This is a genomic window from Sphingobium sp. 15-1 (assembly GCF_013375535.1).
In the GTDB taxonomy this organism is placed as follows: Bacteria; Pseudomonadota; Alphaproteobacteria; order Sphingomonadales; family Sphingomonadaceae; genus Sphingobium; species Sphingobium aromaticivastans.
Genome location: NZ_JABXJG010000002.1, coordinates 575,444 through 801,032 on the forward strand (window position 1 = coordinate 575,444; position 225,589 = coordinate 801,032).

At 62.7% G+C, this 225,589-nt stretch carries 209 protein-coding genes, 7 pseudogenes and 1 other annotated feature (2 of these 217 cut by a window edge); of the genes and pseudogenes, 118 read left to right on the plus strand and 98 right to left on the minus strand.

Annotated features, from left to right (window positions below):
- From HUK72_RS18800 to HUK72_RS18815, 4 genes are all read right to left on the minus strand, one after another.
- On the minus strand, positions 1–130 hold the 5' end (the start) of the coding sequence (locus HUK72_RS18800; RefSeq protein ID WP_369806014.1) for a TonB-dependent receptor. The gene continues 2,090 nt to the left of window position 1, outside the view; 130 of the gene's 2,220 nt are visible here — the first part of the coding sequence; the start codon lies at positions 128–130; the stop codon falls past the left edge of the window.
- A 352-nt stretch (positions 131–482) separates the two neighbouring features.
- Complete coding sequence (locus HUK72_RS18805) at positions 483–1,577, minus strand: CaiB/BaiF CoA-transferase family protein (protein ID WP_066562981.1); 1,095 nt, start codon at positions 1,575–1,577, stop codon at positions 483–485.
- Complete coding sequence (locus HUK72_RS18810) at positions 1,577–2,506, minus strand: 3-keto-5-aminohexanoate cleavage protein (protein ID WP_066562982.1); 930 nt, start codon at positions 2,504–2,506, stop codon at positions 1,577–1,579. Before HUK72_RS18810 ends, HUK72_RS18805 begins: the two co-directional genes overlap by 1 nt.
- Before the next feature lie 83 nt (positions 2,507–2,589).
- On the minus strand, positions 2,590–5,271 hold the full coding sequence (locus HUK72_RS18815; RefSeq protein ID WP_255325872.1) for a LuxR C-terminal-related transcriptional regulator: 2,682 nt from the start codon (positions 5,269–5,271) through the stop codon (positions 2,590–2,592).
- Between the two features lie 222 nt (positions 5,272–5,493).
- Between HUK72_RS18815 and HUK72_RS18820 the strand changes: the two genes are divergently transcribed.
- Genes HUK72_RS18820 through HUK72_RS18830 form a run of 3 tightly spaced genes read left to right on the plus strand, consistent with a single transcriptional unit; the run spans position 5,494 to position 7,828 of the window.
- On the plus strand, positions 5,494–6,495 hold the full coding sequence (locus tag HUK72_RS18820) for a zinc-binding dehydrogenase (protein ID WP_066562984.1): 1,002 nt from the start codon (positions 5,494–5,496) through the stop codon (positions 6,493–6,495).
- Positions 6,492–7,268, plus strand: coding sequence for an SDR family oxidoreductase (locus HUK72_RS18825; protein ID WP_066562986.1), 777 nt, complete (start codon positions 6,492–6,494; stop codon positions 7,266–7,268). Before HUK72_RS18820 ends, HUK72_RS18825 begins: the two co-directional genes overlap by 4 nt.
- 53 nt (positions 7,269–7,321) lie before the next feature.
- Positions 7,322–7,828, plus strand: coding sequence for a nuclear transport factor 2 family protein (locus tag HUK72_RS18830; protein WP_066562987.1), 507 nt, complete (start codon positions 7,322–7,324; stop codon positions 7,826–7,828).
- 35 nt (positions 7,829–7,863) lie between these two features.
- Here HUK72_RS18830 and HUK72_RS18835 read toward each other — a convergent pair whose 3' ends face one another.
- The 5 genes from HUK72_RS18835 to HUK72_RS18855 are packed head-to-tail and all read right to left on the minus strand — an operon-like array spanning position 7,864 to position 14,148.
- On the minus strand, positions 7,864–8,691 hold the full coding sequence (locus tag HUK72_RS18835; RefSeq protein WP_066562988.1) for an SDR family NAD(P)-dependent oxidoreductase: 828 nt from the start codon (positions 8,689–8,691) through the stop codon (positions 7,864–7,866).
- Positions 8,688–9,566: a MaoC family dehydratase gene (locus HUK72_RS18840; RefSeq protein ID WP_066562989.1), complete on the minus strand. Its 879-nt coding sequence runs from the start codon at positions 9,564–9,566 to the stop codon at positions 8,688–8,690. Before HUK72_RS18840 ends, HUK72_RS18835 begins: the two co-directional genes overlap by 4 nt.
- A 23-nt stretch (positions 9,567–9,589) precedes the next feature.
- Positions 9,590–10,747 (minus strand): acyl-CoA dehydrogenase family protein, encoded by a 1,158-nt coding sequence (locus HUK72_RS18845; RefSeq protein ID WP_066562990.1) that lies wholly within the window; start codon positions 10,745–10,747, stop codon positions 9,590–9,592.
- Positions 10,744–12,912, minus strand: coding sequence for a 3-hydroxyacyl-CoA dehydrogenase NAD-binding domain-containing protein (locus HUK72_RS18850; protein WP_176598278.1), 2,169 nt, complete (start codon positions 12,910–12,912; stop codon positions 10,744–10,746). The genes HUK72_RS18845 and HUK72_RS18850 overlap by 4 nt, the downstream gene beginning before the upstream one ends.
- Before the next feature lie 33 nt (positions 12,913–12,945).
- The gene (locus HUK72_RS18855; RefSeq protein ID WP_066562992.1) at positions 12,946–14,148 is read right to left on the minus strand and encodes an acetyl-CoA C-acetyltransferase; all 1,203 of its coding nucleotides are present in this window, start codon (positions 14,146–14,148) and stop codon (positions 12,946–12,948) included.
- Between the two features lie 154 nt (positions 14,149–14,302).
- On the opposite strand from HUK72_RS18855, the gene HUK72_RS18860 reads away from it, so the two are divergent.
- Together HUK72_RS18860 and HUK72_RS18865 are read left to right on the plus strand one after the other, a co-directional pair.
- Positions 14,303–15,973: a class I adenylate-forming enzyme family protein gene (locus HUK72_RS18860; protein WP_066562994.1), complete on the plus strand. Its 1,671-nt coding sequence runs from the start codon at positions 14,303–14,305 to the stop codon at positions 15,971–15,973.
- 43 nt (positions 15,974–16,016) lie between these two features.
- Positions 16,017–16,799 (plus strand): SDR family NAD(P)-dependent oxidoreductase, encoded by a 783-nt coding sequence (locus tag HUK72_RS18865; RefSeq protein ID WP_102999846.1) that lies wholly within the window; start codon positions 16,017–16,019, stop codon positions 16,797–16,799.
- Between the two features lie 7 nt (positions 16,800–16,806).
- Here the strand turns inward: HUK72_RS18865 and HUK72_RS18870 are convergent, their stop codons facing one another.
- Positions 16,807–17,517, minus strand: a complete 711-nt coding sequence (locus HUK72_RS18870) for a GntR family transcriptional regulator (protein ID WP_102999845.1) — start codon at positions 17,515–17,517, stop codon at positions 16,807–16,809.
- A gap of 129 nt (positions 17,518–17,646) precedes the next feature.
- Here HUK72_RS18870 and HUK72_RS18875 point away from each other — a divergent pair, with 129 nt between their 5' ends.
- From HUK72_RS18875 to HUK72_RS18925, 11 genes are all read left to right on the plus strand, one after another.
- A complete protein-coding gene (locus tag HUK72_RS18875; RefSeq protein ID WP_066562999.1) occupies positions 17,647–18,498 on the plus strand; it encodes a fumarylacetoacetate hydrolase family protein in 852 nt (283 codons plus the stop codon).
- A gap of 54 nt (positions 18,499–18,552) precedes the next feature.
- Positions 18,553–19,509, plus strand: coding sequence for a VOC family protein (locus tag HUK72_RS18880; RefSeq protein WP_066563000.1), 957 nt, complete (start codon positions 18,553–18,555; stop codon positions 19,507–19,509).
- A gap of 5 nt (positions 19,510–19,514) precedes the next feature.
- Complete coding sequence (locus tag HUK72_RS18885) at positions 19,515–20,255, plus strand: alpha/beta fold hydrolase (protein ID WP_102999844.1); 741 nt, start codon at positions 19,515–19,517, stop codon at positions 20,253–20,255.
- The gene (locus HUK72_RS18890) at positions 20,252–21,028 is read left to right on the plus strand and encodes an SDR family oxidoreductase (protein ID WP_066563001.1); all 777 of its coding nucleotides are present in this window, start codon (positions 20,252–20,254) and stop codon (positions 21,026–21,028) included. The genes HUK72_RS18885 and HUK72_RS18890 overlap by 4 nt, the downstream gene beginning before the upstream one ends.
- Position 21,029: 1 nt before the next feature.
- Positions 21,030–21,584, plus strand: a complete 555-nt coding sequence (locus HUK72_RS18895) for an NADPH-dependent FMN reductase (protein ID WP_066563003.1) — start codon at positions 21,030–21,032, stop codon at positions 21,582–21,584.
- A gap of 62 nt (positions 21,585–21,646) precedes the next feature.
- Positions 21,647–22,810 (plus strand): acyl-CoA dehydrogenase family protein, encoded by a 1,164-nt coding sequence (locus tag HUK72_RS18900; RefSeq protein ID WP_066563004.1) that lies wholly within the window; start codon positions 21,647–21,649, stop codon positions 22,808–22,810.
- Positions 22,811–22,820: 10 nt separating this feature from the next.
- Complete coding sequence (locus tag HUK72_RS18905) at positions 22,821–23,279, plus strand: hypothetical protein (RefSeq protein WP_102999843.1); 459 nt, start codon at positions 22,821–22,823, stop codon at positions 23,277–23,279.
- The gene (locus HUK72_RS18910) at positions 23,276–23,665 is read left to right on the plus strand and encodes a MaoC family dehydratase (protein ID WP_066563007.1); all 390 of its coding nucleotides are present in this window, start codon (positions 23,276–23,278) and stop codon (positions 23,663–23,665) included. Before HUK72_RS18905 ends, HUK72_RS18910 begins: the two co-directional genes overlap by 4 nt.
- An 18-nt stretch (positions 23,666–23,683) precedes the next feature.
- Positions 23,684–24,238, plus strand: a complete 555-nt coding sequence (locus tag HUK72_RS18915) for a VOC family protein (protein WP_226869702.1) — start codon at positions 23,684–23,686, stop codon at positions 24,236–24,238.
- Positions 24,239–24,253: 15 nt separating this feature from the next.
- Positions 24,254–25,093: an alpha/beta fold hydrolase gene (locus tag HUK72_RS18920; protein WP_226869703.1), complete on the plus strand. Its 840-nt coding sequence runs from the start codon at positions 24,254–24,256 to the stop codon at positions 25,091–25,093.
- Positions 25,090–25,845: an SDR family NAD(P)-dependent oxidoreductase gene (locus HUK72_RS18925; protein WP_066563013.1), complete on the plus strand. Its 756-nt coding sequence runs from the start codon at positions 25,090–25,092 to the stop codon at positions 25,843–25,845. Before HUK72_RS18920 ends, HUK72_RS18925 begins: the two co-directional genes overlap by 4 nt.
- A 22-nt stretch (positions 25,846–25,867) precedes the next feature.
- Here the strand turns inward: HUK72_RS18925 and HUK72_RS18930 are convergent, their stop codons facing one another.
- Complete coding sequence (locus HUK72_RS18930; RefSeq protein ID WP_066563014.1) at positions 25,868–26,926, minus strand: hypothetical protein; 1,059 nt, start codon at positions 26,924–26,926, stop codon at positions 25,868–25,870.
- Positions 26,927–27,013: 87 nt separating this feature from the next.
- Complete coding sequence (locus HUK72_RS18935) at positions 27,014–27,538, minus strand: ester cyclase (RefSeq protein ID WP_066563017.1); 525 nt, start codon at positions 27,536–27,538, stop codon at positions 27,014–27,016.
- A gap of 155 nt (positions 27,539–27,693) precedes the next feature.
- On the opposite strand from HUK72_RS18935, the gene HUK72_RS18940 reads away from it, so the two are divergent.
- The 5 genes from HUK72_RS18940 (at position 27,694) to HUK72_RS18960 (ending at position 32,852) form a co-directional block, all read left to right on the plus strand.
- Positions 27,694–28,149 (plus strand): nuclear transport factor 2 family protein, encoded by a 456-nt coding sequence (locus tag HUK72_RS18940; protein ID WP_066563020.1) that lies wholly within the window; start codon positions 27,694–27,696, stop codon positions 28,147–28,149.
- 43 nt (positions 28,150–28,192) lie between these two features.
- Positions 28,193–30,532, plus strand: coding sequence for a membrane-bound PQQ-dependent dehydrogenase, glucose/quinate/shikimate family (locus tag HUK72_RS18945; RefSeq protein ID WP_066563022.1), 2,340 nt, complete (start codon positions 28,193–28,195; stop codon positions 30,530–30,532).
- A 134-nt stretch (positions 30,533–30,666) separates the two neighbouring features.
- Positions 30,667–31,110 carry a nuclear transport factor 2 family protein gene (locus tag HUK72_RS18950; RefSeq protein ID WP_172451733.1) on the plus strand — a complete coding sequence of 148 codons (444 nt, stop codon included), beginning with the start codon at positions 30,667–30,669 and terminating at the stop codon, positions 31,108–31,110.
- Positions 31,103–32,104, plus strand: coding sequence for an NADP-dependent oxidoreductase (locus tag HUK72_RS18955; RefSeq protein ID WP_066563024.1), 1,002 nt, complete (start codon positions 31,103–31,105; stop codon positions 32,102–32,104). Before HUK72_RS18950 ends, HUK72_RS18955 begins: the two co-directional genes overlap by 8 nt.
- 22 nt (positions 32,105–32,126) lie before the next feature.
- Positions 32,127–32,852, plus strand: a complete 726-nt coding sequence (locus HUK72_RS18960) for an SDR family oxidoreductase (RefSeq protein WP_066563026.1) — start codon at positions 32,127–32,129, stop codon at positions 32,850–32,852.
- Between the two features lie 30 nt (positions 32,853–32,882).
- Here HUK72_RS18960 and HUK72_RS18965 read toward each other — a convergent pair whose 3' ends face one another.
- Together HUK72_RS18965 and HUK72_RS18970 are read right to left on the minus strand one after the other, a co-directional pair.
- A complete protein-coding gene (locus tag HUK72_RS18965) occupies positions 32,883–34,031 on the minus strand; it encodes an NADH:flavin oxidoreductase (protein WP_082749139.1) in 1,149 nt (382 codons plus the stop codon).
- Between the two features lie 115 nt (positions 34,032–34,146).
- A complete protein-coding gene (locus tag HUK72_RS18970; RefSeq protein ID WP_066563029.1) occupies positions 34,147–34,353 on the minus strand; it encodes a ferredoxin in 207 nt (68 codons plus the stop codon).
- A gap of 99 nt (positions 34,354–34,452) precedes the next feature.
- Here HUK72_RS18970 and HUK72_RS18975 point away from each other — a divergent pair, with 99 nt between their 5' ends.
- The 9 genes from HUK72_RS18975 to HUK72_RS19015 all read left to right on the plus strand — a co-directional run bounded on the left by HUK72_RS18975 (position 34,453) and on the right by HUK72_RS19015 (position 42,516).
- A complete protein-coding gene (locus HUK72_RS18975) occupies positions 34,453–35,838 on the plus strand; it encodes an aromatic ring-hydroxylating dioxygenase subunit alpha (protein ID WP_066563031.1) in 1,386 nt (461 codons plus the stop codon).
- 28 nt (positions 35,839–35,866) lie between these two features.
- A complete protein-coding gene (locus tag HUK72_RS18980; protein ID WP_066563033.1) occupies positions 35,867–36,442 on the plus strand; it encodes a 3-phenylpropionate/cinnamic acid dioxygenase subunit beta in 576 nt (191 codons plus the stop codon).
- Between the two features lie 14 nt (positions 36,443–36,456).
- On the plus strand, positions 36,457–37,626 hold the full coding sequence (locus HUK72_RS18985; RefSeq protein WP_066563038.1) for an NAD(P)/FAD-dependent oxidoreductase: 1,170 nt from the start codon (positions 36,457–36,459) through the stop codon (positions 37,624–37,626).
- Positions 37,623–38,435 carry an SDR family NAD(P)-dependent oxidoreductase gene (locus HUK72_RS18990; RefSeq protein WP_066563040.1) on the plus strand — a complete coding sequence of 271 codons (813 nt, stop codon included), beginning with the start codon at positions 37,623–37,625 and terminating at the stop codon, positions 38,433–38,435. Before HUK72_RS18985 ends, HUK72_RS18990 begins: the two co-directional genes overlap by 4 nt.
- Positions 38,432–39,064 (plus strand): TetR/AcrR family transcriptional regulator, encoded by a 633-nt coding sequence (locus HUK72_RS18995; RefSeq protein ID WP_066563041.1) that lies wholly within the window; start codon positions 38,432–38,434, stop codon positions 39,062–39,064. The genes HUK72_RS18990 and HUK72_RS18995 overlap by 4 nt, the downstream gene beginning before the upstream one ends.
- A gap of 4 nt (positions 39,065–39,068) precedes the next feature.
- The gene (locus tag HUK72_RS19000) at positions 39,069–40,295 is read left to right on the plus strand and encodes an acyl-CoA dehydrogenase family protein (protein WP_206377303.1); all 1,227 of its coding nucleotides are present in this window, start codon (positions 39,069–39,071) and stop codon (positions 40,293–40,295) included.
- Positions 40,296–40,396: 101 nt separating this feature from the next.
- Positions 40,397–41,317, plus strand: a complete 921-nt coding sequence (locus tag HUK72_RS19005; protein WP_066563045.1) for a zinc-binding dehydrogenase — start codon at positions 40,397–40,399, stop codon at positions 41,315–41,317.
- Between the two features lie 4 nt (positions 41,318–41,321).
- Entirely contained in the window at positions 41,322–41,906 is a 585-nt protein-coding gene (locus tag HUK72_RS19010; protein WP_066563047.1) for a gamma carbonic anhydrase family protein, read from the plus strand.
- A gap of 10 nt (positions 41,907–41,916) precedes the next feature.
- On the plus strand, positions 41,917–42,516 hold the full coding sequence (locus HUK72_RS19015; RefSeq protein ID WP_066563049.1) for a malonic semialdehyde reductase: 600 nt from the start codon (positions 41,917–41,919) through the stop codon (positions 42,514–42,516).
- 44 nt (positions 42,517–42,560) lie between these two features.
- Here the strand turns inward: HUK72_RS19015 and HUK72_RS19020 are convergent, their stop codons facing one another.
- The 3 genes from HUK72_RS19020 to HUK72_RS19030 form a co-directional block, all read right to left on the minus strand.
- The gene (locus HUK72_RS19020) at positions 42,561–43,784 is read right to left on the minus strand and encodes a cytochrome P450 (protein ID WP_066563051.1); all 1,224 of its coding nucleotides are present in this window, start codon (positions 43,782–43,784) and stop codon (positions 42,561–42,563) included.
- Between the two features lie 80 nt (positions 43,785–43,864).
- The gene (locus tag HUK72_RS19025) at positions 43,865–45,028 is read right to left on the minus strand and encodes an acyl-CoA dehydrogenase family protein (RefSeq protein WP_066563055.1); all 1,164 of its coding nucleotides are present in this window, start codon (positions 45,026–45,028) and stop codon (positions 43,865–43,867) included.
- Positions 45,029–45,030: 2 nt separating this feature from the next.
- Entirely contained in the window at positions 45,031–45,774 is a 744-nt protein-coding gene (locus HUK72_RS19030; RefSeq protein ID WP_066563056.1) for a GntR family transcriptional regulator, read from the minus strand.
- A 175-nt stretch (positions 45,775–45,949) separates the two neighbouring features.
- Here HUK72_RS19030 and HUK72_RS19035 point away from each other — a divergent pair, with 175 nt between their 5' ends.
- Entirely contained in the window at positions 45,950–46,306 is a 357-nt protein-coding gene (locus HUK72_RS19035) for a hypothetical protein (protein WP_066563057.1), read from the plus strand.
- Between the two features lie 55 nt (positions 46,307–46,361).
- Here the strand turns inward: HUK72_RS19035 and HUK72_RS19040 are convergent, their stop codons facing one another.
- From HUK72_RS19040 to HUK72_RS19050, 3 genes are read right to left on the minus strand one after another with little or no spacing between them, the layout of a single operon-like run.
- The gene (locus HUK72_RS19040) at positions 46,362–47,069 is read right to left on the minus strand and encodes a TetR/AcrR family transcriptional regulator (protein ID WP_066563063.1); all 708 of its coding nucleotides are present in this window, start codon (positions 47,067–47,069) and stop codon (positions 46,362–46,364) included.
- Between the two features lie 7 nt (positions 47,070–47,076).
- Positions 47,077–47,442 carry a hypothetical protein gene (locus tag HUK72_RS19045; RefSeq protein WP_066563922.1) on the minus strand — a complete coding sequence of 122 codons (366 nt, stop codon included), beginning with the start codon at positions 47,440–47,442 and terminating at the stop codon, positions 47,077–47,079.
- 14 nt (positions 47,443–47,456) lie between these two features.
- Complete coding sequence (locus tag HUK72_RS19050) at positions 47,457–48,707, minus strand: acyl-CoA dehydrogenase family protein (protein ID WP_206377302.1); 1,251 nt, start codon at positions 48,705–48,707, stop codon at positions 47,457–47,459.
- A 226-nt stretch (positions 48,708–48,933) separates the two neighbouring features.
- Between HUK72_RS19050 and HUK72_RS19055 the strand changes: the two genes are divergently transcribed.
- The 5 genes from HUK72_RS19055 (at position 48,934) to HUK72_RS19075 (ending at position 54,939) form a co-directional block, all read left to right on the plus strand.
- Positions 48,934–49,770: an SDR family oxidoreductase gene (locus HUK72_RS19055; protein WP_066563066.1), complete on the plus strand. Its 837-nt coding sequence runs from the start codon at positions 48,934–48,936 to the stop codon at positions 49,768–49,770.
- Positions 49,771–49,796: 26 nt separating this feature from the next.
- Positions 49,797–51,374 carry an NAD(P)/FAD-dependent oxidoreductase gene (locus HUK72_RS19060; protein ID WP_066563924.1) on the plus strand — a complete coding sequence of 526 codons (1,578 nt, stop codon included), beginning with the start codon at positions 49,797–49,799 and terminating at the stop codon, positions 51,372–51,374.
- 12 nt (positions 51,375–51,386) lie between these two features.
- Entirely contained in the window at positions 51,387–52,481 is a 1,095-nt protein-coding gene (locus HUK72_RS19065) for a phosphotransferase (protein ID WP_066563067.1), read from the plus strand.
- Between the two features lie 16 nt (positions 52,482–52,497).
- Positions 52,498–53,640, plus strand: coding sequence for an epoxide hydrolase family protein (locus tag HUK72_RS19070; RefSeq protein ID WP_066563068.1), 1,143 nt, complete (start codon positions 52,498–52,500; stop codon positions 53,638–53,640).
- Positions 53,641–53,790: 150 nt separating this feature from the next.
- Positions 53,791–54,939 carry a phosphotransferase gene (locus HUK72_RS19075; RefSeq protein WP_102999824.1) on the plus strand — a complete coding sequence of 383 codons (1,149 nt, stop codon included), beginning with the start codon at positions 53,791–53,793 and terminating at the stop codon, positions 54,937–54,939.
- Positions 54,940–55,020: 81 nt separating this feature from the next.
- Here the strand turns inward: HUK72_RS19075 and HUK72_RS19080 are convergent, their stop codons facing one another.
- A complete protein-coding gene (locus HUK72_RS19080; RefSeq protein ID WP_066563070.1) occupies positions 55,021–56,235 on the minus strand; it encodes an aromatic ring-hydroxylating dioxygenase subunit alpha in 1,215 nt (404 codons plus the stop codon).
- Between the two features lie 143 nt (positions 56,236–56,378).
- On the opposite strand from HUK72_RS19080, the gene HUK72_RS19085 reads away from it, so the two are divergent.
- Positions 56,379–57,473 (plus strand): phosphotransferase, encoded by a 1,095-nt coding sequence (locus HUK72_RS19085; RefSeq protein WP_066563072.1) that lies wholly within the window; start codon positions 56,379–56,381, stop codon positions 57,471–57,473.
- Positions 57,474–57,488: 15 nt separating this feature from the next.
- On the opposite strand, the gene HUK72_RS19090 is transcribed toward HUK72_RS19085, so the two are convergent.
- The 3 genes from HUK72_RS19090 to HUK72_RS19100 are packed head-to-tail and all read right to left on the minus strand — an operon-like array spanning position 57,489 to position 59,585.
- Positions 57,489–58,316 carry an SDR family NAD(P)-dependent oxidoreductase gene (locus tag HUK72_RS19090; RefSeq protein ID WP_066563074.1) on the minus strand — a complete coding sequence of 276 codons (828 nt, stop codon included), beginning with the start codon at positions 58,314–58,316 and terminating at the stop codon, positions 57,489–57,491.
- 59 nt (positions 58,317–58,375) lie between these two features.
- A complete protein-coding gene (locus tag HUK72_RS19095) occupies positions 58,376–58,756 on the minus strand; it encodes a VOC family protein (protein WP_066563076.1) in 381 nt (126 codons plus the stop codon).
- A 16-nt stretch (positions 58,757–58,772) separates the two neighbouring features.
- Positions 58,773–59,585 carry an SDR family NAD(P)-dependent oxidoreductase gene (locus HUK72_RS19100; RefSeq protein WP_226869983.1) on the minus strand — a complete coding sequence of 271 codons (813 nt, stop codon included), beginning with the start codon at positions 59,583–59,585 and terminating at the stop codon, positions 58,773–58,775.
- Between the two features lie 159 nt (positions 59,586–59,744).
- Here HUK72_RS19100 and HUK72_RS19105 point away from each other — a divergent pair, with 159 nt between their 5' ends.
- Positions 59,745–60,377, plus strand: coding sequence for a glutathione S-transferase family protein (locus HUK72_RS19105; protein ID WP_102999823.1), 633 nt, complete (start codon positions 59,745–59,747; stop codon positions 60,375–60,377).
- Positions 60,378–60,381: 4 nt separating this feature from the next.
- Here HUK72_RS19105 and HUK72_RS19110 read toward each other — a convergent pair whose 3' ends face one another.
- The 4 genes from HUK72_RS19110 to HUK72_RS19125 all read right to left on the minus strand — a co-directional run bounded on the left by HUK72_RS19110 (position 60,382) and on the right by HUK72_RS19125 (position 63,885).
- Positions 60,382–61,164: a hypothetical protein gene (locus HUK72_RS19110; protein WP_066563090.1), complete on the minus strand. Its 783-nt coding sequence runs from the start codon at positions 61,162–61,164 to the stop codon at positions 60,382–60,384.
- 34 nt (positions 61,165–61,198) lie between these two features.
- Positions 61,199–62,041, minus strand: coding sequence for an SDR family NAD(P)-dependent oxidoreductase (locus HUK72_RS19115; RefSeq protein WP_066563091.1), 843 nt, complete (start codon positions 62,039–62,041; stop codon positions 61,199–61,201).
- An 81-nt stretch (positions 62,042–62,122) separates the two neighbouring features.
- The gene (locus tag HUK72_RS19120) at positions 62,123–63,496 is read right to left on the minus strand and encodes a phosphotransferase (RefSeq protein ID WP_102999822.1); all 1,374 of its coding nucleotides are present in this window, start codon (positions 63,494–63,496) and stop codon (positions 62,123–62,125) included.
- Positions 63,493–63,885, minus strand: coding sequence for a nuclear transport factor 2 family protein (locus tag HUK72_RS19125; RefSeq protein WP_066563095.1), 393 nt, complete (start codon positions 63,883–63,885; stop codon positions 63,493–63,495). Before HUK72_RS19125 ends, HUK72_RS19120 begins: the two co-directional genes overlap by 4 nt.
- A gap of 170 nt (positions 63,886–64,055) precedes the next feature.
- Here HUK72_RS19125 and HUK72_RS19130 point away from each other — a divergent pair, with 170 nt between their 5' ends.
- The 3 genes from HUK72_RS19130 to HUK72_RS19140 are packed head-to-tail and all read left to right on the plus strand — an operon-like array spanning position 64,056 to position 65,608.
- Entirely contained in the window at positions 64,056–64,757 is a 702-nt protein-coding gene (locus HUK72_RS19130) for a hypothetical protein (protein WP_066563097.1), read from the plus strand.
- A complete protein-coding gene (locus HUK72_RS19135; protein WP_066563099.1) occupies positions 64,757–65,338 on the plus strand; it encodes a cytochrome c oxidase subunit 3 in 582 nt (193 codons plus the stop codon). The genes HUK72_RS19130 and HUK72_RS19135 overlap by 1 nt, the downstream gene beginning before the upstream one ends.
- A gap of 12 nt (positions 65,339–65,350) precedes the next feature.
- A complete protein-coding gene (locus HUK72_RS19140; RefSeq protein WP_066563102.1) occupies positions 65,351–65,608 on the plus strand; it encodes a cytochrome C oxidase subunit IV family protein in 258 nt (85 codons plus the stop codon).
- 5 nt (positions 65,609–65,613) lie between these two features.
- Here the strand turns inward: HUK72_RS19140 and HUK72_RS19145 are convergent, their stop codons facing one another.
- The 5 genes from HUK72_RS19145 to HUK72_RS19165 all read right to left on the minus strand — a co-directional run bounded on the left by HUK72_RS19145 (position 65,614) and on the right by HUK72_RS19165 (position 69,427).
- Positions 65,614–66,054 (minus strand): nuclear transport factor 2 family protein, encoded by a 441-nt coding sequence (locus HUK72_RS19145; RefSeq protein WP_082749142.1) that lies wholly within the window; start codon positions 66,052–66,054, stop codon positions 65,614–65,616.
- Between the two features lie 41 nt (positions 66,055–66,095).
- Positions 66,096–66,902, minus strand: coding sequence for an SDR family NAD(P)-dependent oxidoreductase (locus HUK72_RS19150; RefSeq protein WP_066563107.1), 807 nt, complete (start codon positions 66,900–66,902; stop codon positions 66,096–66,098).
- A gap of 71 nt (positions 66,903–66,973) precedes the next feature.
- Entirely contained in the window at positions 66,974–68,026 is a 1,053-nt protein-coding gene (locus tag HUK72_RS19155; RefSeq protein ID WP_066563109.1) for a hypothetical protein, read from the minus strand.
- Entirely contained in the window at positions 68,019–69,041 is a 1,023-nt protein-coding gene (locus HUK72_RS19160) for an LLM class flavin-dependent oxidoreductase (protein ID WP_066563111.1), read from the minus strand. Before HUK72_RS19160 ends, HUK72_RS19155 begins: the two co-directional genes overlap by 8 nt.
- An 11-nt stretch (positions 69,042–69,052) precedes the next feature.
- Positions 69,053–69,427, minus strand: a complete 375-nt coding sequence (locus HUK72_RS19165) for a limonene-1,2-epoxide hydrolase family protein (protein WP_237230098.1) — start codon at positions 69,425–69,427, stop codon at positions 69,053–69,055.
- 218 nt (positions 69,428–69,645) lie between these two features.
- On the opposite strand from HUK72_RS19165, the gene HUK72_RS19170 reads away from it, so the two are divergent.
- Genes HUK72_RS19170 through HUK72_RS19180 form a run of 3 tightly spaced genes read left to right on the plus strand, consistent with a single transcriptional unit; the run spans position 69,646 to position 73,527 of the window.
- Complete coding sequence (locus tag HUK72_RS19170) at positions 69,646–71,022, plus strand: hypothetical protein (RefSeq protein ID WP_066563113.1); 1,377 nt, start codon at positions 69,646–69,648, stop codon at positions 71,020–71,022.
- Between the two features lie 16 nt (positions 71,023–71,038).
- Positions 71,039–72,451 carry an acyl-CoA reductase gene (locus HUK72_RS19175; RefSeq protein ID WP_066563115.1) on the plus strand — a complete coding sequence of 471 codons (1,413 nt, stop codon included), beginning with the start codon at positions 71,039–71,041 and terminating at the stop codon, positions 72,449–72,451.
- On the plus strand, positions 72,448–73,527 hold the full coding sequence (locus tag HUK72_RS19180) for an aldo/keto reductase (RefSeq protein WP_102999821.1): 1,080 nt from the start codon (positions 72,448–72,450) through the stop codon (positions 73,525–73,527). The genes HUK72_RS19175 and HUK72_RS19180 overlap by 4 nt, the downstream gene beginning before the upstream one ends.
- On the opposite strand, the gene HUK72_RS19185 is transcribed toward HUK72_RS19180, so the two are convergent.
- From HUK72_RS19185 to HUK72_RS19195, 3 genes are read right to left on the minus strand one after another with little or no spacing between them, the layout of a single operon-like run.
- Positions 73,528–75,240, minus strand: coding sequence for an amidohydrolase family protein (locus tag HUK72_RS19185; protein WP_066563116.1), 1,713 nt, complete (start codon positions 75,238–75,240; stop codon positions 73,528–73,530).
- A 14-nt stretch (positions 75,241–75,254) separates the two neighbouring features.
- A complete protein-coding gene (locus tag HUK72_RS19190) occupies positions 75,255–76,712 on the minus strand; it encodes an acyl-CoA reductase (protein WP_066563120.1) in 1,458 nt (485 codons plus the stop codon).
- 8 nt (positions 76,713–76,720) lie between these two features.
- The gene (locus tag HUK72_RS19195) at positions 76,721–78,136 is read right to left on the minus strand and encodes a hypothetical protein (RefSeq protein WP_066563121.1); all 1,416 of its coding nucleotides are present in this window, start codon (positions 78,134–78,136) and stop codon (positions 76,721–76,723) included.
- 256 nt (positions 78,137–78,392) lie between these two features.
- On the opposite strand from HUK72_RS19195, the gene HUK72_RS19200 reads away from it, so the two are divergent.
- Positions 78,393–78,794, plus strand: a complete 402-nt coding sequence (locus tag HUK72_RS19200; protein ID WP_066563122.1) for a nuclear transport factor 2 family protein — start codon at positions 78,393–78,395, stop codon at positions 78,792–78,794.
- A gap of 14 nt (positions 78,795–78,808) precedes the next feature.
- Here HUK72_RS19200 and HUK72_RS19205 read toward each other — a convergent pair whose 3' ends face one another.
- The 6 genes from HUK72_RS19205 to HUK72_RS19230 form a co-directional block, all read right to left on the minus strand.
- Entirely contained in the window at positions 78,809–79,696 is an 888-nt protein-coding gene (locus tag HUK72_RS19205; RefSeq protein WP_066563124.1) for an AraC family transcriptional regulator, read from the minus strand.
- 84 nt (positions 79,697–79,780) lie between these two features.
- Positions 79,781–81,142 carry an MFS transporter gene (locus tag HUK72_RS19210; protein WP_253257882.1) on the minus strand — a complete coding sequence of 454 codons (1,362 nt, stop codon included), beginning with the start codon at positions 81,140–81,142 and terminating at the stop codon, positions 79,781–79,783.
- Positions 81,143–81,433: 291 nt separating this feature from the next.
- Complete coding sequence (locus tag HUK72_RS19215; protein WP_066563125.1) at positions 81,434–81,691, minus strand: hypothetical protein; 258 nt, start codon at positions 81,689–81,691, stop codon at positions 81,434–81,436.
- Between the two features lie 191 nt (positions 81,692–81,882).
- Entirely contained in the window at positions 81,883–84,315 is a 2,433-nt protein-coding gene (locus HUK72_RS19220) for a TonB-dependent receptor (protein WP_066563126.1), read from the minus strand.
- A gap of 268 nt (positions 84,316–84,583) precedes the next feature.
- Positions 84,584–85,978, minus strand: coding sequence for a phosphotransferase (locus HUK72_RS19225; RefSeq protein WP_066563129.1), 1,395 nt, complete (start codon positions 85,976–85,978; stop codon positions 84,584–84,586).
- Positions 85,979–86,098: 120 nt separating this feature from the next.
- Positions 86,099–88,474, minus strand: coding sequence for a TonB-dependent receptor (locus tag HUK72_RS19230; protein WP_066563130.1), 2,376 nt, complete (start codon positions 88,472–88,474; stop codon positions 86,099–86,101).
- Positions 88,475–88,851: 377 nt separating this feature from the next.
- On the opposite strand from HUK72_RS19230, the gene HUK72_RS19235 reads away from it, so the two are divergent.
- The 3 genes from HUK72_RS19235 (at position 88,852) to HUK72_RS19245 (ending at position 92,941) form a co-directional block, all read left to right on the plus strand.
- Positions 88,852–89,736, plus strand: a complete 885-nt coding sequence (locus HUK72_RS19235) for an SMP-30/gluconolactonase/LRE family protein (RefSeq protein ID WP_255325873.1) — start codon at positions 88,852–88,854, stop codon at positions 89,734–89,736.
- Between the two features lie 95 nt (positions 89,737–89,831).
- The gene (locus tag HUK72_RS19240; RefSeq protein ID WP_102999818.1) at positions 89,832–91,454 is read left to right on the plus strand and encodes a GMC family oxidoreductase; all 1,623 of its coding nucleotides are present in this window, start codon (positions 89,832–89,834) and stop codon (positions 91,452–91,454) included.
- Positions 91,451–92,941: an aldehyde dehydrogenase family protein gene (locus HUK72_RS19245; RefSeq protein WP_066563132.1), complete on the plus strand. Its 1,491-nt coding sequence runs from the start codon at positions 91,451–91,453 to the stop codon at positions 92,939–92,941. Before HUK72_RS19240 ends, HUK72_RS19245 begins: the two co-directional genes overlap by 4 nt.
- Positions 92,942–93,074: 133 nt before the next feature.
- Here the strand turns inward: HUK72_RS19245 and HUK72_RS19250 are convergent, their stop codons facing one another.
- The 4 genes from HUK72_RS19250 to HUK72_RS19265 form a co-directional block, all read right to left on the minus strand.
- Positions 93,075–93,830 carry an SDR family NAD(P)-dependent oxidoreductase gene (locus HUK72_RS19250; protein ID WP_237230100.1) on the minus strand — a complete coding sequence of 252 codons (756 nt, stop codon included), beginning with the start codon at positions 93,828–93,830 and terminating at the stop codon, positions 93,075–93,077.
- 108 nt (positions 93,831–93,938) lie between these two features.
- Entirely contained in the window at positions 93,939–95,117 is a 1,179-nt protein-coding gene (locus HUK72_RS19255; protein WP_237230102.1) for a hypothetical protein, read from the minus strand.
- Complete coding sequence (locus HUK72_RS19260) at positions 95,104–96,249, minus strand: sulfotransferase (RefSeq protein WP_237230104.1); 1,146 nt, start codon at positions 96,247–96,249, stop codon at positions 95,104–95,106. Before HUK72_RS19260 ends, HUK72_RS19255 begins: the two co-directional genes overlap by 14 nt.
- A 135-nt stretch (positions 96,250–96,384) precedes the next feature.
- Positions 96,385–96,918: a helix-turn-helix transcriptional regulator gene (locus HUK72_RS19265; RefSeq protein WP_066563955.1), complete on the minus strand. Its 534-nt coding sequence runs from the start codon at positions 96,916–96,918 to the stop codon at positions 96,385–96,387.
- Between the two features lie 48 nt (positions 96,919–96,966).
- Between HUK72_RS19265 and HUK72_RS27035 the strand changes: the two genes are divergently transcribed.
- The 4 genes from HUK72_RS27035 to HUK72_RS19280 all read left to right on the plus strand — a co-directional run bounded on the left by HUK72_RS27035 (position 96,967) and on the right by HUK72_RS19280 (position 101,335).
- Positions 96,967–97,320 (plus strand): hypothetical protein, encoded by a 354-nt coding sequence (locus HUK72_RS27035; protein WP_216365586.1) that lies wholly within the window; start codon positions 96,967–96,969, stop codon positions 97,318–97,320.
- A 294-nt stretch (positions 97,321–97,614) separates the two neighbouring features.
- On the plus strand, positions 97,615–98,532 hold the full coding sequence (cysD, locus tag HUK72_RS19270; protein ID WP_066563138.1) for a sulfate adenylyltransferase subunit CysD: 918 nt from the start codon (positions 97,615–97,617) through the stop codon (positions 98,530–98,532).
- Positions 98,533–98,654: 122 nt separating this feature from the next.
- On the plus strand, positions 98,655–100,568 hold the full coding sequence (cysN, locus tag HUK72_RS19275) for a sulfate adenylyltransferase subunit CysN (RefSeq protein ID WP_176598279.1): 1,914 nt from the start codon (positions 98,655–98,657) through the stop codon (positions 100,566–100,568).
- Positions 100,565–101,335 carry a 3'(2'),5'-bisphosphate nucleotidase CysQ gene (locus HUK72_RS19280; protein WP_066563142.1) on the plus strand — a complete coding sequence of 257 codons (771 nt, stop codon included), beginning with the start codon at positions 100,565–100,567 and terminating at the stop codon, positions 101,333–101,335. Before cysN ends, HUK72_RS19280 begins: the two co-directional genes overlap by 4 nt.
- 520 nt (positions 101,336–101,855) lie before the next feature.
- On the opposite strand, the gene HUK72_RS19285 is transcribed toward HUK72_RS19280, so the two are convergent.
- From HUK72_RS19285 to HUK72_RS19300, 4 genes are read right to left on the minus strand one after another with little or no spacing between them, the layout of a single operon-like run.
- Positions 101,856–102,377, minus strand: a complete 522-nt coding sequence (locus HUK72_RS19285) for a lytic transglycosylase domain-containing protein (protein ID WP_082749146.1) — start codon at positions 102,375–102,377, stop codon at positions 101,856–101,858.
- On the minus strand, positions 102,374–105,289 hold the full coding sequence (mobF, locus tag HUK72_RS19290; RefSeq protein WP_066563145.1) for a MobF family relaxase: 2,916 nt from the start codon (positions 105,287–105,289) through the stop codon (positions 102,374–102,376). The genes HUK72_RS19285 and mobF overlap by 4 nt, the downstream gene beginning before the upstream one ends.
- Positions 105,286–107,352 carry a type IV secretion system DNA-binding domain-containing protein gene (locus HUK72_RS19295; protein ID WP_066563148.1) on the minus strand — a complete coding sequence of 689 codons (2,067 nt, stop codon included), beginning with the start codon at positions 107,350–107,352 and terminating at the stop codon, positions 105,286–105,288. Before HUK72_RS19295 ends, mobF begins: the two co-directional genes overlap by 4 nt.
- Positions 107,349–107,648 carry a CopG family transcriptional regulator gene (locus HUK72_RS19300; RefSeq protein WP_066563150.1) on the minus strand — a complete coding sequence of 100 codons (300 nt, stop codon included), beginning with the start codon at positions 107,646–107,648 and terminating at the stop codon, positions 107,349–107,351. Before HUK72_RS19300 ends, HUK72_RS19295 begins: the two co-directional genes overlap by 4 nt.
- A gap of 511 nt (positions 107,649–108,159) precedes the next feature.
- Between HUK72_RS19300 and HUK72_RS19305 the strand changes: the two genes are divergently transcribed.
- A complete protein-coding gene (locus HUK72_RS19305) occupies positions 108,160–108,420 on the plus strand; it encodes a hypothetical protein (RefSeq protein WP_066563959.1) in 261 nt (86 codons plus the stop codon).
- A gap of 185 nt (positions 108,421–108,605) precedes the next feature.
- Here the strand turns inward: HUK72_RS19305 and HUK72_RS19310 are convergent, their stop codons facing one another.
- The 7 genes from HUK72_RS19310 to istA (HUK72_RS19340) all read right to left on the minus strand — a co-directional run bounded on the left by HUK72_RS19310 (position 108,606) and on the right by istA (HUK72_RS19340) (position 115,093).
- Positions 108,606–109,589, minus strand: coding sequence for a DUF2493 domain-containing protein (locus tag HUK72_RS19310; RefSeq protein ID WP_066563153.1), 984 nt, complete (start codon positions 109,587–109,589; stop codon positions 108,606–108,608).
- 350 nt (positions 109,590–109,939) lie between these two features.
- The gene (locus HUK72_RS19315; protein ID WP_066563154.1) at positions 109,940–110,182 is read right to left on the minus strand and encodes a DUF6117 family protein; all 243 of its coding nucleotides are present in this window, start codon (positions 110,180–110,182) and stop codon (positions 109,940–109,942) included.
- 70 nt (positions 110,183–110,252) lie between these two features.
- Positions 110,253–111,278, minus strand: coding sequence for a DUF2493 domain-containing protein (locus HUK72_RS19320; RefSeq protein ID WP_066563157.1), 1,026 nt, complete (start codon positions 111,276–111,278; stop codon positions 110,253–110,255).
- Between the two features lie 84 nt (positions 111,279–111,362).
- The gene (locus tag HUK72_RS19325) at positions 111,363–111,851 is read right to left on the minus strand and encodes a DUF736 domain-containing protein (protein ID WP_066563159.1); all 489 of its coding nucleotides are present in this window, start codon (positions 111,849–111,851) and stop codon (positions 111,363–111,365) included.
- Positions 111,852–112,347: 496 nt separating this feature from the next.
- Positions 112,348–112,653 (minus strand): hypothetical protein, encoded by a 306-nt coding sequence (locus tag HUK72_RS19330; protein ID WP_176598280.1) that lies wholly within the window; start codon positions 112,651–112,653, stop codon positions 112,348–112,350.
- Between the two features lie 210 nt (positions 112,654–112,863).
- Entirely contained in the window at positions 112,864–113,592 is a 729-nt protein-coding gene (gene istB, locus HUK72_RS19335) for an IS21-like element helper ATPase IstB (RefSeq protein WP_176595381.1), read from the minus strand.
- Positions 113,579–115,093 (minus strand): IS21 family transposase, encoded by a 1,515-nt coding sequence (istA, locus tag HUK72_RS19340; protein WP_176597709.1) that lies wholly within the window; start codon positions 115,091–115,093, stop codon positions 113,579–113,581. The genes istB (HUK72_RS19335) and istA (HUK72_RS19340) overlap by 14 nt, the downstream gene beginning before the upstream one ends.
- Before the next feature lie 138 nt (positions 115,094–115,231).
- Here istA (HUK72_RS19340) and HUK72_RS19345 point away from each other — a divergent pair, with 138 nt between their 5' ends.
- Together HUK72_RS19345 and HUK72_RS19350 are read left to right on the plus strand one after the other, a co-directional pair.
- Positions 115,232–115,444, plus strand: coding sequence for a hypothetical protein (locus HUK72_RS19345; protein WP_176598281.1), 213 nt, complete (start codon positions 115,232–115,234; stop codon positions 115,442–115,444).
- A gap of 126 nt (positions 115,445–115,570) precedes the next feature.
- Positions 115,571–116,080, plus strand: a complete 510-nt coding sequence (locus tag HUK72_RS19350) for a UPF0158 family protein (RefSeq protein WP_066563229.1) — start codon at positions 115,571–115,573, stop codon at positions 116,078–116,080.
- A 90-nt stretch (positions 116,081–116,170) separates the two neighbouring features.
- On the opposite strand, the gene HUK72_RS27040 is transcribed toward HUK72_RS19350, so the two are convergent.
- The 3 genes from HUK72_RS27040 to HUK72_RS19365 all read right to left on the minus strand — a co-directional run bounded on the left by HUK72_RS27040 (position 116,171) and on the right by HUK72_RS19365 (position 117,509).
- Entirely contained in the window at positions 116,171–116,632 is a 462-nt protein-coding gene (locus HUK72_RS27040) for a hypothetical protein (protein ID WP_218036175.1), read from the minus strand.
- Positions 116,633–116,727: 95 nt separating this feature from the next.
- A complete protein-coding gene (locus tag HUK72_RS19360; protein ID WP_066563237.1) occupies positions 116,728–117,219 on the minus strand; it encodes a GNAT family N-acetyltransferase in 492 nt (163 codons plus the stop codon).
- Positions 117,216–117,509, minus strand: coding sequence for a DUF1778 domain-containing protein (locus HUK72_RS19365; RefSeq protein WP_066563239.1), 294 nt, complete (start codon positions 117,507–117,509; stop codon positions 117,216–117,218). Before HUK72_RS19365 ends, HUK72_RS19360 begins: the two co-directional genes overlap by 4 nt.
- A gap of 613 nt (positions 117,510–118,122) precedes the next feature.
- Here HUK72_RS19365 and HUK72_RS19370 point away from each other — a divergent pair.
- The 4 genes from HUK72_RS19370 (at position 118,123) to HUK72_RS19385 (ending at position 124,537) form a co-directional block, all read left to right on the plus strand.
- Positions 118,123–118,689, plus strand: a complete 567-nt coding sequence (locus HUK72_RS19370) for an RNA polymerase sigma factor (protein ID WP_082749196.1) — start codon at positions 118,123–118,125, stop codon at positions 118,687–118,689.
- A 91-nt stretch (positions 118,690–118,780) separates the two neighbouring features.
- Entirely contained in the window at positions 118,781–119,653 is an 873-nt protein-coding gene (locus HUK72_RS19375) for a FecR family protein (protein ID WP_176598283.1), read from the plus strand.
- 94 nt (positions 119,654–119,747) lie between these two features.
- On the plus strand, positions 119,748–122,342 hold the full coding sequence (locus HUK72_RS19380) for a TonB-dependent receptor (RefSeq protein WP_087574120.1): 2,595 nt from the start codon (positions 119,748–119,750) through the stop codon (positions 122,340–122,342).
- Positions 122,339–124,537 carry an Atxe2 family lasso peptide isopeptidase gene (locus HUK72_RS19385; RefSeq protein ID WP_066563248.1) on the plus strand — a complete coding sequence of 733 codons (2,199 nt, stop codon included), beginning with the start codon at positions 122,339–122,341 and terminating at the stop codon, positions 124,535–124,537. The genes HUK72_RS19380 and HUK72_RS19385 overlap by 4 nt, the downstream gene beginning before the upstream one ends.
- Positions 124,538–124,551: 14 nt before the next feature.
- Here the strand turns inward: HUK72_RS19385 and HUK72_RS27335 are convergent.
- The 6 genes and pseudogenes from HUK72_RS27335 to HUK72_RS19410 form a co-directional block, all read right to left on the minus strand.
- A pseudogene (locus HUK72_RS27335) lies at positions 124,552–126,213 on the minus strand (asparagine synthase-related protein); the annotation flags it as partial.
- The gene (locus tag HUK72_RS19390; RefSeq protein ID WP_066563250.1) at positions 126,213–126,875 is read right to left on the minus strand and encodes a lasso peptide biosynthesis B2 protein; all 663 of its coding nucleotides are present in this window, start codon (positions 126,873–126,875) and stop codon (positions 126,213–126,215) included. The pseudogene HUK72_RS27335 and the gene HUK72_RS19390, both read right to left, overlap by 1 nt.
- A 60-nt stretch (positions 126,876–126,935) precedes the next feature.
- Positions 126,936–127,070: a benenodin family lasso peptide gene (locus HUK72_RS19395; protein ID WP_140404536.1), complete on the minus strand. Its 135-nt coding sequence runs from the start codon at positions 127,068–127,070 to the stop codon at positions 126,936–126,938.
- 165 nt (positions 127,071–127,235) lie between these two features.
- Complete coding sequence (locus tag HUK72_RS19400; RefSeq protein ID WP_082749158.1) at positions 127,236–127,871, minus strand: GntR family transcriptional regulator; 636 nt, start codon at positions 127,869–127,871, stop codon at positions 127,236–127,238.
- A gap of 5 nt (positions 127,872–127,876) precedes the next feature.
- Entirely contained in the window at positions 127,877–128,296 is a 420-nt protein-coding gene (locus tag HUK72_RS19405; RefSeq protein WP_066563261.1) for a helix-turn-helix domain-containing protein, read from the minus strand.
- Between the two features lie 149 nt (positions 128,297–128,445).
- Positions 128,446–128,865 (minus strand): hypothetical protein, encoded by a 420-nt coding sequence (locus HUK72_RS19410; RefSeq protein WP_066563972.1) that lies wholly within the window; start codon positions 128,863–128,865, stop codon positions 128,446–128,448.
- 202 nt (positions 128,866–129,067) lie between these two features.
- Between HUK72_RS19410 and HUK72_RS19415 the strand changes: the two genes are divergently transcribed.
- The 12 genes from HUK72_RS19415 to HUK72_RS19470 all read left to right on the plus strand — a co-directional run bounded on the left by HUK72_RS19415 (position 129,068) and on the right by HUK72_RS19470 (position 138,269).
- Positions 129,068–129,430, plus strand: coding sequence for a hypothetical protein (locus tag HUK72_RS19415; protein WP_176598284.1), 363 nt, complete (start codon positions 129,068–129,070; stop codon positions 129,428–129,430).
- 8 nt (positions 129,431–129,438) lie between these two features.
- Positions 129,439–130,221 carry a DsbC family protein gene (locus HUK72_RS19420; RefSeq protein WP_176598285.1) on the plus strand — a complete coding sequence of 261 codons (783 nt, stop codon included), beginning with the start codon at positions 129,439–129,441 and terminating at the stop codon, positions 130,219–130,221.
- Between the two features lie 178 nt (positions 130,222–130,399).
- Complete coding sequence (locus HUK72_RS19425) at positions 130,400–130,717, plus strand: hypothetical protein (protein ID WP_066563974.1); 318 nt, start codon at positions 130,400–130,402, stop codon at positions 130,715–130,717.
- 121 nt (positions 130,718–130,838) lie between these two features.
- Positions 130,839–131,105: a type IV conjugative transfer system protein TraL gene (locus tag HUK72_RS19430; protein WP_066563270.1), complete on the plus strand. Its 267-nt coding sequence runs from the start codon at positions 130,839–130,841 to the stop codon at positions 131,103–131,105.
- An 11-nt stretch (positions 131,106–131,116) separates the two neighbouring features.
- Positions 131,117–131,755, plus strand: a complete 639-nt coding sequence (locus tag HUK72_RS19435; RefSeq protein ID WP_066563273.1) for a TraE/TraK family type IV conjugative transfer system protein — start codon at positions 131,117–131,119, stop codon at positions 131,753–131,755.
- Positions 131,739–132,506, plus strand: coding sequence for a type-F conjugative transfer system secretin TraK (locus tag HUK72_RS19440; protein ID WP_066563279.1), 768 nt, complete (start codon positions 131,739–131,741; stop codon positions 132,504–132,506). The genes HUK72_RS19435 and HUK72_RS19440 overlap by 17 nt, the downstream gene beginning before the upstream one ends.
- A complete protein-coding gene (locus HUK72_RS19445) occupies positions 132,503–133,858 on the plus strand; it encodes a TraB/VirB10 family protein (protein ID WP_169575775.1) in 1,356 nt (451 codons plus the stop codon). Before HUK72_RS19440 ends, HUK72_RS19445 begins: the two co-directional genes overlap by 4 nt.
- A gap of 32 nt (positions 133,859–133,890) precedes the next feature.
- A complete protein-coding gene (locus HUK72_RS19450) occupies positions 133,891–134,523 on the plus strand; it encodes a TraV family lipoprotein (protein ID WP_066563280.1) in 633 nt (210 codons plus the stop codon).
- On the plus strand, positions 134,520–137,039 hold the full coding sequence (locus tag HUK72_RS19455; RefSeq protein ID WP_169575774.1) for a TraC family protein: 2,520 nt from the start codon (positions 134,520–134,522) through the stop codon (positions 137,037–137,039). The genes HUK72_RS19450 and HUK72_RS19455 overlap by 4 nt, the downstream gene beginning before the upstream one ends.
- A complete protein-coding gene (locus HUK72_RS19460; protein ID WP_327752431.1) occupies positions 137,036–137,398 on the plus strand; it encodes a hypothetical protein in 363 nt (120 codons plus the stop codon). The genes HUK72_RS19455 and HUK72_RS19460 overlap by 4 nt, the downstream gene beginning before the upstream one ends.
- Positions 137,395–137,661 carry a hypothetical protein gene (locus HUK72_RS19465; RefSeq protein ID WP_176392533.1) on the plus strand — a complete coding sequence of 89 codons (267 nt, stop codon included), beginning with the start codon at positions 137,395–137,397 and terminating at the stop codon, positions 137,659–137,661. The genes HUK72_RS19460 and HUK72_RS19465 overlap by 4 nt, the downstream gene beginning before the upstream one ends.
- Positions 137,658–138,269: a conjugal transfer protein TraW gene (locus HUK72_RS19470; protein WP_206377301.1), complete on the plus strand. Its 612-nt coding sequence runs from the start codon at positions 137,658–137,660 to the stop codon at positions 138,267–138,269. The genes HUK72_RS19465 and HUK72_RS19470 overlap by 4 nt, the downstream gene beginning before the upstream one ends.
- A 95-nt stretch (positions 138,270–138,364) precedes the next feature.
- Here HUK72_RS19470 and HUK72_RS19475 read toward each other — a convergent pair whose 3' ends face one another.
- Together HUK72_RS19475 and HUK72_RS19480 are read right to left on the minus strand one after the other, a co-directional pair.
- Complete coding sequence (locus tag HUK72_RS19475) at positions 138,365–138,904, minus strand: GNAT family N-acetyltransferase (protein WP_327752430.1); 540 nt, start codon at positions 138,902–138,904, stop codon at positions 138,365–138,367.
- Positions 138,905–138,916: 12 nt separating this feature from the next.
- Positions 138,917–139,255: a DUF1778 domain-containing protein gene (locus HUK72_RS19480; protein ID WP_226869606.1), complete on the minus strand. Its 339-nt coding sequence runs from the start codon at positions 139,253–139,255 to the stop codon at positions 138,917–138,919.
- 60 nt (positions 139,256–139,315) lie between these two features.
- Here HUK72_RS19480 and HUK72_RS19485 point away from each other — a divergent pair, with 60 nt between their 5' ends.
- The 10 genes from HUK72_RS19485 to HUK72_RS19530 all read left to right on the plus strand — a co-directional run bounded on the left by HUK72_RS19485 (position 139,316) and on the right by HUK72_RS19530 (position 151,870).
- On the plus strand, positions 139,316–140,314 hold the full coding sequence (locus HUK72_RS19485; RefSeq protein ID WP_169575773.1) for a TraU family protein: 999 nt from the start codon (positions 139,316–139,318) through the stop codon (positions 140,312–140,314).
- A 98-nt stretch (positions 140,315–140,412) separates the two neighbouring features.
- A complete protein-coding gene (locus tag HUK72_RS19490; protein WP_140404698.1) occupies positions 140,413–140,640 on the plus strand; it encodes a hypothetical protein in 228 nt (75 codons plus the stop codon).
- Positions 140,637–142,568 carry a hypothetical protein gene (locus HUK72_RS19495; RefSeq protein ID WP_087576256.1) on the plus strand — a complete coding sequence of 644 codons (1,932 nt, stop codon included), beginning with the start codon at positions 140,637–140,639 and terminating at the stop codon, positions 142,566–142,568. The genes HUK72_RS19490 and HUK72_RS19495 overlap by 4 nt, the downstream gene beginning before the upstream one ends.
- Positions 142,568–143,662 (plus strand): conjugal transfer protein TraN, encoded by a 1,095-nt coding sequence (gene traN / locus HUK72_RS19500; RefSeq protein ID WP_169575771.1) that lies wholly within the window; start codon positions 142,568–142,570, stop codon positions 143,660–143,662. Before HUK72_RS19495 ends, traN begins: the two co-directional genes overlap by 1 nt.
- The gene (locus HUK72_RS19505; protein ID WP_087576249.1) at positions 143,634–144,506 is read left to right on the plus strand and encodes a type-F conjugative transfer system pilin assembly protein TrbC; all 873 of its coding nucleotides are present in this window, start codon (positions 143,634–143,636) and stop codon (positions 144,504–144,506) included. The genes traN and HUK72_RS19505 overlap by 29 nt, the downstream gene beginning before the upstream one ends.
- A complete protein-coding gene (locus HUK72_RS19510; RefSeq protein WP_087576248.1) occupies positions 144,478–145,074 on the plus strand; it encodes a S26 family signal peptidase in 597 nt (198 codons plus the stop codon). Before HUK72_RS19505 ends, HUK72_RS19510 begins: the two co-directional genes overlap by 29 nt.
- Positions 145,071–145,943: a conjugal transfer protein TraF gene (locus tag HUK72_RS19515; RefSeq protein WP_169575769.1), complete on the plus strand. Its 873-nt coding sequence runs from the start codon at positions 145,071–145,073 to the stop codon at positions 145,941–145,943. Before HUK72_RS19510 ends, HUK72_RS19515 begins: the two co-directional genes overlap by 4 nt.
- Before the next feature lie 122 nt (positions 145,944–146,065).
- A complete protein-coding gene (locus HUK72_RS19520) occupies positions 146,066–146,527 on the plus strand; it encodes a hypothetical protein (protein WP_369806017.1) in 462 nt (153 codons plus the stop codon).
- A 190-nt stretch (positions 146,528–146,717) separates the two neighbouring features.
- Positions 146,718–148,139, plus strand: coding sequence for a conjugal transfer protein TraH (locus HUK72_RS19525; protein WP_169575768.1), 1,422 nt, complete (start codon positions 146,718–146,720; stop codon positions 148,137–148,139).
- A 20-nt stretch (positions 148,140–148,159) separates the two neighbouring features.
- On the plus strand, positions 148,160–151,870 hold the full coding sequence (locus HUK72_RS19530) for a conjugal transfer protein TraG N-terminal domain-containing protein (protein WP_087575904.1): 3,711 nt from the start codon (positions 148,160–148,162) through the stop codon (positions 151,868–151,870).
- Here HUK72_RS19530 and HUK72_RS19535 read toward each other — a convergent pair.
- Positions 151,867–152,307, minus strand: coding sequence for a PrgI family protein (locus HUK72_RS19535; protein WP_140404647.1), 441 nt, complete (start codon positions 152,305–152,307; stop codon positions 151,867–151,869). The genes HUK72_RS19530 and HUK72_RS19535 overlap by 4 nt on opposite strands.
- 270 nt (positions 152,308–152,577) lie before the next feature.
- On the opposite strand from HUK72_RS19535, the gene HUK72_RS19540 reads away from it, so the two are divergent.
- The 3 genes from HUK72_RS19540 (at position 152,578) to HUK72_RS19550 (ending at position 156,870) form a co-directional block, all read left to right on the plus strand.
- Positions 152,578–154,086 (plus strand): acyl-CoA synthetase, encoded by a 1,509-nt coding sequence (locus tag HUK72_RS19540; RefSeq protein WP_087575905.1) that lies wholly within the window; start codon positions 152,578–152,580, stop codon positions 154,084–154,086.
- A gap of 670 nt (positions 154,087–154,756) precedes the next feature.
- Positions 154,757–155,985, plus strand: a protein-coding gene (locus HUK72_RS19545) for an IS3 family transposase (RefSeq protein ID WP_169576924.1) whose coding sequence is annotated in 2 segments (ribosomal slippage) — positions 154,757–155,045 and positions 155,045–155,985 — 1,230 coding nt in all. Because the reading frame shifts where the segments join, the coding sequence is not laid out codon by codon here.
- Positions 155,038–155,154, plus strand: a sequence feature (AL1L pseudoknot). It overlaps the preceding gene by 117 nt.
- Before the next feature lie 279 nt (positions 155,986–156,264).
- Positions 156,265–156,870, plus strand: coding sequence for a BRCT domain-containing protein (locus HUK72_RS19550; protein WP_176598286.1), 606 nt, complete (start codon positions 156,265–156,267; stop codon positions 156,868–156,870).
- A 97-nt stretch (positions 156,871–156,967) separates the two neighbouring features.
- Here the strand turns inward: HUK72_RS19550 and HUK72_RS19555 are convergent, their stop codons facing one another.
- Entirely contained in the window at positions 156,968–159,316 is a 2,349-nt protein-coding gene (locus HUK72_RS19555; protein WP_176598287.1) for a restriction endonuclease, read from the minus strand.
- 165 nt (positions 159,317–159,481) lie between these two features.
- On the opposite strand from HUK72_RS19555, the gene HUK72_RS19560 reads away from it, so the two are divergent.
- On the plus strand, positions 159,482–160,396 hold the full coding sequence (locus HUK72_RS19560) for a hypothetical protein (RefSeq protein ID WP_218036177.1): 915 nt from the start codon (positions 159,482–159,484) through the stop codon (positions 160,394–160,396).
- Between the two features lie 136 nt (positions 160,397–160,532).
- Here HUK72_RS19560 and HUK72_RS19565 read toward each other — a convergent pair whose 3' ends face one another.
- Together HUK72_RS19565 and HUK72_RS19570 are read right to left on the minus strand one after the other, a co-directional pair.
- On the minus strand, positions 160,533–161,276 hold the full coding sequence (locus HUK72_RS19565; RefSeq protein WP_176598289.1) for a hypothetical protein: 744 nt from the start codon (positions 161,274–161,276) through the stop codon (positions 160,533–160,535).
- A 257-nt stretch (positions 161,277–161,533) separates the two neighbouring features.
- Positions 161,534–162,676 (minus strand): helix-turn-helix domain-containing protein, encoded by a 1,143-nt coding sequence (locus HUK72_RS19570; protein ID WP_176598290.1) that lies wholly within the window; start codon positions 162,674–162,676, stop codon positions 161,534–161,536.
- A gap of 760 nt (positions 162,677–163,436) precedes the next feature.
- Between HUK72_RS19570 and HUK72_RS19575 the strand changes: the two genes are divergently transcribed.
- Positions 163,437–167,342 carry an ATP-binding protein gene (locus HUK72_RS19575; protein ID WP_176598291.1) on the plus strand — a complete coding sequence of 1,302 codons (3,906 nt, stop codon included), beginning with the start codon at positions 163,437–163,439 and terminating at the stop codon, positions 167,340–167,342.
- A gap of 244 nt (positions 167,343–167,586) precedes the next feature.
- On the opposite strand, the gene HUK72_RS19580 is transcribed toward HUK72_RS19575, so the two are convergent.
- Positions 167,587–168,390, minus strand: a complete 804-nt coding sequence (locus tag HUK72_RS19580) for a fructosamine kinase family protein (protein ID WP_087574513.1) — start codon at positions 168,388–168,390, stop codon at positions 167,587–167,589.
- A 180-nt stretch (positions 168,391–168,570) separates the two neighbouring features.
- Here HUK72_RS19580 and HUK72_RS19585 point away from each other — a divergent pair, with 180 nt between their 5' ends.
- Entirely contained in the window at positions 168,571–168,768 is a 198-nt protein-coding gene (locus HUK72_RS19585; protein WP_066563399.1) for an AlpA family transcriptional regulator, read from the plus strand.
- On the opposite strand, the gene HUK72_RS19590 is transcribed toward HUK72_RS19585, so the two are convergent.
- The 9 genes from HUK72_RS19590 to HUK72_RS19630 form a co-directional block, all read right to left on the minus strand.
- A complete protein-coding gene (locus HUK72_RS19590) occupies positions 168,753–170,039 on the minus strand; it encodes an integrase arm-type DNA-binding domain-containing protein (protein ID WP_169575761.1) in 1,287 nt (428 codons plus the stop codon). The genes HUK72_RS19585 and HUK72_RS19590 overlap by 16 nt on opposite strands.
- A 533-nt stretch (positions 170,040–170,572) precedes the next feature.
- A complete protein-coding gene (locus HUK72_RS19595; protein WP_082749164.1) occupies positions 170,573–171,865 on the minus strand; it encodes an integrase arm-type DNA-binding domain-containing protein in 1,293 nt (430 codons plus the stop codon).
- Positions 171,866–172,053: 188 nt separating this feature from the next.
- Positions 172,054–173,310: a TonB-dependent siderophore receptor gene (locus tag HUK72_RS19600; protein WP_176598292.1), complete on the minus strand. Its 1,257-nt coding sequence runs from the start codon at positions 173,308–173,310 to the stop codon at positions 172,054–172,056.
- Between the two features lie 123 nt (positions 173,311–173,433).
- A complete protein-coding gene (locus tag HUK72_RS19605; RefSeq protein ID WP_176598293.1) occupies positions 173,434–174,393 on the minus strand; it encodes an ABC transporter substrate-binding protein in 960 nt (319 codons plus the stop codon).
- Position 174,394: 1 nt separating this feature from the next.
- On the minus strand, positions 174,395–175,483 hold the full coding sequence (locus HUK72_RS19610) for an LLM class flavin-dependent oxidoreductase (RefSeq protein ID WP_176598294.1): 1,089 nt from the start codon (positions 175,481–175,483) through the stop codon (positions 174,395–174,397).
- 17 nt (positions 175,484–175,500) lie between these two features.
- The gene (locus tag HUK72_RS19615; protein WP_176598295.1) at positions 175,501–176,763 is read right to left on the minus strand and encodes a rhodanese-like domain-containing protein; all 1,263 of its coding nucleotides are present in this window, start codon (positions 176,761–176,763) and stop codon (positions 175,501–175,503) included.
- On the minus strand, positions 176,760–177,386 hold the full coding sequence (locus HUK72_RS19620) for a cysteine dioxygenase (RefSeq protein WP_176598296.1): 627 nt from the start codon (positions 177,384–177,386) through the stop codon (positions 176,760–176,762). Before HUK72_RS19620 ends, HUK72_RS19615 begins: the two co-directional genes overlap by 4 nt.
- Positions 177,383–178,183: an ABC transporter ATP-binding protein gene (locus HUK72_RS19625; RefSeq protein WP_176598297.1), complete on the minus strand. Its 801-nt coding sequence runs from the start codon at positions 178,181–178,183 to the stop codon at positions 177,383–177,385. Before HUK72_RS19625 ends, HUK72_RS19620 begins: the two co-directional genes overlap by 4 nt.
- A 2-nt stretch (positions 178,184–178,185) precedes the next feature.
- Positions 178,186–179,004: an ABC transporter permease gene (locus HUK72_RS19630; protein WP_176598298.1), complete on the minus strand. Its 819-nt coding sequence runs from the start codon at positions 179,002–179,004 to the stop codon at positions 178,186–178,188.
- Positions 179,005–179,293: 289 nt separating this feature from the next.
- Here HUK72_RS19630 and HUK72_RS19635 point away from each other — a divergent pair, with 289 nt between their 5' ends.
- A complete protein-coding gene (locus HUK72_RS19635) occupies positions 179,294–180,130 on the plus strand; it encodes a LysR substrate-binding domain-containing protein (protein WP_176598299.1) in 837 nt (278 codons plus the stop codon).
- 120 nt (positions 180,131–180,250) lie between these two features.
- Here the strand turns inward: HUK72_RS19635 and HUK72_RS19640 are convergent, their stop codons facing one another.
- Positions 180,251–181,195: a D-isomer specific 2-hydroxyacid dehydrogenase family protein gene (locus HUK72_RS19640; RefSeq protein ID WP_176598300.1), complete on the minus strand. Its 945-nt coding sequence runs from the start codon at positions 181,193–181,195 to the stop codon at positions 180,251–180,253.
- 1 nt (position 181,196) lies between these two features.
- Positions 181,197–182,105 (minus strand): annotated as a pseudogene (locus tag HUK72_RS19645) (acyl-CoA dehydrogenase family protein); the annotation flags it as partial.
- Between the two features lie 360 nt (positions 182,106–182,465).
- On the opposite strand from HUK72_RS19645, the gene HUK72_RS27340 reads away from it, so the two are divergent.
- The 4 genes and pseudogenes from HUK72_RS27340 to traF form a co-directional block, all read left to right on the plus strand.
- Complete coding sequence (locus tag HUK72_RS27340) at positions 182,466–182,903, plus strand: acyl-CoA dehydrogenase family protein (protein WP_255325877.1); 438 nt, start codon at positions 182,466–182,468, stop codon at positions 182,901–182,903.
- Positions 182,833–183,057 (plus strand): annotated as a pseudogene (locus tag HUK72_RS27345) (acyl-CoA dehydrogenase family protein); the annotation flags it as partial. The gene HUK72_RS27340 and the pseudogene HUK72_RS27345, both read left to right, overlap by 71 nt.
- A 206-nt stretch (positions 183,058–183,263) precedes the next feature.
- Positions 183,264–183,623: pseudogene (locus HUK72_RS27350) on the plus strand (acyl-CoA dehydrogenase family protein); the annotation flags it as partial.
- A gap of 436 nt (positions 183,624–184,059) precedes the next feature.
- Positions 184,060–184,497: pseudogene (gene traF, locus HUK72_RS19655) on the plus strand (conjugal transfer protein TraF); the annotation flags it as partial.
- 10 nt (positions 184,498–184,507) lie between these two features.
- Here the strand turns inward: traF and HUK72_RS19660 are convergent.
- Both HUK72_RS19660 and HUK72_RS27660 read right to left on the minus strand, forming a co-directional pair.
- Positions 184,508–184,906 (minus strand): type II toxin-antitoxin system VapC family toxin, encoded by a 399-nt coding sequence (locus tag HUK72_RS19660; protein WP_176598302.1) that lies wholly within the window; start codon positions 184,904–184,906, stop codon positions 184,508–184,510.
- Entirely contained in the window at positions 184,903–185,313 is a 411-nt protein-coding gene (locus HUK72_RS27660; RefSeq protein ID WP_369806019.1) for an AbrB/MazE/SpoVT family DNA-binding domain-containing protein, read from the minus strand. The genes HUK72_RS19660 and HUK72_RS27660 overlap by 4 nt, the downstream gene beginning before the upstream one ends.
- 524 nt (positions 185,314–185,837) lie before the next feature.
- Here HUK72_RS27660 and HUK72_RS19670 point away from each other — a divergent pair.
- The 3 genes and pseudogenes from HUK72_RS19670 to HUK72_RS19680 form a co-directional block, all read left to right on the plus strand.
- Positions 185,838–186,506: pseudogene (locus HUK72_RS19670) on the plus strand (conjugal transfer protein TraH); the annotation flags it as partial.
- Between the two features lie 76 nt (positions 186,507–186,582).
- Positions 186,583–187,413, plus strand: a complete 831-nt coding sequence (locus tag HUK72_RS19675; protein ID WP_176598303.1) for a 23S rRNA (adenine(2030)-N(6))-methyltransferase RlmJ — start codon at positions 186,583–186,585, stop codon at positions 187,411–187,413.
- Positions 187,414–187,724: 311 nt separating this feature from the next.
- Entirely contained in the window at positions 187,725–188,045 is a 321-nt protein-coding gene (locus HUK72_RS19680) for a hypothetical protein (RefSeq protein WP_176598304.1), read from the plus strand.
- A gap of 158 nt (positions 188,046–188,203) precedes the next feature.
- Here the strand turns inward: HUK72_RS19680 and HUK72_RS19685 are convergent, their stop codons facing one another.
- Positions 188,204–189,133 (minus strand): LysR family transcriptional regulator, encoded by a 930-nt coding sequence (locus tag HUK72_RS19685; protein WP_176598305.1) that lies wholly within the window; start codon positions 189,131–189,133, stop codon positions 188,204–188,206.
- Between the two features lie 114 nt (positions 189,134–189,247).
- Here HUK72_RS19685 and HUK72_RS19690 point away from each other — a divergent pair, with 114 nt between their 5' ends.
- From HUK72_RS19690 to istB (HUK72_RS19700), 3 genes are all read left to right on the plus strand, one after another.
- On the plus strand, positions 189,248–190,039 hold the full coding sequence (locus HUK72_RS19690) for an SDR family NAD(P)-dependent oxidoreductase (protein WP_176598306.1): 792 nt from the start codon (positions 189,248–189,250) through the stop codon (positions 190,037–190,039).
- A 66-nt stretch (positions 190,040–190,105) separates the two neighbouring features.
- A complete protein-coding gene (istA, locus tag HUK72_RS19695) occupies positions 190,106–191,620 on the plus strand; it encodes an IS21 family transposase (RefSeq protein ID WP_176597709.1) in 1,515 nt (504 codons plus the stop codon).
- Positions 191,607–192,335: an IS21-like element helper ATPase IstB gene (gene istB, locus HUK72_RS19700; protein WP_176595381.1), complete on the plus strand. Its 729-nt coding sequence runs from the start codon at positions 191,607–191,609 to the stop codon at positions 192,333–192,335. Before istA (HUK72_RS19695) ends, istB (HUK72_RS19700) begins: the two co-directional genes overlap by 14 nt.
- A 204-nt stretch (positions 192,336–192,539) precedes the next feature.
- Here the strand turns inward: istB (HUK72_RS19700) and HUK72_RS19705 are convergent.
- The 5 genes and pseudogenes from HUK72_RS19705 to HUK72_RS19725 all read right to left on the minus strand — a co-directional run.
- Positions 192,540–193,283, minus strand: a pseudogene (locus HUK72_RS19705) (IS110 family transposase); the annotation flags it as partial.
- A 222-nt stretch (positions 193,284–193,505) separates the two neighbouring features.
- A complete protein-coding gene (locus tag HUK72_RS19710; protein WP_176590491.1) occupies positions 193,506–194,108 on the minus strand; it encodes an RNA polymerase sigma factor in 603 nt (200 codons plus the stop codon).
- A gap of 330 nt (positions 194,109–194,438) precedes the next feature.
- A complete protein-coding gene (locus HUK72_RS19715; RefSeq protein ID WP_218036179.1) occupies positions 194,439–194,747 on the minus strand; it encodes a helix-turn-helix domain-containing protein in 309 nt (102 codons plus the stop codon).
- Positions 194,748–195,462: 715 nt separating this feature from the next.
- Entirely contained in the window at positions 195,463–196,158 is a 696-nt protein-coding gene (hutC, locus tag HUK72_RS19720; protein WP_176598307.1) for a histidine utilization repressor, read from the minus strand.
- Positions 196,155–197,507, minus strand: a complete 1,353-nt coding sequence (locus HUK72_RS19725) for a formimidoylglutamate deiminase (protein WP_255325878.1) — start codon at positions 197,505–197,507, stop codon at positions 196,155–196,157. The genes hutC and HUK72_RS19725 overlap by 4 nt, the downstream gene beginning before the upstream one ends.
- A gap of 256 nt (positions 197,508–197,763) precedes the next feature.
- Here HUK72_RS19725 and hutI point away from each other — a divergent pair, with 256 nt between their 5' ends.
- The 18 genes from hutI to HUK72_RS19815 all read left to right on the plus strand — a co-directional run bounded on the left by hutI (position 197,764) and on the right by HUK72_RS19815 (position 216,254).
- Positions 197,764–198,951, plus strand: coding sequence for an imidazolonepropionase (hutI, locus tag HUK72_RS19730; RefSeq protein WP_176598309.1), 1,188 nt, complete (start codon positions 197,764–197,766; stop codon positions 198,949–198,951).
- Positions 198,948–200,468 carry a histidine ammonia-lyase gene (hutH, locus tag HUK72_RS19735; protein WP_176598310.1) on the plus strand — a complete coding sequence of 507 codons (1,521 nt, stop codon included), beginning with the start codon at positions 198,948–198,950 and terminating at the stop codon, positions 200,466–200,468. The genes hutI and hutH overlap by 4 nt, the downstream gene beginning before the upstream one ends.
- Positions 200,465–201,277 (plus strand): N-formylglutamate deformylase, encoded by an 813-nt coding sequence (hutG, locus tag HUK72_RS19740; protein ID WP_176598311.1) that lies wholly within the window; start codon positions 200,465–200,467, stop codon positions 201,275–201,277. The genes hutH and hutG overlap by 4 nt, the downstream gene beginning before the upstream one ends.
- 101 nt (positions 201,278–201,378) lie before the next feature.
- Positions 201,379–203,046, plus strand: coding sequence for a urocanate hydratase (gene hutU, locus HUK72_RS19745; protein ID WP_176598312.1), 1,668 nt, complete (start codon positions 201,379–201,381; stop codon positions 203,044–203,046).
- 107 nt (positions 203,047–203,153) lie between these two features.
- Positions 203,154–204,017, plus strand: coding sequence for a phenylalanine 4-monooxygenase (gene phhA, locus HUK72_RS19750; RefSeq protein ID WP_176598313.1), 864 nt, complete (start codon positions 203,154–203,156; stop codon positions 204,015–204,017).
- Positions 204,011–204,745 (plus strand): aminotransferase class I/II-fold pyridoxal phosphate-dependent enzyme, encoded by a 735-nt coding sequence (locus HUK72_RS27665; RefSeq protein WP_369806020.1) that lies wholly within the window; start codon positions 204,011–204,013, stop codon positions 204,743–204,745. The genes phhA and HUK72_RS27665 overlap by 7 nt, the downstream gene beginning before the upstream one ends.
- A gap of 462 nt (positions 204,746–205,207) precedes the next feature.
- Positions 205,208–206,248 (plus strand): 4-hydroxyphenylpyruvate dioxygenase, encoded by a 1,041-nt coding sequence (gene hppD, locus HUK72_RS19760; RefSeq protein WP_176598314.1) that lies wholly within the window; start codon positions 205,208–205,210, stop codon positions 206,246–206,248.
- 354 nt (positions 206,249–206,602) lie between these two features.
- Positions 206,603–207,502, plus strand: a complete 900-nt coding sequence (gene cpaB, locus HUK72_RS19765) for a Flp pilus assembly protein CpaB (RefSeq protein WP_176598315.1) — start codon at positions 206,603–206,605, stop codon at positions 207,500–207,502.
- Between the two features lie 14 nt (positions 207,503–207,516).
- Positions 207,517–208,674, plus strand: coding sequence for a pilus assembly protein N-terminal domain-containing protein (locus HUK72_RS19770; RefSeq protein ID WP_176598888.1), 1,158 nt, complete (start codon positions 207,517–207,519; stop codon positions 208,672–208,674).
- A 2-nt stretch (positions 208,675–208,676) separates the two neighbouring features.
- On the plus strand, positions 208,677–209,837 hold the full coding sequence (locus tag HUK72_RS19775) for a histidine kinase (protein WP_176598316.1): 1,161 nt from the start codon (positions 208,677–208,679) through the stop codon (positions 209,835–209,837).
- Positions 209,834–211,162 carry a CpaF family protein gene (locus HUK72_RS19780; protein ID WP_176598317.1) on the plus strand — a complete coding sequence of 443 codons (1,329 nt, stop codon included), beginning with the start codon at positions 209,834–209,836 and terminating at the stop codon, positions 211,160–211,162. The genes HUK72_RS19775 and HUK72_RS19780 overlap by 4 nt, the downstream gene beginning before the upstream one ends.
- A gap of 17 nt (positions 211,163–211,179) precedes the next feature.
- The gene (locus tag HUK72_RS19785) at positions 211,180–212,049 is read left to right on the plus strand and encodes a type II secretion system F family protein (protein WP_218036182.1); all 870 of its coding nucleotides are present in this window, start codon (positions 211,180–211,182) and stop codon (positions 212,047–212,049) included.
- A complete protein-coding gene (locus HUK72_RS19790) occupies positions 212,049–212,912 on the plus strand; it encodes a type II secretion system F family protein (RefSeq protein ID WP_176598319.1) in 864 nt (287 codons plus the stop codon). The genes HUK72_RS19785 and HUK72_RS19790 overlap by 1 nt, the downstream gene beginning before the upstream one ends.
- Complete coding sequence (locus tag HUK72_RS19795) at positions 212,909–213,520, plus strand: tetratricopeptide repeat protein (protein WP_255325879.1); 612 nt, start codon at positions 212,909–212,911, stop codon at positions 213,518–213,520. Before HUK72_RS19790 ends, HUK72_RS19795 begins: the two co-directional genes overlap by 4 nt.
- Before the next feature lie 3 nt (positions 213,521–213,523).
- A complete protein-coding gene (locus HUK72_RS19800) occupies positions 213,524–213,724 on the plus strand; it encodes a hypothetical protein (protein WP_176598320.1) in 201 nt (66 codons plus the stop codon).
- Positions 213,725–213,813: 89 nt separating this feature from the next.
- Complete coding sequence (locus tag HUK72_RS19805; RefSeq protein WP_255325880.1) at positions 213,814–215,571, plus strand: TadG family pilus assembly protein; 1,758 nt, start codon at positions 213,814–213,816, stop codon at positions 215,569–215,571.
- Between the two features lie 72 nt (positions 215,572–215,643).
- Positions 215,644–215,826 (plus strand): Flp family type IVb pilin, encoded by a 183-nt coding sequence (locus tag HUK72_RS19810; RefSeq protein WP_066562160.1) that lies wholly within the window; start codon positions 215,644–215,646, stop codon positions 215,824–215,826.
- Positions 215,826–216,254 carry a TadE/TadG family type IV pilus assembly protein gene (locus HUK72_RS19815; protein ID WP_176598322.1) on the plus strand — a complete coding sequence of 143 codons (429 nt, stop codon included), beginning with the start codon at positions 215,826–215,828 and terminating at the stop codon, positions 216,252–216,254. Before HUK72_RS19810 ends, HUK72_RS19815 begins: the two co-directional genes overlap by 1 nt.
- Here HUK72_RS19815 and mtnA read toward each other — a convergent pair.
- The 5 genes from mtnA to HUK72_RS19840 are packed head-to-tail and all read right to left on the minus strand — an operon-like array spanning position 216,248 to position 220,413.
- Positions 216,248–217,312 (minus strand): S-methyl-5-thioribose-1-phosphate isomerase, encoded by a 1,065-nt coding sequence (gene mtnA / locus HUK72_RS19820; RefSeq protein WP_176598323.1) that lies wholly within the window; start codon positions 217,310–217,312, stop codon positions 216,248–216,250. The genes HUK72_RS19815 and mtnA overlap by 7 nt on opposite strands.
- Positions 217,309–218,550 carry an S-methyl-5-thioribose kinase gene (gene mtnK, locus HUK72_RS19825; RefSeq protein WP_176598324.1) on the minus strand — a complete coding sequence of 414 codons (1,242 nt, stop codon included), beginning with the start codon at positions 218,548–218,550 and terminating at the stop codon, positions 217,309–217,311. The genes mtnA and mtnK overlap by 4 nt, the downstream gene beginning before the upstream one ends.
- Positions 218,547–219,242 (minus strand): acireductone synthase, encoded by a 696-nt coding sequence (gene mtnC / locus HUK72_RS19830; protein WP_176598325.1) that lies wholly within the window; start codon positions 219,240–219,242, stop codon positions 218,547–218,549. Before mtnC ends, mtnK begins: the two co-directional genes overlap by 4 nt.
- Positions 219,239–219,790 (minus strand): acireductone dioxygenase, encoded by a 552-nt coding sequence (locus tag HUK72_RS19835; RefSeq protein ID WP_176598326.1) that lies wholly within the window; start codon positions 219,788–219,790, stop codon positions 219,239–219,241. The genes mtnC and HUK72_RS19835 overlap by 4 nt, the downstream gene beginning before the upstream one ends.
- Positions 219,787–220,413: a methylthioribulose 1-phosphate dehydratase gene (locus HUK72_RS19840; RefSeq protein WP_176598327.1), complete on the minus strand. Its 627-nt coding sequence runs from the start codon at positions 220,411–220,413 to the stop codon at positions 219,787–219,789. Before HUK72_RS19840 ends, HUK72_RS19835 begins: the two co-directional genes overlap by 4 nt.
- 478 nt (positions 220,414–220,891) lie before the next feature.
- On the opposite strand from HUK72_RS19840, the gene HUK72_RS19845 reads away from it, so the two are divergent.
- Entirely contained in the window at positions 220,892–223,717 is a 2,826-nt protein-coding gene (locus HUK72_RS19845) for a TonB-dependent receptor domain-containing protein (RefSeq protein WP_176598328.1), read from the plus strand.
- A 312-nt stretch (positions 223,718–224,029) separates the two neighbouring features.
- Here HUK72_RS19845 and HUK72_RS19850 read toward each other — a convergent pair whose 3' ends face one another.
- Positions 224,030–224,227 (minus strand): hypothetical protein, encoded by a 198-nt coding sequence (locus HUK72_RS19850; RefSeq protein WP_176598329.1) that lies wholly within the window; start codon positions 224,225–224,227, stop codon positions 224,030–224,032.
- A 272-nt stretch (positions 224,228–224,499) separates the two neighbouring features.
- Between HUK72_RS19850 and HUK72_RS19855 the strand changes: the two genes are divergently transcribed.
- On the plus strand, positions 224,500–225,589 hold the 5' portion of the coding sequence (locus HUK72_RS19855; RefSeq protein ID WP_176598330.1) for a 4Fe-4S binding protein. Its footprint extends 239 nt past the window's final position; only the first 1,090 of its 1,329 coding nucleotides appear in the window; its start codon is at positions 224,500–224,502; its stop codon lies beyond the right edge, outside the window.

Genomic DNA, 225,589 nt, shown 5'->3' on the forward strand with positions numbered 1-225,589 from the left:
GGGCGACGTTATCTTTGCCCCCTTCGGATGAGAAGGTGAAACCCGGCGCGATCGTCTTCACGTCGCTGACCGTCTGAACGGTGCTGCGTTCCAGCGCCTCCGAAGAGAAGGCGGAAATGGAGACGGACACATCTTGCAGCCGCTCTTCCCGGCGACGGGCTGTGACAACTATGTCACCCGCATTCGCGCTTTCCGCCTGCGGTTCGGCCGAGGTTACGGGCTGAGCCCATGAGGGGAAAACAACAGCCGCGGCGCTCGCAACCAATGCCAATTTCAGAGCAGCCAATCGCATAAAAATCCTCTCCTTGAACCAGTTATCGCTGCCACCTGCGCGCGGCGCAAGCGTGATGACCTGCGGCAAATTCAGCGTTCAGCCTCATTAACCACCTATCGCCGGATAGGATTTGCGCCAATCCAGAACAAACGGCTCAGATGTTGTATTTGCGCCGCACCGATGCGCTATGCATGGCTGCGATGGCAGATCAGGACCAGGCTGCGATCAGGTCGGCGACCGGCACGGCCGAAGGCTCGCAGATGCCGCCCGCATTGAGGGACAATCTCGGCGCGGGCGCTGGCTGGGCCATGCCGTTCCGCCGCACAAAAGTCCCACGCGCCGCATTATGCGCATGCCGGGGCGCTTCCTCCATCGACAGGACGGGCGTGACGCAGGCATCGCCGGCCGCAAACAGGGCAGCCCATTCGTCGCGGCTTTTCGTCAGGAACACCGTGGCAAAGTCCGCCTGCATCGCGGGCCAGCCTTCCCGATCATTCTGGTCATAGTGCCGATCGGAAAGACCCAGTCCTTCCACCATCTGGGCAAAGAATTTCGGTTCCAGACATCCCACCGCGACATGCCGCCCATCGGCACATTCATAACAGCGATAAAAGGGTGCCGCGCCGTCCAGCAGATTGGAGCCGGGCGCATCTTCCCACAAACCCTTGGGCTGCCACGCATAGAAAAGGCTCATCAACGACGCGACGCCGTCGGTGATGCAGGCATCGACGACCTGCCCCTGCCCCGTCCGTTGCGCCGCAAGCAGCGCGCTCAACAGGCCGAAGATCAGGAACATCGCACCGCCGCCATAATCGCCCACCAGATTGAGCGGCACCGGCGGCGTCCCCTGCCGCTCACCCATGGCGTGGAGAGCGCCGGTGATCGACAGATAATTGATGTCATGGCCCGCCCGCAGCGCGAGCGGCCCGGATTGCCCCCAACCCGTCATCCGTCCGAACACGAACCGCGGATTGCGCGCCAGGCAGACATCGGGACCGACCCCAAGGCGTTCCATGACGCCGGGCCTGTATCCCTCGATCAACCCGTCCGCCCGCTCGATCAATGCCAGCAGCTGTTCGCGATCCGCGTCCCGCTTGAGATCGAGATAGGCCACCGCCCGGCTGCGATGCAGGATATCGCCCCCCACATCGTCCCAGTCCCCCACCCCCGCCGATGGCGGCCGGGCTATGCGGACGATCTCGGCGCCCATATCGGCCAACAGCATCGCCGCGAGCGGCACGGGGCCGATCGCGTCGATCTCCAGCAGGCGAATACCGGCCAGCGGCCCGCTTTTTTCCGCCATCAGATATTCGTCCGGTCCGCGCCCTTGAGGTCGAGCATGGCGCGCGCCTCATCAGGCGTGGCGATTTCAAGACCCATGCCTTCGACGATCTGCCGTGCGGTCTTCACCTGCTCCGCGTTGGTTTCAGCGAGCCGGCCCGGACCGCCCCACAGCGAATCCTCCAGACCGATGCGAACATTGCCGCCCATGGATGCCGCCATGGCGATAATGCTCATCTGGCGCGCGCCAGCCCCCAGCACGGACCATTCATATTGGTCGCCGAACAGCCGGTCGGCCGTCCGCTTCATGTGCATGATATCGTCGGGATGGCTGCCGATGCCGCCCAATATGCCGAAGCAGGTCTGGATGAACAGCGGCGCCTTTACGAGACCGCGGTCGAGAAAATATTTCAGATTGTAAAGATGGCTGGTGTCATAGCATTCGAATTCAAACCGCGTGCCCAGTGGTGACAAAGTTGTCAGAAGATATTCGATATCAGCATAGGTATTCTTGAACACCAGGTCGCGCGACGCTTCGAGCGCTGCCGGTTCCCAGTCATGCTTGAACGATTTGTAGCGATCCAGCATCGGGAACAAACCAAAGCCCATCGTGCCCATATTGAGGCTGGCAACTTCAGGAGCGAAAGTCTGGGCGGGACGAATACGTTCCTGCACCGTCATGGAGGGGTGCCCCCCCGTGGTCAGGTTCAGCACCGCGTCCGTGCGCTGCTTGATGACCTTGAGGAAGGGTTCGAACAGATCGGGATTCTGGTCCGGCCGCCCATCGACAGGATTGCGCGCATGCAAATGGATGATGGCCGCGCCCGCCTCCGCCGCGCCGACCGCCGATTCCGCAATCTCCTCCGCAGTCACGGGCAAATAGGGCGACATGGAGGGCGTGTGGATTGCACCTGTAATCGCGCAGCTGATGATGACCTTGCGTTTTGCCATGATATTTCCTTTCGCGCAGATTGCGCGGTTCGCAGGTTGCGCGAACGGCGCAATCTATCCTTCGATAGGAAGCCGCGCGCGCTTCAGGGCAAAATACCCAGTTGCCGCGCCCTCAGAACCGCCTGCGGCCGGCGCCGCACGCCCAGCTTGTCATATATTTGCTGCATATACCATTTGACCGTGCCTTCGGTCAGACCCAGGCGGTCGCCGATTTCCCGGTTACGCAAGCCACCGCTCACCATCGTCAAAATGTCGACCTCGCGGTTGGCGAGGCGCCCGGTCAGACCGAAATCATCCTCCTCGTCCTCATCCGCTTCGATCTGCGGTCCTCTGCGCAATAGCGACACGAGGCGAACGGCGAAGCGATCGGCGGGCGTTTCCAGTTCCGGACCCTGCGAATAGGCTTCGATGATGAGAGACGCGATCACCTCGCCCTCATCGATGAAGACCCGCACCCATCCGGCAGGTTCGGCCATTTCGACGGCGGCGCGAACAGCCCTTCGCGCCTCGGACCGATTGCCCTGAAGCACGGCGATTTCCGCCAACAGCAGTTCGAAGATCACGGCCGAACGCACCGCCCCCGCGCGCTTGACGAATTCGAGCCAGCGATGGGCTACCTTGCGCGCCCGTCCAAGCCGGTGACGTTGCATCTCGATCCGGAGCCAGGCGATCGCGATGCTTTCGTTGCGCCGCGTCGGGTGCAAGGTCGGAATGGGTTCGCCGTCCAGCTGCGGATCGCCCGCCAGAAAATGCTGCTCGGCCTCCTCAATCTGCCCCGCCTTGATCAGCAGCCGCACTTCCTCTGCCACGATGAAGGAGCGCAGGCGATCAAGTCCACATTCGATCGCCACGAGATGGGCGTCGTTGAGCGTCGAAAGCGCTCCGGGCAAATCGCCCCGTGCCGCCCGCAAACGCGCGCTGACCAGATAGCCGGACGCCATCTGATCGGAAAATCCCCATTGCCGCACGACCGGCAGATACTGCTCCGCCAGATCCGCCGCCTGTTCAAGATCGCCTGCATCGTAAAGCAACTCGGCCAACGGCAAGGCAGGAAGCGCAGCCAGGCCGGAACCCGGACCATGGATCTCAACCGCAAGCGCAAAGGCTTCTTCCAGAAACCGTTGGGCAAAGGGGGTCTTGCCCTGCGCCATCATGGTGGGCGCGACTGAGGCCTTCAGCGCGATGGACGCAAAAGCCGATCCGGGGCGCGAGAGGGCGCGGCTGGTTTCCGCCTCAAGCTTGAGCATGTCCTGAAAATGATAAAGTTCCCGCCGCGCCGACATGAGCTGCGCCAGCAAGGTGCAGCTGAGGTAGGCGTGACTGTCGGCCAGTTCGGCGAGCAGCGGCTCGGAGTCCGCCTCGACCCTGACCATGTCGTCGCGCGCCGCCGCCAGCATCACGAAGCGATGGCGGATCAGCAGGTCAAGCTGCTCGATTTCATGTGCGGGCAGGGACTGCGCCTCGCGCCGGGCTTCACAGGCCTGCCTCGCGGCGGAAATCAGTCTGTCCGCCGAAGAAAATGCCAGTTGGCGGATACGTCTCCACGCCAGCGCCAGCAGCAGGTTGGGACGTTCGGCCAGGATCGGCCAGGGCAGTTCCGCGCCCAGTTCGTCGATGCGATACAGATATCCCGAATAGGTCAGTCCTTCGGCCAGACGATCCAGCTGGTCGGCGAGAAACGCCTTATCGCCGCTCAGCCGCGCATGTTCGATCGCCGTGATAAGCTGCCCATTTTCCGCAAAATGGTCGCTCGCCCGTCGATGCATGACGGCGGCACGGCCAGGCGCGCGTTCCATGAGCCTGCCGAGGACCATTTCACGAAACAGCCGGTGATAGGAATAGCGGCTATGTTCCTGATCGATGGCATGCAGAAACAGACCTTCGCGGAAGACATGGTCCAGCATCGCCCGGGAATTTTCATCCTCCATTACTGCCGCGCAGGCGGATGGGGTCAGTTCGTCGAGTATCGAGGTGTCGACCAGAAAGCGACGGACATCGTCCGGCTGCAGGCTCAATACTTCATCATGAAAATATTCGGCGAATTCCGGCCGGAGGCCCGTCAATCGAAGATTTCCAGCGCCTTCGCCGGCACGACGATAGAGGTCGCATGCGATCACAATACCGGAAACCCAGCCCTGTGTATCACCCACTATGTCCTGTAGATCGCGCGAATCCACCGGCGTTCCGATCGACCGGGTGACCAGCTCGGTCGCTTCGGTCAAAGTGAAGGACAGGTCAGCGACCCCCACTTCGACCAGAAATCCGAGCGCGCGCATGCGCGCCAGCGACAGTCCGACCGTCCCACGCGCGGCAATGATGATGGTGAGCGCATCCCGCGCGCTGGACGACAATTGCGCCACAAATTCAAGGATCGGTTTGGCCAGCAACTGCGCGTCATCAATGATGATGACGGGTCGCACATCCCCCATCATCGCGATGATGGACAGCCAGCTTTCATCGGATGCATTACTTTTCAGGTCTTCCCACGGCAGGCCCGCGACGATCCCGGCGGCCTTCAATGCCTGGAGAAACGACTGCTTGCTTCCTAATCCCGCCCGCGCCGCCAGCCAGAGAACGGGACGCCCCCGGGCCTTGAGTTCATCCGCCCAGAACAGCATGGCCGTTGTCTTCCCGCTTCCGGCGGGGGCGGACACCGCCGTCATGCGCGACTGAGCCACTTTGTCGGTCAACGCCACCAGCGCGGCGCGCCGGATTGGGCTATGCGTCGACCGGGGCGGCAAGATGGTTGTCGGCACAACGGTCATGCTGTTCTCTCCTGAGCACGCGCCTTCGCACGATTCGTTTTATTGTGTGAAATATATTCTGAGCGATGAATCTATAAACGCAATCCCTTTTTCCTATCCACAGATAGGTTCCCAATGAGCCGGAAAAATGTCCAGCTTCGGAACGGAAAAGCCGGGGCCGTCACGCAAGGGTTGTTGCCACGCAGCTCGCGGCGCCAGGCAGGATATTAGGAAAGGTTGACCATGAAGGCCCTTTATCTCGAACGGACCGACGGCCCTGAATCCGTTGCGGTGACGGAAGTCGAAACGCCGGTGCCCGGTCCGGGAGAGGTGCGCGTCGCACTGCGGGCGGCGTCGATCAACCATCGCGAACTGTTCATCACGCATGGTCAATATCCCGGCATGACTGTGCCGATCACGCTGGGCTGCGATGGCGCGGGCGTCGTCGACATGATCGGTGAGGGCGTGACCGGCGTCAGCGAAGGCGATGAGGTCGTTCTGTATCCCGCGCGCAACTGGGGGCCGAACCGCCATGCGCCGGCCGCCGATTTCGGCCTGCTCGGCATGCCCTTTGCCGGCACGATCGCTGAATATATCTGCGTGCCGGTCGACAATCTGGCGCCCAAGCCCGCCTTCATGAGCTTCGAGGAAGCCGGGGCCATGCCCCTGACGGCGTTGACATCCTGGCGCGCGCTGATGTTCAAGGGCCGGCTGGAGGCGGGGGAAACCTTGCTCATCAGCGGCGTGGGCGGCGGCGTTGCGACATTCGGCCTTGCCTTCGCCGTCGCCAAGGGCGCCAATGTCTATGTCACCGGCGAAAATCAGGACGTGATCGATCGGGCCGTGGCGATGGGGGCCAAGGGCGGCCTGCTCTACACCGATCCCGACTGGCGCAAGCAGGTCGGCAAGCTGACCGGCGGCATCGATGTGGTGCTGGACGGTGCGCCCTCGCCCAGCTTCGCCAATTATGTCCGCGCCATCAATCCGGGCGCGCGCATCGTCATCTATGGTTCGACCGCCGGCAATGAGATCAAGTTCAACGCGACCGACATCTTCCTGAAGAGCGCCAGCATCGTCGGCAGCCAGGTCGGCGACCCGCAGGACTTCAAGGACATGCTCGCCTTTGCCGAGCGATATGAAATCAAGCCGGTGATCGAGGCGACCTATCCGCTCGCACAGGCGAAGGAAGCGCTTCTGCATCTGCGCGACCAGCATAAGTTCGGCAAAGTCGTGGTGACGATGTGAGCGATCTGTTCAGCCTGACCGGCAAGAAGGCGCTGGTCACCGGCGGCGCACAGGGGCTGGGCCGCATGATCGCCGAAGGTCTGCTGCGGGCCGGGGCGACGGTCGCGATCACATCGCGCAAGGCCGACATCTGCGAAGAGGCCGCCCGGGAAATGGCGGCGCTGGGACCGTGCATCCCCCTCCCCGCAGACCTGTCGACACCCGAGGCGGCGGTCGATCTCGTCGCCCGTTATCGCGATGCGGTCGGCGCGTGCCACATATTGGTCAATAATGCGGGCAAGACCTGGGGCGGGCCGATCGACAGCTTCCCCGACAAGGCCTGGCCCGGCGTGATGGCCGTGAATGTCCAGACGCCCTTCACCATGATCCGGGAACTGCTGCCTGAACTGGGCGCTGTCGGGACGCTGGGCGATCCGGCGCGGGTGATCAACATCGGTTCGGTCGCGGGCATGAAGACGGAGCGGCTCAGCGCATACAGCTATGCCGCGAGCAAGGCCGCGGTCCATATGATGACGCGCGATCTGGCGGGCGATCTGGCGGAACGCAACATCACCGTCAATGCGGTCATTCCCGGCTTCTTCCCAACCAAGATGACGGCGCATATGCGGGACGAGGATCAGGTCGATCCTGCCCTGCTGGCGCATATTCCGCTCAAACGTCTGGGTTCGCCGGACGATATTGCCGGCATCGTCATTTTCCTGTGTTCGCGCGCGGGCGCCTATGTCACCGGCGCCCAGATTCCGGTCGACGGCGGGGTGGTCGGCTGCGGTTGAAAGGAACCAAAGATCACGACCACCCTCGCGGTCGGTAAAGAAGGGTATTTGCCATGACGATCGACCTCCCCATGCTGGCGGATCGCCTCGCGATCGAGGAATGCATCTACCGCTACGCCCATCTGGTCGATTCGATGCAATATCATCGCATCGCGGAGGAAATATTCACGGAAGATGGCTCGATCGACTTCGGCAGCGCGCGATCCGTAGGGCGCGAAGCCATCCATGCCCAGTGCATGGGCTATCAGGGCGCAATGATGGGCTGTTCGCATAATATCACCAATCTGGTGATCGAAGTGCAGGGCGACGAAGCCCGCGCGGCCAGCCGCGTCATGGCCTGGCAGTGGTTCGCGATCCCCGGCGCCGATCCCCTGCGCCCGACAGACCTTCTGGCGGTGGGCGGCTATGAGGACAGGCTGCGGCGCACGGCCGAGGGATGGCGGATATATGAGCGACGGGGCATCAATTTCGGCACCGGCATCGGGGCGGGATCAGTGCCCGATCCGATGCGTCCCATCTTCGAAGGCATGCAGGGCCGAACGCCGAGCTGGCCCGCCTGAACAAGGGCGGGCGCAAGGGCCCGCCCCGCTTCCACTCAGAGTTTCCAGCCCCCGCCCGCGACAATCACCTCGCCCGTGATATAATCCGCTTCGGGCAGGCACAGCAGGTAAACGGCCCCGGCCGCTTCTTCCGGTGTTCCGGCACGGCCCAGCGGGATGCCCTTTTCCATGGCTTCCAATATTTCGTCGCTGACGCCGGCCTTGATGTCCCGGCCCTTGACGTTGATGGTCGAGCTGCCCGCCTCGCCGGCGGTCATGCGGGTCATGATGGCGCCGAAAGCCACGGCATTGACGGTGACATTGTACCGCCCCCATTCCTTCATCACCGTCTTGGTGAGGCCGACAATCCCCGCCTTGCCCGCCGCATAGCCCGACTGCCCGGCATTGCCGCCAAGCCCGGCGACAGAGGATATATTGATGACCGTCCGGCGCTTGGCCCGGCCGTGCTCCGCAATCTCGTTCTTCGCCGCGGCGGCGATCACCGGCTGCGCGGCGCGCAAAATGCGGAATGGGGCATTGAGATGCACGTCGAGCATGGCCATCCACTGCTCGTCGCTCGTCTTCTGAAGCACGGAATCCCACGCATATCCCGCATTGTTCACGATGATGTCGATCGTTCCGAAATGCGCGATCGCCGTTCCAACAAATTTGTCGCCGAAATCGGCTTCCGTCACATCGCCCACGCACACCACGGTGCGGACGCCCAGGCTTTCGATTTCGCTTGCCGTTGCCTTCGCCACATCCTCGTCCAGGTCGTTCACCACGACATGAGCCCCGGCGCTTGCAAGTTTCAGCGCAATGGCCTTGCCAATGCCACGCCCAGAGCCGGAAACCAGTGCAATCTTACCGTCCAATATCTTCACTTCAATGCGTCCCGTTCTTCCTTGAAACCACCGATGCGCGCATGTCCGCCATCGATCACAATCCTGTTCCTGTCGGGCACGCTCGCCCGGAACGATATTTCGTCGCCGTGGCGCCAGACCTCCGTCCGGACCGTTTCCCCCGGCCAGACCGGCGCGGTAAACCGGACCCGCATTTCGGTCAATGAAGCCGGATCGCCGTCACAGCACAGATGGGTCAATGCGCGGCCGACCAGCCCCATGGTGGCAAGCCCATGCAATATCGGCCGATCGAAACCGGCCGCCTGCGCCGTGCCCTGATCAATATGCAGAGGATTGCGATCGCCGGTCAGGCGATACAGCATTGCCTGATTGGACGCCGTCGGCAGGTCGAGGAACGCGTCCGCTGGCCGCTCCGGCATGACGACCGGCTCCGACCCGTCAAGATTGCGCGCGCCGCCAAAACCACCTGCATCCCGCAAGACCCACACTTCCTCCATTTCGGCGATCAGCCGGTCGGTGGGCGTGGTGAGCACGCGTTTCGCCCGCACAAGCGCGGGCTTGCCCACCCCCTTGTCTGCGAGACCGATAATCTCGATCCGGCCATTGACCAGTTGCCCCAGTTCGAGTGGACAAAACAGTTTCAGCGTCTGCTCGCCATGCAGAATGCGCGGCCAGTCCCAGCCAAGTTCCGGCGCCATGGGCCAGAATCCGGGTGTCCCCAGAACCAGCGCCATGGTCGGCAACACGGCCAGATCACGCTCGAAGATCAGATGCTGCTCGGCTATGGCTCCGAGCCCCGCGCCGACCCCCAGCGCATAGAGGATCGCCCCGCGCGGATCGCAGACATCCTGTGCTTCGGGCACCCGGAAACGGCGCAATTGTTCGACGTTCAGCATCCGACTTATCCCCGGTTCAGCCGTCAGGACAGCTTGCGCTCGTCAAGCCCCAGCCCACGACCGATGATTTCGCGCATGATTTCCGAAGTGCCGGCAAAAATGCGACTGATGCGTGCGTCGGTATACATGCGGGAAATGCGATATTCCTCCATATAGCCCGCGCCGCCGTGCAGCTGAACACACTCGTCCATCACCCGGCCTTCCAGTTCGCTCGCCAGCAGCTTGGCCGAAGATGCGTCCTCCGCCGTCAGCTCCCCGGCATTGAGCAGCAGCACACACTGGTCGACATAGGTCTGGATCGCGTCCAGTTCGGCCCGCATCGACGCCATCTTGAACCGGTTGTTCTGAAAGGCCCCGATCGGCTTTCCGAACGCCTTGCGCTCCTTCACATAATCCAGCGTGATGTCGAAGGCTGTCTGCGCAGTCGCCATGAATCCGATCGCGGCCACCAGCCGTTCCTGCGCAAGAAAGCGCGCCAGATATTTGAAGCCCTGCGTCGGATCGCCCAGCACATTCTCCTTGGGCACCTTGACGTCGTTGAAGAAAAGCTCCGCGGTGTCCTGCGCCTTCATGCCCATCTTGGCGAGCTTGCGGCCGCGCTCGAACCCTTCCATGCCGCGCTCGACGACGAAGAGGCCGAGGCCGTGACGGCTGTTCGGGTCGGTCCGCGCGGCAACGATCACCAGATCGCTGAGGATGCCGTTGGAGATATAGGTCTTCGCGCCATTGAGCAGCCAATGATCGCCCTTGTCGATTGCGTTGCTGCGCATGCCCGCAAGGTCGCTGCCGGTCGACGGTTCGGTCATCGCGACGGCGAGGATCTTCTCGCCGCTGACGATGCCGGGCATCCAGCGGTCCTTCTGCTCCTCGGTTCCCAGCTTGGCGATATAGGGCGCGACCAGATCATTATGGAGATTGATGTAGAAGCCTATGTCGCCATGGCGCATATTCTCCTCGATGATGATCTGTTCGAAGCGGAAATCGTCGATACCCGCCCCCCCATATTTCTCATCCGCCCAGGTGCACAGCAGCCCCTGCTCGCCGGCCTTCAGGAACAGCTCCCGATCGACCATGCCCTGTTCACGGAAGCGTTCGGCATGGGCGCCGACTTCGGCGCTCATGAACTTGACGACGCTGTCACGGAATTGCTCATGTTCCGGCTCGAAAATCAGGCGTCTCATGCCGGGATCGGCTCCTTGGCCGTCGCGCCCTTGGCGGACGCATAAAAGGGTTCGGCTTTCGCCGCCTTGTCGCGCAGCCATGCCGACGGCAGGAAGCGCGGGCCATAGAGCTGGGCGAGACGGTCGGATTCCTTGACGAAGGCTTCGATCCCCACCGTATCGATGTAACTGATCGTGCCGCCGGTCCAGCTCGGGAAACCCCAACCATAAATGGCGCCCAGGTCGGCATCCTGCGGCGTCTCCAGCACATTTTCCTCAAGACAGCGCGCCGTTTCCATTGCCTGGGCGTAGAGGTAGCGCGTCTTGAGCTCCTCGACATCCCAGCCGTCCTTGACCGGGAAATGTTCGGCCAGCCCCTTCCAGAGATGCTTCTTGCCGCCCTCGGGATAGTCGTAAAAGGCGCCGCCGGTCTTGCGCCCCGACCGACCGATCTCGTCCTTCATCCGGCGCATCACGGGGACGCCCGCCGGCGGCGTATATTTCTCACCTTCCTCGGCGATCGCCTGATCCACGATCTTGAGCGGCAGATCGAGGGTAAGTTCGTCCAGCAGCGCCAGCGGGCCGACCGGCATTCCGACCGCCTTGGCGGCATTTTCGATCACCGCCGGCGGCACGCCTTCCGCCAGCATGGCTGCGCCTTCGTGGATCAGCATCTGGAAGACGCGGCTCGTGTAGAAGCCACGGCTGTCATTGACGACGATCGGCGTCTTGCGCAGCTGCGCGATGAAGTCGAGCCCCTTGGCCAGCGTTTCCTTGCTGGTCTGCTTGCCCATGATGACTTCGACCAGACCCATGCGGTCGACCGGCGAGAAGAAGTGCAGACCGATGAACTGGTCGGGGCTCCGCGACGCCTGGGCGAGCTGCGAGATCGGCAGGGTCGAGGTGTTGGACGCGAAAATGGCCTGCGTCGGCAGCACCGCTTCAGCCTTCTTCGTGGTTTCGGCCTTGATCGCCGTATCCTCGAACACGGCTTCGACCACCATGTCGCAGCCATCGAGCAGCGCGAAATCGTCGGTCGGGGTGATGCGGGCGAGAACGGCGTCCGCCTTGTCCTGCGTCAGCTTGCCCTTTTCGACCAGCTTGCCCAGCACCTTGGCCGAATAGTCCTTGCCCTTCTGCGCCGTCGGGACGTCGCGGTCGATCAGCACGACCTCGATGCCCGCATTGGCCGACACGAACGCTATGCCGGCCCCCATCATGCCCGCGCCCAGCACGCCAATCTTCCTGGCTTCGAACTTGGGGAAGCCTTCAGGGCGACGCGCGCCCTTTTCGGCCGCCTGCTTCGAAATGAAAGTGGTGCGGATGATGTTGCGTGCGACCGGATCGGTCAGCAGCTTGGCGAAATATTTGCCCTCGACCGCGAGCGCCTTGTCGAAGGGCAGTTGCATTCCGTGGAACACCGAGTTCAGGATCGCGGCCGGCGCGGGTTGGTTATAACCCACCTTGGCGAGACCGCCGGTATACATCATGTATGCGCCGGAATCCTCGGGCACGGTCAGGCCCTTTTTCTGCGGCGGCGTCCACCCCTTGACGTCCCAGGGCTTGACCGGATCCGGGCCGGTGGCGAGCCAGCTCTTGGCCGTGTCGATCAGCCTGTCGGCGGGGACAATCTCATCCACGATCTTGAGCTTGAGCGCTTCCTGCGGACCGACCGAGCGCCCCGACAGCAGCAGGTCGAGCGCGGTCTTCATGCCCGCGATGATGCCGAGCCGCACCGTACCGCCCGATCCGGGCAGCAGGCCGACATTGACTTCGGGCAGGCCGACCTGCGCCTTGGCATCATCCACCAGGATGCGGCGGTGGCAAGCCAACGCCAGCTCGAACCCACCGCCCAGCGCCAGGCCGTTGATCGCCGCCACCCAGGGCTTGCCTGATTGCTCGATGGCGCGGTGCATGTCGGTCGCGCGCTTTGAAAAGGCATAGGCTTCCTGCGGCGTCAGCGTGCCGAACCCGTTCACCAGTTGCTTGAGGTCCGCACCGGCCATGAACGTCTTCTTGCCGGACGTCAGGATGACGCCCTTGATGCTGTCGTCCTCGGCAATCTGCTTGGTCGCCGCTTCCATGTCGGCGATGAAAGCATCGTTGACGACGTTCATCGAGCCTTCGGCGTCGAGGGTCAGGATCGCAAAGCCGTCCTCGGCCTTTTCCAGTCGCATAGTCTTCATGGGATGTCCCGCTCTATAGTTTGGTGTGCGCGCTCAGACGCGCTCGATGATGGCAGCCGTGCCGAGGCCGTTGGCCGCGCACAGGGTGATGAGGCCGGTTTCCGCGTTCCGCCGCTCCAGCTCGTCCAGCACGGTGCCCAGAATCATGGCGCCGGTCGCGCCCAGCGGATGGCCCATCGCGATTGCACCGCCATTGACGTTGATCTTGTCGTCGGGGACGTTCAGTTCCCGCTGGAAGCGCATGACGACACTGGCGAAGGCTTCATTCAGCTCCCACAGGTCGATGTCCTTCTCGGTCATGCCGGCCGCCTTGAGCGCCTTGCGCGACACCGCCCCCGGCGCCGTCAGCATGATCGTCGGCTCCGACCCGATATTGGCGTAGGAACGGATGCGACCACGCGGCTTGAGCCCAGCCTTTTCCCCAAATTCCTTCGACCCGACGAGAACCAGGCCCGCGCCGTCGACGATGCCCGAGCTGTTGCCGCCATGGTGGACATAGTTCAGATCTTCGATTTCGGGATATTTGGCCTTCGCCACCGCCTCGAACCCGGCCTTGCCGAACCCTTCGAAGGCGGGCTTGAGCTTGGCAAGGCTTTCCACCGTGGTGCCGGGGCGCATATGCTCGTCATGGTCGAGCACGACTTCGCCCAGCACATCCTTGACCGGCACGATCGAGTTTTTGAAAAAGCCGTTTTCCCACGCATGGGCGGCCTTGCGCTGGCTCTCGACGGCGAAATTGTCGACATCCTCGCGCGTGTAGCCATCGAGCGTCGCGATCAGGTCCGCGCCGATGCCCTGGGGCGCATAATAATTGCTGAAGGCAACCGACGGATCGGACGTCCACGCTCCCGAGTCATAGCCCATGACAGTGCGGCTCATCGACTCGACGCCGCCGCCGATACCCGCCTGGATCATGCCGGAATGCACCTGCGCCGCGATCAGGCTGACCGCATCGAGACCGGTTGCACAGAAGCGATGGATCTGCTGCCCCGCGACGGTCTGGGCATAGCCTGCCTGCAACACCGCCGCGCGGGCCAGCACCCCGCCCTGCTCGCCGACCGGCTGGGCCATGCCGATGATCACATCGTCGAGCAGCCCGGTGTCGAGATCGTTGCGGCTCTGAAGCGCCTTCAACAGCTGCGTCGCCATTTCGACCGAGGTGATCTCATGCAGCGCGCCATCAGGGCGGCCCTTGCCGCGGGGCGTCCGTACATGATCGTAGACATAGGCTTCCATCGTGAATTCCCGACCAGTGATGCAAAAATCTCTGCACCTGCTCTTGGAGCCGGAAGACAAAGCTGCACCTATCCAACGAAAGGCGCAGACAGGAGCGATGGCTGCAATCTGATCGTCATCGACAGCTGACCGGCATTTTTAGGAGCGGACATCCGTGGTCACACAAGGCGAAGATTGCGCCCCATTCCGTATCTCTGCAACCACCCTGGGCGATCTGCTTCTCAAAGGATGGGACAAGGCGCCCGACAAGGAAGCATTGGTTTTTCCGGGGGAACGCAAGACATATGACGATGTCGTACAAAGCGTCCTAAGACGCGCGCGCGGGCTGAAGGCGCTCGGCATCCAGCGCGGCGACCATGTCGGCATCCTGCTGCCGTCGAGCATCGAATTTGTCGAAACGCTGTTCGCCAATGCGATGTGCGGCGCCGTCTCCGTGCTGATGAACGCGCGCTACAAGGCGCCCGAAATGGCCTATGTCGCGGAAAATGCCGATCTGGCCGCGATCATCACCAATGACATGGTCAGCGAGCATATCGATTTCGGCCACCGGCTGGTGGAGGCCTTCCCCGACCTGCCCGATGCCACCGACCCTGCCGCCCTGACGCTCGCCGGCGCGCCTCTGCTCAGGCGGATCGTCATGCTGGGCGGGCGTTCGGTCCCCGGCTTCATCGATCAGGCAACCTTCGACGCGGCGGTGCAACAGGTGGACGAGGCCGATATCCACGCCTCCCGCCTGACCGTCAGAGTCCGCGATACCGCGATGATCCTTTATACGTCGGGCACCTCGGCCAATCCCAAGGGGTGCCTGCTCAGCCACGAGGCCGTCACCCGGGAGGCATCGAATCTCGCCCGCTATCGCTGGTCCTTCCAGCCCGACGAGCGCGCCTGGTCGCCGCTGCCGCTGTTCCATATCGCCGCGATGCTGTGCATGCTCGGCGCGATCGACGTGGGGGGCACGTTCATCGGCCAGCCGCATTTCGATGCCGGAGAGAGTCTCAGGCAGATCGAGGAAGAAGGCGTGACGATGATGTTCCTGCCCTTCGTCACCTTCCATCAGGCCATGATCACCCATCCCGATTGGACCAGGACCGACATGTCGTCGGTGCGCCTGCAAAACAGCTGCTTCGCCTTCATGCCGGATCGCGTGGGTCAGGCCTATCGGGAGAAGGCGCCCAACATGCTTCAGGTCGGGACCATGGGCATGACCGAGGCGGCCGGCATCGTCACCACCGGCGGCTATACGATGGACCCGGAAATGGGCTTCAGGAAGCTCGGCTTCCCCCTGGCCGGTATAGAGATGAAGATCGTCGATCCCGAGACCGGCGAGGAAAAGGGCGTGGACGAGCGCGGCGAAATTCTCATTCGCGGCTACAATCTGTTCGACGGCTATTACAAGGATCCTGAAAAGACGGCGCAGGCGCTGGACGCCGACGGCTGGTATCACAGCGCCGACATCGGCTCGATCGACGAACATGGCCATGTCATGTTCCACGGCCGGTTCAAGGATATGTTGAAAGTGGGCGGGGAAAATGTTGCCGCGGCCGAAGTCGAGGCGGTGCTGGCGACCCATCCGGCGGTCCGTCTGGCGCAGGTGGTCGGGCTGCCGGACGAGCGGCTGGCGGAAATCCCCGCCGCCTATGTCGAACGCGAAGGCGATGTCGAAGTCGAGGCGGAGGAACTCATCACCTATACCCGCCAGCGCCTCGCTTCCTTCAAGGTCCCGCGCCATATACGTTTCATCGACGAATGGCCGATGTCGGCATCGAAGATCCAAAAGTTCAAACTGCGCGGTGCGTTGATGGACGAACTGGGCCTGAAGGACTGAAACACTGCGCATCGACGCCATGGATCTATGTAGGGAGAGTGACATGCGGGTGATCATTACGGGTGCTGCAAGCGGCATCGGCAGGGCCTGCGCCGAACTGCTGGCGGCCGGGTCCGTGATACCGGGCGAACATCAGATGCTGCTCGCGGATCGCGATGCGGCCAATCTGCAGGTCGTGGCCGATGCGGTCGGCCCCGCCGCTGCGACCTGCGTGGTCGATCTCGCCGAACCGGATTGCGGCGACAGGATCGTGGCTGCCGCGCTCACCCATATGGACGGGATCGACGCCGTCATCAGCAATGCTGGCGTCATCATGGGCGGCGCACTGGCCGAACTGCCGATCAGCGATTTCGACCGCATCTTCGCCATCAACACCCGCTCGTCCTGGCTGCTGGGAAAGGCTGCCCATCCGCATCTCAAAGAAAGCAGGGGCGCCTTCGTCGCGACTGCATCCATGTCGGCCACCCAGCCCACGCCCGCGCTCGGCTTCTATTCCTCCAGCAAAGCCGCGCTGCTGATGATGATCCGTCAGCTCAGCATCGAATGGGGTCCGGACGGCATCCGGTGCAATACGGTGTCGCCCGGCCCCACTTACACGCCGATGACCGCTGCGGGATATAAGGACCAGTCGCGGCGCGACCAGCGGGAAGCCAATATCCCCCTGCGCAAATTAGGCGTGGCCGAGGATGTCGCTCAGGCGATCCTGTTTCTGATCGGCCCTCATGCTGGCCATATCAGCGGCGTCGACCTGCTGGTCGATGGCGGCATGAGCAATATGCTGATGCCTGCCAGCGGCGGTGGGACCGGTCAGAACAGGCAGAGCTGAAATGGGATCAAAGGGCCTGATCCGCGACGACAGCCAGTTCGGCATGGGTTCCGCTCTGGCCATTTTGCGGGTCGATAAGCATCCGCGCGGTAGCCATCAGATGGTCCGTCAGCAGCGCCACGGCGCGGTCGGCGTCCCGCGCAAGCGCCGCGTCGACGATCTGCGCATGTTCGTGAACCAGGTCCCGGTCACGATGGGCCAGAGGCACGGTGAGATAGCGGTAACGTTCCGACTGGGCATAGAGCCAGTCGCGCATTTTGAGCAGCCATGGACTGTCGCACGCAGCGACCAGGGCGTGGTGAAAGGCCGCATGCGCGTCGGCATAATCTTCGTTCAGACGGGCCGCCTCCTGCGGGTCGCGCGTCGGGGTCTTGCTCAGCCTATGGGCCGCGCTGACGATGGAAGTTTCCCAGTCCAGGCCACCTTTCTCGATGGCGCGCCTGAGGCATTGTCCCTCAATGTCGCTGCGGACCCTGACCAGATCGGTCAGATCGCTGATCGATATCGGCGTCACCCGGAATCCCCGGGCATCGTCCTGCGTCACAAAGCCTTCGGACGTCAGCCGGGACAGGGCTTCACGAACAGCCCCAAGGCTGAAGCCCTGGGTTTCGGTGATATCCTTGATGTTGATCTTCGCGCCGGGCACCAGCCGGCAGGTCAGAAGATCGTCGCGCAACTGCCGGTAGGCGCGTTCGGTCAGGCTCAGCTTCTTCGTCATCGAATGAACTATATCAGCTTCGCTACCTGTGGCAATTCGATTGAATGTATTTTGTAACTTGAAATATATTTCACCATGACCCATGCCATCGGCTCAGCGGTTTGAAAAAGATTCTCAGGAGGTTTGAATATGCGGTTGGCCAAGGTGACAAGGAATGGCGCGGTGGGTCTGGCAGTGGACACGGGCGCGGGCGTCAAGGCGCTGTTCGGTGACGCTGCGCTCTATGATCTGGACGCGCTGATCGCCAGCGGCGGCAGTGCCCTGACGGACGCTGGCGCCAAAGTCAGCGGCGAGGGCGAAGATGTGAAGGTGGAAGACCTCATCTTCCTACCGCCGCTGGTCAAGGCGCCGAAAATTCTCTGCCTGGGTCTCAATTACAAGGATCACGCGGCCGAAGGCGGCTTTGACGTGCCGGAATTTCCGACCGTGTTTGGCCGATTCAATTCGAGCCTCATCGGACATGGCGCGCCGATCATCAAGCCGGCCTGCTCCGATCAGCTCGATTATGAAGCGGAAATGGTCGCGGTCGTCGGCAAGGGCGGGAAGAATATCAGCAAGGACGACGCGCTGTCGCATATCGTCGCCTATTCGGTGTTCAACGACGGTTCTGTCCGCGACTATCAGCTCAAGACGCCGCAGTGGACGGTCGGCAAGAATTTCGACGATACCGGCGCCTTCGGCCCCTGGCTGGTCACGGCCGATGAACTGCCGGCGGGCGGCGCCGGTCTCAAGATCGAAACCCGCCTGAACGGTCAGGTGGTGCAGAGCGCGAACACCTCCGACATGGTGTTCGACGTGGTCGACACGGTCGCCCTGCTCTCCACCTGCTTCACGCTGGAGGCGGGCGACGTTCTGGTGATGGGAACGCCGTCGGGCATCGGTCTTGCCCGCAATCCTCCGCTGTTCATGAAGGATGGCGATGTGTGCGAAGTGGAAATCGAGAAGATCGGCCTGCTTGTGAACCCCATCAAAGCAGCCTGAACGAAAGGCCGGGTGCCGTCCCATGTCGGCGCCCGGCCAGCCAAGGAGGGAAGGATGAACCAGAAAAGCCCGTCGGGACGCCGCGCCAATGTTTTGGGCGTCCATTCCATCGATCATTTCGCGGTCGAAGTGCCCGATCTGGAGGCAGCGCGGACATTCTACACGCTCTTCGGGCTTGAAGTCCGGGACAGAAATGGCACGCTGGAATTATATGCAGCCGGCAATCCGCATCGTTGGGGCGTGCTGAGCCAGAGCGGCGACACCAAGCGCCTGCGCTATCTGAGCTTCGGCATCTATCCCGATGAGATGGAAGCGTTCGCCGCCCATCTCGACAGTTGCGGCGTCACCCGCATCGACGCGCCCAAAGGCGCCGAAACCGGCGGCATCTGGTTCGCGGGCTTTGATGGCCTGCCCACCAATGTCCGCGCCGCCGACAAGGCGACGCCATCGGAAAAAAGCCATTTCACCTTCACCAGCGCGGCGCCCGGCCAATCCGGCGCCATTCCCAACAGCAAGGCGCCGAAGGTCCACCCCCGCCGCCTTTCGCATTTCGCGATCTTCACGACCGACGTGAATGCCGCGATCGATTTCTATGAAAAAACGCTGGGCCTGCGCCTGTCGGACAAGAGCGAACCGGCCGTCGCCTTCCTGCATGGCGTCCATGGCAGCGACCATCACCTGCTTGCCCTCGTCCTTTCCGATCGGCGGGGCATGCATCACAATAGCTGGGACGTCGGGTCTGTGATGGAAGTGGGGTTGGGCGGCGCGACCATGGCGCGGGCGGGCTATGGTCCCAATTGGGGCGTCGGCCAGCATGTGCTGGGCGCCAATTATTTCTATTATGTGCGCGATCCGTGGGGCAGTTTCAGCGAATATTCGGCCGATATCGATTTCATCCCGCATGATGTCGACTGGCCGGCCGCCAATCATGCGCCGGAGGATAGCATGTTCCTGTGGGGGCCGGACCCATTCCCCGAATTCATCCAGAACACAGAACCGGCGGAGGCCTGATCGTCATGACCACATTCCTACTTCTCCATGGCGGCGGCATGGGCGGCTGGACATGGAAATATGTCCGCGAACTGCTGGAGGCCAGGGGACACAAGGTCTACACCCCGACATTCACCGGCTTTGGCGAGCGCGAACATCTGATCGGCCGCGATGTCGGCAATGCGACCCATGTGCGCGACATCGTCAATGTCTTCAAATATGAGGATCTGCGCGACGTTGTGCTGGTGGCGCACAGCTATGCCGGAACCGTCGCGCCCGGCGTCATTGCCGAGGTGGGCGACCGCATCGCCAGGATCATCTATCTCGACGCCATCGTGCCCCGGTCGGGGGAACGGATCGCGTCCCTCATGGGCTATGTTCCCGAAGATCAGCTCGCCGCGCTGGATGCGATGCTCGAAGCGGGCGAAGGCCCGATCGGTTCGGGCGTGCATGACATGCAGCGCGCGGCCGCCAAGGACCATCCGCATCTCATGGACCCGGCGCGGGAGAAATGGCTGCTCGACAATCTGTCGGACCAGCCGATGAAGGCAACCGCCTGTGTCATCCCCGTGGGTGCCGAGACGATCACCCAGCCCGTCGACTATATCGCGGCGGCCGTCACGGTGATGACCGCCATGCACGACCGGGCGCGCGAACTGGGCTGGACCATCCATGACCATCCAGGCGATCACGCCCTGCTGGTGGGCGATCCGGAGGGTACGACCGACCTCATTCTGAAGATTGCCGCCGCGGGAGCAAAAGCATGAATGCGGCCGAACTGTTCTCGGTAAAGGACCGCGTCGCCATCGTCACGGGCGGGTCGACCGGCATCGGCCGCCATATCGCAACCGGCTTTGCCGCTGCGGGCGCCAAGGTCTATATCTGCGCCCGGACGGAGGCCAAGGTGATGGCGGCCGCGGCGGAGATTGCGGCCACGACGGGCGGCCACTGCACCGGCCTCGTCGCCGACCTGTCGACGCTCGTCGGGATAGAGGCTCTGGTCGCGGCGGTGTCCGCGCGGGAGCAGGCCGTACACGCCCTCGTGAACAATGCAGGGACCATGGCGGACGCGCCCATCGACGAATATGGCGAGGGCGAATGGGACCCGGTCATCGACCTGAACCTGAAGGCACCCTTCTTCACCCTCCAGAAATTCCTGCCCCTGCTCCGCGCGGGCGGCACGGCGGACCGCCCCGCATCGATCATCAACATCGGGTCGGTCGGCGCGCTCAAGGTGGGGCCCAAGGAAAATTACGCCTATCAGGCCTCGAAAAGTGCCATCCACTGGATGGCCAAGAGCCTCGCCAAGCGGCTTGGCCGCGACAATATCACCGCCAATGTGATCGCGCCCGGATTCTTCGAATCCGAGATGACGGTCATCACCTCCGACGAGATGCGCAGGATGGTGGAATCGATGGTCCCCCGCGGCCGCGTCGGCACGCCGGAGGATCTGGCGGGGGCAGCCATCTATCTCGCCTCGCGCGCGGGCGCCTATGTCACCGGATCGGTCATTCCGGTCGAGGGAGGATTGTCGATCTGATATGACCCAGCTTCATGTCGTCGCCATTGGCGGCACCATGCGCGCCTATTCCTCCACCGAGCGGGCGCTTCGCAAGGCGCTTGCCATCGCAGAGGAACGCGGCGCGCGCACGACGCTGCTGGCCGGGGAGGATATCGACTTCCCGTCTTACGCGCCTGAAAATCCGGACCGTTCGGATGCGGCGCGACGCTATGTCGACGTCCTGCGGTCGGCGGATGCCGTCATCATCGGCTCACCGGGTTATCATGGCGCGATCTCCGGCTTCGTGAAGAATGCGCTCGATTATGTCGAGGATATGAGCCGCGACGAGCGCTGCTATTTCGACGGCCTTCCCGTAGGCTGCGTGGCAACGGCGGCCGGCTGGCAGGCAGCGGTCGCCACGCTCCAGCAACTGCGGGTGATCACCCACGCGCTTAGGGGCTGGCCGACGCCGCTGGGCATCGCCATCAATACCATCGGCGGTGAAGGCGACCCGATCGAAAACGCGCCTATCCCCGATCAGTTGGGGATGATGGTGGGCCAGCTGTTCAGTTTCTGCCGACGGCCCGCCCTATAGTTGGATAGGTTCGCAACGCGTCCGACAGGCGCTTAGTCGTAGGGCCACTAACGGGAACGACGATGGATTTTTCACTCACCGAGGAACAGCAGGCGTTCAGGGACATTGTCCGCCGCTGGGTCGATGCGGAAGCGCCCAAGGACTGGATGCGCGCGCTGGAAGCCGACGAAGAAAATTATCCCTACGCGCTGTGGGACAAGATCGCCGAGCAGGGATTTTTCGGGATAGGCATTCCGGAGGAATATGACGGGCTGGGCGGCGACGTCATGATGCAGATGATCTTCGCCCGCGAATTTGCGCGAACGGCCGGTGGCCTGCTGTGGGTCTGGGGCCTCACCTCCTTCGGCGGCGCGAAGACGATCGGCGCGGTCGGCACGGAGGAGCAGAAAAATCGCTGGCTGCGTCCCATGGCACAGGGCAAGCTGCGCGTCTCGCTGTCGATGACCGAGCCCGATGGCGGCACCGATGTTCTGGGCGCGATGAAAACCCATGCCGAAAAGGTCGAGGGCGGCTGGAAGCTGAACGGCGCCAAGATGTGGACGACCGGCGCCAAGGCCGCCGACAGGCTGCTCGTCCTCGCCCGCACCGACAAAAATGTCGAGAAGAAGCATCATGGCCTTACCATGTTCTTCGTCGACGCCAAATCGCCCGGCATCACCGCCTCGCTCCTGCCCAAGCTCGGCATGCGCGCCATGGGCTCGTGCGAGGTCCATTATGAGGATGTCTTCGTCCCCGACGAGGACGTGCTGGGTGAACCCGGGCAGGCCTGGTACGCGATGCTGCCCACGCTCAACAATGAGCGGATCATGGTCGGCGCGCAGTGTCTGGGCGCGATCGACGGGGTACTGGAAGACGCGCTGGAATATATGCTGCAACGCAAGGCGTTCGGCGGCATTATCGGCCGCTTCCAGATTTTGCAGCATTATGTCGCGGACATCGCGACCTGGCAGAAGCTCACCGAATTGCTGCTCTACAATGTCGCCTGGATGCAGAGCAACGGCATGCCATGCGGAACCGAGGCGAACATGCTCAAGATGGTCGCCACGGAAAATGCCGTGAAGGCTGCGGACCTCGGCATCCAGATATTGGGCGGCATGGGTTATTCGGCGGAAACCGACATGCAGCGTTACTGGCGCGATCACCGCATCCTGCGGATGACCCCGATCAGCAACGAAATGGTGCGCAACACGATTGCCGAAAGCCTCGGCCTGCCGCGTTCTTTCTAAGGGACCCGCCATGAGCGATCTTGACGATCTTCCACCCGCACCCGACGCCGCCGGCACATCGCTGGACGGCACCAGGGTCTTTACCATCACGGCTGAGGAAAATGCCGCCCTGTGCCGCTCGACCGGGATCGAGCCGGCCGGGGACGGAAGCGCGCATCCGATCTATTATTATATCGCCACCCAGGTCGCGATGGGCAAGACGGTGGCCGGCGTGTGCGAAGCGTGCGAATTCGATGTCGAGGATGGCCCGATGATGGGCAGCAGCGGCGTGCGGTTCTATGCGCCGCTGAAGGTCGGCGAAAGCTACAGAGTGACGGGAGAGATTCTCAGCCTCGTCCGTAAGCGCAGCCGCAAGCTCGGCGTCATGGATGTGATGACCTATCGCCTGCGCCTGCACCTGCTCGATGGAACGCAGGTGCTGGAAACCGATAATGTGTGGGTTCTGCCCCGCAAGGAGTTCGCCGCATGAGCTACGCCATCGGAGATGCGCTGCCGCCCTTCACGATCGAGAGCGTCAGCCCGCAAGCCATGAAGCAGTGGGCCGTGTTTCTCGCCGATCCCAACCCCATCCATCTCGATGTCGAGGTGGTGAAGGCGAAGGGGCTGGGTGACCGGGTCATCAACCAGGGTCCGATCAACGTCGCCTATATGATGAACATGCTGATGCGCGCCTTCCCCGGCGGACGGATCAAGGCGATGGATTCGCGCTTTCTGGACAATGTCTATGGCGGCGACCGGGCGGTGGTGACGGGCAGGGTCGCGGCGATCGAAGGCAATGTCGTCACCTGCGAATTCTCGCTGGATGTGGATGGCCGGGGCACGGTCAATTCCGGCACGGCCACGGTGGAATTATAAGAGATGAGGAGAAAGTAAATGCCTAGCGGACCTTTTGCCCATGTATGCATGGTCGTCAGCAATCTGGAAAAGGCGATCGAAGACTGGACCAAAATCCTGCGCGTGCTCGATCCGGCATCGCTGGAAGAACGTCTTGTCAAATATGATGAATTTTCCAGCGGTGCCGATGCGGGCATGAAGTGGGCGACGTTCGTCAACAATGGCGGCACGGAAATCCAGTTCATTCAGCCGGCCCCCGGCACGCCCATGGGCGATCGCCTCGAAAAGGTCGGCGAGCATGTCCATCATCTTTGCTATGCCACCGACGACGTGCCGGGCGCGATGGAGAAATTGCGCGCCGAAGGGCTGCACCTGCCCGGCGGCGGTCAGACCTTCAACGATCCGGACATGACATGGCAGAAGTGGAGCTGGGTCGGCCATAAGAGTACCCATGGCTGCCTGATCGAGGTCGCCTCGCCCTATGAGAGCCGCAACGACGGCAAGTGGCACCACGCGCCGGGCAAATTCGCCTATAAGGGCCCCGGCGAACACCCGTCTTTCGCGGAAATGGTGCCGCCGGTGGCCGCCGGGTAAATGCATGGCTCCGGCATGACGCCCCCCACACAGATAAGCCTGCCGGGTGACGGGCTGGAGATGGTCGCGGACGCCTATGGCGACCCGGCCGCTCCGCCTGTCTGCTTCTTCCATGGCGGCGGCCAAAGCCGTCGTTCCTGGGCGGGTTCGGCCCGGCGAGTGGCGCAAGCCGGCTATTATGGCCTGACCTTCGATCTGCGGGGCCATGGCGACAGTGGCTGGGCCAGCGACGGCGACTATCTGCTGGAAGCTTATGGCCGCGATGTCGAAGCCATCATCCATGCCCTCGGCAGGCCGATCGCCCTGGTGGGGGCTTCGCGCGGCGGGCAATCGGCGCTGGTGGGCGGGTCGCGCCACGCCGATCTGGTGCGCCTCATCATGCTGGCCGACGTCGCGCCCTATATGGTCGATACGGGGGTGGAGGACATTCGCGGCTTCTTCCGCGCCAGCGATTCCGGTTTCGCGTCGCTGGAGGAAGCGGCCGATGCGCTGCACGCCCATCTTGGCCAGCCCCGCCTGCCAGACGTTTCCGGCCTCGCCAAATCGATGCGCGAGGAAGATGGACGCCTGTTCTGGCACTGGGACCCGCGCACGACGGCGCCGGAATTTCTTCATCCCCCCTCGGAAGGGGAAGCGCTCATTGCCGCGGCCCGGCGCGTAAAATCACCGCTTGTCCTTGTGAAGGCGGAACTGAGCGAGATCGTTTCGGACGAGAGCGTCAGGCAGTTTCGGGCACTGGCCCCGCAACTGGAGATCGAGATCGCCCATGGTGTCGGCCACATGTTCACCGGCGACCGCAATGATGCCTTTGCCGATCGCCTGCTCCACCATCTGGCTCATCATTTGCCGTTATGATGAAGGGCGCGGCCTTCGTCGTCGGTGGCACCGGCGGCCTTGGCAGCGCGATCTGCCGACGGCTGTCGACCGAATGGGATCATCTAACCATCGGCTACCGGTCCAGCCGTGAAAAGGCGCTGGCGGTCGCGGCGTCTCTGCCCAATAGTTCTTGTGAGACGCTGTCCGTTACCTGCGATCTTTCCGATCGCGCCTCGATAGAGACCGGCATTCGCGAGACGGTCGAGCAATTCGGCGCCATCGGCACGATGGTCTTCGCCAGCGGGGTCGAAATAGCCCAGCCCTTCGTCAGCCAGATCAGCGAAGACCAATGGCGCGAAGTCATCGAGATCGAACTGGTCGGCTTCACCCGCATCGTATCCGCCACGCTTCCTCATTTCCGCGCTCAAGGCTTCGGCAATTTCGTTACCGTCGTTTCGGTCGCGAACTACTGCTTCCCACCCGGCGACGCCCTCTCCTCCGTACCCAAGGCGGGGATGGAAGCCCTGGGCCGCGCGATCGCCAAGGAGGAAGGCCGCTACGGCATCAGGGCGAATATGGTCGCTCCGGGAATCATCGATGCCGGCTTGGGCGCCGACTTCCTGAGATCGCTTTATTCGCCTGAAATCTGGGAAGCACAGCGCAAACGCATTGCCCTGCAACGCTTCGGCAGCGGCGAGGATATCGCCGAAGCCGTGGCCTTTCTGGCCTCGGAAAGGGCGCAATATATGACCGGCCAGACCTTGATCGTCGATGGGGGCTTCAGCCTCTAAAAGTCGGCGGTAAGGGTTCCGCTCAGCCCAGCAGGCGCTGCGCCGCCACGCCATCGCCCCAATTATGGATGCGCTCCCAGAAGCGGACGCGGGTGGGCGCGAAATTGTGCATATGCGCCATGCGGGGACACACGAAGAGTTGAATGTCTTCCGCGCTCTTATAGGCTCTGGGTTCGGCTAAAGGGTCTGGCACGACATCGCGTTCGCCCATGGCGATCAGCACAGGCACGCGTATGGCGGCCGCTTCCAGCGCCACCGCGCCCGGCGCGACCATATATACACCGCATGGGGGCGTGGTCGCCGAACGCCATTCGGGCAGCGGATCGACCAGCCCTGCGGACGCCATCATGTCGAGCGTGACGATGTCCGCAGGTTCATCATCATGGTGAAAAGACCATTGAAAGGGATGCTCACCTGCCCGTGCCGCCGCCTGAAGCGCCTCGGCGTCGCCCAGCGTCACGCCCGGCGCTTGCGCCAGCGCGGCCGCGTTCAGGACATGCGGCGCGTCGAGCGATGAGCGGCGCGAAATCCAGGGCCATGCGGCCGGAGGCTGTCCCGGCCGGGTCGGCACGACGGTATGGATGCCGCTATAGCCCAGCACGCCGATGCCGTGAAATGTGTCGTGATTGCCCTGCGCCACGATGGTGAAGCATCCGCCCATCGATTGGCCTATGCCAAGGCATGTGGCATCGACGACCGGGGGCAGCCCATCGACGAGGGTGCCCGCTTCCAGCCGTCTCATGACCTGCCGCACCATGGCGTCGTTGGCCGCCGAGACATTATCGAGATTGAGGGCATTGCCTTCGGCGATGGTCGACTCGCCAAATCCCAGATGGTCGCAGGTGACGAAAATCCATCCGCGGTCGCAATGGAAACCCGCCTGTCCGCCGCCGGACCCATCCGGCATGTCGAAACTGAAATAGCGTCGGCAATAGCCCCCGCCGGGGAAGGCGAAGCAAACGGTCATGCGGTTGGTCAGTGTCGCAAGGTCCGGCAGATGGACCGTGACCGCCATGTGCGCCGCCATGCCGAGGTCCACTGCATCGCTGACATCGATCCTGAGGTCGACAGACCGCTTCATGCCCTTATCTTCCCTTTCCGGCCGAATTCCAGACCAGCCCCCTTCATCGATCCGGCGCGCCCTCGCCGCGCCGGATCGGCCTGTTGGTCACTTATAGGGATCGACGGGCTGGGGAACGTCGATGACTTCCAGATCCTTCAGCATCGTCAGCACGTCGGAGATCGAATAGATGTGATCGATCTTGTCGCCGCGGAATCGCAGCCACGAGAACCACAGCACGTTCAACTCGTTCCCGGTCGGCTGGACACCCATATAGGGACCGCCGGTATGCTTGCCATGATGGTGACACAGGACGCAGATCTCGTCCTCGCCGCGGCCCCAGGCCTTCAGCGTGCGATAGATGCTGGGCGGAAAAGTCGTGTAGAGGCCCTGCGGCGAGGTCTTCCAGACATGATAGGTTCCCAGGTCAGGCCGGTTGGGATTGTCATAGGTCATGCTGTCGGTGTTGAAAAACTGGTCCATGCCGTCCCAGTCGCCGCGGTTGATGACCTCGTGCAGGTCCATCCAGTGATTGACCATGTACGCCTGCCGCTCGGTCAGCCCGGCGGTGATTTCTGCCCGCTTCTCCTTCGACAGGACGAAATCGGCTTCCGTGAACGGGGCGAGGCCCATAATAGTCTCCTTGATTAAAAAACGGTCCACGGGATCGATCCCGGGAGTGACGTTTCATTCCCCTTAGCCGCCGCGCTCGGCACCTACCCAATGGAAGGCGGCGCGCCTTCCGCACTGTGTCAGCAGCCATTCTATAGAATGAAGGAGGAGAGGCCATGACACTGACCCTGCAGGAAATGTCGGACAGGTTCGAGATTCAGGATCTGATCGTGGGCTATTGCTACGCGGTGGATACACGCGACTGGGACGCACTGGACCGCTATTTCACCGAAGACGCCGTGATCGACTATTCGGAAATGGTGGGCGTCGTCGGGGGCCTTGCGGAGATAAAGTCCTTCCTGGCGGAAAGTCTGACGCTGATCCTCGCCTTTCAGCATGCCGTGTCCACCACCCAATATCAGATCGCGGGCGACCGGGCGAAGACCAAAACCGCCTGCTATAATCCGATGACGGTCAGCAACGGCGAAACGGCCGATACGCTGGTCTTCGGCCTCTGGTACCATCATGATTTCGTCCGCACCGGGCAAGGCTGGAAGATCAGCCGACTCTATGAGCAGAAGTGCTACCGGATCAATGTACCGGACTGGCTTGCGGCACAATTGCCTGCCTGATTCTCCCCTCACAGCTTTTGCCGGATTCCAAGGGGGGAGCCTGATGCGCCGCTTTCTGAACATGATTTTCATCCTGTCGATGCTTCTTGCCGGCCTGTCGCTGCTGTGGCTGGGGGGACGGCTCGCCCTGCTCGGCGGGTCAAGCTGGTATTGTGTGTCCGGCCTCATGATGGTGAGTGCGGCCTGTCTCGGCTGGCGCCGTTCGCCCCTCTCGGTCACCCTCTATTGGGCCTTTCTCGCGGCCAATCTCTGCTGGTCGCTTTGGGAGGTCGGACTGGACGGCTGGGCTCTTGCGCCCCGGCTGGCCATGCCGGTCGCCATGGGCCTCTACATGTTCACCCCCTATTACCGGCGGCATGTCGGCCTTGACCGCCCCCTGCCCGGCGCACGCATGCTGTGGCCCGGTCTTCTGCTGCTCCTCGTCGGCGCGATCGGCGCCGCCTTCTGGGCGGATCGTTCGCCGCCGGCGGGCAGCGCTCTGTGGGGCGCGGGACCGGCCCGCGCCGCCGATGGCGACTGGGTGGCCTATGGCAACGACCGGGGCGGATCGCGCTATTCGCCGCTGGCGCAGATCACGCCCGCCAATGTCGGCCATCTGGAAAGGGCATGGACGTACCACACCGGCAAACTCACCGATGGCAAGCAAGGCACGGCCTTTCAGGTCAATCCGCTCAAGGTGGGCAATCGCCTGTTCCTGTGTGCGGGCAATAATGATGTGATCGCGCTCGATCCGGAAACGGGGCGACAATTATGGCGGCACCGGCCCAAGACCGATCTCGCGGGTGTCTATGGCCTCGTCTGCCGCGGCGTCACCTATTATCGCATCCCGCAGGCCCATGGCTATTGCGCCGAGCGCATCTACACCGCGACGCTCGACGCCCGGCTGATCGCGCTCGATGCGGTGACCGGCGGACTTTGCCCCGGATTCGGACAGGGCGGTCAGGTGGATCTGAAGGCGGGACTGGGAACGGTCGACAAGGGCTATTATTTCGTCACCTCGCCCCCCGCCCTCGTGCGCGGCCGCCTCGTTCTGGGCGGCTGGGTGATGGATGGTCAGAAAATCAGGGAGCCTTCCGGCGTCATCCGGGCGTTCGATGCCGTCACGGGCGCTTTTTCCTGGGCCTTCGACATCGGTCGCCCCGACGATCACGGGCTGCCGCCGCGCGGCGGCGTCTTTACGCCGGGCACGCCCAATAGCTGGGCGCCCATGAGCTCGGACGAAGCGCTGGGCCTCGTCTATGTGCCGACAGGGAATGCAACGCCCGATTATTTCGGCGGGCATCGCACCGTCAATGATGACCTCTATTCCAGTGCCGTGCTGGCGCTGGACGCGGAGAGCGGGGCGGTGCGCTGGTCCTTCCAGACGACCCATCATGACCTGTGGGACTATGATGTGCCCGCCCAGCCCACGCTGGTCGATCTTCCCGGCGGCGTGCGCGGCCTGCTCCAGCCGACCAAGCGCGGGGAGATATTCTTCCTCGACCGGGCGACCGGCAAGCCGCTGTTGCCGGTCGAGGAACGCCCAGTCCCGCAGGGCGCCGTTCCCGGCGAACGCCTGTCGAAGACCCAGCCCTATTCGGTCGGCATGCCCAGTTTCGGCGGGCCGCGTCCGGCGGAAAAGAGCATGTGGGGTCTGACGCCGATCGATCAGGCGATGTGCCGCATCCGCTTCCGCCAGGCCCGCTTCGACGGGGACATGACCCCGCTGTCGACTGAGCATCCCACCCTCACCTGGCCCGGCTATCTCGGCGGGATCGACTGGGGTGGGGTATCGGTCGATCCCCGGCGCGGGTTGATGATCGTGAACAACAACCAGGTCGGCAATTACAATCGCCTGATCCCCAGAGCCGTCGCGGACCGACAGGGCATCAGGCCGATGAACGCCGCCCATATGAGCGATGTCGGTGGGCCGGTCGCCCAGATGGGCGTGGCCTATGCCGCCCATATCGCGCCCTTCCTCTCCCCGCTCGCCATTCCGTGCCAGCAGCCCCCCTATGGCCGCATCAACGCGGTGGACCTCAAGACCGGAAAACTGGTCTGGAGCAGGATATTCGGCACCTCGCGCGACAGCGGCCCGCTGGCCCTGCCAACGTTCGTGCCGATTCCCATGGGCGTGCCCAATATCGGCGGGTCGGTGGCTACCGCGAGCGGCGTCACCTTCATCGGCGCGACGCAGGAGCATATGTTCCGCGCCTATGAGACGACGACCGGCCGGCTGCTCTGGAAGGCGCGACTGCCCGCCGGCGGCAATGCCTCTCCCACCACCTACTGGTCGAACGCGAGCGGACGCCAGTTCGTGGTGATCGCGGCGGGCGGACATGGCGCAATGCTGTCAGGTGCGGGCGACGCGTTGATCGCCTACGCACTGCCCAACCGGAAATAGAGGCGGCCGCCCGTTGGTGGCTGGGCCTGCCGAGGCTATAAATCGCCGGAAGATGACAGTCGATCCTATCCTTTGGCGGGCAAGTTTAGCCGGCGCCTCTTTATGTTTTCAGCCGAAACTAGGGGAGGATGAACATGCCCGCACATGGCAGTCTGGTGAGACGCTTGCCCGTCGGCGCCGATGATGAACGTGCGATCGAACATGTGTTGCTGCGCTACGCCACCGGCATCGACACGCGTGACTGGCCGCTGTTCCGGACCTGCTTCGCGCAGGATTGCGAGGCCGATTACGGCAGTTTCGGGCATTGGCGCGGCCCGCGCGAAATCGCCGAATATATGGCCGACGCCCACCGCCATATGGGGCCGACGCTGCACCGGATCACCAATATCGTGATAGAGAAGCGCAACGATGAGGTGCACGCGCGCAGCTATGTCGATGCGCTCCTGCCGGAGGCGACCCAAGGCGGCGTGACCCATCGCGCGGCGGGCTATTATGAGGATTGCCTGGTCCGCACCTCGGACGGATGGAAGATTTCCCGCCGGAAATTCACCATGGTCAAAGCGGGGCTGGATGGCTGATCTCAACCGCCAGGTCCTGTTGACCTCCCGCCCGTCGGGAATCGCGCAGGCGGAAAATTTCGCGATCCGGCAGGCGCCGGTCGAACCGCCTGCGCCGGGTCAGATTCTGGTGCGCAATCACTATCTTTCGATCGAACCGGCGATGCGCGGCTGGATCGCCGATGCGGGCAACTATGCCGCGCCCGTCGCCATCGGTTCGGTCATGCGCAGCCTTGCCGTGGGCGAGGTCGTGGCCTCCGCGCATCCCGACTATGCGGTGGGAGAGCATGTGTCCGGCTGGTTCGGCTGGCAGGACTATGCCTGCCTCGCAGCCGATCAGGTCGTCCAGCGCACCACCGCGCCGGAGATGCGGGCATCGCTCGGCATTCTGGGCATCAACGGCATGACGGCCTATCTGGCCCTTACCCTGATCGGCCAGCCGCGCGCGGGTGAGACCATCGCGGTATCCACGGCGGCCGGCGCGGTCGGTTCGGCCGTCGGCCAGATCGCCCGCATCCTTGGCTGCCGCACGATCGGCATCGCGGGCGGGCCGGTCAAGGCGCGACGCTGCGTGGATGAGTATGGCTATGACTGCGCCATCGATTATCGCGCCGGGAACATAAGCGCGGCGATCGCCGAGCATGCGCCCAAGGGTATCGACATTTATTTCGACAATGTCGCCGGGGCGATCAGCGACTCGGTTCTGCCGCATCTGGCACAGCGCGGGCGCGTCATTGTGTGCGGAACGGCATCGATCGACCGCTGGGAGCCATGGCCCACCGGGCCGCGCGTCGAACGCCATCTTCTGGTCAAACGCGCCCGTATGGAAGGCTTCGTCATCTTCGACCATGCCGATCGCTATGCCGAAGCGACAGCGCAATTGCGGACATGGATCGCGCAGGGCCGGCTCACATGGCGCGAGGATATATTGGACGGCATAGAATCCTGCCCCGACGCGCTCGCTGGTCTCTATCGCGGCGAAAATGACGGCAAGAGGCTGATCCGTCTTATCTGATCTGAAAAGAGGAAGTCACGTCATGGATCATCTGGAAGGGCAGATTGCCATCGTCACCGGCGCATCGTCGGGCATCGGCGCGGCCAGCGCCCGCACGCTTGCGGCAGCGGGCGCGACCCTGGTGCTGGTCGCCCGCCGCGCCGACCGCCTCACCGAACTGGCAGAGGAACTGGGCCGCGGCAGCACGGCCTTTGCCGCCGACATGGCGGACCCGGACGCGCCGCAAAGGCTGCACGATTTCGTCCTCGACCGCTTCGATCGGGCCGACATATTGGTCAACAATGCCGCCATGTTGCACGCCGCGCCGATCGACGCGTTCGACCTCGATCAGTTGCGCCCGATGATCGCGATCAACTATGAAGCGGTGGTGCGCGCCAGCACCCTTTTCGCGCGGACGATGAAGGCGGCCGGCAGGGGCCAGATCATCAACATATCCAGCATCGGCGCGAACATCACCGCCCCCGGTGTGGGTGTCTATGGCGGCCTCAAGCGCGCGCTGGAGGCGTTTACCGACTGCCTGCGGGTCGAACTCGCCGGGTCGGGCGTCAAGGTCGGCATTGTCGCGCCCGGCACGACCAGCACCGAGATTTTCGAGGATATGAAGGCCAGGGGGCAACCGTCCTGGGACAGCTTCATCCCGCCGATGCTGCCCAGCGACATCGCCGACGCCGTCGCGGTCATCGCGCAGCAGTCCGAACGCACCAACATCGCCCGCATCCAGGTCTATGCCGCAGCGGACAGCCATTGACGCCCCGGCCGGAGCCGGAGTGTCCGGCGATCAGTCCAGCGTGGCGTAGGCGTCCAGCCGGAACGGATTGACGTCGCCGCCATTGCGCATCTTGGCCACCCATTGGGCATCCATCAGCAGCGCGCGGCCGACCGCGATCAGGTCGAATTCGCCGCGCACCATCCTGTCGGCCACCAGCGCCAGATTGTCGGTCATGACGGTCGGCTGCGCGAAGGAGGATTGCAAATCCTTGCTAAGGCCCACCCCGCCGACCGCGATGGTCGGTTTACCGGTCAGTTTCCTGACCCAACCCGCCAGCCCCATGTCGGAGCCTTCGAAGGCCGGTGCCGTGAAGATGCGCGTGCTCGCGTCGAATATGTCGACCCCCGCCTCGACCAGGGGAGCCAGCATCGCTTCCAGCTCGCCGGGCGTTTCTGCATTGCGTGCCTCATAATCCTGAAGCTTCCACTGGGAGAAGCGGAAAATGACCGGAAAATCGGGCGCGGTCGCGGCCCGGATCGCCCGCACCAGCTCGACCGCGAAGCGCGCGCGCTCGGCAATCCCGCCGCCCCAGCGATCTTCCCGCATATTGGTATGACGCCACAGGAAACTGTCGATCAGATAGCCATGCGCCCCATGCAGGGCCACGCCGTCGAAACCCACCGCCTTCGCATTGGCCGCGCTGCGGGCGAAGGCGGCGATCAGGTCGCCGATTTCGCTGTCGGTCAGCGGCGCGGTGGGTGCCCGCACCTGTTCCAGATAATCGGGCGGCACGATCGCTTTGTCGGTCGGGCCCCAGATGCCGGACGGACGGGCTGATGGCGCATCGGGATGATAGCCCGTGCCCGGCACGCGAATGACGCCCTGATGCCATAGCTGGGGGATGATGAGGCCGCCAGCGTCATGCACGCCGGCCACGATGTCGCGCCAGCGCGCCAGCGCTTCCTCGCCATGCAGGACGGGCGAAGCGCCGCCGCCCATGGTTTCGCGTCCCACTGCGGCGGGATGGTCGACCCCCACCCCTTCGGTGATGATCAGCCCCACATCGGCTTCGGCCCGCCGCCGATAATAGCCGGCCACCCCTTCCGAGGGGATGCCGCCCGGCGAGAAATTCCGCGTCATCGGCGCCATCACGAACCGATTGCGCAGGTGGAGCGAGCCGATCGTGAACGGTGTATATAAAATCTCGGCCTGCCCCATCAACGCGATCCTCTCATCTGCCTGTCAAACGACCGTGCCGCAGGGAACGAGCGCCAAAAACCTATCGAGCGACAGGATATCCGCCCCCCCGGACCCGCGCATGGTCACGCCGACTTCAGACTTCTTCGATGGCAAGGGCGGACTGCGGACAGGCTTCGGCCCCTTCCCGGGCCAGTTCCTCCAGTCCTTCGGGGACGATCTCGTCGTCCACATACACGATACCATTGGCATCGAGCTTGTAAATTTGGGGGCATATCTCGGCGCAAACGCCATAGCCACAACAGGCCGCCTTATCGATCACAACTTTCAGTTTCTGGCTCATCCAGCCTCTCCTTCCTCTTTAAGCGACATTACACCTTGAACAGATTTAGTTCAATATGTATAACACGACTCAATCAAGGAAATCCTCCAGGAGAGCAAGATGCTGCACAATGCCGGGCTGACGCTGAGCGACGGAACGACGCTTGACGACCTCATCGACCGCGACATGAACGAAGTGTCGTTGCGGGTGATGAACGACAAGGAACTCTATGAGCTGGAGATGGAGCGCATCTTCGCGCGCACCTGGCTGCTCCTTGGCCATGAGTCGGAAATTCCCAAGGCGGGCGACTATGTCATGCGCGACATGGCGGAAGATAATGTGATCGTCTCGCGCGACCGCAGCGGCGAAATCCACGTCATGCTGAACGTCTGCCCCCATCGCGGCATGAAGGTCTGCACGGCGGAAGCGGGTAATGCCCACGCCCATCGCTGCATCTATCATGGCTGGGCCTTCCGCGCGGACGGCAGCTTCATCGGCGCGCCGATCGAAAAGGAGCAGATGCACGGCAACAAGCGTTCGAAGGACGAGCTGGGCCTCAAAAAGGCCCGCGTCCATCTCTATGGCGGCCTGATCTTCGCCACCTGGAACAAAGATCTGTCGTTCGAGGATTATCTGGGCGACGCCAAATTCTACCTCGATCAGCTTTTCTGCCGCACCGACAATGGCCTTGAGATGCTTGGCCCCCCCCAGCGCTTCGTGCTGCCGTGCAACTGGAAGATCCCCGGCGAACAATCCGGCTCGGACGGCTTCCACACCCTGACGCTGCACCGTTCGCTGATGGAAGGCGGGATCATGGGCGGCACCGCGGAGTCGATCTACGACACCGCGCCGGGCATGTATGGCGTCGACCTTTCTGTGCCGCAGGGCCACACGCTGCGTTGCCTGGAAGCGGCGCAGACCTTCAAGATGTTCGCAGACGTCAGCTTCGAGGGAAAAACCACGGAAGAACGGCTGCATCTGCTGCCGCCGCCCGGCATCACCAAGGAATTGATCCCTCAGCTGTTCGAGAATCTGTCGGAAGATCAGGTCAAGCAGCTGGCGAACATCCCGCCCCAGGTCGGCGGCATGTTCCCCAACATACTGATCGCCTTCATCTTCGCGCCCCGCACGGATGGCGGCGCTTCGGGCGCCCTGTCGCTGCACACCTATGTCCCCAAGGGGCCGGACAAGGTGGAGTTCGTGAACTTCATCTTCGCGGAAAAGGACGCGCCGGAAGATGTGAAGCGCGACATGCTCCAGAACGCCATCTGGTCGACCGGCACGTCGGGTACGATCGAGCAGGACGACGCCGACACCTGGCCGCAGATCATGCGCAATTCGCGTGGCCATATGAGCAAGACCATCACGCTCAAATATCAGGCGCTGCACGGCCATGAGCGTCCCGAAGGCTGGGTCGGCGGCGGCGATCTCTATCCCGGCTTCACCAAGGACGACACGCAATGGGCCTGGTGGATGGCCTATTATAATCTGATGGCCGAAGCCTGAGCCGCGGCGACGAGAGAGGACAGATATCATGGTGAACTACGCGACCGCCGCCATCGACAAGACCAGCGTCCTGCGCGGTCTTGTCTCCACCAAGCGAGTGCCGCTCGGGTCGGAAGTCTATAACCGCCTGCTCGAAACCCTCTATGACGAAGCCGCCGCGCTCGACGAACGCCGGTTCGACGACTGGGTGGCTTATCTGGAACAGGATTTGAGCTACACCGCTCCCCTCCGCCTCACCCGCAACGGTCCGAACAAGGACCGGGACGTGGTGCGCACGATGAAGCATTTCGACGAGAATTACGGCTCGATCCTGATGCGGACCGGCCGTCTGGCGAAGAGCGCCTGGGCCGAAGATCCGCCGTCGCGCACGCGCCGCTTCGTCACCAATGTCCGCATCGCCGAAAGCGAAACGGCCGGCGAATATGAGGTTGTGAGCTACCTCTATGTCGAGCGCAGCCGCATGGACAATCCGGAGAATGAGACGATCAGCGCCGAACGCCGCGACATCTGGCGGCTGGTCGACGGCGCGTACAAGCTGGCGAGCCGGGAAATCATCGTCGACCAGTCGACGCTCGGCATGTCCAACTTCGCCATCTTCCTCTGACCGGAGCGGCTTCGGTGACGGAAACCCCGCATATCGTGGTCGTCGGCAGCGGCCTTGCCGGCTATGGCGTCCTGCGTGAGCTTCGCAAGCTTGCGCCGGACGCCCGGCTGACGCTGGTCACGCAGGATGACGGGCATTTCTATTCCAAGCCCGCTTTGTCGACCGCGCTCGCCAAGGGCAAGGTTGCCGATACGCTGATCACCACGCCGGCGGAAAAGATGGTCGCGCAGCTGAAGCTCGATCTGCGGGCCGGCCGTATCGTCGAAGCGATCGACCGGCAGGACAAGGCCGTTCTGACCACCGGCGGGCCGATCTTCTACGACCGGCTGGTGCTGGCGATGGGCGCCGATCCGGTCCGGCCGCCGATCGACGGGGACGCCGCGCACCGCGCGCTCGCGGTCAACAATCTCGACAATTATCGCGACTTTCGGGAGGCCTTGCCAGATGGCGCCCGCGTGCTCGTCATGGGCGGGGGCCTTGTCGGCACCGAATTTGCCAACGACCTTTCCGCAAGCGGCTATCAGCCGGTGGTCGTCGACATGCTCGGCCATCCCCTGGCCCAGCTCGTGCCGCCGGGCGTCGGTCAGATGATCCGCGACGCGCTGTCCGAAAAGGGCGTGGAATGGCATCTAGGCCGCAAGGTTCTGGCCATCCATAAGGGCGAAAGCGGAATCAGGGCCGAACTGGACGACGGCTTGGTGATCGAGGCGGCGGCGGTTCTTTCCGCCGTCGGGCTGCGTCCGCATATCCAGCTCGCACAGGAGGCGGGGCTGGAGGTCGCGCGCGGCATCAAGGTCGATCAGACGGGCTGCACCAGCGATCCCGCCATCTATGCGATCGGCGATTGCGCCGAATATCCGCAGGGACTGGCGGCCTATGTGACCCCGATCATGGCCGCCGCCCGCGCCATCGCGCCCAGCGCGCTCGGCACGCCGACGGATATCCGCTTCCCGCCGCTGTCCGTACAGGTCAAGACCACCGCCTATCCCGTCGTCCTGCTGCCCGCGCCCATGGGCGTGGAAGGACAGTGGCAGGAAATCGCCAATGACGAGCGCGGCATCAAATATCATTATCACGACGCGGACGGGGCGATCCGCGGCTATGTTTTCACAAAAGACTATTGCCAGGAACGCATGGACATGGACCGTGCCCTGAGCGAGCAGATGACAGGAGCGGTAGCGTGACGGGATTGGTGAAGGACAAGGTCGCAATCGTCACCGGCGGCGCCAAGGGGCTGGGCTACGGCATTTCCCGCTGCCTTGCAGAGGCAGGCGCGCATCTGCTGATCACCGGCCGGGACGGGGCCGCCGCTGAAACCGTCGCGGCGGAAATCACGCAAAGCTTCGGCGTCCGCGCCGTCGGCATGTCGGCCGACATGGGCGTCAAGACCGAAGTGGAGGCGATGATCGATCGCGCCGTCAGCGAATTTGGCGGGCTGGACATATTGGTCAACAATGCGTCGCAGCTTTCGCCCAATGTGCTGCTGGAGCAGAAAACGGACGAGATGCTTCAGCGGACACTGGAGATCGGCACCTGGGGGAGCTGGTGGGCCATGCGCGCCGCCTTCCCGCATATGAAGGCGCGCGGCGGCGGCTCGATCATCAATTTCTATTCGATCGACGCCCAGACCGGCGCATGGCTTCACGCCGACTATAATATGAACAAGGGCGCGATTCTGGGGCTTACCCGGACCGCGGCGGTCGAATGGGGCCGGTTCAACATCCGCACCAACGCCATCGCGCCGACCGGCATGGGGCAGGTGTTTGCGGACCTAGCCGAAAACGTCCCCGGCTTTCTTGAGATGGCGACCGCCAGCAACCCGCTCAAGCGCGCGGGCGACCCGGAAAAGGATATCGGCCCGGTCGTCCTGTTCCTCGCGTCGGAAATGTCGCGCTTTGTGAATGGCGAGTTGATCAATGTGGATGGCGGTCAGCATCTGCCGGGCTATGTGAGCGTTCCGCACAATCTGGCAGAGATGGAAGCCCAGACATGAAACTGATGCCGCACGCCGACTGGAACGAAATCGTCGCCACCGATCAATCGGGCAGCGTCCAGAAGATCATGGACGGCACGTTGCGCGCGATCAACTCTATTGGCGCGCGCCGCCTGTCGATGAGCGACATCAGCGAGAGCAGCGGCGTCTCGCGCGGCACGCTCTACCGCTATTTCGCCTCCAAGGAGGAAGTGCTGGCGGCCTTCAGCGAATATATCTGCAGCAGCTTCGAAAAGGGCATTGTGGAATCGGGCGAAAGCATTGTTGAGCCGATCGAGCGCTTCCGCGCGGTGATGCGTTTTTACGGCCGCTTCACGATCGAACGCTCGCCCGAAGGCATTTTCGAGGTCGAACCGGCCTTCCATCTCAATTTCCTGCGCAGCCATTTCGGTCGCCATAAGGCCGCGGTCCAGCGTGCGCTGGATCCGGTACTCGACTATTTCGACATGCTCATCGACAGCCGGATCAACCGGGACGCGTTCTGCGACACGATGGTCCGCCTGCAACTGAGCACTCTCATCATTCCCGCCACTCCGGAGTGGCTGGCGATCTGGAACAGCGCGCCCGATCGGTTGTGCGAATGGGCATTGCAGATCGCCGGGCACCATAGCGAACATAAGAAAGGATGAACTGATGGCTACTGCCCCCAAGGTGGATAATGAAATCCAGTGCGGCTTTGCCGAAAAGGCTGTCGCTGACGCGATGGTGGAAAAAGCGCGCGGCTTTCGCGCCTTCCTGCAAAGCGAGGCGCCCGAGGGCGAGAAGCGGCGCAATCCTACCCCCGCCGTGGACAAGATGCTGAAGGAAGAAGGATTCCTGCGTATGCTCCTGCCGCAGCGGCTGGGCGGCATGGGCCTCTCCCCCACGGATTTCTGCCGGGTGCAGATGGAAATCGCCAAGGGCGATCCCGCTATCAGCTGGGTGATCCAGATCGTCAACGGAACGAGCTGGATCACCAGCCTCGCGCCCGATGGCGTGCAGGACGCGGTGTTCGGCGGCAGTCCGCAGTCGGTCTGCGGCGCCTACAACCCTCCCGGCAAGGCGCGCAAGGTCGACGGCGGCTGGATCATCAACGGCAAATGGCCCTATATGTCCGGTTCGCGGCAGTCGAACTGGGCGCAGCAGGGCGTGGTGCTGGAAGGATATGACGGTCCCGTCGTTCCCGGCATCAGCATGTGCTATCTGCCGATGGACAGCATGACCATCGAAGACACATGGTTCGTTTCCGGCATGCAGGGCACCGGGTCCGACACGGCGGTCGCCAAGGATGTTTTCATTCCCGACGCCCAGATGGTGCTCATGGATGAGCGCGCCGGACAGATCGACCGGACGAAGCGCCATTTCGGCGCCCCCTCCGATCTGCTGCCCGCCGTGCCCGTCGTCCGCACCACCGGCATCGCCCAGCTGATCGGCGCGGTTGAGGCCATGCTGGAAATCGTCACCGCCGAGGCCCCCAAGAAGCCGGTGCTGACGACCATCATCGGCCCGCGCACCAGTTCGGGCGCCTATATGCGCGATCTGGGCGAAGCGGCAGCGATGATCGATACCGCCAAGCTGATCCTGTTCGACCTGACCGCCAAGCTGGACCGCGTCGGTCTGGGCGAGGAATTCACCCTTGCGGAGAAGGCGAGGCAGCGTGCAGGCGGCGCGCAGATGATCGAACTGGTTCATGGCGCCAGCGAATCGCTGATGTTCCAGGCCGGGTCCTCTGGCTTTGCGCTGGACAAGCCGATCAACCGCTACTGGCGCGACATTTCGATGGCGCTGCGGCATATCCAGAATATCCCGACCATCGGCTATGAAATCTATGGCCGCAACCTGACCGGCGCCGATCCGATCTCGCCGCCGGGCGCCTATTGAGGTCGATAAGCCATCGAAAGGAGGGTTGCCCGGTCGAAAGAATGGGCAACCCTCCTTCCTCCGCGGCCCGGCCGCATCCATCACGACCATAGGGGAACGCCATGCGGACCGCCCTGATCGACAGCGATGGCGGCTTCGCGCTGGCCGATCATCCCGAGCCAGCCGCCCAGCCCGGCTGTCGCGTCATAGAGGTTGCGGCGGCCGGAATCGGCCCCACCGACCTCATGCGCGCGAAGGGCTTTTTCGGCCCCGTCAGCGCGCCCTATGTGCCGGGCGGCGAGGGTGTCGGGCGCCTGGATGACGGCAGGCGCGTCTATTTCGGCCATAGCAGAGCGCCCTTCGGTGCCATCGCGGAACGCACGCTCGTGGCCGAAGAGGAAATCTGGCCTGCCCCCGACGGCCTTTCGGACGACCAGTTGATCGCCCTCGCCATCTCCGGCACCGGCTCACTGATCCCGCTGGAAGAGGCGCGGATAGCCAGAGGCGAGTCCGTCCTCATTCTCGGCGCGACCGGCCCGGTCGGGCAGATCGGCGCGCAGGTCGCGCGGCTGCTGGGCGCGGGCCGCGTCGTGGCGGCGGCGCGCAGCCGCGAACGGCTGGAGGCCATGCAGGCCGCCGGTCATGCCGATGCGATCGCCCTATTGGGCGAAGGCGATGATGACGCAGCGCTGAAGGCGGTTTCGCAAGGCGGCTATGATGTCGTGCTCGACATCATCTACGGTCCGCCCGCCGAAGCGGCGATGCGCGCCACCCGGCCCGGCGCGCGCATGATGAGCATCGGCGTGCAGGCCGGGCCAACGGTCACGCTGTCCCTGCGCGATCTCGTCTTCCGCAGCCATATCGGCGTCGGCACCGGGCAACGGCCGGCCAGCGAGCGCCGCGCCGCCTATGACCGGCTGATCGACATGGCAATGACCCAGGGCCTGACCGTCGACACATGCCGCTATGCCTTTGCGGATGCGGCCGACGCGTGGGCGGCGCAGGCCGGCAGTCCCCATGGCAAGATCGTCATCACCCGCTGATCGCATGGGAAGCCCCGCTTATATCGACCCCACCGTCCGCATCTTCGGCGATGTGCGGCTGGGCGACGATTGCAGCCTCTGGCCCTATGCCGTCGTCCGTTCCGAACGAGCGCATGTATCGATCGGGCGCTGCGCCAGCGTGCAGGACCATGCGATGGTCCATATCGGATGGGATGATCCCACGATCATCGGCGACTATTGCACTATCGGTCATGGCGCAGTGGTCCATGGCTGCATCATCGAACCCGCCTGCCTGATCGGCATAGGCGCGACCATCATGGAACGGTGCGTCATAGGGCGCGGCTCGATCATTGCCGGACACAGCTTCCTGCCGCCCGACAGCGTGATCCCGCCGCATTCGCTCGTCATGGGTACGCCCGGCCGCGTGGTGCGCCGCATCGACAAGCTGCGCGCGAACATCGTCGACGCGCTGCTCTATCGGGACAATGGGCGCGCCTATGCCACAGGCGGCCATCGCATCTGGGAAAATGCCGACATGGCGAAGCTGGGTGAAGAGGCCGACGCAATCCTTGCGCAGGACGCTGCGGGCTGGAATGACCGGGGCATCGCCCAATCCAACGCAAAATAAGAGAGCGATCATGCCCGACACGCCCGTCTTGACCGAAGATGCCATGCTGGACCTGCTGTTCCGCGACGCCCGCACCCATAATCAATGGAGCGACCGGCCCGTCACCGCTGAGACTGTCCGAACCCTTTACGACCTTGCCAAATGGGGACCGACGACCGCGAACAGCAACCCCGGCCGCTTCGTCTTCCTGCGCTCCGCCGCCGCCAAGGCTCGCCTGAAACCCCATCTGAGCGCGGGCAATGTCGACAAGGTGATGCAGGCGCCCTGCACCGTGATTATCGCGGGCGACACCCGATTTTACGAATTTTACGGCAAGCTTTTCCCGTCGCGTGACATGCGCAGCACGTTCGAGGGCAAGGACGCGCTGATCGCGGACACGGTGGCGCGTTCCTCGACGCTTCAGGGCGCTTATCTCATCATGGCGGCACGGGCGCTCGGGCTCGATTGCGGCCCGATGTCGGGCTTCGATCAGGCGGGCACCGACGCGGAATTTTTCCCGGACGGCCGGTGGAAAAGCAATTTCCTGTGCAATATCGGCTATGGCGATCCGGCAGGACTCTATTCCCGCAACCCCCGGCTTGATTTCGAAGAGGCCTGCCTCGACCTATGATGCGGGGTGAGGCGTCCGCCACAAGGCGAACGCCCTCCCATTTTTCAGCTTGCGGGCGTCCACACCAGCGGCAGTGCGACCGGCTGGATCATCCCCAGATGGCATTCCACCTGATGGCCGGGTGCGATGCGGAAGTCGGGAATGCGCGAGAGAAATTCCTCCATCGCGATCCGCAGCTCGCGCCGCGCCAGATGCATGCCCACACAGGTATGGATGCCGAAACCGAAACCGACATGACGCGGCCGCCGGTCGAGCCGGACCTCGGCAGGCGCGTCGAACTCGGCCGGATCGCGGCCGGCGAGCGTGGTGGACATCGCCACCTTGTCGCCGGGCATGAAGCGGATGCCCGCCACTTCCGTCTCCTTCTTGCATGTTCTGAAGGTGGTGACCGCACCATAGGCCCGCATCAGCTCGTCTATGGCGTGCGGGATTTCCGACGGATTGGAGCGCAGATAGGCCTGATCCTCCGCATGGCTGCCCAGATGCCGGAATTGCAGGCCCATATTGGTCGAAACCGTATCCAGCCCGCCAATGAACAGATTGAACATGAAGCCCAGCAGTTCATCGTCGGTCAGCGCCCGGCCATCGATCCGCCCCTGCACACCGAAGGTGATGAGGTCATTGCGTGGGTTGGCTCGCCTGTCCTCTATCTCCCCACCCAGATAGGCAAGCACGCTGCGCGTCGCCTCGGCAATCTTGGACAGGTCGTGATTGTGGAGCAGGTTCATTTCCCACTCCATGAACTCGCTCACCCGGTCGTGCGGCAGGCCCATCAGTTCCATGAACACCTTGATCGGAAATTCAAAGGCGAATTCGCTCATGAATTCGCACTGGCCGCGTAGGGCGAAGGCGTCGATATATTCCACCGCATAGTGCCGGATCTTGTCTTCCAGCGCCGCCATCGCCTTGGGCGTGAAGGCAGGATTGACCATCTGGCGAAAGGGGCCATGGGCGGGCGGATCGAGCTCCGCTGGGGAATTGATCCAGTTGCCCCCCACCAGCTTGGAGAAAGGCGAAAAGTCGGTCGAGGAAAAATGATCGGTGTCGAGATAAATTTCGCGCAGATGCGCCATGCGCCGCGGCACCCAGGCGCCGGTTCCGCCGGGATAGGCGTGGGCGGCATAGATGATGTCAGGCCCCTCATGCACCTGCATCGCCAGATCGTCGAACGGGTCCTTTGCCGTCGTCATGCCGAAGATGAAGGGAAAATCCTTGCTCACCAGCTCGGGCGGCACATGATCGGGAATCGGCTGCTCCGGAAACATCATCGCACTTACTCTCCTTATATTTTTTGCCGGGAATTTCGGGTGGACATTGGGACACCGTCCACCCGCCAGGCACCTGTCTTTCAGAAGGATCGCGGCAGGCCGAGGCTCTCCGCAATGCCATTGCGCACCATTTCGTTGGTGATGGGGCCAATGCGCCACAGGCGGCTGTCGCGCCAGTAGCGCTGCATGTCGGTTTCCGCCGAATAGCCCATGCCGCCCAATATCTGGATGCCCATATCGGCTGCGGCATTGGCGTTTTCGGACGCCATGAGCTTGAGCATATTGGCCTCGACGCCGACATTCTCGCCCCGGCTCTGCTTGTCGGCGCAGTAATGCAGCATCAGTTCGGTCGTCTTCTGCATGGTCGCGATGTCGGCGATATAATGTTGCAAGCTCTGGAACCGGCCGATGATCCCGCCAAAGGCCTTGCGCTGCTTCATATAGTCGAGCGCGTCTTCCAGCACGCCGTCGATGACGCCCAGGCAGAAGGCGCCTACCATGATGCGCTCATTGTTGAGCGTGGGCAGCAGCATGTACCAGGCCTTGTCCGCTTCACCCAGAACATGCTCGTCCGCGACGAACGCATCCTCGAAATGAACGGAGCAGCTGCCCATCGATCGCATGCCAAGCTTGGCCAGCGGCGTGATCTTCACGCCCTGCGTATTTGTCGGCACCCAGAAGAGGGTCAGGCCCTGATGCTTCTTCTCGACGGTCCTGTCGCTGCGCGCAATCACCAGCAGATAGTCGGCGACATGCGCGGAGGAAGACCAGATCTTCTCGCCATTGAGCTTCCACCCGCCATCGACCCGATCCGCGGTGGTGGCCATCGCGCCCAGCAGGTCCGTGCCGCCGCCCGGCTCGGTAAAGGCGATTGCGGCCTTCAACTGGCCTGTCGCGATCAGTGGCAGATATTTCGCTTTCTGTTCGGCCGACCCATAAAGCCCGATGGATTTGGACCCGGCGAAGCTGGTGATGCCCCATATCCACGCCAGCCCGCCCAGCGACCGGGCCAGTTCCCGCGCCAGTAGCATCTGCATGACGACGTCGCCGCCCTGCCCGCCATAGTCTTCCGATATGCCGACGCCGTGGAAACCCGCTTCGGTGAACTTGTCCCAAAGGGCGAAGGGATAGTGATGCTCGTCCTTCTCCAGTGCGCGCGCCCAGTCCTTGGGCACTTCCTTGTCCACCCAGCGGCGCACCATGTCGCGGAAGGAACGATATTCTTCGGGCAGTTCGAAATCCATTGTCAGTCCTTTTGGTGTTGATCTTGATCGTCGCCCGGCACGGCTTCGCTATCACATAGGGCGATCAGACGCGCCGCCATCCGGTCGAGGCAGGCCAGCACGCCGTCCCGATCACCCTCCAGGAACGCCTGCAATATTGCCTCATGGTGGCGCAGACCGCTTTCGCTCAGAGTTGCAATGCCGTGCAGGAAAATGAAGCGGGCGATCAGCCCGCGCCGGTCCAGCGTCGAGCGCAACAGTTCGCGGCTCTCCGAGGCCTTGATGAAAATGGTATGGAAATCGAGGCTGGCCATGACCGCGGCCATATATTCGCCGCTCTCCACTGCCGCCCGATAGCGCGCGATCGCCCGCTCCAGTGCTACGATCTCCGCCGCGCCGATACGGGGCATGCCCCAGCCATAACCCAGCCGCCACAGTTCGGCCTGCACGCGGATCAGGTCCCGGGTCACGTCAGGGTCGATCGGTGTCGCCCGCTTCAGCCGGTGCGTTTCGACCTCGACCAGCCCCTCCGAGGCCAGCGTGCCCAGCGCCTCCCGAATGGGTGTCGCGCTCACATTCAGATCCTGCGCCAGCGCCGTTTCCCGCAGCAGAGCGCCGGGCGGAATGGCGCCGGACACGATCCTTGACCGCAGCACGGCCGCCACGGCCTGACGCCGCGTCGCCGGGGACTGTAACGGCTCGGCCGAATCGCGCCAATCCGGGGTCAAACCCCAATAGGGTTCGGAATATATGTCCTGCGATTCCATATTCTATAGAATGGAGCAGCGCAGAGCGGTCCGTTCCTCTCCAAGGATAGGGTGTCGTTGGGCCGGGCGCCTGTAGAGCGGCATGATGAAATGTCCCAGATGCAAAACGCCGCAGGAAGGTTATGGAGGGTGGTGCCGCGCATGCGGCCATGCCGGCGGTAACATTCGTCGCGCGATGCTGTGGACGCTGCTGCCCACAGCAATGATCGCGGTCATATTGCTCGTCCGGATCGGCTATGCCGAAATGACGCGGCAGGGCAGCAGCCGCAACATCTACAGCAACGCCATCGAAACCCAGAGTGCGACCGGCCGGAGCGCGGCCTTCGCCAAGCTCATGCATGATGCGGGACAGACATGCACGCGCACGTCCAAGGCTCTGTTCAGGGGCGATATCGGTCCCAATGCCGCCTGGGCGCTGCGGTGCGAGGATAGCGGCGACTGGCTGATCCTGATCGCTTCCAACGGCGCGACGCGCGTGGCCAGTTGCGGTCCGCTGGACAAGGCCGGGACGCCTTGCTGGACCCGGCTCTAGGGCATCGGCCACTCCTGGAGCCAATTCCTCTCCGATTGCATTCGGGGTCCGTCGGTCAGCCCAGCCCCTCCCCACTTCGCCACCAGCCAAGGCCGGGCGCGGCCTGTATCATCACATCCCATGCCCGCACGCTTGCCGCTTCGATGGCGGCAGGGTCCGCCCGAAGCCCGGCGAAGGTGCGTTCAATCATCTCGTCAATATAGGCGCGTGGCTCGACCGATCGGAGCATCAGGCGCCGCCGCGCCTCGATCGTCATGCCGACGATCAGATCCACCGCCACGTCGAGCGACCGGAACGTCATCTGCCCGCCATTCCGCGCGGCATCCAGCGCGTCGCGCACCAGCAGGTCGAACATGCTCGCCCGCGCGAAATAATCGACATAGTCGACGCGGCAGGTAAAACCGCCCCAGCGCGGATCATGCCATCCCCGCGCCATCGCCATGGCCGCGCCGCCGACCGCCCGGACCAGCGGGTCCGTCACATCGTCGAACAGCCTGCGGAAATCGGCGATCAGGTCCGCCGTCATCCGCTCGCCCAGTTCATTCACCGCAGCGTCAAGGGAGTCGAAATATTTGTAGAAACTGCCGCGCGACACGTCCGCGGCGCGGATCACGTCGTCGATCACCAGACTGCCGCTGCCCTGCCCCGGCTGATACAGGTCGAGCACGGCGTCCAGCAACCGCTCACGCATCCGTGCACGCCTGATTGCCGCCGCCGCCGTGCGCGGATCGACAGTGGGGGAAGCAGGCACGGCGTTGGTCATCGCCTCCCTATTGCATCGGGTGGAAATAGCGCGCAAGCAGGCTGCCATCCTCGCCGAATATATAATGTTCGATGCTGTGCACGCTGACAGGATGCCCGTTATAGTCGCCTTCATTGCGGACATAGATGACCGCTTCGTTGCCGCTCACCTTCACATCCTCGACGATCAGCTTCCATCCGACATATTGCCCGCACAGCGCCTCCAGCTTGTCCCAGCCTTCCTGCACCGGGCCGGTGGCCGGGTCCTGCACCTTGAAGCCGCCCGGCGCGATCGCGCGGAACGCCGCAATGAAATCGTCAATACGGCCCTCGCTGAACAGGTCGGCCTGCGTCTTCAGGAATGTCGCCATCTCCTGCGCGGTCGGTTGTGCCATGATATGTCCTCCTGTCATTTCGGTTCCGCCCAGACCGGGGCCGGCGTGATGTCGGGCAGCAGGGCGATATTGGACGGAAGGCCCGTGATCGCCCGGCCGTAAAGCTCCAGCGAAAGCTGACCGTTCAGTGCATTGTGGCGGGTGCCGACGCTCAGGTCGCGCCACATCCGCTGCAAGGGGCTGGAAAGGGCGAAGGCGCCCGGCCCGGCGACATCCATCAGCCGGTTGCCCGCCGCGCGCAGCAATTCCATCGCATAGCCGCAATCGGCCTGGAGCTGCGCCTTGTCAAAGCCCGTGAGCACGCGGCGTTGCGCGGTTTCGTCCAGCATCCCGGCGGCCCGGCGCACATGCAGCCAGGCCGAATCGATCTCCATCGCCGCGCGGCCGGTCATGCCGACCAACGCCTCCGAACCGCTCTGCCCGGCATAGGTCCAGCCCACCACCTGCCGCTTGGGCATCGCCTGCACCACACCTTCGAGCAGCGCCGTCGCCGCGCCCAGCATCGGCGCGAGCACGCCGAGGGGAAATAGCGGCTCCATTGGCCAGCGGTCGCGCGGCTCCAGCCCCTCCATCGCCAGGATCGCCTCGGCGGGCGGCCTGCGCGACGACCAGAGGATCAGTTCCTCCGGCACGAACAAATCCTGCGCGACAATCATGTTGCTGCCGGAGCCGGCCATGCCCGCGACATGCCAGTTGTCCTCGATCGAACAGGCCGCATCGCGCAGGTCCAGAAACGCCAGAGCCTGTTCGGCGCCCCGATCCGTATCGATCATGACGCCGTTCAGCGCCCAGTCGGCATGCAGGCATCCCGATCCATAGCCCCACCGCCCCGAAACGCGATAGCCGCCCGGCACCGCGACCGCTTTGCCAGAAGGCGCGGAGGCGCTGCAAAACAGTTCCTCGCCGGTTCGGAACAGCCGCCCAGTCATGGTCGGCGGCAGTGCGAGCGCGGTCCCGGTGATCCCCGACAAAAGACCATAGGCCCAGGCGGTGCCGACGCAGCCTTTGGCCAGTTCGACCACGGTCTCGATATGGGTGGTCAGCCTGTGTCCGGGGCCGCCCGCGCGCTGGGGCGCCGTGATATGGAACAGGCCGGACGCGCGCAACGCCGCCATCACCGGCGGAACGATCCGCCGCTCGCGTTCGCAGGCGGCGGCATGGTCCTCCAGCAAGGACCGCAGCGATGCGGCGATGCCCACGGGATCAGCGACGAAGGCCACAGGCCGCTTGTCCGCCATGCGCTTTTCCACTGCTTCAGATCGCATCCGAATCACCTCCTCTCATTAGCATTTTCATTTAATGACGTTTTTGTCATTATACGACAAGCACCCCTCCGACATTCTTTTGCCATGTGCCTCCCCATGGGCCGTTTCATTCCGATTTGATGCGGCCCTGCCTCCCGATAGGCTGTCGCGGGGCGCTCCTCTTCTAGGGTCCGCGCAATCGCCGACAGCGCCGATAAGGCCGGCACCAAGAGAGGACTTGCACGCGATGCGTAAAATCGACCTTCCGCCCTTCGACCGCGCCGCTTTCGCCGAAAAATACGGTCCCTGGGCCGTCATCGCCGGCGCTTCCGAAGGGACCGGCGCCTGCTATGCGGAACAGCTCGCCGCCATGGGCATCCATCTGGTACTCGTCTCACGCCGGCAGGAGGCGCTCGATGCGCTGGGCCAACGGCTGGCGGCCGAACATGGCATCGAATATCGGGCCATCACCGCCGACCTCACCGAACAGGGCATGGGCAGCCGACTGGTCGAGGCGACCGCCGATCTCGACATCGGCCTCTATATTTCCAATGCCGGCGCCGACGGCGCGGGCAACAGCTTCCTGGGCGCACCGGTCGATCGCTCGTTGCGGCTGCTGACGATGAACGCCGCCAATGTGCTGGAGGCGGTCCATGGTTTTGGCAATCGCTTCCTGAAGCGCGGCAAGGGCGGCCTCGTCGTCATGTCATCCGGCGCGGGCCTTGGCGGGCAGCCCTGGCTTGTCATGTATTCCGCAACCAAGGCTTTCGAACTCAATTTCGTCGAATCGCTCTGGGCGGAACTGGACGGGCAGAATGTCGACATCGTCGGCATGGCCGCGCCGATCATGGACACGCCGACCCTGCGCCGCGCCACCGAGGGGCTGGGGATGGATTATTCCATTGCCTATGATCCCGCCGAGGTCTGCGCTCTTGCCCTCGCCAGCCTCGGCAAGGAACCGCTGGTGATCGTGCCCGATGGTCCGGATGAGGGGAAAATCCCGCAGATCCAGGCCGATCGCAAGACCCGCCTCGTTGCGCTGGCCGAATGGGGCAAGGCCTATACCGCCGCCGCGAAGGGCTGACCGGGCACGAAGAAGGGGAACAGGAAATGACGGATCAGGTCGACGTCGTCGTCATCGGCGCAGGGCATAATGGCATGGCCGCCGCCGGATATCTGGCGAAGGCAGGCAAGAAGGTCGTCGTGGTCGAGCGCCTGGCCAAGGTCGGCGGCATGACCAGTTCGGGCTATATGATTCCCGAAGCTCCGGAGCATATGGTGACGCCCTGCGCCGTCGAACTGCTGTTCGCGCGCAAATCCGGCATCATTGAGGACTTCGACCTGCACAAATACGGCCTGCGCACTGTCGATCCCGATCCGACCTACGCCTATCTCCATCCCGACGGCAGCTCCATCGCGCTTTTCTACGACTATCATCGCACGGCCGAGGATATTACGCGCATCAACCGCAATGACGGCAAGGCCTATCTGGAGTTCATGAAGACACTGAACGTCATGATGGACATTGGCTTTCCGCTCATGATGGCCGAGCCGGGGCGGCCGGACGTCAGAAATCTCTCCAAGATGATCGGCAGCGCGGTCCGCAATGTCCGGTTGAAGGACGAGCTGATCGCCATGTCGAAGGCGACGGCCGACCAGATCGCGTGCGAGCGGTTCGAGCATCCGGCAACGATCGCCCTGCTGCTCGGCATCGCGGCAGGGGCTGGCCCCGTCGACGATGACGGCAATGCCGCCGCCTATATGATCTTCGCCGTCACCCATAAATATGGCACCGGCAAGCCGATCGGGAGCCTGCAATCCTTCTCCGACGCGCTCGCGCGCAGCATCGAGGCTTCGGGCGCGACGATCGAACTCAATGCGCCCGTCGCCGAGATCATCGTCGATGACGGCGCGGCAAAGGGCGTGCGGCTGGAGGACGGTCGGGTCATCCGCGCCAAAATGGTGATCGCGACCTGCGATCCCCGCACGGCCATGCGCCTCACGACGCCCGGCGGCGTGCCGCGTGCGCTGACACAGCGGATCGAACATGCCCCGGCGAACCGGTCGAACGCCGCGCCCTTCCTCGCCAACATCGCCATGTCGGGTCCGCTCAGCCTCAAGAAGCATCAGGACCTGCGCCATGATGACGCCGATCTCAACAAGGCGGTCGGCCTGATCGGCACACCGGAGGAAGTGCGCCAATCCTTCGCCATGGCGCGGCGCGGCGACATTCCCGACCGGCATGCCATGTCGCTCAGCCCGCTGTCCAATTCCGATCCGACGCAGGCGCCTCCCGGCGGCTCGCTCGCCTATGTCTACCTGCCGGGCGTGGCCGTGGATGCGCGGGAAGGCTGGTCGCCCACGCTCAAGGACAGGACCATGGCCTCTGTCATCAGCCATCTGGGTGAATTTTACGACGGTCTGGACACGGAGGTCGGCCGCTTCGTCGAGACCGCGCGGGAACGCGAAACGCGCCTCAACGTCACCAATGGCTGCGTGACCCATATCGACTTCGGCGCGCTGCGCTCGGGCGTCCATCGCCCTGCCACCGGCTTTGGCGGCCCCAAGCCGCCTTTCCCCGGCTTCCTGATCGGTGGCGCGGGCGCGCATCCGGGCGGCGGCGTATCGGGCATTGCCGGGCGGATCGCAGCCAACCGGGCGCTGCGCGAACTCAAGAAAATCAGATAAGGAACTTCCCGCATGTCGAGCATGCCCAATCCGGTCGGCATTCCCGCCCATCTGGACGATGTGACAGCGCAATGGCTGACGCAGATCATGCAGCCGCGCTATCCCGGCATCGTGGTCGAGGGGATGGAGGAGGTGTTCCTCCGCAACAGCCACACCACCAAATATCAGGTGAGACTGACCCTCAACGATGTCGGCAAGGCGGCGGGCATTCCCGAAAATGTCTGCCTCAAGGCCAATTGGGCGCAGTTCGACAGTCAGGGCATCTGCCGCCTCGAAGCCCGTTTCTATGAGGATTTTCGCCGCCACGTCGCCTTCCCCGCCCCGCGATCCTATTTCGAGGCATGGGACCCGCGCCCCGACAGCGGTCAGGGACTGGTCGTGATGGAGGATCTGTCCATTGAGGGCGGCCATTTCGGCATCAGCACCGACCATATGGGCGTGGAGGAAGCGGCGCACGCGGTCGCCAGCCTCGCCCGCATTCATGGCGCCTTCTGGGACAGCCCCGTCCTTCACGCGGCTGACTGGCTGCCCGTCTCCATGGCGACGCCGGTGGACACGCAGCAACTGACCATGATGTACGGCTTTGCCGAGCAGAACCATGCCAAGCCTGACTATCAGGCCTTCCTGCCGGGCTGGATCAAGGGCGATCTCTCCCGCCTGCATCACGTCTACAACGCCCTGATCGATTTCGCGCGGACCAAGGAACAGGGGCCATGGTGCCTCGTCCATGGCGACAGCCATCAGGGCAACAGCTATGTCCGCCCCGATGGCGAGCGCGTTTGGCTCGACTGGCAGCTCGTCCGCAAGGGACGGCCGATCCGCGACTTCACCTATTTCGTGCTGGGCGCCCTCACGATCGAGGAACGGCGCGCCCATGACCGGGAATTGCTGCGCCACTATCGCCGCTGCCTGGTCGAAACGGGGGCGCTCGGCGTGCCGGACGACGACACGCTGTGGGAATATTATCGCCGCTGGCCGCCCTATGCGATGCAGGCGTGGATCGCGAACATGGACGAATGGGGCCAGAAGGGCACGCATATCGTCGAGCGCATCTTCGTGGCGGGCGAGGATCTGGGCACCGTCGCGGCGCTCGGCATCCAGTTTTGACGAGGGGGGTGATCGGATGACCGCCGCCATCACCGCCTTCCGCGCCAATGTTCCACAGGAGGCTCTGGACGATCTGCGCCAAAGATTACGCCGCACCCGCTGGCCCGAGACGCAGACGGTCAGCGACTGGAGCCAGGGGGTGCCACTCGCGGCGCTGCGCGATCTGTGCGCCTATTGGGCGGAGGGCTATGACTGGCGGCGGTGCGAAAGGACGCTCAATGCCCTGCCCCAGTTCACCACCCCGATAGACGGTCTTTCGATCCATTTCATCCATGTGCGCAGCCCCCGGCCGGATGCGCTGCCGCTGATCCTGACCCATGGCTGGCCGGGATCGGTGCTGGAGTTTCTGAAGGTGATCGGACCACTGACCGATCCCGCCGCCCATGGCGCGCCGGATGCCCCGGCCTTCCATGTCGTCATACCCTCCCTGCCCGGCTACGGCTTTTCGGATAAACCAATGGCCACCGGCTGGGGCGTCGAGACAATCGCGGATGGCTGGATTCAGCTCATGCGCCGGCTGGGCTATGACCGCTTCGTCGCGCAGGGCGGCGACTGGGGCGCGGCGGTCACGACCGCCATCGCCATGGCGGCGCCGCCGGGATGCATCGGCGTCCATCTCAACATGCCGCTCGTCTTTCCGGTGGAAAGCGACTTTGCCGATCTGACCCCCGCCGAGGCCAAAACGGTCGAGCGGATGCAATATTATCAGGATCATGATTCCGGCTACGCCAAATTGCAGGGCACCCGCCCGCAGACGATCGGCTATGGCCTTGCCGATTCACCCGTCGCGCAGGCCGCCTGGATCTACGAGAAGTTCCAGGCGTGGACCGACAATCAGGGTGTGCCGGAGGATGCCCTGACGCAGGACGAAATGCTGGACGTGATCAGCCTCTACTGGTTCACCAACAGCGGCGCCTCATCGGCGCGGCTTTATTGGGAAAGCGCCAGTGCGTTTCAGGCCCGAAAACTGGACCTTCCGGTGGGCGTGAGCATCTTTGCGCAGGAAATCTTCCGTCCATCGCGTCGCTGGGCGGAACGCAGCTACCCGCGTCTGATTCACTGGAACGAACTGGATGCCGGCGGCCATTTCGCGGCCTTCGAGCAGCCGGCGCTTTTCGTCGAAGAATTGCGGACCTGTTTCGGCGCGATGCAAGGCTGACGCCCCCACGCAACGGCGGCTCCAATCGACCTACCGCCCGGCAGGCTCGATTTCCGTTCGGGCGACCAAAATCGCCTCTGCACCAGGATCATGCCGGATGACTGCATCGATGCAGAGCTGCGGCACGGTCCCCAAGAGAGAGGACATTGCATGAGCGAGCCTGCCGTAGCCCCCGTTGCCGTCATCGACCGGCATCTTGTCCCCCGTCCCTATCCCGCCCGCGCCGCCGCCCTGCCCCGCGGCCGGTTCACGCCGGACGCCGCGTGGCTGGGATCGTTGCTGGCCAACAAATATCCGGGAGTCGTCGCGCAATCGATGGAGGTCGTGCAACTGTTCGACAGCCACACCACGAAATTGCGCGTTGCCGTGGACTGGAACGAGGCCGGGCAGGCCGCCGGATTGCCGCGCAATCTGTGCATCAAGTCGAACTGGTCGGGCATGTTCGATGATGTCGACATCCATGCGCTTGAAGCGCGCTTCTATCATTTCCTGACGGACAAACTCACCGCCAACACGGCCAGCTGCTATTATGCCGACTGGGATGACGACGGGTCGGCGCAGGGCGTCATCGTGCTGGAGGATCTCACCGATCGGGGCGGGAAGTTCGGCCATTCGACCCAGCATGCCGGTGTCGAAGGGGTCGCGACCGCGCTGGCGGATCTAGCAAAACTGCATGCGGGTCTGTGGGACAGCCCATTGATCACCCCTCAAGCGGCGCCCTGGCTGCCGACATCCATGGCGGTTCCGGTCGATTATAATCAGGTTCGCATCATGTGGCACTGGATCGGCGAGAATCTGAAAGACCCCAATTTCCGCGCCATCGCGCCCAGACATTATCTGGACGACGCACGCCGGGTCGAGCGCGCCTATGACCGGCTGGTGGAATTCGAACGCGCCTTCGATGCCCCCTATTGCATCATCCTGGGCGACTGCCATCAGGGCAACACCTATATCCTGCCCAATGGCGAGCGCATGTGGGTCGACTGGCAATTGGGCCGGCGCGGGCGGCCATGGCGCGACCTCACCTATTTCACCGTCGGATCGCTGACGATCGAGGAGCGCCGCCAAAATCATCGCGACCTGATCGCCCATTATCGCGACTGCCTGATCAGGGAAGGCGCGACCAACGTCATCGATCTCGACACCATCTGGAATGAACAGGTACCGCGCTGGGTGATGTACGGTATTCAGGCCTGGGTGGCGAACATGGACCATTGGGGCCAGAACGGCCTGCCGATGAACGAGCGGTTCTTCGCCGCGGGCGAGGATCTGGGCAGCTGGAAACTGCTGGGCGAATGACGGTCATGGCCCCCTGCCGCGCACGGGCCGCGGCTGGGGGCCATCGATTCTAACGCCGCCGCCCCGCCTCGACCGGCGCGATCATGCGCTGCGCGGCGCCATGAAGGACGCGATGCGCGGCTGGACACGCAAGTCGGCGGGCACCCGGTCCGGCCCGATGCGCCGATCGATTTCTTCCTCGAACCAGTAAAGCGCGCGCTCCTGATAGCCCGCCCAGATTGACGGGATCGTCCCGTTCCTCAGCGATTGCTGGATATTTTCGAACAGGCACAGATCTTCGGACAGGATATGTTCGGTCGCCTCGCGCATGCCCTGCCAATAAAGCCTGTCATCCTCACTCTCGGTTGCCCACCCCATCTGACGCACTTCCATGATCGACCGATCGGAACCCACCGGCCAGAAGCATTGCAGGTTGAACCCCACCGGATCGAGCGAGAAAAACGTGTTGGGGAAGGTCGGCAGCGCAACCGTATTTTCCAGAAAAACCGGCGCGATGTCGTCCGGTTTGATCGGCGGGGTCTTGAACAGCGACTCCCCGCCCTTTTTGCGCGTGCCGAACCGCATATGACCGCCTTCATAGAGGGCAATCACGAAACTGCGGGAATCCAGATGCGGTGCCAGTGTTTTAGGATGAACCGTATTGACGTGATAGATCTCAAGGAAATTATGATAGGCGATTTTCCAGTTGCACGCCATTTCGATGAAGAAATGATCCTTCACCACCATTCGATCCAGCGGATATCCTTCGGTCAGCGCGACGAATTCACCCAGAAACTCCTGTAACGGTTCCGCGTCATCATCGAAATTGATGAAGATGAAACCGCGATAGGTGTCGCATCGCACTTCGATCAGGCCGTTCTCCGCCTTGTTGAGACAGGCGAAATCATGCTGGCTTGGCACCGATTTGAGTGTTCCTTCCAGATCGTAACCCCAGGCATGATAGGGGCAGATAAAGCGCATGGCCCGCCCCTGCGGTTCGAGCAGAAGCGGCGACCCCCGGTGACGGCAGGCATTATGGAACGCCCGTATCCGGCCATCCTTGCCGTGCGAGAGAATGACCGAGCGGTCCAGATGCTGGAACAGACGATAGGAACCCGGCTCCGGCAGGTCGGACGCAATGCCGGCCAGCAGCCAGGTCCGATTCCAAAGCCCGTCTTTTTCCAGCGCCTCGAAACGCGGGTCGGTGTACCGGCCGGCGGGAATCGGGGGAAGGGCCGGAAAATCGCTGGGATGCTCGGATCGCTTCAACTGCTCGTCCATCGTCCGGTTGAGCAGTTCCAACGCAGCTTCACGCATAGCTCTCTCCTGTACCAAAAGCCCGCAGGCTCCGTTTCGGTCAGACTGGCCACGTCGTCGATCAAGGAACCTGCAATTGGATAGGGTCGCTGTTGTCACGCCCTCGGCAAGCTGAACCGCCCTCTGTTCCGATGAGTATCCTTATGGCCTTGAAACATCCCACATCCACGGACGGGATCACCGTCGATTATATCAACCAGCTGCTGGCCACGACCGTAGCGGGCGCAACCGCCGTCGGCCTGCGCATCATCGATGCCAAGACCTATGGCGAGCAGATGGTGTCGACCGCCGGGCGCGTGTCGATCGAGGTCGATTATACCGATGACACACCCCCTGACCTGCCCAACCGCCTGGTGCTCAAGCTGACCCGGGCGGTCGATGAGATCATGGCGCCCTTCTACGCCAATGAAGTGGCCTTCTACCGGGGAATCCGGCCGGAACTCGCGATGGAAGCGCCGCGCTGTTTCGGTGGCGACTTCAATCCGTCCACCACGCATTTCGGCCTGTTGCTCGAAGAGCTGAGCGTGCGGGGCGCGACCTTCCCGAATACGACCGTGCGGACCGGGCCGGATGATGTGCGCTCCCTGCTGGATCAACTGGCCCGGCTGCACGCCCGCTTCTGGGAGTCGCCCCGCTTCAGCGCGGATCTGGCCTGGGTCGAAACGCATGTCGAAGGCGCGGTCGCAACGATGATGAATGAACTGGCGCCCGCCTATATCGCGCATGAGGTCGAGACCGAAAATTTCAAACGGGAGATGGTGCAGCGGCTGCGCACGACGCCGGACCGGCTGCTTGCCGGCGTGCAGGCGGTCCAGCGGCATCAATCGACCCTGCCCCAGACGCTGCTGCATGGCGACACTCATCTCGGCAACAGCTACCGCCTGCCCGACGGAACAGCGGGCCTGCTCGACTGGCAGCTCATGGTGCGCGGTTACGCGATGCACGACGTCAACTATATCGTGACCACCGGCCTTTCCATCGCGGACCGGCGGGCGCATGAGCGCGATCTTCTGGGCTATTATCTGGACCGCCTGGGACAGGAAGGCGTGGCGCGCCCTCCCGCCTTCGACAGTGCCTGGGAAGAATATCGGCGGACCCTGATATGGGGCGTCTATATCGGCTGGCTGACGACGCCCGTCGTCAATTATGGCTGGGAGATCAACGTCATGAATCATCTGCGGCTGACCACCGCCTATGAAGATCTCGAAACCGCGAAGCTTGTCGACGCGCTGCTATGACGGCGCGCTGGTCGGCTACAACTGATTGCTCCCCGATGCCTCGAACAGGCGTTGGAAATCGACCATTGTGGGCTGATGCGCGGTAAAGCCGCCGTCCACCGGGATCATCGCGCCGTTGATGAAGCGGGACTCGTCCGAGGCCAGAAAGGCAACGACATGGGCGATATCGCGAGGGCTGCCGAGGTCGGGATTGAGATGATGGTCGCGCAGTACGTCCTTGACCGCCTGCGGTGTGGTTTCGACGGCCGTATCACTGAGGACGAAGCCGATGGCGATCACATTGGACCGGATTCCCTGCTTGCCATATTGGGTCGCGAGAAAGCGGCTGAGATTAATAAGCGCCGCCTTGGACGCGCCATAGGCCGTCAGCGTCATTTCACCCAGCAGGCCGAAACCGGATGCGGAATGGATGAGCGAACCACCGCCCCCCGCGATCATGGCCGGCAGCGCATGTTTGCACAGCAGCATAGGCCCCCGCGCATTGACGGCAAAGGCCTTGTCCCAGGCGCCGGTGTCGAGATGGACGACATCGCGGTCGAGGGCGCGCTGCTCGATCGTCTGATAGGCGGCGTTATTGTGGATGATGTCGATCCGCCCGTGCCGGCCAGCGATCCGCGCGACCGCAGCGCAGACGCTGTCCTCATCGGTCAGGTCGAACGTCTCCGCCTCGGCACGAAGACCCTTGCCGCGCAGCGAATCCGCCGCCGCCTCCACCCGATCTGCCAATATGTCCGCCAGAATCACGGTCGCGCCGCGCTCCGACAGCACTGTCGCCACCTCCCGTCCGATGCCCTGCGCCGCGCCCGTCACGATCGCCACGCGCCCCTCCAATGATCCCACCATTCCATATCCTCCTGTTTCCCTGATGAGCGCCGGGCGCCCGACTATCGATAGCTGTGCGCCTATGGCGGGTCGAAGCAGTAGGCGCAGATCTTGTTGTCATCGGGGTCCAGCAGATAGGCGCCATAGGCATGGGGCACCGCTCCGCGCGGACCGGGCGGCCCGGCATCCTTGCCGCCCGCGGCCAGACCCGCGCGATGAAAATGATCGACCGCGCGGCGATCCGGCGCCTTCAATCCCAAAGTCGCACCGTTGGCGCATGTCGCCCGACCGTGGAGCGGGCGCAGGATAAGCAATTCGGGCACCCGTCTCCCATAGCCGATGCCCTGATCCAGAAACGGGCCAAGATTGACGATCCCCAACGGCGCAAGCACCGCATCGTAGAAACGGGCGGACCGTCCCAGATCGTTGCTGCCAAGGCAGACATGCGTGAATATGCCCATCCCGCCCTCTTTCCGGTCAGTGCGCCCGGTTCATGCTTTCCAGCATATCTGCGACATAGGGCGTGTGGTTAACGATACCGCCGTCTACCCCGATCACCTGCCCGGTGATGAAGGCCGCGCCATCCGATGCCAGGAACAGCACCGCGCCGGCAATATCCTCCGGCACGCTCTCGCGCGGCAGAAGGACATGCCGCTGGACCATGGCGATCTGATCGGCGGTCATCATCTCCCGGGCAAGGGGGGAGAGCACGAGGCCCGGCGCGACCGCATTGACCCGGATATTGAACCGGCCGAACTGCACGGCGGCATTGCGGGTCAGGGCGTTCACAGCCGCCTTGGACGCGGAATAGGAAGGATTGTTGATGTCGCCGGTCAATGCCACACCCGTCGAAGTGTTGATGATGGAACCGCCGCCGCCTGAAATCATGTGCGGAGCGACCGCCTTGATCATCAGCATCGTGCCCCTGGCATTGATGTGGAAGGCGCGATCCCAGGTCGCGGCATCGAGATCGAGAAGCGAGCCATCTGCCGCCATCTGCTCCAGCCGCGTATCGGCGGCATTGTTGTGAAGGATGTCGATGCGCTGGTGCTGCCGCATCACATCTTCGACCAGCGCCGTGATACTGTCCTCTTGCGCAAGATCGAGGAACATCCCCGTCGCCTGTCCGCCCGAAGCCTGGATAGATCGGGCGACGACCTCTGCCCGCTCGACCGCGATATCCGCCAGGATAACTGCCGCGCCGGCCTTTGCCAGGGCTCGTGCGCAGGCTTCCCCGATATTGGCGCCCGATCCGGTGACGATAGCGACGCGTCCCGATAAATCCGTCATGGGCATCTTCTCTCCTGTCTCTCATGGATGCGGGACCGCTGGGCTTCCGCCGCAGCGGGACGCTGCCACGGCGGACGCTCCGCGATACCTAGATAAAGATAGGTTTGGCGGAATTGATAAGCGGCGCATCTATGGCGCCCCTCAAGCGGAGAGCCCTTCATGAGCATCACCATCTTTCAACTTAACAGGTCCCGCTCCGAACGCGCGGTTTGGCTGATGGAGGAAGTGGAGTTGCCCTATGACATCCGCTTCTATGCGCGGCTGGAAACGCTCGCGGCGGAGCCCGCCTATAAGGCATTGCATCCGCTGGGTTCTTCACCCGTGATCGAGGCCGATGGGCGTCGGATCGCCGAGAGCGGGGCGGTCATGGAATATCTCGCCACGACGCAAGGGAAGGGCACGCTCCGCGCCAATCCCGGCGATCCGGACTATGCTGATTATCTTTTCTGGTTCCATTTCGCCGAATCATCCCTGATGCCGGCGCTGGTGACCGAGATCATGGCCGAACGCGCAGGCATCGCGCAGGATCACCCCTCCCGTGTCGCGGGACGGACCCATGCGGCGCGCCTGCTGACACTTGTCGACGACCGGCTTTCGCATAAACCATATATGGCGGGCGACCGGTTCACGGCAGCCGACATCATGATGACTTTTCCTTTCACTACCACGCGGCTGTTCATGTCCGTCGACGTGGAGGGACATCCGAACATCGCCGCCTATGTCGAGCGGATGGCGGCGCGCCCGGCCTATCGCCGGATGCGCACCATCGTCGATCGCCCCCCGACCGCCTGACGGATCAGCTCATCGCCAGCTTTTCCGTGCCGCCGGTGCGTACCCGGTCGCCCATTTGCGCCCGGGCGCGTTCTTCTTCCGCCAGGCCGACGGCGGTCGGATGCTGGACATCGTCCTTGGTGAGACGGGGTGTCGCACGGTCCCACCGCGTGATGCGTATCCCCTCGGGCCGGAGCAGGCCGCTGTTCGCCAGCAGGGCGTCCGCGCCTCTCCATGCTTGATGGGCAGCGTCCGGATCGTTGATCCTGTAGATCGCGACATAGCGATAGTCGGGCGTCATCGGGATCATCTGGCCAAAGGTGCGAAAGGTCAGGAAAGCGGCCGATTTGACGCCGGGTCGGGCGGCCGCCTCGCGAAAATAGCTTTCCGCATAGAAACGTCTGAAACGGTCATCGCTGCCCGCAAGCGGGTTGAATTCCTCCAGGATGACGCCGCCGCAATGCGCGACCTCCGGATCATTGTCCTGAAAGAGCAACGGATAATAATGAAAGTCATAGAGCAGGCTGTCATCAATGGCGTCCGACACCTGCATCCGCGATGTCAGCGCATTGTCCAGATGCTCACGACTGAAGCGAACCGGGTCGAATACGTCGTAGAAGGCGAGATACTGCCAGTCAAAGCCTTCGGGCGGACAGGGCTGCTCCACGGCGAGCCGGAAGCGCTGCGCCGTCACCGACCCCCGGAAACGCAGCGCGTCGCGAATATGGATGTTGCTGTACCAATCCTCCATATCGGCCTCCCGGCCCGGAACGGCTTTGGTCAGCACGACCAGCACGGCATCGATCATCGCTTTTGCCTTTCCTCTCCTGATTTCTGTCCTCTCAACCTTGCCGGACGGACGGCATGAAAGGCGTCGGCGCGCCCATCGTCGCCCGATAGGATAGGGGCTGCTTCCCGTCCGTATCCCGGATGCCGTAGCGCTCCCCCAGTTCCGCGCCGATCAGCGCCTGGCCCGACAGGGAGGCAAGGTCCGGGTCTTGCGCGAGCCGGTCGAGGACAAGGCCGGAAAATTCCGGCGTTTCCCAATGGGGCATGGCGGCGCGCAGGTCTTCGGGCATCATTTCGGGCGGCATGGCCTTCACCGCATCGGTGAGAATGAAGCCCGGCCAGAAGGAGACGGCGGAAACGCCATGCGGCGCAAGATCGACCGCCATGTCGGCCGTCATCTTGTCCGTCCCCGCCTTTGCCGCGCCATAGGCCGGCCCGTGAAAATAGGACACCGCGCCATAGAAGGAAATGCTGGCGATCAGGCCCTTGCCGGCCGCCACCATCATCGGCGCGGCATGATAGGCCGCGACATAGCTGGAGCGCAGGCCGATGGTGATCATGTCCGCCAGCCTGAGCGGCTTTTCCCAGAAACCGCCCGGCGCGACCAGTTCGGGTCCGTAAACCGCGGCGGCATTGTTGACGAGCAGGTCCAGCCTGCCATCCGTCCACTCGGCCAGTTGCGCGAACGCCCTTTCCACGGCGCGATCGTCATGGTGATCGCATGCCAGCGCGATGCCCTTGCCGCCCGCCCTTTCAATCTCCTTCACGACCTCGGCAAGCTGCGCCCGGTCGCGCCCGGTGACCGCCACCACATGGCCCCGCGAGGCCAGGCCCCGCGCCATGCCGCGCCCCAGCCCGCGCGTCGCGCCCGTCACCAGCACTATCTTTTCGCTCATATCCTGCTCCTGTCCTCAATATTGGCATCGCCATGAAGGACAGGGGCGTGACCTGTCCGACGGCAAGGGCGCGACCGCCCTTCAGTCCAGACGCGTCATCGGCAGGACGACATGGCGCGCCGCTTCGCCCAGCACAGTCGGCCCAAACAGTTGCAGCCGCCGCCCCTCGATCGTCGCGAGCAGGGCGATGAGCGCGGCGTCCTCCTCCGGTCCCGCTTCGATGATATGGGCCTCCAGCGCCTCGGCGGCGTCAGCCCAGCGGTCGAAGCGGCGACCAAGAAGCGCGGACACATCCGCAATATTGCGCGCGACCATGTCCGCCCCGTGATCGTCGGCGCGCTGCACCCATTCGATCAGTTCGGCAACCTGCGCCTTATGCGATTCGGCCGCCTCCCCCGTCACCGGAAGCGCCCCGAGCGTATCGGCCAGCTTGGCCAGCAGCGGCGCATTGTCACCCGTGCGCTGTTCCAGCGGCGGCAGTCCGGGCAGCGCATCGCCGGTCAGCTGCGACAGCGCCAGCAGGATGGAGCGGCGCAGCGCAAGATCAAACATGAGATAGACCGAATGCGGATCGCCGGGACATGGCTTGCCGACAGTCCCGGTGAACTGCATCGTGCCGAGCAGGGAGAATTGCAGGACGTGGAAAACCACCGCGTCATGATCGACCGGCTCACCCGTCGCTTCCTCATAATAGCGCACCAGTTCCGGCAGCGGTGCGCCCAACGGCTCATAGCTGTTGCGCATCCCCATGGTGGCGATGTCGACCAGCGGATCGCCGATCATCGAAAATTCGAAATCGTAGAGCTTGGTCATCGCGCCCTGATCGACCAGATATTGGCCCGAATCGAACTGGATGAAGCTGGCGCGCTGGCGGTGCCGCGGCACATTACGGCGAAGCCAGCCGATGACGAATTCCAGCAACGGCTCGGGCCGGCTCTTGGTTCGCCGGTAATGCGGCATATAGGCGTCCAGTCCGACCAGCGCGATCGCCTCGGCGCCCTCGGGCCGATGCACGCCGGCGGCCATAAAGGGTTCGACCGGCAACCGGTGCATCGCGGCAACCGCCCGCATATAGACGCGGCCGATGGCGCTTTTCGTGGCGGCATCGAGCGCCGAAAAATCTCGCGTCCCTTCGATCGCCTCCATCACGATACATGGCGGATCGGCAAGATACCCGTAAATCTCCGGCACCGGCAGTCCTTGGCTGTGAAGCAGGGCGATGACGTCGGCCTCGCGCTTGAGGTCGGGAAAGATGGACACGTCGCCGCCCCGGTCGCCGCGCAGGTGCAGGCGGCAGACCGTCCCCTCCCTTTCGACGTCGACGAACCAGGAGGGGCGCCAGCGGACGAGGCGCTCAAGCCCGACAACCTTGCCGCCGGTCAGTTGCTCGACAAAGGCGGTGATCCGGCCGACCGCCGCATCGTCATAATTGTTGAGCGGAGCGGCATGCGTCACTGCCCGCCCTCCCCCGCCGAAAAGGCCTCGGCCACGGCGCGGGTGTCCATATATTCCTTGCCGGAAATGATCTGCCCGTCCCGGATGATCAGCAGATTATGATATTCGTTGCGATAGACCCGGTCCGGAAAGACCATCTCGCCCCTGACTTCCACCGCCACCCGGTCCCCTTCGGCGGTTATCCCGACCACCTCGGCCGTTCGCTTCTGCGCACTCAGCAGTCCGCCTTTCACGCTGGCGATGAAGTCGGCCCGGCTCATGTCGCCATGGCCCAATATCCACCACTGGCAATCGGGATGCTGAAGGGCCTCGATCGTCTCGACGTCGCCCTCCTCCACGGCCCGCATGTAGCGGCGGGCCACCGCCTTGTTCGCCTCAATGTCGCTCATCACCCTCTCCGCTGCTCCTCTGTCGCCGCCTTTGCCGGTGGCCGTGGCAAGAATATTACCCTTGTGCAGGCGGGATCGCCGACAGGAACCCTATCCATGGGCGGGTGGCCTGGACGCGTTCGCTTCACAATCTTCCGCCTGCACAACAAAACAGGGCAGAGGGAGGCCGCATGACGACCAAGAGCATGACGATGAAGCTATGCACCTATATGGGCGCCATTGCCGGTACGATGATGTTCGTCGGCATATGGCCGGTCGCGCACATGTTCCCGCCGCTGGCCCCATCCATGCCCGCTGCGGAAGTGGCTGCTTATTATCGCAGCCACCAGATCGGCATATTGGCAGGCGCTATCCTGATCGCCTCTTCCTCCGTGCTGTTCTTCCCCTTTCTGGCAGCGGTCGCCACCTTCATGAAGAAGATCGAAGGGCCGGTTTCGCCTTTGACCTGGGCCTTTGTGATGGTCGTGGCCTTTGGCTTCGTCACTTTATTCTTCGCCGGGCTGATCTTCACGGCGGCCGCCTATCGGACCGACCGGCCGGACGCCGTTATCGGTGCGTTGAGTGATATCGCCTTCCTGCTGTTCGTCATGCCGGCCGTGCCCGCCTTCGTGCAGAATCTGCTGACCGGTTTCGTCATTCTGGGCGACCGCCGCGCGCAGCCCATCCTGCCGCGTTGGCTTGGTTATATGAACCTGTGGACCGGCGTGCTGCTGCTGCCCGGATTGGCGATCGGCCTGTTCAAGACCGGACCCTTTGCCTGGAACGGCGCCCTGGCTTTCTGGATGCCCGCCGTCGTGTTCGGCATCTGGTTCAACCTGATGATCTTCGCCATGCTCGGCGCGATCAAGCGCGACGCGCTGGGCGGCGAATAATGGCTGCTTCGCAAGCCGCCGCTTCGCCTCCGCGCGGCCATGTGCCGGGAGAGGAAGGCGTATGGGTGTTCATTGGCGGCGATCTTGTCGTCTTTGCCGTCTTCTTCATCACCTATGCGCTCGCTCGGCAGCAGGAACTGGCGCTGTTCGAAAGTTCGCAGGCGCTGCTCGACCGGAGCCTTGGCCTTCTCAACACGCTTTTGCTGCTGACCAGCAGTCTCCTTGTCGCACAGGCCGTCGCGGCGGTACGCTGTGACGACGACAAGGCGCGACCGCTGCTGCTGGGCGCGGTCCTGCTCGGCAGCGGCTTCGTCATCGTCAAGGCGTTCGAATATTCAGCGAAGATCGCCCAGGGCTTCACGCTCAACAGCAACAGTTTTTCGATCTATTATTATATGTTTACCGGCATCCATCTGGTGCATGTGCTGATCGGCTTGGGCGTGCTGTGCTTTACCCTGTCGCGCTTCGACCGGACCGGCCGGATGCAGGGTGGTGCCGCCCTGATCGAGGGGAGCGGCGCCTTCTGGCATCTGGTGGACCTGCTCTGGATCATCCTCTTCGCCCTGCTCTATCTGCTTTAGGGAATCCGTTTCATGGCCATGATCTGGCGTAGCCGCATCACACTGGTCTGGGCGATGCTGATCGCCGCGACCTTTCTGTCGTTCGAGACGATGGCATTGGGCAATGCGTTCCTGCTTCGCTCCGTCATCCTCGTCATCGCCTTCACGAAGGTTCTGCTAGTCGGGCGCGAGTTTATGGAGTTGCGGCACGCGCCGCGCTGGCTGCTCTGGGGATTTCAGAGCTGGGCGATCCTGACCTGTGCAGTCCTGATCGCCCTGTTCCGCGCCTGACGCAATCAGGCAGGCACTTCCGTACCGCCTGCCGCGGCTTCGTCTATGCCCATCTTGCGCGTAAGGTCCGCCATATCGAGATATTCGCGCCAGCGTGAAATCAGCCCGGCCCCGTCAAACTCATAGATGGCGACCATCTGATGCGGACAGGGCCGTCCCATGATGATGGCAGTGTCGGACCGTTCCTGCATCACCATCCGGTCGTTGGAGAGGATGTTCACCTCATTGCATTTATTGTTGGTGGCGAAGGCCATTTGCCGCTCAATCTCTGCGCGCAACGCCGTCTTGCCCTTCACGACGGGACCGCCGGGAACCCAGAGCTGCCATTCGGCATCCTCCGCCATCATCGACAGAATTTTCTCTACATTGGGCCTGCTGGCATCGCTGCCGTCGCCCCAGGCATCGCAAAATTCCCGTACCTTCTGTTCCAGTTCGACGCCCATCATCCTCTCCTCTTCTGTTTTCCTCAAATCTGGGATTGCTGCATTCACCCTCGGGAAAGCGCCCGCGTCACGCTGATGAACGGCACGGTGCAGCTCTGACCGCCATCGACCGGATACAGCATGCCGTTGACGTAGCGGGACTCGTCGGACGCAAGGAAAAGCGCCATGGCGGCAATGTCTTCCGGCTCGCCGATAAAGGGGGTGTTGAGCACCTCCAGAAACAGCCGATCCATTTCCGGCGTGGACCATTGCAGCTTGGCGGGCGTCTGCGTCGGACCGGGAAGGATCGCATTGCTGCGGATGCCCTGTTTGCCATAGGTGGCGGCGATCGCCTGCACGAACCAGTTGAGCGCGGCTTTTGACGATCCATAGCTGTAGGCGGTGATATCCCCACCCATGGAACTGCCGGACGAGGTGGAGATGATCGACCCCACCCCGCGCTCCAGCATGTGCGGAATGACGAGCTTGCTCGCCAGAACCGCTCCCAATACGTTGACCCGCACATTGGCAAGGAAGATGTCGGGGTCGAAAGCCAGGAAATCCATGTCACGCATGGCGTGGTCCTGATTGACATAAAGGGCATTGTTGAAGAGCACGTCGATGCGGCCAAAATCGGCGACGGTCTGGCCGATCATATGTTCCAGATCGGCCTGTTCGCCGACGTCAACGGTCATCGCGCGCGCCGATCCTCCGGCGTCGACAATGGCCTGCGCGGTCGCCTCGGACGCTTCGGCGCGAATGTCCGCGACGATCACCGTCGCGCCTTCCCGCGCGAACATCAACGCGCTGGCTCGTCCGATGCCGCTCCCGCTTCCGGTGATGATGCAAATCTTTTCTGCAAGGCGGGCCATGCTGCTTCCTCTCCCTTTTGGTTCATTGCCGATGCCGCGGACCGGGCACCCCGCTCAGCGGAGATCGCGCTTCAAGCCGGCTTCCTGATGGACAGGATCAGGATGAAGGCACGGCTGCGCTGCGGATCTGCCTCAACGCGGGCGGCCACACGCTGCACCAGACTGGCCAGCAGCGCGTCCCGATCGCGGGACGCAGCGACGCGTGCAAGGAAGTTGGGGCCGTTGGCCGCACCCATCATGGCCGCCCACTGCCGCCCCAGTTCGGCCGCATTGCCGGTCTGTTGATAGCCCTCCCAATAGGGATCGGGGGACGGGATCGCGGCGAGATGCTCCAGCACCAGATCGGGCACCAGCCCGGCATCGAAAGGCGCCCTCACCTGATCGGGCGAACGCCCCGCCGAAGGCGCTGTCATCTTCAGCGTTTCGTCGGCGCTGAGCAGTCCTTCGCCTTCCATGTCTACGATCGATTGCCAGAAATTCCCGGCCATCCATTCAAATCCGTGGCTGTCGGGGCCTCGACCCATGAACTGGCAGATCAGGCGCCCCCCCGGCCGCAACTCAATGACGCGCGCTTTCAGGAAGCGAAGCCAGTCCTCCGCCAGCACCGCATCGACGGCGGCACGCGCCTGCGCGGACCGGCTGAAGATCGCCCAGCCATGATCCGCGACGTCGACCGGATTACGGCTCATCCAGTGCAGCGCATTGGAGGACCAACCCAGATCCACGCTGCCGGGTGGCAAAATCGCATCGAAATAGGATCGGCCTATGGCGGAAGGAAAGACGCCCTGCCGGCCGTTAAGATAGCTGGCCGGGTCCTGATCCAGCAAGCCGAACAGCGACGTGAAATCGTTGGAGGGCAGGTCCGTATGCACGACCTGAACCGGCCGCCGCGCATCATTCGCACGAACCAGATCGATGGCCGTCGCCATCGGCGCCATCGAATTGCGCCCTTGCGATGCGCCATAGTCGACTATGGTGACAGGACCGACGGAGGCATCGCCAATGGCTCGCGCCGCATCCTCCAGCAGGGGGAGCGCGGATTGCAGATTGGCCTGTTGCAGGCCCGAATGCCGGTTGTAAAGCCCACCCCCCGCCATGGCCGCGACAGCGGTGGAATCAGCCATAAAATGTCTCCGCTATACGCTGCGTGTAGATCGCGCTTTTTTCGGGCGACAGGCCATAATGCGGGATCAACGGCGTAATCGCGTCGGCCAGCGCCGCGCGCCGCGCAACCCGGGCCCGCACTTCATCGGCCGTTCCGACCACGGCGATGCTTTCCACCATGGCGTCGGTGCAGGCAGCCGCCATGCCCGCCATGTCCCCCTGCGCGAAGGCGGCCTGAATCGCCGATGCCTCCCGGCCGAAACCGATTTCCTCGAAATAGCGCAGATATTGGGGCGACTGGCTGTAATAAGCCACAGTCCCCCGGCAATCCTCGATCGCCTCTCGCCTGTCGTCAGAAATCGCCGTGAATATCGAAATGTTGAGCGAGAAGTCCTTGCGCGCCCGGCCGGCCCGATCCAGCCCCGCCTTCATATGAGCGGCCACTTCCCGCTCAATCCAGCCATCGTTCCACAGGGGATGCCCAAGCAGCCCGTCGGCAATTTCCGCCGCCTGCGCGCAGGCCTTCTGGAACACCGCCGGCAGCACGATGGGAATGTCGCCGCGCACCGGCTTGTGCAGCAAGCGGAAGTGCGAAAGGTCGAGACGGTGATAGTCTCCCGCCAGTTCGGTCAGCTCGCCTGTATGCCCGCGGGCCACGACAGCGCGGATCATGCCCACGATCTCGCGCATATGGGCGAGCGGCTTGCCATAGGCGCTGCCGAATGATCCCTCGATCTGGCTCTGCGCGCTCGACCCCAGTCCCAGCACCATCCGGCCGTTGCTGATGAGGTCCAGGTCGATGGCGCTGCACGCGGTTTCCAGCGGACTGCGCACGAACGCCAGCGCGATGCCGGTCCCCAGCTTGATACGCTGCGTGGCGGGCGCGACGGCGGCCAGCGTCGTGAAGGGCGCGCCGAACATTTGCGGCGCCCAGACCCCTTCCACCCCCGCCGCTTCATAACTCTGTGCCAGCGCCGCCAGATTGGCCCCCGGCATCGGGACGATCTGCGCCCAGACAGCCTTGCGATCGGTCATAGCATCCCCCTTCAAAAGCCGCTTGTGTCGAAATAGTCGCGCCAGGCGACGATATGGGGGCCGTCCATTTCCAGGGCGCCCATCAGCCGCAGCGACAGCATTTCCTGCCCGTCTGGCCCATAGAAAATATCGCTGCGCTCCGTCAGGACGACATGGCCCGCGGCCGCCGCATGATGGACCACGACCGCGCAGCGTTCGAACGGAATCCGGCCAAGAAAGCCGTCGATGAACTGCCTCGCCTGATCGACCCCGACGATCGTCGCCACGCCGACATTTTCCCAGCGTGTATCCGCCGTAAACCGGCGCTCCATGGCGGACAGCATGTCTTCGCGCGAGCCGCTGCTTTCCCGAAAAAACGCCAATACTTCGTCCAGTGGACCGGGCATGTCACCCCCTGCTCCTGTGTTGCGCCGGCATCATGGCCCGGGGTGCCCGCCTTCTGCCCTGCCGAAAGATAGCAGCCTTGTTTTGGCAGGGGATCGGCACGCCATCGGGCGGAAAGGTCATGCTGAGAATAGTATGTCCTCCCCATAACAGTGAATCGAGCGGCTAAATATCGGGCATCGCCTATACTTCCCGGCAAAGCTGAGAGGAGTTTTCACTGATGAGCGCCGTTGACGAATTGATCGCCCTTGCCCGGTCGCCCGATCCGTTCCGGAACGCCCCGGACAATCTGGCCGAACTGCAACTGGAAGCGGCGCGCGAACGCTTTGCGGAGCGGCGCCAGCAGATCCGGGTGCTCGACAAGCGGGCGAAAGAAGCCGGTATCGACAGCATCGACAGCCTGGCCGACCTCGTCCCGCTCCTGTTCGCCCACACCAATTATAAAAGCTATCCGGAGGCGTTCGTCGACAATGGCCAGTGGAAGCATATGAACATGTGGCTCGGCACGCTGAGCAGCTATCCGACGGACAATATCGAGGTTGCGGATGTGCGCGACATTGACGAATGGCTGGACCGCGCCAAGGCGGCGGGCCACCATGTCTTCGCGTCGAGCGGGACCTCGGGCAAATCCTCCTTCCTCAACCAGTCGACGCAGGACCGCGACCTGTCGCTCGCCGCCTGTCTGGCGGCGGCCGACCTGTCGACACCGGCCTATGTGCCCGATCACGGCCGCTCGGTCTTCACCATGATGCCGCCGCGCGGCACCCACAAGATGATTGAATTCTGCAATGTCCATTTCCCGCGCTGGGCCGCGCCCGGCGAATTTCATCGCCTGAGCGACTATCCGATGCGCGCCTTTGATGCCATGCGCCCCGCGCAGCTGCGCCGCCTGCTGGCTGCCGGCAAAGTCGGTCCCGGCGAGATCGCCGTCTATGAGGCGGAGGTCGAGGCCCGCCAGCAGACGCGGGCAGGCGAGTTCGACGCATGGATGGACCTGCTTGTCAGCCGCCGGGATCGCCCGCTCTATATCGGCGTCATGTATGGTGTCGCCTGGCAGATCGTGCAGGCCCTGCGCGCGCGCGGGATCAAGGATGGCGATTTCCATCCCGACACGCTGATGAGCTTTGGCGGCGGCACCAAGGGGGCGGCTGTCCCGGCCGACTATAGGGAACAGATTATGAGCTTTTTCGGCGTCACGCCGGACCGCATCACCAGTTCCTATGCCATGGTCGAAATGAGCGGCTTCTGCGCCAAGATCCAGCCGACCGAATCCTATGCGGTGCCGCCATGGATCATCCCCCTCATCCTCGACAAGCCGGGCGAAAAGCTGCTGGGCACGACGAAGGATGTTGGCCGGATCGAAGGCCGAATGGCGTTTTTCGATATATTGGCGGACGGCCGCTGGGGCGGCATCATCTCTGGCGACAAGGTGCAGGTGGAGTTCGGCTCCGGCCTGGAGGGCGTGAAGACGCCGGTCGTTCACGCGATCGCCCGTTACGCCGATCTGGAAGAAGGTGAGGACAAGCTCAGCTGCGCCGGATCGATCGATTCCTATGTGCGCGGATCGATTACCGCACCCCAGCCGGTCGCGGCCTGAACGACAGGAGGCAGACATGCTGCATGAAATCATCGCCGATAATGACCGGCTGCTCGTTCCCCATGTGATCAAGGGCGTGGTCCAGCTCGACGCCGCCGTCGAGCACCGGTCGCGGGCCAGCGGCACGACGGTCATGACCCCTTCGATCGATCTGGACTCGCTGATCTGGCCGCGAAGCCAGCCCGGTCCCGCCTTCGACACGCCGCTTGCGGAGATCGTGGATTTTCTCGTCGAAGTCGGCAAGGCGCTCGATTTCGACCGGAACATCTATCTCCAGGAGGCTGCGGCCTATAATCTGCGCTGCAACACTCTTGGCGCGCGCATCCTGGAGAATTGCTACCGCGATATCGCCTGGTTCTTCACCCGCGAGGCGGTCGAGGCGGAAGCCGAACAGTCGCTGGGATCGCTCGACGTGCTGGATGGGTGGGCGCGGCGCGACATTCAGGGCACGGCCTTCGACATCCGCGCCTTCCCGCCCCGCATGGTGCATGTTCTGGCCGGCAACGCCCCGATCGTGCCGCCGGTCACGATTGTCCGAGGAGCGATCAGCAAGGGCGTCCATCTGCTGAAAATGCCGTCCAACGACATGTTCACGGCGACCGCCCTGCTGCGGACGATGGCGGATGTCGGCCCCAACCATCCGGTGACGCGCTCCTTCTCCGCCGCTTACTGGCGCGGCGGCGATGCCAGCATCGAAAACCACATCCTGCGCTCGCAATATTTCGACAAGCTCGCCGTCTGGGGTGGCGAGGCGGCGGTACGCCATGCCATGCAATATGCCGCGCCGGGCTTCGAGATCATGTCCTTCGATCCCAAGGTCTCGATTTCGCTGATCGGCCGCGAAGCCTTTGACGACGTCCCCCTCGCGACCATTGCCGAACGGAGCGCGGCCGACATCATCGCCTTCAATCAGGATGCGTGCAGCTGCGCCCGCTTCCAGTTCATCGAAGGATCGGACGAACAGGTCGATCGCTATTGCGAAGCGCTGGTGGAGGCGATGGGCAAGGATATCCGCTATGGCGCCGGCCCCGACGGCCCGCTGCCGCCCGCCATGCTGATCGACGAACTGGACATGCTGGGCAATCTGGAACCGGTCTACCGCCTGTTCGGACGTCCCGACGGCCGGGGCATAGTCATCCGCTCCAGCGAACCTGTGTCGTTCAATCCCGGCGGCAAGCTCGTCAATGTCGTCGCGGTCGACCGGCTTGCCGATGCGATCCAGCATGTCACCGTCGCGACCCAGTCGGTCGGCGTCTATCCCCCCTCCCGCATTGCCGAGGTGCGCGATGGGCTTTCCTCGGCGGGCACCCAGCGCATCGTCGGTCTCGGCAATATCAACACCGGAAAATTCGGCGGCCTGCCGCACGATGGGGGATGGCCGGTGCACAAGATGATGCACTGGGTCGTCACCGAAGCAGCGAAAGATTGAAAACGACCATGACACAGACAAACATTCAGACGCTGTCGCTCGACAGCTATCGCCTGCTCGGCCGCTCGGGCCTGCGGGTTTCCCCGCTGGCGCTCGGGACCATGACCTTTGGCGAGGAATGGGGCGCGGACGAGCAGGAATCCCGCCGGATTTTCGACAGCTATGTCGACCAGGGCGGCAATTTCATCGACACGGCGGGCTATTATGCCGACGGCGTGTCGGAAACGCTGACCGGCAAGTTCGCGGAAGCCAAGCGCGAACGGCTGGTCCTGTCGACCAAATATTCGCTGACCCGATCGGTCGGCGATCCCAATGCTGCCGGCAACAGCCGCCGGAACATGATGCAGACGGTCGAAACCAGCCTCAAGCGCCTGCGCACGGACCGGATCGATCTGCTCTTCCTGCACGCCTGGGACGATACGACGCCTGCGGATGAGATCATGCGCGCGTTCGACGACCTCGTGACGCAGGGCAAGATCCTGTATCTGGGCCTGTCGGATACACCTGCCTGGCAGATGGCCCGGCTGCAAACCGTGGCGGAATTGCGGGGATGGTCCCAGTTGGCGGCCTTGCAGGTCGAATATAATCTGGTCGAGCGCACGGCCGAACGCGAACTCATCCCCGCCGCCAAGGCGCTGGGTATCGGCGTCATGCCCTGGTCGCCGCTGGCGAGCGGCATGCTGTCGGGCAAATATGCGACCGGCGGCAGCGCCCATGCCGGCGAATCTGGCGGTCGCGGTGCCCTGCTCGAAGCGGCAGGCCGTGTCGACGCGCGCGTGGTCGCCATCGCCGATGCGGTGAAGGGCATCGCCGACGAGATGGGCGTCACCTCGGCGCAGGTGGCGATCGCCTGGACCCTTACCAATCCGGCGGTCGTCTCGCCGCTAGTGGGCGCGCGGACGATGCGGCAATATGCGGATAATGTCGCCGCGCTTGGCGTCACGCTGGAGGCAAGCCAACTGGAACGTCTGGATGCGTTGAGCCGCACGCCGCTCGGCTTTCCGCATGATTTCCTCGCCTCGCCCTTTATCCGCCATGGACTGACGGGCGGCACGACCATCCAGCCGCGCGCCTGATCAGGCGGCGCGGATCAGCCTTCCGGGACGCGCGCCAGTGTCGGCGCCGTCCCGCCGGGTGATCACGCCGCTGACCATCGTGGCGCGATAACCGGTCGCCTGCTGCGCCAGACGGCGCCCACCGCCGGGCAGGTCATGGACGACATGAGGGGCATGCAGCCTGAGCGCGCCATGATCGATCAGGTTGATGTCGGCCTTCATCCCCGGTTTCAGCCGCCCCCTGTCCCGCAGCCCCAGGAAATCGGCGTTGTCCGCGCTCAGCGCCTTGACTGCCGCAGGGATCGTCAGTTGCTCGCCGACCCGATCGCGGGTCCAGTAGGACAGCATCGTCGTCGGATAGCTGGCATCGCAGATGATGCCATAATGCGCGCCGCCGTCGCCCAGTCCCACGATGCTGTAGGGATCGCGCATCATTGCAAGCGCAGGGTCCAGCGACTTTTCCGCATAGTTGGAAAAGGGCATCAGGATCAGCGCATGGCCCTCCTGCTCCAGCATCAGATCATAGACCAGTTCGACAGGACCGACGCCGCGCTTTGCGGCCAGCGCGGCGATGCTCCGGTCCGGTGAAGGTTCATAGTCCGGCTCGGCTCCGAGCGGATAGATATTGTCCCATGTGCGTAGCAAGCGATGCAGCGGCGTCGGCGTCTCATCCGGCTCCTCCGCGATCAGTCGCGCGCGGAAGGCGGGATCGCGCATGATGGCGACCTTTTCAGCCAGCGGTCGGTCCGCAATCGCACGATAGCTTGCACAATGGCTGAACGCGTTGGCCGACGTCGACAGGCCGCACATCGCGCCCATCGGCCGGGGAAAAACCTGCGCCAGCACCGGCGCCGCGCTGGTGCGATTATGCTCGGCCAGCGCATCCATGGTGCGCCGCCAGCCCTGCGGATCGGTCGACCATTGGGCGAGCGAATAGGTCAGCGGACGCCCCGAGGCGCTGGTCATGCGCTTCATCAGGTCGAGATCGCTGGCCCAGTCGGCGGTATCGAGATTCGGGATCATCTGAAGCACGCCGCGCCCCGCATCACCCACCGATCGGGCGATCGCCACCAGTTCATCGCTTTCCGCCTGAAAGGACGGGATGAAAGCGCCATCGCCGCGCCGATGCACCAGCGAACGCGATGTCGCGAAACCAAGCGCGCCGGCCGCCATCCCCTCCGCCACGAGCTGCGCCATTCGCGCGACATCCGCCGCGGTCGCCGGCTCGCGGTCCAACCCGCGCTGGCCCATCGCATAGACCCGCAGGGGCGAATGCGGAATATAGGCTCCCACATCCGCGTCCCAGGCACGCGCTTCGAGCGATCGCAGATAATCCGGGAAGCTCTCCCAGTTCCAGGGCAGACCCTTCGCCATCACCGCTTCGGGAATGTCCTCCACGCCCTCCATGACATTGACCAGCGCCTCGCGGTCCTCCGGCCGGCACGGCGCGAAACCGACGCCGCAATTGCCGATGACGACGGTGGTGACGCCATGTTCGGCGGAAGGCACCAGACTGTCCGACCAGGTGACCTGCCCGTCATAATGGGTATGAACATCGACGAAGCCGGGCGTGACGAGGAGGCCACGGGCATCGATCTCCTCGCGGCCTTGACCGACATCAGCACCGATCGCCGCGATACGGCCGTCGGCAATGGCGATGTCCGCCTCGAACGGATCACCGCCTTGCCCGTCGACCACCGTTCCGCCCCGGATCACCAGATCAGCGTCCACCATGTCCTTGGCTCCCCTCAGCCTGCCAGCGCGGCCAGCATCTCGCCGGATGCCTGTTCTTCGGTCACCCATTTCAGCATGCGGCGTACTGGCTCGATCGCATCCTGCCTTTCCATATTATGCTGCATCGTCGCGGCCCCGCCCAGCGACACGATCCGCTGCGCGCCCTGAAAGGCGAGACGGTCGCGCAGCTCATCCTTGAGGCTTTCGGGAAAGATGCCGATCGTCTGGGTATAGGCGTTGACCGCGCTGACGGCCGTTTCCCTGCTGTCGATGGGCACGATATTGCCCACCCGGCAGGCGAGCGTGCGGGAAAAGTCGACCGGATAATCCTCCTGGCTGACGATCACCGCGCCCTCGTTGGTCCGACCGCCGAAGATGCGATAATCCTCGTCATTGAGGCGGATGCCGTCGATCTCGGCCTTGAGCGCGCCGTCGAACGCCTTGTGCGGCGTGCTCAGGTGATCGGGCAGACGCTGGAGTGCATCGAAGGTCATCTGCCCCAGCCGATTGGCGCGCTCCAGCCCGGCTTCGTCCGTGCCGCATTCGACATAGATGACGCGCGCGGACACGCAGCCTTCCTGATTCTGGGCGCCGATGTCGAGCGCCAGACGGCGTGCCACCTGACCCAGCGTCGCTTCATCGGCGAAGGCTTCGCGACCGATGATCGTTCCCGACAGCTTGGGGTCCTGGGTGATGAGGTCGATGCCCGGTTGCAGATAGCGGGTGATGTGCTTGACCGAATCGAACCCGCCCCAGGCGACGATCTTTTCGACCCCGCGCGGATCGTAAATCGCGGATTCCACCTGATCGTCGCCGCCCTTCCAATAGGCGACGGAGACATGTTTCGACAGCGGATGGTCGGGGTCCATCTCGACCATGGTTCGCACCAGCGCGGCGGCCGTCAGCGGATCGTTGGACGGCAGCTTGATGATCGCGTCGGACCGGGTCAGCGCATTGCGGATCACCGTCAGGATCGACACGATCGGCGCATTGCCGGCAATGACATGCACGGTCCGCGCGCCGAAAGCGCGCGTGCGGGCGGTCAGGCCCGGAAATCTGCCAGCCCCCTGATCCACCCAGCCTTCCAGATAGTCGACGCCGCAGGAGCGCTCCATCATCCGCCGCATTTCGGTGCGATCGAAGGCGGCGCCGATATGCTGGAAATGGACGCGCAATATGCTCTCCGACAGGCCGGAGGTCAGACAGGACAGACGAAACGCTTCCTGCAAATGCCGGTTCTGCCCGAAATCCAGCCGCTCCCCCAGGGCGACGAGGAAATCCAGTATCTCGTCGAAGCTCAGCGAATAAAGGTCGGCCATGGCCGAGGGCGTCCGCAGGGGCAGGCGCGCGACATGCTTGGCGATGTCGGGCGCCGAGAAGCTGACGCCGCCCCGGCGGCCGCCATAGTCGACTTCAGCATCATCGATGATCTGGCCTCGGATGATGAGGGGAACGCGGAATTGATCAGTCATGGCTCTACTCACATCGACAGTTCGGCAAGAAATTCGAGGGCGCGATCATGCGCTTCGGGGGCGCCGGCGCAGACGATGCGGTCATCGCCGCCTTCCTTCTCGCTGTAGCGGCGTACCGGCGGAATGACGTGCGGCCCGGTGCGGCCACAGGCGCAGGGCTTTTCCCAGCCCGCCAGCGTGATCTCATCCCCCGTCACCAGCCCGGCCCAATAGGTGTTGGGCATCAGGTCGAACGAGGCGAAGCGGCCGGTCAGGCCGTCCTTGCGCGGCAAGGGCTTGCCGGTCGCCGGATCGAGCAGGAACGGAATCTGGATCGGCGGGATGTGATAATGGCCATGCTCGCACATCATCGACAGACCCATCTGTTCGGACGTGGCGTACATTTCATAGATGGTATCGAAACCCAGAAACTCGAGTACGCGCTCGCGCCAGTCGTCGGGCAGTTCCTTGCCCTTCTTGCCGCCGCCGGTCAGCAGCACGCTGCCCTTGCCGAAGACGTTCTTGAGGCCACGCTTCAGCCCCTCCTCCGCCCAATCGTAGAGGATCGCCCACATCGCCGTCACATAGACGTCGCGCCCGCCGAAGCGCCGCTGCGCCTCGCTGAAGAAATGCTTGAGGTCGTCGGGCCGGCGGCGCTCCAGTTCCAGCAGGGCCTCCCGCCGTTCCAGCAGGACCGGCGGAATGTCGATCATGCCGGCCTCACCCCGTGCCTCCGCCGCACGCAGGCGGCCGCCCAGCGAGGCGATGTCCGCGCTGAAGCGGGCGTCGGGGTAGAGGAACAGGGTGTTTTCCTCGCCCTTGGCATAAAGATCGACCTGGATGCCGTTACCGCGCTGCATCGCGGCGGCGCCATAGCGATAGCCCGGAATGATGATCGGCATCCCGTCCTTCAATATGTCCGGGCCGCGACCCGGCCACCAGTCGCGGATAATGACCGCCGAATGGACGATGGTTTCGCGCCACTGTTTCTTGGTGCGGGGGACAAAGCTCAGCTTGCCGGTCGTGCCCGACGTATGCTGGATAGTAAGATCGGTTTCCGCGTCGAGCAGGTCGATCCAGTCGTCGATCGTCTCGATCCCGCTGGCATCGACATGGGAAATGTCGCTGGTCGTCAGGCCCGCGAGCCATTTGGTCAGCTTGTCGAAGCGGCTGCGCTCCAGATAGCTGATCGGATAGGATTTGTAGACGGTGTGCGGAAACAGCAGCGGCGCCAGATCGTTGATCGTCTCGATCGTCTCGATGCCCTGCTCGCGCGCCAGCTTGTCCAGCACCGACAGGCCAGGACGAAGTTCGGCAAAGCGTTTGCGCGCGCCTTCCAGATGCAGCCTGTCGATCTCGTCGCGGCTGAGCGTGAAGGCCTGCGCATAGGGCGCGTCGTGGAAACTGGTGGGATCGGCGATCAGTCGATCGAGATAGCTGGTCATGGAGAGAATCCGCCTTTCTGTCGGAGACGGATTGTGGCGGCGACAGCGCGATCCCCGCAATGCCGATGCCTACAGCCGGAACGCCCAAACATCGTCAGGCGGACATGAAGCGCATGGGTTCGGGCCGGCACGGCCGCCGCGGCATTGCACTGCCATCGCGGCCGCAGCATGGTGCAGGGGACGTGGACGCTCGGCTCCGGCGAAAGGCGGGGCCTGCGGCCAATGCCATCTCTATGCAGACAAGGAGGATGAACCGATGGGACTGAGCGTAAAGGACCGGCTGAACATTTACGATCTGTTCGCGCGCTATTGCCAATATGTGGATAGCGGCAGGGCGGCCGAATGGGTGAACCTCTTCGCGGAGGATGGCTGCTTCGAGATTGTCGGCCAGATGACCCTCCGGGGTGCGGGACAACTGGGCGGAATGCCGGCGATGCTCGCGGAAAGGAGCGGCGGCAAATGGCGTCACCAGATCACCGACATCATGATCGACGCAGGCCCATCCGATGACGCCGCCCATGTCGGCGCCTCCGGCCTCGTGACGGACTGGAACGATGGCGGCCGGGTCATCATGTTCGCCAATTATCAGGGCGCACTGGGCAGAGGCGACGGACGCTGGAGGATCGCCAGATTGACCGCAACCATGTTGACGGGCTGAACGGCGAAAGCAGCCTATCGACCGGCGCCGCGTTCTTCCCGAAATTCGCGCGGCGTCATGCCGGTGGCCTTGCGGAAAGCGGCGGAAAAGGCTGCGGCGCTCTGGAAGCCGCAATTGCCGGCAATCACCTTGATCAGCACACCGTCCCGCGCAAGCTGTTGCTGCGCATGGGCGATCCTGCGGCCAGCGATATAGTCGGACAGGGTAGTGCCGGTGGTCGCTTTGAACGTCCGGATCAGGTGCCGGGGGCTGGTGCGAATTTCCGCCGCCAGATCCGCGACCGACAGATCGCCTGACAGTTCGGCTTCGATCCTGTCCTTGATCCGGCGCAACCGCCAGCCCGGCATTTGTCCATGGCCGCTACGGTCGTCCTCCGGAGCCTGCCGGAAATGCCGGCACAGTTCGACGACCAGCAACAAAGCCATGCTCTCCAGCACTATATTCTGTCCGAAACTGGGGTTGCGCAACTCTTCCAGCAGGCGCGCAAGCCCCTGACGCACCCGACCGATCTGCACATCGTGGCAGGGCGTCAGATCAGCCAGACTGTCATCCTCGAACAGCTGCATCGCCCGTTCATTTTCAAATGTCAGGCACAGCAGGCTGTGTTCGCCCGGTTCGCTCAACGCCGAAAATGCGCCGCCCTTGGGCAGGAAAACAATATCGCCCGGCGGGTCGGCGAGCCGGCGGTCGGCGCTGAAAAAGCGCGAATTGGTACAGCGCGGGCCGATGGAAAAGTCCAGATAATAGGAATCGGGCTGGTAAACCGCGCGGCTGCTCTGGGTCCAGCCGAAGTGCCGGATATCCGCAAAAATTCCGTTGGCGTGAACCTGTCGTTCGACATGGAAATGCGATGCCGTACGCGGCGCGCACAGGGGCAGATCAGTGCCGATTGCGTTCTGCATCCTCAACCTCCTTGCCATCAGTCGAGTCTGTTCCCGACCTGGAAGGGCCGGGCTATTATTTGCCAATTGGCCGCGGATGGCAAGTCAGGGTTGATCATGATCGTTCACATCGGCGATCATCCATCGGCTCGCCAGCGCGAACAGGCCGGCGGCAAGGATGAAGAAGCAGGATCCGAAGCTGAGCGACAAGCGCAATCCCTGCGCGCTGGCGGCCTCACAGGCCTCGACCGGCCGCTTCACGCAGTCGGCGAGGCTGAGGCCCGCGGACACCCGTGCGGCTTCCCCCAATATGTCGCTGACAAGGCCGATCAGCGGCGGCCCCAGACCATAGCCCAACAGCGAACTTGTGGCGATGATGATGGCCGACGCCATGGCCCGCATATGCGGGGGCGCGACGTCCTGCCCGTGCGCATACATGGCGGGCATGTAGAAATGCTGCCCCATCGAGGCGAACACCATCAGCGCGACGGCAAGACCGACCGTCGGCAGCTGAAAGGCGACGGCATAGAGCGACCCGCACCAGAGCAAGCCGACGGACGGCAGCCACGCCTTGATCCGTGGATAGCGCCGCCCTCCGAAATCCATCAACGGTCCGCCGATAAGCGTGAAGACAATGCCCACGCCCCCGATCACCAGCCCCATCAGCAGCGACGCGGTTGCCAGGGACAGGCCATGTCCGCGCATGAGGAAGGACACCATATATTGCTGGTTGGCATAGCTGCCGATCCCGGCAATGCCGCCCGCGACCGCCACGAGGGCAAAGCTGCGCCGGACGAGCAACTGGCGGACCGTATCGATGAAAGACGCCGAGTGAGAGGGCCCGGGCTGGCTCCGCTGGGGTTCCGGCACAGTGGCACGGAACAGCAGAGCGAGGACTATGCCGGCCATTCCGCAGAGGAGGAAGGCCGTGCGCCAGCCAAAGGCAGCGATAAGGGCACCCCCTGCCACTGCGGCGACAATGGCTCCGACCGGGCCGGCCACCCCGAAAATGGCAATGACAGTCGTCCGGCGCCGTGCGGGAAATGCATCGGAAATCAGAGAATGGGACGCTGGTGTGCATCCCGCTTCCCCGATGCTGACCGCTGCTCTCCCGACAAGCATCTGGAGGAAATTGGCCGCTATCCCGCAAAAGGCCGTCATGACGCTCCACAGCATCAGCGAAAAGGCAATGATTCCGACCCGTCGGCCACGGTCGGCCGCCCGCGCGATCGGGAAGCTGAAAAGCGTATAGAGTATGGCGAAAGCCGGTCCGCCGATCAGGCCCAGTTGAAAATCGCTGAGGTGAAGGTCGACCTTGATCATTTCCTGCGCGACCGAAAACAGCAGGCGATCAATATAATTGAGACAATTCAGGAGAAACAGCGCGACAATTGTCCACGACAATACCGATCGCCTGCTCGCCGGAAACGACATTTCATAGGGCGTCGCCCGCTGCGTAGCATCCATGGATGAAGGATTGTGCATCACTCGTCCAAATCCGTTATAACGACCTTCCTGAGGACTATGTCAATGCCGCGTCGCATTCCCTCGTCACGGCTATCGCCGGCAAGACAAATATCGCGTAATGGACATATTCGTCCGGAAAATGCCTACTGCCCGGATCTTCCGCAAGGTTGCAGAAAAGCCATCGGCGAAATATCGAAATTCTCCGAGTATCGCCAACACTTGCCAACAACTTCGACCTTTCATCCACGCTCTGTGCGACACGGCCGGATCAAGAGTTTGTCGAGCTAGCCCTCATAGGCAGCGACGCCGCTTCCCGCCATATCGTTTTCCGCAATATTCATTCAGATCGCGCATTTCCTTCGCGGCCGCCACCGCCTGTCCTCGATCACAGGGGAATTCCTTTTCGATAAAGGAACGAGATTCCACTCGCTCGCACAATTCCTCAATATCACACCGCGAAAGAATGTTTTTTTCCCGCAAATAGAAGATAAGACTTTGCAATATAATCAAAGCCTTGTCTCCATTATCGACCGATTGATTGACATCCATTCCACGATCCTGGATTGTTAAAATGACGGAACAATTATGCTTTCATGAATTGATTCAGCAGTTACGCAGAAGAGGAGCCGTTAGGCCCCCGACGAAAGATAGGGTTCGCCCTCGCGTGTAAATCGGGATGACCGGATCATAGCGATCAGGTGAAGCGGACATCGCCGCCGCACCTGATCGACGCACTTATGTCAAAAGCGGTAAGAGACCGTTGCCCCCCAAGTGCGCGGCGCCGCAGTAAACCCGATCGCGGTGCCGAACGTGCCATAACCGTTGAAGATGGCGTTGTAATATTTCTCCTGAGTCAAATTCCGTCCCCACAAGGTGAACTCCATGCCGCCGTCGAGCTTGAAGCTGATACTGCCGTTCAGCACGCCATAGGCCTTGAGCCGGCTGAAGCTGTTCTGCGTGTTGATAAAGCTGACAGCCGCCGCGCGCTCTGCGGCGTCGTTGACACCGTCGTTAAGCGCCGGAGCCGTCAGATCAGCGGTGGCATAATCCTGATAGACGGCTGAGGTATAGGCATAGTCGGCATGCAAGGCGATTTCGCCGCCTCTGACTGGAATGCGCTGTGTGGCGCCGACGTTCCAGGTCCATCTGGGCGCGCGCGGAACAATTTCACCGCTTCGATCAACCGTGCCCCCCAGCCCCGCCGCGGTGAATGATCCCGCAGCATATTTCGCCTTCAGCCAGGATATGGCGCCACTGACTTCCATACCCTGCCACGGAATGAGCGTGCCTTCGAACTCGACGCCATAAGCTCTCACATCGCCCGCATTCTGAACAAACTGCGTCAGATTGCCGCCGACCAGAGCATTGACGATATTCTGCGCACCGTTCCGCCAGATATAGAAGCCTGCCAGGTTGGTCCGCAAATGCCTGTCGAGAAAGTCGCCCTTGAACCCGATTTCGGCATCCTTGACCTTTTCCGGCGCAAAGGAACTGGCGTCGGGCGGAGTCGGCCGTGAATTAAGCCCGCCAGCCAATGCGGCACCGCCCGTCTTCGCATAGACGAATTTGCCATTCCCCAGTTCATAGTCGATGCTGACCAGCCATGCGGGATAATCAAATTTGGCGGTCACGGGGTCCGTACAATTGGGGCCGGGCGGGACGAGATTGGCGTTGGTGCCCACGGCGCACAGACCCGTCGGCGGAAGCGTGATCAACCTGCCGTTCGACACGAACGAACCGGAAAAGCCTGGTATCCCGCCAATATAGCCCATGCGGTTGATAGAGCGTTTGTCCCACGTATAGCGAAATCCGCCCGTCACCCGCAACCGTTCGGTCAGATTGTAATTGGCCTGAGCGAACAATGCCTTGGACTCTGATTTATAAGTAGCAAGATTGGTGTTGGCGGGCGCAAGGTTGAAACCGAAATCGGTGTCCTGGAAGACGAGGGACTGCGATTGTTCGTCGCCCGTTTCCTTGAAATAGAATGCACCAAGAATGAATTCCAATTTCCCCAACGTACCCGAGAATTGAAGTTCCTCACTGCGCTGTTTCTGGGAATAGTCGCTGGCATAGGACGCGATCTTGGCGGGCGTACCGTCCAGATCGGTGCCGTCCCCGGTTTCCGCCTCTCGATAGGCCGTTATCGATTTTACCTTAAAATCCCCCAGATCATATTCTATCGTCGCACGAAGGCCCCATGTCTTGTTGTAATTGAAGGGCGTATCGATGTTGGGATTACCCGTGTTGGGGTCATTATAGGTTGTGTAGAAACGACTTTGGGTTTGCAGGAAGCTGGCGAGGTCAAATTGATGGGAATAAAGAGCGAGGCCCGGACCTGTCGGATTGATACCACGCAGAGCGACATTATTGTAAGTATCCTTGATGTCAGCCCAGTCGGCCGACAGGGAGACCGTCAGCGGGACCGCCGAAGGTTCCCAGTTCAGCGTGGCGCGGGCCGCGATGTCATGATCGATACGCGCCGCATCGACCCCCCTGATGGGGTTCGGGCCAAAGCCTCTGCCCCGCTCACCATAGCGCCCCGCCAGACGTAACGACAATTCGTCGCCGGCGATCGGCAAAGTCAGCGCGGATTCGATCGACCAGCTTTCATAATTGCCGACACGACCGGTAATATAGCCGCCGAAATGGCCGTCCGGCTGAACGGTCGTCATGTTCAGGGCGCCGCCTGTCGTATTGCGTCCGAACAATGTTCCCTGGGTACCGCGCAGGACTTCGACGGACGCCAGGTCGAGAAGACCCAGATTGCCGGCAATGGGTCGTCCATAATAAACGCCGTCGACATAGATGCCGACCGCAGGATCGGAAAATGAATTGGGACTGTTCTGAGCGTTACCCCGGATGGCGAGATATATGAGGGACGCGTTCCCGGTGCCGCCCGACTGAACAGACAAACCCGGCGCGGCCCGGCCTACATCCGCCACTTCGACAATCTGGCGTTCAAGCAGGGCGGTCGGATCAAGCGCCGTGACGGCCACGGGAACTGTTTGAAGATTCTCCGAAGTCCGGCGCGCCGTCACGATGATATCGCGCACCGCGTTATTGTCGCCGCCACTGGAGCTTTGCTCGACCGCTTCTGCCGCCTGGCTTATAGCAACACCGCACGCGCTCCACGCGGCGCCGGTCATAAGGATTACCCGGAATATCTTACCCATTTCATCCCCTCCTGTGGTGACTATATTTAATTTATGACGACCTGTTTCTATTTATTGACCGAAATGATATATTTTTATCTTATTATATTTTCAGATAATATTTTATCTTGGCACGATCCGTAGATACTGATTGGGCAAGCATATACTGATTGCCCAGACCAGCTACTCCCTGATCGCTCAATCTGCGGGACGAAGCACATATCGTCGGATAGGTACCATCCCTCGGGCTGGCCAGACGCCCATGCGGGCATATTCAATACCCACACGCCTAATCCCGCCGCAGCGGCTCCATGGGCACCAGAACCAGATGATCGGCGGGCGCGCCAGGCCCCGCGATGACCAGACAATGCCGCAGCGTCCTTCGGTGGAAGAAACGCGTCAGGGCGATATCATCGGCTGGCTTGCTCTTTTCGATGAAGCGCATCAATGCGGCCTCACCCTCGACCGGATCGGCATAGGCTGTACCGAGCAGCGCCTCGATATCCTTGCCATCCTCGTCCCGCAGCCAGTCCCGATAGCGCAGCTGATCCCGGAGATAGTGCGGTATGGATGCGAGAATGTTACGTTGCCAACCCTGTAACGATCCGCTTTCCGGCAGGCGCTCGATTTCCGCCTGCAATTTCTGGAGCGCCAGATCGTTCTGGTCGATGGCGGCGGGCGGCGGGAGCGCGATGTCATCGAGCGTCATGCCCAATATCTCGGCCAAAGCCTCCATGCAGCGCCGTCCGATCATCGGAACCTGCACCGCCGCCTCGACCCAGTCGCCGCCGCGTCCCGTTTCATGAAGCCCGAACAGGGGACCATAAATGGCTTCGGCCAGGAAAGAGACGGTGTGATAAGCGATTGCGTCATAATCGAGCGGCACGCCGATCGCGCGTTCATAGTGATGGAACAATGCGGCGACGTCGCCCATATTCTCGATCGGATGGCGTCCCCGGAAGCAGGCGAGATCGCGCATGGGATCGCCCAGATGACCGATTTCCACATCCAATATGCCGGTGACCTGGGCGCCGTCCGAAAGGAACTGGCCGCAATCGCCCGTGACGAAGGAAATGGATTCCCGATGCCGGGGATAATTACGGCGCAGCCAGCCTGCGCAAAATTCCAGCAGCGGATCGGTGATGCCCTGCTCTGCCGTCATGGCATGAAAGCGCTCGAAATTGTGCAGGGCAATCTCGCGCGGCCCCTGCGGCAAATGGGCTCCCCCTTCGACGAAGGGGCGACTTGGAAGACGATGTATGTCCGCCAATATCTCCATATAGCGCAGGGATGCGGCCCACCGATCGTCGGTCATGACCGATGCGCTTTCGATCGCCTGCTGAACCAGGCCGGGGTCCCGCCCACCTTCTATCCATTCCATCACGATGGTGTTGGGCTGGTCGCACATGCCCAATATGGCGGGAATGGGGACGCCATTTTCATGCAGCGCCCGCTGCATGCGCATTTCATAATCGAGCGGATAGGGATGGGTCGGCCAGGTACGGTCGCCCTTGAGCAGAAAGTCGCGCTTCACACCATTCTGCTGCACGCTGGCGCGCCAGACCGGACGCCAGCGCCGTTGCTTTTCCAGCATGACCTCAGAACAGCCCAGCACATCCTCAAGCCATCGGCTGAGCTGTTCGCGGCTTTCGGCCTGATCCTGATCGGCTTCGGTCTGCGCCATCGACGGTCCTCCCCATAATCCTGCCCTGTCCATTATGGCCGGTGCGTCATCCGCCTTCGTTGGGCCGCGCTGGCCTTTGCGGACAGGACGAGACTGACGCACCGTCCTCAACTCTTGCGGTCAGTCGCCGAACCGATAGCGAACCTCCACGCCATAGGTGCGCGGGGCTCCATAAAACCCGCTGAATATGCCAAGCGCCGCTGATCCGACATTGCTCGAAGCCAGATATTTCTTGTCGAACAGGTTGCGCACGAAAAAGCTGATGTCGGCATTGCTGCCGCCCACGCCGTTCAGGTCCAGCCGTCCGTTGACCAGATCATAGGCGGGCAGAACCTGATCGGAGGAGCGGACTTTACTCGAATGGTAATAGTCCATGCTGACCACCGTTTCCGCAAGCGAGCGCGGTACGGGCAGCGTCCAGCGCAGCCCGGCGGTCACCGTCGTCTTCGCGACCAGATTGAACGGCACCTTGAGCGCTGCGAGATAGGATTGCAGTGCGGCAGGCACCGTCAGCGACCGCGACTTGAGGTCGAGGAAGGTCGCCCCCGCGTCGAATGACAATGTCGACGTCGGCTGAATCCGGGTCGAAAGGTCAATGCCCGCGACACGGGTTTTGCCGGCATTGACGAGCAGCGTCCCGCCGCTCGGATCGTTGCTGGCGTCGCAATCGCCGTCCGGTGATTTTGGCGGGTTCGTGCCACCGGCGGCCGTCGTGCTGCAACTTGCCTGCGTATTGAGGCCGGAAATCGGCACCTGCACATTATTATACCAGCCGACAAAAGGCGACGCGTTGAACTGGAGCTTGACGTCGCCCATGGTGAAGTCGGAGCGGATACCGACCTCCACATCCGTCACCTTTTCCGGTGCGAAGGACTGGAACGGCGCCAGCCTGCCGGCCAGCGTGGGACTGTTGATTCCGCCCGCGCGATAGCCCCGGCGGGTGACCGCATAGAGGAAGATCGCATCCGACGCCTTCCAGTCGACGCCCAGCTGCCAGGTCAGCGCCTTGGACGAGGTTTTGTTGACGCTCGAATTGCGGATAGTTGCCGCCCCGTCCGCGCATTCTTCGGGCGAAACGACGGGCTGGTTATTAAGGCCGCCGCCGACGCAGGCCTCGATCTTGTCCCAGGTGTGGCGCACGCCCAGATTGACGTGCAGCCCGTCCGCGATCTCATAATTGACATTGCCGAACAGCGCCCGGCTCTTTTCGCTGTAGAAACTGTAGTTGAAGCGCGCATCGGTAATACCGGGCAGGATGAAGACGGGAATATAGGTGCCCGACGGCCCGAGCGGCTTGCTGTCAAGGTAGAAGGCGCCGACCAGCCAGTCGAGGCGATTGCCGAGTGCCGATCCCTTCACCTGCACTTCGTCGCTGAGCTGCCGAACATCGGATGTCTGACGGCCGCCGACGATTGTCACCGGAAGCCCGGCGGGGATCGCGCCGCTGCCGTCGGCGATCAATGTCGGCAATCCGTCGACACTGGAATAATAGTCGATCTTGGTGCGCCGATAGCCGAAGATATTGAGGAAAGTGATGTCGTCGGACAGATCGAATTCAGTCCGATTGGTAATACCAAAACGCTTGACCCTTTCGAACGCATCGACGTCCGAATTGATCACGCGCGGACCGCGTGCGCGCTGCAACGCCAACTGGACCAGCGCTGCATTGGCCGTGCCCGTCGCCGTCAGCCCGTTGGGACCGGGCAGCACATCGGTCAGCACGGACGCGCCGCCGACCGCTTCATTGTGATAATAGTCGACAATGACCGTGTTGCGGAACGCGGCGCTCGGCTCGAACAGGATCGATCCGCGGATCGCACGCGAGTTGAGATCGTCGGGGTCGCCGCCGATACCGATATTCCTGGTCCAGCCGTCGCGTTTCTGGATCTGACCGGCGATGCGGATGGCCAGCGTATCCGATGTCAGGGGTATATTGAGTGCGGCTTCCAGCAGCCGGGCGTCGTAATTGCCGTAGGACGCCTTGGCATATCCCCCCAGCTTATAGTCCGGCGCGGTCGGATAATAGAGGATCGCGCCGCCGGTCGTGTTGCGGCCAAACAATGTCCCCTGCGGCCCCTTGAGCACCTGAACCGAGGACAGGTCGTAGGTCGGGATGCTGGAACCTGTGGTGGGGGAAGGCACTTCGGCGAAATAGCTGATGACGCCCGGCGCGCTGTTGCCGGCCAGCGCCTTGGACTGACCCCGGATGGAGAAATTGGTGTTTTCGCGCCCGCCCGACCCGGCCAGGAAAACGCCCGGCGTCTTGATCAGCAGATCCTGCGTATCGCGGATATTGGCCTGCCGCAGCGAATCCGCCCCGAAAGCCACGACGGAAACCGGCGTCTCCTGAATATTCTCGGCGGTGCGGCGCGCGGTCACCACGATGTCGCTGGTAGCGCCCTCCTGCGGCGCAGCGGTGGACGACTGCGCCAATGCCGTCTGCGACGTCGTCAGCAACAGGCCCAATGGCAGTATGAAACCCCGTATTCCCTTCATTCTTCTTCTCCCTGATGGTCAAAGGATGACCGTTCTGATTGAGAGCCGGTCTGTTGCCGGCCTTCCGCCTCTGTAGGTTGGCAGCATGGTCGTTGCCGCCTGCCGCCGGTCAGTTCCCGTCGCCGACCGCACTTTCCGGATTGTCGCCTATGCAAATCTGCCTGCGAGCCACGTCGCTATCCTCTCGGCATTTTCCCCATGGATCGGGTGTGCGGCGGATATGACGCCAATTCGCGCCTTCAATTACCTGTCGAAAGGTGGGTCCGATGTCCGATCATGCCGATATCCACCAGATTTGAGGGCGGCGCACGGTCCGCAGATGCCGTCGGCCCCTAATGGGAAAGGACGAGATGACCTGTTTTGCAAGCGGACTGCTGATGCCAGAGGGACCGATCGCGCAGCCCGATGGTAGCCTCATATTGGTGGAGGTGCTCGGCGGCCGCCTGTCCCGCCTTGGCCCGGACGGCGCGCGCACCACTATGGCCGATCTGGGCGGCGGTCCCAATGGCGCGGCGATCGGTCCTGACGGGCGCATCTATGTCTGCAACAATGGTGGCTTCGGCAAAATGACCCTGCCAGATGGCGGGCTTCTGCCGATCGAGGCGCCTCTCGATACGCCGCCCGGCATGATCCAGGTCGTCGATCCGGCCAGCGGCGCCTTCGAAACCTTATACGCATCCACCGAAGCAACGCCCTTCTGGGGACCGAATGATCTTGTCTTCGATGCAGAGGGGGGCTTCTGGTTCACCGATTTCGGTAGGGATCGCGGCGCGGCGCGAATGCGGGGCGGGCTTTATTATGCCAGGGCGGACGGGTCGGAGATTCGGCTGGCCGCCGGACCATTGGACGGGGCGAATGGCGTCGGCCTCTCGCCCGATGGACGCACTCTCTACGTCGCCCTCACCTATGAGGCGCATCTGCTGCGCTATCGGTTGTCGGCGCCCGGCGTGATCGATAAATCGGCGTCGCCCTCCCCGGACGGGCACAGCATCGTCGGCCGGGCCGGCCCCGGTCAATATCTCGACAGTCTGGCCGTGGACAGCGCCGGACGCATCTGCTGCGCCTCGCCCGGCGAGGGCGCGATACTGATCTTCCCGCCGGAAGGCGGAACGCCCGAGCAGATCGAAACGGGCGACTTTCTGACGACCAATATCTGCTTTGGCGGCGCGGACGGGCGCGTGGCCTTCGTCACGCTGGGCAGTTCCGGCAAGGTCATATGTTTCGACTGGGACGTGCCCGGCCTGCCCCTGGCATTCGGCTGACCTGCTCAGGTCGAACAGCGCCGCCCTGCCGTCTGGCAGGTCAGCCAGGGCCCGCATTGCTGTTTCATCGCGACATGCCTGAGAAAAGAGCGAACATGCCGGCTGATTGCTATGACTATATCATCGTGGGAGCGGGTTCTTCCGGCTGCGTGCTGGCCAATCGTCTGTCGGCCGACCCGACCGTCAGGGTTCTGCTGGTGGAGGCGGGACCGGACGACAGCAGCCCGTTGATCGCCATGCCCCGCGGCATCGGCAAGCTGCTGGCGCCGGGCAATCCCCATGTCTGGGATTACGCCGTTTCGCCCGGCGGGAACGCACCCCAGGAAATATGGCTGAAGGGCCGCGCGGTGGGCGGGTCCAGTTCGATTAACGGCATGGTCTATGTGCGGGGCGCTCCGGCCGATTACGACGGCTGGGAAGCGGCAGGCTGCACCGGCTGGGGCTGGCAGAGGATGGGCCAGCATTTCGTGACGCTGGAGGACCATGTGCTGGGCGCCAAGGCGTGGCGCGGCGCCGGCGGCCCGCTCAAGATCAGCGTCCACCCTTCCGGCGACCCGCTTTGCGAAGCGTTCCTGACCGCCGCCGAGCAGGCCGGGACGCAACGGGTGGATGACATGAACGACATGCCGGCCGTGTCCGAGGGCGGCATGGCCTATCAGCCGACATCTACCTATCGCGGCAAGCGCTTCTCCGCTTCCCGCGCCTTTCTCAAGCCCGTGCGAGGCCGGCCGAATCTGGACGTCGTGCCGCGTACCGACGTCCTGCGCATCCTGTTCGACGGGCAGCGGGCGAGCGGCATCCTGCTGCGCAACAAGGATGGCGTGCATGAGGTCGCGGCACGGCAGGAGATCATCCTCTCCGCAGGCGCGGTGCAGAGCCCCAAGCTGCTGCAATTGTCGGGCATCGGTCCCCGCGCCCTGCTTGAATCGCTCGGCATCCCGATCGTCGTCGATGCGCCCGGCGTCGGCGCCAACCTTCGCGAACATCGCTATCTGGGCTTTACCTACAGGGTTCGGAGGAACAGCCTGAACCAGAAACTGTCCGGCCTGGGCCTCATCATGTCGGCTTTGCGCTATGCTTTCGGATCGAAAGGTCCGCTGACCCATGCGGCGCATGAGGTGGGCGGCTTCGTCAAGACCGATGCCACGCTCGACCGGCCCGACGCGCAGGTCGGCCTGGGCCTCTATTCCTTTCACACGGACGACAAGGGGGCGGTGGCGCTCGACCCCTATCCCGGCATGACCGTCATCGCCTATTATATGCGGCCCGACAGCCAGGGCCATGTCAGGATAAGCTCGGCCGATCCGGATGTCCCGCCGGTCATCGACGCCAATCATCTGGCCACCGATGCCGACCGGAGCCATTTCGTCGCCCTGTTTCGCTGGCTCCGCTGCCTTGCGCAACAACCCGCGCTGAAAGACTGGATCGTCGAGGAAACAGGAAAGACCGTCGGTATAGAGGCGGACGAGAACATTCTTGCCAACGCCATGGCGCTTGGCGGCACATCCTTCCACATTTGCGGGACGTGCCGCATGGGCGCGGATGAAGCCTCCGTCGTCGACCCGCAACTTCGCGTGCGCGGCGTCACCGGCCTGCGCGTGGTCGATACCTCCATCATGCCGACCATCGTGTCGGGCAATACCAATGCGCCGGCCATGGCCATCGCGCTCAACGCCGCGGACATGATCCTGCGGCCCAGTCAGGACCCTGCCCTATGACCGTGTCTTTCACCGCATTCGACAAGCTGTATATCGATGGCGCCTGGGTCGATAGCGGGAGCGAACGCGACGCTATCATCAACCCCGCCACCGAAGCGGTCATCGGTCGCGCGCCGGTGGGCAATGCCGCCGCCGTGCAGGCCGCGATCGCGGCCGCGCGCGATGCGTTCGACACGGGCATCTGGCCGCGCATGGCCATGTCCGAGCGCGCCACGTACCTGCGCCGGATGCATGCCGCCCTGGATGCCCGCAGGCAGCAGATCGCGGCGCTGATCGTCGCGGAAGTCGGCTGTTCGCAGGGCATCACCCAGGGCATGCAGGTCGCCAATCCGCTCGACCATTTGCTGGCCGCCGTCGAACATTCGACGCGCGACGACAGCGTCCGCCTGCCCATCGACATCACCCCCGATCCCTTCAACCCCGACGGGCCGAAGAAAATAGGCGGGACCACCGTGGTGCGCGAGCCGGTGGGCGTCGTCGCAGCCATCACCGGCTATAATTTCCCTTTCCTCATCAATCTGGCGAAGATCGTGCCCGCGTTGCTCGCCGGCAATACGATGGTGCTGAAGCCGTCGCCCTTCACACCCTTTTCCGCGCTGCTGTTCGGGGAGATTGCCGAAGAGATCGGCCTGCCCAAAGGCGTGCTGAACATCGTGACCGGTGGACCGGAGGTCGGCACGACCCTGACCAGCGATCCGTGCGTCGACCTTGTTACCTTCACGGGTTCCGAAGGGGTGGGCGCCGCGATCATGGCGCAAGCCGCACCGACATTGAAGCGCGTGCACCTCGAACTGGGCGGCAAGTCCGCGCTGATCGTCCGTCAGGATGCCGACGTCGCCCGCGCCGCGGGCATGGCGGTCGCGGTACTCTCGGTCAATGCGGGCCAGGGTTGCGCCCTGCTCACGCGCCTCGTCGTCCATAACAGCATCAGGAAGGCGTTCGTCGAAACCGCCTGCGCCATCGCCAGCCAGTTCAGGATCGGCGATCCTGCCGATCCCGGCGTGGCGATGGGGCCGCTGATCCGCGAATCCCAGCGGGAAAAGGTCGAAAGGCTGATCGCCATCGGCCGCGACGAAGGGGCGCGGATCGTGCATGGCGGCGGGCGTCCGGCGGGCCTCGACAAGGGTTTCTTCACGGACATCACGATCTTCGACGATGTCGACAACAGCATGACGATTGCCCAGGAAGAGGTGTTCGGTCCGGTCGGCTGCATCATCGGTTTCGATAGCGACGAAGAGGCGATCCGCATCGCCAACGATTCCCGCTATGGCCTGAATGGCGGCATCGAAACCGCCGACGCCGCCAAGGGCTATGAGATGGCGATGCAGATCCGCGCGGGCAGCGTCATGCTCAATGGCGGGACCGGGCGGATGACCTATGCGCCAATCGGCGGCTACAAGCGCTCCGGCATCGGACGGGAATATGGTCCGGACTGGCTGCACGAATATCAAAATCAGAAGTCGGTCTTCTATCCCATCGGAGGATAGAGAAGCTGCCTAGAGCAGATTCCGATCCGATTGCATCGGCTCGATTGCTCTAGTCTTTTGATTTGACGCGTTTTCCGAGCCAGCAGGTGATTGGCTTGGCCGAACTGGCGTTTCCACCCGCTTCGAAAACGCTCTAGCCGGCGGTAATGCCGCCGTCGACCGCCCAGCAGGCGCCATGCACATGACGCGCGCGATCGGACGCAAGGAACAGAAGCGGTTCGGCCACATCCTCGGGCGGACAGGGCGGGCGCATGCCCGTGTAGCGCGCGAGCAGCCGGGGATCGGCGAAATCGGGGAAGGACATGCCCTGCGTCATTTCCGTCCGCATCGGGCCGGGCGAGAGGACGTTGATCCGCACGGGACTGTCCATCATCTCCATCGCGAGCGACAGCGTCAGACCGACCAGTCCGAATTTGGAGGCGGTATAAGGCGCCAGATAGGCCTGCCCCATGAAACCGGCGGTCGAGGCCACACAGACGATATTGCCCTTGCTCTCGATCAGGTGCGGCATGGCCGCCTGCATGAGAAAGAAGGGACCGGACAGGTTCGAGGCGATGGTCCGGTGCCATTCCTCTTCCTTGATGTCCAACAAGCGGTGAAACATGACATCGGCGGCGATATTGCACAGCACGTCCAGCCGGCCGAACGCCGTCATCGCCGCTTCGATCGCCTCCCTACAGCCACGCGGCTCGCCAAGATCGCAAGCCAGTTCGACACATCGGCCACCCGCGTCGCGGATCAACCGCCCGGTCTCTTCCAGCTTGGCCCGGCTGCGCCCGACAAGGCACAGTGCCGCGCCTTCCCGAGCAAAGGCGAGACTCGCCGCCCGGCCCAGGCCCGACCCGGCGCCGGTGACCAGTACGACCTTGCCTGCAAAGTCCATCCGCATAGTCTTTCCCAAACGGGGCGGCGGCGGGATCAAAAGATGCCGCGCTGAACGCCTGTCATATCGGTGATTACGACGCGGCCAACCTTTCGCCGGATGGGGTCGATCCCGTCACCAGCGCCGTCGCCATTGCGCGCCACGCCGACGGTTACGGATCATCTCGTCCCTCTGCTCCGGCGTGACCAGCGGCGTGTCGCCGGGAAGATGCGACCGAAGCTCTGCCGCGGGCACGAGTCTGAGCGTCGGCTCCGGCCCGGAACTCGCGCCGGTCCAGCGCAGCATCAGCGACCCTTCGTTGCGGCCTGCCGGATCGAGCCAGTTGGGCACGCCCGGATCGTCCAGTGCGATGACGGCGCGGAAGCGGCCGTCGCCGTCGAGCCGCGCCTGCGCTGCGTTGAGGCTGCTCTGATGGTTGATCCAGTCGATCGTGTTCCACAGTGGATCGTTGAGCTGCACGTTCCAATAGCGCACCTGATCGGGCACCGCCGTATCGATGATCATCGCTTCCCCCGGTTCCAGCCGGAAGATGCCTTGATAATAATGCTGCCCGGCAACGCCGCCGCGACCGGCCCAGTCGTCATATTCCAGCCTGTTGACGAAGCCCTGCGCCCGCTGTCGCTGACCATAGCCCAAGGCGAATGCGGCATAGCGTTCGACGAAGGCCGACAGGCGATCGAGCCGATGGGCGATCTCGGCCGCGGGCACGGGACCGCCGCCCACGCGCCGGTCGACCCGTTCGATCGCGATGCGCAGATCGCGCCCCGCGCCCCAGTCATAATAGGCATGGCGCAGACCAATGGTGACCGCGCGCGGGTCGAGCGGGAACCAGTCGCCCGCATGACCCTCCGGCCGCTCGCCGCCCAACAGGATGTCGAATGCGCCGTCCGGTCCCAATGTGCAGGCATCCAGATCGATCATGCCCACCGAAGCCCCCATATCCTCCATCGGTCCCAGACCGCCCGCGACCAGATCGAGAAACACGAAAACCCCATCCCCGCGCGTGCCGGACAACCTGTAAACGCCGCTGCCGTCGATCCGCGCCGCGCCATAGATGAAGTCGGGATTGACCCCGACCGTGTTCAGCACGCTGCTGACCGACGGCACGAAATCGGGATGATCGGGATCGGCGAAGGCCGTCTGATAGCCGGTGGCGAGGATGGCGAAGAACAGGCGGTGCGCCTCGGCCCGGGCCTGTGGATCATCGGGATCGGCCAGCCTGTCCAGCACGCTTTCCGCCCCCGCCATCTGCTCCAGCCAGGCGCGCCACTGGGACGTATTAGAGATAGGCATGGTAGGTCTCAATATATTCGGCGAACCTGTCGCTCACCTGTTCGGCGGTCAGGCCATAATCGGCCAGCGTATAGCTGCGCGGCCCATGCTTGCCCGCCGGATTCTCCCGCAGCCAGCCCAGAATGCCTTTTTCCGAGTCCGGCGTGAAATCCCAGCCGAAATGGTGATAGGCGGCCCGGATGGTCGAAACCGGGTCGGCAACGAGATCCTTGTAGCGCATGTCGTAAATCGGCAGGTCCGGATGCGCCTTGCGGTAATCCATGCAGCACTTCACCCCGTCCCACCAGAGTTGCAGAAATTCGGCACCCAGCGCATGCAGGTCGAGCCGGTCGTAGGAGGGCCCACGGATGACGCTGATCAGTTGGGAGATGGAGGCGATGACGGTGGTCGGGTCGCGATGCGGCTGGATGAAGATCGCATCGGGATAGACGTGGCGCAGCGCCGGGAGCTTATACATATGCTCCTGAATCTTGAGCACCCAATGCCTGCCGGGATGCCGCCAGCCCAGATGCTGAAGCCACATCTTATGGACCTCGTAACGAAAGGTCGCGTCGATGCCCTTGAACCAGTCGTAGAAGCGGGGAAGATGCTGGAACATGCACGGATTGCTGCTCTGAAACGACGTCGTCATGAACGATCCGCATTCTTGCGGGATCTTGGCGCCGAGCGGATGGGCTTTGAGCAATTCGTCGGCATCACCGCCCAGTTGCGCGCGCAGATGTTCGTCGAAACGGGCGATGCGCGGGTCCGTATCGGCGGTTGCGGCTTCGGGCGGGGGCGATGGCTCGGCCACTTCCCACATCAGCGGCGTGCGGATCTGCGGGTCGCCTTCCATCAGGGCGTGCAGGAAACTGGTGCCGCACCGGGGCAGGCCGAGGATGAAAAGCGGCTGCCTGATTTCGACATTGGCAATGTTGGGATAGCGCGCCCGATCGTCGGCGATCGCCTTCAGCCGGGACAAGTCATCGGCGATGATATGCAGCGCCCGGGCATGGCCATTGGCGTTGAGTGCCCGGTCTTCCTCCATCGAGGCGAGCAGTTGTTCGAGCCCCGGCCGCACATTGTCCCGTAAATAATCAGGCAGCGGATATTGCGCCAGCAGCGCGTCCGCGTCCGGAAATCCAAATGTCATTGCCATCCTCTCTCAAACCGGTCTGACGACCATTTTGGGCAGGATGACCGGTCCGGGCACCGATGAAAAGCGCAGGCGGCCTCGATGTCGCCTATCGGAAACAGATGTCGAAAATTGCGGCTACACCAATGGGCGTCAGTGGATCAAAAGCCGGTCGCGGAACTGCTGCGGCGAACAGCCCTCCATCTGGCGGAAGGCCACACTGAAACTTGCCGTATTGGCAAAACCGCAGCGATAGGCGATCTCCTTGACCAGAAGCGATCGGTCCATCAGCAAGTCCTTTGCCAGAGCCAGCATATGACGGCGACAAAAGGCTGCGGGACTTTCGCCCGTCGCGGCGCGGAACAGGCGTTCATAATGACGGACGCTGATGCCGCGTTCCGCCGCCAACTGCCCGATCTCGACCCTGCCGGGCTGCTCCCGGATATGTGCGACAAGGCCGGCCAGATAGCGCTGGTCGAACGTCCGGCGACTGGTGAATTCGGCTTGCGTTTCCGGGCCGAATTGCTGCACCATTTCGGCTGCAAGCCCGACGCTGATCGAATCCAGAACGAGTTGCGAACACAGCCCCGGCGCCACCAGTTCCTGCTGCGCCCTTAGAAGCAGCGCCCTGACGTGGGGATTGCGCATGTCTATGGTGTCGCGCAGTTGTTGATCGGAAAGTTCCATCGGCAATCCGGTAATCGCGGGAATATCTATTCTGCAAAATAGCGATCTTTGCTCGCGTTCCTGCCAATGCATTTGGAACGGACGCGCGGCCGGATAAAAGCGCACTTCGCCCTGCTCGCAAAAGTCGCAGGCAGAAGCGAGATAACGACCCACGGACGGGAAGTGGGTCAATTCGAAATAGCTGCACGGCGGCGTGAAGACGATCTCGTTCCGTTCCCGCCAGAAAAACCGCCGGACTTCAAAGCGGGCACCAACTGTAGCCTTGGCCGCTTCGAGAGACGTTTCGAATTCCTGCGGGAATATGAAGTCCAGTCTTGTGCCCTCAGCATGACGGGCAGCGTCATAAGGTCTTATCGACATATCGGCCCTTACCTGCGCTCTCTTCTCTCCGGATTATCGTGATGATAGGCGATCGACCTTATCAGGAGAAGCTGATTTATCGGACGATCTCTTCTGGTTCCAAAAATATAATCGGATGATTTCCCTGATACGCGGTTACGGGAAATATTCATATTTTTGACGATAGATACCCAAGATGTTACTGTTATCATCATTCGGATCGGCTACGATCGTACTAGCCTATCCTTGACGGAATCGCTATTCATTTGGCACTTTGAATGCTGATCGATAGCTCGGAATCGACACCTTATATTGCTACCGAGCAGATAGTGTCCATTTGCTATCGGCAGGAATTTCATGATCAAAGAGCCACGGATAGGGCTGACGCATCTCCAGCGCCTGGAGGCGGAGAGCATCCATATATTGCGGGAGGTCGTTGCGGAGGCCGAAAAGCCCGTCATGCTGTATTCCGTGGGCAAGGATTCGGCGGTGATGCTGCATCTGGCGCGCAAGGCCTTCTACCCCTCGCCGCCGCCCTTTCCGCTGCTGCATGTCGACACGACGTGGAAGTTCCAGGCGATGTACGATCTGCGCGACCGGATGGCGCGGGAATCGGGGATGGAACTGCTGGTCTATCACAACCCCGAAGCGCAGGAGCGCGGGATCAACCCGTTCGATCATGGCGCGCTGCACACGGACATGTGGAAGACGGAAGGCCTGAAGCAGGCGCTCGACCTCTATGGCTTCGACGCGGCGTTCGGCGGCGCGCGGCGCGACGAGGAGAAGAGCCGGGCGAAGGAGCGCATCTTCTCCTTCCGCACCGCCAGCCACGGCTGGGACCCCAAGAACCAGCGGCCGGAGCTGTGGAACCTCTACAACGCCAAGAAGAACAAGGGCGAGAGCATCCGCATCTTCCCGATCAGCAACTGGACCGAGCTGGACATCTGGCAATATATCCATCTGAACGACGTGCCCATCGTGCCGCTCTATTTCGCGCAGGAGCGCCCGACCGTGGAGCGCGACGGCATGCTGCTGATGGTCGATGACGAACGCTTCCCGCTGAAGGCTGGAGAGGAGCCGGTGATGCGCTCCATCCGGTTCCGGACATTGGGCTGCTATCCGCTGACCGGCGCGGTCGAGAGCAAGGCGAAGACGTTGCCGGAAGTCATCCAGGAAACGCTGCTCACCACCACATCGGAACGGCAGGGCCGCGCCATCGACAAGGATGCCGGCGGCGCCGGCATGGAGAAGAAGAAGCAGGAAGGGTATTTCTGACGCACTACGGAATGCGAAGCGTTCCCAAGCGTCAACCCCAGCGCAGGCTGGGGTCTTTCGCCTCCTGATACGAACCAGACCAATGCGACCCCGGCCTTTGCCGGGATGACGGGACAGATGACATGACCGACACGCTCGACGAACCTATCTACAAGACCGATGCCCTCATTGCCGAGGACATCGACCAGTATCTGCAGGTGCATGAGCACAAGACGATGCTGCGCTTCATCACCTGCGGATCGGTGGACGACGGCAAGTCGACGCTGATCGGCCGCCTGCTCTACGACAGCAAGATGATCTTCGAGGATCAGCTCGCCGCGCTGGAGGCGGACTCCAAGCGCGTCGGCACCCAGGGGCAGGAAATCGACTTCGCTCTGCTGGTCGACGGCCTTGCCGCCGAGCGCGAACAGGGCATCACCATCGACGTCGCCTATCGCTTCTTCGCCACCGAAAAGCGCAAGTTCATCGTCGCCGACACGCCGGGGCATGAACAATATACGCGCAACATGGTGACCGGCGCGTCCACCGCCGACCTTGCCGTCATCCTGATCGACGCGCGCAAGGGCGTGCTGACGCAAACCCGCCGCCACAGCTATCTGGCGCATCTGATCGGCATCAGGAATATCGTCCTCGCCATCAACAAGATGGACCTGGTCGACTATGACCAGGCGGTCTATGACGGCATCGTCAAGGATTATACCGAGTTCGCCCACTCGATCGGCATCAAGGCCTTCACGGCCATGCCCATTTCCGGCTTCAAGGGCGACAATATCACCGGCCCGTCGGCCAACACCCCCTGGTACAAGGGGCCCGCGCTGATCGAGCATCTGGAGACCGTCGAGGTCGATCAGGTCTCCGATCAGGCAAAGCCCTTCCGCATGGCGGTGCAGTGGGTCAATCGCCCGAACCTCGACTTCCGCGGCTTTTCCGGCCAGATCGCGACCGGCACGGTGCGCAAGGGCGATGCGATCCGCGTCCTGCCCTCCGGCAAGACCAGCACGATCAGCCGCATCGTCACGCTGGGTGGCGATCTGGACGAAGCGATCGCCGGTCAGTCGGTGACATTGTGCTTCGCCGATGAGATCGACTGTTCGCGCGGCGACGTGATCGCGGCGTCGGACAATCCGCCCCAGGCCGCCGACCAGTTCGAAGCGACCATCGTCTGGATGGCGGACGAAGAAATGCTGCCCGGCCGCCCCTATTGGCTGAAGATCGGCACCCAGACCGTCACCGCCACGGTCCAGCACCCCAAATATCAGGTCAACGTCAACACGATGGAGCATCTGGCGGCGAAAACGCTGGAGCTGAACGCCATCGGCGTCGCCAACCTGTCGACCGACAAGCAGATCGTGTTCGAACCCTATGAGACGAACCGCACGCTGGGCGGCTTCATTCTGATCGACAAGATCACCAACGCCACGGTGGCGGCGGGGATGCTGCACTTTTCGCTGCGGCGCGCGCAGAATGTCCATTGGCAGGCGACCGACGTCACCCGCGAATTCCATGCGGGCCTCAAAAACCAGAAGCCGGCCGTGCTGTGGTTCACCGGGCTTTCGGGCGCGGGCAAGTCGACCATCGCCAACCTTGTCGAGAAGAAGCTGGCGCGGATGAACCGCCATACCTTCCTGCTCGACGGCGACAATGTGCGTCATGGGCTGAACAAGGATCTGGGCTTTACCGATGCCGACCGGGTGGAGAATATCCGCCGCGTGGGCGAAGTCGCCAAGCTGATGACCGATGCGGGGCTGATCGTCATCACCGCCTTCATCTCGCCCTTCCGCGCCGAGCGCGAGATGGTGCGGCAGATGATGCAGCCGGGCGAGTTTGTCGAAGTGCATATCGACACGCCGCTGGCCGAGGCCGAAGCACGTGACGTCAAGGGCCTTTACAAGAAGGCGCGCACGGGTCAGCTCAAGAACTTCACCGGCATCGACAGCCCCTATGAAGCGCCGGAAGATCCGGAGATCCGCGTCGACACCACCGCCATGACGGCGGAAGAAGCGGCCGATGCCATCGTTGCGAGGCTGATCCCATGAGCGCGGCGGTGGAAAACATGACCGACGCCGATCTCGCCGCCCATCTGGCGGAGATTGCCGGGCGCATCCTGATCGATGTGCGGGAAAGCGGCCTGTTCAGCCCCAAGGCGCTGGGCAAGGCGGGGGACCAGACGGCGAACCAGTTCCTGTGCCACGCCCTGCGCGAGGTCAGGCCGCAGGACGGCCTGCTCTCCGAGGAGGAGAAGGACAATGCCGACCGGCTCGCCATGAGCCGGGTGTGGATCGTCGATCCGGTGGACGGCACCCGCGAATATGGCGAGGAGCGGAGCGATTGGGCGGTGCATGTGGGTCTGGCCCTCGACGGGCAGCCTGCCATAGGCGCAGTCGCACTGCCGGGTCTGGATGGCGGCACGCTATTGCGCTCCGACCAGCCGGTCACCGTGCCGCCTGCCCCGGACAGGCTGCGCATGGTGATCAGCCGCACCCGCCCCGCCGCCGAGGCGGTCGCGGTCGCGGAACGGCTGGGGGCGGAGCTGGTCCCCATGGGCAGCGCCGGCGCCAAGGCGATGGCGGTCATCCTGGGCCAGGCCGATATCTATCTGCACTCGGGCGGGCAATATGAATGGGACAGCATGGCCCCGGTCGCGGTCGCGGTCGCCCATGGCCTCCACTGCTCGCGGATCGACGGCTCGCCGCTCGTCTACAATAGACAAGACGTCTACCTCCCCGACCTTCTCATCTGCCGCAAGGAGCATGCGGGGCAGATTCTCGAACTGATCGCGGAGGTCACGCAGGTCGCCGACTGAAACGGCCGATCCCGCCAGAGCGGGTCATATGCCCGGTAAGCGTTCACCGATTGTTCGCCCTTAGCGTTGTCTGACGTGCTTTCCACGCTATGTCCTCTATATGGCTTCCTTCAACATCAGATGCCTGACCGAAATCTGCTGGGCCCCGCTTCCAAGCCGATCCACGCCGATGATCGCCGTTTTCACCCTGATTTTTGAACGTCGAGCGATTTTGTCAAAAATTGGCTAACGGGAGCAACCGACCGGTTTCCCCCGTACAATCAAAATCTCAATGGTCGCAGTTACGGCGTCGAAGGCAACGGGAATCGCATTACGTCAACGCTCTACGGCTCCAAGACTGACCTGGGTGGCGGCGGCGCCCGAACAGCCGGCGGTCAACTGATTTGCTGCACCATATGTTGCCGGAATGGCGGAATTCAGCCGCTTTGCGGGTGTGGGAACAAGTCCACTGGCGTTATACATATTGGGGAAGACGACGGTGCCTCACCTACGCCTGCATCCGCTTGAGCAGGAATAGGCATCAGGGCATATTTGCTCCTTTTCCGAAAGCATCAAGTCCAAAACGTGCAACAAGCCGCCTCCATACATTCTGAATATAGCTAGTTTTCCTCCATGTAACCCGACTATGATAGTGGCCGATCGCTGCCCAGTAATCTCGGGCGTCCTGCAAGTCGGTCAGAAATATCCAGCGGGCAGCGTACACATTGAAGCAGGTGTCATGTTGAAGCCGATGCCATATCTCAGATTCCGATTGATGAACCAAGGCCGAGATTTTCGGTACCCACCAACTGTTGATTTGCAATGGGCCCAAATCGTAGCTGCCGTCTGTGTTCCTGATCTTGGCGCCAACCCATCCCGCTTCCTGATCTCGTAGGCCCCAAAGCGTCTTTTCCAGCCAGCCCTTTCCATTTGATGCGAGCCGAATGCACCGCGCCACCTCGACATCCCCGGCAAACTGCTTTGCGTTAGCTGGGGCTGCATACAGGATTGTCAGGCTCATGACGATCAGCCCTGCCAATACCAGGCCTTTCGGCCCACTCATCGATCCAACCCTTTTGACCGATCATGCCCATGTTCCTGATCTTGAGTCGGTTCCGGCCTGGACCGGTCGCGTCCAATCAACGAGCGCAGAAAGGAATCAAGCTGTTCGGCAACGGACCGTGCCCGGCCTGCAAGCTTTTCGGGCAGCGTCAATTCCTCCGCTTGCGATCGGGAGCTTGCCGAACCCAAACGTTCTCTTCTCTCCTGCCGCTGGATTTCCTGATCCATGCGCTGACGACGCAATTTCTCCCCATGACGCGCCGTGAAACTGCGTCGACTGTCTCGATCAAGACGACCAAGACCTTCAAGAGATGATGTCTTTTGACCTGAGTTTTGCTCCAATTTCTTGGCCAGCTTATCCCTGTCTTCCGTCCATAGCTTCACGCCAAGGCGCGCGCGGGTGATCGCCGTGTAGAAATTCTGACCATTGACGAGACTTGATCCGATGGGAGCCAAAACATAAGCCCGTGCATAGGTCTTAGACTGAGACGAATACACGGTTTCGGCGTAGCCATGGTCCCAAGTCTTGTGTATCGACAAATCTACGGTCTGGACTCTATCATCCCGATCCCATCTGATTGTTGCCAGCAATCCATCGAGCTGTTCGACCGTGCCTCGCTCAGCATTCTTCAGATCGAGCTCCTTGTTGGCCAATCGCCATTGAACGCGATCCCCGGACGCCAAGTCCCGCTCACCTTGGTCGAAGACATTGACCTGACGGGGGCGCGTCGATCGGGGGTCCCACCGGATAATCCGTCCCTGTTCATCGGCTAACCGAACGATTTGCCGGCCGTTCTCATTGCGGCCAAGTCCTACCACGCGATATTCCACGTCCCGGGCGATACCGACCTCGGCAATGTCGCGCCCAAATTTCACGACCTGCCCACGCGAATAAAAGCGCGCGAACCGCTTCTCTTCGTCGGTCATCCCCGCCGGCGACACAATCTGGAGACGACTCTCCTCGATGGCGATGCCCCCCTCCTTCTGGAGCGCTTCCCGTATCTGGGCGTTCACAGCCAGACGAGTGGCATTTTCAAGCACGAGAATGTTCGTGCCAACGCGATGCTCCGTTTTGAGCCGGGTCCACTCCCTCACCATGTCCTTGGCAAGTATGTCCACGCTCTCCCCGCTTACGACCTTATCGAGCGCGGCGATCGAAGCGGGATAGTCACCCTCGCGCGCATACGTAACCGCAGCTCTCATCGACTTGGTTTCCTGCCGTACCGACTCCTTGAGTTCCGCGGTCGGCAAACCCAGTCGTTGCAGCAACCAGAAGGCTTTGCCCTGCTCGATGGCGCCGGTCTGGTGATCGTCACCCAAGAGGAGAAGGCGGGCACCCGTTTTGCGACTGATCTCCAGCACACGGGCAGCTTGCCGATTGCCGAGCTGCCCAGCTTCATCCAGCACCAGCACATGGCGATCGCTGATCCCATGACCGCCCCCGGCAAGCAGACTGGCAACGGTCCGGGACTCGATGCCGGCATCCTGCCCAAGCTTCAATGTCGCAGACGAAGTCGGGGCGGTCGCAATGAGGATGGTGCCTGGCTCCGCAGCCTCTTTGAGCGTCTTGACCAGCGTTGATTTCCCCGAGCCGGCCACCCCATGGATGCCATTCACCCGATCGCGCGAGATCGCGACATTCACCAGCGCCTGTTCCTGGGCCGGCGTCAAACCAGCCTTTTCGAGCGCGACCAGCAGCCGGTCCGCAGACGCGAGGGGCCGAGCATCGCTCAACGCAAGCGCAAGATGCTGCGTCAATTCCAACTCAAGACGCGCGGTTTTTCTCGTCGTGCGGCCCCGGGTCAATATCTGATGGCCCGTTTGTTCGCGCGTTGCCAGAAGCTTGCGCCGTGCCTCATGGGCTTCGATCATCGGGCGGACGTCAGACAAGCGCACTTCCCCAACATGGGAAGCGAGGCCAAGACGGAATATGCGTCCCAGATTGTTCACCGCTTCGCGCGTTTCCGCCTGTCGCATGCCGAACAGAGCGGCCCGGCCAACGTCGGCCGCGCGCGGAACGATCTCCCTGCTGTCCTTGCCGCTCAATAGATCGAGATCTTCGCGGTATCGTTCCGATCGGTGCTGCCATTGCTCCCGCAGCGCCTCGATACCGACCTTCTGCTTGGGAGGGCGGGTCGCATAGAAGGAGGCCTGGCGTCCGGCCTGCCCGGTCAGCCCCTCTTCCCGCGCATGGGCATCGATCTGTTCGGCACGCCTGGAAAATGCCTTCACCAGATCCTGCGGAACACCCCTGATTTCGAAGAGGCCGTTGCGAGGATCATGGTCGATCTCATAACCCAGCTCCCGAAGGCCATGGGCTAGGTCGTTGCGATACACCTGTCCCGCGGTCATTTGCTCCGCAAACATGGCGCGAGTTTCCAGACTTGCCATGTGCGCCTCGCCCTCCCTGCCAGTGATGTTCATGACAACCACATGGGTGTGGAGATGGGGGTCGAGTTCCCGGCTGGCATGTTCGGTGAAGCGAGCAAAAATCAGCCGGCCGGTCGTCTCATAGACAATCTCGCCGGCGACGCGGCGCCGCAGGGCGGCATGTTCTTCCAGATAGTCCAACGCTGTCCCGACCGCCTTTTCATGTGCAGCCAGTATCCGCTCGTCTCCCGCGACCAGCGCCATGATGGAAACCGACTTGGGCGCGTTGACCGCGAAATCCCAACCGGGATGATGCTCGATCTCCCCATCCTTGTGGTGCCTTCCAAGCTGCTGCTCCCTAACCCAGCCGGAGAGCAGTTGCTCGAATATCTCGGGATCGACCTTTCCTTCGAGGCCAAGGTCACGCGCAATTTCCCCTCCCCATTCGGAATGCTCATCGGGACCCTTCTTGTAATAATCGCCGAGCGCATAATAGCGGACGACATTGCCGGGTTTGCCATATAGGCGGACGGGATTGATCATGCCGGCCTTGCCTGTTCGCGGGGGCCATCGGCGCGGCCATGCTGGACGAGGTTCGACTGAATGCTGCCCTGGCGCGCAGCCAGCAAGGTCCAGGCATCGCGCGGCGGGATCGGCAATTTACCCTGCTCCGCGCCGAGAATGGCATCGACCTGCGCCGCCTCACTCTCGACCGCAGGCGACCCATCCACGCTCGGCGCACCGGTGGCAGAAGCACTGGAGCCCTGCCCCTCCTTAGCGGGAGGACGCAGATCATCACCCTGCCCCCTTTCACGCTCGAGCGCCTCTCGCACCCGTGCCTCGGCCTTGGCCAGTTTGACCAATTCGTCCGCCTTACTGAGCCGCTCCGGCGGACCCACACGTTCGACAAATGCAGGTTCGTCCGAGGAGACGACATTGTACCGGTCCGCGAACTTGACGACCGGAAGGTTACGCCCGAACCGGAGGAAACCGGAAAGATTGGGAAGGTTCGTGACCTCGGTGTGCATGACAAGCGGCCGGGTCACCTGTATCCGGGAGAGATTGACGCCGTCCCGCATGTCGTTGACGCCATAGCTCATGCCTTCATTGGCTTCGACCTGTTCGACCTGACCCAGATTTTCGGAAACATGCTTGGCGGTCGGGGTGTCATTGGCGCGCAGCGCCACCCAGGTCGAGCAATAGCCGGTGATGGCGGCAGCATCCTGAATGCCATAGGTGGCCTCAAGCTGCGGGTAACTCTGATAACCCAATATGCCGCAGCCACCATATTTGCGCGCCCGCGCGAGGAAGTCGCTCAGGGAGGGCAGCTTCTGGAGCGTTGGAAGTTCATCGATGACGCAATAGAGGCGCCGGTCCCGATCCGGCATGAGACTCATGATGGCGCTGATGGCGATGTCGAGCCAGACCGTGATCAGGGGACGCAGCGAGGGAAGCTGGTCCGCCTTCACGGTGATGAACAGCCAGCTTCCCGGTTCCCCTTTTTCCACCCAGTCGCGGATCGAGAAACCATCCTCCGTGTCATCGAGATAGGAAAAGCTGCGCATGACCGAGGCCAGTTCCGCCTGGATGCCGGCCGAGGTCCGGTCCCCTTCCATGCTGAGAAAAGCGGCAGCATCGGTGCCGGCGGCGAACGCCACGAGATCCTTGAGCTTGGACCGGAGCAACCGGTCAAGGAGCAGAGAGACATAGGTATGCTTCTGCCGGGCGAGCTTTCGCAGGACTGCCACCAGAGTCCCTCTCGCCGCCTTCGCCCAGAAGGGATCACCCCCCTTATCCGGGATCGTGGACTCAGCGATCTGGTCATAATGATAGTCGCGCGGGACATCGACCCAAGGGGACCATCGCGCGGTCCGCTGGTCGAGGGGATTGAGCAGCGTATCATATTTGGGGCGGTAGAATTTCTCGACGAAGGTGCCTGCGGTATCATAGACGATCGCCCGTCGACCCGATGTGCGAATGCCCTCCAGCATCTTGACGATGAGATTGGTCTTGCCGGTGCCGGGCGCTCCGCAGAGGAGGATATGCTCGGGCTCGAAAGCCTCCGGCACCGGGACTCCCCCGATCGTGAGCGGCCCCTTCTTCTGCCAGAGAAGCGCCCGCTTCAACTGTCTGACGGTGCCGAAGCGGGCGCCGCGCAGGAATTGATTGGAGCCAAGGCCGCGTCCCGTGCGGGTGAAATAGAACCAGGCCCAAAGCAGCATGGCGAGGGCGAAGACACCCGACAGAGCAGCCCCGTGCAGGAGGTAGCTTTCGAAGGCCGCGAGGGTCTTGTGGGCCAGCCGGGAGTCGAGCAGCGCCTTGGGCGTGGTCCAATATTGCTGGCCCGTTGGTGTCCTGAACAGGATCGGCGTGACATTGCCGGGAACCGCGTCTCTCATGAAGGTCGCCTGGCCGATCTTCACCAGCACGAAACGCTCATAGTCGGAGGATTTTTCGAGCGCATACCAGACGATACCGCCGATCCAGATCACGAGACCGGCAAGGCAAGTCTGGTAGAAGACCTGGGTGGTCATGCGGACATTGTGAACGATGGCCTGTCCACCCCTCGTCCAACTGCCCAGCGTGTCGTTGCGGAAGATGCTCATGAACGTCCCTCCTCAGACAGAAGGCCCCGCTCATCGAGCAATTGGCGGGCATAGCCTTGCCCCTTTTCCAAGGCCTGCGGCGCTCGTTCGCCGACCGCGGTCACGAGGATCGCGAACGTCTGGATTACCACCGCGAGGATCTCGTCTTTCGACGAGTAAATATAGGCGCGATCAGGATCGGCGGCCCTGGTCAGGACTGACCGGATGAATGCGGAAAGACTGAGATCGGCCCCATTGGCGCGCCGAAGGAGGCGCCGATGGAGGGCGTCGTCGAGACGAAAAGTAACTGTGACCATGCAGAAGCTCCGATGATACGGAGCCCCTACCGGGGAGGTGAAGCACAGCTTTTATAGTTGAAATGAAGGGATTTTTCAACACCCCGAGGACGGCGCGTTCAAAATGTCAGGATACGGAAAAATAATACGGATCATACCGCATCATTTCAGTATCTTATCAAGAAAATGCGATGGCCCGGTCATACCGGTATGACGATCTGCGGTGCATCGGTAATACCCGTATGACGCCCGCAAAGCCGCAGAAATGCTGGGCAAACGCCACGCAGCACCCGTGCGTGGGGTGCATTACAAACGGCCAGCGGTCGTGCGTCCTTTCTTCGCAGCGCGCTTGCCCGCTGCGTTGCCTCGTGCCGGAAGGCGCGGGGCTCCCCCGCAGGGGGTCTTGTTCTTCCCGGCGGCACGCCGGGCAGCAACTCTTTCCTCGCCTGTGCGCGAGACCTGGATTGCAATCATGATGTTCTCCATCGATAATGAGGGTTGGCGGGCAGACCATCCGATGAGGAAGATGATCATGCCCAAATTGACTGACCGGGAACGCCTTGCGGGCCTTGAGGCGCAACAGAAGAAGATCGCGCAGGATATCCTGGACACCCGCCGCACCCTGCGCGGCAAATATGCCGCCATGCTTGCCGATATGGAGATCGAGCGACTGTCGGAACGGGAGTGCCGCGAAATCCTTGTCCATGCGATCCGGGCGGGTGGCACGGCCTCGATCGCTGCTCTTAAAAGCCTCTCTGCGACACATCGCGCCGAACCCGACAAGCGCCCGTAGGGCGTCCCTGCGACGAGCACGGCGGAGCCGCGCGCAGGAGGCCCGCGCCGCATGGCGCGGCCTCGTCGACCGACGGGACCGGCGCTATCGCGGCGGTCCTTGAGGGCGACGAAAGGGTGGTGGAAAGGAAAAGAGCGGGACCGATCCGGGAGAAACCCGAACCGGTCCCGCTGTCCTTGGCGGGTTCAGTCGACCCAATGCGCAGGCCCTCCATAAAGGGTGAGCAGGATGGGATCGACGCCTATCGAGCGCATCACTCGTACAAGTTGCGCCTGGACCCCGCTACCCTCCGCAATGACGGCCTCGACCGGTCGCAGCCGGGCGATCTGGTCGTTGCGCACGAACCCCGCCCGATTGCCCCAGCGCCCCTTGTCGATGCCCAGCCTCACCACCGGTGTCCCGGTCCGGGCGGCCCAGGCTTCGGCGATGGCGTCCCCTCCGCATTTCTGCGCCGTGGTCAACAACACCATCGTCGGGCGCACCGCCTTGATCCGATCGAGGGCTTTCCAGATCGGCGTATAATCGGACCATTGGCTGCCACCGGAAAAGGCCACCAACGGGCCGTCGGGGTGATGCTGCCCAATCCGGCGTTGACGGCGCGCGGCGAGATAATCGGTGCCGTTGATGACGCTCGCGGTGCGCTTGGAGGATATCAGCGTGGCCTTTGGTGCTGACCAGGGCTTCCCGGTCTCATTGTGGAAGATGTCTGCCGCATGATCGCGCATGCAGGCCATTGCGTCGGATGCTTCGTCGAGAAAGGCGAGCAGTTCGTGCACCCGTTCCAGTTCGACGCTGTGGATCTCGCTGCCATCGGCGCGGCGGAGCAGGTCCTGCATGTCGCGCGTCGCCTTGTCCGCCTGGGCTGCCCACTGATCGGCTGCGCGGTGGAAGCTGTAGACCATCCCCCATGCGATGGTCCCCGCTGCGCTTTGCAGCCGGCTGTCCCGCAGCACGTCGAAAAGGGTCGTGACGATCAGTTCGATGGCGAGTTGGACCTGTGCCGGGTCGGGCATCTCGCAGGGCATTTCATCCTCGCCCTTCCCGATCCGCACCCCATCCAGATCTGATGCGAAGGCGGCGAGGAAGCTCTCGCTTGTCGAGTTGTCGTCGGCGGCGATGTGCGCCACGATCTCGGAGAAGGAGCGGATGGAACGGTTGGTCTTGGTCATGGGAACCTCCTTGTACTGAACCAAAAGAGGCTTTCCCTCGACACGGGCTTGCGCCGGCGGGGTCAAGGATCGTGGCGCAGCCACGACCGCGAAGCGGCGATGGGGGTCACGATTTTTTCTGGCGCGCGCCAGGCCTGACAGGGAGTGCCGCCGCCCGCCCGCCAGGAAAAATGGTGGGGCCCCGTCGTCCTTGAGGCCGCCGGTGTTCCCCGTGTAAACTTAACCCCGATGTTGAGAGAAGAGAGGAGGCTCGAGAATCGGGGGCTCGATGCCCCCGATTCTCGAATGGGTGCCTCTGGACGAAACCTCAAAAGGCGCGGGGCAGGCTCGATGCCTGCCTCGGGTCTTCGTCAAGCCTTGCGGCGGGCACCGACCTCGCCATCGGGCGGGATGTAAGCGGCGAAAGGATCGCCATCATTCAGATGACCGAAGGGGGTCATGATATAATCGCCGCGGTCCCTCCCGACTGCGCAGATCACGTAGCGCGGTTCACCCGTGGCGGCATCAGTGCATTCGAGCAGGGCAAGATTTCCATCGGCAGCTGCGCGCAGCAGCGTTTGGAAATTGCGGCGATAAGAATCTGGAATAGCCATGAACAACTCCCATGGAAAAGGGGACGGTCGCACCCGCGCCGTCCCCGATGATGTCTTATAAGGGCTACAATCAGCTGCGCCGCCTACGCCAACTGGCCTTCGGACGACCGACGTCTGCGGCGGGGGCCTGGTCCGCCTTGCGGAAGGCATGGATCGGAACGCTGGCCTTGCGCAGCGCCTGGTAGAGATTGGCCTGGATGCCGGACCCTTCGCCCAGCACGGCTTCGACCGGCTGCAATTCGACCATCTTGCGGTTCCGGGCGAAGGGCGCTTTACGCCCCGCTCCCGGCAAGGTGTAGGCGACAAGCGGAACCTGGCGGTCCCCCGCCCATGCCGCGACGATGGCATCGAACCCCTTCCGTTGGGCGGTCGTCACCAGCATCATATGCGGTATGCGTTCGAGAATGAGGTCGAGACGCTCCCAGATTGGTTGCCAGTCATGCCAGACGGCATGGCCCGAGGCGATCACGATCGGTCCCGTTGGCAGATAGCGCTCGCGGGCGGCGAGATCGCGAGCGCGCAGATAGTCCTGCACGGCGACCTGGGTTGCGCTCGATGCTTGCAGCGCGCGAGCCGAACGGGTCTTGCTACCCTTTGAAGGGGACCAGGGCCAGCCGGACTGGGCGCGATACATTTCGGCCGCATAGTCGCGCATACACTCGACCGCCTCGCGCTGTTCGGTGGTGGACTGGCAGAGGAGCTGCTTATCCTCCAGTTGCTGATTATAGACCTCGGAAAGGTCGGGCCTGTTCGCCATGTCGCGCAGTTCATCGGCAAGCGCATCCTCACGCCGTTCCAGCTTGTTAGCCACGAAGTGGAAGGAGTTGACGAAGCCCCAAGCGATCTCCGCGGCGAGCGGTTCAAGCCGCGTATCGGCGAGGAGGTCGAAGATGGTGGCGATCACCGCCCCGCACTCAGCCTGCGCCGCGAGCGGCTCGGGCATATCATGATCACCCGGTTCTTCGCCCGGCTCAACGATGGTGAGGGGTATGGGATCACCGAAGGCGCGCTGGAAATCGGAGCTGGCGGTGATCGCGGCATAGAGGCTCTTCAGGTCAGCGAGGCTGTCCACGCTGCGGGGATGAATGTCCGTCATGGGATATCTCCTCATGGGATGGGCAAAGAAAAAGGGCTGGAGAAGCAGCGCTTCCCCAGCCCGATTGCTGCGATGATCGAACCCTCAGTTGCGGAAATCGTCATCGAAATCGGCACCGGCGCCGGCTAGCTGGCCGCCCAGTTCCGCAGTGCTTGCGCCGAAGCCACCTTCGCCGCCCGGTTGATAGTCGGAACCGCCGCCGCCCATGCTGTCGTAATTGGCGGTGCCAAAGCCCGAACCGCCGAAGTCGGACCGGAGCGTGTCGCGCCGCCAGGCGATGGAGTAGCCTCCATTCTCGATCGGGAACAGCGCAATCGCCAGCGGTTCGGGGAGGCTCGGATCATCGATATTGCCGGCGAGGAAGACTTCTCCGGACCTTTTCGCGGTTGCCTCCCACAGCGCGCCCACCTGCACCCACCGCCGCGCGACGTTGAGGGCGATGACTTCATAGACGGGCGCCCTGGGGTTCATGCTATCGACCTTGCGCAGGCCGATCCGGGGGAGATCGATCGTGCGGGTGGCGAGACGGCCTTCGAGACGACCATTGACGAGATGAACTTCACCGATATTCATTGACTTGACCTTTCATTCTATCGCTCGAAACCCATTCCCGGCGACAAAAATCTCAGATCCCTCTCTTCTCTGGTCCCCGACCGTAGGGCCTGACGCATCCCTCTCGGCTCTGGCGTACGCCACCAAGCAACCGCTTCCCCCTTTTCGCGCATGTGCTGAACGCCCGACAATCTCGCGACCGCGATACCCTCTGGCCCAGCGCGGCAGGGATGACCGCCCGCCAGGGCCGAGACCCGCGCAGCGGGGCTCGGGGCGAAGCCCGTCAGCCCGGCGTCCGCGGAACGCGGGCGGCCGCCCATCCCCCTTACAAGCTACAAGACCAACTCCTGCACGGCTCCACGCAACGCGGACATAAGCCGCCGGCCATGCGCAAAGGAGAATGAGGGGCCATTTCTTCGCGATCGGCGCATAAAGTCGATTTCGAAATCATCCGGGTTTCGATCTCCATCGCGGCATGAGAGCATCGATATTCGCTGCCAAGCACTCGGACATCCCGTCAGCTGTGGTCATAGGTTGGCCAAGCCGATGATGGCGGTTCGTCGCGGTCAAATAGAACCCAGGACGCGTCGCCCTGAAAGGCGGCCTCAAGGATCGTCCAGAGTTCGCGTGACACACCAAGCGGCGGTTCGACTTCACCCAAAACCACGCAAGTGTGAACGAAAAAGCCGTAGAGATGAGGCTCGATCACCAGCGCGCCGTGGTCGACCACGACCCGGCCGCCTTCATTGCGGGGGGCATTCAAGATGAGTTGATCGATGGCGTTCCGCTCGGCCTTGGGCAGGTGGGCGGTAGAAACTGTCAACCGGCGCGCAAAGTTGACCCCCTATCGGCGCCCAACATTGACCCCCTTTTTGTGAGTGCCGGCGGTTATCCCGGTAGTCCATAGGAGGGACCCGCGGACGCCGCCGCGCGCCGTCAGGAGCGCTGGCGGCGGCGTCCGCGGGAGGTGCCTGTGGACCCACCGGGGTAACCGCCGGGGATGGGGGTCCGGGGGAAGGGGTTTTTCCTCGTCTCAGCTTCGGTTTTTGAACCGCCAGCTATCGTTGCCGGTCTCGATAATGTCGCAGTGGTGGGTGACGCGGTCCAGCAGCGCCGTTGTCATTTTGGCATCCTGGAAGACGCTCGGCCATTCGCCGAAGGCGAGATTGGTGGTGATGATCACCGAGGTCTTTTCATAGAGTTTGCTGATCAGATGGAACAGCATCTGCCCTCCTGAACGGGCGAACGGCAGATACCCGAGTTCGTCCAGCACCACGACGTCCAGGCGGGCCATCTGGGCGGCCAGGTTGCCAGCCTTGGCCTGCCGGGTTTCCTCCTCCAGACGATTGACCAGGTCGACAGTATTGAAGAACCGTCCTCTCGACCCGGCACGAACCACGGCAGCGGCGATGGCAAGCGCGAGATGTGTCTTGCCGGTGCCGGTGCCACCAACCAGTACGATATTGCGCCTTTCCGGCAGGAATGAACCGGCATGGAGTGAACGCACCAGGCTTTCGTTGATCGGTGTATCGGCGAACACAAAGCCGTCGAGATCCTTGATGGCCGGCAGCCTGGCCGCAGTCATGCGGTATCGGATCGAAGCGGCTTCTCGATGCGCGCCTTCAGCGCGGAGCAGGTCGCCGAGCATCTCCATGGCGGTCCGGTCACGACGGACGCCGTTGGTAACGGCATCGTCGAACGCGGCGATCATGCCCTTTAGGCCCAGCCCCTTCAGGGCTGCCAACATCTCATGCCGCTGCATCGAGGCCTCGCACCATGTCATAACGCGCGCAGTCGGCGATGGGCGGATGCTTGAGCTTCAGATCGACCAGGACGCTGATGGCCTGGGTGGGCTGGGGTTCGCGTCGGCGCGACAGGATGTTGAGGATCACTTCGTCATTGGCCGTACCCGCCATCATAGCTTCGCGGACGGCAGCTTCGACCGCCTCCAGCCCATCTTCGGGCACTGCTGCCAGCACCCGGACGAAGCGCCGATCTGCGTCATCGCTTTTGCCCAGCTTGCGGCGCAGTTGGGCCAGGGCCGGCGGAAGATCCCAGTCCTGGAAGGGAGCGCCGTTGCGCAATGCTCCCGGCTTGCGGATCAGGACCGGCAGATAATGCCAAGGGTTGAACGCCGTCTGGTTGCGGCCGAACACGCGAGCATGCTCGGCAACCGCTTGGCCTGCACAACGGATGACGATCCTGTCGGCATAGGCGCGCAGTTGCACCGCCTCCCGGGCCGCACTCGCCATGACCGAGTATCGGTTGCGATCGAAGCTCACCAGGCAGGTTGCGCTCGCCACATGTTCGCTCTCGAAGAAGCCGTCAAAGGGCGTGGCCAATGACTGCAGCGAGGATCGTTCCATCTCCAGCGCCTGCGCAATGGTCATGTCTTCCAGATCTGGATGGGCATAACGCTCGGCCCACCGTCGGCACTCGGCCTCCAGCCAGGCGTTCAGCTCTTCGAGGCTGGCAAAGCGCAACCGGGGCTTGAACAGCCGCTCCCGGCTGGTCTGGACCTGGTTCTCGACCTGTCCCTTCTCCCAGCCTGCCGCCGGGCTGCAAGCCACAGGCTCGACGCCATAATGATCCGTCATGATCAGGAAGCGCCGGTTGAACACCCGCTCCTTGCCGGTGAACACGCTCGTCACCGCGGTCTTCATGTTGTCGTAAATGCCGCGCGTCGGCACCCCGCCAAAAAAGGCAAAGCCCCGGGCATGCGCGTCAAAGAGCATCTCCTGGGTCTCGCGCGGATAGGCCCGCACATACGGCGCCCGCGACCAGCACAACCGCATATGAGCTACCTTCACCCGCATCGGCTTGCCGGCGATCTCCACGTCCTCGTGGCTCCAGTCGAACTGATAGGCCTCACCCGGCCGGAACATGAGCGGGATGAACACCTTGCTCATATCGCCGCCGTCGGTCCGGCGTTCGCGCTTCCAGCGTGCCGCATAGCGCCGAACCGCATCGTAGGAGCCGGTGAAACCCTCACGCTCCAGAAGATCGTGTATCCGTGTCAGCCGTAGCCGATCACGCCGGGGCCGTTCCTCGTTCTGCACCAACAACTCGTCCAGCCGTTCGCGAAATGGCCCGGTCTGCGGTCGAGGCTGCTCCTTGCGTTCGTAGCTGAAATCCGCCTCCGGCGCACGGATCGCCTTGCGCACCGTGTTGCGCGACAACCGTAAATCACGCGCGATCTCTTTGATCGGCTTACCTTCCCTGTGCTCCCTGCGAATCTTGGCAATAGTCTCCACAATCAACATCCCCATCCTCGCCGCCTGGAAGTCCAAGCCGCGACGCCTCACACTCTGGAATGATGGGGGTCAATTTTAGACGCCGATCACCCCGCTAAGGGGGTCAATTTTGCACGCCGCTCCACACTCATCGAGGCGCGCGAGGCGATGATCGGCACGATGATCGCGGCCATGCCAGATGCGCACCGGCATTTCCTGATCGGCTTCAAACAGGGGGAACCGGATTGGTCGTTACTGGACGTGCCCAACGCATCGACTCTGCCCGCAGTGAAGTGGAAAATGCACAATCTCGGCAAACTCTCCCCCGAACGGCGCCACGCCCTCGTAGAGAGGCTACGAAGCGTGCTGTTTCCCGAGTGAATGCCGTCCACGGCATGTCGAAGAACGGAGGAATTGGCGCCGGACGCAGTTCCATACAGCGCGCCCTTCAATCTTGTTTGAGCTCGTTTCGTTCGCCACGATGTGCCAACATTTCCCGAAGATAAAATGTTCTCGGTCTTTGATTGGCGAGTCGTGCACATGACACCGGAAAATCGTCAGACAGTGCCTATTCTGCTGAGCGATCTCATCGACGCGCTCGAATTTGTCAGCACTTCCCAATATGACGAACATCACGCCTATATTTGCAGGCAATCGGGCCGCATCCTTTTTCTGGCCGACAGCGTCGACATGGACGATGCGGCGGAGTTGCCTGACGATCCGGAGGCCGCAGGCTATATCCTGGTGCCCCATCGACGCGACCTCGACCTTGGGAAAAAGCTGGCGCTCGCATTCGCCGCCGAGGAACTGCCAGAAGCACAGATGGACGTACGGGACATTTTCAGCCGGAAAGGCGCCTACAGGCGTTTCAAAAATCTGCTCGAGGCGAAGGCCGTGCTTGAAAGATGGTATGCCTATGAAGAACGCGCGGTCGAAGCGGCCATGTGCCGATGGTGCGACGATGTTGGCTTGACCTGGACCCGCGATACCCATCCAGATGAGACAGGCAGGAGTTGAGCGGAGAATGATGCCGCGCATATCATGCGACGAATGCCATAGCGGCGTTCCAGACTTCGAAATAACGCATTTCGGGAGCCTCGAGGCCGGTTACCGGGATCTTTGCAGCCGCTGCACGAGGAGGTCGCCCGCCGGAACGGGCTGACCTTCACCCATATCGCCTTCCTGCCAATGGAATTGCTCGATGCGAACGGGGCCGGGCATCGGTTCCATTTTGTGCTGCGGCTCCTTGGCATGATGCTGTCGCTTGAGGCTGTCGAAGTCAAAGGCGGAAGACGGGAAGGCTACGAATTCCAGGTGCATGGCGCCGCAGACGCCGATCCGCTTGATCTCATGACGCGCCTGCTCGAACGGATGCGGCATGATCTTGCCACGACCTACCTGGTCGAAGGCGATCTGGGTTTGTCCATTTCGGGAACGACCGTCCGAGGCCAACTCACTTGCGACCCAGAATCCGCCGATTATATGCCGGTGCTGATCATCGATGGGCGGGAGGTGAGTTGGGAGCAATTTGGTCGCATGCTCATGACCTTTGAGGGATGGCGAATCCATCTCGAAATCCAGGACCCCAGCGAGGAAGTCTGAGAGTATCGGTCTTCAATGATCCAATTCCATGAACCGCAAATATCGTGCATGGTTGGGAACGATCAGGCAGCCGCTTTCAAATCGGAAAGCGGGATCATGAGCGTCATCTCGTTGGTGGGTGATTGCAGGAAACCGCACGCCAAGTAAAATTGCTTCGCGTCATCACTGATTGCATGGACGATCATGCCACGGACGCCGACAAGGTCAGCGGCGGCAATCACCCGGCGGCCGGCGTCGCGGATGAGAGCCCTTCCAAAACCTTTGCCGTGTATGGACTGGTCGATCGCCAAACGAGCCAGAGTTATAACCGGAATGGGATCTGGCATATTTCGGCGGAAGCGGCCTACGGCCTCCGCACAGGCGATCGAACTGGAGGCCAGCGAATAATAGGCGATGACGCGCGCGTCATCGCACAGGACGAAAGTTCTGCTGGCTCCGCTTTCATGATTGGCACGCGCGCGGCGCCTTAGCCAATCGTCAAGCGAAGCCGTGCCGGAGGTGAATTCGTCAAGCAGATGACCGTCATCGAGCGGCACCGGAGCGATGAGCGTCACTGGGACTCCCAGGGCGCGGGCGTCTGCATGGTTTTGCGAAGCTGCTCATTCGCTTGCGCGGGGCGGTCGAGCATGGCCAAAAACTCGCCATAGGCTTCGGACGATACAGAAATGACACGTTGGTCGAGGATGGCATCCTCGGCAGCCTTCCTGGACGCAGCAATCATGAAGTCGGAGCGCGTGCGGCCAAGCATGTTTGCCGCCCGATCGATCAGGGACTGCGTGTCCTTTCGAACACGCAGATTGACGGCCTGAAGTGGCGTTTCCGAGGAGGCGGTGGTACGTGGCATGCCCTTGATCCTTTAAACCTCTCCCTACCATGAAAGATACACGGTGTGTATCTATTATTTTGGAATGCGGGATCGCAGACGAATTTCCGGATCGGGAATGGTAAATTTCGGCATTTAACGGCGATGAACGGCGCGTTGCCGAGCGGCCGGACTGATCCCGTTTGGAATGACATCACTCATACTCACGGTACTGGCGAAAAACAGGCTTAGCGGCGCTGCGCTAGCCACCGTGAGCAGAAATGGTGTATTATACACCACCCGACAAATTCGAGCTTGCTTCAAGGCGTTAATCGCGCAAACTAGGCCCGCTTCCGGGAAAAGAACGGAAGTGGGGCGTGGAAACCCTTCTGGATTGCTCGGTCACAGATTTCTGGGGCCGGGTGGCATGCGCGCATGTCCAACCGGCAACGGTAAAGGCGCATGCGCCTGTTCCAGACAGGTTTCCAACATCCGGCTTAGGCCGTCGCCCCGAGTGGACATAGGTGCGACGAATGAGCCAGGGCCAATCACGACCGGCGCGGGACCGGTCTAATCCGGGAATATTTCCCTTTCACGACGACCGCTGCGGGAAGCCATTCCTGCGATGCGGTGCGCATATGATGAGAATGCCGTCATGAGCGTCTCTCCCCAACGACGCGCGTCCCTCGACGATGACGACGCAAATAGCGCAGCCCCTCCCACCCATGATTTTGCAGACGTGTACCGGCGGGAAAAGCCCCGTCTCCTTCGCTATTTCCTGCAAAAGCTGGGAAATCGCTCGGATGCTGACGATATGGCGCAGGAAGTAATGACTAGGTTCCTGGGCGCCACGCCTCCGGTCGCGGTGGTAACCCCGCGGGCCTATATCACCCGCATCGCCACGAACATGCTGCGGGATCGCGCCGAACGGGGATCGACGCGCCTGTCGCAGCTGTCGGTATCCCTCGACGAAGGATTGCACAAATCCAACGACATCGACCCGCATCGTGAAGTCGAGGCGCGGCAGGAGATCCAGCGCTGGCGAGCGATCTTGCGGCAACTGCCGCCGCGCACCCTGGAAATTTTCCTTCTCAATCGTGTCGAAGGCTATAGCTATCGGGAGATAGCGACTGATCTGAGGCTCCCCTTGTGGAGGGTGCAAAAGCATATGTTGAAGGCCATCCGGCATATCGCCGCCAATATGGGAGGCGATCATGAATAAACTCTCATGGTGGGATCGCCGTGCCGCTTCGCGATGGCTTATGAAAATGCAATGCGACCCTGACAGGCATCGCGCGGGTCTCCGCCGGTGGATGGCAGCCAAGGATGGCCGTCAACATTTCTATGAAAAATTGTCGGCCAGCGTCGGCGTCGCAGCCGGCGCCGCGGCCGTTGCGCCCATGCATGTCGAGAAGGGCGTCGCGCAAATGCCAGGATGGCGGCCTGCGCTTGCCGCGGCAACCGTCATGACCCTGATCACCGCCGCCCTGGTCATGATGTTCTTCTACGCCCCATTCGCGCGCACGGATGCTCTGGGCGGCGGCAAGCTCGCAACGAGGATCGGCGAAGTACGCAAAGTCCGGCTGGAGGATGGATCGACGCTCATCCTCGACACCGGAACGAGCATCAATGTCGATCTCTCGGCGGAGCAACGTGTTGTAAGCCTGGAACGCGGGCGGGCAAGGTTCAGGATCGCGCATGATGCCGCGCGACCGTTCATCGTGCGCTTCGGCCAGAATGAAATCCTGTCCCCCGGCACGATATTCGATGTGACCTATGGCCATCGTATCGCCATTCATCTCCTTGAAGGAAGCGCCGACGTGAAGGTGCATGGATGGCGTTCCAGTGCTCGCTCCGAGCGACTCTTTCGTCTCCATCCCGGGGAGCAATTAGCCTTCCTTGATGGACAAGCCATGTCGCCTTCTGTCATGTCCGCAAAACCTACCGACGAGCAATGGGTCAGCGGCGTGAAAGATCTAGATGATGTTCCGATCAGCGAGGTAATCGCCGAAGCCAACAGTTACAGCACGACGCAGATCGTGCTCGCTGATCCAGGGCTTGGCAGCCGGGAGATATTCGGCTCGGTTCACATCCGCGACATTGACGCCGTGGCGGAGGCAATTGCCGCATTCCTGGAGGCGAGGATCGATCGTTCCCATCCAGGAAAATTGATCATCACCAAATAAATTTTAGCCAAGCCAGCTTCAACTTTTCCTTCCCCCGTCTTTTCCCGTTTGCCCTGTCCAAGAAGGGCGCAGCGAAAATGATGGGGGAAGCATCATGGGTTTCGGCAAGACGGGATTTCTGATTGGCGCAGCGACCGCCCTGGTCGCGATAAGTCCGCATGTCCTGGCTCAGGACAGCGAAAAGCGATCCTATGATCTTCCGGCGCAGGATCTGAAATATGCGCTTCGTGCCGTTGCCCGCAAGGACGGCTATCAACTGATAGCGGATTCAAGAGCACTTCGGGGCAAGCAGGCAAAAGCCCTCAAGGGCGCCTATACAGTCAGCGAGGCTGTCAGCCTCCTTGTCGAGGGCAGCGACCTCATAGCGGAAGTCCGCAACGGTTCGATCTTCGTTCGGGGGCGAGGCGAACCATCGCGGGAGGCGATAAACGGCACGGCGGAAAATAATATCATCGTCACCGGGTCGCGCATTCGCGGTGGCGCAAGCGCGTCGCCCGTGATGACCAGGACACAGGATGATATTCGCACAGCCGGACTTTCCAATCTCGGCGATTTCGCCCGCAGCCTGCCTCAAAGCTTTGCCGGCGGGCAAAATCCCGGGGTCACGGTCGGCGTGGGAGGTATCAGTAACGAGAATGTAAGCTCCGCTTCCAGCCTCAATCTTCGCGGACTTGGTCCCGATGCCACGCTGACACTACTGAATGGCCGACGCATCGCCTATAATGGCGTGGCGCAGGCCATCGATATTTCCTCCATTCCCCTGGGCGCGGTCGATCGCGTGGAAATCATCACCGATGGTGCTTCTGCCGTTTACGGTTCGGACGCGGTCGCTGGCGTCGCCAATATCATCCTCAAGCGCAGCTATGATGGAATGGAGGCATCCGCCCGATTGGGCGCGGCAACCGATGGCGGCGACGAGCAGCAGCAATATAGCGTGGTGGCGGGAAAGACCGGACGCAATCTCGGCTTCATGTTCACCTATAGCTATGACCGCAGCACGGCCATAAAGGCCGGCGACCGTTCATTCACCAACAACGCCTTTCCCAACACGACCATTCTCCCGGCCATGAGACAGCATAGCATAGTGGCGACCGGATATTGGGAACCCACCGACCACCTCACCATCAGCACCGACGCGCTTTTCAGCAATCGTCATTCCATCACCATTCAGCCGCTTATCAGCAACGATTATCGGGATCGAGGATATCGCCGGACACCGCGGAACCAATCCTGGTCAATATCCCCAAAAATAGAATGGAAGCTGCCCGCCGACTGGCTCGCCACATTCATGGGTACCGCAGCACAGGACAAGCTTGAAATCAACTCGCGCCTCTACACAGCAGGTCTGCTGAATTTCGCCTCGGTCGGCAGCTATACCAACAAGTCCCGCATATTGGAGATGAACCTGGAGGGCGCACTCGTCGATCTGCCGGCTGGCGACTTGCGACTCGCCCTCGGTGGCGGCTACCGATCGAACAGGCTGATCGCCGATCTCCAGACGGAAAGAGCGACCGGGACAACGCCTACGGTACAATTTTCAAAAAATCGCAGCAGCTATTACCTCTTTGGCGAAGCCGCCATTCCGATCGTGGCGCCAGAGCAGGACATTGATTTCATTCATGCGCTGTCTCTCAGCGCCGCAGCGCGCTATGAAAGCTATTCGGGCGGAATGGGGCATGTCACGACGCCCAAATTGGGACTCGTCTACGCCCCGTCGAAAGATATCAATCTCAAATTTTCATGGGGCCGCTCGTTCAAGACACCGACGCTCTACCAACAGTTTCTCGATTATACGGCGCAGTTGGTGCCGATCAGTGATTTTGGCGGCAGTGCCTACCCCGCTTCAGCTACGGCGCTCTACATCTCTGGTGGCAATGCTGATCTCAGGCCCGAGCGGGCCACCACAATGGCCGCGACGTTTGAGATACATCCGGCCGCGCTGCCTGGGCTTAAGATGAGCACAAGCCTCTTCCACATCCGTTACAAGAACAGGATCGCCACGCCGATCGCCTCGACGACCGGTCTATTGTCCAACCCCGCCTATCAGTCCCTGGTCAACCTTAGTCCCACCGAGGCACTCATCGAAGCTTTCATATCGGGATCTCCCACAGGTCTTACGAACCTCACCGACGCGCCTTTCAATATCGACAATGTGGCGGCTATCGTCGACAGCCGATACGTCAATATCGCCCAGCAGACAGCGAAAGGGATCGATCTCGACATAAGCTATTCTGTCAGATTGGCCGCTGGGGATATGATCCATCTGACGGGAAATCTGACCTATCTCGAGAGCCGCCGGAAAGTCACTCCCGTATCCGCCGCGGTCGATGCGGCCGGCACCTTGTTTTTCCCGCCGCATTGGCGCGCGCGAGGGGGCGCGGACTGGTCTCATGGCGGTTTCAGCCTGGGGATATTCGGCAATTATATCGGCGGAATCAAGGATCAACGGCTGATGGCCGCCTCATCGATCGACGGCATGACCACCGTCGACATGTCCGCGCGATACCGCACCTCCGATGACAGCGGTATCCTCAACGGAATCGAAATCAGCGCTGCAGCACTCAATATCTTCAACGACAAGCCGGATCGGATCCAGACGACAGCTCGCTACTATCCGACCTTCGACTCCACCAACTATTCCGCAGTGGGGCGCTTCATCAGCCTAACGGTGACGAAGAGGTTTCAATGATCCGCGCGATCAAGGGTCTGACGCTTTCGACAGCAGCGCTGGCCTTTGCCGCCGGCACGCCCGCCCTTGCCGACGTGCCGGCGGATTGCAGCGATCTGAAACCGGATGCCGTCTCCCACGAAACAGACACCCAGCAGGCGATCACGCCAGAGAAGCTGCTTCGACTGCGGGATGTAGGACTGCCCGCCGCCGCGGCCGTCTCCAGGCACGGGGCGATAACCGTTTCGCCAAACGGGAAATTGGTCGCCTTTCAAATCCGTCGCGTCGATCGGACGGCGAGTGCCTATTGCCTCGGCATGTTCGTCACAGCCCTCAACGGCGCGCATAGACTGATCGCGATGGACAGAGGCGGCGAACTCATCCGGATGACGATCGAGCGGACCGGCATTACCCGTTTCCCCACTGGGGTACCCCAGCTCATCACGCCACATTGGTCGCCCGATAGTCGCTGGATTGCCTATCTCAAACGCATCAATGGCGTGACACAGATATGGCGCGCCCGGGCAGACGGCCAAGGCGCCGAGCAGCTTTCCTCTTCGCTGGACGACATAGAGGATCTGGGGTGGTCGCCCGATGGAACGACGATCATTTTCGCGAGCCGGCCGGATTATCGCAAGATCCAGCAGCAGATCGACGAAGAGGGCGAGGCCGGCTTTCATTATGATGCCCGGTTCGTTCCCAAGGCAAGCCCCCGGCCCTTTCCTTATGCCCCCATCGATCGCGCCTATCTTGCAATCGATGTCGTATCCAGGGCGGCCCGTCCCGCCACGCACGAGGAAATCAATCTGCTGCAACTGCAGAACGACAGAGCAAAACCGGTCGGCGCCAATCTCTTCGCGCACGGCCCAGGCGGCGCACGCGCCTGGACCGCCATTCGGCCATCGAGCGGCTACATGCCCCAATTTGATCTCCATGTCGTGCTTGCATCGGGAGAGCAGTTCAATTGCCGCTTTGACACTTGCGAGGGCATCGTAGGCCTATGGTGGCCAGTGGGCGGCTCGAGCCTCCTTTTCCTGCGCCGGGAAGGCTGGGGTAACAGCCAGCTCGGTCTGTACCGATGGAAACCAGGCCCTGCCAGGAGACCGGTTAGGCTGTTCGTGACAGACGATATGTTGGCAAGCTGCGAACTGGTGGGTGAGCAGCTGCTATGCCTTCATGAAGCCTCCAACCAGCCGAGCCGGCTTGTGTTCGCCGGTCTTGACGGGCATCTGGAGCCGGTGGTCGACCTCAATCCGGAGTTCAGGGCGTTGACGTTCGGACCCACCCGCCGCCTGAAATGGCGCAATGCCTTTGGCGTCCAAACCTTCGGCGATCTCGTCTTGCCGCCCGACTATGACGGGAAGCGACGGCTCCCCCTCATCATCGTCCAATATGACAGTCGCGGATTCCTGCGCGGCGGCACGGGCGACGAATATCCGATCCAGCCGCTCGCAGCGCGCGGTTTTGCGGTATTGAGTTTCGAACGACCGCGCTTCACCGGGTTCGCTCGCCCCGCGAAGGATGGTGATGAATTGTTCCGGCATAATCTGGAGGGATGGTCGGATTTGCGCAGTGTCCTCTCATCGCTCGAAACCATCACCGATCAGCTTGTCACGCAAGGGATTGCCGATCCCGCGAGAGTGGGCATTGCTGGCCTCAGCGACGGCACAAGGAACATCCAATATGCGTTGGTCAACAGCGACAGGTTCGCGGCAGCTTCCGTCAGCAGTTCCTTCGAGGAGCCGGGCACCTTCCTGCCTCTCGCCGGCCCGGCCGGTGCGAACAGCTATGTCGCGTCCGGCTATCCCCGGATGGAGGAGATGGCACCGGATTTCTGGAATTGCTATTCGCTGGTAAGGAATGCCGCGCGTCTTCGCACGCCGGTCCTCATGCAGCTTTCCGATGATGAATATCTGGGGGCACTGGAACCTCTCGCCGCCTTGCAAGACAAGGGCATTCCCAGCGCGCTCTACGTCTTTCCTGGCGAGCATCATGTCAAATGGCAACCGCGCCATCGTCTCGCCGTCTATTACAGGAATATCGCCTGGTTCGAACATTGGTTGATGCCGGATCATCCCTCTTCGCTTGCCGCCAAATGGCTACCAGCCGACATCGCGCCATCGACTGTGCTTTCTCGCGCGAGGGGAGACGTCGCCGCACCGGTCCAATGCCGGGCCCAGGCCTCCGCATCCGCGAGCGCCAGCAGGCGCAGATAGTCATCATCGCGCTGCGGCCCCTCATAGGCCAGATAGGCCGACACCGCTTCGCGATCGATCACATGATGCTCCGCCAGCAGACCATCCAGCAGCATGTCCCGATATTGGCTTCGGTAGGTATCGAGCAGTTCAATACAAAAAGCGGACGGACCGCCCTTCCGGACCCGGCGCATATTATCATCGCCAAGAATCTGGCGATAGGCCTGGCGGGCAACCGCTCGGTTGATCCCGCCCGAAATCCAGAGCCAGCTGGGAATGGAAAGGCAGAATTCGACAATGGGCTGAGACAATAGCGGACAGACCAGTTCCAGTTCATCGTCCCGCGCATAGCCCTCGGTGAACCGCTGCACCCGCGTCGCCCATATACCATGGATGATGCGGCCACGAGCAAGACCCGCCGGCGCATCAAACCAGGGATGCGCGTCGAACATTTCCCGGCTCGCATCGCGCGCGACCAGGAATCGGTCTTCTATCTTCATGGCGATGGCCGCCGGCGAACTACCCCTCTTGCGGCGGAGGGCGGACAGCACCTGCGGAATGCTGCTGTCGGTCATGCGGCAAACATCGGCGAGGGTTTGTAGCAGGCCGCCGCGAGCGCCCCGCGTTTCCCAACGGTCCAGAATTGGCGTCACATTCTGCATGAAGCAGAATACCGCATCACCGCCATTCCCACGAAACAGGGTCTTGCTTCCCACAGCGCGCGCAAGCTCAAGGAGGATATGGTCATAGCTCTGGAGAAAGGGTTCGCCCGTGGGCCGCGCCTGATGCGCGGCGCTGGGACGCGCCGGATCGACATGCCGGGCAGCATAGAGTGCGCTGTCGAAGGGCAAGCCAAGCCTCAGGCATACCCCGCGCGCATAGCTACGTTCATCGCCATCGGGGTGACTGGTCGCAATGCTGATACCATGGGCGCCAAATTCGACCTCGCGCAGTGCCGCGGCGATGATCGATGAATCGAGTCCCCCAGAGACACCGATCAAGATAGGGCTTGCCGTGGATCGGCCCAAAGCTTTGATGCATTTTTCGGTGATGTCCCGCAAGCGAAGCGCCGCCTGATCCAGGCCCCCTTCAAATCTGCGGGCGGCATGCTTCCATGGTGACCATAGCGATGTTTCCGTCGCCATCGCTCCCTGCCAATCCAGCACGAATCCCGGCAGCAATTCCCTTGCACCGACCAATGCCGTCGAGGGGGATCGCTGATTGGGATATCGGAACTGATGGAGAATATAGTCATAATTGACCGCGGCGCGCAACAAGCCTGCGGCAACGAGCAATCCGACATCCGATGCCGCCGCGTGGCAGCCGTCCCGGCTCACATGGTAGCAGGGCAAGCCGCCTGAAGGATCGCGCAGGATCTGTGCGCCTTCGTTTCCATGCTTCACCGCGACATATTGCCCCCATCCCTGCTCGAGCAGATCGGACAGAGGGGCCGTTCGCTCATTGCCATCGGTCCATTTCGCGAGGTCCATCGGCCGGAAGTCAGTTTGCGAAAAAATGCGCCCGATGCCGATGAGGTTCACCCCTTCGACAATCTGCACAGGCGTGTCGTTCGACAGGAAGAGCATGAGTTGGTCGGATTGCCAGGCAAGCTTCAGTCCCCGGCGACCGACAGACGCGGCAATGGTACGCCGCCGGTCCGAACAATCGATGCTGGCGATGAGATAGCGCGCCGCCATCACAGGCTCACTATCGGACTGAACGTCCGAATCCGCTCAACCCGATCGTTCAGAAGGAGATCCCCTCGCTGGACCCAGGCATGAGCGGAAAATGGGCTGGCCGTAACGCCAAGCACGAGCGAGGCAGCAATATTGCGACGGCGCAGCAGTCTTGCAAGGGCAAGAGACCGAACGAGGCATTGGTCCGCCCCGGTCATGATAAAAGCCGATTGCGCGAAAGCCCATCCCAGGCGGTTCGCGATTTCACCAGCCCTCAGAGGTTCACAGGCCTTCACCGGCGATGCGGCGACCTCCTTTGCGAGGCAATGCATGCCATGATGCCGCAAGTCCCGGCAAGCCTGCCACTGCGACCAGGCCACGCGCGCGGTCAAATAGCTGCTTGCTCGTTGGGGTCGCTCGTCGAGAAGGGATCTGATCGGCATTATGGGTACTGCGCGAAGGGATTCCTCCGCGGCTTTCTCCGATGGCTCGATTAGCCGGGCATCTCGCAGCCGCTGCACCTCGCGCAGGTTGATGGAGCCGTTCTCTCCCCGAACGATAGTACGAAATGCCCGATTCCAGGTCGAAGGAATCGTGAAATACCGGCCAGACGACACATCCAGAAAGATGATATGCTGACCAAGATCAGAAAAATGCAAATTCTCTCGCAAAGCGTAAGTCATCGCCACCTCGGATCGTGATGGGAGGGCACGCATAGCCTATGTGTGCCCTCCCGGGTCGGATCACTCGTCCAATATACCCATGCCGGTCAGGGGCGACTGGTCCACATCGCGCGCCTTGCCCTCGATCCCCTTGGTCTGCTCGACAGCCGATCCGAGGTCGATCAGCGCTTCATTCCGTTCGAAGTCACGTTCCATGATTGCTTCCTTCAGATACCGCTTGATTGCGGCCTGATGATTTTAGGGCAGGATGAAGAAACGGCCGACCATATACGTTCCCAATTTGACAACATATATGCTGGACATTGCAGAGTGATTGTGATTCTCGCCACGATAATAGCTGAATGATACGGATTTCCGTTCTCATTCTATGAATCCATTCTTCATCATGGCCGAAAAAATCGTCTCTACGTTCAACAAACGTCGGCGATGATAATGCCAAAGGGCCGTTCTGATGGAATGTTTGTTCCTCGAACGCACGAGATTCCATAGGGATTCCAACTCGGAAAGACACCGCGGCAGCACATTTTCATGGATCCGAATCAAGTGCAGCCGCGCTTCCAGGGCAAGGACAGCGTGGAGATGTTCCGGATTATGCGAACATGCCGCCAATGACGCGAAGAGCTCATCAGCCAGGTTCGCCAGATGATGATGTTCATCGCTTGTCTTACCTTGATCATAGACCGGAAACTCGCCGATCTCGATGGGGTCATTGATAGCGCGAACAATGATACGAAGAAGATCGCCGTGCCAGGCATAAAAACAGCTTATGCGGTCATGCGTGAGAGGAGGAACGGCAAATCCCCCTCCGCCTTGCATCTCGAGAAGACGTTCGCCGACCATGCGCAATATTGCGTCGCGTACCGGAGAGACACTGGTTCCAGCGCTATCAGCAATCTGGCTCAGTATAAGAACTGCTCCTGGGCGCAATTCTCCTACCATGATTTGCCGCTTCAATTCGCGATAGACGCGATCGGCCGTAACAGCATCGGGCGACATGGCGCTCAGGCCTCCCTGTCGATGCCCTCATCCGTAAGTGGAATCGGGATTGAACGGAGGAATGGTTTCAGACGATAGCTCGCAATAAACTCGATGCATCCAGCCTCCAGTTCATGCATGTCCTCATCGAAAATCTGTCGTGGAAAGTGCATCTGATGCTCCAGAAACAACATTGGCAAGAGGAGATGCGATGCCGACAATCCAAGACCGTGCGCGCACCGCAAATGGTCGTCGAGCCGGGACTTGGGACTTCCCGATTCGACTTCCCGGAGCCAGCGTTCACCCATCCCAACCTGGGCTGCCAGCTGCTTCTGCGTCATGCGCTTGTCCCGCCGCCTTTCCTCGATGCGGCGGCCCGAGATCTGTTTGACCTCGGCTAGAATAGCGGCGCGGCTACCCGGCCGCCTGCTCTGAGTCGACATCATCAGGTTCTCCCTGAATGTTCCTCAAAGCTTCCATGCACATTCCGACTGTTTCAACTTGTTGTGTGAAACCCTCGGTGCGTCAAATATTATCGTTCTCATTTTGGGAGCAATTACCGTCAGGCTCTTCGATGACCAAAGCCTGATCCTGCTCACTTATCTGCCAGAAGATCGCTCATTCGGCTATACGCCGCTCGCAGGGTCTTGTCCTCGCTGGCGGCCATGAGCGCGATACAGGCTGCATAAAGGGCGTTCTTTGTTGGCCGATCGCCAAGATGATCCGATCTTTCCAGGCGATCGCTGATCTTGCCCGCGATTCGCTGCAATCGATCGGACGCCCCGACAAAATGCTCCCTTTTCCCGATCAGCCGTCGCAAATGGGGGAGTTCGAGTTCGGCAGCAATCTCCGATGCATCCGACGCTTCCGCGATCAATATGGCTACATACAGTGTCGAGCCATAGGAAATCAGGCTGTTCGCGAGTTTTGCCAGACGTGCATGGCAAACCAGGAAGAGATCGGTGCCCTCAGGCGAAAGGCATAGTTTGTACGTTCTCGATTGGCGTTCTGTCATGATGTCTCCCTCATCCGATTCGAGGTTGGTACTCATGATGATGACGACCCGAACGGAGAATAAAGCCGATTTTTGACAAGGAAAGCGGCATTTATATGCCGCTTCCGGAAGATGAATGCCGCAATCGGCACAACAGTGCCCTGCCCCTTGCGCGCCTTTTCAAGCTGTGAACAACTCGTCTCACGGTCGATGACTGGGAAGCATGTTCCGGCAATTTGTACAGAGCTTCCGTCCACCGATCCCGCCCTCAAAAAAAGGCGTCCGAGAGGATTTGCCGCTTGCCTGGAGTACCGTCATGGTCCAATCTCCGCCTGTCCTTGACGCCTGCCTGAGCCTGGCGCTCGCCGCAAACCCGGCGAGCGCAAAACCACTCCGCTTGGCTTCGACGGATCTGCCCGACCGACTGCGCATCATTCAGGCGAGCGACGCATTCCAGATCGTTGCCCTCCCAGCTGCCGAACCGGCATTCACGCCGCCCGGCAGCGCAATGGCCGTCGGCAGCAGCATCCGCATCGATGCCGATATTGCTCGCGCGATCACGCAGAACAGCGGAGGCACGCAATGAGCCGCCGGATGAGTTTCTCACAGGCGGCCGGCGCGGCCCTGCTCCTAGGCGTCAGCATCGGCGGCGCCCAAGCCCAGGCAAAGCCCGACGATGTGCAGCTGCTGCAAAAAGCGGCGCCGGACGCCGAGCAGAAGCTCCGCCAGAGCTTCACCAACCTTCAGTTCGAGGGGTTCGAGCCAGCGCCGGTCAAGGGGCCGATCTACCAGGCAAGCGCGGGCAGCCGCATGCTCTATTATGCTCCGGAGAGCGAGCATATCCTTTTCGCGACGGTCTATGACCGCAACGGCGTCAATGTGACGGCGCTGGCCCAGGATGCGCGAGCGCAGCGGCAGCTTGCCGCGATCGATCCCAAACAGGCGCTGGAGATTGGCCCAAAGGACGCGCCTTCGGTGATCGAATTCACCGATCCCGATTGTCCCTATTGCCGCGCGCTCGATCGCTTCTGGACGGCCAAGGCAGCGGAAGGAAAGCCCGTGCGGCGCCTTGTCTATTTCGTCTCAGGCATCCACCCCGAGGCCGCGACCAAGGCGGAACATATCCTCTGCGCGCCCGACAGGGAGGCCAGCTTCAAGGCCCTCTATGCCGGCGCGAAGCCCCCTGCCCTGCTGACATGCCCGGAAGGTCGCGCCAAGGTGGAAGCCGACGCGGCACTGGTGAAAAAGGTGGGCGTCAGCGGTACGCCGACCCTCATCGTGGGCGGCAAGATCATCTCGGGTTTCGACCAGGCGGAGATCGAGGCGTTTCTCGGACAAGCCTATGCGGCGAAGGCGTCCACCCATGCGCAGCGCTAACCCTTCCCCTTATCTGGCGGCTGCCTGGACCGCGCGGCGTCCCGCGTGGACCATGCGGAACGGAATGCCGGCGATCGCGGCCCTCAGGAGCCGTCCGACACGATCATCGGCAGCCTACGAGGTCCCTCGCCGGCACATATCCCAAGCGGACGGCTCCTTCTTGCACATGGAGTATGACATGATCAAAGCCCTTGGACGACGCAGCCTTTCCGCTGCCGACTATTCGATCGCCGCTCTCCTGGCCATATTTGCGGCCACGGGGATCGCCCATGCTTTCACGGCGCCCGCCGCCGGCGACCTTGGCTACGACATTTACGACATCGTCGTGAACCAGGGCGTCAAGGGACCGCTGGGCTTTGTCGGCGGCGTCGCGGCCTTCCTGTTCGGCGTCTCGCGCCTCTTTTCCAACATCATGATCGGCATCCCGACGATCGTGGCGGCGGTCTGCCTCATCAAGGCGGATTCGATCCTCCAGACCTTCGGCATGACCATCTGAACTGATCGGCGCGGGTCGCCACACTCTCACGCAACCCACGCCCCCGAGCCTGGAAGCCAATGATGGCTCCCGGGAAACCCCGAGCTCATGCCGGGGAGATGAAGCAGGAGGAGAAGGGACAATGGACGAACGCCTGCCCCAGTATCTGCATCGGCCGGTCCAGATCCTATGGTTCGGATCGGACGAGTTCATCCTGGTGGTCTCGACCATCTTCGTCGCCGTCATCGTCGGCGGGCTGATCGGATGGGCGCTCATCCTTGCCCTTCTCCTTTTCATCCCCTGGAAGCGCAGCAAACCCCGCGGCTTTCTGCCGCATCTCGCCTGGCGCTGGGGCCTGCTTGGCTTTCGCCATTATCCGGGTCCGACCCAGACCCGCTTTTATGAGTGAGGCTTAAAGCCATGTCGCTCTTCCCAAACCGAACTGGCCGCGAGGTCGATCCACTCCTTGGCAAACCGCCAAGCTTCGGCATTCACCGCTATCTCCAGGGCTCCTCCAATCTCTTCGAGGAGAACCGCCTGCTCAAATTCGCGATTGTGGGCCTGTTCGGCATCACGGCGGTGCTGGGCGCGGTGGTCTATTCGACCGACCAGAACCGGCGCACCGTGGTCGTGCCCTTTGGCACGGGCGGCGATCTCTATGTGACGGGCTCGAAACCCTCGACGGACTATCTGCGCACCATGACGCGCAACATCGTCGCGCTCTCGGGCACCTATTCCGCCTATTCGGCAGATCCGCAGTTCCAGGAGCTGCTCTCGATCGTCCATCCGAACGCCTATAACAGTATGCGCGACAGCCTCAACGCAGTGCTGGACGAGCTTTCCAAAAACCCGACCCTGTCGATCGCCACCTATATCCGTCCCGACCAGCCGGTCAGCTGGACCGACAGGGACATCATCGTTCCGGTCGAGAAGGTCCGCATCATCGGCGGCGTGATCCGCAAATTCCGGGGCACGCTGCGCATCGGCTACGGCGTCGAGAACGGCCGCTTCTGGATCACCCGCCTTTCGGAGGAAAAATTCGATGCCGAGCTTCGGTAAACCCCTGCGCGCGTCCGCCGCCCTGCTGGCCATGATCGCGTCGGCGCCGGTCTTCGCCCAGTCCATCGTCGCGCTGCCCGATCAGACCAGCACGATCCGGCTGTCGAACCGCGACGTCAATCATGTGATCTGTACAGGCGGCGAGATCGAGGACGTCAAATTCTCGGCGGAAAAGGCGATCGCGGTCGAGAAGGGCGGCGCGGACGCCTGGATCAAATTCTTGGTGAAGGAAGTCGATGACGCCGGTGCCGTCACGCGCAGCTATGTGACCGCGCCGTCCGAATTCTTCATTTCCTGCAATGGCGCCATCTATCCGCTCTATACCGAGCCCTCGGACATTCCCGCCCAGACCGTCACCCTGGTGCCGGGCAGCGCGCAGCGCGCCAAGGCCAATGACGAATTGCTGGGGCCGCTGGTCGAGGAGGAGCGCGCCGTCTCGATCACGCTCGCTATGCTCCAGGACCGTATCCCGGCGAGCTTCACCGCCGTCGCGCCCAAGGCCGAGCGGGTCGTGCTGCCCTCCCTTCCCGCCGCGCGAATCATCGAACGCCGACGGGTCGAGATAGAGGGTTCCGGTCTTTCGGCATCGGAATATCGGGTCGAAGCGGACGCGGACCTCGGCCTTGATGAGCGGCTGTTCCTCGACCGCGCCTTTGGTGCCCGCGTCTTTGCGGTCAGCGCCGATCGTCTTTCGCTCAAAGCCGGAGAGACCGCCCGCCTCATCATCGTACGGCGGGGAGCAAACCAATGAACGAGAAGAAGCAAGGCGGGAAAGAAACCCCGCAGGATCTTGGCGCCCCGATCAAAGGCTTTTCTCGCCCCCCGAAAGATCAAAATGAGGCCAGGGACGGAAAGCAAGGGCAAGCAAAGGATCAGGGCGCCGTTCGCGGCCCGGCCCTGCTCGACCTGAAAACCCACTGGCGCGCCATGTCGGCAAGACAGAAACTGCGCGCCAAGCAGGTGGGCGTGGGAGCAGCGGTCGCGATCCTGGGCTATGGTCTCTACACAGCGTCCAGCGGTTCCTCCGACGACAAGCCCGATCTGCCCGCAGCCTCGAAGCTGGACATGGGCGCGGGCCTGCGCGGTGATAGTCTGGAAACCAAGCTGCGCGGTGACCTGCAAAAGGTGCTCGACGGCCAATCCCTGCTGGGCGATCGCATCACCGCGATCGAGGAGGGCAAGGTCATGCCCGGCAGCAAGGTCGGCGGCACGTCGACCGATGGTGGCGATCTGCCGTCGGCCATGACGGGCACATTGCCGGCCTTCCCGCCGCCACCCAGCGACGCGGAGCTGGACAGCGCGATGGGGTCGATCCCGCCGCCTGTACCGCCGGTCGCTCCGGCCGCGCCGCCCGCGCCCCCAGTCGAGAAGACCGTCGGTTCGATTGGCGCTGCCACCAGCGCCATCATCCCCGCCGCAAACAAGGAGGGCGCCGGGTCCGGCAACGGAAAAAAGTCGCGGACCATCTATTTACCGCCTGGTTTCATGAAGGCACGGCTCCTGACCGGGATCGACGCACTGGCCAGCCGGGACGCGACCTCGAACCCGGAACCGCTGATCGCCCGCGTGCAGGCCCCCGCCGTGCTGCCCAATGATGTGAAAGCCAATCTTGCCGGCTGCTTTGTCATCGGCAATGCCACCGGCAGCCTCGCCAAGGAACGGGTCGAGGTCCAGCTGGTGTCGCTCTCCTGCGTCGATTTCGACGAGCGGTCCGTCGTCGATCAGCCCATCAAGGGCTTCTTCGTCGACACCGATGGAAAGAAGGGGCTTTCGGGCAAGGTCGTGACCCGCGCCGGCGCGGCGCTGGCCCGATCCTTCATCGCCGGGACCGTGAGCGGCTTTACCAGTTCAGTCGAAAACAGCTTCGGGGACCTCTCCACCTCCGCCCTGGGTTCGGTCCGCACGCTCGATGCGACCGATGCCGCAAAGAGCGGCATTGCCGGCGGCCTTTCCAAATCCTCCGACAAGCTCACCGATTTCTATCTCGACCTTGCGCGCCAGGCTGGCCCCATCGTCGAGGTCGGCGCCGCCAAGGAGGTGGTGGTGGTCATCCAGGAGGGCGTGACCCTCGACATCAAACCCAGCGCAGGGAGCAAATTCTGATGGCATATCGTCTTTTGAGGGGCATTCGCCCCATGCCTGACACGCCCGTTGGTGCTGCGCGCCGGGCTGGATCGCCAGCGCTGCTCGGCATGGCTCTGCTGCTCGCGGGCTGTTCCACCATTGGCTCGGTCATGTCGCCCTACAGCGAGAAGTTCAGCTGCAAGAATAGCGACCATGGGCAGTGCATCCATCCCGACAAGGCCTATGCCGATGCGGTGGCTGGCGTGCCATCCCGCTCCGATCCCGCGGTCACCCATGACAAGGCTCTTCTCAGCCAGGGAGACGGTACCGGGACAAGCAGTGCCACCAAGCGGGGCAAGACAGGCCCATCCCCCTATCTTGGCTATCGCGACAGCGTCTATCGGGAGTTGCAGGGCCTGGTCGATGCGCCGGTCACGCCGATGCTGCGCCCCGGCCGCACGGTGCGCACGCTGATCCTGCCCTATGCCGACCGCGAGCGGCCCGACCGGCTCTACATGCCGCGCTATGTCTATTCGATCCTCGAGAGGCCCCAATGGGTGGTGGGCGATTATCTGGTGAGCCCGGTCCAGTCCGCGACGGGCGTGCCGGTGCTGGAACAGGTGAGGGACAAGGGCGCGTCCGACCGCGCCGTCGAGGGCGAGCCCGCCGATATCCCCGCTACGCCTGAGGAGGCACGGCCATGATCGCGCTCGGTACCCGCCATGGCGGCGGCCTCACCCGGTCGGACCTGCATCGCGCCGTCGCGCGCGACGCCTATTCCGATTTTCTGCCGCTCGTCGCCTGGAACGAAGAGGAGGAAGCCTTTCTCTGCATCGACGATGGCTGGGGCCATGCCTGGGAGCTGATCCCGTCGGCCTATATGTTCGCTCATGTCCATCAGGCCTTGCTGGGCCTCCTCAACATCCATTTTCCCGATGGGACGGTGTTGCAGCTCCACGGTTTTGCCGATCCGCTGATCGACCATGCGCTCGATGCCTTCCTGGATATGAAGACCCGGCCCGATCCTCTGATCCAGGCATCGGCGCGGCGCACCGCCGATTATCTGCGCGCCGGAACCGAGGGGCTCGACGCGCTTCATGGCATCCCGGTGCGCAATTTTCGGCTGTTCCTCTCGATCAAGACGCGGGTGGAACTTGGCCATGACCTGCGCCGCCAGATCGAGGAACAGCTCGCCAAGCTTGGTATCCGCCGTCTGCCGCCCGAGGAACTGGTCAGCTTCTATCGCCGGATCTTCAACGGTCTCTTCGATGCCGCGCCAGGCGTGTTCGCCGATGGCAGTGACGGCCAGCCCGCCCCGCCTGTTCGCAAGCAGATCATCGATGCAGGCCCCGACCTGCTGTTCGACGGCCCGGAAGTGCATCTGGGCAATCAGGTGGCGCGCTGCCTGACGCCAAGGGCGCCGGCACGGCGCATCACCGCCGAGCGCGCCAATCGCCTGCTGGGCGGGATGCGCGGGGCGGCCGAGGACAGCGACCAGATTGGCGGCCCTTTTCTCTTCACGCTCAACATCCTGTTCGATCACAGCCAGTTCGAGATTCACAAGCGCGCCCAGATCCTCTCCGCGCAGAAGGCGGCGGGCAGCTTCGCGGTCGAGGTCGGCAAGCAGATCGAGGAAATCGGTTGGGTGCTCGATGAGGCGGGCAACAGCCGCTTCCTTTCGGTGATCCCGATGGTCTGGGTCTTCGGCCGCACCAGCGCCGACGCGCGGGAAATGGCGGCGCGCGCCAAGCGCCTGTGGGAGAGCGAGCCGCTCCCCTGGATGATGCAGGAGGAGAGCTATCTCAATCCGGTCCTGTTGCCGATGAGCCTCCCCTTCGGGCTCTATCCCGAAAAACGCACGATGCGGATGCTGGAACGCGATTTCCGCATGCCGGTCAAAGCCGCCGTGCTGCTGGCGCCGGTGCAGACCGACTTTCGCGGCGGCGGTCGCCCGGCCCTTCTTTATACCGGCCGCAAGGGCCAGCTCATCACGCTCGATCTTTTCGATCCGCGCATCAACAATTATAATTTCATCGTCTCGGCCGAGAGCGGCGCGGGGAAGAGCTTCCTCCTCAACAATCTCTGTCAGCAATATTATGCGCAAGGGTCGCTTATCCGCATCATCGATATTGGCGGCAGCTATCGCAAACTCTGCACCCTGTGCTCGGGCCGCTATATCGATATTGGCGAAGAGAAGCTCGTGCTCAATCCGTTCGACATGGGCTTCGCGCTTGATGGCGATGATCGCCAGTCCGCGATCTCCATGGCGGTCGCGATCGTCGCGGAAATGGCCAATGCCGCAACGCGCAAGGGCGTCACGACGTCGGAATGGAATCTGCTCAAGTCCGCTGTGCAGTGGACGATCGACGAAGGTCATGCCGAGGAAGGGATAGACAGCGTCCGGGCCTGGCTCGGCGCCTATCCGCAATTTGCAGCGTCCGATCTCGACCGGGTCGACCATCTGGTGCCGGCCGCGCGGGAACTCGCCTTCAACCTGCGCGATTTCGGCAGTGACGGCGCCTATGGCCATTTCTTCAACGGTCCCTCGACCTTCGACATCAGCAACGACGAGTTTGTCGTGCTGGAGCTTGAGCGGCTCAAAGCCATGCCGGACCTGTTCAACGTCATCGTCATGGTCGTGGTGAACGCGGTCACCCAGGAACTCTATCTGTCCGCGCGCGACCGGCCGCGCTTTGTCCTGTGCGATGAAGCCGCGCAGTTCATGACCCGGAGCGAGGGCCAGGACTTGTCGCGGCTCGCCGAAGCTTTCGGCCAGGGCTATCGCCGCGCGCGCAAATATCAGGGCAGTTTCGGTGTTGTCCTCCAGAGCATGAACGACCTTCTGCTCTTCGGCGGCACCGGACAGGTGATCCTCGAAAATGCAGCGACGCGGTTCCTGCTTCAGGGTTCGACCTATGCCCAGGCGGTCGAGAACAAGATCCTCGACTATTCCGGATTTGTCCTCGATCTGTTGAAATCCGTCCGTAACGCCAAACCCCATTATAGCGAGATCTTCATCGACTCTCCCCTGGGACTGGGCGTGGCCCGGCTGGTGGTGGACCCCTTTTCCTATTGGATCAACACCAGCGCGCCGCAGGAGGTGGCGGCCTTCGAGGCGCTGATCCGCGCCGGGCGCAGTCCACTCGAAGCCGTGTGCGAGCTGGCCGGGGTCGATCCCGCCGAAATCCTGCCTGCAATGCAAGATGGAGGGGCAGCATGATGCGCAAGCCTTCCACCCATCCCGATCAATTGCCCCTGGGGTTCGGCAAGGATGCCGAGATCGAGCGGATCATCGAGGCCCGGGTCGCGATCCGCGCGGAGGCCGAAGCCATACGATGGCGCTTCCGGCTGATGGTGATCGAAACCATCCTGCTGACCAGCCTGGTGATTGTGACCGGCCTGATGCTGCACCAGCCACCGATGCTGATCGCGCGCGGCGCGCTGCTGATCGGCGCTACCTGCCTCAACACAGGCCTTCTGCTCATCCTGCTCACCGGCTTGACGGGGAAATGCCTCGCAGCGTTGCGCAGCTGGAAAGCCAGGCGCTCCAATCTTCTCGCTGCCTGGAAACGGCCATGACCGGCCTCTTTTCATCCCGTCCTGGACAGCCCGCCATACGCATGATTGTCGGCACGCATCTGCTGCTGACGATCCAGGCGGGGCTGGTGCTGTGGTCGGCGACGGAACTGGACATGGGATTGCGGTGCATCGTCGGTGCTGCTGGCCTACTGGGGCTCGCCGCCATCATCACGGCGATCCGCGGTGGAGATGAGGAGGAAGGCCGGGTCTGGCGGCCCTATCGGCTGCGCAATCATGCGTGGCGTGGAGGCGGGCGGTCATGATCCACCGCACCCTCATTGCAGGCATGGCGATAGGCTGTTGTGTGCTGGTTGTTCCTGCGGCCATCGCGGACACCGCGACGATCGGGCGGACTTGGCCCATAGCCGAGCCTGACGCGCTCGCGGAGATCGAAGCGCGGGCCGCGCGACAACCTACCAATATGGCGGCTCAATTTGGTCCGCGCGCGAACTGGTCAGCGCTACGCGCTGCGTCGCTCGGAAACGCCCGACAGGACCGGACCCGCTTCGTCGTGCCCTTCTACACCCTGCCCGACGAAATCCGCCTGCCTGACGGCAAGCTGCTTTATCCCAAGGGTTTCACCTTCAACCCGCTCGACTATGTCTCGTTGCCGCAGCGTCTCGTCATCGTCCATCCGCGAAACCTTGGCTGGGCGCTCGACCATGCCCGGCTCACCGATTTCATCCTGCTGACGGGGGGCGACGCGCTCGAACTTTCCGAGCGAACCGGGCGGGCGCTGTTCATTCTTGAGGAGCGCGTGAAGGAGCGGCTGGGCCTGACCGTGGCGCCCGTCATCGTCTCCCAGGTCGGCAAGAAGCTCGAACTCCACGAATTTGAGGCCGTCGACCAGCGAAAAGGGGAGCGGCAATGATTCGTTCCAACATGCCCACCGCGCAATTGGCCGAATGCCGTCCAGTCTGCACGCGGTGTAGCGAACGGCTCAAAGCGCGTCTCCCGCGCCGCAACCTATGGGATGTTCAGCAATGCGTGGATCTTTGCGACAGGAAGGTGGAGGCGCAGAGGCACGTCGGGCAAGGGCTGGAACCCATAACGCATATAGAGCTGCTTGCGCTTCTCGACCTTCGCCGGATCGCCACAGTCGAGAATGTCGAGGAGCACAAGGGCGATTCCGACATCCATCGCGGCGCGTCCGATCCTCTTGAGAGCGTCGGCAAGCAAGAGGCCTCCAAATCCCTTGCCCTGGAAACGGGCATCGACCCCGATCATCGATATGAACGCAGCGGGTATCTGACCATGCCCCGGCCGGTTACGCGTAAAAGAAGCGGGCAGGTGGGAATAATCGACACTGTGCGCGTTCAACGTGTAAAAGCCCAAAAGCTCCCCTTCGGGAGACAGAAGGACAAACGCCCGCACATTGTCCGCTCGGGCCAGCTTGCTTGCCGTCTTGCGCAAATAATTGTCGACTTGATCAATCCCGGACGAAAAAGCCGCCCGGTCGTGCCGCACCGGATCAAGCGGCTCGATGATCATCCCCTTATCAGTCACGAAACCTCGCTCTTATCGGCTTTCGATCATCTGGTCATGCCGGGCGAAGGCTTCGCGCAGAGCATCCGAGGGCGGACCCGGATTCTCGAAGGCATTGAGAATCGATTCATAATCCTTCCGGCTCAAAATCGTACGCTCGTGCGTCTGGATCGTCTCCAGTGCCGCCTTATACGCGGCGTTCATAACGAATACGGAATCATCGACACCACACCACGCCGCAGCCTGCTGAATCGCCTGCTTGATATGCGGCTTGGTACGAAAATTCATACGCACCGTGCTCCGCTCGTTGATTGCACCCGCTGCGTCATCAAACGCTTGCATCGCCAAAGCCTCATCTTCACTGTTCCGCATATCATGTACGCCTTGCGGGCGCACATTTCAAGATCGATCGACTTCATAGCGACTCGTCCGATGAAGCAGATGCTGTGCCTTGGCATGGGGGGTCTGGCTATGCTGGTATCGACGCCGGCCCATGCCTCCAAATGCGAGGCGGGAACGATCTTCAATCCCATCACCAAGGTGCGCTGGACCTGCATCTTCCCCATCACCATCGGGGGCGTCCGGGTCGGCAGCTTCGACAAGCTCGATAAGGAACTGGACGCCCAGTCCGCCTCCAAGCCGCTCTGCGCCTGTCGGAAGGGCACCACCTTCTGGTTCGGCGTGAAAGTGAGCTTCTGGTCGCCCAACCGGATGATCGACGTCGTTACAGAACCCGGTTGCATGATGGCGCTGGGCGCCGACCTCATGCCCACCGGCGGCAAGCTCCAGGGGAGCCAGAGCAGCATCGCCGACGGCACCAACACGCGCAAGATGTTCGCGCAGATGCATTATTATATTTCCCCGGTCTGGAAGATGCTGGACATGTTCACGGACCTCCCCTGCATCGAGGATGACGGCTTCGACGTCGCCATGATCACCGAGGTGCTGCCGACCTGGCAGTCGGGGACTTTGGGCGCGATCATCCAGCCCGAGGGCATCTTGTTCGGCAATCCCGCCGCAGGGCTGGCCTGCATGGCCGATAGCGCGGCGGCTGCCGCCGGCAAGGTCATCGATCCCCTTTTCTGGTGCATGGGAAGCTGGGGCGCGACCTATCCGGTCGCGGGCGACATCCATTTCGATGACTCGGTCGAAGCCTGGGCCGGCATCGCGGCGCGCGGCACCTTCATGATGGGGCGGCTCGGTGCGCTGACCATTTCTTCCGCCGATGGCTGCTCGTTCAAGCCCCAGCCGATCTGGACCAAGAGCCGCTACAAGCTCCAGATCATGGAGCCGGTCAAGGGCGGCAAATGCGTCAATATCGGCCGCCCCGGTGCGCTCTGGTCTTCGGGCAAACATGCGCCCGGCAAGGACAACGCCCAGTTCATGGCTTTTGAAAAGGTGATCTGCTGCGCGGGAGTTTCGACCCCGTGAGCCGGTCCCTTCCCCCATCCCTCGCACCGATGCGGGCTTTTGCCTGCTCTGCCCGCCACAGCCATGGTGGCTGTCCCGCGCGGCGCGAGGACGGAGCGATGCCGCGGTCCCCCTGCGGCATCGCTCCACCTATGGTCAGCACGGCCGCCGAACCCCTGTCGGCGGTGGGCAAAACCCCTCTCCGGCCCGCCGTCGTGGTGGCCGTGCTGACCACCATAGGAGGCCAGGCCGCCTTTCGCGTACTGGGTGACGTCGGGGCATCGGGCGTGTCCCACTGCTTCCGACTGCGCCGCATGTCGCGCGCCGCCCCGGATGCCGCGTCATGAAGTGTCACGCGCTCCTCCTCTCAGCGGGCATCGCCATCTGCCTTCCCGCCGTCACCCAGGCGCAGACGATGGAGGAGCGCGCACGCAGCGCGGCCACCGCATCGCGAACGAAGACCGGCGACAGCGATGCCCTGCAAAGCAATTATCTCACCCCCAGTCTTGCCGGCCAGCCGGTCAGCACCATCGACAACAGCAAGAGCTTCGCGCCGAATATCGCCTGCCAGAAGACCGCGACGCTGCTCGAACTGCTCGCCCAACCCGCCTCGACCGGCGATATCGGCACGCTGCGCATCTCGCGCGACAAGGATCTCGACGGCTCGTTCGACGAAACGCTGAACGTGCCCGTACCCGTATCGGGCATCTGCGCCAATGGCATCATCTCCTGTGCGCCGGGCAGTTGGAACCAATGCCGCCCGTTTCAATGGGAGGTCGGCAGCAGCGGCAATCTCAAGCTTGGCGAGGTCGATCTCACGGCCCTTGCCGGCTGCTATTGCGTCAACAACAGCTGCGGCGCCAATCTCTCCTGGGGCAATATGGCCTCGATCCTCAAGGATCTGGGTGGCGGCGTTGTCGGGGCGCTCACCACCGCCGATCCCCGTATCGGCGTAGCCCAGGCTTCCATCGATGGTCCACTGATCCGCTATACTGGAGCGCAGACCACGGCCTGCACGGCTCAGCCCCAGCTTTCGGCGACCAGTTATCGGAGCAACCCCACCGCGATCCAGGGCGACGCCTATTCCGTCTCGCAGGCAAGCAGCGTCTTCCAGACCCTGGCCGGTTCCGCGGCCGGCAACGGTAAAGCGCAGCAGACCCGCAACTGCGCGATCGAGCGCGACATCACGGTCAAGGAATGGGGTTTCGACGATGTCCTGGCAGTGCGCGGCTCGATCGCTGCGGTCACGAGCTGCGGAACCGGCTGCCGGCGTTATGAAATTCGCGGCTCCGGCACATGTGGCAGCGTGCCCCCAATCTACAGCGCGACTTTCGATCCCCTGGCTCCGGCGCGGATACGCTCCGCGCGCATCGTTGAAATGGGCGCGGACGACTGGGTCCAGGCAAGGGTCAACGGCCAGATCGTGGGTTATGCGGGAAAGCGCCCCTGGCTGGGGGAGGCCTTGCCCTCGGGCGACTGCCGTATCAGCGACGATCCCTGGTACAACAGGTCCGCCATCGACATCACCTCCCAGCTGCGCAGCGGCGCGACAATAGTCGGCGCGCGGGTGCGGGGTGGCGGCGACGGCAATTGGGGCTATGTCACTCTCGAAGTGCAGGTCGACACGTCCTGCGAGGTCAGCGAGCGGCTGGTCGATCTATGCTCGGGCTATGCCGCCGATCCCGCCTGTCATCTTGTGAGCGAGACGGTCGATGGTGTCGTGACCTTCAGGAATGGCGTCAACACCGGCATCAAGCCCCTGCCCTCCACCCGTCTGTTCGGCACGGGGGCATGCAGTTTCCAATATACGCGCGACTTCTTCGAACGCGCACGCCAATATGCATGCGTCATCGACCAGGCAGACGCCGGCGCACCGGACCTCAGCCGCGGCGCGTATATCATCGACCACTCGACCGAAACGCTGCTGGCGGACCGGACGACCGATGCCAGCGGCATGGTTTCGGCCTCGACCCGTCCCTTCTCCATGCCCGAACGGGGTTCCGTTACCGCCTGCGAGCCCATCTGCAAGACCCGAGCGCCCAAGGCCAATAGCGATGTGGCGATAGACGGTGTCGTCGGCGTCAGGCAAAATGACCCGGCCGGCTGGGACATATTTTACCACAGCTGCTCAGCGGACAATGTCTGCCCACTTGGGCAGGGGGAAGAGCTGGTTTCGGCCTGCGGCTGTCTCGACGATTTTCCCGAAGCCGTCGTCATGATGCAGACCGTGCGCTTGGCCGGCGCTGACCTCGCCTGCACGGCGGAGACACGCTGATGCGGTGGCGCCTTTCCTTGTTGGCCACCTTGCTGCTGGCGTCCAGCCTTGCGCTCACGATGACGCCGGCCCAGGCGCAGCCACTCTGCGCCGCCGACCTCGATGGCAGCGGCGATGCCGAGACCCCGGGGGAAACCGCCCAATGTTCCGAGATGACCGACGGCAGCTATCTCTGTCCGATCCAGCAGGCCGCCTGTGTCGCCGATGCGGTCGGCGCCTATAGCTGTCCGCTGGGCAGCCAATATCCGTGCGCAACACCCATTGGCGGAGGAACGCCCAGTTGCTCGCCCCATGCCTGCACATCGGTGATCGGCGGCGGCATCGAGGAGGAGGATCCGGTCGTCGACGATCCCGGCGCCCCCAATGACGGTCCCGTCGATGCCGATGGCAACTGCCTCGGGGCGATCGAGATCTTTGCCGGGCGCGCTGTTCGTTGCCGTCCGGCGGGCCTCAAGACCACATTCTCCAACTGCTGCAAGGATCGCGGCGAGATCGTGAAGGACGGGATGGGCTCATCCATTTCCTCGATCGGCACCAAGATCGCCATCGCCAAGGGCGTCTGGACCGGCATGAAAGCCGCCTACACCGCGTTCAAGGCGGGGGCGACTGCCTCCCAAGCGGCGAGCGCCGGTGCCAATGCGATCATCGTCGGCATCGATCCGACGTCGATCGCGATCAGCCTCGCCATCAACTTCATGATGGATTTTCTCCTTTCGGGCTGTGACCAACAGGATATGGAAGTGGGCATGCTCCGTGGTTCGGGCATGTGCCATGAGGTCGGCACCTACTGCGCGTCGACTATTCTTGGCGTCTGCGTGCAGAAGGCCAAGAGCCATTGCTGCTTCAACACCAAACTCGGCCGGATCATCCAGGAACAGGGCCGACCCCAGCTTGCCAGCTTCAACGCCGTGGGGTGGGGCACGGCGAAGAAGCCCTATTGCCGCGGGTTCACCGCTGAAGAGTTCCAGGCGCTGGATTTCAGCAAAATGGATCTCTCCGAATATTATTCCGACATCGAGGCGCGGGTCCAGTCGGACATCCAAATCGATATGAAGGACAGGATCGATGCCTATATGGAGACGGTCAATCCCTAGCCGCGCGCTTCTTGCAGCGGCGATACTGGTCGCCTCACCCTGCCAGGCGCAGAGTGAAGGGGACGCGGGCAATGCCCGGCAACGCGCGCAGGCGCAGGGCGACAGCGCCTTGCAGCACCTCAAGGAAGCGGTTGCGGGCGAGAAGGATCGTGCCGAGGCGCGCGGGCCTGATCGGCTTCCCGATCTTCCAGAGGCGACACGGCGCCGCGCGTTCGAGGGCCTGCGCAACCGCAAGCCGGACCCTGTCATGGATGCACGCGCCCGGTCGGCACTGACCTCCGGTCAGGACAACCTCGCAGCCCAGCGGGAGGTCATGGCAAAGCGCCTCGGTCAGGCCCTGGGACTGGAGGCGCCGGATATCACGGGACTGGCGGGTGCCACGCCACCCTCGGCGCAACATGGCTGGGTGCCGTTGCTTTTTGTCTCATCCTCCATGCCCATCCCGATTTTGCGGACCTATGCGGCACAGCTCGAAAAAGCCGGCGGCGTCATGGCCTTTCGCGGCGTGCCGGGCGGGATGACGAAGATCGGTCCGATGGCCAGGCTGTCAGCGCAAGTGCTGCGGATCGATCCAGGCTGCGACGGCCCGGCCTGCGCGATGCGCAATGTCCAGCTGATCGTCGACCCGCTGGTCTTCCGGCAGCACGGGGTCGCGCGTGTACCGGCGCTCGGCCTGATACCGGGCGATCCGACCCAGCCCTATTGCGAGCGGGACGATAATAGCCCGGCGAGCCGCCACATCATCTTTGGCGACGCTGCCCTGTCCGGTCTGCTCGAAGAATATGCCCGTCTCGGCGGCACGAAGGAGGTGGCCGATGCTCAGGCTCGCCTGGACCGCCGCTAGGGCGGCATGGCCCGAAATCAGGGCCACCCCGCGCAAAGCAGCCATGGCATTGGGAGCGGGCGGTCCCAACACCGCGCCACAACCGCGTCGTTTCTGGCAGGCCTGCGCGATCATCCTGCCGATCAGCGCCGTCGCCTGCTCAGCCTTGCCGCGGTTCACGCTGGTCATGTCGCCCTCGATCGACGCCTGGTTGGTCCACAAGGCGCCGGGCACCATTCGGCGCGGTGACCTTGTGTCGTTCAAGCTGCGGCATCCCCTTGCCGGCCCTGCCCCGGTCGATGTCACCAAATATGTACTCTGCATGCCGGGAGACAGGATCGAGATGATTGAGAAACCCTCGATGACGCCGGGCGCGAGGGATGGCTGGTATCGGTGCAATGGTAAGCTCATCGGGATCAGCAAGCCTGTCGGGCGGAAGGGGCAGCGCCTTCGTCATTGGCGGCCCACCGAGCCACATATCCCCGCCGGCATGGTCTATGTCGGTTCCTCTTATGCGGGTGGATTCGACAGCCGCTATTTTGGTCCCGTGCCCCTGCATCGCCTCACGCGGATGGAGAAGCTGCTATGAGCTGGCATCTTCCTGCCGCTCTTGGGGCAATCTCGCTGATCTCGTCACCGACAGCCGCGCAGACCGGTTCGCCGGGATCGGAACCAAAGCAAGGCTATTGGTGGTACGCGGCGCCAAAGCCGCAACCCCGAGACGAAGCCGCTGACCCGGACAGGCTGGCGAAGCCGGTGATCCCGCCCATGACCGAGCTTGCGGCATGGACGCCGCCCAAGATCCGCAAGCTGATCGAGCAACAGCGCGATTATGCCGCCACCGTGTTGACGGTCGATGCGGTCGCCAATTTCTGGCGGTTGCAGGATTTTGCCCGGCGCAAGGCGCGGGCCTTTGCCGGCGTGACGCAGCTCGCCATGCTCCAGCATCCCGAACTGAATTCCAAGTCGGCCAATCCGATGGTGGGCGACGCACGCGACCAACTGCTGGGCCAAAAGGATGCGGTCCGCCGCACCTATTTGCGCACACACGCCGGCGAGTTCGCGCTCGTCATGTTCTCGCGGACGAGTTGCGGCTATTGCCGCGTGCAGTGGCCGATCGTCCAGCGCTTCCAGGACGAGATGGGTTGGCAGGTGTCCCAAATCGACCTCGACCACCGGCCCGAGGTTGCGCAGCGCTTCGGTGTCGATGTGACGCCCACGACAATGGTGATCCGACGGAACAGTCCGCAACGCATGGTGATCGCTACGGGCGTGGAGGCCTATCCCAACCTCGCCCAGACCGCTTATCAGGCTGTCCGCCTGCTGTCCGGCGATATCCGGCCCGAGCAGTTCCTGACCGGAGCGGGTGAGGAAGACGGTTTCTTCGACGCGCTCGCCAATGGTCCCGTGGCCGCGGCTGATCCATTGGCGGACGGGCCGCAGGATGCCAACCCATGAGATTCTGGATGATCCTTCCATTCCTGGCGCCTTCGCTTGCCATGTCGGGCGCAATGGCGAGGCCCATCACGCGCGCGGATGCCATGCGCGCTGCGATCCACCCCGTTGCGACAAACGCGGATATGCAAAGATGGCTGTCCCGCGTGCCCGTAACCAAGGATTTTCCTCCGGATTTCGCTGCGACATTGGGAGGTGAGGCCTCGCTCTTCATCATCGAGATGACGACGGCGCCCGGATGTCTGCCCTGCGCGGACCTCTGGGCAAAGTTGGCGCAATATTCCCGGCATTATCATTGGCAGGTCCGCACCATCGGCGGCGACGAGGCCTTGCTGCGTTCCGGCCGGCTCGGCCTCCCCTGGGTCGGGCATCCGGTAGCATGGATCCGTCCCGTCGCCGATGCTGATCGCATCATCCCGATCGCGATCGGCACCGACCACGGCGTCAACCTGGCGCGCAATGCCTATCTCGCGGCCAAGATGCTGACGGGCGTGCGTCCGGCGGTCGGGCTTCGCGCGATGGCCAGGTTCACCGGCATCGTTGGAGCAGTTGATCGCGTTGGCGCGACAGTGAGGTCTTCCAGATGATCGGCAGCACGCACGCATCAAACTCCCGACATTCCCAGGCGGAAGCAACCCGACCGCCTGTCCATCAACCTAGCAATTTCGGATCATTGATCCAAATTTGCGAGGTTATTTCCCACGTCCGACCATCCTTGAAAATGCCGCGCATGGCGGGCCGGCATCTTCGCCTTCTCATTCCAAGAGGAAGCCCGCCATGCCTTCGCTCCGTCCTCGCTGTGCGCTGATCGCGCTCGGCCTGCTCGCCACCTGCGGCACGACCACGCCTGCATACGCCCAGGGCTGGGCGGAAAGCTGGTTCGACAATGTGACCTATACCTCGCCCGGCTCCTTCGAGGACCAGACGCGCGGCTATGTGACGGCGGGCGGCATGTCCGGGCGGGTAGATGTCCATGACGATTATCTGATGTCGCTCACCCTCCCCAAGGTGAAAGCCGGATGCGGCGGTATCGATATGTTCCTTGGGGGCATGTCGTTCCTCGACCCGGACTATCTGGTCCAGAAGTTGGAGAGCATCCTTCAGGCCGCGCCTGCGGTCGCATTCCAATATTTGCTCGAAACCCTCGACGAGAAAATGGGCAATATCATCTCGAAGATGGAAGCGGCGACCAATTACCTGAACTCCATCCAGGTCAATGACTGCCGTCTTTCCAATCGAATGGTGCAGATCGCCAAGGGCGACGACAATATGTCGGGCATCATCGAGGAGATGACCGGCTACAAGTCGGTGAAGGAAGGTTTCGCGAAAAGCTACCAGCAGAGCCGCGAGAAGATCCAGGCGAACCAGAATAATCCGACCGAGGATCTGAAGGACGCGCTCGCCAACTGCCCGGCCGAGGTGACCGATATCTTCCGTACCGGCTCGCTTCTCTCCCATGCCGCGACGCGGGTGGGCGCGGGCGATTGGGCGGGCGTGATGCGCGCCCGGGTGGGCGACGTCTATATGCGCTGGGACGCGACCGACAAGGTGCCGATCTTCTCGGCCATCCCCGCCTGCCCGCATCAGGACAGCGACAGTCCGCAGGATTTTCTCGCAGGCAAGGTCCAGAGCCGTTCGCTCAACATACCGCCGTCTGCCGCGGACTGCGTCCCGGACGGCGGCAAAGGGGCACTGGAACTTGCCCGGACACGGATGCAGTCGATCGCCACCAAGATCCGCACGCGCGCCGCGTTGACGGCCGAAGAGCGCCAATTTGTCGCCAATGTCCGCACGCTGCCGGTCTATCGCATGCTGGAATGGGGGGTGCGTGAGGGCGTGCCCGATTCCGTGATCGCCGACACCGACGAACTGGTGGCGCTCACCCTCGCCTATCAGATGCTCAACGATCTCACCCGATCGATCGATTTTGCGGTTTCCAATGCCGAACGGGGCGCGAGCGCCGCAGGCGCGGCCGATGCCGGCAACGCCAATATCTGCCAGACCCGCATTCTCTCCAAGGGCATCGAGCAGCTGAGGGATTTGCGCGAGGAGGTGCTGCGTCAGCGCGCGCAGATGCGGCAGAGCTATATGGCCGCGCTCAATCAGGCCAACCTTTCCGCCAATTATGCCGGGCTGCTGCGCACGCGGGATCGCGATGCGCGCGACACCGCCGGCACCGCTTCGAACAACAATCGATGAACCCTTTGGAGGCACCGCCCATGCGCCGCCTGTTTCGCTCGGCCCTTGCCCTGCCGCTCGCTTTGGCGGCAACGCCCGCGCGGGCTCTGGAGTCCAGTTTTCACACCTATGACGGCTTTGCCGAAACGGTGGATGCGTTCCGCCTGGTCTCGATGATCTTCGGCGATCCGCGCTATGAAACGCTGGTGCTGATCTGCGCGGTCGTGGGGATCGCGCTCGGCGTTGTGATCGCTTCGTTCCGGGGCCAGGGCATGGGGCTGGTTGCGTTCGGGTTCCAGATGCTGATCGGCATTGGCCTCTTCGTCGGCCTGGTCGCGACCACAGGTACGGTCCATGTCTATGACCGGGTCCGCAATGCCTATCAGCCGGTCGGCGATGTCCCCAATCTCATCGTGCTGGTGGCAGGTGTCACCAACCTCATGGAGCGGGCGCTCGCCGAGACGATCGACGACAACACCACCGACCCCAACGCCAAGCTGGAATTTGGCGCGGGCGGCCATGCCTTTGATCTCTTTCTGAACGCCGTTTCCCCACGCGGCCCGATGACCGACACCTTCCTCGACGCGACCATCAAGGACTATGTCCGGCAATGCTATCCGGTCGCCCGCGTCTCGCCAGCCTATGGCGTCGATGATGATCAGCTGTTCCGGGGTACGACGGACCTGCCCGCCTCCTTTGCGGCCATGGCCGGACCGGCGACCTTCAGCACCGTCTTCACCTCGGCCGATAAGGGCGGCACGACGATGAGCTGCCAGGAGGCCTGGGATCATATACAGTCCCGCCTCAGCGATCCGACGCTGTTCGACAACTATGCCCGCCAAGTCTGCCAGAGCAGCGGCTATGATGTCGCCGATGGTAACCAGCTGGCGCGGTGCCGCACGCGTCTTGGGCAGCTCGGCGACGGGATGATGGGTACGCCCCTCACCCTTCAGGCCTTCTTTGCCGATGTGCTGCTGGGCAGCAGCGTCGGCGATGTGCTGTTCGAGGATAGTCCGGCGACAGCGGCACGGGTGATGGCGAACCGGGCGGTGGTGTCGAGCGGGCTGTCCACCATGTCAGTGGCCAATCAATGGATGCCCACGATCCGCGCCACGGTGTTCGGGATCATGCTGTTCATGATGCCGATCGCCCTGCTGTTCATCCTGACGCCCATCAATCTGCGCGTTGCCAGTTTCGCCCTTGGCCTGTTCGTGTTCGTGGCGCTCTGGGGCGTCATCGATGCGGGCATCTATCAGCTGACCCTAGGCCGGGCGATGGCGGTGCTGGCCGAAATGCGATCCAATCATGTCGCCGCCAATGCGTGGATGCTGGCGCCGTCCGCCGCGCTGAAGGCCCTTGCGATCTTTGGATCGTTCCGGACCGCGGCCGCTGGGCTGGCTGGCGCGTTCGTGTTCACCGTGTTCCGCTTCTCCGGCAATGTGTTCTCGTCCTTCACCGGCGGCGCGCTTCAGGCGCAGGGCCAGGGCACGGCGGCAGCGACGCCCCTGATGACGCGGGAAGGCTTTGCCTCGGCGCTCGAAGCCCAGGCATCGGCCTCCGGCACGATGGCCCGCAGGGGCATGGCGTCGAACTTTGGAGATTTTGGGGAGCGCACGACGTTCAGCAGCAATCGGGCGTTCGGCGCGGCCGGAACCGTCTTGGGCGAGCATAGTGGCGGCCTCGCGGGCGGCAGCGCCTTCGCGCTGGGTGGCATCGACGCCGCGCGAGAACTGGGCGGCATCTCCCCTGCCCTAGTCGGGCGCGATCTCAGCAATCCGGCAACCGCTCAAGCGGTCCGGGCGAATGCGACGACGGGCGCCATCCATAATTTTGCCGAGAAGGATGCGTTGCGGGCACTCGGCACGACCTATTTTGGCGAGGGGCAATCGGGTGAGCGAGCCTTTGCGGCGTTCGCTCAGAATATGGTGCAATGGAAGGCGTTCGGTGACCAGCGCGCCTATGACATGATGCTGTCTGGCACGCAGCGGCATTTTGAGCGCAGCGGCTATGATGCCAGGGACGCGGCGCTCAAGGCGTCGACGCTCATCGGTCAGGCTTCGGCCGATCCAACCTTCGCCAAGATCACCGCCAACGCCTTCGATCAGGAGCAGATGTTGCGGAACGATCTGACGGGCGCGCAGGTGCAGGTCGGGGCGATGGAGGGCCGCCGGGATTATGCCGGTGATCATGTGGCAGCGACCGAGCGTAGCAATGTCGCCACCGAGCAGGCCTGGCGCACGGGCAACAATGCCGGTCACCGCAGCGCCGCCTCGATGCTCGGCCTGTCGCTCGATGAAACCAGCCGCCGTATCGGGTTCATCAATGCCTTGTCTGGCGAAGCGCGCTCCACGGCCATTACGCAGCTCTCCCGCGCGACTGGGCGCAATGAGGCGCAGGTGATGCGGGCGCTTGAAAGCTATAATGCCGCGACCCAGGTCGGGACCGCCGATGGCGCGACGGCCGAAGCGGCGCGCGAGGGCACCAGCGTCTATGGCCGTACCCGCGAGGCCGCCGGATATGATTTTGCCGAGCGGTCGGGCAAGCTCGACGCGCAGCGCGAGGTCGGGCTGGATGGAACGCGGTCTGCGGCCAGGATCGGCGAACAGCGCCGGGAAGCTGAGAATTTCGGATTTGCGCAAGGCGCTGCGGCCGCCGGCGCAACGGTGCGGGAAGCGGCGCGTCTCGACAGCTTTATCCAGGCCTTGAGCCGCACGGCGGGCAATCAGGTCGATATGGCCGAAGGTGGCGCGGAAGGCGTTGCCGATCGGGCGCGCAATGAGCGGCTCACCGGCATTGTCGACAAGGAGCGTCTCACCCGCATGCAAGGCCTTCTCCGTGAGAACGGCATTGGCCTCTCGAAGCGGCAGATTGCGATGGACCAGAATGGCGATCTCAACCTTAATCTGACGCCTGATACTGCCGCGCAGATGTGGCGGGCTGGACTGATCAATGAAAGCCAGCTGGGTGCGATTGCCGGTGGCGGGCGGGCGCGGTTCAGCTTTGCCCATAATGATCTGCTGGTCTCGAGCAGCACCGGGTTCAGCCGATCGGCGCGGTCCGACACCAGCACGCGGTTCGAAGCGGGCAAGCAGGCCGGGCCAGATACGGTCGAGCATTTTCTGGGCGGGGGTGCAGAGGGGCATGCCATGATGGCCAATTGGCTCAAGGGCGGGTTCGAGATGGACCGGAAGGGCAACTGGCGCCTCAAACCGCAGGTGGCTGACACGCTCCAGCGGGACGTCCAGGCGATCATGGTGCAGACAGGATGGACACGATCGCTATCCCGAAGCGCGAGTCATCAGGTGAGCAACCGGTCATCTTTTGGCACCAACATTGGAGGATCGGTGGAAAGTACAAGCGGCGCGAACCGTAGCATGCGACAGACACGCGGTAGTGTCGGTGGCCAGGTCGGGTTTGAAACATCTGACGCAGGCACTGGGGTCACTGACGCTCGAGCGAGCACTGACATTGTGAATTACGATGTACGTGAAGCGATCGCTGCGGCCGAACGCGCGGTTTCCCGATCATCTCGACCGGCTGACGAGTTTACTCGAGAATTGGGCCACCAAATCCTTGGCAACGAGGGTCTCCGTAACCGCTATCTCATTCAAGCTGATGCGGCTCGGGGAACACTGGATCTAACGGCACCTCTAACGTCCGTCGAACAGCATCAGATTTTAAAGAGTGGACGCTTCAGCGCTGATCGCCAGTCGGGAATGGGCGACGGCGATCCTGACTTCAAAGCCCGCTAATGGATCCCTCTCACATGTTCATTTCGCCAAGCTTCGCTCATTGGATTGCCTGGGTGCCAGTAGTAACTCGAATCGGTAGGATCGGTTGGGTCCATTTTTCGAAACGGATATCCACTCCGGCCAAAGTTGCTGAAGGAATCTTGCTCCGTCCCATCACTATCACCCGCAGCAAAATTGTGGTGAATCCATTCCTTGAAAAAGCCGAAACCCAGTACCGGTACGATCACAAACGGATGAAGTAATGCGCCGACCGGCACGACAATCGCGCCTGGAAGCAGATAGCCGGGCACCGCAAGGATTACAGCCCAGAATATCGCCGCTAATCCCAACCAGAGTTTGGCGTACCATGGATGCCAAAACCAATCCCTCGCCCGGGGTGACGCGTTTCTGGGATGACCATTTTCCGCGTTCGAATGGGGCGCATTCTGCTCTGCCATGGGTTCCTCGCTTCGCCACCACGATAGCATATCAAGTCATTCAGATCACACACAATCGTTCCCAAATTCGTGCCAATCCACTCCTCCTTCCTCCTGCTCACCTTCCAACACCGGGCGGCTAGCAACCCGTTTCCGAATACAGAGAGTGACGCAGCGATCTCGCCATTGCCTGGCCAGATTGGCTTGGTCCATGGCCCGTGTCATTGCCGCGTGTGCCGCGCGCTTCTATGAGAGAAGCTGCTTTAATAATTTATTCGAGGCGAGGGGATCATGCCGACACTCCGCTTCCCGCTTTTGCAGGGGGATAATGACCGGACCGCCTTGATCGATGGTGAGCGCCGCGTGACTTATGGTGCGCTCCACGGCCTTGCGGACCGCCTTGCTACCGGATTGCTGGAGGGAAAAGTAGATCTGGAGGAAGAACGCATTGCCTTCTTCCTGCCCGCCAGCACCGACTATGCGGCTGTGATGCACGGCGTCTGGCGCGCGGGCGGGATCGCCGTTCCCTTGAATGTCGGCGCGACCATTGCCGAACTGGATCATTATCTTAGCTGCGCGCGGGTGACCCGGCTGATCGCCCAAACCGAGCATCATGCCATGCTGGGCGAATTGTGCGCGAAACTGGACATCCGTCTATTGCAGCCGGCCGAACTCATGGCCGGTGAAGCAGGCGTCCTGCCGGCTATTGCCGATGAGCGCCGCGCGATGATGGTCTTCACCAGCGGCACCACCAGCAAGCCCAAGGGCGTGGTGACGACCCATGGCAATATCCGGGCGCAGATCACCGTGCTTCTGGACGCCTGGGGCTGGTCGGACAGCGATACTATCCCCCTGTTCCTGCCGCTGCATCATGTCCATGGCATCATCAACGTACTGAGCTGCGGCCTATGGGCGGGCGGGACGGTGCATCTCTTCCCTCGGTTCGACGCGCCCGCCGTCGCCGCCCATGTCGCGGCGGGCGACTATTCGGTATTCATGGCGGTGCCGACCATCTATGTGAAGCTGCTCGACCATCTCGACAGCCTGGAAGAGGGTGAGGCGAAAAGGGTCTGCGACGGCTTTGCCGCCATGCGCCTGAACGTGTCCGGCTCAGCGGCCTGTCCGGTTCCATTGTTCGAGCAGTGGCGGGCACGCACCGGCCAGGTGCTGCTCGAACGCTACGGCATGACCGAGATCGGCATGGCCCTGTCCAACCCCCTTCATGGCGAACGGCGGGCGGGGCATGTCGGCCAGCCCTTGCCGGGAGTCGAGGTGCGTCTCTACGGTGAGAATGAGCAGCCCATCGCGGAAGAGGGGCAGCCGGGCGAGATTCGCGTCAAAGGACCCAATGTCTTCCTCGAATATTGGGACAATGAACGATCCACACGGGACAGCTTCCGTGACGGCTGGTTCTGCACCGGCGACATGGCGGTAATCGAGCGGGACTATTACCGGATCATGGGACGGACCTCGATCGATATCATCAAGTCGGGCGGCTATAAATTATCGGCGCTTGAAATCGAGGCGGTGTTGCTCGCCCATCCCGCCGTTGCCGAGGTCGCCGTTATCGGGACCGAGGATGCGACCTGGGGCGAAGTCGTGGCAGCCTTCATCGTGCCACGGCCGGGTCACAAAGCGGACGCCGAGGAGATCATTGGCTGGTCCACGGGGCAATTGTCTGCCTACAAGATCCCGCGACTCATCCATTTCGTCGACAGCCTGCCCCGCAATGCCATGGGCAAGGTTACCAAGCCGGACCTGAAGACGATACTCAGGGCCGCTTCAGCGCGAGCTTCCTAGGATGGGCCAACTTCTTGATGGAGGCGATTGCGGCATCATGCGGACGGGCCGTTTTCCGGCAAAGGCTGGGACATTCGCGACAGTCAGGTTCGGAGCGCGACAGCGTCGAAATCGACCGTCGCGCGAGAGCGGGCCGACGTCCGTTCGCGCCACCATAGCCGCCGTTCAGGGTTCCTTGCAGAACATCCAAAACCGGCCGTCCATAAATCGAGGGCAATTGCGTCGTTTGTCAGCTGTTCGCCGTTCTGCTGCGCTTCCGTCCTTAAAAGGCCTGGGAACTTCTCAAAATTCGACCTTTATCATGGCCATCTCACCGGTCCAACTGAACATCTTTCAGATGTATGTGGCGCTTTGCGGCCCAGGTTTCTGGCTGCGGCGAACAACTTGGGAAAATACTTGTGCAAGAGTGGTCGGAATGTGCAAACTTTTGGGCCGGCACCATATTTCTGTAATCCGCCGGTCTTAGCTGAAATTTACACGCTCGATGGCAGGCTGAAGGAAGAGCTGGCTAGGCTTCCGACAGCAAGCACCTGCAAACCTGGCGGCAAATCGACCCACCCGCTTGGGCTTCACACATCCTCCTACGTTCATGGGACGACACGGCAGTAGCGGCGAACTGAACCGCCCCGGGATTGCCGGAGGCCCTAACTCCTGAGAGGAAGGGTCTACGATGAGCAAGACGACGAACAAGTTTGCACCGGAGGTTCGTGAGCGGGCCGTCCGCATGGTGCTGGACCACGAAGGCGACCATCCGTCCCGCTGGGCGGCGATCATATCCATTGCCGAGAAGATCGGCTGTTCGGGGCACACGCTGCTAGAGTGGGTAAAGAAGGCTGAGGTGAACAGCGGCAAACGTCCTGGCGTTCCCACCGAACTGGCAGACCGTTTGAAGGCGCTGGAGCGCGAGAACCGTGAGCTTCGCCAGGCCAACGAGATTCTGCGCAAGGCGTCGGCATATTTTGCCCAGGCGGAGCTCGACCGCCCGTTCAAGCGATGACTGCCTTCATTGACGAGCATCGGGATGAGTATGGGGTCGAGCCGATCTGCCGGGTTCTGCCGATCGCCCCATCCACCTATCATGAACGTGTGGCATCGCGACGCGATCCCTCGCGCCTGTCACCACGTGTCCAGCGTGATGAGGCCATGAAGCCCGAGGTTCGGCGCGTGTTCGATGCCAACTTCAAGGTCTACGGCGTGCGCAAGGTGTGGCGGCAGATGCAGCGGGAGGGCTTTGATATTGCCCGCTGCACAGTGGAGCGGTTGATGCGTGATTTGGGCCTGCAGGGCGTGATCCGGGGCAAGCCGGTGAAGACGACGATCAGCGACAAGGCGGCTCCGTGTCCGCTCGATCAGGTCAACCGTCAGTTCCATGCGCCGGCACCGAACATGCTGTGGGTGTCGGACTTCACCTATGTCGCGACGTGGTCGGGGTTCGTCTACGTGGCCTTCGTGATCGACGTATACGCCCGCTATATTGTGGGCTGGCGGGTGAGCAGGACGGCCCATGCCAGCTTTGTGCTCGACGCCCTGGAGCAGGCAATCCATGATCGGCGACCAGTTCATCATGGCGGCCTGATCCACCACAGCGACCGCGGCAGCCAATATGTCTCGATCAAGTATACCGAGCGCCTTGCCGAGGCTGGGATCGAGCCATCGGTCGGGAGTGTGGGCGACAGTTATGACAACGCCTTGGCGGAGACCATCAACGGCCTTTACAAGGCCGAGGTGATCCACCGGCGAGGACCGTGGCGATCCTTTGAAGCCGTTGAATACGCCACTCTCGAATGGGTAGACTGGTTCAACAACCGGCGGTTGCTCGCGCCCATTGGCAACATCCCGCCTGCCGAAGCCGAGGAGCGCTACTACGCCATGCTGGACGAAACACCCATGGCCGCATAATTTAAACCAAATGGCCTCCGGCAATCCCGGGGCGGTTCAAACCTTGCTCGGCACGATGGCGAGAAGATCACTTCAAATGACAATCAAGCAACACGCGTCGAGCTTAGCATGCCTTACGCCTGAAACGACAAGCGAAGTTTATCAGTGCCCATTGGGGTGCTGCGAAAAAGGTTTGGTGGATCGCGGCGGACAATAAGATGGCCTTGACCAAGGCCATCGGAGGTGGCTTGATTATTATTGTAAAATGAGCGGCATTTGTTTTTATATGGAGGGGCGCTGATGGACGAACAAACATTGAACCGCGTGAATAGCGATAGACTCCAGTCGCGCCAGGTCGACGAGCTGATCGGCTTAGCTCGAGGCTTGATCGCTGACGGATCGATCAATTCTGCTGAAGTCCACTTCCTTGAGAAATGGTTGGTAGCGAATCTCTCGGTCAGCCAGCAACCACTCATTGCTACCTTGTATAATCGAGTTAGGGCCATTCTAGCGGACGGCGTCGCCAATCCTGAGGAGTGCAACGACTTGTTTGCTGCGTTGAGTGCGTTTACCGCCGGCGATGCTGAACTGGGTGAAGCGTCCAAAGCATCCTCACTTCCACTCTGTCATCCTGCGCCGAGTGTCAGGTTTGAGGGTATGGCGCATTGCTTCACTGGGACATTCAGTTTTGGACAACGGAAACATTGCGAGGAGGCAGTGATATCCCGGGGCGGGACAGGCGGAAGTCTCACGAAGGCAACTAATTACCTGGTGATCGGCGCATATGCCACCGAGTCGTGGAAGCATTCATCATTTGGAAATAAAATTATCAAAGCGGTCGAGATGCGAAGCGCCGGGGCTTCCATTTCCATTATCGCTGAGGAGCATTGGGTAAAGTATCTCTAGTTGTTTCCCCTTATATCCGTCCATCTACTTTCGCCAACATTGTAGCTCGCGCGGTCTCCGGGCAAGCGCATTTCGCTAAAGGTGCGGCAGGTACCGTTCAGGAACAGTCGACATCATCGAATATCGATCGGGCCGTCTTCTCGGCTGGCTTCGGTATTGACGCATCCTCAACGGATGAGGTTGTCACGATGTGGCTCCAATCGGCGTCGTCCTCGGACTCCTTGTCACGCTCCTCCTTGCGTTCCTCGAGGTGCTCGATGGACCGTTTAATCTTCATACGGGCGTCATCGATCAGGTCTGCCCCGTCGTCGTCGACCTTCAAATCCTCAAGTATTGTAAGCGCATGGGCGATCTTCTCGAAATGGCTCTCCGGATCTTCATCGAGGTCTGCGTCGTTGGCAATCTCGGAGATCCTGTCGTCGATCTCGGGCAATCGTTGGGCGCGGAGAGTCATACCGAGGCGTACGAGGCGGTCGGCAGGAATCAACTCTAGTATCGCGGAGTTGTCGAAGAACGAGAGGTCGAACTCATTGATCGCCGCGCTTTCGAGTGCGTCGGCGGCGCACTCGCGCAGATCGTCGTTGAGCAATCGCGCGCGATGAGCCCGCCCATGGGTCACCATCTTGGGACTGTTCGCAATCACTGTTGTCGCCCATGTGTTGCGCTTGAGTATGTCCGGATCGCGCCGGATCAGCTTTTCGAAGACGACGTCGCTTGCTCGATAGGCAAGAAATATAAACAAAGACCAAGTGCGGTCGATTTCGTCAGGAGTCAAAGCGAGACGTTCGACCAATGTGTCATCGAGGCTCGGTGGGATCGACAGTGCGTCGGGGATGTCGCGTGCCCCTTCGCACGTGAAGCCGGACAAGACCGTATCGATCGTGGCCCCGCGCAGCAGAGCCGCCATCATAAAAGGCTTCTCGCTCAGAATCTCGGTCAGTGCGTCTGCAATGGTCGGATGGGCGAAGGTCCAGATCGTAGCCGTGCCGCTACCGGACGCCTTGAGGAACGATCCCTTGAGATCGGCGAAGGCATCCTGAATTTGCGGCAGGCAAAACCTAGTCAACTCCGCGACCGCGGTCGCCGCTTCCTGATCGAAGCCGGTGATCTTGAAGGCTCCCTGATGAACATAGACCAGGATAAGCGCCGCCTGCAGCACGGGTTCGAGCGCGTTGACGGTGTCGATGAGATGCTCACGCGGCTCCCGCATGAAGCGGACCAGAGAGGCTTCTCGCGGCGCGAGGCTCTTGGTGAAATTGGGGTCCCCGAGACGTTCGGCGATGCCGGGTAGGAATTCCTCGACGGCGGCGACAGCGTCGAGGTGCGGCTTGACGCTCGATTTCCAGCTTTGGGTTTGGCCGCCGTAATTGACGTGGTTATACAGGATCTGCGCCTTTTCCTCTGCGGTCAGCGCACCAACATCGACGACGGCGCGTCCATCGGCAAAGAAAGGCAAGTTGCGTTGGCCGAGGCGCCGGCGCGCCGCTTCATAGATGTGCTTTCGCGAAGTCAGAAGGAAACGATTGCCGTGCCCAATTGCCGCGCGAAGCTTGGCAAAAGCGGATGTCCAGTCCTGAACGAAATCCTCGCGCACCTGGTTTGAACCAAAGGCATCGTCGATCCAGAAGAACCGGCCGGGATCGCTCGGATTCCAGCCCGCTTCAAAATCGCGAGGGCTCGTCAGCGCAAGGACGGTATTGTTGGGGTTCTCCGAGGCGATGGTCGAGATGATGGCACCGATCGCGGATTTTCCGCTCGAAGGGTTGCCGAGCAGGAGTACGATGCCATGATCTCCGATCGCCCTCACCGCATCGCGATGAGCCCGGGTCGGAACATAGGTCTTGAGCTTGGGTATCCAGTTGTCCAGCAGCGCGCGGCTTTGCTGGGTCAAGCGTTCGTCGATGATCGCAGTTAGGTCGCCCAGCCCGTAAACCTGGGGCACCAGCGCGCGTAGCCGCGCGCTGCTCCTGATGGTGCGAACGACATATTGGCGTCCGAGGATATGGGGTTTGCGGACGCCGAGTTCGCGAAGGCGAGCACGGATTTCCATGGCAACGCCTGCATCGACGCCCATGTTCGTCATGAAGATGTAGGTGTCGGCTTGGCCCTGCGCGACCAGCTCGCGAACATGGTCGACTTCGGCGTTGAGATCACTGCTACGCAGCGCCTTGCCGGCATCGGACGTATGCTTGCATTGCACCGTACCGATCGACGGCGACGCCGGGTCGTCGGCAGGGATGAGGAAGACTGCATCTTGGCCGCCGTCCTGCGCCTCACGAAAAATCTCGACCGGCCGGTGGAGCATCACCTCGCAAATCTGGGAGCAGAGGTCCTGAAAGGCGCGCCAGCCGATCGTATGAAGCGCCAGGTCCGACCATGGTCCGACGGCGGCCCGATCCGGTGATCGCAGCTGAACATCCGCCCCGATATCGCTCACCCCGTTCATCTGCTTAACTTAGCTCCAAAAAATGCCGCGCATCCATGCCCTTCATAACTATGGCATGAAGGGCGAGTGGTGTTACATTATTGATCCATGACAGTCACTAAGACCAAGCTCACGACGCTGCGCACCGTCTATCCTCCGATTTCCAATGCCGATGCCGTGCGATTGATGCGGATTCCGGCGGTGGAAGCGATGCTGCGAACCAGCGACTTCTATATGATAGGCGGCAGGGCCCAGGCCCGAATGCTCGACCCGCAGTTCAACCTCGACGAAAACGTCATCGAATTCAACTTTGTGGTCGGCGATCGCCCGCCCTCGCGGGTTCGGATCGCGTTGCAGGAACTGCCGGGCGTCATTGATCTGCGCGGCAAGGACTTCCTGATCGAGTTCGACGATGCCGGCAGCGGCTTCAGGGTCTGGGACGGCCCACCGCACGAGAACGGTTCGGACGTCGTGGAGTGGTTCACGACCGAGAAGTTGCTGTGGGATCGGTCGCGCGCAAGGCCCGGCATCCATGGGCTGAATGATGTCCGGGAGCTCGCCACCTATGACCTGCTGTATGTCGGCATTGCGAAGAAGGGCGACAGTTTCGATCGTCTGCTCGCGCGGGGACACAAGGCGCGGCAGGAGATTCTCGCCAACGAACCGCAGCGCTACCCAGGCGCACGGGTTTCCGACGAGACGTTCTTGTTCCTATTCGAGACCGATCCGTTGATCATGCAGACGTTCGAGCACGAGTTCGATGAGTTGGAGCTGAGCGGCGATTATGACGCCAAGCGGATCGTTTCCGACGCCGAGAAAGCGTTCGTGAGCTTGCTGAAGCCGGAATATAATGTAGAGAAGTTCGCCAATTATCCCAAGGGGCGGGACGGCCTCTACGGGACCGGATTTCGCCGCTACGGCTATGTCATCGGCGAGCAGATGGCGTTCAACACCGCACATGGCACCGTACGAGGAGGAGTCCGCCCTGACGGCATGATCAGTAATGACGCTGACGCGATCTTCGTCGAAGGCGAGACCGTGACCTTCTTCAGGTCCGGCGTCGATTTCCCGACGGAAGACGGATCGCTTGCTGAGCCATAGCGAGCCCAACTGGCTTCGCCCGCCTGAACCGACTTACGTGAAGACGATCAACAGGATAACCCAGCATCCGCGCAGGCGGCGCGATTGAAGGCCTGACTGGCTATGCGAAACCAGCATCCCATCAACATGCGTATCGTCAGGATGCCCGGCCGGCTTCAGTAAAACGTAGGAGTCTGACAGACGGTTGTCTGAACCCCGTACCAAAATATCTTAGTGCGAGACGGAGACGGTCATATCCGAAAGCTTCGATAATGGTCTCCACGAGCAGCTCCTTATGATCGAGAAGTGCCACGGCCCTGGATTTGAAGGCTTCAGAAGTCTCCAGAAAGCCACAGTCCTTCAGAAGCGAGCGTGCCTGATCGACAAGCTCCCCGTCGGTCGCGATATGCGTTCTCAGCCATGCCATAAGCAGCCTGCGCTTGAAGGGTAGGCCGGTGCGATCCAATAACAGCCACTGCGGGAACAACTCTTCCCATTCCTGTCTTGAGCCTGCGTTCCAATAATCCGGATCCTTCCGCTCGAAGCCAGACTGGCGCGGCACGATCACGAGATGCTCAAGGCTATTCTCTATTAGGCCGATCGATTGCTGCATAGCATGGTCGAGTCCAATCAGCTGGGGCACACCCTCGACCCAATAACGATGAAGATGCAGTAGTTCATGGATCACGGCCGCTTCGGGCACCGTCGCGAAATCCTTGACCAGCAGCACGGCGGTATAATCGTTGATATCGAGACCGGCGGTGATACTCTCGAATGGTGCCTCACCCGGATGCAGCGCTCGGGCAGTGAGCGTTCCGTCCGTTTTCTCGAGTATGTCATCCATCAATTTCACGGTCTCAGCGCTCAGACGGGCTTTTAAAGAAAAAAGGTCGTTGTTCATCACATTATCCGAGCACCATGACATGCTGCCTATGCCGAGCGACGTAAACTTTCGAGATCACCGGGGAGATCCGGGTATATCGCCGACAAAGCCGTCGTTCCCGGTAAAAGTCAGCCCTTCAAGAGCCGCCTTATGTTCAGGTCGCGCGCATGACTAGAATTGGCCGGTCAAGGAGATCGGCTAGATCGCGATGCGGGGAGGTAAAAGCCCGAAAGGGGGCAACGGAAGGGCAGCTAGCGTCGTCCATGGCTATAACTCTATCGCTCGGCGCCGAGGGCGCGATTGTTTGGACGGTGGACCCCGAAGAGCAGCCAAAACGCTTCGGCGGTCGGCATCAGCGCGTCAGTGTCGATCCGCTCGACGATATGCTGCCCGAGCAGGACATTGTTCCGGAACGCCACCGCAGTCGGATAGCCGTCACCAACGATCATGCGAAAACCCTTCGCGCCCACGATGCTGGTCAGGATCACCCAAGGGCCGTCAATGCCCTGCTGGCGCAGCTGTATCTGAGTCGCGTTCGTCATCGCCATGAGACCCTGCTCGAACGTGGTCGGCCAGACTGTGCGGCGCTCCTCGCCATTGTATTCGCGAACGCCGCCGATGACGAAGGCTGAGTCCGTCCGCCCGTTGCGATAGGTCAGCGCATAGGAGCCAACCCGGCCTTCCTCACCGATCGGCGCGTGCATCAGGACGCCCTCAATCGTGTCGAGCGCGGTGAACGCACCGACCCGAACCGGCACCACCGCATTTTCGCGTGTCACCGCGATCCGGCGCTCCTCGCGGAAAAGCCCGAGCGGCGCGACCGAGATCACCGCGACCGGCGCCTGTTCGATCGCGAACGGCATATCGACGCCCTGCGCTGCTGCGATCGCCTCGGCATGGAGCTGGCGAAACTGCTGGGGGAGTTGCGCGGCCTCGGTGAAGGCATGCCGAAGATCGTGGACGTCGAGTTCATATTTGCCGCGGCTATTGCGCCCGTAAAAGCGGGCACCATTCTTAAAGGTGACACGGTGGGGCGCGCTAAGGCTGCCGGGAATGCGCAGCACTAGGGCGCCGCGCCCATTGGCGAGTAGCACCCATCTGGTCCTGACGCCAATCAGGCGCGGCTCGACACCGGTCTGGAGCTTACCTTCGAGCCTCAGGATTACAGCATCGGGATCATCGACTTCCACACCGGGAAGATCGGCTGCCGCGCCACTGGTCTCGCCCAGTCCGTAGATGATATCCCCGCCTTGGGCATTGGCGAAGGCGGTCACATCTGCGAGAAACTCTCGGGACGCCTCGTCGCCGCCGCCCGGCAGCTCACGTTTGAACTCTAGGTCACGGCCTTCGGAGACCTGGTTGTCAATCAGGCGCTGCAGCGCGGCTTCGTCGATCTCGTCGATGGGCTGTTCGATCATAATGGACTCAAGTCTTGCTGGAGGACGGCGCGGTCTAGCGATGGATGGGGAGCGCTCCCACTGGAAGCAGCGCCTACCCCCATTTCGGACCGCTAGTGATAGCGTCGAAACTCGGGCGATATTGCCCGAACCTCCAAAAAGCAAAAGTAAGGTAAGTGGGCTTAGCCTGACAGGGCCACACCAGACGCAATTCCCGTCCCGATGGCCCACAGTGTAATGATCAATGATCTTCCAAATGCTTGCCGGACGGTGTGTTGCGGTTTGCACCGCTTCGATTTACCTGATTTGCTCATAGGCCTCTCCTTTCTCCTCTGCTTGTGAGGCAGTTCACCAACGTAGTTCAGGGCTGACAGGCCCAGGATTGTTAGAAGACCACCGAGACAGGCGATTGCCGAAGGAATCGAACCTCCACCTACTAGACCTATCAGGCTAAACCCACTTCCAACCCCACGATAGCAAATACAGCGGGTTATTGGCAATAGGCCGCTCCATATCGGTCTCCGCCAACATTTCCGACAGTTGGTCGCGCATTTGAGTGTCCCGATAGCGGTCATTCGCTCAGCAGCCCTTTCCTCAAGTGGAAGGTAGAATTGGCAACCCCTTCCGCTTCGCCCCCTTGTCGGACGCTCAACGTCCCAAGCTTAGTTCTAAGAGCCAAAAGCCCGCTCTTCCTTTGTCAATTTTGTCTGAATTTCGGATGTTGTTCTACTGGACTATTCTGATCGCTTCGTGAATTGTGATCCACAAATTGGGGGACTACATGAACGAAGACGGCGCGCGTCCTGCGCGGGATATCCATCTGCTTACGACCGACGCCGTGCTCGCCGATCTGGTAAGTGGCCGCGAGGTAATCGTGCGCGACAACGACCGATATTCGCTCGATAGCGACGGCGCGCGCTCGGTGCTCGACTGGTATCGCGAGAACGGCGGCAGGTGGGCAGCGAATCAGAATGCTGCCGACATTGAGGCGATCATCGATGCTGTCGACGGAGTTCCACCTGCGATTGCGACCGATGCGAATCCGGCACCGACGGTCGCAGGCCGTAGGCTGACGCTGAAGCGGATGGTCGCGCATCGTTTCGCGGGCTTACATGTATACGGGCGACTGACAGATGCGCCCGACACGTTCGTCTTCACACCAACTGCAAGCGTCACCCTTTTTGAAGGCGCGAACGGCTCAGGCAAGACCTCAATCCTAAATGCGATGATCTGGTGTCTCACCGGCAATCTGATCCGGTCCCAGCGCGAACCGGAGTCGGGAATGACCGAGTTTGCATGCGAAATTACTCACCCGGACGACACTGTTACTTTGCATCAGATGTCTTCGGTGACGCCTATGCCAAATTTCGGCAGCGAGCTGCCAGAGGATGGCAAGCCCATCCCAGCGGACACTTGGGTGGAGTTGACCTTCGTCGATGCTGATGGGAACGAGCTTCCACCAGTCCGCCGCCACCAGACCCGCAACCAGCGTGGCAAGCTGCAGGAGGCCGAACCCGATCTTGACGCGCTTGGACTCGACCCGATCGCGTGGCGCATTGCGACGACGATGCCAGCGATGCTGCCTTTCCTGTCGGTGGGTTCGGCATCGCAGCTCGGTCAGGCCGTGGCGCGGCTGACTGGCCTCGCGAACCTAGTCGATCTCGCGAAGCACGCCGGCAACGCCGCCACCCGGATTTCGACTCGTAGAATCAAGGAAATCGAGGCGGAGATCGCGCAGGTCGCGAGTCGATATGGGGAATCCGTCAGCGACCTGAAGACGATACTGTCCGAGAACTCCGACATCGCTTTCGAGGGCGAGGTGCCCGTTATCGATGCTGCCGACACAGAGCAGCGTCTCGTTGATATCGCGACCCACTTCTCCGACGCGAAGGCGGCAGGTCTTGCAACGGCCCGGACTGTGCTGGGCGAAGGCTTCGACCCGCAGGTCAAGGCGGATAGAGACGATCTCGAGCGCAACATCCGTCCGGCCATCGAGCAGTTGGCGCGGGTGAAGGATCTGCCGTCGATCAGCCGTCTGACGAGCCTTCCGGCTGACGAGCAGCAGCTGGCCGACATGCGCGAGTGGTTCGCCCAGATCGATCGTGAGGCAGCCACTCTCGCCGAACTCGCCGACAATCCCGACCGCGCGAAGCGGGCGCAACTCTACGCTATGGTGTCGAGTTGGATCCATCGTCATGAGCATCCTGCCGATGGTCGCTGCCCGGTGTGCACCGGCGACCTCGTTGGCGCACGTGATCCCGTGACCGGGGAGCCTGTGGCGGACCAGATCGCCGGGGCGCAGGTGAATCGCGAGTTGGTTGCGCAGACCGTTAGGCAGTGGGCTGCCAAGTGGCACGGTCAATTGCTCGAGCACCTCCCCGAGGCGATTGCTGCTGAGGCCCGCAAGGAGCTGCCGTCGCGGCCCGTCGATTTGGTGATTACCGGCATGACCACCGAGCTTTACGCGACCGATGGATTCCGTGGAACGCTCGGTGCGCTCGCGCAGGACAGCGATCTGCTCGTCGAGGAGACGGCGGCAAGTCTTCCGCCCTTCGATGAACCAGCGGAGCGGACGTTGCCGCCGGGCATCGCCGAGCCTGCGGACGCGCTGCTGGACCTGATGAAGCGCGTCGACCGCGCGATCGCGTTCGCGAACTGGCGCAAGGCGCATGCTGCCGCGCTCAGCGCGTTCATCCAGACTGTGAGGCGGGGCGACGAGGATTCGCCGGATGCGGATCGCGCCATCGGTCGTCGGCTGAAAACGCTGCTCTCGATTATTGAGAGCGTGGCGCCGCTTAACCAGGCCGGAATCTTCGTATCCCGGCTGGAGGCGGCGCGCGCCGAGCGATCCGGCAAGGTCGATCGGATCGCGCAGTGCGGCCGCGCCGTAACCGCGCTCGAAATGTTGGTTCCGCTCGGCACGCTTGCGCAGGCCCAAGTCGACAGTCTGCGCTCGACCCTGCAAACGCGTTCCGATCACTGGCGCAGCGCGATGTATCAAAACGCCACCACATACGCGCCGGATCTCACCGGCACGGTCATGGACGCCAAGGGTGTGCTCGGACTGCAGGTTGGGCGAGACGGCGTGAACGCTCCTGCCCAGCACATCTCGAACGCCTCTGCGCTTCGTGGTGCGCTGCTCGGCTTCTTCCTTGCCTTCCGTGAGTACGTCCTCCGGCAGCGCGGCGGCCTGACGACGCTGGTCCTTGACGATCCGCAGGAGTTGCTCGACAACGACAACCGCGAGCGGCTAGCCCGCGGACTGTCCGGGCTGGCATCGTCGGCCCAGCTTCTGATCACCACACATGATCGAAAGTTCGCCCGCTGCCTCGTCGCCGAGCATCGCGAAGGCTCGGAGCATCTGTCCGTCCATCCCGTGAATTCGGTGCATCCTACGGTGTTCGTCGCGCCAGCGCAGGAGGAGGTCGATCGAAAGCGTGGCGTGTTTCTGGATTCGCCTGATAACCATGCTGCCGCGCAGGACTATGCGTCGGATCTGCGCGTGTTCCTTGAGGCCCGCCTTGGCGATCTGTTCGACAGCATTGCCCACCCTGCATACACCACCACGACGAAGGCGGTCACGCTCATGCCGCTCGTTGATCGCCTGCGCGGAATGGTCGGTGGCGGCTCAGGCGAACTGTTCCAACATCCGCTGGTGAAGCAGTTCGCGAACGACCCAGCGTTCGCGGAGGGAGCCGACGCCCGTCGCGTCCTGAACCAGTCACATCACGACAAGACTTCCATCACCTATATGGATGTCGACCGCCTGAAGCAGACCTTTGCGCAGCTTCGGACCAACGTCGAAAAGGTGCACGAGCAGTTCCGCCTGCACCGGTGGCGCGAGCCGCTCGAAACCTCGACCGGCGGGACAAACGTGGTGGCGCTTCGGCCCCTCGCCCCTCCGGTCATCGCCGTGCCGATTTGCCCCGACATCGCCGCGTTCATGGGTTCGGCGCCGTCTGGCGGCTCGCAGGATGTGTCGGAAGACAGCCTCGACGGCACGTGGTTCCAGGGGAAGTCGCTCTACTACGTGCGCGGTGAGAGCCTTGGCTTCGCAATTCCCCCGGGTTCGGCCGCGATCGTCGAGTGCGAGCCCTACCCCGGCCGCGACCACAACCTTGTGATCGCGCGCCACAAGAAGCACACTTTCGCGCGGCGGATCGCGCGCTCTCCGAACGCCATCGGCGTCTCGCTTTCGGCCCAGATGCCGGATCCGAGGGATAGCCGCGCGACAATGACCTACGACGACAGTGCGGTGCGCCTGTATCGTATCGTCGGCGCGGTGTTCACCGACATGCCACCGCCTGCCGGCGGCGGCGAGGCGACGCCGATCGAAACCGTACCAGAACTCGATACGGTTCAGATCGCGTATCGTGTGAAGGAGGACAGCGCGATCCCACTGGCGCTGCCCGGCCAAGTGATTCTCGGCGGCGCCGAGCTGACGCCGGCCCAGCTCGATGGCTGGACGGGCAAGCTGGCGGCGGTGACGCTCGCTGACGGCACCAGCATCTTCAAGCGCGTGGGCAGCCGGCTGCCCGGTGCGCTGGGTCATCTCCGGCAATTCGAGACGATTGGCGGCCTAGGTTCCTCGATGGTCGTCGCCACCGAAGCTGTAAGCGATGTCGGTGATGTTCCCCTGATGACCTCCGCCCGTCGCGTCGTGGGGGTGCTGTACGACGCCGTGTAGAGCCTATGTGTCCGCCTGTTCGACGTGAATATGGGAGGTAATTTCGTCCTGATGACGTCTGGGAGGGGGGCGTAGTTGGCATAACGTTCCTCCCTGAATGAACGTTCGGATGTTTTACTGGGCGGGTTAAAGGAGACCTTCCGGATCGTCCGACAAAACGGACATGATGACCGGCCCGAGCGCGGCAATGAAATGTCCGCTGCCGGTGAGCGATATTTGGCCGCTGAGCGGCGAGGAAGGGTCGTTAAAACCCAATCTCGCCCAGGCAGGCCGATGCCTGCCTGACATAGCTGTCGCCGAACAAGCGGGCGTGCACGAGCAGCGGCCATAAGCGATATATGGGTTGCCGCTCACGCCACCCTTCTTCGAGACCACAGGCTTCGTAGAATGCGACCGGAGGATTGTCGAACAAGCTGAGCATCGCCAAATCGACTTCCCGGTGGCCGTAATAGGCTGCCGGATCGATCAAGCCGGATATGCTGACGTCGCTGACCAGAATGTTTCCGCCCCAAAGATCGCCATGAAGCAAGGCGGCCGGCGGATGGTCCGGCAGGAACTCGCCCAACCGCCGGACCAGTTCCTCAAGGCGATCCCCCAAATGGCGATCAATATGGGGAAGATGGCAGCGCAGCCGGTTGTCGCCCCAGAATTCGATCCAGCTGCTTTTCCGACCGTTCAGAATGGCCACGGTTTCGAAGGAATAATCAGAGTCCCAACCATAGGCGCCGGCGGTTGGCAGATGCAGATGATCGAGAATGTCCGCAAGGTTTGCCCATGCACGGGCAAGCCGCCCCGCAGCGGGCAGATCCTCCAGGATCAGCAATTCGGCTTCCATCGCGAGGATCGTCGGCGTCGGCACGCCCCTTCCGCGCAGCGCCTCCAGCATCGTGGCTTCGACGGCCACCAGCGAGCCGGTCTTCGCGATCGCCGTCCCCCCACCGACCAAACCAAGCCGGCTGACCGACGAAAGGCTGCCGCCGGAAATTTGCGTCACGCTTTCGACACGAGCCCCCAGCAAATGGCCCGCCCGCACAAATATCGACCTCACACAGCGATCCCTTATTATCTCCGGTCAGTGATAGGCGCTTTGCGCTGTCAGGCATAGCGACGACGGACGGCCCAAACCGTGCCAGGACGCTTCTCCCATGCGCCGACCGGCCCTTGATTGGCGATTGTAAAAGCGGCACAATATGGGCGCGGGCAGACCGGGACAGGAGCTTGGTTTGCTATGGACGATATGAGTGAGCAATTTCTGCGCCTCAGGGCGGTGATCCAGAAAACCGGGAAGCCCAAGGCTTCCATCTATCGCGACATCCATCTGGGCACGTTTCCCGCGCCCGAAAAAATAGGCGCCAGGGCAGTGGCCTGGCGCCTGTCGCGGATCATGCGATGGATGCGATCTCCCGCCAATTACCAGGACGACTGAAACCAGCCCAGCGCTTCGACCGGCTTCTTCTTCGGGGTCTTGTCCTCGATGACGATAGCCTTCGAAGCGCGCTCGGCGTCATCGAGATAGTCCGCCCACCATTTCATCATCTTCCGGCGGGGATCGAGATAGAGCGCGGCGTTGTAAACGCTCCGCACCCCTTGCGGCACATGGGCAAGCTGCATCTCGATCCAGTCGGCGTTAAAGAGCGTCGATTCATTCAATATGGTGCTGGCGACCGAACGGAAGCCATGGACGGTCGCCTTGTCCCCGACGCCCAAACGCCGCAGTAGGACCAGCATGCGGCTCGAACTGATCGTGTCATCGTTGTTGCCGATGACCGGGAAAAGATATTGCCCGAACCGCTCGTTGCCGAACTTTCCGTAGACATTGAGTTCCCTGAGTTCGCGGAGCAGCTCGACGGCCTGTGGCGGCAGCGGCACCAGATGCTCCAGTTGCATCTTCATGCGCTCGGCGGGAATGCGCCACAGCGGCTTGGGTCCGCCCAGGCCTTCGAACTCGCTCCATTGGGCGTGGCGGGTTTCCTGCGTGCGCACCATGGTGAGAATGGTCCACCGCAGGGCAAGATGGCTGAGCCGTGAGCCGGAATCGGCGTTGAGCGCCGCATAGAAGCGCGGCAGTTCCGAGATCGGAACCTTGGAGCGATGCTTGACCCGCGCCCGCTTGCGCATCACTGAGCCGAGGTCGGTACAGGGATCGGACATGACGCGGCCGCTGGGGATGCCATAGCGGAAAATCTCGCTGCAATAGCCCCGGACGCGATGGGCCATTTCGAGCGCGCCGCGATCCTGGATCTGCTGCAAGGCTTCGAGCATCATCTGCGGGATGATCGCCCGGACCTTCTTCTTGCCGATGACGGGGAAGATATCCGCCTCAAGCCGCCGCTCGATGACGCCGGCATAGCGGGCAGACCACCCTTCCCGTTTCACGGCGAGCCATTCCTCGGCCAGTTGCTGGAAGGTCGTGTTCTCGGCCTTCACCTCATATTTCTTCAGGAGGCGGATGTGGGCCGGGTCTTTCCCCTCGGCGAGGAGCGCCTTCATCTCCTCGCGCCATACCCGCGCGCGGTCGATGCTGACCTCGGGATAGGTGCCGCCCTTGAGCGTCTTCTGCCTGTAGTCGAAGCGGTAGGAAAGGCGCCACTGGGCCTTGCCGTTGGGCAGGACGCAGATGTGCAGGCCGCCGCCATCGGCTTTCTTGACGGGGCGTTCGGAGGGTAAAATCGATTGAATGAGACTGTTGGTCAGCACCGGTCAGGACTCCTGAAAACGGTGCGTGGGATTTGAAATCCTGTTCCAAAGACCAACAAAAAGACCAACAAATCCCATGCAAACCACCTGAGCGGTCATGATCCCATAGGAGACCATGTTACATGAGATAACTGCTTGAAAACAGCAGTTTTTTTGGCGACCTCTTGAAACTTTGTTGGTCCATTTGGACCAAAGTTTGGTTGCGGGAGCAGGCTGCTTAACTGCAATAAGAGTGCGGAGAAACCTCAGCGTTACTCAATTACAAATAGAGCCAAACAAATTCAAAATGATTTCGATCCACAATACATCGCACCTATTTTAATTAACAATATTATCAAAAGATAATTTCGTGAATAAACGAAGCAAATAAACGGCGCTTACGATACAAGGCAATGATCGAAAAGATAGGCAATCCCAAAGCTTCGATCTGTCTCGACATAAATTTTAACGAGTTTCCGCCCCCAGTGGGGGTCGGCGCCAGAGCGATACCTGGCGCCTCTCCACATATTTTGATCAATGCAGGTTCTAGCGGCCTACCAGGACGATTGAAACCAGTCGAGTGAGCCTACAGCGCTTTTTTTCTGCTTAGGCGTCGCCATGCTTTCTATGGAAATCGCAGCGGAGGCGCGTTCCGCACTTTCCAAATAATTCGCCCACCAGATTAACATTTCGCGACGCTGCTTGAGATAAAGGGCTGAATTGTAAACGGCGCGAACTCCTGATGGTGCATGGGCGAGTTGAAGTTCTATCCAGTCTGGCAGAAATATCCCGGCTTCGTTCAGAACCGTACTTGCTACCGAGCGAAATCCGTGGACCGTCGAGCCGGGCGAGATATTAATTCGCTTCATGACTACCATCATACGGTTACAGCTAATTATATCGTCTTCGTTGCCCACGACAGGGAACAGATATCGTCCAAATCGCTCATTCCCGTGTCTTCCGTAGACATTGAGTTCCCTGATTTCACGGAGCAACGCGATAGCTTGAGGGGGAAGTGGAACGAGATGTTCTTGCCGCATTTTCATGCGTTCTGGCGGGATCCTCCATATCGGCTCGGTACCTCCGAGCCCCTCAAACTCGTGCCATTGCGCAAATCGCGTTTCCTGTGTCCGAACCATCGTTAGGATGGTCCAACGGAGCGCTAGATGGCTTAGGCGGGATCCTGTGTCTGCGTTGAGCGCTACATAAAACCGCGGAAGCTCGTTAAGGGGAATTTTTCCCCTGTGTTTCACCACCCGCTTACGCAGCGCGAGTGCCAGATCACGACATGGATCGGTTATCACCCTCCCATCGGGGATACCGTACTTAAAAATGTCACTACAATAACTCCGGAGTCGTCGCGCAACTTCGCTTGCGTCGCGTTCTTCAACACGTTTTAAGATCTCAAGAACCATTCGAGGCAAGATTGCACGCGCAGGAATTCTTCCAAGATATGGAAAGATATCTCGCTTTAACCTTCCTTCGACGCGCAGCGAGTGACGCGGCGACCATTCTTTACGCTTAATTTCGAGCCATTCTTGAGCCAACTCGAAAAAAGTGATGCGAGCAGCCTCATCCTCATATTTCTGATTGCGCTTGAGCTCGGCAGGGTCTTTGCCCTCGCTGATAAAATTTTTCAAATGATCGCGCCAAGCACGGGCCTGTTGAATGCTGACTGCAGGATAGGATCCACCTGCAGCCGTCTTCTGCTTATGATCAAATCGATATGCCAGCCGCCATTGAATTTGGCCGTCAGGTGCTACACAGACATGGAGGCCTCCACCGTCCGATTTTTTTATCGGCCTTGTGGTTGGAAGAAGCGATTGGATGACATCATCGGTCAGCACCGAACAGAACTCCTGTATCGATGCGCGAAACTCAAAATCCCTTGAGCGATACCAACATTTTTACCAACAAAACGCATGAATTCCAAAATCCGTTTAGAATCCCACGGATAAGGATGATACTTCAATTAACATACTGATAAAAGGCAATTTATTTTAATTCACTTGAGACTTTGTTGGTCGTTCTGGTCCTAAATATCGCTCCACTGCCGGAACTCGAAATTGGCAAGATTGGGCCAGCTTGTCGGGCTGGTCGGTCCCAGCGAGGGACGAACCGACAGTTTCGAATATTGGTGACTATAGTTGCGGCCGAAGGAGGAACTGACATCATAGTCCCAGCCCCAGAGCGCGCCGCGCAAACCACCCACGAACTGTAAATCGTTCTCGTCGATATTGTTGAGCGGATAATAGCCGTCCGGGAAAAGCGCGGTGAAATTGGCGGTGCTGTTGGGGCGGCGGAAATTATTGCCGACCTGGGCGTCGCGCTCGCCATAGGTACCGAAGCTGTAGAGGGTGACATTCTCCGTCACCGGCAGTTCGGCATTATAGGACAGGTTGAACGCCTTGATCTGCGGATCGCCATTATGCGCGCCGTCACGGCTCCATTGCGCGTTGCGGGCATTGGCCTGGGCGACATTGGCCAGCACCTGATCGCGGGTCAGGCCGCTGGTCGCCGCCACCTGATCCACCGAGCGATTGGCGGGCAAGCCATAGATGTTCGTATCGGTCGCGGGCAGGTTCCACCAGGCTCCGCCGCGCTTGCGGATGTCGCCGCTGAGCGTCAGGAAGCCGCCGTCACCGATCTTCGTGCCGTAACGGATCGTGCCCTTCCAGCTATCCGGACTGCCATTGGCGTCATAGAGCGTGTCATAGGTGAAATCGCCGCTCAGCCCTTCCTTCTTGGCCAGTTGGATATTGATGACCCCGGCGATGGCGTCGGTGCCATATTGGGCGGCAGCGCTGTCCTTCAGCACCTCGATCCGGTCGATGGCGCTGGTGGGGATGAGGTCGATGTCGACCGGGTTCGCGCCGGAGGTGTCGGCGGTCGAATTGTTGAGGAAGGCGCCATTGTGCCGGCGCTTGCCGTTGACCAGCACCAGCGTATAGGCGGGCGCCAGGCCGCGATTGGTGACCGGACGCCCGATGGAGAAGACGCCCGCATGGGTCGCGCCGAAATTGAGCGAGGGCAGCAGTTTGGACAGCGCCTCGCCAAATTCCGCCGAGCCGGTGGCCTGCAATTTCTCCGCGCCCACCACGTCGATCGGCGCAGGGCTTTCCGCCACGGTGCGCGGCGCGCCGCGCACGCCGGTCACGATGATGGCGCTGGCGTCGGCCGCTTCAACGTCAGCGCTGTCGGGCGTCGCAACGCCTTGTGCAAAAGAGGGCGACGACGTCAGCAGCGCGCCTGCAACAGCGGTCGAACACAGATAGAGACGATTGAGCTTCATGGATTTATCCCCCGTTTCCGGGGACCGTCTATTTACTATCGAAATGATTGAGAAATGACTTCGCTACCGGAACTATGAGTAAATTTGAATTTTAAATCTGCTTGCCGGTGACGAAGTCCAGCTTCATCCGCCCTTGCCGAAACTGCGGTCGAAGGCGTCCGCGACCGGGCGCTTGCCCTCGGTCAGACCGGCTTTCTGGAAGCGCTGGGTGATGGCCTGCTCATGCGCGACGATCTTGCCGTCGATGGGCTGCGCGACGCGGTTGTTGCGGTCGAAACTGGCGCGGGCGATGTCGAGCGGCAAGCCGGTTTCCTTCGCCAGCACCTGCGCGAATTCATCGGGATGCGCACGCGCCCATGCTACGGCCCGCGCCTCCCGCTGAAGGAAATCCGCCAGCAGCGCCCGTTTGGACTCGATGGAATCGGCATAGGCGATGTCGATATAGAGCGGCAGGCCATAATCCTTCGCGTCGACCACCCCCCGCGCGCCTTCCTTGATCGCCACATTGGTATAGGGCGTCCAGGTGGACCAGGCGTCGATCGCGCCGCTGTCGAAGGCGGCCTTGGCATCGCCGGGCGGCAGGAAGGTGACGCGTATCCGGTCCGCCGGGATATGCGCCCGCTCCAGCGCCTGGAGCAACAGGTGATGGCCGATCGACCCCCGCGTGGTGGCGACCGACTTGCCGATCAGATCCTGTATCGAATGCGCGGGCGAACCCTGCTTCACCACGAGGGCCAGCGCCTCCCCGGCCTGGGCGGCGGGCGCCTGCACGCCGATGGCCTTGACCGGGCTGCCGCTCTGATAGGCGAAGATGAAGGGCGCGTCGGCGGCCAGGCCCAGGTCCGCCGCGCCGCCGCCGACCGCCTCCAGCAAAGGCTGGGCTGCCGGGAATTCCGACCATTCGACCGTATAGGGCGCGTCCTTGAGCACGCCCGAGGCGATCATCATGGATTTGACCTGCCCCTTTTGGTTGGCGACCCGCAGCACCGTGTCGCCGCTGCCGCCGAATTTCGCGGCGGCAAGGCCAAAGCCCGCCGCCGCCGCCAATGCCACCGCGATGATCGCGCCCCTGTTCTTCGCCATGTCAGCCCGCCAGCGCCAGACGAGCCTTGTCGCGCTCAGCCACCTTGCGCCGCACGACGGGGAGCAGTTCCCGGCCATAAAGGATGGAATCGCCCAGCGGATCGAACCCGCGGATCAGGAAATGATCGATGCCGATGTCATAATAATCGAGCATGGCGTCGGCCACCTGTTCAGGCGTGCCGACCAACCCCGTGCTGTTGCCCGCCGCGCCGGTGAGGGCCGCGACGCCGGTCCATAGCCGCTTGTCCTGCCGATTGGTGCTGGCGGTTTCGAGCAGGCGGAGCGAACCGGCATTGGGCGGACGATGGCCGGTGAGCGGCAGGCCGGCGGCGATGCGGTTTTCGCGCACCTGCTCCTCTATCTCCGCCGCGCGCTTCCACGCCGCTTCCTCCGTATCCGCGATGACGGGGCGCAACGACAGGGAGAAGCCCGGATCGCGGCCATAGCGCGCCGCCGACCGGCGCACATGCCGCACCGTGTCCTGCACGGCCTCCAGCGTTTCGCCCCAAAGGGCGTAGACATCGGCATGGCGGCCCGCGACCTCGATCGCTTCGGGCGACGAACCGCCGAAGAAGACCGGCAGATTATCGGGTTTGACGGCGCTGAACGCCTGTTTCACGTCATAGAATTTGCCCCGATGGTCGAAGGGCTGGGCCGCCGTCCATTCCTGACGCAGGATCGACAGATATTCGTCGGTGCGGGCGTAGCGCTCCGCCTTCACGCTTTTCGTGTCGCCGTCCCGCGCCATTTCCTCGTCGGCGCCGCCGGTGATGATATGCACGGCGACGCGGCCGCCCGATAGCTGATCCAGCGTCGCCAGTTGCCGGGCCGCGACCGTCGGCTGGGTGAAGCCGGGCCGGTGCGCGACCAGAAAGCCGAGGGCAGAGGTGATGGCCGCCGCATGGGCCGCAACAATCTGGCTTTCCGGGGTATTGGAGCCGAAGGGGATCAACACCCGGTCGAAGCCGCCCTCTTCCTGCGCCCTCGCCGCCGCCTCGACATAATCCTTGTCGAGCACGCGGCTGCGCACTGCCGACTGGGTTTCTGAGCCGTTGTTGAAACCGATATAGCCGATGAACCTGACGCTCATGGTCGTCCCTTCCCCAATCAAATCACGAAAAAGCCGTGGGTGCCGTCACGCTCCAATTGGGCGACGAGGCCATATTCCCAGTCGAGATAGGCCTGCATGGCGGCGGCCTTGTTGTCGGTGCCCTCATAGGGGCGCTTGTAGCGGCCCTCCGGCCCACGCGGGCTGGGCGCGCCATCCGACCCTTTTTCCAGCGCCACGGCGGACCAGTCCACGTCCAGCACGAACACCTCCCACCCCAGTTGGGCGAGCCAGGACGCGCTCATGTCGGCGCGGGGGCCGAGATCGTCGGTGACGACGATGCGCGCCCCGCGCACCGGGGCGTTATGGTCGGTTTCCTGCACTAGCTGGCCGCCCTGCGCATTGCGGAAGCCGGGCAGATGGCCACTCTCATATTCACGCGGCTGGCGCACGTCGTAGAGGTAGAGGGTGCGGGCCGTGTCCGCCTTCAACTCTTCCAGTTCATCCCAGCCGATGCGCTTCACCCCGGCGCGATAGGCGACGTCTCGGGCATGGGCGCGGGCGTCCTCGACCGAGCGATTGTCCACCTCCGGCGCGACGCGGGTCTGGCCGGTCTCCAGCTCCTGCCCCGCGAGCGTCCAGCCGATCGTGCCGTTGCGCAGCGCGAAGATCGGGTTGGGCAGACCCGCATTGACTAGTGACTGCGTGCCGATGATCGAGCGGGTCCGGCCAGCGCAATTGACGATGATGGTCGTATCCGGATCGGGCGCGATGGTCCGGGCGCGCAGCACCAGCTCGGCGCCGGGCACGCTGGTGCCGGTCGGGATGCTCATCGTGTTATATTCGTCGTAGCGGCGGGCGTCGAGGATCGCGATGTCGGCCTTTTCCCGGATCAGCGCCTGCACCTCCTCCGCCGCCAGCGAGGGCGTATGGCGGCGATGTTCGACCAGCTCGCCAAAGGCCTTGGAATAGCTGTTCACATCCTCGAACAGCTCGTAACCCGCCTCGCGCCAGCTATGGAGACCACCCTCCAGCTCGCGGACGTCGGTATAGCCCAGCCCCTCGAACCGCACGGCCGCCTTGCGCGCCAACCCTTCGCCATCGTCATAGACGATGACTGGCGTATCCAGCCGGGGAATGCGCCAGCGCGCTTCCTCATCGATCCGGCGCAGCGGAATCTGCGCGGCGAAGAGCGGGTGGCCCTGCGCGAATTCATGCTCCTCGCGCACGTCGATCAGGGCGATCTCGCTGCCGACCAGCAGGGCGCGGCGAATATCCTGCGGCGTGGCAGTCTGAATACGGTCCAGCGTGTCGGTGGTCATGCGTTTCTCGATCTGTCCCAGAGGTTGGGGATCACGCCGTTGGCGTAACCCGATATGAAGCTTTTGGGGGTGCCGTCGGCGGCATAGGTCGCCCGCTCGACCGCGCCGATATTAGCGCCATAGACATGGATGCTGATCGATGGCTGGTCCGGCAGGCCGTTGGTCACGCGATGAATGTCCCCGATGCGGGGGGAGACGGCGTCGACTTCGCCTTCCCGCAGAAATTGTTCGCCATGCGGGATCAACCGGCCATCGGGCGACTGGCGAAAGCGCTCCACCTTTTCGACGCCGCGCAGCACGCCGACCAGGCCCCAAACGGTGTGATCATGGATCGGCGTCGACTGGCCCGGCCCCCAGACGAAGCTGACGACGCTGAACCGTTCCCGGCTGTCGCAATGGAGCAGATATTGCTGGTAGCGCTCCGGATGCGGGCGGGTGAATTGCTCCGGCAGCCAGTCGTCCCTGGCGATCAGACGGCTCAGCAGGGCACGGCCGCTTTCCAATATCGCCCCTTCATCCCGCGTCGCCGCCAGCAGATCGGCAAAGGCGGTGACGAAGCCGCGCAGGCGGCCTATGTCCGCGCCGCCTTCGACGGGTCGGACTATGGTGGCGACTGCGTTCATTCGGCTGCCTCGACGATGGGGGCGAAGGGCAGGACGTCATCCCCATGAACGTCGCCGCCCAGGTAGGAGAGCAGCTTTTCGCGCAGACGGCCGGAAATGCCGGAGCGTTCGCCGCGTGGGGCGGTGACCCGCTCCTGCGCGACGATGCGGCCCTTGTTGAGCACCAGCACCCGGTCGGACAGCGCGATCGCCTCCTCCACATCATGGGTCACGATCAGCACGGCGGGCCGATGGGCGCGCCACAACGACAGGACGAGATCATGCATGCGGTAACGGGTCAGCGCGTCCAGCGCCGCGAAGGGTTCGTCGAGCAGCAGCAGTTTCGGTTCGCGCACCAGGGCGCGGGCGAGCGCGACGCGCTGCGCCTCTCCGCCTGAGAGAGTCAGCGGCCAGGCGTCGAGGCGGTGGCCAAGACCGACTTCCTTGAGCGCCGCTTCGCTGCGGTCGCGCACCCGGTCGCCCTTGAGGCCCAGGGCGACATTCTTCCACACCGGCTTCCAGGGCAGCAGCCGCGCATCCTGGAACACCACGGCGCGGGAATCGGGCACTTCCACATCCTGGCCCCGCACCTCGTCCAGCCCTGCCAGCGTGCGCAGCAGCGTGGTCTTGCCCGAGCCGGAACGGCCCAGCAGGGCGATGAACTCACCCGGCGCGATGTCGAGGTCCAGGCCATCGATGATCGTGTTGGGACCGAAGCGGCGGGTGAAACCGCGCAGCCTGACCACCGGTTCGGGATGCGGCAGGTCGCGATGGTCGGCGGCGCTTTGCAGGGCGGTGAATCCGAGGCGGGCGTCCATGCTTATTGCTCCACTATGCTGGGGCGCCAGATCAGGGCGCGGGCTTCGACGGTGCGGACCAGCCAGTCGGCGCCAAGGCCGAGAATGGCGTAGACCATGAGGCAGACGACGATGATGTCGGTCCGCATGAAATCGCGGGCATTGTTGATGAGATAGCCAAGCCCGGCCGAGGCGTTGATCTGTTCCGCCACGACCAGGACCAATATGGCGACCGACAGGGCATAGCGCAGCCCGACCAGCAGCGAAGGCAGAGCGGAGGGCAGGACGACGTGCCAGATCTGCTCCCAACGGCTGAGGCCGAAGCTTTTCGCCGCATCCAGCAAGCGCAGGTCGACGCCCCGGATGCCGCTATAGAGATTGAGATAGACCGGAAAGACCGCCGCGAAGGCGATGAGGGCGATCTTGGGCGTTTCCCCGATCCCGAACCAGACGATGAAAAGCGGCGTGAGCGCCAGCACGGGGATCGTCCGCTTGATCTGCATCAGCGGGTCGACGGTCAGTTCTCCGGTCCGCGACAATCCGGCAACCAGCCCAAGGGCGAGGCCCAGGCCCACCCCGATCAGCAAGCCAACGGCGACTCGGGCGAAGGACACCAAAAGGTTCGAGGGCAGTTCGCCCGACAGCAGCATTTCCGCCAGCGTGCCGATCACGGCCGAGGGCGCGGCAAGGGTACGTTCGGGGATCAAGCCGCTGCGCGACCCCAATTCCCAGAGCAGCAGCAGGATGACGGGCGAAAGCCAACGCCCACCGAAACGCGCCAGAGAAAATCTCCGCCCGCCGGCATGCCCGGTACCGCGTCTGTCCACTGCCAAAACCGTCATCAACTCGCCCTCTTGGTGGTGAGGGAAAGCCCAACATGAATTGTCTACCAATTCAATTAAGTTTTATTGGACTGACCTATAAGAGCTGCTCATAGGAAGCGATTGGCCGCAAAATATGCGCCATCGGCCTTGGGAAATAGCGGGTTTGCGCGCTTCAGCCGTTTGAGCCAAGATTTTTCTGGCCGCGTTAAATCTCTACTATTTTGATTGATATATAAGCCTTGGCGATAAGACAGCGACTCCGTTCCCGGCTTCGGATCGGCGTCTTTCCCATTGCATTGAGGTTTTCATGCCGGTCAATCTGCCTACCAATTTGCTGCGCAGCTTCGTGGCCATCGTCGACACCGGATCGATGCTGAACGCGTCAGAGCAGGTGTTCGTGACCCAATCCGCGCTCAGCCTTCAGATCAAGCGGCTGGAGGAATTGGTGCAGCAGACGCTGTTCCTGCGGGAAGGGCGGCGGTTGAACCTGACCTCCGCCGGGGAAGTGCTGCTCGATTATGCGCGGCGGGTGCTGCTGCTGCATGACGAGGCGGTCGCAGCGGTCAGCGCCGGCCGATTCGCCGGGCCAGCGCGCATCGGCATGGTCCAGGACTTTGCCGACAGCCTGCTCAGCGGACTGCTGTCGCGCTTTTCCGAACTGCACCCCGACGCGCAGATCTATGCGCGGGTCGCGGGCACGGCGGAGTTGCAGACCCTGCTGGAGCGCCGCGAACTCGACATTTTGCTGGGCTTCGCCGCGCCCAATGATCCGCATGCGGTGACGGTCGCGCCGATGAGCTGGTATGGCGAAGGCGCATTGGTCGATCGGGAAGTGATCCCCCTGGCCGTGCTGGAGGAGCCTTGCCGCTTCCGCGAAGCTGCGATCCGGGCGCTGGAGGATAGCGGGCTGCAATGGCGGATCGCCGTGGAGACGCCCAATCTGGCGACGCTGAAGGCGGCCGTGGGGGCGGGGCTAGGCATCACCTGCCGCACCCATTTGTTCCTGGAGGACGGCCAGGGGCTGGAGCATGAACGGCTGCCGTCCCTGCCGCGCGTGGCGGCGATCCTGCGGGCCGGGGAGAAGCTGGACAAGGCGGCGCACCGGCTGGCCGAACTGGCGCGGGAGACGGTTCAGACGCTTTAGGGCTCTGAAACGGCGGATAGTCGTCAGCAGTTCACCACCCGAAAAACCGTCATGCTGAACTTGTTTCAGCATGACGACGATAATGGGCTTGACCGGTATCGTTCCGGATGCCGATCCTCCCTAATAACCCCGCGCCGGATCGACGATGTCGCTGGGCTTTTCGCCCCGGACGAAGCGGGACAGATCGTCATTGACCTTGTCCAGCAACCGATGACGGATCAGCGTGTAATTGCTGGAAATATGCGGCGTCAACCGTACGCGGGGATGGGTGTAGAGCGCATGGCCGGCGGGCAGCGGCTCTGGATCGGTGACGTCCAGAGTGGCGAAGCCCAGCCGTTCCCGGTCCAACGCGTCGATCAGCGCTTCCTGGTCGATCACGGAACCCCGCGCCACGTTGATGAGGTGCGCGCCCGGCTTGATCCGCGCAAACAGCGCTTCGTTGAAAAGGTGGCGGGTTTCCGGCGTGCCGGGCACGGCGACGACGATATGATCCGCCTCCGCCACCAGCGTTTCCAGATCGCGGACATGCTGCACGCCGCTGACGCCCGATTGCGCGCCGCTTCGCCGCAAGCCGATGACCTGCGCGCCAAGGGCCAGCCCGCGCCGGGCCACCGCCGTCCCGATCGCGCCCAGCCCGACAATGCCGATGGTCGTTCCGGACACCCGGCCCAGCGGAACGGGCACCCACTGCTCCCGCGAGCGCGCCGTCGCCGCCTCCAAATTCTTGGCATGGGCATAGATGGCGGCGATCACATAATCCGCAATCTCCTCCGACGCGACGCCGCGGCCGCAGGTGACGAGAGGCGCCTCCAGCAGCCAGTCGGGATAGAAATCCACGCCCGCCGAGGCGCTATAGACCCATTTGAGCCGCCCCGGCCATATTTTGGGCCGCTCCTGCGCGGATTGCCGCCAGGCCAGCGAAGGCCGCACCAGCAATATGTCCGCCTCGTTCGCGGCGGTCCACGGCTCATCCTCCGCCACGTCGATCAGGGTCGGGGCCGACGGGTGCAGGCCAAGGCTGCGGTTGAAATCGGGTTCCAACTGGCTGGCGATGATCAAGGACATGTCAGTTCCCCAGCGCGGCGCGTCCCGCCGCGATCAATATGGTGTCGGTTTGCGGCGAATGGATGCGGCTGCACAGCACGTCGCGATAATGGCGCTCCAGCGGATTCTTGCGACTGATGCCCGGATTGCCGGTCAGTTCCAGCCCGATCTCCACGGCGCGGATCGCATTGGCGGTCGCGAGATATTTGATGTTGTTGACCTCCACCGCGCCGGGAGGATCGCCCGCATCGTAACGTGAGGCGGCGTCACGGATCAGCGTGCGGTTGACCTGCAGCAGCGCCTCGATCTCCCCGAACTTCTCCTGCACGCGGGGCAAAGTCGCCAGCGCGGCGCCCAGATTGCTGGGCACCCGGTCGTTGAGATAGGCGCGCAGCCAATCGCGCGCGGCCCGCGCCACGCCGTCATAGATGGTGGAAATCGACAGCGCGTTCCAGATCGCGAGGCTGGGGTCACCCGCGCCCGCCGCCCATTGTTCGGGCAAGCGGATGTCGACCGCATGATCCAGCGGAACCGGCGTATCCGCGAAATGCACCGCATGGCTGACCGTGGCGCGCATGCCCAGATGATCCCACGCCGCTTCTATGGCGATGCCCGGACTGTCGGAACGGACCAGGAAATTGCCGACACGCGGATTTTCCTCATCCGTCTTCGCCCAGACCGAAAACCAGTCGAGGCCCGTGGAACCGGTCGAGTAGATCTTCGTGCCGCTGATCGCCCAGCCGTCGGTGGTGCGCCGGGCGACCGTCGCGGGCAGACCGCCGCGCACCGGCGTCCCCAATTCGGGCTCGACGCGCAACCCGCCGATCAAGCCGCGCCCCTGCACCGCCTGCCGCGCCAGTTGCTCGTAAATCCCTTGCGGCCAGCCCTGCGCCCTCGCCGGAGTCGCATGATAATGATGGGTCATCATTATGCTAGCTCAGGACAACGCCAAATGGCCCTGCCCAAAGCGGCGGATTTCCGTCGCTTTTTTGAGCCTGCCGATCCGGCATCATCATTTCAAGAGGAATCGCGATAAAAGTTGCGATAAACATGCTCGCCCGCTCCAGCCATGATGTTGCTACCGCCAACGCCGATGCCGACGTTAGCGGATCAAGGGTCGGCGCATGGAGTATACCGGACTGCACGCACTCACATCTGAATTTTTCTCAAGCAATGAACTCAACAATTCATTTGTGCGCATGGAGAAACGGCTCCAAGCCAGCGCTTCACGGCGGTGCTGGTTATAACCGCCGGCGACAGAATCTAGGTTCAACAAAGCGCTGGAAAAACAATGGCGACAGCACACGACTTAAGGCCCACTGCTGTTTCAGATGACGTGCTGGCCACCCTGCGTGAGCGGTTCGGTAGGACAGCCTCCGATCATGACCGTGACGCTTCCTTTCCTTTTGCAAATTTTTCCGCCCTGCATGACCACGGATTGCTGGCCCTAACCATTGCGCCCGAAAAGGGTGGTCGCGGAGCGGGACTTGCAGAGGCAAGCCGCGTTGTGCGGGAGATTGCGAAGGGAGATCCTTCAACAGCTCTTGTACTGATAATGCAGTATCTGACTCATGCCGGCGTGCGTGGGAGAGACCACTGGCCCGCACATCTGCGCCGCCGCATCGAGGCTGAAGCGGTGTCTCGCGGAGCGCTTGCGAATGCGTTGCGTGTCGAGCCGGAACTCGGAACGCCTTCGCGGGGGTCTGCCCGCTACCACGGCGAGACGTGACGGAGACGGCTGGCGGATTTCTGGTCACAAGCTCTTCTCCACCGGGAGCCCGATCCTGAGCTACATGATAGTCTGGGGGCGGACGGAAGGCGACGATCCGCTGGTCGGCTATTTCCTAGTGCCGGCAGACAGTCCCGGCATACGCATAGAAGAAACGTGGAATCACGCAGGGATGCGTGCTAGCGGCAGCCACGACGTTATCCTGACTGACGTGGCAATTCCATTCGACCATGCTGTGGACTTAAGGCGGCCTGAGGAGTGGAACGAGGACAGTTCGCTTCAGACCGCGTGGATGGTAGGCCTTCTGGGAAACCTCTATGATGCGGTGGCGCATCAGGGCGTGACTGGTTCGCTGAGTTTGCGCGCTCCCGGGTACCTAGCAATCTGGGCGCACCGCTCTCGACGCTTTATCGGTATCAGGAACTGTTGGGCCGCATCGATGCTCTACTACTCAACAACAGGATACTGCTGCAGGACCTAATCCGTCGTACCGAAGAAGGAGCGCCGCCCCCTGCATCGGAGGCGCAGCTCCTTAAATACCTCATTACTGGTAATGCCATCGACGCCGTTGCACTGGCGGTAGAGGCCACGGGCAATCCAGGGCTCACCCGCAATAATCCGCTGGAGCGCCACTATCGCGACGTGCTGTGCAGCCGCGCCCACGCCCCACAGAATGATTCAATCCTGACTGGTGCCGGACGCATCGGCTTCAGTCAGTAGGCATTTACCTCTCCTGTCCAATGATAGATGCGACCTGGCGCGCGTAGTGGATTGGGCGGGTGCGAGTGGGACTGTGGTATATCCCAACTGCGCGCCAAAAATTCTTTGAATTATGGAGCGCCGAGAGAAATATCCATTTTGCCGCGTCCACGTTGAAGCAGGCATCATCCCGGAGCAAAGACCATACCTGTGGCTCGCTTCGGCCGGTCAGCCGGGCGATGCGAGGCACCCACCAGCTGTTTACCTGCATGGGCCCCAGGTCGACCGAGCCATCCTTATTCCTCACTTCCGCACCGATCCATCCCCCCTCCTGCCTCCGCAGGGCTCGGAGCGTTCTTTCAAGCCACGGTCGCCTGGCAGCCGCCTCATGAATGCAATGGTTGATCGAATCCTCCGATCTGGTGGTGTCGCGGTCCCTAGACTGCGCATAAGCTGGCGTTATCTTCGCGCTAACTCGCGCGCCTGTGCCCTCGTCATGTTCAGCCGCAAAAGCTGCGGCTATTGTCAGGTGCAATGGCCGATCGCCCAGCGCTTCCAGGAGGAGTTTGGCTGGCAGGTTATTCGGCGGGATCTCGACGCCCATCCTGAGCAGGGGCAACGGTTCGGGGTAGAGGTGACGCCCACGATGATGGTCATCAAGCGCGACAGCCAACAGCGGATGGTGATCGCGAGCGGCGTCGAAGCCTATCCCAATCTCTCCGCCATGGCCTATCAGGCGGTGCGGCTCCTCAATGGTGACATCCGTCCCGAGCAGTTCATGACTGGCGCGGGCGAAGAAGGCGGCTTCTTCGATGCTTTGGCCAATGGGCCGGTGTCAGCCAGCTCCGCCGATGGGTCGGCAGCTACGTTATCGTTGCAGGAAGACCGCCGATGAGGGCGCCCGATTAAACCGGCGTGAGCGCGGCCCGACCACGGCGCTTCGCGATCTTAACGGCCTGAACGTCGAAGCTGACGAACGTCTCGCCACCCAGCCACTGGCCTTCATGGGTGATAACGCCGTCTACAAAATCCCCACCGGCATCGAGAAATGCGAGACCAGCCTCGACCGCTGCATGATCGACTTCGACATTGTCGGCCGCAATCAAGGTGCGAAGCATATCGGCGAACTCTCCGCGGCTGACCTTGAAACCCTTGATCAGGACCCAGGCAAGTTCGCACAAGGTCGGCCGGGTCAAGGCGACGAGCTTCGCCCCATCGAGCTGCGCTCGCGCCAGGGGGCTCTGAACCTCGTCATCGTCGGTAATGGCTCGAACCAGAATGTTGGTGTCAGCGATGATCTTCACAGTTCGCCGGCCCAACCCTTTCCGATGATCTCGTTCATCTCCTCGATGCTCATCGGCTTGCGTCCCTCTCGCTTCAACATACCGAAGACATCGGAGATTTTTCCGCTGGGCTTCATCGCGTGGATTTCGATGCGACCATCGGGCAGCTTCTCTACCGCGACCCGGTCGCCGGGTTGCAGGCCAAGATGCTTGAGTAGATCCTTCTTGAGGGTAATCTGGCCCTTGGTCGTGATAGTTAGCGCGTTCATATCCTTTCGTGGATAAATGTAAGGCATTACCGCCTTACATTCAAGCATGGCATCCTGATGCTGATAATGGCGCTCTTGCCGGGCATCACCACGAAGATCTCCGCCGCCTTCCCAACTGAGAGAAAACAAGGCGAGGCAGGCCGCGATCAACCCGGTCACCACATCGCGTGAACTGATCGCCTGGCTCGCGCGCGTCCCACAGACCCGCGAATTTCCGTCCGACGTTGATGAGATGTTGCGATCCGAGGGAAGGCTGTTCGTCGTCGAAATGAGTTCAGCGCCGGACTGCTTACCGTGCGGCGACCTTTGGACGCGGCTCCTCCGCTTCGCCCGCACCTATGGCTGGCAGGTCCGCACCATCTCCTCCAACGAAGCGCTCCTCCGCTCCGGTCGGCTTGGCCTTCCATGGGTCGGCCATCCGGTGCGCTGGGTGCGGCCGGCGGCGGACAAGGATCGTCTCGTTCCAGCTGCAATCGGCACCGACCATGACGCAAATCTCCGGCGAAACATCTACCTATCGACGAAATTGCTGACAGGCGTCCGACCGGAAATCGGTCTGCGCGCCATGTCCAAATACACCGGCATCATCGCGCCTCCCCGCGCGGCATCAACCCAAACCACGCCAAAAGGGAGCCGACCATGGCGGGTCTCAGCCCTCTCCTTCTCCAGCAAGGACACCCGCCATGGCCCCTATCTGTCGCCAATCCCTGCCCAGCATCGCGGCGCTCGGCATCGCGCTGACCACTCCCGCCGCCCATGCCCAGGGCTGGGCGGAAAGCTGGTTCGACAATGTGACCTATACGAGCCCCGGCAGCTTCGAGGATCAGACCCGCGGCTATGTGACGGCGGGTGGGATATCCGGCCGGGTCGACGTCCATAATGATTATCTCATGAGCCTCACGCTCCCCAAGGTGAAGGCCGGGTGTGGCGGCATCGACATGTTCTTGGGCGGCATGTCGTTCCTCGACCCCGACTATCTCGTCCAGAAGCTCGAAAGCATTCTTCAAGCCGCGCCCGCAGTCGCGTTCCAGTATCTCTTCGAAACGCTCGATGAAAAAATGGGAAATATCATCAGCAAGATGGAGGCGGCGACGAATTACCTCAACTCCATCCAGGTGAATGACCGTCGCCTTTCGAACCGCATGGTCCAGCTCGCCAAGGGCGACGACAATATGTCGGGCATCATCGAGGAGATGACCGGCTATCGATCGGTAAAACAGGGCTTCGCCAAAAGCTGTCAGCAAAGCCGGGAGAAGATCGAGGCGAATTCCAACAATCCCACGGAGGATCTGAAGGACGCGCTCTCGAACTGCCCCGCGGAGGTCACCGACATCTTCCGGACCGGCTCGCTTCGGCGGGGTCATAACTTCGCTTTGCAGAAGGTCCAGCAGTTCGTTTAAAGGCCGATCGTCTGGATTTTGGATCACAATGAATTATCGCCATTCCTTCCATGCTGGCAATAGCGCCGATGTCGTGAAGCACAGCCTACTGATTGCCTTGGTGCGGGCCTTGCAGCACAAGCAGGGCGCGCTGACTCTGATCGACACCCATGCTGGCTGCGGGCTGTACGACCTTGGCGGTGACGAAGCTCAACGCACCGGCGAGGCTACGGGGGGCGTGCTGCGGGCCTTTGCCGACCCGAACCCCTTGCTGGACGACTACCGCGCCGCCGTGCAGGCGGTAAATGTGGGTGGCGAACCGCACCTTTACCCCGGCTCGCCGCAGATTCTGGCGCAGCTTTTGCGCCCGCAGGATTTTCTGATCCTCAACGAAAAGCACCCGGAAGACGCTTACACCCTCCGCGGCGTGATGCGGGGCACCAGCGCGGCCGTGCATGAACGCGACGCCTACGAGCTTTGGCTGGCTATATTGCCGCCCCGCACCGCGCGCGGCGTGGTGGTGGTCGACCCGCCCTACGAGCAGCCGGACGAACGCGCGCGCATCACCGCCACCCTCGCCGCCGCTCACCGCAAATGGGCGCATGGCGTGACGGTGATCTGGTATCCACTGAAAGACCGCGCCACGCATTTGCAGTGGAAGAAGCACTTACGTAAGCTCGGTATCCCGAAATTGCTGCTGGTGGAGCATTGGCTATACGATAGCGAGCAACCCGGCATTTATAACGGCGCGGGCCTCTATATCGTTAATCCACCCTACGCTTTCACGCAGACACTGCCGCCACTGTTGGAAGCTTTGCGCGCGGCGTTAGCGCCCGAAGGGCATAAGGGCGAGATTATATCCGATTGGTTGGGTGATTAAAATAAACCCTCACCCCACCCTTCTCCCAGAGAGGCAATTGCCGCGCTTCAGGTTGCAAACAAATTGGGTCACGCTGATTTTTGAAACACGGTTTCACGCTGGGTGGCCTGCTCCAGACGATTGTGCCTATGAGGCGCAAGACGAATATGACAAGGCCGCTGCGGAGGAATGGGCTTGCCGGGCGTGAAAAGTCGCCGTCTGCACAGACAATCAGGCTGCGTTCGTCGCGCGCCTCAAGGAACTGGACGAGTATCAGGCGACGAGCACGAGTTATGGGTGGAGTGCGGCCGCTGGCATGCTAAAGGCGTGTCATGCTTCATACACACGGCCGTACTGGCACCGTCGAAATCGATGGGTTCAAATATGACTGGGAACTCCTCAGCGAACCCCAATTGTCCTCTTCCGATGGCTGGAAGGGCATGACGGTTTCCCTGCGTCAGAAAGATATGCCACGTGAAGCAGTGCTGGAATTTCCGACGCCAAAGCGCCTGTTGAAAGGATTGCCGAAAGGACGTTTGCATATCAACGACGCGATTGCTTCGCGAGGCGTGCGGGCAGCCTTGTCGGCAGGATGGGATCCTGCGTCGCGAGGCAAACCCACTGTATTCATGGTCGATGCCAACGGCGATTAAGCAGACGGAAATCGTGCGCTCCAACCACCGCAGATGTAGACTTAGTCGGACAACATCGTGCCATTGGCCCGCTCACGCATTGGAAGAGCGGTCGGTCCGCACCTCGGGAACGCAAATTCGGTGATGAACGGCTGAGATGGGTCGACGGTGGCAAGGGCTTAGGGGTGCTTGCCATTGGCGGCGTCCCGCAGTTCGGCACCAATATCGCGCGGAAAGCCGACGGCTAGATGATCGATGAGTGCACGAACTGCCGGTGCCAGACCCCGGCGTGTCGTGAAAACCAGATGTACGATCCCCTGCAGCCCGCGCCAGGCTGGAAGCACGCGGACAAGGCGCCCTGTCAGGAGCGCTTCCCGGCAGACATGATCAGGGAGGATCGCTACGCCCAGGCCATTGATCGCGGCGGTCCGAACGGCTGCCATATCGGCACAGCCCATGCGTGGTGCCATGCGAATGACGTGCTGGCGACCATCTTCGGCCTCCAGATGCCATTGGAGATCGTCCGCAGCGTCGTTGGTCGCCAGTGCAGGGAAGGAGGCAAGTTGTTCGACATCATCCAACTGGCTCGCGATCTGGGGACTGGCGACCAGAATGCGGGTGGATTTGCCCAGCGACCGCATCGTCAACGCGGCATCGCTGTCCAGGGTCGCCCGCACCCGAAGCGCCAGGTCGATCCGCTCCTCGATCAAGTCGACGGCGCGATCCGTCGCCACGAGTTGGAGGCGCACCTTCGGGTAGCGGACAAGAAATGAGGAGATCAGGTCGGAGATCGGCTCCATCATGCCCGTAGGGCAACTGAAGCGGATACGGCCATGGGGTTCGGACTGCGCTTGCATGACGAGTGCCTCCGCCTGCTCGGCTTCGGCCAGCATCGCTCGGCACCGTTCGTAAAAGGCCTGGCCCGTGTCCGTCACGCGAAAGCGGCGGCTGGACCGTTCGATCAGGCGTAGCCCTAGCCTTTCCTCCAGACCGGCTATGCGCCGGCTGAGCTTCGATTTGGGTTCGCGCAGGGCACGGCCGGCGGCGGCAAAGCCACCATGGCTGACCACCTCGGCAAAATAGGCATAGTCATTGAGGTCGATCTTCACCAGCGTTCCTCCAGTAGAACGCTAAGTGCCATATTTGCCGTCTACATGCATCATCGTTCTTGTTTCATTTGAAAGGGGCACCGGCGCTTCGCCGGAAACCCAAGGAGACTGACGATGACGGACAGGTTCAACAACAAGGTGGTGGTGGTGACCGGCGGCACGAGCGGCATCGGCCTTGCCACGGCAAAGGCATTCGCCGCCGAGGGCGCATCGGTGTTCATCACCGGCCGCCAGCAGGAGGCGCTGGATGCGGCCCTTCGGCAGATCGAAGGGCGCGTGACCGGCGTGCGCGGCGACATGTCCAATCTGGCAGACATCGATCGCCTGTATGACGCGGTCCAGCAGCAGCATGCGCAGATCGACGTGGTCTTCGCCAATGCTGGCGGCGGCGATATGGCGCCATTGGGCGCGATCACGGAGGAGCATTATCAGAGCATCTTCGACACCAATGTGAAGGGCGTTCTTTTCACCGTGCAGAAGGCGCTGCCGCTCCTCAAGGACGGCGCCGCCGTGGTTCTGACGGGATCGACCGTCAGCATATCCGGCACGCCTGCCTTCAGCGTCTACTCAGCGACGAAGGCTGCGGTGCGCAATTTCGCGCGCAACTGGATACTCGACCTCAAGGACCGTCATATCCGCGTGAACACGGTCAGCCCCGGCGTCACGGACACCGCCGGCCTGAACGAACTGTTCGGTGGCGGTGAGCAGGCCAAGGGCACCAAGGATTATCTAGCCACCCTTATCCCTGCCGGCCGGATCGGCCAGCCTGAGGAGATCGCCAGAACCGTGCTTTTCCTGGCATCCGATGAGGCGAGCTTCGTCAACGGTGTCGAGCTTTTTGTCGATGGAGGACAGTGTGGAGCGGCGTGCAAAATTGACCCCCTTAGCGGGGTGATCGGCGTCTAAAATTGACCCCCATCATTCCAGAGTGTGAGGCGTCGCGGCTTGGACTTCCAGGCGGCGAGGATGGGGATGTTGATTGTGGAGACTATTGCCAAGATTCGCAGGGAGCACAGGGAAGGTAAGCCGATCAAAGAGATCGCGCGTGATTTACGGTTGTCGCGCAACACGGTGCGCAAGGCGATCCGTGCGCCGGAGGCGGATTTCAGCTACGAACGCAAGGAGCAGCCTCGACCGCAGACCGGGCCATTTCGCGAACGGCTGGACGAGTTGTTGGTGCAGAACGAGGAACGGCCCCGGCGTGATCGGCTACGGCTGACACGGATACACGATCTTCTGGAGCGTGAGGGTTTCACCGGCTCCTACGATGCGGTTCGGCGCTATGCGGCACGCTGGAAGCGCGAACGCCGGACCGACGGCGGCGATATGAGCAAGGTGTTCATCCCGCTCATGTTCCGGCCGGGTGAGGCCTATCAGTTCGACTGGAGCCACGAGGACGTGGAGATCGCCGGCAAGCCGATGCGGGTGAAGGTAGCTCATATGCGGTTGTGCTGGTCGCGGGCGCCGTATGTGCGGGCCTATCCGCGCGAGACCCAGGAGATGCTCTTTGACGCGCATGCCCGGGGCTTTGCCTTTTTTGGCGGGGTGCCGACGCGCGGCATTTACGACAACATGAAGACCGCGGTGACGAGCGTGTTCACCGGCAAGGAGCGGGTGTTCAACCGGCGCTTCCTGATCATGACGGATCATTATGGCGTCGAGCCTGTGGCTTGCAGCCCGGCGGCAGGCTGGGAGAAGGGACAGGTCGAGAACCAGGTCCAGACCAGCCGGGAGCGGCTGTTCAAGCCCCGGTTGCGCTTTGCCAGCCTCGAAGAGCTGAACGCCTGGCTGGAGGCCGAGTGCCGACGGTGGGCCGAGCGTTATGCCCATCCAGATCTGGAAGACATGACCATTGCGCAGGCGCTGGAGATGGAACGATCCTCGCTGCAGTCATTGGCCACGCCCTTTGACGGCTTCTTCGAGAGCGAACATGTGGCGAGCGCAACCTGCCTGGTGAGCTTCGATCGCAACCGATACTCGGTCATGGCGAGTGCGGCCCGGGAGGCGGTGCAACTGCGCGCCTATGCCGACAGGATCGTCATCCGTTGTGCAGGCCAAGCGGTTGCCGAGCATGCTCGCGTGTTCGGCCGCAACCAGACGGCGTTCAACCCTTGGCATTATCTGCCGGTCCTGATCCGCAAGCCGGGAGCATTGCGCAACGGCGCTCCCTTCCAGGACTGGGATCTTCCGCCGGCCCTGGCCCAACTGCGCCGCAAGCTGGGCAAAAGCGATGACGCAGATCGGCGCTTCGTCCGGGTGCTGGCAGCAGTGCCCGAAGATGGGCTGGAGGCGGTCGAAGCTGCCGTCCGCGAAGCTATGATGGCGGGTACGGCCAATGACGAAGTGATCCTCAACATCCTGTCGCGCCGACGCGAACCCCAGCCCACCCAGGCCATCAGCGTCCTGGTCGATCTGAAGCTCAAGCATCCGCCCATCGCCGACTGCGCGCGTTATGACATGGTGCGAGGCCTCGATGCAGCGGCATGAGATGTTGGCAGCCCTGAAGGGGCTGGGCCTAAAGGGCATGATCGCCGCGTTCGACGATGCCGTTACCAACGGCGTCCGTCGTGACCGGACCGCCATGGAGATGCTCGGCGACCTGCTCCGCGCTGAAGGCGCGCATCGAGAAGCCGCTTCGATCCGATACCGCATGACTGCGGCCAGGCTGCCGGCCATCAAGGATCTCGACGGCTTTGTGTTCGCCGATACACCGATCAACGAAAGCCTGGTGCGTTCACTCCATGCCGGTTCATTCCTGCCGGAAAGGCGCAATATCGTACTGGTTGGTGGCACCGGCACCGGCAAGACACATCTCGCGCTTGCCATCGCCGCTGCCGTGGTTCGTGCCGGGTCGAGAGGACGGTTCTTCAATACTGTCGACCTGGTCAATCGTCTGGAGGAGGAAACCCGGCAGGCCAAGGCTGGCAACCTGGCCGCCCAGATGGCCCGCCTGGACGTCGTGGTGCTGGACGAACTCGGGTATCTGCCGTTCGCCCGTTCAGGAGGGCAGATGCTGTTCCATCTGATCAGCAAACTCTATGAAAAGACCTCGGTGATCATCACCACCAATCTCGCCTTCGGCGAATGGCCGAGCGTCTTCCAGGATGCCAAAATGACAACGGCGCTGCTGGACCGCGTCACCCACCACTGCGACATTATCGAGACCGGCAACGATAGCTGGCGGTTCAAAAACCGAAGCTGAGACGAGGAAAAACCCCTTCCCCCGGACCCCCATCCCCGGCGGTTACCCCGGTGGGTCCACAGGCACCTCCCGCGGACGCCGCCGCCAGCGCTCCTGACGGCGCGCGGCGGCGTCCGCGGGTCCCTCCTATGGACTACCGGGATAACCGCCGGCACTCACAAAAAGGGGGTCAATGTTGGGCGCCGATAGGGGGTCAACTTTGCGCGCCGGTTGACACATCAAGGCATCACGCTTGGCTTCCACCGCCTTGATTTGATCCAGCAGCAATTCGAGACGATCAATTTCGCGGGAGATTTGGGCCTTGAGATGACCCGGAAGCGGGCGGCCATCGCCGGTTCGCAAGGTCTCCAGTTGGGAACGACGGTCGCGCCGAAGCAACTCATAATCGCGGATGCCTTGGCTGAAGAGCAAGCCTTTGATGCGATTAACGTGGAGCACCCTCTCGGCGACAAGCGCTTTGCGTTCGCGGCAGATCCGTCGCCGATCCTCGTCCTCAACAGAAGGCACCCGTACCATCGAGCACGCGCGCGGTTCGCCACGTTTGTAGGCCATGAGCGTGCGCACCAATACCTCTCCGTCGAGACGATCCGTTTTGGCGCGCCGGTTTCGGCGTGATACCGCGATCGAAGCTGCGTCGACCACATGGCTGTCGATCCATTCTTCCCGCTTGAGCGCCCGATCGATCCAGAACCCATCGAAACCCGCCTCCTGGATCACCACCAGGGGATAGAGCTGGCCCGTTCGCATCTGTGCTTTCCGGCGCAGTTCGTCAAAGCAACCAAACAAACCAGCCAGATCTCCACCGACAACGGTGTAGCGCGACATCTTTTCGCTACCAGGCGCCAATACCGTCACCAGCCAGGTCGATTTACTCAGTTCCAACGAGACAAAAATTGCGCCAAGATCGACACGGATAGCGGCAGGCAACTCGGCTCGGATCAATGTCATAGCAGGCATGTTGATCTCCAGGGTAAGTCTTTTAGCAACCTCACCTTGCCACAGTGTCGGCTGCTATCCACTCATCATGGGATCTGAAGTCGGAGGGGTTCCTCCTTCAAGGGGACTCTAAAAGATGTTCTTTCCGATGTCGCTTGAAAACCCCTATCACCTTATCCTTGGGTGCGAGGCCACGCCGGTGGCTGAGCGCCATCCAAATCTCGATTGGTGTTCTTAACCAAAACTGTCGGCGCGACGTAGCACGAACCGCAAATGCGCCTCAGTTCGAGCCAATTCTTTCTGCACGGTTCGCCGATGCAAGCCGAATTCGCTCGCAATAGTCGCGAGCTCCTTTTCGTCGCGCCACCGCGCCAGGAAAATTGCCCGGCGCCGTTCCGGCAGCATACTCAGCTCATGGAGGACAAAGTTTAGTTCGCTTATCCCGATCAGCACCCTTTCCGAATCAGGAGCAGTGTCCACGAGATTTTCGATCATACTCGCGTCTAACGGTGTGTTGCGCTTTTCTCGCCGGACGAGGTTGTGGCCCAGATTGACGGCCATTCGGTATAGATAGGCCCTCGGCTTATCAATGCTACTCGATAGGGATCCGGTGCAAATCCTCACGTACAGGTCTTGGAGTACATCGGTAGCAAAATCGATCGAACCAAACTTTCTGGTAAGCCTGCGCAAAAACTGAACGTAGTCCTGCGACAGGAAATCAAGCAAATCGACGGTCGGGGCTCTATCCTCTTTTTCAAACCGCCGGGGCGCAATAAGTCCGGCATCAGCTTTTGCGCGTGCAGGATCGGGAAGCTCGGTAGCTCGATCACGCTTCATTCGGCGCCATGATCTCCACTTCGGGCTTTAAATGCGCCCTAGACGTAGCCTCTTGGTCAGTCCCCGTTTTCCTATCGAGCGCAATTTCAGCTGTCGAGCTTGGAGAGATGTGCCAACGTTTCTACGCCTCTCGATCTGTCAAATTCGAAAAATTACCATGGCTTTTGAATAGCTTTGATAGGCCGGCGGCGTGGACTGACGCGACCCTGGGAGACATCGACGCAAAAAGCCAACTTCCCCTTCCCACGGTTGGGCGGCTTGAGCTATAAAAAGTTCCGCATTCTCGGCACGGAGACGGAGCGTTGATCCCGTTCACGGCGAGAAACGTCATCATCGCTGCGCTTCTTTCGTTGGCGAATGCCTATTTCGCCATGCCCTCGGACTCACACCCACCTTGCGCGAGAACGTGTTGGTGAAATGAGCCTGGTCCGTGAACCCACAATCCAACGCAATGCGTACTATCGGGATGGCAGAGATGCGCAGGAAATCTTTTGCGTGCGCGACTCGTTGCTCCAGCAGCCAAGCATAGGGGGAAATTCCTACGGAATTCGAGAACGCCCGCTCGAAATAATTGACTGACAATCGGCAGTTGAAGGCGATATCGGCAATTGAAACCGTGGACGCCAACCGCTCACGCATGAGGTTCTTTGCCAAGCTCACCTGCCAGGGAGCGAGCAGCGGTCGTCGTCGTGGCCCCCGAACAGCCGGGGCAGTCGCTGCTCCTGAAATAATGGCACATACGCCAGTCGCTCCATCTTCGGCTGCGACAGATCCGCCACGCACGCTCAAACCCGCTCCGCCATAACGGCGCCCCTTCAATTCCAGAGGCAGCTTAAAGTGACGCCGTGGGATTAGGCGCCCCACCTCTCTGGCGGCCACCGATCCGGCGACAATTACGGCAAGCCGAAATAAGCCCGGAAAGGAAGCAACCCTTACATTCCCAAAAGGCTGACACCTGAGGCGCCTTCAATGCGCCCCTTTCCTAGAAATTTTTTTGAGGCCGGAGAACGACGCGGAACGGCCGCCTTTGAAACATTCCCGATTCGCATCGCATGCCTCTTAATGCCGGTGCCCCCTAGCACATTGAGGACACTGACCTCTGGGCATGGACAACGCGATGTGCGCTAGCATCGGCAGGGAGATCACAGATGCTTGAGCAAAATGCGTCAAGCTGAAATTAGGCCCCAACTTAGGCCCGTCCCCAGAAGGGGAAAATTATCCAATAAAATCAAATGGAAGTGGTGGAGCCGAGGGCTTTCCGTGCCGGTGGTGGTGCTGCCCTTGGTCCGTGTCGGGGCTTTTGCGCTGGCGGGGACGATGCGTTGGGCTTTTCGGAGACGGGATTGAAACGGTTCTAGGCGTCGAAATGCGCGACCAGCGCATAGCGATCGCCGGGGTAGAGGGTGCGGGCGTAGGTGATGCGTTCCTCGCCGCGCCAGGTCCAGCGTTCGAGGGCTATGCAGGCGGCCTGTTCGGGGATGCGGAGGCTTTCCGCCGTCGCTTTGTCGGCATTGATGGCGGTGATGCGGTGTTCGGCTTCGGTCCAGGGGACATGGGCGAGCAGCCAGGAACCAGGCGGTTCGGCGCTGAAGTCCACAGCCGCCGCTGTGGGGACGGCGGCGAGGTTGATGAGGCGATGTTCGAGGGCATAGGGCAGGTCTTCCGCGAAATGGCGGCATTGGATGGCGAGCAGTTCGCCGTCCGCGATGCGGAGGAGGGCTTTGTCTTCTTCGCTAGCCTTGCGACGGTCGCAGTGGAGGAGGTCGAGCCGGTAGCTGAGGCCCTGCCCCAAGATTTCGGCGCGGATGTCGGGGATTTCCAGCGCGGCGCGGTGGAAGCGCGGGGCGGAGACGAAGGTGCCGGCGCGCTTGCGGCTTTCGAGCAGGCCCGATTGGACCAATGAGCGCAGCGCCTTGTTCACCGTCATGCGGGAACAGCCATAGGCGTCCATCCATTCCGCTTCGGTCGGGATGCGGTGGCCCGGGCGCCATTCGCCCGACATGATGCGGCTTTCGATGTCGATGCGGATGCGGCGGTGGAGCGGGGTCAATCGAGCAGGGCCTTGAGGAGTTGGGTGAAGCGCGTCTCTATGGCGGGGCGGGCATGGTGGAGGCCTGCGGTAACGCGCCTGACGCCGGCGCACCAGACGCTATCGATTTGGGCGCGGGCAAAGACCCAACTGTCGAACAGGCGGTCGCCGGAGCGGGCGGCGGTGGCGGACTGGCCGGGGCGGAGGGTCACGATGTCGGCGCGCGCGCCTGGGGTGAGGGTTGCGGGGGGATGGCCAAGGATATGGGCACCTTTTTGGGCATGATGGTAGAGGCTGGCGCCGGTGGATTGACCCGCCGCTGTGAGGAGGTTGCGGCCGTGGTGAGTCAGGCGCTGGCCATATTCGAGCAGGCGCAATTCGGCGGCGGCGTCGATTTCCACGTTGGAGTCGGAGCCTATGCCGATGCGGCCGCCTTGGGCGAGGAAAGCGTGGGCGGGGAAGAGGCCGTCGCCCAGATTGGCTTCGGTGATGGGACAGAGGCCGACGGTGGCGCCGCTTTTCGCGATGGCGGTGCGTTCGTGGTCGGTGACGTGGGTGGCGTGGACGAGGCACCAGCGTTGGTCGACAGGGGCGTGATCCATCAGCCATTCGACCGGGCGTTGGCCACTCCAGGCGAGGCAGGCTTCGACCTCGGTGCGCTGTTCCGCGATGTGGATGTGGATGGGGCCGTCTGGCGCCAGGGTGGTGATGGCGGCAAGTTCCTGCGGAGTGACGGCGCGCAGGCTGTGGGGGGCGACGCCCAGGGTCGCGTTTAGGGGTTGCAGGGCTTCCAGCAGGCGGGCGTAGCTGTCGGGGGTGTGGAGGAAGCGGCGTTGGCCTTCAGTTGGGGGAACGCCGCCGAAATTCGAGTGGGCGTAGAAGACCGGGAGCAGGGTCAGGGCGATGCCGGTGTCGCTGGCGGCTTGGGCAATGGCTTCGGCCATGGCGGCGGGGTTGGCGTAGGGGGTGCCGCTGGGGTCGTGGTGGAGATAGTGGAATTCCCCGACGCTGGTGAAGCCGCTTTCCAGCATTTCGGCATAGGCCAGGGCGGCGATGGCATGGAGGCCTTCGGGGTTCAGGCGGTCGACGAAGCGGTACATCGCCTCGCGCCAGGTCCAGAAGCTGTCGCCGCCCTCCCCTGCCCTTTCGGTGAGGCCAGCCATGGCGCGCTGGAAGGCGTGGCTGTGGACATTGGGGAGACCGGCGAAGGCGGGGCCGTGGCGTTCGTCGCCCGGTTCGGGGGGGATTCCGTGAACGATCCGGTCAATTGAACGGCCTTTCAGAATCATGCGGACGGCGGGGCGCCAGCCTTCGGGGAGGAGGGCTTGTTCGAACCAGAGCGCCATTTCGATTTCCCTCTCCAAAGGCATGGGTTTGGCCGGAAATGGCCATTTCCAGTCATTAGTTCTCCGTCACCCCGGGCTTGACCCGGGGTCCCGCTGCCTCGGGCTAGGCGCGGACGAGAGAAGAAAGCGGGACCCCGGGTCAAGCCCGGGGTGACGAAGGAGGAAATGTCCGCAATCCACCCGTTTCCATTTCCAATCTGAATCCTCGCGCGCTCTGGACAATGGTGACCTGCTCCATTTATGTATATACATTATTGAGTCGGTGCCAGTGGAAATGACGATGCGGCCTGCCTGCGACAGAATCTGGACACATGCTCGTCTTGCAACTTTGCGGGATGGGATGGGTGTCGTTGAAGGCGGCGCGGTGGGGGTGCGGGATGGGGTTATCACCTATGTCGGGCCGGATGAGCATGCGCCGGATGCGGTGGAGATGATCGATTGCGCGGGGCGATGGATCACGCCGGGGCTGATCGATTGCCATACGCATCTGGTGCATGGCGGGGATCGGGCGGCGGAGTTCGAGATGCGGCTGGCCGGGGCCAGCTATGAGGAGATTGCGCGGGCCGGGGGTGGGATCATCTCCACCATGCGGGCTACGCGGGAGGCGAACGAGGATGCGCTGGTCGAAAGCGCCCTGCCCCGGTTGGATGCGTTGATCGCGGAGGGCGTCACCAGCGTCGAGGTGAAGTCGGGTTATGGGCTGGACCTCGACAATGAGGTCAAGATGTTGCGGGCGGCCCGGCGGTTGGGGAGCGAGCGGGCCGTTTCCATCAAGACCAGCTTTCTGGGCGCGCATGCCTTGCCGCCGGAATGGGCCGGGGATGCGGACGGTTATATCGATCTTGTTTGCGGCATGTTGCCGGAGATTGCGCCGCTGGCCGACGCGGTGGATGGGTTTTGCGAGGGGATCGGCTTTTCCCCGGCGCAGATCGGGCGGCTGTTCGAGGCGGCGCGGCGGCTGGGGCTGCCGGTGAAATTGCATGCGGAGCAATTGTCGAACCTGCATGGGGCGGAGCTGGCGGCGCGGCATGGGGCGCTTTCCGCCGATCATCTGGAGCATCTGGATGCTGCGGGCGTGGCGGCCATGGCGCGGGCGGGAACCGTCGCGGTGCTGCTGCCGGGGGCCTTTTACTTCATGCGCGACACGCGGGTGCCGCCGGTTGAAGCTTTGCGGCGGGCGGGGGTGCCCATGGCGATCGCCACCGACTGCAATCCGGGGACTGCGCCGCTGACGTCGCTGCTGCTGGCGATGAATATGGGGGCGACCTTGTTCCGGCTGACGGTCGAAGAGTGCCTGGCCGGGGTGACGCGGGAGGCGGCCCGGGCGCTGGGAATGCTGGAGCGGGTCGGGACTTTGGAGGTCGGCAAGTGGTGCGACCTCGCCGTCTGGGACATCGAGCGGCCTGCCGAACTGGTGTATCGCATGGGGTATAACCCGCTCCATGCGCGTGTGTGGAGAGGACGATGAAGCTGATTCCGGGCGAGGTTTCGCTGGGGCAATGGCGGGCGATTTACGAGGGTGCGGCGGTGGTCCTGGACCCGGCCTCTGCCCCCCGCATCGCGGCGGGGGCGGCGGCGGTCGAGCGGATATTGGCGCGGCATGAACCGGTTTACGGGATCAATACCGGGTTCGGGAAGCTGGCGAGCGTCAAGATTGGCGATGACGATCTGGCGGTGCTTCAGCGCAATATCGTGCTGAGCCATGCGGCGGGGACCGGCGCCCCCTCCCCCGTGCCGGTGGTGCGGCTGATGATGGCGTTGAAGCTGGCGAGTCTGGCGCAGGGGGCTTCGGGCATTCGGCCGGGGACGGTGGCTTTGCTGGAGGCGATGTTGGCGCGGGGCCTGGTTCCCGTTGTTCCGGCGCAGGGATCAGTGGGGGCGAGCGGGGATCTGGCTCCGTTGGCGCATATGACCGCCGCGATGATCGGGGTTGGGGAGATTTGGGTTTCGGGCGAACGGGTGCCTGCCCTTGAGGCACTGGCGCGGGCGAGGTTGGGGCCGGTGGAACTGGGGCCGAAAGAGGGGCTGGCGCTGCTCAACGGGACGCAATTTTCGACGGCGAATGCCTTGGCCGGGTTGTTCGGAGCGGACCGGTTGTTTCGGACCGCGCTGGTGACGGGGGCGCTGTCGACCGAGGCGGCCAAGGGGACCGACGCGCCCTTCGATCCGCGCATTCATCGCCTGCGGCGGCATGCGGGGCAGATGGCTGTGGGTGAGGCTCTGGCTGCGTTGATGGCGGGGTCGGCCATAAGGGCTTCGCATCGGGCGGACGATCCGCGCGTGCAGGACCCTTATTGCCTGCGTTGCCAGCCGCAGGTGATGGGCGCGGCGCTGGACGTGATGCGGTCGGCCGGGGCGATGCTGGAGACGGAGGCCAATGGGGTTTCCGACAATCCCTTGATCTTTGCCGAGACGGATGAAGCGCTTTCGGGCGGGAATTTCCATGCGGAGCCGGTGGCTTTCGCGGCGGACATGATCGCCATGGCGGTCTGCGAGATCGGCTCGATTGCCGAGCGGCGGATCGCGATGCTGGTCGATCCGGCCTTGTCGGGACTGCCCGCCTTTTTGACGCCCCGGCCGGGGTTGAACAGCGGGTTCATGATTCCGCAGGTGACGGCGGCGGCCTTGGTGTCCGAAAACAAGCAGCGGGCCTTTCCGGCGAGCGTGGATAGCATTCCGACTTCGGCCAATCAGGAGGATCATGTGTCGATGGCGGCGCATGGGGCGCGGCGATTGGCGGAGATGGTGGCGAATGCGGAAGCCGTGATCGGCATCGAATATCTGGCGGCTGCGCAGGGGTGCGATTTTCATGCGCCCTTGGCCTCTTCCCAGGCGTTGGAGGCTGTGCGGGGAAGGCTGCGCGCGCAGGTGCCGCATCTGGAGGAGGACCGGCATTTCCATGCCGATATGGAGATCGCCAATCGGCTGGTGCGGTCCGGCGTGGTGATGGAGGCGGCAGGGCTGGCTCTGCCGGGTGTGCTGTGATGGACTGGCTGAACGTGGTTTCGGGTGAGGCGCCGTTGGTGGTGGCCCTGCCGCATGCGGGGACCGATCTGGTGGATGTGGAAGGGGCGTTTCGCTCGCCGGAGCTGGCGCGGCGGGATGCGGACTGGTGGGTGGACTGGCTTTACGGCTTTGCGCGGGATTTGGGGGCTACGCTGGTGCGGACGGGGGTGTCGCGCAGCGTTGTCGATGTGAATCGCGATCCGTCTGGGGCTTCGCTTTATCCGGGGATGGCGACGACGGCATTATGTCCGACGACGACCTTTGACGGGGAGCCGCTTTATCCGGCGGAAGGGCCGGATGAGGCGGAGATCGGGCGGCGGGTCGAGCGGTGGTTCGTGCCCTATCATGCGGCGCTGGCGGGGGAGATTGCGCGGCTGCGGGTGCGGCATGAGCGGGTGGTGCTGTATGACGCGCATTCGATCCGGAGCCGGGTAGCTCGGCTGTTCGAGGGGGAATTGCCGGTTTTCAATATCGGGACTTTTGGCGGGGTGAGCTGTTCGCCGGTGCTGGCGGCGGGGGTGCAGGAGATTTGCGCCGCGAGCGGGTGGAGCCATGTGCTGAACGGGCGCTTCAAGGGCGGGTGGACGACGCGCAGCTATGGCGAGCCGGGCAAGGGCGTGCATGCGGTGCAGATGGAATTGGCGATGCGGGGGTATCTGGATGAGGCGAGCGTAACGGATGAGGGGCATTGGCCGCCGGTTTTCGAGGATGATTTTGCCGCGCCTATGGTGGCGGTGCTGAGGAATGTTTTGGGGTCCTGCATCCGGTTTGCTGAGGGTGGCGGGTAACGCGCACCGTGTTCCTGCGAAGGCAGGAACCCAGTTCAGACGGCGGGACTGGGCTCCTGCCTTCGCAGGAGCACGTCGCTTAATATTCGTAAGGAAGTTTGATGACTCGTATCGACAATAGCCGCATCATTCGACCTGCTACCGGCTCGCAATTGAGCGCCAAGAGTTGGTTGACCGAGGCTCCCCTGCGCATGCTGATGAACAATCTGCATCCCGATGTGGCGGAGCGGCCGGAGGAGCTGGTCGTCTATGGGGGGATCGGGCGGGCAGCGCGGGATTGGGAGAGTTATGACCGGATCGTCGAGACGCTGAGACGGCTGGAGGACGACCAGACGCTGCTGGTGCAGTCGGGGAAGCCGGTGGGGGTGTTCCGGACGCATGGGGATGCGCCGCGGGTGTTGATCGCCAATTCGAACCTGGTGCCGCATTGGGCGAATTGGGAGCATTTCAATGAGCTCGATCGGCGCGGGCTGGCCATGTATGGGCAGATGACGGCGGGGTCGTGGATTTATATCGGCACGCAGGGGATCGTGCAGGGGACTTATGAGACTTTCGTCGAGATGGGGCGGCAGCATCATGGGGGCGATCTTTCGGGCAAGTGGCTGCTGACGGCCGGGCTGGGCGGCATGGGGGGCGCGCAGCCCTTGGCGGCGGTGATGGCGGGGGCTTCTTGTCTGGCGGTGGAGTGTCAGCCGAGCCGGATCGAGATGCGGTTGCGGACGGGCTATCTGGATGTGGCGGCTTCCTCGATTGAGGAGGCTTTGGGGATTATCGGAGAGAGTTGCCGGGAGAAGAAGCCGGTTTCGGTGGGGCTATTGGGCAATGCGGCGGAGATTTTGCCGGAATTGTTTCGGCGGGGGGTGCGGCCTGATCTGTTGACCGACCAGACCAGCGCGCATGATCCGGTGAATGGCTATCTGCCCATTGGGTGGAGCGTGGCCGAGTGGATCGAGCGGCAGGAGCGAGAGCCTGAAGTCGTAGCCAAGGCGGCGCGGGCGAGCATGGCGGTGCATGTGCGGGCGATGCTGGACTTTCAGGCGGCGGGGGTGCCGACGACCGATTATGGCAATAATATCCGGCAGATGGCGAAGGATGAGGGGGTCGAAAATGCCTTCGATTTTCCGGGGTTCGTGCCGGCCTATATCCGGCCTCTATTCTGCCGGGGGGTTGGGCCGTTTCGATGGGCCGCGCTGTCGGGCGATCCGGAGGATATTGTTCGGACCGACGCCAAGGTGAAGGAGTTGCTGCCCGACGATGCGCATCTGCATCGGTGGCTGGATATGGCGCGGGAGCGGATACGCTTTCAGGGGTTGCCGGCGCGGATTTGCTGGGTGGGACTGGGGGATCGGCATCGGTTGGGGTTGGCTTTCAACGAGATGGTGGCCAAGGGCGAGTTGAAGGCGCCGGTGGTGATTGGGCGGGATCATCTGGATTCGGGGTCGGTCGCTTCGCCCAATCGGGAGACGGAGGCGATGATGGACGGGTCGGATGCGGTGAGCGACTGGCCTTTGTTGAATGCCTTGTTGAATACGGCTTCGGGGGCGACCTGGGTGTCGCTGCATCATGGGGGTGGCGTGGGCATGGGCTATTCGCAGCATGCAGGGATGGTGATCGTCGCGGACGGAACCGAGGCGGCGGCGAAGCGCCTGGAACGGGTGTTGTGGAACGATCCGGCGACGGGCGTGATGCGGCATGCGGATGCGGGGTATGAGATTGCCCGGGATTGCGCGCGGGAGAAAGGGTTGGACTTGCCGGGGATTTTGGGATGAAGTTGTTTCAGATTTTCGGGTAAGGTGACGATCCTGTTTCATGACGCCATGGGATCGGCGCGAAATTGAAACCCGTTTTCCGTCCCGGCGTGCGATAAGGCCTTCCCATGGCACATGCGGAACTGACACTTCCTGAAGGCGCGGCTGCGGACTGGACGGTTCCGCAGGACTGGGCGGCTTATACGGCTGACGAACATGCGATGTGGGACCGGCTGTTCGAGCGGCAGGCGGCGATGCTGCCGGGGCGGGTCGTGCCGGAATTTCTGGATGGGCTGGATATTTTGCGGATGACGAAGCCGGGGATTCCCGACTTTGCAGAGCTGTCCGAGCGGTTGATGAAGCGCACCGGCTGGCAGGTGGTGGCGGTGCCGGGGCTGGTGCCGGACCGGGTGTTTTTCGAGCATCTCGCCAATCGGCGCTTCGTGGCGGGGCGGTTCATCCGCAAGCCCGCGCAGATCGATTATCTGCAGGAGCCGGACATTTTTCATGATGTGTTCGGGCATGTGCCCTTGCTGACCCATCCTGCCTTTGCGGACTATATGCAGGCCTATGGCGAGGGTGGGTTGCGCGCCGACCATATGGGGGCGATCGATCATCTGGCGCGGCTTTACTGGTATACGGTGGAGTTCGGGCTGATGCGGCGGGATGGCGACTTGCGGCTTTATGGGGCGGGAATCGTTTCGTCCTTTGGAGAGTCCGTGTTCGCGCTGGACGATGCCTCGCCCAACCGGATCGGTTTCGATCTGAAGCGGTTGATGCGGACCGAATATCGGATCGACGACTATCAGCAGAGCTATTTCGTCATCGACAGTTTCGAGGATCTTTTGCGCAAGACTTCCGACGTGGACTTTGGGCCTATCTATCGGGAATTGGAAGGGGCGAGCGATCTGGCGCCCGATGCGGTGCTGGCGGAGGATCGCGTCTATCATCGCGGGACGCAGGACTATGCGCGGGCGAAGATGGCATGCTGACGCGGGAACTGGCGGCGGAGCGCGGGTTCTTCGGCGGACTGGCGGTGCAGCCGGCCGATGGGCTGCTGGGGCTGATCGGACTGTATCGGGCGGATGCGCGGCCGGGGAAGATGGACCTGGGCGTCGGCGTTTTTCGCGACGATGCCGGGCGGACGCCGGTGATGCGGGCGGTGAAGGCGGCTGAGGCGGCGCTGCTGCGGGATCAGGAGACGAAATCCTATCTGGGTGCTGAAGGCGATGTCCGCTTTGTCGCGTTGCTGGCGGAGGTGGCCTTTGGGACGGATGCGGACCGACTGGTCGGTGTGCAGACGCCTGGTGGGACTGGGGCGCTGCGGCTGGGTGCGGAGCTGATCGCGCGCAGCCGGCCGGGCGCGGCCGTGTGGATCGGGGCGCCGACATGGCCCAATCATGCGCCGATCTTCCGGGATGCGGGGTTGAGGATCGAAACGCATCGCTTTTTCGATGTGGCGGGTGCGGCGATCGATTTCGATGGGATGATCGAGGATTTGCGCGAGGCGCGGGCGGGCGACGTGCTGTTGCTGCATGGCTGCTGCCATAATCCGACGGGGGCTGGCTTTAGCGGCGCGCAGTGGCGCGAGATTGGGCGGCTTTGCGAGAGCCGGGGTTTGTTGCCGTTCGTCGACCTGGCCTATCAGGGGTTGGGGGATGGGCTGGATGCCGATGCGGCGGCGATGCGCGGATTGCGGGCGCGCTGCCGGAGGCGGTGATCGCCTATAGTTGCGACAAGAAATTTCGGGCTGTACCGGGAGCGTGTTGGGGCGCTGTGGGTGCAGTCGGAGGCGAGCGAGCTGGTGCGGGGCACTGTGCTGGCGTTGGCGCGGTCGATCTGGTCGATGCCGCCCGATCATGGCGCGGGGGGTGCGGACGGTGCTGGACGATGCGGCTTTGCGCGCCGATTGGGTGGCGGAGCTGGATGCGATGCGGGCGCGGATCAATGGGCTGCGTTCGGCAGGCGGCGGGCCATGAGCGGCTAGCGGCCATAGGCGACCAGCGGGGGATGTTCGCACTCTTGCCGCTGGGGCCAGATGCGGTGGAAGCATTGCGGCGGGATCGGGGATTTACATGGCAGGCAATGGCCGCATCAACATCGCGGGGCTGACGCTGGACACTATTCCTGCCTTTGTCGCGGGCATTGAACCCTATCTTTCATAATCGAGAGGATTGCCTTCATGGCTGACATCATCAATCCGCTGGGCCTGAACGGGTTCGAGTTCGTCGAATTCACCTCGCCCGATCCCGAAGCCATGGGGCGGCAGTTCGAACAACTGGGCTTTGTGCCGTCGCATCGGCATCCGACCAAGAATATCACCCGCTACAGGCAGGGGCGCATCAACCTGATGCTGAACCGCGACGATGCCGGGCGGGTGGCGGCTTTCCGGGGCGAGCATGGGCCGTCCGCGAGCGCCATGGCCTTTCGCGTGGCCGATCCGGAAGCGGCGATGCAATGGGCGCTGGAGCATGGCGCCAAGCCGACCGATGAGGACGATACCGTGATCCAGGGAATTGGCGGCTCCTATCTCTATTTTATCAAGGATGGGGAAGACCTCTACGCCGACTGGGCAGAGTTTGCCGGGTGGCGGGAGGCCGAGGCGGCGAACAATGTCGGTCTCGATCTGCTCGACCATTTGACGCATAATGTGCGGCGCGGGCAGATGCGGGTGTGGAGCCAGTTTTATCGCACGCTGTTTGGGTTCGAGGAGCAGAAATATTTCGACATCAAGGGGCAGGCGACCGGGCTGTTCAGTCAGGCGATGATCGCGCCGGACAAGGCCATTCGCATTCCGCTTAATGAGAGTCAGGACGACAAGAGCCAGATCGAGGAATTCATCCGCCAATATCATGGCGAGGGGATTCAGCATCTGGCGCTGACCACCGCCAATATCTACGAGACGGTGGAGAAGTTGCGGGCACGTGGCGTCAGGTTGCAGGATACGATCGAGACTTATTATGAGCTGGTCGACAAGCGCGTGCCGGGGCATGGCGAGGATTTGGAGCGGTTGCGGAAGAACCGGATATTGATCGACGGGTCGGTGGAGAATGACGAGGGGATTTTGCTCCAGATCTTCACTGAGAATATGTTTGGGCCGATCTTCTTCGAGATTATTCAGCGCAAGGGGAATGAGGGCTTTGGGAATGGGAATTTCCAGGCCTTGTTCGAGAGTATCGAGCTGGATCAGATACGGCGTGGGGTGATTTCGGTAGATGCTTGAGGAGGCGAACTCCCCGGTTTAATTTGCGTCATGCTCCTGCGACCCGAAGGGCGGCGTAAGCCAATGCAGGAGCCTCGTTCAGACGTCGGAACTGGGCTCCTGCCTACGCAGGAGCACGGTGGATTGTGGGGCAATCGGAACCATTTCGGATCAATCACGGCTGCTTTTGCGTAACAGACGGACGCAAAATCCCGGCGGCCCCATACGCAAAGCGCGCTTTTCGCGACGTGCCCGCACTCCATGACTTTGCACCGTTCCGGTTGCTTCTTTCATGCCCTGACAATCGCCCAAAGGCTATGAATTCCCCCGGTTGAAGCATTTTGCGTTCACGCAATATGCTCATGGGGGAAAGCAATGCGTTTGGGTTTGAGGGCCAGGCTGACGATCGCCATCGGGCTGACCGCCGCTTCGGCTTTTCTGGTGCTGGGCGTCAGGGAATTGCGGAAGGCTTCCGCCGCGACGGTGCAGGGCCGGGACGCGCCCGCCCGGGTGGCCGCGCCGGTTGCGTTGCTGGTGCAGGCGGCGCGGGCGATCAGGACCGGGGAGACGATCAGCGCCGCCATGATCCGCAATGGGGCGGGCGATCCGGCGCGCTTTCCTTATGCCGCGACCTCCGCCGAAGTGGTGGGGAAGGTCGCCACGCGGGAGATTCCGGCCGGGGCGCTCATCGCCCGCGACGCGGTGGGGATGGAGAGCAAGCTCGCCATTCGCGTACCCATGGGGATGCGCGCCATCAGCATCGACACGACGGCGGAGATTGCCGTGGCCGGGCTGGTCCGGCCGGGTGACCGCGTGGATGTGCAGGTGGTCTATCCGGGGGCGGACGCCATCAGCGGGGCGCGGGGAGCCGGGCGCAGCCGGGCGCAGGCGCTGTTGCAGATGGTGCAGATTTTGGCCGTTGGTGAAGTGGTGGTGGGGACGCAGCAGGCGTCCGGGGTAGAGGGGGCGCTGGCCTCCCCTCCCCCGCCTGCGCGGACGGTGACGCTGGCCTTGACGCCGGAGCAGGTGTCGACGCTGTCGCTGGCGAAAAGCACGGGCGCGTTGACGCTGTCGCTACGCAATCCGGCGGATAGCGCGCAGGTGGCGGTGGCTGTTGCGGCTTCGGCCGGGGTGGAACCAAGCACAGTTCCAGCCTTGCCGCGGGTGACGACCACGCCTGCGCCGCATGCCGCGCCCCGTCCTGCGCCCCATGCCATCGAACTGGTCGTGGGGGACCGGCGCGAAACCATCTATTCGGGGAGTGCCGGCCGTTGAGAAGCCTGTCGACCATTGCTTTGATCGCGCTTGCCCTGCCCGTGGGCGCTCGGGCGCAAACGGCGTTGCACGTGAAGGAGCAGCGCACCCTTTCCTACCCCCGCGCCATTGGGCGGGTCGAGGTGGATCGGGAGGGGGTGCTGGCCGTCGCCGCGCCTTCGGCCCGGTCGCTGCGGCTGACGGCGATTGGCGAGGGGGAGGCGACCGTCAGCGTCTATGGCGGCGATGGCGGGTTGATTGCGCGGGAGCCGGTGCGCGTGGGGGCCGATGCGGCGGCCAGCGCGCCGGTCGTTCGGGCGGGCGAGCAGGTGGTGGCGGTGGATGTGCAGTTCGCCGCCGTGTCCGCGACGACGCTCAAAGCTTTGGGGTTCAATTTTTCCAAGTTGTCCGGCGATATTCAGGGGGCGATCGTCTCGCCCAGCAGTCTGGGGAGCGCTGCCTTCAATCCCGATGGGCTGTCGCTGGAGGCGAGCGCGCCGATTCAGAATGCGTTCAATCTGTTCCTCTCCGCGCCCAATCGGGGAATTGGGGCGGTGTTGAGCGCGCTGTCCTCCAACGGGTTGTCGCAACTATTGGCGCAGCCGACTTTGCTGGTGCGGTCCGGCGAGCAGGCGAGTTTCCTGGCCGGGGGCGAGTTTCCGGTGCCGGTGCCGCAGGTTTCGGGGTCCGGCAATAGTTTGTCCATCCAGTATAAGGAATTCGGGGTGCGGTTGTCGGTGACGCCCTTCGTGTTGTCGAAGGATCATATCGTGCTGAAGATCGCGCCGGAGGTCAGCGAACTCGACTATAATAATGGCGTGCAGTTGCAAGGCTATGTCGTGCCGGGGCTACGGCGGCGGTCGGCGGAGACGACCGTGGAGCTGGGCAGCGGGCAGAGCTTCGTGATTGCGGGGCTGAGCTATTCCAGCCAGACGGTGACGAAGGAGCGCACCCCCTTTCTGGGCGATATTCCGGTGCTGGGCGCCTTCTTCAAGCGGCAGCAGAACCAGAAGGAGAAGCAGGAGCTGGTCATCGTCGCCACGCCCCGGCTGGTGGGGCCGGTAAAGGCGGAGGAGATGCCGCCCTTGCCCGGCGCGGCGACGGCGGGGATCGATACGGGGATAGGCGACATGATTTTGGGCACAGACGGGCTGGATCAGTCGAGCGCGCCCTTTGGCGTGGTGCGGCGGTAAGCATGGCTGCGATATTCCTGTTGTCCGTCGACCGGATGCTGGCGCAGCGGATCGAGGAGGCGATGAGCGGGCGGGCTTCGGTCGCGCTGGTGCAGTCGATCGAGCGGGAGGAGCTGGCGGGGCCTTGTCTGATCGTGATCGACCGGGCGGCGATTCCGCCGGAGCGGGCTTTGTCCGCCGCGATTGGGGCTGTGGTGGAGAGTGCGGGCGGGCGACCCGTGGTGCTGGCGACCGAGGAGATGGAGGCGGAGCCATTGTTGCGCGCCATCCGCGCTGGGGTGGACGATGTCATCCCGCGTGACGGAGAGGCGGGGGAGATTGGCGCCGTGCTGGCGCGGTTGCTGAAAGAGGCGGCGACGGATCGCGGGGATCGGGGGCGGCTGACGGTGCTGCTCGGGGCGGATCGGGATGCCTGCGCGATGGTTGCGACCGATATGGCGATTGCGGGCGGGCCCAGTTCAACCCGGAATTCGGCCTTGCTGATCGACTGCACTTTGCCGACCAGCGGGGCGGCGACCTATCTGGATTTGAACGTCGATTATGGGCTGGCTTCGGCGGTGGCGGACATGGAGCGGCTGGACGCCAGCCTGCTCGCCAGCACGGCGGCGCGGCATGGGCCGAGCGGACTGATGCTGCTGACCTTCGACGGCGGGACCGGGGTGGAGCCGGCGGGGCTGACGCCCGGCGATCTGGCGGCGCTGATCCGGCTGCTGCGGGGCTGTTGCGGCGATGTGGTGCTGAATGCGGGGAGCCTGCGCCATGGCGGGCTGCTGCGCGAGGTGGTGGCGGAGGCGGATCGGGTGGAGCTGCTCTGCGGCCAGTCGATCCGGGAGATTGAGGCGTGCCGCCGGTTGCTGGGCCGGATCGGGGCGGAGCGCGAGCGGGTCGAGGCGATGCGGCTGCTGGTGTGGGATCATCTGCCGGGCGTGCTGCTGGACGGGCGGCGGATGGCCGATGCGCTGGGGGTCGGGTCTGTGCTGGCGCTGCCGGTCGACCGGGCGCGGATGCGCAATGCGCTGAATGCGGGACGGCCGATGGCGATGGAGGCGGATGGCGGGGGCTATATGGCGGCGATCCGGCGGGCTTGCGGGGTGGCCGCGAAGGCGGGCGGGATCGATCGGTTGCGGCGGGCGATGCTGAAGGTCGTGGAGCGGGCGTCGTGAGTTTGCTGACTGGGGAAGAGGGCTTCGTGCCTGCGCGGGAGGTGCGGATCGCGCCGGTCGCCCAGCCTGCGGCGCAGCGGATGAGCGACAGCTATCAGTTCGCCAAGGCGCAGACCTGCGCGCAGTTGATCGAGCAGTTGGAGGCTCGCGGGGAGACAGCGGAGACTTTGGGGCCGCGGGCGCTGCGCGAGGAGATTGAGCAGGTGATCGCCGCCCGCAGCCGGCGCGGGCAACTGGCGCTGAACAGCGCGGAGCGGCTGCTGCTGATCGAGGATGTGGAGGATGAGGTGGCGGGCATGGGGCCGCTGGCGCCGTTGCTGCGCGATGCTTCGGTGGACGACATCATCGTCAATGGGCCGGGGCATATCTATGCCGAGCGCGGGGGTCTGCTGGAGAAGGTGGAGACGCGGTTTCGCGACGACGCGCATCTGATGAACATCATCCAGCGGATCGTGGGGCCGATCGGGCGGCGGGTGGATGAGGCCAGTCCTTATGTCGATGCACGGCTGGCGGACGGGTCGCGGGTGAATATCGTGATACCGCCGGTGGCTCTGGACGGCCCGACGCTCTCGATCCGCAAGTTCCGGTTACAGAGCATGACGATCGAGGACTGTGTTGCAGGCCAGGTGATGAGCGCGGACATGGCGGCTTATCTGAGCGCGGCGGTGCGGTCTCGGCTGAATATATTGATCTGCGGTGGGACGGGGGCGGGCAAGACGACTTTGCTCAACATGCTGTCGACCTTCATCGGGGATCGCGAGCGGCTGATCACCATCGAGGACGCGGCGGAGCTGCAATTGCGGCAGAACCATGTGGTGCGGCTGGAGACGCGGCCGCCTACGGTGGACGGCAGCCGCGAGGTGAGTTCGCGCGAATTGGTGCGCAATGCGCTGCGGATGCGGCCGGACCGGATCATATTGGGCGAGGTGCGCGGCGTGGAGGCCGTGGAGATGTTGCAGGCCATGTCGACCGGACATGACGGGTCGATGGCCACGTTGCACGGCAATAGCCCGAGGGACGCCTTTGCGCGGCTGGAGATGCTGCTGGGCTTTGCCGGGGTGCAGAGCGACGTGCGGGCGATCCGGCGCTTCATCGCCAACAGCGTGCATGTGGTGGTGCAGTTGCAGCGGCTGTCCAACGGCAGCCGGCGGGTGATGTCGGTCAGCGAGGTGACGGGGCTGGAGGGGGATGCCTATTCGCTGAACGAGCTGTTCGTCTTTGAGGAGCAGCCTGCGCTGTCGGGGCTGGGGGAATTTCGCACTTTGTCGTTGCGGCCGTTCTTTGCGGGACGGCTGCGGGATTATCGGGGCCGGCGGCCGTGTTGAGCGGGGCGGCCTTTCTTATGCTCTCGCTGCTGATCGTGGCGGGGATCGGCTGGCAGTTGCTGGCGGAGCAGGCGCGGCAGCGAGCGGTGATCGACCGGCGGCTGGGGTTCGCTTCGGCGGCGGTGGCGCCGCGGCGGGTGGTGCTGTCGGCGCCGGATGCCGTCGCGCCCTTGCTGGCGCAGGCGCAGATCGAGGTGACGGCACGGGCGGCAGGGATTTTCGGCGGCGCGCTGGTGCTGGCGGCGCTGGTTGCGCTGCTGGCGGCGGGGCCGGTGGCGGCTTTGGCGGTGGTCGCGGGCGTGCCCCTGGCGCTGCTGGGCTGGGTCAGGCGGCGGGCGCAGCGGCGGGTCGAGGCGCTGATCGAGGCGCTGCCCTATTATATCGACGCCGTGCGGCAGATGCAGGCGGTCGGCAATTCGCTGGTGCAGGCGCTGGATCGGGCGCTGGGCGATGCGCCCGCCATCGTGCAGGATTTCATCGCGCCGATGGCGCGGCGGCTGGAACTGGGCGCGCCGGTGGCGGATGCGATGCAGATGCTGGCGGAGCGGCTGCGCGTTCCTGAAATATCGATGCTGGCCGCCGCGATCCGCACCAATATGCGTTATGGCGGGTCGATTTCGGCGGTGCTGCTGAACCTGGCCAACATCCTGCGCGAGCGGATTCGCATCAAGCGCGAGCTGAAGGCCGCCATTTCCGAAGCCAGGATCAGCGGGCGGGTGCTGATCGTCATGCCGCTGGTGGCGATGACGCTGCTGGTGGCGATGAACCCCAGCTATATCGACTTTTTCGCGAACGATCCGCGGGGGCACAGGCTGGCGGTCGTGGCCGTCGCACTGCAAGGGATGGGCATGCTGGTGATGCGGCGGGTGATGAGGCTCGCCTTCTGATGGCCGCGCTGCTCCTTTTCTGCGCCGCCCTGGGGGTGGCCTGCGCTTTTGCCGGGGCGCGGATGTGGCTGGCCGACCGGCAATTGGCGGCGCGGCTGGGCATGGCCGGGGATCGGCCCGCGCTGCGCCTGCCGGGAGTCTTGGCGGCGCGGGGGCGGGACAAGTCGGAGATTGCGGGCAAGCTGATGCTGGCCGGCTTTCAGAATGCGCGAGCGGCGGACTGGTTCGTGTGGGCGCGGCTGGCGGCGACCGGCGGCGCGGCGCTGGCGGCGATGACGGTGTCGCGGCTGGCCTGGGGCGGTTTCCTGGCGCAGCCTCTGCTGATCGTGATCGTCGCCGGGCTGACCTATGTCGGGGCCAAGCAGGCGATCCATCTGCTGGCGGCGCGGCGGGCGCAGGCGATCATGGCGGAATTTCCCTTCCTGCTGGACCTGATGCTGATGATGCTGGAGAGCGGCATTTCGCTCGACCAATGTTTTCGCTCGATTGCGCGGGACGAGGCCATCGCCGTGCCGCATCATGCGCGGCTGATCGCGATGCTGGTGGCCGATCTCGACCGGGGGATGCGATACGAACTGGCGCTGGACCGCTGGGCGGCGCGGGTGGCGGTGAACGGCGCGCAGGAACTGGCCGCTTTGTTCCGGCAGGCGCTGTTCCAGGGCGTCGAGCTGGCCCCTGCCCTGCGCGAATTCGTGCGGGAATTCACCCAGCGGCGCGTCATGCGCGCCCGCGAGGCGATGGGCGGCATCACCGTGCGGATGGTGGTGCTGATGATCCTGTTCTTCATGCCCGCGCTGTTCGTGGTGCTGGGCGGGCCGCCGGTGGTGGCGATCTTCGATACTTTGCGGGGGATTTCGCAATGAGGCTGTTGATGCTGGCGGCGTTGCTGATGACGGCCGCGCCTGCGCGCGCGGAGGAAGCGCCGGATACGCGCGGCCTGTATCTGCAACTCATCCGCCAGGCGCGGACCGATGGACGGCCCAGGGCGGCGCTGGCCTATCTCGACGATTTCGAGCGGCGCTATCCCGGCGATGCCGAGGCGCGGCTGCTGCGGGTCAACAGCCTGATCGACCTCCAGCAGATCGACGCGGCGGAGGCGGTCGCGCTGCCGGACGAGACGGCGGACGGCGGCGTCAGCGCGGTGCGCGGGCATTTGCTGGCGGCACGGGGGCGCTGGGCGGAGGCGGCGGCCTTTTACGAGCAGGCGAGCCGCGCCAGCCCGGCCGATCCGCTGCTGCGCAATGCGCTGGGCTATGCCTTACTGCGCGCCGGGCAGGCCGGGGCAGCGATCGAGGCGTTGCGCGGCGCGAGCGACCTGGCGCCGGCCATGACGGTCATTCGCAACAATCTGCTGCTGGCGCTGATGGTCGCCGGGCGCGGCCCGGAGGCCGAGGCGCGGTTGCGCGGGACCGATGGGACATTGCGGCGGAAGCTGGCGGCAGAGGCTGCCCGGATCGGAAAGGGAGGCTGAGCGATGATCGCGCTGTTGGTGATGCTGGATTCCCCGCCCCCGCTGCCGCTGGAGAGCGAGGCGCGGCGGGTGATCGAGTGGCAGTTGAAGGCGCCGCCCCGGGAGGAGGCGGAGCTGTCGGCGGAGGAGGCTGCGCGGGTTCGAAGGCTTTATCTGGAATCCATTGGTCGGCGGGTCGAGCGAGCTGTGGATGCGGCGCGATGAGGATAGAATGCGCCACCTCCGTTCGTATCGAGCGAAGTCGAGATACGGATGCGCATAGCGCTTCTCGACTTCGCTCGAAGCGAACGGGATTGGGGCGCCTCTGGCGCGACCGGTCGGCCGCTGTGGCGCCGATGGTGGCGGCGCTGGGCGCGGTGTTGATCGGAGCGGCGGGGTTCGCGCTGGATGCGGGGCTTTATTATGTGAGCGAGCGCAATCTGCGCGCAGCGACCGATGCCGCCGCGCTGGCCGCCGCCATGAATCCGGCGCAGGCGACGGCGCGGGCGCGGGACAGCCTGGCCCGCAACGGCTATGATCCGGCCATTCTCCGTTCGGTCGAGCTGGGGCGCTATTGCGCCGATGCGGGGCTTGGCGCCGCGCAGCGGTTCGATGCCAGCATGGCGCTTTGTCCGGGCAACGGCCGGGTCAACGCCGTGCGCATCCGGACCGGAAAAGCGGCGCGGCAGTTTCTGATGCGGGTGCTGGGCCCCGCCAATCCGCTGCCCGACCTCAGCGCCAGCGCCACCGCGACGCGCATCGACGAGGCGGGCGTGGGCATCACATCCGGCATCCTGACCGTGACCAACGCGCTGGTGAACAGCGTCAACGACCTGCTGGGCGCGTTGCTGGGGATCAAGCTCCACCTCTCCACCGCCGATGTCGAGGCGTTGATGGCCAGCAATGTCGATGCGGGGCTGTTCTTCGACGCGCTGGCGCAGCGGGTCGGGGAAAGCGGCACCTATGCCGCGCTCACCGCCCGGACGGTGGGGTTGCAGGATCTGCTTTATGCCGCCGCCAGCGCCGCCGACAATGGCGCGACCGCCGCCGCGCTGACCACGCTCGCCGGGCAGGTCGGCAATGGCTATGCCGTGCCGCTGAAGGGGCTGTTCGGCCTGGGCGTATGGAAGAACATGCCGGTGGGCGGCGCGAACGGGAAACCGGCGCTGCGGGCCGGGATCAACGCCTATCAGCTTTTTTCCTACGCGGTGCAGGCGGGGAGCGGCAAGGTCGACCTGTCCAACGCCATCGGCACGGTCGCGCCGGGCAGCAGCGTGCTGCTGGCCGCCATGGCGAGCGGACCGATGGACCGGCCGCGCTTTTCCTTTGGCCCGGCGGGGGAGACCAGCGTCGCGACGTCCGCATTGCGGCTGCAACTGGACGTCGGCATCAAGAATGTTACCCTGCTGGGCGTTCCGATCCTGTCGGTCAATCTGCCGGTGACGATCGACATCGCGGCGGCGCAGGGCCAGGTGAGCGCCATCGACTGCCCCGACACGGCCGAACAGGCGCGGGACATGCGCGTCACGGTGCAGGCCAGCACTGGCCTCGTCAACGCCTATGTCGGCGCGCTGCCCGCCGGCGCGATGACTCTGCCGATGCCCGCTTTGTCCGCCGCCGAGGTGCAGCCGGTCCGGATCGTCAACGCGCTGGGCGTCGTCGCCGTGGACGGCCGCGCCGTGGCGCAGCCGGTGATGGGCAATAGCGGCGCGCTGGTCTTCGGCCCCGGCGGACAGGGCACGGTCGGCCGTCCGGGATCGCCCGGCGCGCCCGCCAGCATCGGCAATGGATCGCAGGTCGGACCGCTGCTGACGTCGCTGGTCGGCAACCTCGGCGGATCGGACGGATTGCAGGTGACGTTGCTCGGCACCTGCCTGCCGATCGTCTGCGACGCGACCAAGGCGCTCGCCCGGTCGCAATTGTTGAGCGGCGTCGTCAATCCGCTGGCGGCGCTGGTCGGCACCACCATCGATCCGCTGGTCACCAATCTGCTCGGCGCGCTGGGCATCCAACTTGGCCATGCGACGCTCTGGGCGACCGGGGCGCGGTGCGGCGTGCCGGTGCTGGTGTGAGGTCCGGCGGCGGGCGGGCCCCCTCCCCCGCTCGCCGCCGGTCATTCCGTGGAGGGACCAAGGAGAAGTGGGATGAACAAGTTTCTGGGATCGTTGATCGCGAAATTGGCGCGGGATGAAAAAGGGCTGACCGCCGTGGAATATGCCGTGCTGGGCGCGGTGGTGGTGGCGGCAATCGTCGCGGTGGGGACCAATTTCCGGACGCAGCTCGGCGCCGCCTTCACGACGATGTTCAACAGCATTCCATCAAGCTGATGTGGAGCCGGGTGCGCCGCCTGCCGGCATGCGACAGGGGGCTGGCGGCGCTGGAATTCGCGCTGCTGGCGCCTGCGCTGCTGATGCTGGTCTTCGCGATCGTGCTTTATTCCTTTTACTTCGCCGCGCTGATGGGCGTGCGCCATGCCGCCGTGGAGGGTGCGCGGGCCGCCGTGGCGGGGCTTTCCACCGCCGAGCGCACGGCATTGGCGCAAAGCCGGGCGCGGGCGGTGGTCGACGGTTACGGCACGCTGCTGGCGGCGGGCGGCGGGCCGGTGATTACGGCCGGCCCCGATGCGACCGGCACGTTCCGGGTGCAGGTGCGTTATTCTCTGAGCGGCAGTCCGATGATGCGCTATGCCGCGTTCGTGCCCATGCCGTCTCCGACGGTCAGCGCCAGCGTCATCGTCACCAACGGAAGCTATTGACCCTGCCCGAGCCGCCTGGGGTCGGTCACCAGGCCGGTTTCAGTGATATAGGCCGTGACCAGAGCGGCGGGCGTGATGTCGAAAGCGGGATTGACGGCGGGCGACGCGGTGATGCCGATCCGCGCTGGGACGCCATGTTCGCCGGGGCCGGTCATGAACCGTATCTCATCGGCGGCGCGCTCCTCGATCGGCACGCTCGCCCCGTCCGGCGTTGCCGGATCGTAAGTGCTGGACGGCAGGGCGACGTAGAAGGGGATGCCATGCGCGCTGGCGGCCAGCGCCTTCAAATAAGTGCCGATCTTGTTGCAGACATCGCCATTGGCGGTGACCCGGTCGGTGCCGACGATCACCATGTCCACCTGACCCTGCTGCATCAGCAGGCCGCCCGCATTGTCAACGATCAGGCTGTGCGGGACGCCATGGCCTGCCAGTTCGAAGGCGGTCAGCGCGCCCTGGTTGCGGGGCCGGGTCTCGTCGACCCAGATATGCACGGCGATGCCCTCGTCATGGGCGAGGTAGAGGGGCGCGGTCGCCGTGCCCCAATCGACTGTGGCGAGCCATCCGGCGTTGCAATGGGTCAGGATGTTGACCGGCTTTCCTCCTTTGCGCGACGCGATCTCCCGGATGAGGGGCAGGCCGGTTTCCCCGATCGCGCGGTTCGCGGCGACATCCTCGTCACAGAGGCGAGCGGCTTCGACATAGGCGATCGCGGTCCTTCGCTCGGGCGGCTGTCCCGCGACCGCCTCTCGCACTTTCTCCAGCGCCCAGCGCAGGTTGACCGCTGTCGGACGCGCCGAGGCGAGATGGGAGAAATGGCGTTCCAGCGATGCCGTGCCGGGGTCTTTCCGCAGCGCCAGCGCCAGGCCGTAGGCGGCGACGGCGCCGATCAGCGGCGCACCGCGCGTGGCCATGTCGGCAATGGCGTGAAAGGCATCCTCCGGCGTCCGCAGCACCAGCCGCTCCAGCGCCCAGGGCAGGCGCCGCTGGTCGAAAATGCCGACGCTCCAGCCGTCCGGCTCCAGCCAGATGGAGCGCGTCGCCTGCCCCTCCAGCCTCATGCCGGCGCCAGTTGCTGGCCGATCGCCCGCGACACGGCGGCGATGCCGGGAAAGGACGGGCGATCCACCAGCAGCGCCCGCGCCATGCACAGCGCCCGGCGCTCGCAACCGGCGCGCAGGGCTTCGTCCGCGATGCTTTCGAAATCCGCCACATGGGCGAGGCCCAATATGCGGCGGATCATCTCGCAACCGGCAAAGCCCAGCGCGTCGGCCCAGATGGCGTCGAGCCGCTCCCGGATCGCCGCTTCGCGCAGACCGGGGTCAGCCTTCGCCAGAGCGTGGAGCGCGCCATGTTCCACTTGCGGGTCGAGGGCGCGCCAATGTCCGGCGAAGCGGGACGCGAAACCGTCCCACAGCACCTCCGCCTGATCCAGCAGCCAGGGGTCCGGCCGTTCCGCCGGACGCTGGCCGGGCTGGGCCAGATGGGCCATCCACAGATTGGCGAGGATCATGCCCACGTCGAAGCCGATCGGGCCGTAAAAGGCGAATTCCGGGTCGATCACCTGCGTGTCGCCTGCCGTCACCATCACCGATCCGGTGTGGAGATCGCCATGCAGCAGCGCTTCGGGAGCGGCGAGGAAGCGCGCCTTCATCCGCTGCGCGGCCAGGCGGAGCGGCACGTCCGACCGAAAGGCGGCGACCACATCCTCCAGGCCCGGCGTATGGCGGTTCATCGGCGCGTCGAAATAGGGCTCGTCGAAGATCAGATCCTCTGTGATGCGGCACATGGCGGTGTTGCCGAGATAGGCGGCGATGCGCGCCTTCTTCTCCGCCACCGGCACCGCCAGGTCCGAAGTGAAGAACAGCGTATCGGCCAGGAATTCCGCCAGATGCTCTGCCAGCAGCGGATAGCGTTCCCCGTCGACCAGCGCGCCGCGCAACGTGCGATGCGGGCTGAGCAAGGCCATCACCGTCAGGGCCATGACGTCGTCATGATGGATCAGCGCGGGCACGCGGGCGGGCGCATGGGCGGCCTGATCGGCCAAAGCGAGCCGCTCATAATAGGCCCGCGACAGGGGCAGCGGCCAGCTTTCGCCCACCATGCGGACATAGGGCAGCGCCTGCTTGGCGGCGACGCCGCCGTCCGGTCCCGTGACCAGGAAGACGAGATTGAGATTGCCGTCCCCGACCTCCCGCACGGTCCAGCCGTCCGGCGCGCCGCCGAGCAGCGCGGCGACGGCGGGGACGGTGGCCAGAAACGGGGCGACGCTGCGTTCGTCCAAGGCGACGTAGCTCATGGGCGATCCTCCTCCCATTCAATGGCGTCGAAGCTGGCAACGGCGGGAAAGGCGTCATCCCCTGGCGCCGCACCCCGCGCCAGCAGGATCACGGCCAGACCCGCTTCCCGCGCCGCGGCCAGTTCCTCCGGCGTGTCGGAGAGGAACAATATCCCGGCGGGCGGGCGGTCCAGCGCAGCGGCGATGGCGCGGTAGGATCGCGCTTCCCGCTTGCCGCCGATCGCCGTGTCGAAATAGCCCGCGAACAGCGGCGTCAGGTCGCCATGATCGCTATGCCCGAACAGCAGCTTTTGCGCTGCCACAGAGCCAGAGGAATAGACGTAGAGCGCAACGCCCGCATCGTGCCAGCGGCGCAAGGCCACCGCCGCGTCGGCATGGACATGGCCGGTGAAATGCCCCTGCGCATAGCCCTCCGCCCAGATCAGGCCCTGCAATTGCTTGAGCGGGCCGATCTTGCGGTCGGCATCATGCCATTGCAGCAGCAGATCGACGCAGGCCCGGTCGTCCAGTTCCGCCCCCGCTTCGGCCCGCACCGCGTCGAGGATCGGCGCGGCCTCCGCCGGATGGTCAGCGACGAAGGCCGCCAGCCGGGCGCGGGAATAAGGGAACAGCACGTCATGGACGAAGGCGATGCTGGACGTCGTGCCCTCTATGTCGGTGACGATTGCGGCGGGACGGTTCGGCCGCTTCATGCCGCCCCCTGATAGAGCGGGATGGCGCGCGCGATCTCGTCGCCGGTGAAGCGGGCGACCCAGCCTTCGGGCGTAGTGAACAGGCGGATGGCGGTGAAGCAGGGGTGCTCGCCCATGTCGAACCAGTGCGTCGTGCCCGCAGGCAGGACGATCAGGTCGCCGGCGGTGCAGAGCAGCGCATGGACCACGCCGCCAGAGCGGATGTAGAACAGGCCCGCGCCCTCGACGAAGAAGCGGACCTCGTCATCGTCATGGACATGTTCGGCCAGGAATTTGGCGCGCATGTCCTCCCGCTGGGGATGGTCCAGGGTCATCCTGATGACGTCGCACGACTGATAACCGCCCCGCGCCTTCAGCCGGTCGATGTCGGCGGCATAGACCTGCATGATGTCGCCGTCCGTGGCGTCGGGCGCCAGCGCCGCGCTGGCTTCCCAGCGCTCCAGCCGCACGCCCGTGGGCTCCAGCAGGGCCGCGATCGTCGCATGATCGCGCCATTGCCCCCGCGCTTCGTGCGGCGGCGTGTCGTCATATTGGGTCAAGGCGGTCATCGGGCCACTCCGTTCAGCTTCCATTCTTCCCAGGCGCAGGCGAGCAGAAATTCGCATCCCTCGACCATCGCCTCGGCCGCCTCCAGCGTGGCGCCCCAGGCATAAAGGCCGTGGCCGCGAATGTAGAAAGCGGAGATCGGCGGGTCCTGCCCTTCCAATATCGGCCTGAGCTGGGCGGCCAGCGCCGGCATGTCCTGGCTATTGTCCACCAGCGGCAGGGTGACGCTGGCCTCATGGGTCGCGACGCCCGGAAAGATCTTGAGCAGCTCATAACCGGCCAGCGTGATCCCGTCCCGTCCTGCCAGCGCGCGGCTGAGCACCGTTCCGGCGACGGAATGGGTGTGCAGCACCGCCCCCGCGCCCGGATCGACCGCGTAGACAAGGCAGTGCAGCAGGGTTTCGGCGGAGGATTGGCCCGGATCGATCGCCGCGCCGTCCGGCGCGACGCGCATGAACTGCGCTGGCGTCAGCCGCCCCTTATGCGCGCCCGACCGGGTGATGAGGATGGCCCCGTCCGCGAGCCGGACGGAATAATTGCCCGCCGTCGCGGGCGCAAGCCCGCGCGCGTCGAGACGGCGGCCGGCTTCCGCGAGCGCATGCGCTAAAGAAGGCAGATCAGACATGGCAGCGGACATATCCAACAATGGAGAAAACCGCGAGTCACCACGGCACCAGTCATCCTTGTCGGACGTCCCGGCTGGATAAGGGCGTTCGATGATCCTTTGATGACAAGGGATCGCATCGATCCTAGCGGCGGCAGTCGAGCGCCGCAATGGCCCGCATACCAGTTCCGGCAAGCGCCCTGGCGAGACGCGCTTGCGGGACACCGCATGGATCAGCGACTGACAATGAATATCCGCAGCAATCATTCTGACGGACAGGCCCCTTTTCCCCGCCTACGGCGCGGATGATGCCGCGGGCGGGGAAATATCCATTTCACGACAATTATCCTGATGGGCCAATGAAAAGCTGTAATTTTGTTGCGGATAAGCAACATATGGGAAAAAAAGAATCCCGATTTGTACATGTCCCCCCAACTATGATTGCCACGCTGATGTAGTCCTATATCAATCCCCATGGTCTGTTTTGTGGGGTGTGTTTATGCGCAACAAGAATAGCCTGAAATGCAGCGTCGTCATGTCGGTCCTGATCTGGACGACACCGGTCCTGGCCCAAGTCGCTCCCCAGGGAGATGAGGGCGTATCCATCATCGTAACCGGATCCCGCATTCGCCAGAACCCGTTGAACCAGGACAAGCCGGTCGTGACCGTCGATCAGGAAGCGATCGGACGGACAGGTCTTTCCTCGATCGCGGACGTTCTTCAGCGCATTCCCAGCGCCGCCGGCGGGTTGAACACCAAGGTCAACAATGCCGGCAATATCGGCGGCCCGCCCGACGGCACCGGCGTCAGTTCCGGTTCGGCGGAAGTCGATCTGCGCTATCTGGGCGCCAAGCGCACGCTGATCCTGGTCGACGGCATGCGTTATGTGAACGGTTCAGCAGCGGGCGGCATTCCCGCTTCGGTAGACCTCAACACCATTCCCGCCAACATGATCGAGCGGGTGGAAGTGTTGCAGTCCGGCGCGTCGCCGCTTTACGGCACCGACGCCATCGCCGGGGTCGTCAACATCATCACCAAACAGTCCCAGAAGGGGCTGGACTTTTCGGCGCAATTCGGCACTTTCCGCCAGGGTGACGGCGACACATGGGACATCAACGCCAGTTACGGCATTCAGTCTGACCGTACCTCGCTGGTCTTCGGCGCCAACTATGTGAAGCAGAGCGCCGTCAGCACCGCCGACCGCTCCATCTCGCAATGGCCGACGCCGGGCGCCACGAGCTGCGCCGCCGGCGGCTGTTCCAGCGCCACGCCCAATGGCCGGTACGATGTTCTGGGGCAGAGCCTGACGCTGAACGCGCCAGTCATCGGCCGCAATCCGACGCTGGCGGATTATCGCAACTATAGCAGCAGCACGGACTCGTTCAATTTCGCACCCTATAATTATCTTCTGACGCCGTCCGAACGCTATGGCGCCTTCGTCAATTTCAAGGGAGAATTGAACGACAGCGTCAACCTGCGCACGCGGTTCGTCTATCAACATCGCAATTCGACGACCAAGGCGGCGTTCCTGCCGCTGTTCATCGGGCCGGATGCGGGCAACGGCAATCTGCTCGACACCATTTCGGTCGACGTCACCAACCCCTATAATCCCTTCGGCGTGACGCTGTCGTCGGGCGCCAACGGGACGCCGGCCAATTATTCCACCATCCGGCGGCGGTTTGTGGAAGGCGGCCAGCGCACCTTCAGCCAGGATGTCGACACGCTGACCATGGCGGCGACGCTAGACGGTTCGTTCGATATCGGGGATCATAAATGGTATTGGGACGTCAACGGCGTCTACGGCATCAACGACGCGCATCAGGTCTTCACCGGCAATCTCAACGCCGCCAGGCTGGCGCAGGCGCTTGGCCCGGTGGGAGGCTGCACCGGTCCCTGCGTGCCCTTCAACATATTCGGCGGGGCCGGGTCGATCACCCAGGCGATGCTGGACTATGTGACCTTCGACGAAAAGGACAAGAGCGAGCAACGGCTGTGGGACTTCACGGCCAACCTTTCAGGCGAGTTGTTCGATCTTCCGGCGGGTCCCGTCGGTGTCGCCATCGGCTATGAACATCGCGACCAGAAGGCATCCTATAGTCCCGATCCGATCATCGTCGCGGGATTGGGCGCGGACGTGCCGACCAGCCCGGCGCGAGGCGGCTTCAACGTCGATGAAGTCTATGGCGAAATCCGGATTCCGATCCTGGCCGACACGCCCTTCTTCCAGAAACTGGACCTGAACGGCGCGGTGCGTCATTCCAACTATTCCAGCTTTGGCGGCAATACGACGATGACTGTCTCCGGTCTGTGGAAACCGACGCGCGACCTGCTGCTGCGCGGCGGCTATGCGGAAAGCTTGCGCGCACCGAGCATCGGTGAGCTTTATGCGGGTCTGTCGCGGACCGACGCCACCATCAACGATCCGTGCACCAGCGCGCCGGGCGGCCTCTTCCAGACCAACGCGACCGTCCGCGCCAACTGCATCGCCAATGGCGTGCCCGCAAATGGCAGCTATGCCGAACCGAATGGCGGGCAGCTAGGCGTCTTCTCGCAAGGGTCGACCGCACTCAAGCCCGAGACGGCGAAGACCTGGACGGCGGGCGGCGTCTACAGCCCGGCCTGGGCACGGAACAGCGGTTTTGCGAGCACGCTCAGCCTGGAAATCAACTATTACAAGATCCGGCTGAAGAATGCGATCGACTCCGTTCCCGCGTCGCTGACGCTGCAACGCTGCGCCTTCGAGGCCGATCCGGTGAGCTGCGCCGCGATCACCCGCACCGCCAACGGCAATGTGGCGGGCATCAGCGGGCGGCTGCTCAACCTGAACGCGATCCGGACGGACGGGCTGGACGGATCGTTCATCTATCGCTCGCCCGCCATTTCCGACGGGACGATCGGGCTGACCGTCAATGCCGCCTACCTGATCAAATATGACGTCCTGCCGCCGTCGGACCTCAATGCCCCGGTGCAGAAATTCGCCGGAACGGAACGCGGCAGCACAGACCAGGCCTATCCCCGGTTCAAGCTGAACGCGACGCTCGACTGGTCGACCGACGGCTATGGCGTCTCCTTCACCGGGCGCTACATCAGCAAGGTGGATGAGCGGGACGGCGTGCATAGCATGGGCAGCACCTTCTATGGCGACATCCAGCTTTATTTCTCGCCAAGCTGGATGGACCATCGCGCGCGGCTGACGCTGGGCGTCAACAATCTGTTCGACAAGGACCCGCCGGCCTGCTTCACGTGCGACAGCGCCAATTTCGATCCGACCACCTATGACATACCGGGGCAGTTCGGTTATCTGCGCCTGTCCTACAAGATGTAAGATCATGCCGGAGGGCGCGGTTAATGCGCGCCCTCCGGCATTTATCGAAGGTCGGCGCGCTTCATGGCCCGACTAGGCCGCGTGGGCAAATTCGGAATGTTGGGGCCAGTTGCGGTCATTCTCAGCCGTTAAGCGCGCCGTGCTCCTGCGCAGGCAGGAGCCCAGGCCCACTGTCAGTGGATCGTCGCAACGGCTGAACTGGGCTCCTGCCTGCGCAGGAGCACGGTGTGCCATTAAGTGAGTGCTGAAAGCAGAAAATCCGCATTCCACCCAAATCACTCAGTCCGGCGAATCTTGAATTTGCCCCGCCGCCTAGCTTCCAGCGCCGGTATTCACCGGAGGCGCCAGGGGATTGGGATCGCTGTCCCCGCCCTTCTCCACTTGCTCCACCATCGTCTCGTCGGCCTCGTCCGGATTTCCGCCGGGGGAGCCGCGTTCGGGCGGCGGCACGTCATTGCGGCCTTCGGCGGGGTCCTGGGAAGTCTCGCCGCGCTGTCCATCATTCTGCATGTCCATCTCCTTGACTGACGGACCAACGCGCGAGCCATGATGGGTATCCGCGCAGCGATGGGCAAATGGCGGGTCGAGTCCCTCGCACAAGCCTCGCGGCGGCAAGAGCGGCGTCTTCATATTATCATCATACTATAATTTCCGCACAAATTCATGGAATTGGATGATTTTTACGACAGCGATCGGCGGATGCGCTGGGTCGCGCTCTTGCCACAGGGGAGGATAGGAGATAGCGATGAGATTATATTCATAATATCATATAAGGTGAAACCATGGCGTTCGAGGATCATCCCACTGTGCGCGCCCTGCGCGAGCGGGACGGCGGGGAGACCGTCGAAAAAGTATCCGCGGCTCTGCTGAAGGAGATCGCGATCGCATGCGGCGCCGCCGATGCCGGGCTTGTGGAACTCTCGCGTCCGTCGCTTGCGACGCAAATCCCCTACATCCAAAAGGTCTATGGCAAGACGAAGACGCTGCTCGCGATCGTCTGCCGGATGAATGAGTGGCCGGTGCGGTCGCAGACGCGGTCGGTCGCGAACGAGGAATTCCACGCCACCTACGACCATGTGAACGAAGCGTGCCGCGAGATCGTGCGCGAACTCACGCGGCGCGGCATTCCGGCCTGCAACGCCATCGCCGCCTTTCCGATGGAGCTGGATCAGCCCAAGATCATGATGGTGCAGCACAAGCCCGTCGCGGTCGAGGCGGGCCTGGGCCATATGGGCGTCCACCGCAGCGTGATCCATCCGAAATTCGGCAGCTTCATCCTGCTGGGGACGGTGCTGCTGGGCGTCGAAGTCGACGCATATGATCAGCCGGTCGACTATAATCCGTGCCTGGGCTGCAAGCTGTGCGTGGCCGCCTGCCCCGTGGGCGCGATCAAGGCCGACGGCGCATTCGACTTCATGACCTGCTACACCCATAATTATCACGACTTTACCGGCAATTTCCTGAACTGGGTCGAGAATGTCGTGGAGGCCAAGGACAAGGCGGACTATCGCAAGCGCATTCCCCCGAGCGAGAACCAGTCGCTTTGGCAGTCCCTGTCCTTCAAGCCGCAATATAAGGCCGCTTACTGCATCTCGGTTTGCCCGGCCGGGGAGGAAGTGATTTCCCCGTTCCTGCGCGACCGCAAGACCTATGTCGAGGATGTGGTGAAACCGCTTCTGGACAAGGAGGAGGTGCTCTATGTCGTCAAGGGCACCGATGCCGACGAGAGCGCGCCGCGCAAATTCCCGCACAAGAAGATCAAGCATGTTCGCGCCGGCCGGATCACGACCAGCCTGGCGGGCCATCTCTTCGCGCTTCGCCTCAGCTTCCAGCGCGGCGCGGCGAGGATGATGGACCAGACGAGCCACTGGA

What these genes read in the sequence shown, in the direction of transcription:
- HUK72_RS19370 (WP_082749196.1), top strand. Translation starts at nt 118,123, where the DNA reads ATGAGCGTCTCTCCCCAACGACGCGCGTCCCTCGACGATGACGACGCA.
- HUK72_RS19060 (WP_066563924.1), top strand. Translation starts at nt 49,797, where the DNA reads ATGACGGATCAGGTCGACGTCGTCGTCATCGGCGCAGGGCATAATGGC.
- HUK72_RS19005 (WP_066563045.1), top strand. Translation starts at nt 40,397, where the DNA reads ATGCGGACCGCCCTGATCGACAGCGATGGCGGCTTCGCGCTGGCCGAT.
- HUK72_RS19080 (WP_066563070.1), bottom strand. Translation starts at nt 56,235, where the DNA reads ATGCGTGAAGCTGCGTTGGAACTGCTCAACCGGACGATGGACGAGCAG.
- HUK72_RS18875 (WP_066562999.1), top strand. Translation starts at nt 17,647, where the DNA reads ATGCGGTTGGCCAAGGTGACAAGGAATGGCGCGGTGGGTCTGGCAGTG.
- HUK72_RS19795 (WP_255325879.1), top strand. Translation starts at nt 212,909, where the DNA reads ATGAGGCTGTTGATGCTGGCGGCGTTGCTGATGACGGCCGCGCCTGCG.
- HUK72_RS19775 (WP_176598316.1), top strand. Translation starts at nt 208,677, where the DNA reads ATGGCTGCGATATTCCTGTTGTCCGTCGACCGGATGCTGGCGCAGCGG.
- HUK72_RS19305 (WP_066563959.1), top strand. Translation starts at nt 108,160, where the DNA reads ATGCCCAAATTGACTGACCGGGAACGCCTTGCGGGCCTTGAGGCGCAA.
- HUK72_RS19260 (WP_237230104.1), bottom strand. Translation starts at nt 96,249, where the DNA reads ATGACATTTGGATTTCCGGACGCGGACGCGCTGCTGGCGCAATATCCG.
- cysD (WP_066563138.1), top strand. Translation starts at nt 97,615, where the DNA reads ATGATCAAAGAGCCACGGATAGGGCTGACGCATCTCCAGCGCCTGGAG.
- HUK72_RS19410 (WP_066563972.1), bottom strand. Translation starts at nt 128,865, where the DNA reads ATGACAGAACGCCAATCGAGAACGTACAAACTATGCCTTTCGCCTGAG.
- HUK72_RS19170 (WP_066563113.1), top strand. Translation starts at nt 69,646, where the DNA reads ATGAGCGCCGTTGACGAATTGATCGCCCTTGCCCGGTCGCCCGATCCG.
- HUK72_RS19010 (WP_066563047.1), top strand. Translation starts at nt 41,322, where the DNA reads ATGGGAAGCCCCGCTTATATCGACCCCACCGTCCGCATCTTCGGCGAT.
- HUK72_RS18830 (WP_066562987.1), top strand. Translation starts at nt 7,322, where the DNA reads ATGACGATCGACCTCCCCATGCTGGCGGATCGCCTCGCGATCGAGGAA.
- HUK72_RS19100 (WP_226869983.1), bottom strand. Translation starts at nt 59,585, where the DNA reads ATGACGGATTTATCGGGACGCGTCGCTATCGTCACCGGATCGGGCGCC.
- mtnK (WP_176598324.1), bottom strand. Translation starts at nt 218,550, where the DNA reads ATGAGCTACGTCGCCTTGGACGAACGCAGCGTCGCCCCGTTTCTGGCC.
- HUK72_RS19550 (WP_176598286.1), top strand. Translation starts at nt 156,265, where the DNA reads ATGGACGAACAAACATTGAACCGCGTGAATAGCGATAGACTCCAGTCG.
- HUK72_RS19320 (WP_066563157.1), bottom strand. Translation starts at nt 111,278, where the DNA reads ATGACGGACATTCATCCCCGCAGCGTGGACAGCCTCGCTGACCTGAAG.
- HUK72_RS19640 (WP_176598300.1), bottom strand. Translation starts at nt 181,195, where the DNA reads ATGTCCTTGATCATCGCCAGCCAGTTGGAACCCGATTTCAACCGCAGC.
- HUK72_RS19045 (WP_066563922.1), bottom strand. Translation starts at nt 47,442, where the DNA reads ATGGCACAACCGACCGCGCAGGAGATGGCGACATTCCTGAAGACGCAG.
- HUK72_RS19600 (WP_176598292.1), bottom strand. Translation starts at nt 173,310, where the DNA reads ATGAAGCTCAATCGTCTCTATCTGTGTTCGACCGCTGTTGCAGGCGCG.
- HUK72_RS19150 (WP_066563107.1), bottom strand. Translation starts at nt 66,902, where the DNA reads ATGGCCCGCCTTGCAGAAAAGATTTGCATCATCACCGGAAGCGGGAGC.
- HUK72_RS18850 (WP_176598278.1), bottom strand. Translation starts at nt 12,912, where the DNA reads ATGAAGACTATGCGACTGGAAAAGGCCGAGGACGGCTTTGCGATCCTG.
- HUK72_RS19040 (WP_066563063.1), bottom strand. Translation starts at nt 47,069, where the DNA reads ATGACCAACGCCGTGCCTGCTTCCCCCACTGTCGATCCGCGCACGGCG.
- HUK72_RS19065 (WP_066563067.1), top strand. Translation starts at nt 51,387, where the DNA reads ATGTCGAGCATGCCCAATCCGGTCGGCATTCCCGCCCATCTGGACGAT.
- HUK72_RS19845 (WP_176598328.1), top strand. Translation starts at nt 220,892, where the DNA reads ATGCGCAACAAGAATAGCCTGAAATGCAGCGTCGTCATGTCGGTCCTG.
- HUK72_RS19235 (WP_255325873.1), top strand. Translation starts at nt 88,852, where the DNA reads ATGCCAGAGGGACCGATCGCGCAGCCCGATGGTAGCCTCATATTGGTG.
- cysN (WP_176598279.1), top strand. Translation starts at nt 98,655, where the DNA reads ATGACCGACACGCTCGACGAACCTATCTACAAGACCGATGCCCTCATT.
- HUK72_RS18900 (WP_066563004.1), top strand. Translation starts at nt 21,647, where the DNA reads ATGGATTTTTCACTCACCGAGGAACAGCAGGCGTTCAGGGACATTGTC.
- HUK72_RS18975 (WP_066563031.1), top strand. Translation starts at nt 34,453, where the DNA reads ATGCTGCACAATGCCGGGCTGACGCTGAGCGACGGAACGACGCTTGAC.
- HUK72_RS19530 (WP_087575904.1), top strand. Translation starts at nt 148,160, where the DNA reads ATGCGCCGCCTGTTTCGCTCGGCCCTTGCCCTGCCGCTCGCTTTGGCG.
- HUK72_RS19675 (WP_176598303.1), top strand. Translation starts at nt 186,583, where the DNA reads ATGAATTATCGCCATTCCTTCCATGCTGGCAATAGCGCCGATGTCGTG.
- HUK72_RS19680 (WP_176598304.1), top strand. Translation starts at nt 187,725, where the DNA reads ATGCTTCATACACACGGCCGTACTGGCACCGTCGAAATCGATGGGTTC.
- HUK72_RS19110 (WP_066563090.1), bottom strand. Translation starts at nt 61,164, where the DNA reads ATGATCGATGCCGTGCTGGTCGTGCTGACCAAAGCCGTTCCGGGCCGG.
- HUK72_RS19115 (WP_066563091.1), bottom strand. Translation starts at nt 62,041, where the DNA reads ATGAGCGAAAAGATAGTGCTGGTGACGGGCGCGACGCGCGGGCTGGGG.
- HUK72_RS19030 (WP_066563056.1), bottom strand. Translation starts at nt 45,774, where the DNA reads ATGGAATCGCAGGACATATATTCCGAACCCTATTGGGGTTTGACCCCG.
- HUK72_RS19785 (WP_218036182.1), top strand. Translation starts at nt 211,180, where the DNA reads ATGCTCTCGCTGCTGATCGTGGCGGGGATCGGCTGGCAGTTGCTGGCG.
- HUK72_RS18920 (WP_226869703.1), top strand. Translation starts at nt 24,254, where the DNA reads ATGACGCCCCCCACACAGATAAGCCTGCCGGGTGACGGGCTGGAGATG.
- HUK72_RS19075 (WP_102999824.1), top strand. Translation starts at nt 53,791, where the DNA reads ATGAGCGAGCCTGCCGTAGCCCCCGTTGCCGTCATCGACCGGCATCTT.
- HUK72_RS27665 (WP_369806020.1), top strand. Translation starts at nt 204,011, where the DNA reads ATGCTGACGCGGGAACTGGCGGCGGAGCGCGGGTTCTTCGGCGGACTG.
- HUK72_RS18880 (WP_066563000.1), top strand. Translation starts at nt 18,553, where the DNA reads ATGAACCAGAAAAGCCCGTCGGGACGCCGCGCCAATGTTTTGGGCGTC.
- HUK72_RS19155 (WP_066563109.1), bottom strand. Translation starts at nt 68,026, where the DNA reads ATGGCTGATTCCACCGCTGTCGCGGCCATGGCGGGGGGTGGGCTTTAC.
- hppD (WP_176598314.1), top strand. Translation starts at nt 205,208, where the DNA reads ATGGCTGACATCATCAATCCGCTGGGCCTGAACGGGTTCGAGTTCGTC.
- HUK72_RS19520 (WP_369806017.1), top strand. Translation starts at nt 146,066, where the DNA reads ATGCAAAGATGGCTGTCCCGCGTGCCCGTAACCAAGGATTTTCCTCCG.
- HUK72_RS19395 (WP_140404536.1), bottom strand. Translation starts at nt 127,070, where the DNA reads ATGGAACGTGACTTCGAACGGAATGAAGCGCTGATCGACCTCGGATCG.
- HUK72_RS19400 (WP_082749158.1), bottom strand. Translation starts at nt 127,871, where the DNA reads ATGTCGCCCGATGCTGTTACGGCCGATCGCGTCTATCGCGAATTGAAG.
- HUK72_RS19240 (WP_102999818.1), top strand. Translation starts at nt 89,832, where the DNA reads ATGCCGGCTGATTGCTATGACTATATCATCGTGGGAGCGGGTTCTTCC.
- HUK72_RS19390 (WP_066563250.1), bottom strand. Translation starts at nt 126,875, where the DNA reads ATGACTTACGCTTTGCGAGAGAATTTGCATTTTTCTGATCTTGGTCAG.
- HUK72_RS19465 (WP_176392533.1), top strand. Translation starts at nt 137,395, where the DNA reads ATGACCGGCCTCTTTTCATCCCGTCCTGGACAGCCCGCCATACGCATG.
- HUK72_RS19365 (WP_066563239.1), bottom strand. Translation starts at nt 117,509, where the DNA reads ATGCCACGTACCACCGCCTCCTCGGAAACGCCACTTCAGGCCGTCAAT.
- HUK72_RS19555 (WP_176598287.1), bottom strand. Translation starts at nt 159,316, where the DNA reads ATGAACGGGGTGAGCGATATCGGGGCGGATGTTCAGCTGCGATCACCG.
- HUK72_RS19135 (WP_066563099.1), top strand. Translation starts at nt 64,757, where the DNA reads ATGGCTGCTTCGCAAGCCGCCGCTTCGCCTCCGCGCGGCCATGTGCCG.
- HUK72_RS19055 (WP_066563066.1), top strand. Translation starts at nt 48,934, where the DNA reads ATGCGTAAAATCGACCTTCCGCCCTTCGACCGCGCCGCTTTCGCCGAA.
- HUK72_RS19165 (WP_237230098.1), bottom strand. Translation starts at nt 69,427, where the DNA reads ATGCCCGGTCCACTGGACGAAGTATTGGCGTTTTTTCGGGAAAGCAGC.
- HUK72_RS19540 (WP_087575905.1), top strand. Translation starts at nt 152,578, where the DNA reads ATGCCGACACTCCGCTTCCCGCTTTTGCAGGGGGATAATGACCGGACC.
- hutU (WP_176598312.1), top strand. Translation starts at nt 201,379, where the DNA reads ATGACTCGTATCGACAATAGCCGCATCATTCGACCTGCTACCGGCTCG.
- HUK72_RS19205 (WP_066563124.1), bottom strand. Translation starts at nt 79,696, where the DNA reads ATGCAGAACGCAATCGGCACTGATCTGCCCCTGTGCGCGCCGCGTACG.
- HUK72_RS19125 (WP_066563095.1), bottom strand. Translation starts at nt 63,885, where the DNA reads ATGAGCGACATTGAGGCGAACAAGGCGGTGGCCCGCCGCTACATGCGG.
- HUK72_RS19350 (WP_066563229.1), top strand. Translation starts at nt 115,571, where the DNA reads ATGTTCTCGGTCTTTGATTGGCGAGTCGTGCACATGACACCGGAAAAT.
- HUK72_RS19615 (WP_176598295.1), bottom strand. Translation starts at nt 176,763, where the DNA reads ATGACCACCGACACGCTGGACCGTATTCAGACTGCCACGCCGCAGGAT.
- HUK72_RS19380 (WP_087574120.1), top strand. Translation starts at nt 119,748, where the DNA reads ATGGGTTTCGGCAAGACGGGATTTCTGATTGGCGCAGCGACCGCCCTG.
- istA (WP_176597709.1), top strand. Translation starts at nt 190,106, where the DNA reads ATGTTGATTGTGGAGACTATTGCCAAGATTCGCAGGGAGCACAGGGAA.
- HUK72_RS19130 (WP_066563097.1), top strand. Translation starts at nt 64,056, where the DNA reads ATGACGACCAAGAGCATGACGATGAAGCTATGCACCTATATGGGCGCC.
- HUK72_RS19610 (WP_176598294.1), bottom strand. Translation starts at nt 175,483, where the DNA reads ATGAGCGTCAGGTTCATCGGCTATATCGGTTTCAACAACGGCTCAGAA.
- HUK72_RS19585 (WP_066563399.1), top strand. Translation starts at nt 168,571, where the DNA reads ATGGACGATATGAGTGAGCAATTTCTGCGCCTCAGGGCGGTGATCCAG.
- HUK72_RS19690 (WP_176598306.1), top strand. Translation starts at nt 189,248, where the DNA reads ATGACGGACAGGTTCAACAACAAGGTGGTGGTGGTGACCGGCGGCACG.
- HUK72_RS18965 (WP_082749139.1), bottom strand. Translation starts at nt 34,031, where the DNA reads ATGGGGCAGGCCGAGATTTTATATACACCGTTCACGATCGGCTCGCTC.
- HUK72_RS19255 (WP_237230102.1), bottom strand. Translation starts at nt 95,117, where the DNA reads ATGCCTATCTCTAATACGTCCCAGTGGCGCGCCTGGCTGGAGCAGATG.
- HUK72_RS19160 (WP_066563111.1), bottom strand. Translation starts at nt 69,041, where the DNA reads ATGACCGATCGCAAGGCTGTCTGGGCGCAGATCGTCCCGATGCCGGGG.
- HUK72_RS19460 (WP_327752431.1), top strand. Translation starts at nt 137,036, where the DNA reads ATGATGCGCAAGCCTTCCACCCATCCCGATCAATTGCCCCTGGGGTTC.
- HUK72_RS19265 (WP_066563955.1), bottom strand. Translation starts at nt 96,918, where the DNA reads ATGGAACTTTCCGATCAACAACTGCGCGACACCATAGACATGCGCAAT.
- HUK72_RS19635 (WP_176598299.1), top strand. Translation starts at nt 179,294, where the DNA reads ATGCCGGTCAATCTGCCTACCAATTTGCTGCGCAGCTTCGTGGCCATC.
- HUK72_RS19445 (WP_169575775.1), top strand. Translation starts at nt 132,503, where the DNA reads ATGAACGAGAAGAAGCAAGGCGGGAAAGAAACCCCGCAGGATCTTGGC.
- HUK72_RS18895 (WP_066563003.1), top strand. Translation starts at nt 21,030, where the DNA reads ATGACCCAGCTTCATGTCGTCGCCATTGGCGGCACCATGCGCGCCTAT.
- HUK72_RS19490 (WP_140404698.1), top strand. Translation starts at nt 140,413, where the DNA reads ATGCCGCGGTCCCCCTGCGGCATCGCTCCACCTATGGTCAGCACGGCC.
- HUK72_RS19425 (WP_066563974.1), top strand. Translation starts at nt 130,400, where the DNA reads ATGATCAAAGCCCTTGGACGACGCAGCCTTTCCGCTGCCGACTATTCG.
- HUK72_RS19725 (WP_255325878.1), bottom strand. Translation starts at nt 197,507, where the DNA reads ATGCCTTTGGAGAGGGAAATCGAAATGGCGCTCTGGTTCGAACAAGCC.
- HUK72_RS19485 (WP_169575773.1), top strand. Translation starts at nt 139,316, where the DNA reads ATGAAGCAGATGCTGTGCCTTGGCATGGGGGGTCTGGCTATGCTGGTA.
- HUK72_RS19480 (WP_226869606.1), bottom strand. Translation starts at nt 139,255, where the DNA reads ATGCGGAACAGTGAAGATGAGGCTTTGGCGATGCAAGCGTTTGATGAC.
- HUK72_RS19625 (WP_176598297.1), bottom strand. Translation starts at nt 178,183, where the DNA reads ATGGACGCCCGCCTCGGATTCACCGCCCTGCAAAGCGCCGCCGACCAT.
- HUK72_RS19575 (WP_176598291.1), top strand. Translation starts at nt 163,437, where the DNA reads ATGAACGAAGACGGCGCGCGTCCTGCGCGGGATATCCATCTGCTTACG.
- HUK72_RS18935 (WP_066563017.1), bottom strand. Translation starts at nt 27,538, where the DNA reads ATGGGCCTCGCCCCGTTCACGGAAGCCGATTTCGTCCTGTCGAAGGAG.
- HUK72_RS19630 (WP_176598298.1), bottom strand. Translation starts at nt 179,004, where the DNA reads ATGACGGTTTTGGCAGTGGACAGACGCGGTACCGGGCATGCCGGCGGG.
- HUK72_RS18995 (WP_066563041.1), top strand. Translation starts at nt 38,432, where the DNA reads ATGAAACTGATGCCGCACGCCGACTGGAACGAAATCGTCGCCACCGAT.
- HUK72_RS18955 (WP_066563024.1), top strand. Translation starts at nt 31,103, where the DNA reads ATGGCTGATCTCAACCGCCAGGTCCTGTTGACCTCCCGCCCGTCGGGA.
- HUK72_RS19295 (WP_066563148.1), bottom strand. Translation starts at nt 107,352, where the DNA reads ATGAGCATCTTCCGCAACGACACGCTGGGCAGTTGGACGAGGGGTGGA.
- HUK72_RS19310 (WP_066563153.1), bottom strand. Translation starts at nt 109,589, where the DNA reads ATGACCAAGACCAACCGTTCCATCCGCTCCTTCTCCGAGATCGTGGCG.
- HUK72_RS19450 (WP_066563280.1), top strand. Translation starts at nt 133,891, where the DNA reads ATGCCTGACACGCCCGTTGGTGCTGCGCGCCGGGCTGGATCGCCAGCG.
- HUK72_RS18855 (WP_066562992.1), bottom strand. Translation starts at nt 14,148, where the DNA reads ATGGAAGCCTATGTCTACGATCATGTACGGACGCCCCGCGGCAAGGGC.
- HUK72_RS19790 (WP_176598319.1), top strand. Translation starts at nt 212,049, where the DNA reads ATGGCCGCGCTGCTCCTTTTCTGCGCCGCCCTGGGGGTGGCCTGCGCT.
- HUK72_RS27040 (WP_218036175.1), bottom strand. Translation starts at nt 116,632, where the DNA reads ATGGATTCGCCATCCCTCAAAGGTCATGAGCATGCGACCAAATTGCTC.
- HUK72_RS19210 (WP_253257882.1), bottom strand. Translation starts at nt 81,142, where the DNA reads ATGGATGCTACGCAGCGGGCGACGCCCTATGAAATGTCGTTTCCGGCG.
- HUK72_RS19440 (WP_066563279.1), top strand. Translation starts at nt 131,739, where the DNA reads ATGCCGAGCTTCGGTAAACCCCTGCGCGCGTCCGCCGCCCTGCTGGCC.
- HUK72_RS19050 (WP_206377302.1), bottom strand. Translation starts at nt 48,707, where the DNA reads ATGCGATCTGAAGCAGTGGAAAAGCGCATGGCGGACAAGCGGCCTGTG.
- HUK72_RS19140 (WP_066563102.1), top strand. Translation starts at nt 65,351, where the DNA reads ATGGCCATGATCTGGCGTAGCCGCATCACACTGGTCTGGGCGATGCTG.
- HUK72_RS18865 (WP_102999846.1), top strand. Translation starts at nt 16,017, where the DNA reads ATGCGGGTGATCATTACGGGTGCTGCAAGCGGCATCGGCAGGGCCTGC.
- HUK72_RS19225 (WP_066563129.1), bottom strand. Translation starts at nt 85,978, where the DNA reads ATGGCGCAGACCGAAGCCGATCAGGATCAGGCCGAAAGCCGCGAACAG.
- mtnA (WP_176598323.1), bottom strand. Translation starts at nt 217,312, where the DNA reads ATGAGGCTGGAGGGGCAGGCGACGCGCTCCATCTGGCTGGAGCCGGAC.
- HUK72_RS18810 (WP_066562982.1), bottom strand. Translation starts at nt 2,506, where the DNA reads ATGGCAAAACGCAAGGTCATCATCAGCTGCGCGATTACAGGTGCAATC.
- HUK72_RS18815 (WP_255325872.1), bottom strand. Translation starts at nt 5,271, where the DNA reads ATGACCGTTGTGCCGACAACCATCTTGCCGCCCCGGTCGACGCATAGC.
- HUK72_RS19565 (WP_176598289.1), bottom strand. Translation starts at nt 161,276, where the DNA reads ATGAACAACGACCTTTTTTCTTTAAAAGCCCGTCTGAGCGCTGAGACC.
- HUK72_RS19455 (WP_169575774.1), top strand. Translation starts at nt 134,520, where the DNA reads ATGATCGCGCTCGGTACCCGCCATGGCGGCGGCCTCACCCGGTCGGAC.
- phhA (WP_176598313.1), top strand. Translation starts at nt 203,154, where the DNA reads ATGGCACATGCGGAACTGACACTTCCTGAAGGCGCGGCTGCGGACTGG.
- traN (WP_169575771.1), top strand. Translation starts at nt 142,568, where the DNA reads ATGCGGTGGCGCCTTTCCTTGTTGGCCACCTTGCTGCTGGCGTCCAGC.
- HUK72_RS19070 (WP_066563068.1), top strand. Translation starts at nt 52,498, where the DNA reads ATGACCGCCGCCATCACCGCCTTCCGCGCCAATGTTCCACAGGAGGCT.
- HUK72_RS18925 (WP_066563013.1), top strand. Translation starts at nt 25,090, where the DNA reads ATGATGAAGGGCGCGGCCTTCGTCGTCGGTGGCACCGGCGGCCTTGGC.
- HUK72_RS19375 (WP_176598283.1), top strand. Translation starts at nt 118,781, where the DNA reads ATGGCAGCCAAGGATGGCCGTCAACATTTCTATGAAAAATTGTCGGCC.
- HUK72_RS18905 (WP_102999843.1), top strand. Translation starts at nt 22,821, where the DNA reads ATGAGCGATCTTGACGATCTTCCACCCGCACCCGACGCCGCCGGCACA.
- mtnC (WP_176598325.1), bottom strand. Translation starts at nt 219,242, where the DNA reads ATGAAGCGGCCGAACCGTCCCGCCGCAATCGTCACCGACATAGAGGGC.
- HUK72_RS19415 (WP_176598284.1), top strand. Translation starts at nt 129,068, where the DNA reads ATGTTCCGGCAATTTGTACAGAGCTTCCGTCCACCGATCCCGCCCTCA.
- HUK72_RS19515 (WP_169575769.1), top strand. Translation starts at nt 145,071, where the DNA reads ATGAGCTGGCATCTTCCTGCCGCTCTTGGGGCAATCTCGCTGATCTCG.
- istB (WP_176595381.1), bottom strand. Translation starts at nt 113,592, where the DNA reads ATGCAGCGGCATGAGATGTTGGCAGCCCTGAAGGGGCTGGGCCTAAAG.
- HUK72_RS19620 (WP_176598296.1), bottom strand. Translation starts at nt 177,386, where the DNA reads ATGAACGCAGTCGCCACCATAGTCCGACCCGTCGAAGGCGGCGCGGAC.
- HUK72_RS19510 (WP_087576248.1), top strand. Translation starts at nt 144,478, where the DNA reads ATGCTCAGGCTCGCCTGGACCGCCGCTAGGGCGGCATGGCCCGAAATC.
- HUK72_RS19035 (WP_066563057.1), top strand. Translation starts at nt 45,950, where the DNA reads ATGCTGTGGACGCTGCTGCCCACAGCAATGATCGCGGTCATATTGCTC.
- HUK72_RS19280 (WP_066563142.1), top strand. Translation starts at nt 100,565, where the DNA reads ATGAGCGCGGCGGTGGAAAACATGACCGACGCCGATCTCGCCGCCCAT.
- HUK72_RS19215 (WP_066563125.1), bottom strand. Translation starts at nt 81,691, where the DNA reads ATGGATGTCAATCAATCGGTCGATAATGGAGACAAGGCTTTGATTATA.
- HUK72_RS19470 (WP_206377301.1), top strand. Translation starts at nt 137,658, where the DNA reads ATGATCCACCGCACCCTCATTGCAGGCATGGCGATAGGCTGTTGTGTG.
- HUK72_RS19835 (WP_176598326.1), bottom strand. Translation starts at nt 219,790, where the DNA reads ATGACCGCCTTGACCCAATATGACGACACGCCGCCGCACGAAGCGCGG.
- HUK72_RS18980 (WP_066563033.1), top strand. Translation starts at nt 35,867, where the DNA reads ATGGTGAACTACGCGACCGCCGCCATCGACAAGACCAGCGTCCTGCGC.
- HUK72_RS18960 (WP_066563026.1), top strand. Translation starts at nt 32,127, where the DNA reads ATGGATCATCTGGAAGGGCAGATTGCCATCGTCACCGGCGCATCGTCG.
- HUK72_RS18890 (WP_066563001.1), top strand. Translation starts at nt 20,252, where the DNA reads ATGAATGCGGCCGAACTGTTCTCGGTAAAGGACCGCGTCGCCATCGTC.
- HUK72_RS19325 (WP_066563159.1), bottom strand. Translation starts at nt 111,851, where the DNA reads ATGAATATCGGTGAAGTTCATCTCGTCAATGGTCGTCTCGAAGGCCGT.
- HUK72_RS19300 (WP_066563150.1), bottom strand. Translation starts at nt 107,648, where the DNA reads ATGGTCACAGTTACTTTTCGTCTCGACGACGCCCTCCATCGGCGCCTC.
- HUK72_RS19560 (WP_218036177.1), top strand. Translation starts at nt 159,482, where the DNA reads ATGCGGATTCCGGCGGTGGAAGCGATGCTGCGAACCAGCGACTTCTAT.
- HUK72_RS19815 (WP_176598322.1), top strand. Translation starts at nt 215,826, where the DNA reads ATGTGGAGCCGGGTGCGCCGCCTGCCGGCATGCGACAGGGGGCTGGCG.
- HUK72_RS19195 (WP_066563121.1), bottom strand. Translation starts at nt 78,136, where the DNA reads ATGACCAGCTATCTCGATCGACTGATCGCCGATCCCACCAGTTTCCAC.
- cpaB (WP_176598315.1), top strand. Translation starts at nt 206,603, where the DNA reads ATGCGTTTGGGTTTGAGGGCCAGGCTGACGATCGCCATCGGGCTGACC.
- hutH (WP_176598310.1), top strand. Translation starts at nt 198,948, where the DNA reads ATGAAGCTGATTCCGGGCGAGGTTTCGCTGGGGCAATGGCGGGCGATT.
- HUK72_RS19285 (WP_082749146.1), bottom strand. Translation starts at nt 102,377, where the DNA reads ATGAGTGGGCCGAAAGGCCTGGTATTGGCAGGGCTGATCGTCATGAGC.
- HUK72_RS18940 (WP_066563020.1), top strand. Translation starts at nt 27,694, where the DNA reads ATGACACTGACCCTGCAGGAAATGTCGGACAGGTTCGAGATTCAGGAT.
- HUK72_RS19715 (WP_218036179.1), bottom strand. Translation starts at nt 194,747, where the DNA reads ATGCGTGAGCGGTTGGCGTCCACGGTTTCAATTGCCGATATCGCCTTC.
- HUK72_RS18820 (WP_066562984.1), top strand. Translation starts at nt 5,494, where the DNA reads ATGAAGGCCCTTTATCTCGAACGGACCGACGGCCCTGAATCCGTTGCG.
- HUK72_RS19175 (WP_066563115.1), top strand. Translation starts at nt 71,039, where the DNA reads ATGCTGCATGAAATCATCGCCGATAATGACCGGCTGCTCGTTCCCCAT.
- HUK72_RS19420 (WP_176598285.1), top strand. Translation starts at nt 129,439, where the DNA reads ATGAGTTTCTCACAGGCGGCCGGCGCGGCCCTGCTCCTAGGCGTCAGC.
- mobF (WP_066563145.1), bottom strand. Translation starts at nt 105,289, where the DNA reads ATGATCAATCCCGTCCGCCTATATGGCAAACCCGGCAATGTCGTCCGC.
- HUK72_RS19185 (WP_066563116.1), bottom strand. Translation starts at nt 75,240, where the DNA reads ATGGTGGACGCTGATCTGGTGATCCGGGGCGGAACGGTGGTCGACGGG.
- HUK72_RS18845 (WP_066562990.1), bottom strand. Translation starts at nt 10,747, where the DNA reads ATGAGACGCCTGATTTTCGAGCCGGAACATGAGCAATTCCGTGACAGC.
- HUK72_RS18915 (WP_226869702.1), top strand. Translation starts at nt 23,684, where the DNA reads ATGCCTAGCGGACCTTTTGCCCATGTATGCATGGTCGTCAGCAATCTG.
- HUK72_RS19840 (WP_176598327.1), bottom strand. Translation starts at nt 220,413, where the DNA reads ATGTCTGATCTGCCTTCTTTAGCGCATGCGCTCGCGGAAGCCGGCCGC.
- HUK72_RS19220 (WP_066563126.1), bottom strand. Translation starts at nt 84,315, where the DNA reads ATGGGTAAGATATTCCGGGTAATCCTTATGACCGGCGCCGCGTGGAGC.
- HUK72_RS18950 (WP_172451733.1), top strand. Translation starts at nt 30,667, where the DNA reads ATGCCCGCACATGGCAGTCTGGTGAGACGCTTGCCCGTCGGCGCCGAT.
- HUK72_RS19025 (WP_066563055.1), bottom strand. Translation starts at nt 45,028, where the DNA reads ATGGATTTCGAACTGCCCGAAGAATATCGTTCCTTCCGCGACATGGTG.
- HUK72_RS19230 (WP_066563130.1), bottom strand. Translation starts at nt 88,474, where the DNA reads ATGAAGGGAATACGGGGTTTCATACTGCCATTGGGCCTGTTGCTGACG.
- HUK72_RS19605 (WP_176598293.1), bottom strand. Translation starts at nt 174,393, where the DNA reads ATGGCGAAGAACAGGGGCGCGATCATCGCGGTGGCATTGGCGGCGGCG.
- HUK72_RS18930 (WP_066563014.1), bottom strand. Translation starts at nt 26,926, where the DNA reads ATGAAGCGGTCTGTCGACCTCAGGATCGATGTCAGCGATGCAGTGGAC.
- HUK72_RS19850 (WP_176598329.1), bottom strand. Translation starts at nt 224,227, where the DNA reads ATGCAGAATGATGGACAGCGCGGCGAGACTTCCCAGGACCCCGCCGAA.
- HUK72_RS19405 (WP_066563261.1), bottom strand. Translation starts at nt 128,296, where the DNA reads ATGATGTCGACTCAGAGCAGGCGGCCGGGTAGCCGCGCCGCTATTCTA.
- HUK72_RS19710 (WP_176590491.1), bottom strand. Translation starts at nt 194,108, where the DNA reads ATGAAGCGTGATCGAGCTACCGAGCTTCCCGATCCTGCACGCGCAAAA.
- HUK72_RS19250 (WP_237230100.1), bottom strand. Translation starts at nt 93,830, where the DNA reads ATGCGGATGGACTTTGCAGGCAAGGTCGTACTGGTCACCGGCGCCGGG.
- HUK72_RS19090 (WP_066563074.1), bottom strand. Translation starts at nt 58,316, where the DNA reads ATGGTGGGATCATTGGAGGGGCGCGTGGCGATCGTGACGGGCGCGGCG.
- HUK72_RS18970 (WP_066563029.1), bottom strand. Translation starts at nt 34,353, where the DNA reads ATGAGCCAGAAACTGAAAGTTGTGATCGATAAGGCGGCCTGTTGTGGC.
- HUK72_RS19435 (WP_066563273.1), top strand. Translation starts at nt 131,117, where the DNA reads ATGTCGCTCTTCCCAAACCGAACTGGCCGCGAGGTCGATCCACTCCTT.
- HUK72_RS19345 (WP_176598281.1), top strand. Translation starts at nt 115,232, where the DNA reads ATGATCGGCACGATGATCGCGGCCATGCCAGATGCGCACCGGCATTTC.
- HUK72_RS27340 (WP_255325877.1), top strand. Translation starts at nt 182,466, where the DNA reads ATGGCGACAGCACACGACTTAAGGCCCACTGCTGTTTCAGATGACGTG.
- HUK72_RS18945 (WP_066563022.1), top strand. Translation starts at nt 28,193, where the DNA reads ATGCGCCGCTTTCTGAACATGATTTTCATCCTGTCGATGCTTCTTGCC.
- HUK72_RS18840 (WP_066562989.1), bottom strand. Translation starts at nt 9,566, where the DNA reads ATGCTGAACGTCGAACAATTGCGCCGTTTCCGGGTGCCCGAAGCACAG.
- HUK72_RS18885 (WP_102999844.1), top strand. Translation starts at nt 19,515, where the DNA reads ATGACCACATTCCTACTTCTCCATGGCGGCGGCATGGGCGGCTGGACA.
- HUK72_RS19495 (WP_087576256.1), top strand. Translation starts at nt 140,637, where the DNA reads ATGAAGTGTCACGCGCTCCTCCTCTCAGCGGGCATCGCCATCTGCCTT.
- HUK72_RS19105 (WP_102999823.1), top strand. Translation starts at nt 59,745, where the DNA reads ATGAGCATCACCATCTTTCAACTTAACAGGTCCCGCTCCGAACGCGCG.
- HUK72_RS19245 (WP_066563132.1), top strand. Translation starts at nt 91,451, where the DNA reads ATGACCGTGTCTTTCACCGCATTCGACAAGCTGTATATCGATGGCGCC.
- HUK72_RS18870 (WP_102999845.1), bottom strand. Translation starts at nt 17,517, where the DNA reads ATGACGAAGAAGCTGAGCCTGACCGAACGCGCCTACCGGCAGTTGCGC.
- HUK72_RS19000 (WP_206377303.1), top strand. Translation starts at nt 39,069, where the DNA reads ATGGCTACTGCCCCCAAGGTGGATAATGAAATCCAGTGCGGCTTTGCC.
- HUK72_RS19095 (WP_066563076.1), bottom strand. Translation starts at nt 58,756, where the DNA reads ATGGGCATATTCACGCATGTCTGCCTTGGCAGCAACGATCTGGGACGG.
- HUK72_RS19085 (WP_066563072.1), top strand. Translation starts at nt 56,379, where the DNA reads ATGGCCTTGAAACATCCCACATCCACGGACGGGATCACCGTCGATTAT.
- HUK72_RS19430 (WP_066563270.1), top strand. Translation starts at nt 130,839, where the DNA reads ATGGACGAACGCCTGCCCCAGTATCTGCATCGGCCGGTCCAGATCCTA.
- HUK72_RS19385 (WP_066563248.1), top strand. Translation starts at nt 122,339, where the DNA reads ATGATCCGCGCGATCAAGGGTCTGACGCTTTCGACAGCAGCGCTGGCC.
- HUK72_RS19570 (WP_176598290.1), bottom strand. Translation starts at nt 162,676, where the DNA reads ATGATCGAACAGCCCATCGACGAGATCGACGAAGCCGCGCTGCAGCGC.
- HUK72_RS19015 (WP_066563049.1), top strand. Translation starts at nt 41,917, where the DNA reads ATGCCCGACACGCCCGTCTTGACCGAAGATGCCATGCTGGACCTGCTG.
- HUK72_RS18910 (WP_066563007.1), top strand. Translation starts at nt 23,276, where the DNA reads ATGAGCTACGCCATCGGAGATGCGCTGCCGCCCTTCACGATCGAGAGC.
- HUK72_RS19525 (WP_169575768.1), top strand. Translation starts at nt 146,718, where the DNA reads ATGCCTTCGCTCCGTCCTCGCTGTGCGCTGATCGCGCTCGGCCTGCTC.
- HUK72_RS19505 (WP_087576249.1), top strand. Translation starts at nt 143,634, where the DNA reads ATGCCTATATGGAGACGGTCAATCCCTAGCCGCGCGCTTCTTGCAGCG.
- HUK72_RS19190 (WP_066563120.1), bottom strand. Translation starts at nt 76,712, where the DNA reads ATGACTGATCAATTCCGCGTTCCCCTCATCATCCGAGGCCAGATCATC.
- HUK72_RS19145 (WP_082749142.1), bottom strand. Translation starts at nt 66,054, where the DNA reads ATGATGGGCGTCGAACTGGAACAGAAGGTACGGGAATTTTGCGATGCC.
- HUK72_RS19020 (WP_066563051.1), bottom strand. Translation starts at nt 43,784, where the DNA reads ATGATGTTTCCGGAGCAGCCGATTCCCGATCATGTGCCGCCCGAGCTG.
- istB (WP_176595381.1), top strand. Translation starts at nt 191,607, where the DNA reads ATGCAGCGGCATGAGATGTTGGCAGCCCTGAAGGGGCTGGGCCTAAAG.
- hutI (WP_176598309.1), top strand. Translation starts at nt 197,764, where the DNA reads ATGCGGCCTGCCTGCGACAGAATCTGGACACATGCTCGTCTTGCAACT.
- HUK72_RS18805 (WP_066562981.1), bottom strand. Translation starts at nt 1,577, where the DNA reads ATGGCGGAAAAAAGCGGGCCGCTGGCCGGTATTCGCCTGCTGGAGATC.
- HUK72_RS19810 (WP_066562160.1), top strand. Translation starts at nt 215,644, where the DNA reads ATGAACAAGTTTCTGGGATCGTTGATCGCGAAATTGGCGCGGGATGAA.
- istA (WP_176597709.1), bottom strand. Translation starts at nt 115,093, where the DNA reads ATGTTGATTGTGGAGACTATTGCCAAGATTCGCAGGGAGCACAGGGAA.
- HUK72_RS19800 (WP_176598320.1), top strand. Translation starts at nt 213,524, where the DNA reads ATGATCGCGCTGTTGGTGATGCTGGATTCCCCGCCCCCGCTGCCGCTG.
- HUK72_RS19535 (WP_140404647.1), bottom strand. Translation starts at nt 152,307, where the DNA reads ATGGCAGAGCAGAATGCGCCCCATTCGAACGCGGAAAATGGTCATCCC.
- HUK72_RS19315 (WP_066563154.1), bottom strand. Translation starts at nt 110,182, where the DNA reads ATGGCTATTCCAGATTCTTATCGCCGCAATTTCCAAACGCTGCTGCGC.
- HUK72_RS19200 (WP_066563122.1), top strand. Translation starts at nt 78,393, where the DNA reads ATGGGACTGAGCGTAAAGGACCGGCTGAACATTTACGATCTGTTCGCG.